The sequence below is a fragment of the Flavobacterium rarum (SeqCode) genome (assembly GCF_965234445.1).
GTDB lineage: Bacteria > Bacteroidota > Bacteroidia > Flavobacteriales > Flavobacteriaceae > Flavobacterium > Flavobacterium rarum.
Genome location: NZ_OZ248490.1, coordinates 57,672 through 288,357, shown reverse-complemented (window position 1 = coordinate 288,357; position 230,686 = coordinate 57,672). Strand labels below are relative to the sequence as shown.

General features: G+C 33.0%; 208 protein-coding genes, 1 tRNA gene and 2 pseudogenes. 101 read left to right on the top strand and 110 right to left on the bottom strand.

The window, feature by feature from the left end; translation table 11 throughout:
* Positions 1 to 134 precede the first annotated feature (134 nt).
* From AC8GF4_RS09445 to AC8GF4_RS09430, 4 genes are all read left to right on the top strand, one after another.
* Complete coding sequence (locus AC8GF4_RS09445) at positions 135 to 917, top strand: MlaE family ABC transporter permease (protein WP_506594184.1); 783 nt, start codon at positions 135 to 137, stop codon at positions 915 to 917.
* Entirely contained in the window at positions 907 to 1,665 is a 759-nt protein-coding gene (locus tag AC8GF4_RS09440; RefSeq protein WP_506594182.1) for an ABC transporter ATP-binding protein, read from the top strand. The genes AC8GF4_RS09445 and AC8GF4_RS09440 overlap by 11 nt, the downstream gene beginning before the upstream one ends.
* A 200-nt stretch (positions 1,666 to 1,865) precedes the next feature.
* Positions 1,866 to 2,837, top strand: coding sequence for an MlaD family protein (locus tag AC8GF4_RS09435; protein WP_506594180.1), 972 nt, complete (start codon positions 1,866 to 1,868; stop codon positions 2,835 to 2,837).
* Between the two features lie 232 nt (positions 2,838 to 3,069).
* Positions 3,070 to 3,246: a hypothetical protein gene (locus tag AC8GF4_RS09430; RefSeq protein WP_506594178.1), complete on the top strand. Its 177-nt coding sequence runs from the start codon at positions 3,070 to 3,072 to the stop codon at positions 3,244 to 3,246.
* Positions 3,247 to 3,582: 336 nt separating this feature from the next.
* On the opposite strand, the gene AC8GF4_RS09425 is transcribed toward AC8GF4_RS09430, so the two are convergent.
* The 4 genes from AC8GF4_RS09425 to AC8GF4_RS09410 form a co-directional block, all read right to left on the bottom strand.
* Positions 3,583 to 3,876, bottom strand: coding sequence for a type II toxin-antitoxin system RelE/ParE family toxin (locus AC8GF4_RS09425; RefSeq protein WP_506594176.1), 294 nt, complete (start codon positions 3,874 to 3,876; stop codon positions 3,583 to 3,585).
* Positions 3,869 to 4,120 carry a type II toxin-antitoxin system ParD family antitoxin gene (locus AC8GF4_RS09420; protein WP_506594174.1) on the bottom strand — a complete coding sequence of 84 codons (252 nt, stop codon included), beginning with the start codon at positions 4,118 to 4,120 and terminating at the stop codon, positions 3,869 to 3,871. The genes AC8GF4_RS09425 and AC8GF4_RS09420 overlap by 8 nt, the downstream gene beginning before the upstream one ends.
* A 172-nt stretch (positions 4,121 to 4,292) precedes the next feature.
* Positions 4,293 to 5,414, bottom strand: a complete 1,122-nt coding sequence (locus tag AC8GF4_RS09415; protein WP_506594172.1) for a cysteine desulfurase family protein — start codon at positions 5,412 to 5,414, stop codon at positions 4,293 to 4,295.
* Positions 5,415 to 5,417: 3 nt separating this feature from the next.
* On the bottom strand, positions 5,418 to 6,341 hold the full coding sequence (locus AC8GF4_RS09410) for an EamA family transporter (RefSeq protein ID WP_506594171.1): 924 nt from the start codon (positions 6,339 to 6,341) through the stop codon (positions 5,418 to 5,420).
* A gap of 808 nt (positions 6,342 to 7,149) precedes the next feature.
* Between AC8GF4_RS09410 and AC8GF4_RS09405 the strand changes: the two genes are divergently transcribed.
* Entirely contained in the window at positions 7,150 to 8,103 is a 954-nt protein-coding gene (locus AC8GF4_RS09405) for a hypothetical protein (RefSeq protein ID WP_506594169.1), read from the top strand.
* Positions 8,104 to 8,241: 138 nt separating this feature from the next.
* Here AC8GF4_RS09405 and AC8GF4_RS09400 read toward each other — a convergent pair whose 3' ends face one another.
* From AC8GF4_RS09400 to AC8GF4_RS09365, 8 genes are all read right to left on the bottom strand, one after another.
* Positions 8,242 to 8,793: a DUF8465 domain-containing protein gene (locus tag AC8GF4_RS09400; protein ID WP_506594167.1), complete on the bottom strand. Its 552-nt coding sequence runs from the start codon at positions 8,791 to 8,793 to the stop codon at positions 8,242 to 8,244.
* Positions 8,786 to 8,989: a hypothetical protein gene (locus AC8GF4_RS09395; protein ID WP_506594165.1), complete on the bottom strand. Its 204-nt coding sequence runs from the start codon at positions 8,987 to 8,989 to the stop codon at positions 8,786 to 8,788. The genes AC8GF4_RS09400 and AC8GF4_RS09395 overlap by 8 nt, the downstream gene beginning before the upstream one ends.
* Before the next feature lie 534 nt (positions 8,990 to 9,523).
* Complete coding sequence (gene creD / locus AC8GF4_RS09390) at positions 9,524 to 10,882, bottom strand: cell envelope integrity protein CreD (protein ID WP_506594164.1); 1,359 nt, start codon at positions 10,880 to 10,882, stop codon at positions 9,524 to 9,526.
* A 350-nt stretch (positions 10,883 to 11,232) separates the two neighbouring features.
* Positions 11,233 to 11,553 (bottom strand): hypothetical protein, encoded by a 321-nt coding sequence (locus AC8GF4_RS09385; protein WP_506594163.1) that lies wholly within the window; start codon positions 11,551 to 11,553, stop codon positions 11,233 to 11,235.
* Between the two features lie 3 nt (positions 11,554 to 11,556).
* A complete protein-coding gene (locus AC8GF4_RS09380; RefSeq protein ID WP_506594161.1) occupies positions 11,557 to 12,009 on the bottom strand; it encodes a hypothetical protein in 453 nt (150 codons plus the stop codon).
* Between the two features lie 54 nt (positions 12,010 to 12,063).
* A complete protein-coding gene (locus AC8GF4_RS09375; protein ID WP_506594159.1) occupies positions 12,064 to 12,360 on the bottom strand; it encodes a winged helix-turn-helix domain-containing protein in 297 nt (98 codons plus the stop codon).
* Positions 12,361 to 12,363: 3 nt separating this feature from the next.
* Positions 12,364 to 13,035, bottom strand: a complete 672-nt coding sequence (locus AC8GF4_RS09370) for a YiiX family permuted papain-like enzyme (RefSeq protein ID WP_506594157.1) — start codon at positions 13,033 to 13,035, stop codon at positions 12,364 to 12,366.
* A gap of 378 nt (positions 13,036 to 13,413) precedes the next feature.
* A complete protein-coding gene (locus tag AC8GF4_RS09365) occupies positions 13,414 to 14,079 on the bottom strand; it encodes a hypothetical protein (RefSeq protein ID WP_506594155.1) in 666 nt (221 codons plus the stop codon).
* Positions 14,080 to 14,121: 42 nt separating this feature from the next.
* Here AC8GF4_RS09365 and AC8GF4_RS09360 point away from each other — a divergent pair, with 42 nt between their 5' ends.
* Positions 14,122 to 14,472 carry a DUF1801 domain-containing protein gene (locus AC8GF4_RS09360; RefSeq protein ID WP_506594153.1) on the top strand — a complete coding sequence of 117 codons (351 nt, stop codon included), beginning with the start codon at positions 14,122 to 14,124 and terminating at the stop codon, positions 14,470 to 14,472.
* Between the two features lie 282 nt (positions 14,473 to 14,754).
* Here the strand turns inward: AC8GF4_RS09360 and AC8GF4_RS09355 are convergent, their stop codons facing one another.
* The 3 genes from AC8GF4_RS09355 to AC8GF4_RS09345 all read right to left on the bottom strand — a co-directional run bounded on the left by AC8GF4_RS09355 (position 14,755) and on the right by AC8GF4_RS09345 (position 17,106).
* Positions 14,755 to 15,615, bottom strand: a complete 861-nt coding sequence (locus AC8GF4_RS09355) for a hypothetical protein (RefSeq protein ID WP_506594151.1) — start codon at positions 15,613 to 15,615, stop codon at positions 14,755 to 14,757.
* A 15-nt stretch (positions 15,616 to 15,630) separates the two neighbouring features.
* Positions 15,631 to 16,449 (bottom strand): 3-deoxy-8-phosphooctulonate synthase, encoded by an 819-nt coding sequence (gene kdsA / locus AC8GF4_RS09350; RefSeq protein ID WP_506594150.1) that lies wholly within the window; start codon positions 16,447 to 16,449, stop codon positions 15,631 to 15,633.
* A gap of 204 nt (positions 16,450 to 16,653) precedes the next feature.
* Entirely contained in the window at positions 16,654 to 17,106 is a 453-nt protein-coding gene (locus tag AC8GF4_RS09345; RefSeq protein ID WP_506594148.1) for a 2-dehydro-3-deoxyphosphooctonate aldolase, read from the bottom strand.
* Between the two features lie 166 nt (positions 17,107 to 17,272).
* Here AC8GF4_RS09345 and AC8GF4_RS09340 point away from each other — a divergent pair, with 166 nt between their 5' ends.
* Both AC8GF4_RS09340 and AC8GF4_RS09335 read left to right on the top strand, forming a co-directional pair.
* On the top strand, positions 17,273 to 17,830 hold the full coding sequence (locus AC8GF4_RS09340) for a YeeE/YedE family protein (protein WP_506594146.1): 558 nt from the start codon (positions 17,273 to 17,275) through the stop codon (positions 17,828 to 17,830).
* Between the two features lie 3 nt (positions 17,831 to 17,833).
* A complete protein-coding gene (locus AC8GF4_RS09335) occupies positions 17,834 to 18,247 on the top strand; it encodes a DUF6691 family protein (RefSeq protein WP_506594144.1) in 414 nt (137 codons plus the stop codon).
* A gap of 213 nt (positions 18,248 to 18,460) precedes the next feature.
* On the opposite strand, the gene AC8GF4_RS09330 is transcribed toward AC8GF4_RS09335, so the two are convergent.
* The 4 genes from AC8GF4_RS09330 to prmA all read right to left on the bottom strand — a co-directional run bounded on the left by AC8GF4_RS09330 (position 18,461) and on the right by prmA (position 21,815).
* A complete protein-coding gene (locus AC8GF4_RS09330; RefSeq protein ID WP_506594143.1) occupies positions 18,461 to 19,132 on the bottom strand; it encodes a lysoplasmalogenase in 672 nt (223 codons plus the stop codon).
* Positions 19,133 to 19,138: 6 nt separating this feature from the next.
* Complete coding sequence (locus AC8GF4_RS09325; RefSeq protein ID WP_506594413.1) at positions 19,139 to 20,410, bottom strand: sterol desaturase family protein; 1,272 nt, start codon at positions 20,408 to 20,410, stop codon at positions 19,139 to 19,141.
* 251 nt (positions 20,411 to 20,661) lie between these two features.
* A complete protein-coding gene (locus AC8GF4_RS09320) occupies positions 20,662 to 20,937 on the bottom strand; it encodes an ATP-dependent Clp protease adaptor ClpS (RefSeq protein WP_506594141.1) in 276 nt (91 codons plus the stop codon).
* A 44-nt stretch (positions 20,938 to 20,981) separates the two neighbouring features.
* Positions 20,982 to 21,815, bottom strand: a complete 834-nt coding sequence (gene prmA / locus AC8GF4_RS09315; protein WP_506594139.1) for a 50S ribosomal protein L11 methyltransferase — start codon at positions 21,813 to 21,815, stop codon at positions 20,982 to 20,984.
* Between the two features lie 456 nt (positions 21,816 to 22,271).
* On the opposite strand from prmA, the gene AC8GF4_RS09310 reads away from it, so the two are divergent.
* From AC8GF4_RS09310 to AC8GF4_RS09300, 3 genes are all read left to right on the top strand, one after another.
* Positions 22,272 to 23,936, top strand: a complete 1,665-nt coding sequence (locus AC8GF4_RS09310) for a tetratricopeptide repeat protein (RefSeq protein WP_506594137.1) — start codon at positions 22,272 to 22,274, stop codon at positions 23,934 to 23,936.
* Between the two features lie 284 nt (positions 23,937 to 24,220).
* Positions 24,221 to 25,360 (top strand): hypothetical protein, encoded by a 1,140-nt coding sequence (locus tag AC8GF4_RS09305; protein WP_506594135.1) that lies wholly within the window; start codon positions 24,221 to 24,223, stop codon positions 25,358 to 25,360.
* Positions 25,320 to 27,662 (top strand): hypothetical protein, encoded by a 2,343-nt coding sequence (locus AC8GF4_RS09300; protein WP_506594133.1) that lies wholly within the window; start codon positions 25,320 to 25,322, stop codon positions 27,660 to 27,662. The genes AC8GF4_RS09305 and AC8GF4_RS09300 overlap by 41 nt, the downstream gene beginning before the upstream one ends.
* 81 nt (positions 27,663 to 27,743) lie before the next feature.
* Here AC8GF4_RS09300 and AC8GF4_RS09295 read toward each other — a convergent pair whose 3' ends face one another.
* The 6 genes from AC8GF4_RS09295 to AC8GF4_RS09270 form a co-directional block, all read right to left on the bottom strand.
* A complete protein-coding gene (locus tag AC8GF4_RS09295) occupies positions 27,744 to 28,049 on the bottom strand; it encodes a hypothetical protein (protein WP_506594131.1) in 306 nt (101 codons plus the stop codon).
* Positions 28,050 to 28,304: 255 nt separating this feature from the next.
* A complete protein-coding gene (locus AC8GF4_RS09290) occupies positions 28,305 to 29,102 on the bottom strand; it encodes a hypothetical protein (RefSeq protein ID WP_506594129.1) in 798 nt (265 codons plus the stop codon).
* A 204-nt stretch (positions 29,103 to 29,306) separates the two neighbouring features.
* Positions 29,307 to 30,059, bottom strand: a complete 753-nt coding sequence (tpiA, locus tag AC8GF4_RS09285; RefSeq protein WP_506594127.1) for a triose-phosphate isomerase — start codon at positions 30,057 to 30,059, stop codon at positions 29,307 to 29,309.
* A 90-nt stretch (positions 30,060 to 30,149) separates the two neighbouring features.
* On the bottom strand, positions 30,150 to 30,644 hold the full coding sequence (locus AC8GF4_RS09280; RefSeq protein WP_506594125.1) for a TlpA family protein disulfide reductase: 495 nt from the start codon (positions 30,642 to 30,644) through the stop codon (positions 30,150 to 30,152).
* A 243-nt stretch (positions 30,645 to 30,887) separates the two neighbouring features.
* The gene (locus tag AC8GF4_RS09275; RefSeq protein WP_506594124.1) at positions 30,888 to 31,988 is read right to left on the bottom strand and encodes a BT_3928 family protein; all 1,101 of its coding nucleotides are present in this window, start codon (positions 31,986 to 31,988) and stop codon (positions 30,888 to 30,890) included.
* A 56-nt stretch (positions 31,989 to 32,044) separates the two neighbouring features.
* A complete protein-coding gene (locus AC8GF4_RS09270; RefSeq protein ID WP_264563859.1) occupies positions 32,045 to 32,587 on the bottom strand; it encodes a DUF1599 domain-containing protein in 543 nt (180 codons plus the stop codon).
* Positions 32,588 to 32,997: 410 nt separating this feature from the next.
* Between AC8GF4_RS09270 and folP the strand changes: the two genes are divergently transcribed.
* Together folP and AC8GF4_RS09260 are read left to right on the top strand one after the other, a co-directional pair.
* Complete coding sequence (gene folP / locus AC8GF4_RS09265; protein ID WP_506594122.1) at positions 32,998 to 33,813, top strand: dihydropteroate synthase; 816 nt, start codon at positions 32,998 to 33,000, stop codon at positions 33,811 to 33,813.
* A gap of 1 nt (position 33,814) precedes the next feature.
* Positions 33,815 to 34,429, top strand: a complete 615-nt coding sequence (locus AC8GF4_RS09260; RefSeq protein ID WP_506594120.1) for a hypothetical protein — start codon at positions 33,815 to 33,817, stop codon at positions 34,427 to 34,429.
* Positions 34,430 to 34,432: 3 nt separating this feature from the next.
* Here AC8GF4_RS09260 and AC8GF4_RS09255 read toward each other — a convergent pair whose 3' ends face one another.
* Both AC8GF4_RS09255 and rlmH read right to left on the bottom strand, forming a co-directional pair.
* The gene (locus AC8GF4_RS09255) at positions 34,433 to 35,074 is read right to left on the bottom strand and encodes a hypothetical protein (protein ID WP_506594119.1); all 642 of its coding nucleotides are present in this window, start codon (positions 35,072 to 35,074) and stop codon (positions 34,433 to 34,435) included.
* A gap of 129 nt (positions 35,075 to 35,203) precedes the next feature.
* Positions 35,204 to 35,677 (bottom strand): 23S rRNA (pseudouridine(1915)-N(3))-methyltransferase RlmH, encoded by a 474-nt coding sequence (gene rlmH / locus AC8GF4_RS09250; RefSeq protein ID WP_506594117.1) that lies wholly within the window; start codon positions 35,675 to 35,677, stop codon positions 35,204 to 35,206.
* Positions 35,678 to 36,002: 325 nt separating this feature from the next.
* Here rlmH and AC8GF4_RS09245 point away from each other — a divergent pair, with 325 nt between their 5' ends.
* The 5 genes from AC8GF4_RS09245 to AC8GF4_RS09225 all read left to right on the top strand — a co-directional run bounded on the left by AC8GF4_RS09245 (position 36,003) and on the right by AC8GF4_RS09225 (position 41,143).
* Entirely contained in the window at positions 36,003 to 36,797 is a 795-nt protein-coding gene (locus AC8GF4_RS09245) for a sulfite exporter TauE/SafE family protein (RefSeq protein ID WP_506594115.1), read from the top strand.
* A gap of 443 nt (positions 36,798 to 37,240) precedes the next feature.
* On the top strand, positions 37,241 to 37,417 hold the full coding sequence (locus AC8GF4_RS09240) for a DUF6922 domain-containing protein (RefSeq protein WP_506594113.1): 177 nt from the start codon (positions 37,241 to 37,243) through the stop codon (positions 37,415 to 37,417).
* A 20-nt stretch (positions 37,418 to 37,437) separates the two neighbouring features.
* On the top strand, positions 37,438 to 37,929 hold the full coding sequence (locus AC8GF4_RS09235; protein ID WP_506594111.1) for a nucleotidyl transferase AbiEii/AbiGii toxin family protein: 492 nt from the start codon (positions 37,438 to 37,440) through the stop codon (positions 37,927 to 37,929).
* A gap of 334 nt (positions 37,930 to 38,263) precedes the next feature.
* Positions 38,264 to 40,147, top strand: a complete 1,884-nt coding sequence (gene dnaK / locus AC8GF4_RS09230) for a molecular chaperone DnaK (protein WP_506594109.1) — start codon at positions 38,264 to 38,266, stop codon at positions 40,145 to 40,147.
* Positions 40,148 to 40,972: 825 nt separating this feature from the next.
* The gene (locus tag AC8GF4_RS09225; RefSeq protein WP_506594107.1) at positions 40,973 to 41,143 is read left to right on the top strand and encodes a hypothetical protein; all 171 of its coding nucleotides are present in this window, start codon (positions 40,973 to 40,975) and stop codon (positions 41,141 to 41,143) included.
* Between the two features lie 69 nt (positions 41,144 to 41,212).
* Here AC8GF4_RS09225 and AC8GF4_RS09220 read toward each other — a convergent pair whose 3' ends face one another.
* Positions 41,213 to 42,100: a Brp/Blh family beta-carotene 15,15'-dioxygenase gene (locus tag AC8GF4_RS09220; RefSeq protein WP_506594105.1), complete on the bottom strand. Its 888-nt coding sequence runs from the start codon at positions 42,098 to 42,100 to the stop codon at positions 41,213 to 41,215.
* A 108-nt stretch (positions 42,101 to 42,208) separates the two neighbouring features.
* On the opposite strand from AC8GF4_RS09220, the gene AC8GF4_RS09215 reads away from it, so the two are divergent.
* From AC8GF4_RS09215 to priA, 18 genes are all read left to right on the top strand, one after another.
* Positions 42,209 to 42,934: a bacteriorhodopsin-like gene (locus tag AC8GF4_RS09215; protein ID WP_506594103.1), complete on the top strand. Its 726-nt coding sequence runs from the start codon at positions 42,209 to 42,211 to the stop codon at positions 42,932 to 42,934.
* Positions 42,935 to 43,044: 110 nt separating this feature from the next.
* On the top strand, positions 43,045 to 44,115 hold the full coding sequence (gene corA / locus AC8GF4_RS09210) for a magnesium/cobalt transporter CorA (RefSeq protein WP_506594102.1): 1,071 nt from the start codon (positions 43,045 to 43,047) through the stop codon (positions 44,113 to 44,115).
* Between the two features lie 116 nt (positions 44,116 to 44,231).
* Positions 44,232 to 46,325, top strand: coding sequence for a phosphate acetyltransferase (pta, locus tag AC8GF4_RS09205; protein ID WP_506594101.1), 2,094 nt, complete (start codon positions 44,232 to 44,234; stop codon positions 46,323 to 46,325).
* Between the two features lie 61 nt (positions 46,326 to 46,386).
* Positions 46,387 to 47,586 (top strand): acetate/propionate family kinase, encoded by a 1,200-nt coding sequence (locus AC8GF4_RS09200; protein ID WP_506594099.1) that lies wholly within the window; start codon positions 46,387 to 46,389, stop codon positions 47,584 to 47,586.
* A 98-nt stretch (positions 47,587 to 47,684) separates the two neighbouring features.
* Complete coding sequence (locus tag AC8GF4_RS09195; protein WP_506594097.1) at positions 47,685 to 50,429, top strand: helix-turn-helix and ligand-binding sensor domain-containing protein; 2,745 nt, start codon at positions 47,685 to 47,687, stop codon at positions 50,427 to 50,429.
* A gap of 242 nt (positions 50,430 to 50,671) precedes the next feature.
* Entirely contained in the window at positions 50,672 to 53,665 is a 2,994-nt protein-coding gene (locus AC8GF4_RS09190) for a SusC/RagA family TonB-linked outer membrane protein (protein ID WP_506594095.1), read from the top strand.
* A gap of 19 nt (positions 53,666 to 53,684) precedes the next feature.
* Positions 53,685 to 55,151, top strand: coding sequence for a RagB/SusD family nutrient uptake outer membrane protein (locus AC8GF4_RS09185; protein ID WP_506594093.1), 1,467 nt, complete (start codon positions 53,685 to 53,687; stop codon positions 55,149 to 55,151).
* Positions 55,152 to 55,179: 28 nt separating this feature from the next.
* Entirely contained in the window at positions 55,180 to 56,007 is an 828-nt protein-coding gene (locus tag AC8GF4_RS09180; protein WP_506594091.1) for a LamG domain-containing protein, read from the top strand.
* 62 nt (positions 56,008 to 56,069) lie between these two features.
* Positions 56,070 to 57,443, top strand: coding sequence for a glucoamylase family protein (locus AC8GF4_RS09175; RefSeq protein ID WP_506594089.1), 1,374 nt, complete (start codon positions 56,070 to 56,072; stop codon positions 57,441 to 57,443).
* A 6-nt stretch (positions 57,444 to 57,449) separates the two neighbouring features.
* Complete coding sequence (locus AC8GF4_RS09170; protein WP_506594087.1) at positions 57,450 to 58,151, top strand: carboxylesterase family protein; 702 nt, start codon at positions 57,450 to 57,452, stop codon at positions 58,149 to 58,151.
* 1 nt (position 58,152) lies between these two features.
* Positions 58,153 to 60,453 (top strand): beta-glucosidase BglX, encoded by a 2,301-nt coding sequence (gene bglX / locus AC8GF4_RS09165; RefSeq protein WP_506594085.1) that lies wholly within the window; start codon positions 58,153 to 58,155, stop codon positions 60,451 to 60,453.
* 170 nt (positions 60,454 to 60,623) lie between these two features.
* Positions 60,624 to 62,528 carry a discoidin domain-containing protein gene (locus AC8GF4_RS09160; RefSeq protein WP_506594083.1) on the top strand — a complete coding sequence of 635 codons (1,905 nt, stop codon included), beginning with the start codon at positions 60,624 to 60,626 and terminating at the stop codon, positions 62,526 to 62,528.
* Positions 62,529 to 62,703: 175 nt separating this feature from the next.
* Positions 62,704 to 64,803: a glycoside hydrolase family 97 protein gene (locus AC8GF4_RS09155; protein ID WP_506594081.1), complete on the top strand. Its 2,100-nt coding sequence runs from the start codon at positions 62,704 to 62,706 to the stop codon at positions 64,801 to 64,803.
* 137 nt (positions 64,804 to 64,940) lie between these two features.
* Complete coding sequence (locus tag AC8GF4_RS09150; RefSeq protein WP_506594079.1) at positions 64,941 to 66,320, top strand: M28 family peptidase; 1,380 nt, start codon at positions 64,941 to 64,943, stop codon at positions 66,318 to 66,320.
* A 242-nt stretch (positions 66,321 to 66,562) separates the two neighbouring features.
* Complete coding sequence (gene nadC, locus AC8GF4_RS09145) at positions 66,563 to 67,420, top strand: carboxylating nicotinate-nucleotide diphosphorylase (protein ID WP_506594077.1); 858 nt, start codon at positions 66,563 to 66,565, stop codon at positions 67,418 to 67,420.
* A gap of 4 nt (positions 67,421 to 67,424) precedes the next feature.
* Positions 67,425 to 68,360 (top strand): YihY/virulence factor BrkB family protein, encoded by a 936-nt coding sequence (locus tag AC8GF4_RS09140; RefSeq protein WP_506594075.1) that lies wholly within the window; start codon positions 67,425 to 67,427, stop codon positions 68,358 to 68,360.
* Positions 68,361 to 68,469: 109 nt separating this feature from the next.
* Positions 68,470 to 68,901: a DUF2147 domain-containing protein gene (locus AC8GF4_RS09135; protein ID WP_506594073.1), complete on the top strand. Its 432-nt coding sequence runs from the start codon at positions 68,470 to 68,472 to the stop codon at positions 68,899 to 68,901.
* A gap of 262 nt (positions 68,902 to 69,163) precedes the next feature.
* On the top strand, positions 69,164 to 71,614 hold the full coding sequence (gene priA, locus AC8GF4_RS09130) for a replication restart helicase PriA (protein ID WP_506594071.1): 2,451 nt from the start codon (positions 69,164 to 69,166) through the stop codon (positions 71,612 to 71,614).
* Positions 71,615 to 71,625: 11 nt separating this feature from the next.
* Here the strand turns inward: priA and AC8GF4_RS09125 are convergent, their stop codons facing one another.
* The gene (locus AC8GF4_RS09125) at positions 71,626 to 72,321 is read right to left on the bottom strand and encodes a LytR/AlgR family response regulator transcription factor (RefSeq protein ID WP_506594069.1); all 696 of its coding nucleotides are present in this window, start codon (positions 72,319 to 72,321) and stop codon (positions 71,626 to 71,628) included.
* Positions 72,322 to 72,486: 165 nt separating this feature from the next.
* Between AC8GF4_RS09125 and rpsF the strand changes: the two genes are divergently transcribed.
* The 7 genes from rpsF to AC8GF4_RS09090 all read left to right on the top strand — a co-directional run bounded on the left by rpsF (position 72,487) and on the right by AC8GF4_RS09090 (position 80,286).
* Positions 72,487 to 72,828: a 30S ribosomal protein S6 gene (gene rpsF / locus AC8GF4_RS09120; protein ID WP_116761249.1), complete on the top strand. Its 342-nt coding sequence runs from the start codon at positions 72,487 to 72,489 to the stop codon at positions 72,826 to 72,828.
* 5 nt (positions 72,829 to 72,833) lie between these two features.
* Positions 72,834 to 73,130, top strand: coding sequence for a 30S ribosomal protein S18 (gene rpsR, locus AC8GF4_RS09115; RefSeq protein WP_007138295.1), 297 nt, complete (start codon positions 72,834 to 72,836; stop codon positions 73,128 to 73,130).
* 66 nt (positions 73,131 to 73,196) lie between these two features.
* Positions 73,197 to 73,637, top strand: a complete 441-nt coding sequence (rplI, locus tag AC8GF4_RS09110; protein WP_506594067.1) for a 50S ribosomal protein L9 — start codon at positions 73,197 to 73,199, stop codon at positions 73,635 to 73,637.
* A 99-nt stretch (positions 73,638 to 73,736) separates the two neighbouring features.
* Positions 73,737 to 76,931, top strand: coding sequence for a TonB-dependent receptor (locus AC8GF4_RS09105; RefSeq protein ID WP_506594065.1), 3,195 nt, complete (start codon positions 73,737 to 73,739; stop codon positions 76,929 to 76,931).
* Between the two features lie 122 nt (positions 76,932 to 77,053).
* Positions 77,054 to 77,527, top strand: a complete 474-nt coding sequence (locus AC8GF4_RS09100; protein ID WP_506594064.1) for a DUF6495 family protein — start codon at positions 77,054 to 77,056, stop codon at positions 77,525 to 77,527.
* 73 nt (positions 77,528 to 77,600) lie between these two features.
* Entirely contained in the window at positions 77,601 to 79,604 is a 2,004-nt protein-coding gene (gene ligA, locus AC8GF4_RS09095; RefSeq protein WP_506594062.1) for an NAD-dependent DNA ligase LigA, read from the top strand.
* Positions 79,594 to 80,286 carry a hypothetical protein gene (locus AC8GF4_RS09090; protein WP_506594060.1) on the top strand — a complete coding sequence of 231 codons (693 nt, stop codon included), beginning with the start codon at positions 79,594 to 79,596 and terminating at the stop codon, positions 80,284 to 80,286. Before ligA ends, AC8GF4_RS09090 begins: the two co-directional genes overlap by 11 nt.
* Here the strand turns inward: AC8GF4_RS09090 and AC8GF4_RS09085 are convergent.
* Complete coding sequence (locus tag AC8GF4_RS09085; RefSeq protein ID WP_506594058.1) at positions 80,272 to 81,183, bottom strand: bifunctional metallophosphatase/5'-nucleotidase; 912 nt, start codon at positions 81,181 to 81,183, stop codon at positions 80,272 to 80,274. The genes AC8GF4_RS09090 and AC8GF4_RS09085 overlap by 15 nt on opposite strands.
* Before the next feature lie 85 nt (positions 81,184 to 81,268).
* Positions 81,269 to 82,048, bottom strand: coding sequence for a 5'-nucleotidase C-terminal domain-containing protein (locus AC8GF4_RS09080; RefSeq protein ID WP_506594056.1), 780 nt, complete (start codon positions 82,046 to 82,048; stop codon positions 81,269 to 81,271).
* 47 nt (positions 82,049 to 82,095) lie between these two features.
* On the opposite strand from AC8GF4_RS09080, the gene AC8GF4_RS09075 reads away from it, so the two are divergent.
* The 13 genes from AC8GF4_RS09075 to AC8GF4_RS09015 all read left to right on the top strand — a co-directional run bounded on the left by AC8GF4_RS09075 (position 82,096) and on the right by AC8GF4_RS09015 (position 95,052).
* The gene (locus tag AC8GF4_RS09075) at positions 82,096 to 82,614 is read left to right on the top strand and encodes a DUF6913 domain-containing protein (RefSeq protein WP_506594054.1); all 519 of its coding nucleotides are present in this window, start codon (positions 82,096 to 82,098) and stop codon (positions 82,612 to 82,614) included.
* 8 nt (positions 82,615 to 82,622) lie between these two features.
* Entirely contained in the window at positions 82,623 to 83,510 is an 888-nt protein-coding gene (gene dapA / locus AC8GF4_RS09070) for a 4-hydroxy-tetrahydrodipicolinate synthase (RefSeq protein WP_506594052.1), read from the top strand.
* Between the two features lie 128 nt (positions 83,511 to 83,638).
* Entirely contained in the window at positions 83,639 to 84,433 is a 795-nt protein-coding gene (locus tag AC8GF4_RS09065; protein ID WP_506594050.1) for an outer membrane protein assembly factor BamD, read from the top strand.
* An 8-nt stretch (positions 84,434 to 84,441) separates the two neighbouring features.
* Complete coding sequence (locus AC8GF4_RS09060) at positions 84,442 to 84,759, top strand: DNA-directed RNA polymerase subunit omega (RefSeq protein ID WP_506594048.1); 318 nt, start codon at positions 84,442 to 84,444, stop codon at positions 84,757 to 84,759.
* A gap of 8 nt (positions 84,760 to 84,767) precedes the next feature.
* Positions 84,768 to 85,979 (top strand): bifunctional phosphopantothenoylcysteine decarboxylase/phosphopantothenate--cysteine ligase CoaBC, encoded by a 1,212-nt coding sequence (coaBC, locus tag AC8GF4_RS09055; RefSeq protein ID WP_506594046.1) that lies wholly within the window; start codon positions 84,768 to 84,770, stop codon positions 85,977 to 85,979.
* Positions 85,972 to 86,859 (top strand): type IX secretion system protein PorD, encoded by an 888-nt coding sequence (gene porD / locus AC8GF4_RS09050; RefSeq protein WP_506594044.1) that lies wholly within the window; start codon positions 85,972 to 85,974, stop codon positions 86,857 to 86,859. Before coaBC ends, porD begins: the two co-directional genes overlap by 8 nt.
* A gap of 49 nt (positions 86,860 to 86,908) precedes the next feature.
* Positions 86,909 to 88,561 (top strand): DNA repair protein RecN, encoded by a 1,653-nt coding sequence (recN, locus tag AC8GF4_RS09045; protein ID WP_506594042.1) that lies wholly within the window; start codon positions 86,909 to 86,911, stop codon positions 88,559 to 88,561.
* A 91-nt stretch (positions 88,562 to 88,652) separates the two neighbouring features.
* Positions 88,653 to 89,843, top strand: a complete 1,191-nt coding sequence (fabV, locus tag AC8GF4_RS09040) for an enoyl-ACP reductase FabV (protein ID WP_506594040.1) — start codon at positions 88,653 to 88,655, stop codon at positions 89,841 to 89,843.
* Positions 89,844 to 90,176: 333 nt separating this feature from the next.
* The gene (locus AC8GF4_RS09035) at positions 90,177 to 90,983 is read left to right on the top strand and encodes an enoyl-ACP reductase FabI (protein ID WP_506594038.1); all 807 of its coding nucleotides are present in this window, start codon (positions 90,177 to 90,179) and stop codon (positions 90,981 to 90,983) included.
* A 118-nt stretch (positions 90,984 to 91,101) separates the two neighbouring features.
* Complete coding sequence (locus AC8GF4_RS09030) at positions 91,102 to 92,100, top strand: glycosyltransferase family 2 protein (protein ID WP_506594036.1); 999 nt, start codon at positions 91,102 to 91,104, stop codon at positions 92,098 to 92,100.
* 1 nt (position 92,101) lies between these two features.
* Positions 92,102 to 92,698 carry a dephospho-CoA kinase gene (coaE, locus tag AC8GF4_RS09025; RefSeq protein WP_506594034.1) on the top strand — a complete coding sequence of 199 codons (597 nt, stop codon included), beginning with the start codon at positions 92,102 to 92,104 and terminating at the stop codon, positions 92,696 to 92,698.
* Between the two features lie 59 nt (positions 92,699 to 92,757).
* Positions 92,758 to 94,341 (top strand): sensor histidine kinase, encoded by a 1,584-nt coding sequence (locus tag AC8GF4_RS09020; RefSeq protein ID WP_506594032.1) that lies wholly within the window; start codon positions 92,758 to 92,760, stop codon positions 94,339 to 94,341.
* A gap of 3 nt (positions 94,342 to 94,344) precedes the next feature.
* Positions 94,345 to 95,052, top strand: coding sequence for a response regulator transcription factor (locus tag AC8GF4_RS09015; protein ID WP_506594030.1), 708 nt, complete (start codon positions 94,345 to 94,347; stop codon positions 95,050 to 95,052).
* Between the two features lie 38 nt (positions 95,053 to 95,090).
* On the opposite strand, the gene AC8GF4_RS09010 is transcribed toward AC8GF4_RS09015, so the two are convergent.
* The 7 genes from AC8GF4_RS09010 to AC8GF4_RS08980 all read right to left on the bottom strand — a co-directional run bounded on the left by AC8GF4_RS09010 (position 95,091) and on the right by AC8GF4_RS08980 (position 101,505).
* Positions 95,091 to 95,831 (bottom strand): acyl-[acyl-carrier-protein] thioesterase, encoded by a 741-nt coding sequence (locus AC8GF4_RS09010; RefSeq protein ID WP_506594028.1) that lies wholly within the window; start codon positions 95,829 to 95,831, stop codon positions 95,091 to 95,093.
* A 39-nt stretch (positions 95,832 to 95,870) separates the two neighbouring features.
* Positions 95,871 to 96,791, bottom strand: coding sequence for a tRNA (adenosine(37)-N6)-dimethylallyltransferase MiaA (gene miaA, locus AC8GF4_RS09005; RefSeq protein ID WP_506594026.1), 921 nt, complete (start codon positions 96,789 to 96,791; stop codon positions 95,871 to 95,873).
* A 182-nt stretch (positions 96,792 to 96,973) separates the two neighbouring features.
* Complete coding sequence (locus AC8GF4_RS09000; protein ID WP_506594024.1) at positions 96,974 to 98,335, bottom strand: exonuclease domain-containing protein; 1,362 nt, start codon at positions 98,333 to 98,335, stop codon at positions 96,974 to 96,976.
* 65 nt (positions 98,336 to 98,400) lie between these two features.
* Positions 98,401 to 98,811, bottom strand: coding sequence for a four helix bundle protein (locus tag AC8GF4_RS08995; protein ID WP_506594022.1), 411 nt, complete (start codon positions 98,809 to 98,811; stop codon positions 98,401 to 98,403).
* Between the two features lie 70 nt (positions 98,812 to 98,881).
* Complete coding sequence (locus AC8GF4_RS08990; protein ID WP_506594020.1) at positions 98,882 to 99,541, bottom strand: YggS family pyridoxal phosphate-dependent enzyme; 660 nt, start codon at positions 99,539 to 99,541, stop codon at positions 98,882 to 98,884.
* Between the two features lie 19 nt (positions 99,542 to 99,560).
* Entirely contained in the window at positions 99,561 to 100,448 is an 888-nt protein-coding gene (locus tag AC8GF4_RS08985) for a 3-hydroxyacyl-CoA dehydrogenase family protein (protein WP_506594018.1), read from the bottom strand.
* Between the two features lie 91 nt (positions 100,449 to 100,539).
* The gene (locus tag AC8GF4_RS08980; protein ID WP_506594016.1) at positions 100,540 to 101,505 is read right to left on the bottom strand and encodes a Gfo/Idh/MocA family protein; all 966 of its coding nucleotides are present in this window, start codon (positions 101,503 to 101,505) and stop codon (positions 100,540 to 100,542) included.
* A 144-nt stretch (positions 101,506 to 101,649) separates the two neighbouring features.
* Between AC8GF4_RS08980 and AC8GF4_RS08975 the strand changes: the two genes are divergently transcribed.
* Positions 101,650 to 102,291, top strand: a complete 642-nt coding sequence (locus AC8GF4_RS08975) for a protein-L-isoaspartate(D-aspartate) O-methyltransferase (protein WP_506594014.1) — start codon at positions 101,650 to 101,652, stop codon at positions 102,289 to 102,291.
* 226 nt (positions 102,292 to 102,517) lie between these two features.
* On the opposite strand, the gene AC8GF4_RS08970 is transcribed toward AC8GF4_RS08975, so the two are convergent.
* Positions 102,518 to 103,186 carry a DUF4136 domain-containing protein gene (locus AC8GF4_RS08970; protein WP_506594013.1) on the bottom strand — a complete coding sequence of 223 codons (669 nt, stop codon included), beginning with the start codon at positions 103,184 to 103,186 and terminating at the stop codon, positions 102,518 to 102,520.
* An 88-nt stretch (positions 103,187 to 103,274) separates the two neighbouring features.
* Complete coding sequence (smpB, locus tag AC8GF4_RS08965; RefSeq protein ID WP_506594011.1) at positions 103,275 to 103,727, bottom strand: SsrA-binding protein SmpB; 453 nt, start codon at positions 103,725 to 103,727, stop codon at positions 103,275 to 103,277.
* Positions 103,728 to 103,797: 70 nt separating this feature from the next.
* On the opposite strand from smpB, the gene AC8GF4_RS08960 reads away from it, so the two are divergent.
* Complete coding sequence (locus tag AC8GF4_RS08960) at positions 103,798 to 104,022, top strand: VF530 family protein (RefSeq protein ID WP_506594009.1); 225 nt, start codon at positions 103,798 to 103,800, stop codon at positions 104,020 to 104,022.
* A gap of 135 nt (positions 104,023 to 104,157) precedes the next feature.
* On the opposite strand, the gene AC8GF4_RS08955 is transcribed toward AC8GF4_RS08960, so the two are convergent.
* Genes AC8GF4_RS08955 through AC8GF4_RS08940 form a run of 4 tightly spaced genes read right to left on the bottom strand, consistent with a single transcriptional unit; the run spans position 104,158 to position 106,757 of the window.
* Positions 104,158 to 104,796 (bottom strand): class I SAM-dependent methyltransferase, encoded by a 639-nt coding sequence (locus tag AC8GF4_RS08955; protein ID WP_506594008.1) that lies wholly within the window; start codon positions 104,794 to 104,796, stop codon positions 104,158 to 104,160.
* 58 nt (positions 104,797 to 104,854) lie between these two features.
* The gene (locus tag AC8GF4_RS08950; RefSeq protein WP_506594006.1) at positions 104,855 to 105,304 is read right to left on the bottom strand and encodes a GNAT family N-acetyltransferase; all 450 of its coding nucleotides are present in this window, start codon (positions 105,302 to 105,304) and stop codon (positions 104,855 to 104,857) included.
* A gap of 34 nt (positions 105,305 to 105,338) precedes the next feature.
* Positions 105,339 to 105,890 carry a GNAT family N-acetyltransferase gene (locus tag AC8GF4_RS08945; RefSeq protein WP_506594004.1) on the bottom strand — a complete coding sequence of 184 codons (552 nt, stop codon included), beginning with the start codon at positions 105,888 to 105,890 and terminating at the stop codon, positions 105,339 to 105,341.
* Positions 105,891 to 105,905: 15 nt separating this feature from the next.
* Positions 105,906 to 106,757 carry an aldose 1-epimerase family protein gene (locus tag AC8GF4_RS08940; protein WP_506594002.1) on the bottom strand — a complete coding sequence of 284 codons (852 nt, stop codon included), beginning with the start codon at positions 106,755 to 106,757 and terminating at the stop codon, positions 105,906 to 105,908.
* 171 nt (positions 106,758 to 106,928) lie between these two features.
* Between AC8GF4_RS08940 and AC8GF4_RS08935 the strand changes: the two genes are divergently transcribed.
* Positions 106,929 to 109,208 (top strand): M1 family metallopeptidase, encoded by a 2,280-nt coding sequence (locus tag AC8GF4_RS08935; protein ID WP_506594000.1) that lies wholly within the window; start codon positions 106,929 to 106,931, stop codon positions 109,206 to 109,208.
* A 174-nt stretch (positions 109,209 to 109,382) separates the two neighbouring features.
* On the opposite strand, the gene AC8GF4_RS08930 is transcribed toward AC8GF4_RS08935, so the two are convergent.
* Positions 109,383 to 110,423, bottom strand: coding sequence for an agmatine deiminase family protein (locus tag AC8GF4_RS08930; RefSeq protein ID WP_506593999.1), 1,041 nt, complete (start codon positions 110,421 to 110,423; stop codon positions 109,383 to 109,385).
* Positions 110,424 to 110,613: 190 nt separating this feature from the next.
* Here AC8GF4_RS08930 and AC8GF4_RS08925 point away from each other — a divergent pair, with 190 nt between their 5' ends.
* A complete protein-coding gene (locus tag AC8GF4_RS08925) occupies positions 110,614 to 112,140 on the top strand; it encodes a choice-of-anchor I family protein (protein WP_506593997.1) in 1,527 nt (508 codons plus the stop codon).
* A gap of 93 nt (positions 112,141 to 112,233) precedes the next feature.
* On the opposite strand, the gene AC8GF4_RS08920 is transcribed toward AC8GF4_RS08925, so the two are convergent.
* The 7 genes from AC8GF4_RS08920 to AC8GF4_RS08890 all read right to left on the bottom strand — a co-directional run bounded on the left by AC8GF4_RS08920 (position 112,234) and on the right by AC8GF4_RS08890 (position 116,471).
* Entirely contained in the window at positions 112,234 to 113,121 is an 888-nt protein-coding gene (locus AC8GF4_RS08920; RefSeq protein ID WP_281239473.1) for a carbon-nitrogen hydrolase, read from the bottom strand.
* Positions 113,122 to 113,309: 188 nt separating this feature from the next.
* Positions 113,310 to 113,963, bottom strand: a complete 654-nt coding sequence (locus tag AC8GF4_RS08915; protein WP_506593995.1) for an ATPase — start codon at positions 113,961 to 113,963, stop codon at positions 113,310 to 113,312.
* On the bottom strand, positions 113,947 to 114,207 hold the full coding sequence (locus AC8GF4_RS08910; RefSeq protein ID WP_506593993.1) for a hypothetical protein: 261 nt from the start codon (positions 114,205 to 114,207) through the stop codon (positions 113,947 to 113,949). Before AC8GF4_RS08910 ends, AC8GF4_RS08915 begins: the two co-directional genes overlap by 17 nt.
* Positions 114,208 to 114,299: 92 nt before the next feature.
* Positions 114,300 to 114,635, bottom strand: coding sequence for a hypothetical protein (locus tag AC8GF4_RS08905; protein WP_506593992.1), 336 nt, complete (start codon positions 114,633 to 114,635; stop codon positions 114,300 to 114,302).
* A 40-nt stretch (positions 114,636 to 114,675) separates the two neighbouring features.
* Positions 114,676 to 115,041 carry a DUF2200 domain-containing protein gene (locus tag AC8GF4_RS08900; protein ID WP_506593991.1) on the bottom strand — a complete coding sequence of 122 codons (366 nt, stop codon included), beginning with the start codon at positions 115,039 to 115,041 and terminating at the stop codon, positions 114,676 to 114,678.
* Positions 115,042 to 115,070: 29 nt separating this feature from the next.
* Complete coding sequence (locus tag AC8GF4_RS08895; RefSeq protein WP_506593989.1) at positions 115,071 to 115,646, bottom strand: DUF1801 domain-containing protein; 576 nt, start codon at positions 115,644 to 115,646, stop codon at positions 115,071 to 115,073.
* Positions 115,647 to 115,745: 99 nt separating this feature from the next.
* Positions 115,746 to 116,471 carry a DUF4386 domain-containing protein gene (locus AC8GF4_RS08890; RefSeq protein ID WP_506593987.1) on the bottom strand — a complete coding sequence of 242 codons (726 nt, stop codon included), beginning with the start codon at positions 116,469 to 116,471 and terminating at the stop codon, positions 115,746 to 115,748.
* A gap of 606 nt (positions 116,472 to 117,077) precedes the next feature.
* Here AC8GF4_RS08890 and AC8GF4_RS08885 point away from each other — a divergent pair.
* Together AC8GF4_RS08885 and AC8GF4_RS08880 are read left to right on the top strand one after the other, a co-directional pair.
* Positions 117,078 to 117,734: an NAD(P)H-dependent oxidoreductase gene (locus tag AC8GF4_RS08885; RefSeq protein WP_506593985.1), complete on the top strand. Its 657-nt coding sequence runs from the start codon at positions 117,078 to 117,080 to the stop codon at positions 117,732 to 117,734.
* Positions 117,735 to 118,229: 495 nt separating this feature from the next.
* A complete protein-coding gene (locus AC8GF4_RS08880) occupies positions 118,230 to 119,345 on the top strand; it encodes an alkene reductase (RefSeq protein ID WP_506593983.1) in 1,116 nt (371 codons plus the stop codon).
* A 478-nt stretch (positions 119,346 to 119,823) separates the two neighbouring features.
* On the opposite strand, the gene AC8GF4_RS08875 is transcribed toward AC8GF4_RS08880, so the two are convergent.
* Entirely contained in the window at positions 119,824 to 120,090 is a 267-nt protein-coding gene (locus AC8GF4_RS08875) for a hypothetical protein (RefSeq protein WP_506593981.1), read from the bottom strand.
* Between the two features lie 414 nt (positions 120,091 to 120,504).
* Here AC8GF4_RS08875 and AC8GF4_RS08870 point away from each other — a divergent pair, with 414 nt between their 5' ends.
* Positions 120,505 to 121,518 carry an LLM class flavin-dependent oxidoreductase gene (locus tag AC8GF4_RS08870; protein ID WP_506594412.1) on the top strand — a complete coding sequence of 338 codons (1,014 nt, stop codon included), beginning with the start codon at positions 120,505 to 120,507 and terminating at the stop codon, positions 121,516 to 121,518.
* Positions 121,519 to 121,728: 210 nt separating this feature from the next.
* Here the strand turns inward: AC8GF4_RS08870 and AC8GF4_RS08865 are convergent, their stop codons facing one another.
* A complete protein-coding gene (locus AC8GF4_RS08865) occupies positions 121,729 to 122,577 on the bottom strand; it encodes a L,D-transpeptidase (RefSeq protein WP_506593979.1) in 849 nt (282 codons plus the stop codon).
* A 147-nt stretch (positions 122,578 to 122,724) separates the two neighbouring features.
* Between AC8GF4_RS08865 and AC8GF4_RS08860 the strand changes: the two genes are divergently transcribed.
* On the top strand, positions 122,725 to 124,479 hold the full coding sequence (locus AC8GF4_RS08860) for an ABC transporter ATP-binding protein (RefSeq protein ID WP_506593978.1): 1,755 nt from the start codon (positions 122,725 to 122,727) through the stop codon (positions 124,477 to 124,479).
* Positions 124,480 to 125,056: 577 nt separating this feature from the next.
* Here the strand turns inward: AC8GF4_RS08860 and AC8GF4_RS08855 are convergent.
* The 3 genes from AC8GF4_RS08855 to AC8GF4_RS08845 form a co-directional block, all read right to left on the bottom strand.
* Positions 125,057 to 125,926, bottom strand: a complete 870-nt coding sequence (locus AC8GF4_RS08855; RefSeq protein ID WP_506593976.1) for a DUF808 domain-containing protein — start codon at positions 125,924 to 125,926, stop codon at positions 125,057 to 125,059.
* 1,458 nt (positions 125,927 to 127,384) lie between these two features.
* Positions 127,385 to 128,824 carry an FAD-dependent oxidoreductase gene (locus tag AC8GF4_RS08850; RefSeq protein WP_506593974.1) on the bottom strand — a complete coding sequence of 480 codons (1,440 nt, stop codon included), beginning with the start codon at positions 128,822 to 128,824 and terminating at the stop codon, positions 127,385 to 127,387.
* A gap of 1,619 nt (positions 128,825 to 130,443) precedes the next feature.
* Positions 130,444 to 130,749 carry a hypothetical protein gene (locus tag AC8GF4_RS08845; protein ID WP_506593972.1) on the bottom strand — a complete coding sequence of 102 codons (306 nt, stop codon included), beginning with the start codon at positions 130,747 to 130,749 and terminating at the stop codon, positions 130,444 to 130,446.
* Between the two features lie 778 nt (positions 130,750 to 131,527).
* Between AC8GF4_RS08845 and AC8GF4_RS08840 the strand changes: the two genes are divergently transcribed.
* Positions 131,528 to 133,765 carry a TonB-dependent receptor family protein gene (locus AC8GF4_RS08840; RefSeq protein WP_506593970.1) on the top strand — a complete coding sequence of 746 codons (2,238 nt, stop codon included), beginning with the start codon at positions 131,528 to 131,530 and terminating at the stop codon, positions 133,763 to 133,765.
* 360 nt (positions 133,766 to 134,125) lie between these two features.
* Here the strand turns inward: AC8GF4_RS08840 and AC8GF4_RS08835 are convergent, their stop codons facing one another.
* From AC8GF4_RS08835 to AC8GF4_RS08820, 4 genes are all read right to left on the bottom strand, one after another.
* Positions 134,126 to 134,983, bottom strand: a complete 858-nt coding sequence (locus AC8GF4_RS08835; RefSeq protein ID WP_506593968.1) for an HAEPLYID family protein — start codon at positions 134,981 to 134,983, stop codon at positions 134,126 to 134,128.
* 955 nt (positions 134,984 to 135,938) lie between these two features.
* Positions 135,939 to 136,352 carry a hypothetical protein gene (locus AC8GF4_RS08830; RefSeq protein ID WP_506593967.1) on the bottom strand — a complete coding sequence of 138 codons (414 nt, stop codon included), beginning with the start codon at positions 136,350 to 136,352 and terminating at the stop codon, positions 135,939 to 135,941.
* Positions 136,349 to 136,702, bottom strand: coding sequence for a hypothetical protein (locus AC8GF4_RS08825; protein WP_506593966.1), 354 nt, complete (start codon positions 136,700 to 136,702; stop codon positions 136,349 to 136,351). Before AC8GF4_RS08825 ends, AC8GF4_RS08830 begins: the two co-directional genes overlap by 4 nt.
* Positions 136,703 to 136,721: 19 nt before the next feature.
* Positions 136,722 to 137,006 (bottom strand): YtxH domain-containing protein, encoded by a 285-nt coding sequence (locus tag AC8GF4_RS08820; RefSeq protein ID WP_506593965.1) that lies wholly within the window; start codon positions 137,004 to 137,006, stop codon positions 136,722 to 136,724.
* 463 nt (positions 137,007 to 137,469) lie between these two features.
* Between AC8GF4_RS08820 and AC8GF4_RS08815 the strand changes: the two genes are divergently transcribed.
* Complete coding sequence (locus AC8GF4_RS08815) at positions 137,470 to 138,906, top strand: hypothetical protein (RefSeq protein ID WP_506593963.1); 1,437 nt, start codon at positions 137,470 to 137,472, stop codon at positions 138,904 to 138,906.
* A 233-nt stretch (positions 138,907 to 139,139) separates the two neighbouring features.
* Here the strand turns inward: AC8GF4_RS08815 and AC8GF4_RS08810 are convergent, their stop codons facing one another.
* From AC8GF4_RS08810 to clpB, 4 genes and pseudogenes are all read right to left on the bottom strand, one after another.
* Positions 139,140 to 139,787, bottom strand: coding sequence for an HAD family hydrolase (locus tag AC8GF4_RS08810; RefSeq protein WP_506593962.1), 648 nt, complete (start codon positions 139,785 to 139,787; stop codon positions 139,140 to 139,142).
* A gap of 521 nt (positions 139,788 to 140,308) precedes the next feature.
* Positions 140,309 to 141,373, bottom strand: a complete 1,065-nt coding sequence (locus AC8GF4_RS08805) for a hypothetical protein (protein ID WP_506593961.1) — start codon at positions 141,371 to 141,373, stop codon at positions 140,309 to 140,311.
* Positions 141,374 to 141,655: 282 nt separating this feature from the next.
* Positions 141,656 to 141,874 (bottom strand): annotated as a pseudogene (locus tag AC8GF4_RS08800) (transposase); the annotation flags it as partial.
* Between the two features lie 446 nt (positions 141,875 to 142,320).
* Positions 142,321 to 144,924: an ATP-dependent chaperone ClpB gene (gene clpB, locus AC8GF4_RS08795; protein ID WP_506593960.1), complete on the bottom strand. Its 2,604-nt coding sequence runs from the start codon at positions 144,922 to 144,924 to the stop codon at positions 142,321 to 142,323.
* Positions 144,925 to 145,076: 152 nt separating this feature from the next.
* Here clpB and ytxJ point away from each other — a divergent pair, with 152 nt between their 5' ends.
* A complete protein-coding gene (gene ytxJ / locus AC8GF4_RS08790) occupies positions 145,077 to 145,466 on the top strand; it encodes a bacillithiol system redox-active protein YtxJ (protein ID WP_506593959.1) in 390 nt (129 codons plus the stop codon).
* 125 nt (positions 145,467 to 145,591) lie between these two features.
* On the opposite strand, the gene AC8GF4_RS08785 is transcribed toward ytxJ, so the two are convergent.
* The 3 genes from AC8GF4_RS08785 to AC8GF4_RS08775 form a co-directional block, all read right to left on the bottom strand.
* Entirely contained in the window at positions 145,592 to 146,779 is a 1,188-nt protein-coding gene (locus tag AC8GF4_RS08785) for a hypothetical protein (protein ID WP_506593958.1), read from the bottom strand.
* Positions 146,763 to 147,761: a DUF2157 domain-containing protein gene (locus AC8GF4_RS08780; protein WP_506593957.1), complete on the bottom strand. Its 999-nt coding sequence runs from the start codon at positions 147,759 to 147,761 to the stop codon at positions 146,763 to 146,765. Before AC8GF4_RS08780 ends, AC8GF4_RS08785 begins: the two co-directional genes overlap by 17 nt.
* A gap of 203 nt (positions 147,762 to 147,964) precedes the next feature.
* Entirely contained in the window at positions 147,965 to 148,543 is a 579-nt protein-coding gene (locus AC8GF4_RS08775; protein WP_506593956.1) for a hypothetical protein, read from the bottom strand.
* A 553-nt stretch (positions 148,544 to 149,096) separates the two neighbouring features.
* On the opposite strand from AC8GF4_RS08775, the gene AC8GF4_RS08770 reads away from it, so the two are divergent.
* Together AC8GF4_RS08770 and AC8GF4_RS08765 are read left to right on the top strand one after the other, a co-directional pair.
* Complete coding sequence (locus AC8GF4_RS08770) at positions 149,097 to 149,357, top strand: hypothetical protein (RefSeq protein WP_506593955.1); 261 nt, start codon at positions 149,097 to 149,099, stop codon at positions 149,355 to 149,357.
* 96 nt (positions 149,358 to 149,453) lie between these two features.
* Positions 149,454 to 150,134, top strand: coding sequence for a hypothetical protein (locus tag AC8GF4_RS08765; protein ID WP_506593954.1), 681 nt, complete (start codon positions 149,454 to 149,456; stop codon positions 150,132 to 150,134).
* A 68-nt stretch (positions 150,135 to 150,202) separates the two neighbouring features.
* Here AC8GF4_RS08765 and argH read toward each other — a convergent pair whose 3' ends face one another.
* The 11 genes from argH to AC8GF4_RS08710 form a co-directional block, all read right to left on the bottom strand.
* Positions 150,203 to 151,483, bottom strand: coding sequence for an argininosuccinate lyase (gene argH / locus AC8GF4_RS08760; protein ID WP_506593952.1), 1,281 nt, complete (start codon positions 151,481 to 151,483; stop codon positions 150,203 to 150,205).
* Positions 151,484 to 151,693: 210 nt separating this feature from the next.
* Positions 151,694 to 152,764, bottom strand: a complete 1,071-nt coding sequence (locus tag AC8GF4_RS08755; protein WP_506593950.1) for a M20 family metallo-hydrolase — start codon at positions 152,762 to 152,764, stop codon at positions 151,694 to 151,696.
* A 92-nt stretch (positions 152,765 to 152,856) separates the two neighbouring features.
* Positions 152,857 to 153,633 carry an acetylglutamate kinase gene (gene argB, locus AC8GF4_RS08750; protein WP_506593949.1) on the bottom strand — a complete coding sequence of 259 codons (777 nt, stop codon included), beginning with the start codon at positions 153,631 to 153,633 and terminating at the stop codon, positions 152,857 to 152,859.
* A 75-nt stretch (positions 153,634 to 153,708) separates the two neighbouring features.
* Positions 153,709 to 154,668, bottom strand: a complete 960-nt coding sequence (locus tag AC8GF4_RS08745; RefSeq protein WP_506593948.1) for an N-acetylornithine carbamoyltransferase — start codon at positions 154,666 to 154,668, stop codon at positions 153,709 to 153,711.
* A gap of 167 nt (positions 154,669 to 154,835) precedes the next feature.
* Entirely contained in the window at positions 154,836 to 155,237 is a 402-nt protein-coding gene (locus AC8GF4_RS08740; RefSeq protein ID WP_506593947.1) for a GxxExxY protein, read from the bottom strand.
* A gap of 152 nt (positions 155,238 to 155,389) precedes the next feature.
* The gene (proB, locus tag AC8GF4_RS08735; RefSeq protein ID WP_506593946.1) at positions 155,390 to 156,151 is read right to left on the bottom strand and encodes a glutamate 5-kinase; all 762 of its coding nucleotides are present in this window, start codon (positions 156,149 to 156,151) and stop codon (positions 155,390 to 155,392) included.
* 173 nt (positions 156,152 to 156,324) lie between these two features.
* Positions 156,325 to 157,521 carry a glutamate-5-semialdehyde dehydrogenase gene (locus tag AC8GF4_RS08730; protein WP_506593945.1) on the bottom strand — a complete coding sequence of 399 codons (1,197 nt, stop codon included), beginning with the start codon at positions 157,519 to 157,521 and terminating at the stop codon, positions 156,325 to 156,327.
* A 231-nt stretch (positions 157,522 to 157,752) separates the two neighbouring features.
* A complete protein-coding gene (locus AC8GF4_RS08725) occupies positions 157,753 to 158,892 on the bottom strand; it encodes an aspartate aminotransferase family protein (protein ID WP_506593944.1) in 1,140 nt (379 codons plus the stop codon).
* Positions 158,893 to 158,971: 79 nt separating this feature from the next.
* Entirely contained in the window at positions 158,972 to 159,949 is a 978-nt protein-coding gene (gene argC, locus AC8GF4_RS08720; protein WP_506593942.1) for an N-acetyl-gamma-glutamyl-phosphate reductase, read from the bottom strand.
* Positions 159,950 to 160,370: 421 nt separating this feature from the next.
* Positions 160,371 to 161,564 carry an argininosuccinate synthase gene (locus tag AC8GF4_RS08715; RefSeq protein ID WP_506593940.1) on the bottom strand — a complete coding sequence of 398 codons (1,194 nt, stop codon included), beginning with the start codon at positions 161,562 to 161,564 and terminating at the stop codon, positions 160,371 to 160,373.
* Positions 161,565 to 161,621: 57 nt separating this feature from the next.
* Positions 161,622 to 162,242 carry a GNAT family N-acetyltransferase gene (locus AC8GF4_RS08710; protein WP_506593938.1) on the bottom strand — a complete coding sequence of 207 codons (621 nt, stop codon included), beginning with the start codon at positions 162,240 to 162,242 and terminating at the stop codon, positions 161,622 to 161,624.
* A gap of 797 nt (positions 162,243 to 163,039) precedes the next feature.
* On the opposite strand from AC8GF4_RS08710, the gene AC8GF4_RS08705 reads away from it, so the two are divergent.
* The 4 genes from AC8GF4_RS08705 (at position 163,040) to AC8GF4_RS08690 (ending at position 165,929) form a co-directional block, all read left to right on the top strand.
* Positions 163,040 to 163,363 (top strand): hypothetical protein, encoded by a 324-nt coding sequence (locus tag AC8GF4_RS08705; protein ID WP_506593936.1) that lies wholly within the window; start codon positions 163,040 to 163,042, stop codon positions 163,361 to 163,363.
* Between the two features lie 233 nt (positions 163,364 to 163,596).
* Positions 163,597 to 163,779, top strand: coding sequence for a hypothetical protein (locus AC8GF4_RS08700; protein WP_506593934.1), 183 nt, complete (start codon positions 163,597 to 163,599; stop codon positions 163,777 to 163,779).
* 299 nt (positions 163,780 to 164,078) lie between these two features.
* Positions 164,079 to 164,738 carry a carbonic anhydrase gene (locus AC8GF4_RS08695; RefSeq protein ID WP_506593932.1) on the top strand — a complete coding sequence of 220 codons (660 nt, stop codon included), beginning with the start codon at positions 164,079 to 164,081 and terminating at the stop codon, positions 164,736 to 164,738.
* 18 nt (positions 164,739 to 164,756) lie between these two features.
* A complete protein-coding gene (locus tag AC8GF4_RS08690) occupies positions 164,757 to 165,929 on the top strand; it encodes a porin (protein ID WP_506593930.1) in 1,173 nt (390 codons plus the stop codon).
* Positions 165,930 to 166,072: 143 nt separating this feature from the next.
* Here the strand turns inward: AC8GF4_RS08690 and AC8GF4_RS08685 are convergent, their stop codons facing one another.
* Both AC8GF4_RS08685 and fahA read right to left on the bottom strand, forming a co-directional pair.
* Positions 166,073 to 167,257, bottom strand: a complete 1,185-nt coding sequence (locus AC8GF4_RS08685; protein ID WP_506593928.1) for a COG3014 family protein — start codon at positions 167,255 to 167,257, stop codon at positions 166,073 to 166,075.
* A gap of 144 nt (positions 167,258 to 167,401) precedes the next feature.
* Complete coding sequence (fahA, locus tag AC8GF4_RS08680) at positions 167,402 to 168,685, bottom strand: fumarylacetoacetase (RefSeq protein WP_506593926.1); 1,284 nt, start codon at positions 168,683 to 168,685, stop codon at positions 167,402 to 167,404.
* A 107-nt stretch (positions 168,686 to 168,792) separates the two neighbouring features.
* Here fahA and glyA point away from each other — a divergent pair, with 107 nt between their 5' ends.
* The 3 genes from glyA (at position 168,793) to AC8GF4_RS08665 (ending at position 171,550) form a co-directional block, all read left to right on the top strand.
* On the top strand, positions 168,793 to 170,067 hold the full coding sequence (gene glyA / locus AC8GF4_RS08675) for a serine hydroxymethyltransferase (RefSeq protein WP_506593924.1): 1,275 nt from the start codon (positions 168,793 to 168,795) through the stop codon (positions 170,065 to 170,067).
* Positions 170,068 to 170,304: 237 nt separating this feature from the next.
* Positions 170,305 to 170,898, top strand: a complete 594-nt coding sequence (locus AC8GF4_RS08670; RefSeq protein WP_506593923.1) for a MiaE family protein — start codon at positions 170,305 to 170,307, stop codon at positions 170,896 to 170,898.
* 154 nt (positions 170,899 to 171,052) lie between these two features.
* A complete protein-coding gene (locus AC8GF4_RS08665) occupies positions 171,053 to 171,550 on the top strand; it encodes a GNAT family N-acetyltransferase (RefSeq protein ID WP_506593921.1) in 498 nt (165 codons plus the stop codon).
* 4 nt (positions 171,551 to 171,554) lie between these two features.
* Here the strand turns inward: AC8GF4_RS08665 and AC8GF4_RS08660 are convergent, their stop codons facing one another.
* Positions 171,555 to 172,124, bottom strand: coding sequence for a pentapeptide repeat-containing protein (locus AC8GF4_RS08660; RefSeq protein ID WP_506593920.1), 570 nt, complete (start codon positions 172,122 to 172,124; stop codon positions 171,555 to 171,557).
* 167 nt (positions 172,125 to 172,291) lie between these two features.
* Between AC8GF4_RS08660 and AC8GF4_RS08655 the strand changes: the two genes are divergently transcribed.
* Positions 172,292 to 173,335, top strand: coding sequence for an NAD(P)-dependent alcohol dehydrogenase (locus AC8GF4_RS08655; protein WP_506593919.1), 1,044 nt, complete (start codon positions 172,292 to 172,294; stop codon positions 173,333 to 173,335).
* A 56-nt stretch (positions 173,336 to 173,391) separates the two neighbouring features.
* On the opposite strand, the gene AC8GF4_RS08650 is transcribed toward AC8GF4_RS08655, so the two are convergent.
* A tRNA-Arg gene (locus AC8GF4_RS08650) sits at positions 173,392 to 173,465 on the bottom strand.
* Positions 173,466 to 173,579: 114 nt separating this feature from the next.
* Here AC8GF4_RS08650 and AC8GF4_RS08645 point away from each other — a divergent pair.
* Positions 173,580 to 174,092, top strand: a complete 513-nt coding sequence (locus AC8GF4_RS08645) for an adenine phosphoribosyltransferase (protein WP_506593918.1) — start codon at positions 173,580 to 173,582, stop codon at positions 174,090 to 174,092.
* Between the two features lie 154 nt (positions 174,093 to 174,246).
* Here the strand turns inward: AC8GF4_RS08645 and AC8GF4_RS08640 are convergent, their stop codons facing one another.
* From AC8GF4_RS08640 to AC8GF4_RS08625, 4 genes are all read right to left on the bottom strand, one after another.
* Positions 174,247 to 174,396: an SsrA-binding protein gene (locus AC8GF4_RS08640; RefSeq protein ID WP_506593917.1), complete on the bottom strand. Its 150-nt coding sequence runs from the start codon at positions 174,394 to 174,396 to the stop codon at positions 174,247 to 174,249.
* A gap of 79 nt (positions 174,397 to 174,475) precedes the next feature.
* A complete protein-coding gene (locus AC8GF4_RS08635) occupies positions 174,476 to 176,359 on the bottom strand; it encodes a M56 family metallopeptidase (RefSeq protein WP_506593915.1) in 1,884 nt (627 codons plus the stop codon).
* A gap of 5 nt (positions 176,360 to 176,364) precedes the next feature.
* The gene (locus tag AC8GF4_RS08630; protein ID WP_506593913.1) at positions 176,365 to 176,724 is read right to left on the bottom strand and encodes a BlaI/MecI/CopY family transcriptional regulator; all 360 of its coding nucleotides are present in this window, start codon (positions 176,722 to 176,724) and stop codon (positions 176,365 to 176,367) included.
* Positions 176,725 to 177,340: 616 nt separating this feature from the next.
* Entirely contained in the window at positions 177,341 to 178,570 is a 1,230-nt protein-coding gene (locus AC8GF4_RS08625; RefSeq protein ID WP_506593912.1) for an MDR family MFS transporter, read from the bottom strand.
* A 1,164-nt stretch (positions 178,571 to 179,734) separates the two neighbouring features.
* On the opposite strand from AC8GF4_RS08625, the gene AC8GF4_RS08620 reads away from it, so the two are divergent.
* From AC8GF4_RS08620 to AC8GF4_RS08600, 5 genes are all read left to right on the top strand, one after another.
* Entirely contained in the window at positions 179,735 to 180,337 is a 603-nt protein-coding gene (locus tag AC8GF4_RS08620) for a DUF1684 domain-containing protein (RefSeq protein WP_506593911.1), read from the top strand.
* Entirely contained in the window at positions 180,337 to 180,993 is a 657-nt protein-coding gene (locus AC8GF4_RS08615) for a TatD family hydrolase (protein ID WP_506593909.1), read from the top strand. The genes AC8GF4_RS08620 and AC8GF4_RS08615 overlap by 1 nt, the downstream gene beginning before the upstream one ends.
* A gap of 126 nt (positions 180,994 to 181,119) precedes the next feature.
* Positions 181,120 to 181,836 carry a tRNA threonylcarbamoyladenosine dehydratase gene (locus tag AC8GF4_RS08610; RefSeq protein ID WP_506593908.1) on the top strand — a complete coding sequence of 239 codons (717 nt, stop codon included), beginning with the start codon at positions 181,120 to 181,122 and terminating at the stop codon, positions 181,834 to 181,836.
* A gap of 291 nt (positions 181,837 to 182,127) precedes the next feature.
* Positions 182,128 to 182,781 carry an HAD family hydrolase gene (locus tag AC8GF4_RS08605; protein ID WP_506593907.1) on the top strand — a complete coding sequence of 218 codons (654 nt, stop codon included), beginning with the start codon at positions 182,128 to 182,130 and terminating at the stop codon, positions 182,779 to 182,781.
* Positions 182,782 to 182,855: 74 nt separating this feature from the next.
* Positions 182,856 to 183,701 carry a DUF2911 domain-containing protein gene (locus AC8GF4_RS08600; protein ID WP_506593905.1) on the top strand — a complete coding sequence of 282 codons (846 nt, stop codon included), beginning with the start codon at positions 182,856 to 182,858 and terminating at the stop codon, positions 183,699 to 183,701.
* Positions 183,702 to 184,059: 358 nt separating this feature from the next.
* Here the strand turns inward: AC8GF4_RS08600 and AC8GF4_RS08595 are convergent, their stop codons facing one another.
* The 3 genes from AC8GF4_RS08595 to AC8GF4_RS08585 all read right to left on the bottom strand — a co-directional run bounded on the left by AC8GF4_RS08595 (position 184,060) and on the right by AC8GF4_RS08585 (position 189,704).
* Positions 184,060 to 185,079 carry a hypothetical protein gene (locus AC8GF4_RS08595; protein ID WP_506593904.1) on the bottom strand — a complete coding sequence of 340 codons (1,020 nt, stop codon included), beginning with the start codon at positions 185,077 to 185,079 and terminating at the stop codon, positions 184,060 to 184,062.
* 234 nt (positions 185,080 to 185,313) lie between these two features.
* Positions 185,314 to 187,050, bottom strand: coding sequence for a sodium:solute symporter family protein (locus tag AC8GF4_RS08590; protein WP_506593902.1), 1,737 nt, complete (start codon positions 187,048 to 187,050; stop codon positions 185,314 to 185,316).
* A gap of 122 nt (positions 187,051 to 187,172) precedes the next feature.
* The gene (locus AC8GF4_RS08585; protein WP_506593901.1) at positions 187,173 to 189,704 is read right to left on the bottom strand and encodes a PIG-L family deacetylase; all 2,532 of its coding nucleotides are present in this window, start codon (positions 189,702 to 189,704) and stop codon (positions 187,173 to 187,175) included.
* 1,016 nt (positions 189,705 to 190,720) lie between these two features.
* Between AC8GF4_RS08585 and AC8GF4_RS08580 the strand changes: the two genes are divergently transcribed.
* Complete coding sequence (locus tag AC8GF4_RS08580) at positions 190,721 to 191,680, top strand: alpha/beta hydrolase (RefSeq protein ID WP_506593900.1); 960 nt, start codon at positions 190,721 to 190,723, stop codon at positions 191,678 to 191,680.
* A 79-nt stretch (positions 191,681 to 191,759) separates the two neighbouring features.
* Here the strand turns inward: AC8GF4_RS08580 and AC8GF4_RS08575 are convergent, their stop codons facing one another.
* From AC8GF4_RS08575 to AC8GF4_RS08535, 9 genes are all read right to left on the bottom strand, one after another.
* Positions 191,760 to 193,409 (bottom strand): LVIVD repeat-containing protein, encoded by a 1,650-nt coding sequence (locus AC8GF4_RS08575; protein WP_506593899.1) that lies wholly within the window; start codon positions 193,407 to 193,409, stop codon positions 191,760 to 191,762.
* Between the two features lie 235 nt (positions 193,410 to 193,644).
* On the bottom strand, positions 193,645 to 194,160 hold the full coding sequence (locus tag AC8GF4_RS08570) for a hypothetical protein (protein ID WP_506593898.1): 516 nt from the start codon (positions 194,158 to 194,160) through the stop codon (positions 193,645 to 193,647).
* 52 nt (positions 194,161 to 194,212) lie between these two features.
* Positions 194,213 to 194,752, bottom strand: coding sequence for a mechanosensitive ion channel domain-containing protein (locus AC8GF4_RS08565; RefSeq protein WP_506593897.1), 540 nt, complete (start codon positions 194,750 to 194,752; stop codon positions 194,213 to 194,215).
* A gap of 206 nt (positions 194,753 to 194,958) precedes the next feature.
* Positions 194,959 to 195,540 carry a Maf-like protein gene (locus tag AC8GF4_RS08560; protein ID WP_506593896.1) on the bottom strand — a complete coding sequence of 194 codons (582 nt, stop codon included), beginning with the start codon at positions 195,538 to 195,540 and terminating at the stop codon, positions 194,959 to 194,961.
* Positions 195,533 to 196,459, bottom strand: coding sequence for a geranylgeranylglycerol-phosphate geranylgeranyltransferase (locus AC8GF4_RS08555; RefSeq protein ID WP_506593895.1), 927 nt, complete (start codon positions 196,457 to 196,459; stop codon positions 195,533 to 195,535). Before AC8GF4_RS08555 ends, AC8GF4_RS08560 begins: the two co-directional genes overlap by 8 nt.
* A gap of 317 nt (positions 196,460 to 196,776) precedes the next feature.
* A complete protein-coding gene (locus AC8GF4_RS08550) occupies positions 196,777 to 197,304 on the bottom strand; it encodes a KdsC family phosphatase (RefSeq protein WP_506593894.1) in 528 nt (175 codons plus the stop codon).
* Entirely contained in the window at positions 197,288 to 198,049 is a 762-nt protein-coding gene (locus AC8GF4_RS08545) for a Rossmann-like and DUF2520 domain-containing protein (RefSeq protein WP_506593893.1), read from the bottom strand. The genes AC8GF4_RS08550 and AC8GF4_RS08545 overlap by 17 nt, the downstream gene beginning before the upstream one ends.
* Before the next feature lie 66 nt (positions 198,050 to 198,115).
* A complete protein-coding gene (locus AC8GF4_RS08540) occupies positions 198,116 to 198,388 on the bottom strand; it encodes a type II toxin-antitoxin system YafQ family toxin (protein WP_506593891.1) in 273 nt (90 codons plus the stop codon).
* Entirely contained in the window at positions 198,388 to 198,657 is a 270-nt protein-coding gene (locus AC8GF4_RS08535) for a hypothetical protein (RefSeq protein WP_506593890.1), read from the bottom strand. Before AC8GF4_RS08535 ends, AC8GF4_RS08540 begins: the two co-directional genes overlap by 1 nt.
* A gap of 227 nt (positions 198,658 to 198,884) precedes the next feature.
* Here AC8GF4_RS08535 and AC8GF4_RS08530 point away from each other — a divergent pair, with 227 nt between their 5' ends.
* Positions 198,885 to 202,070: a cytochrome c biogenesis protein gene (locus AC8GF4_RS08530; RefSeq protein ID WP_506593888.1), complete on the top strand. Its 3,186-nt coding sequence runs from the start codon at positions 198,885 to 198,887 to the stop codon at positions 202,068 to 202,070.
* A gap of 131 nt (positions 202,071 to 202,201) precedes the next feature.
* Here the strand turns inward: AC8GF4_RS08530 and AC8GF4_RS08525 are convergent, their stop codons facing one another.
* Positions 202,202 to 202,987, bottom strand: a complete 786-nt coding sequence (locus tag AC8GF4_RS08525) for an anti-sigma factor (protein ID WP_506593886.1) — start codon at positions 202,985 to 202,987, stop codon at positions 202,202 to 202,204.
* Positions 202,987 to 203,517 carry an RNA polymerase sigma factor gene (locus tag AC8GF4_RS08520; protein WP_506593885.1) on the bottom strand — a complete coding sequence of 177 codons (531 nt, stop codon included), beginning with the start codon at positions 203,515 to 203,517 and terminating at the stop codon, positions 202,987 to 202,989. The genes AC8GF4_RS08525 and AC8GF4_RS08520 overlap by 1 nt, the downstream gene beginning before the upstream one ends.
* A gap of 222 nt (positions 203,518 to 203,739) precedes the next feature.
* Here AC8GF4_RS08520 and AC8GF4_RS08515 point away from each other — a divergent pair, with 222 nt between their 5' ends.
* The 5 genes from AC8GF4_RS08515 (at position 203,740) to AC8GF4_RS08495 (ending at position 209,265) form a co-directional block, all read left to right on the top strand.
* On the top strand, positions 203,740 to 204,390 hold the full coding sequence (locus tag AC8GF4_RS08515) for a DUF4331 family protein (RefSeq protein WP_506593883.1): 651 nt from the start codon (positions 203,740 to 203,742) through the stop codon (positions 204,388 to 204,390).
* Between the two features lie 33 nt (positions 204,391 to 204,423).
* Positions 204,424 to 204,978: a DUF4331 family protein gene (locus tag AC8GF4_RS08510; RefSeq protein ID WP_506593881.1), complete on the top strand. Its 555-nt coding sequence runs from the start codon at positions 204,424 to 204,426 to the stop codon at positions 204,976 to 204,978.
* Between the two features lie 88 nt (positions 204,979 to 205,066).
* Positions 205,067 to 206,362 (top strand): tetratricopeptide repeat protein, encoded by a 1,296-nt coding sequence (locus AC8GF4_RS08505; protein ID WP_506593879.1) that lies wholly within the window; start codon positions 205,067 to 205,069, stop codon positions 206,360 to 206,362.
* A gap of 8 nt (positions 206,363 to 206,370) precedes the next feature.
* Positions 206,371 to 208,584 (top strand): TonB-dependent receptor, encoded by a 2,214-nt coding sequence (locus tag AC8GF4_RS08500; protein ID WP_506593878.1) that lies wholly within the window; start codon positions 206,371 to 206,373, stop codon positions 208,582 to 208,584.
* 135 nt (positions 208,585 to 208,719) lie between these two features.
* Positions 208,720 to 209,265 carry a glutathione peroxidase gene (locus AC8GF4_RS08495; RefSeq protein WP_506593876.1) on the top strand — a complete coding sequence of 182 codons (546 nt, stop codon included), beginning with the start codon at positions 208,720 to 208,722 and terminating at the stop codon, positions 209,263 to 209,265.
* Positions 209,266 to 209,297: 32 nt separating this feature from the next.
* Here the strand turns inward: AC8GF4_RS08495 and pip are convergent, their stop codons facing one another.
* The 3 genes from pip to AC8GF4_RS08480 all read right to left on the bottom strand — a co-directional run bounded on the left by pip (position 209,298) and on the right by AC8GF4_RS08480 (position 212,126).
* Positions 209,298 to 210,224: a prolyl aminopeptidase gene (pip, locus tag AC8GF4_RS08490; RefSeq protein WP_506593875.1), complete on the bottom strand. Its 927-nt coding sequence runs from the start codon at positions 210,222 to 210,224 to the stop codon at positions 209,298 to 209,300.
* 108 nt (positions 210,225 to 210,332) lie between these two features.
* Complete coding sequence (locus AC8GF4_RS08485) at positions 210,333 to 211,280, bottom strand: tRNA dihydrouridine synthase (protein ID WP_506593873.1); 948 nt, start codon at positions 211,278 to 211,280, stop codon at positions 210,333 to 210,335.
* Between the two features lie 348 nt (positions 211,281 to 211,628).
* The gene (locus AC8GF4_RS08480; protein WP_506593871.1) at positions 211,629 to 212,126 is read right to left on the bottom strand and encodes a GNAT family N-acetyltransferase; all 498 of its coding nucleotides are present in this window, start codon (positions 212,124 to 212,126) and stop codon (positions 211,629 to 211,631) included.
* 137 nt (positions 212,127 to 212,263) lie between these two features.
* Here AC8GF4_RS08480 and menD point away from each other — a divergent pair, with 137 nt between their 5' ends.
* The 3 genes from menD to AC8GF4_RS08465 all read left to right on the top strand — a co-directional run bounded on the left by menD (position 212,264) and on the right by AC8GF4_RS08465 (position 215,419).
* Positions 212,264 to 213,925, top strand: coding sequence for a 2-succinyl-5-enolpyruvyl-6-hydroxy-3-cyclohexene-1-carboxylic-acid synthase (gene menD, locus AC8GF4_RS08475; protein ID WP_506593869.1), 1,662 nt, complete (start codon positions 212,264 to 212,266; stop codon positions 213,923 to 213,925).
* 162 nt (positions 213,926 to 214,087) lie between these two features.
* Positions 214,088 to 214,429, top strand: coding sequence for a DUF2853 family protein (locus AC8GF4_RS08470; RefSeq protein ID WP_506593868.1), 342 nt, complete (start codon positions 214,088 to 214,090; stop codon positions 214,427 to 214,429).
* A 135-nt stretch (positions 214,430 to 214,564) separates the two neighbouring features.
* Positions 214,565 to 215,419, top strand: coding sequence for a CvfB family protein (locus AC8GF4_RS08465; protein WP_506593866.1), 855 nt, complete (start codon positions 214,565 to 214,567; stop codon positions 215,417 to 215,419).
* 704 nt (positions 215,420 to 216,123) lie between these two features.
* On the opposite strand, the gene AC8GF4_RS08460 is transcribed toward AC8GF4_RS08465, so the two are convergent.
* Positions 216,124 to 216,987 (bottom strand): DUF3943 domain-containing protein, encoded by an 864-nt coding sequence (locus AC8GF4_RS08460; RefSeq protein WP_506593864.1) that lies wholly within the window; start codon positions 216,985 to 216,987, stop codon positions 216,124 to 216,126.
* A 355-nt stretch (positions 216,988 to 217,342) separates the two neighbouring features.
* Between AC8GF4_RS08460 and AC8GF4_RS08455 the strand changes: the two genes are divergently transcribed.
* From AC8GF4_RS08455 to AC8GF4_RS08435, 5 genes are all read left to right on the top strand, one after another.
* Entirely contained in the window at positions 217,343 to 217,861 is a 519-nt protein-coding gene (locus AC8GF4_RS08455; protein WP_506593862.1) for a hypothetical protein, read from the top strand.
* A 164-nt stretch (positions 217,862 to 218,025) separates the two neighbouring features.
* Complete coding sequence (locus AC8GF4_RS08450; RefSeq protein WP_506593860.1) at positions 218,026 to 218,256, top strand: hypothetical protein; 231 nt, start codon at positions 218,026 to 218,028, stop codon at positions 218,254 to 218,256.
* 210 nt (positions 218,257 to 218,466) lie between these two features.
* Complete coding sequence (locus tag AC8GF4_RS08445; RefSeq protein WP_506593858.1) at positions 218,467 to 218,826, top strand: transposase; 360 nt, start codon at positions 218,467 to 218,469, stop codon at positions 218,824 to 218,826.
* A 52-nt stretch (positions 218,827 to 218,878) separates the two neighbouring features.
* On the top strand, positions 218,879 to 220,441 hold the full coding sequence (locus AC8GF4_RS08440) for a DUF1186 domain-containing protein (protein WP_506593856.1): 1,563 nt from the start codon (positions 218,879 to 218,881) through the stop codon (positions 220,439 to 220,441).
* A 269-nt stretch (positions 220,442 to 220,710) separates the two neighbouring features.
* Positions 220,711 to 221,169 carry an RNA methyltransferase gene (locus AC8GF4_RS08435; RefSeq protein WP_506593854.1) on the top strand — a complete coding sequence of 153 codons (459 nt, stop codon included), beginning with the start codon at positions 220,711 to 220,713 and terminating at the stop codon, positions 221,167 to 221,169.
* Positions 221,170 to 221,437: 268 nt separating this feature from the next.
* Here the strand turns inward: AC8GF4_RS08435 and AC8GF4_RS08430 are convergent, their stop codons facing one another.
* The 4 genes and pseudogenes from AC8GF4_RS08430 to mnmE form a co-directional block, all read right to left on the bottom strand.
* Positions 221,438 to 221,797 carry a hypothetical protein gene (locus AC8GF4_RS08430; protein WP_506593852.1) on the bottom strand — a complete coding sequence of 120 codons (360 nt, stop codon included), beginning with the start codon at positions 221,795 to 221,797 and terminating at the stop codon, positions 221,438 to 221,440.
* Positions 221,798 to 222,117: 320 nt separating this feature from the next.
* Positions 222,118 to 222,342, bottom strand: a pseudogene (locus AC8GF4_RS08425) (type II toxin-antitoxin system RelE/ParE family toxin); the annotation flags it as partial.
* Positions 222,343 to 222,433: 91 nt separating this feature from the next.
* On the bottom strand, positions 222,434 to 222,634 hold the full coding sequence (locus AC8GF4_RS08420) for a DUF2683 family protein (protein WP_506593850.1): 201 nt from the start codon (positions 222,632 to 222,634) through the stop codon (positions 222,434 to 222,436).
* Between the two features lie 448 nt (positions 222,635 to 223,082).
* Positions 223,083 to 224,471, bottom strand: a complete 1,389-nt coding sequence (mnmE, locus tag AC8GF4_RS08415; RefSeq protein ID WP_506593848.1) for a tRNA uridine-5-carboxymethylaminomethyl(34) synthesis GTPase MnmE — start codon at positions 224,469 to 224,471, stop codon at positions 223,083 to 223,085.
* Positions 224,472 to 224,648: 177 nt separating this feature from the next.
* Here mnmE and AC8GF4_RS08410 point away from each other — a divergent pair, with 177 nt between their 5' ends.
* From AC8GF4_RS08410 to AC8GF4_RS08400, 3 genes are all read left to right on the top strand, one after another.
* Positions 224,649 to 225,476, top strand: coding sequence for a universal stress protein (locus tag AC8GF4_RS08410; protein ID WP_506593846.1), 828 nt, complete (start codon positions 224,649 to 224,651; stop codon positions 225,474 to 225,476).
* 463 nt (positions 225,477 to 225,939) lie between these two features.
* The gene (locus AC8GF4_RS08405; RefSeq protein ID WP_506593844.1) at positions 225,940 to 226,776 is read left to right on the top strand and encodes a universal stress protein; all 837 of its coding nucleotides are present in this window, start codon (positions 225,940 to 225,942) and stop codon (positions 226,774 to 226,776) included.
* Positions 226,777 to 226,996: 220 nt separating this feature from the next.
* Positions 226,997 to 228,769 (top strand): MutS-related protein, encoded by a 1,773-nt coding sequence (locus AC8GF4_RS08400; protein ID WP_506593842.1) that lies wholly within the window; start codon positions 226,997 to 226,999, stop codon positions 228,767 to 228,769.
* Positions 228,770 to 229,445: 676 nt separating this feature from the next.
* Here the strand turns inward: AC8GF4_RS08400 and dnaN are convergent.
* The gene (dnaN, locus tag AC8GF4_RS08395; protein ID WP_506593840.1) at positions 229,446 to 230,564 is read right to left on the bottom strand and encodes a DNA polymerase III subunit beta; all 1,119 of its coding nucleotides are present in this window, start codon (positions 230,562 to 230,564) and stop codon (positions 229,446 to 229,448) included.
* Positions 230,565 to 230,686: the final 122 nt, after the last annotated feature.

Genomic DNA, 230,686 nt, shown 5'->3' with positions numbered 1-230,686 from the left:
AATTCCAATTGATGTCAAGCCAAGATACGTTTGTTTGCTTGCAGGAATTATTTTTGAACTATTACAAAGAAAATTAATGTAATATTCGTAAAGTACGAGTGCCATTAATAATAGAAATTAATCACAAAAATGGAATGAATACTATTTCTAGAATCATTGAAGCGTTCAAAAGTTTCCTAATTGAAATAGGAGAGCTTTCGGATTTTGCAGGCCGTTTTTTTAAAGAAGTTTTCAAGCCTCCTCTAGAATTTAAAGAATTTCTAAGACAATGTTATAATATGGGAAACCGTTCCCTGTTTCTTGTTGGAGTAACGGGTTTTATTATCGGATTGGTTTTTACTTTACAATCTCGTCCTACTTTGGAACAGTTTGGTGCCGTTTCTTGGATTCCAGCAATGGTGAGTGTTTCTATCATTAGAGAAATTGGACCTATTATTACAGCCTTAATTTGTGCGGGTCGAATTGGATCTGGAATAGGAGCCGAACTGGGTTCGATGCGAGTGACGGAACAAATAGACGCAATGGAAGTTTCTGGAACAAATCCGTTCAAATATTTGGTGGTTACCCGAATATTGGCAACTACTTTAATGCTTCCCGTTTTGGTTTTTTTTGGTGATGCTGTTGCACTCTTAGGATCTTTTTTGGTCGAAAATTTAAAGGGGGACGTTTCGCTTTTGTTGTATATAACGCAAGTTTTTAATCATCTGGAATTTTTTGATGTTATTCCAGCAACTATTAAGACTTTCTTTTTTGGTTTTGCCATTGGTTTGGTGGGCTGTTTTAAAGGGTATTATTGCAAAAAAGGAACCGCGGGAGTGGGTTTAGCTGCCAATTCTGCAGTGGTATTTTCATCGATGTTACTTTTTATAATTGATTTTGTTGCTGTTTTTGTTTCTAATATTTTTTATGATGTCTGATAGTAATCAACCCAATACAAATCCAATTATTGTAATTAAGGATTTGAAAAAAAGCTTTGGTGCAAACCATGTTTTGGATGGTTTTAATATGGAGTTAAGTCAAGGAGAGAATTTGGTTATAATGGGAAAATCAGGTTCGGGAAAATCGGTGATGATAAAATGCTTGATTGGATTGGAAGAAGCTGATGATGGTAGTATTGAAGTAATGGGAAAAAATATTAGAACACTTACGCGGGAAGCTCTTGACGAACTCCGAACTGAAGTTGGTTTTCTTTTTCAAGGAAGTGCACTTTATGATTCGATGTCAGTACGTGAGAATCTTGAATTTCCTTTAAGAAGGCACACTAAAAAATTTGGAATTATAAAAGATACAACTCCTTTGGTTGTGGAAGCATTAGAAAGTGTTGGTCTTGCCAGTACGATTGATCTAATGCCAAATGAGCTTTCAGGTGGTATGAAACGAAGAATTGCTTTGGCAAGAACTTTAATTCTAAAACCAAAAATCATTTTATACGATGAACCTACAACAGGTTTGGATCCCATAACCTCAAAAGAAATTTTATTGCTCATGAAGTCCATACAAATAAAATACAATACATCTTCTTTAATAATAACACATGATATAGATTGTGCCAAAATGATATCAAACAGAATGATACTATTAATAGACGGAATTAATTATGCCCAAGGAACCTTTGAAAGTTTGTCAAATTCAAAAGATCCAAATGTCCAAGCGTTTTTTAAATGAGTTTCTAAGGTTATGAGTTTCTAAGTTTCTAATTTTCTGAGTTTCTAAGATTTTAAGTTTCTAAAAGTCTAAAAACCTAATAGTCTAAAAGGCTAAAAATCTAAAAGCCCAACAGTCTAACAATCTAATAGTCTAACAATCTAACAGTCTATAGGTCTAATAATCTAAAAGTCTAAAAAAGTCACTAAATTATAATAGAAATGGAAAAAACAGCCTCAGAAAAAATAAAATTGGCCCTTTTTGTCATCACAGGATTGATACTTTTTATACTTGTTGTTTATTTTATAGGCAACAAACAAAAAATGTTTGGAAGTACCAATCATATCACTGCTGTTTTTAATAATGTAAACGGATTGCAATTGGGCAATAACGTTCGGTATTCTGGAATAAATATTGGCACAGTTCGTAGTATAGAAATGATTAATGACACAACTATTAATGTGGATTTAATAATGGATACTTCTATTTTTCAACATATAAAAAAAGATGCTCTGGCAAGTATTGGATCGGATGGTTTGGTGGGAAGTATGGTTATAAATATTATTCCTGGAAAAGGCAATTTGCCACATATTGAACCTGGTGATGTCTTACAATCCACAGATCGTATTCGAACCGATGATCTTATTAATACATTAAGTGTAACCAATAAGAATGCTGCTTTGCTTACTGCAGATTTACTTAAAATTACAAAGGAGATTACTCAAGGAAAAGGAACTTTGGGGACATTGGTAAACGATACACTTATGGCATCCGATTTGAAACAAACCATGAACTACCTCAAAATGACCAGTAAAGGAACGACAGAAACGGTAGAAAATTTAAACAAAATGGTATTGACTTTGGGCGACAAAAACAGTGTAATTGGGGTGCTAAATGATCCAATTGTTGCTCAAAAAGTAAAAACAATAGTAGCCAATTTAGATCAATCCAGTCTTGAGATAAACAAAGTAGTTACCAACTTAAACGCTACTATTTCGAATATAAAAAATGGAGAAGGGGCTATCAATTATTTGTCGAATGACCCTAATTTGGTAAAAAAAATTGACTCTACAATGACCAATTTAAATAAAGCTACTATTCTTCTAAATGAAGATCTTGAAGCAATGAAACATAATTTTTTATTACGGGGCTATTTCAAAAAACAAGAAAAGGAAAAAAAGAAAGCGAATTGATTTATACCTAATTTATTACTTTTCATGTTTCTAATTCAAAATGGCCCAGATTTGGTGTAGTCTATAGCAATTAATCATTTTAAAATTAAAAACATGAAAAAGATTGCTTTAATATTATTGATTCTTGCAGGTATAGTTGGATGCAGTTAAGATGATGGTTATTCTTATCATTATGAAATTCTCCCAGTAGCTGCATATAATGTTCCTGATACTTTTGACTTGGGTAAGACTTATGAAATTAAAATACCTTAGACCTTCTACTTGTTATAATTCTTCGGGTATTTATTTTGATAAAGATTTTAATATTCGAACTACTGCTGTTCAAAATTTGGTTGTTGAAGATCCAAACTGCAAAACATTGGTAAACAATTCCATCAATACTTCGTTAAATTTTTTTTGTAACGAGTAAAGAAATATATACTTTTAAGTTTTACAAAGGCGAAGATGCCGATGGCAAAGACCTCTTTGAAGAGGTGGAGATTCCCGTGAGATAAAAATAAAAAAGGGCTGATTTATTGTTTGCTATTTAGCTTTATTTATGATCTTGATCTTTGTCAAAGTTCAGAACTTTGCCAAAGTTCAACGTTCCGGCACTACAGCGGGTTTGGGACTAAATTAAGTTCTATTTTCGGATTTGCCACCCGATCGATAGCGAACCGGCGAAGCAAATCATGCCAAATATACAACCATCTTTCCATTAAGCCCAATTCCCAAATCCGTTGTAGTGGCTGTTATGTGAGGTTCCTTATAGCCTACTTTTTAAATCCATCATTCCATGAAGAATTCTTGCGATTTCTATTTCGTTCTTTGATAAAATGGAGTAGAAGATAATATGTTCACCTGATTTAAAACCTAATATTCCTTTCGTAACTATATCATAGTTTCTACCAAGTTCTGGATTATTTGCTAGATCATCACATGATGCTATAAGTAAATCATAATACTTTTCAGCTTGCATTTCAGACCAAGTTTCGATTGTATAATCCCAAATTTTAGTTAAGTCATCAACAGCTTTATTTGTTAAATAATATTTAGCCATTTGATGGTTTTCTTGATTTTAAAACGTTAAGATGTTTTTTAGCATCAAAATCCACTGCACGTCCACTTTCAATTCCATCATTAATCGCTTTTCTTAAAGCTACAATTTTATTTTCTTCATCTTCTAAAAGACGAAGACCAGCTCTGACAACTTCACTTGCGTTATTGAATCTTCCATCATTTACACTGTGTTCGATAAAACTTTCGAAATGATTACCAAGTGATATAGAAGTATTTCGTCCCATAATTTTTTTTTAGCTAAGTTACCAAAAAATGGTAACTTTTTAAATTATTCTGTATTTTTTTTTTGAATCTCACATAACATTGGTATTTGTCAATTTTTCTTCGTAAGATTTTGACTCCTTGCCAATATTGTTTTTTTTCTTGATAAAAATATCTGAATAGTAGGACGAAAAACTAAATGCTTTTCAAACCTTCCATTAATAAATCAATATCTTCTTTGGTGTTAAAATGACTAAAAGAAATACGCAAACTGGGTTTTTTTAGATCTTCGTCATTTAGCATTTCGGCCAAAACGTGTGAAGGTCTAATGCTTCCAGATTGGCAAGCACTTCCTCTGGAAACTGCAATTCCTTTCATATCCAGATTGAATAAAAGCATCGAAGTTTTGTCTGCTGTAAAAGGTAAAATCACGTTTACTAGGTTGTGAAAAGTGTTTTCTCCGTTAATTTTTGAATCTGGAAAATCTACTTTTAAACGTTCTAGTAAATAATTTTTCAATTCTGAAATATAATTTCTGTCTTTATCCAAATTGGAATAAGAAAGCTCTAAAGCCTTTGACATTCCTGCGATTTGATGAATGGCTTCGGTTCCTGGACGTTGCCCTTTTTCTTGTTCTCCACCAAAAAATAAGGGTTGTAATCCTGAATTTTTTCGAACAAAAGCAAATCCAACTCCTTTTGGTCCATGAAATTTATGTGCACTTGCTACTATAAAATCAATAGGTGTTTTTTGCAAATCTATTTCAGTTTTCCCGATAGATTGAACGGTATCTGAATGGAATAGGGTATTGTGTTCTTTGCAAATCTGACTCACTTTATTCAAATCAAGAACAGTTCCCGTTTCATTATTGACGTGCATCAGTGAAACTAAAGTCTTTTTTTCCTGTGATAATAATTCAACCAAATGAGTTAAATCAATTGCCCCGTTGGATTTTACTTTTACAAAATCAACTTGAATTTCAAATTCATTTTGTAAGGCCAAAGCGGTATGCAAAACGGCGTGATGTTCTATTTTACTGGTAATAATGCGTGCTACTTTCAAGTCTTTTACAGCAGAACGGAGAATCCAGTTGTTGGCTTCAGTACCACAAGAAGTAAAAATAATCTCGGCAGCTGTCGCATTCAAATGCTTGGCAATGGATTTTCTGGAAAGTTCAAGAATGCTTTTGGCATTGCGGCCTAAACTATGAGTAGAGGAGGGGTTACCATAATCTTCGGTCAAAATTTTGGTCATTTCTAGAATTACTTCTGGGTGCAGTTGTGTAGTTGATGCATTATCGAGATATACTTTTTTCATTTTTTATTTAGATTTTGAATCCTCAACAATTGTTTCGGATATGTATTTGTTTCCAAAGATTATTTTTTTGTTAAAAACAATAATGGAAACCAAAATTAAGGAATAAGAAACCATTTGAAGCAAACTCACTTGTTCTTTAAAGTAAAAAATAGCCAGGCAAAAATTGATGATAGGATTAATGTACATCAAAATACCCACAGTTGATGAGTTGATACCTTTTAATGCATAAAGGTTCAAGAATAGGGGTATAATAGTAAAAAACACTACGATGCAAAACAGACAAGCATAAAACATAGGTTCCGTTGGAATTGCTCCACTATATTTTGGATAGAAAGGCAAAATAATCAAAGCCATAAAAAGCAATTGGATGTTTAAAACCAGAAACTTATCAATTTCACTATTCTTGCGTTGACTCACCATATACAAAGCATAAGTAGAAGCAACGACCAAACTGTAAAAAATATCTTGAAAATGATTCAGTGACAACAAAACACAGCTAATTACGCTTATAGAAACCGCTAACCATTGCCATTTGCTTAATTTTTCGTGCAACAAAAAAAACGCAAAAACGGTTGTCAAAATAGGGCAAATCAAGTAGGCTAGAGAACCAGCCTTAACACTTACATGATTGACAACGTATATGAAAATAAACCAATTGGATGCCAATATCATACTTCCAACCAAAGTCAGTACTAGAATGCTTTTTTTCTTTTTTGAAGGCATAATAGTAAAATCATTCCAGTTTTTGCGAATGTTTTTTCTTCTAAAAACAAGATTTATGGCTGTCATAGTAAGTACACTAAAAAACACTCTATAAAATAAGATGTCCAGAGACGGATAATTTGATAAAGGTTTAAGAGCTAAGCTAAAAAAGCCCCAAATAAAAAAAGCAGAAAAAGCAGCAAAATAGTAGTTGTATTTTTTCATCGAAAAGTAAAATTCGATGCAAATATAAGGAATTCTTAAGTGATTTTAAGCCTAAGGTGCTGAGATGCTATGACTATAAGTTACTAAGATTTCATCTAGAATCATAAGGGACTGAATTTAAAATGTGTTGCCGCCATAAGTTTTTAGTATGTAACGCGAATCAAGAGTTAAAAATCTATTTTTTGTGCCCTTAGGCACTAAACATTGGTAGTAAATTAAATTTGTAATGCTCTCTATGTCCCGTAGGGACTATACATTTTTAAATAATTATACCAAACACATATATTTTAGTCCAATTATTTATCCTCAACCCAAACTCACTCCCCAAGACAAACGTATGAGTTGTTTTGCCGCAGATTCGCAGATTTAAAATATAAATTAATCTATAAATTAGCCGCTTACAGCGGAATTAGCGCGAATTAATTTCTTTAAAATTTTATTTTTTTAAGGAATAATCTGCGTCCCGATAAATATCGGGAGCGGTTGCTTTTTTTACTATTGCTCTCCAAATTAGAATGGGCCTTTGGACTATATAGTATTTGTGTTTGTTATTAGATATAAATAGAGATTGTTTAGTCCTATGGGACAAAAAAGCAGTTGAAATTATTTTTCTACCAATATTTAGCGCTTAATGACACATTTGAAACCTTGATTCGCGTATGTAAGTAATTATCAATTTTTAAACTTAGCGTCTTTGCAACTTAGAAACTATATAATCAGAATCTGTTCTATGTTAAATAATACCTTTTTGGTTCGTAAAGTTTAAGAAACAAATTAAAAATTCTATTTTTGTTCAAAATAAAAAAGGATGAAACGATTTTTAGGAATTTTGATTTGTATAATGGCTTTTTCGGGCTGTGATGATGGTGATTTAGTAGTAGATACTATTGATTTTACAGAAGTGACTGCTAAAAGCTGTACTACTAATAATCTAATTTATAAACTAAAAGTAGGAGAAGCATTAATTCTGAATCTACCAGAAGATACTTTTACTACCAATCCAACCGAAGTAGGGAAACCAACAGAGTTAGCTATTAATACAGTTAATCAAGTAGTTTACAATTTTTATGATGGTAAAGTAGCTGATGGTAATGTTTGTGATTTGATTCCTCCAGCAACTCCTAATATCAATAAACAATTAAAGGCTTCTGAAGGAACTATTCAAATTACGACCTCTGCAGTCAAAACAATCGATAAAAATAATAATAGTTCTAGAATTTCAGGTTATAATCACAATATTATCTTCAAGAATATAAAATTTATAAAATCAGATGACTCATCTCAATTGTATGAAAATCTTGCTTTTGGTGATTATTTTAAATCATTAGAACCAAAAATTCCATTTAGTTTTAATGAGGTATTAAAGATTTGTTCAACCAAAAATGATGTTTATGAATTCAATGAAAGTGAATCGTTAGTTTTAGCAATTGACCCAACTTTAATTGTTAATGAAGTAACTCTAATTGGTTCTCCAAGAATTGGAACAATTGGACTTGATACTAATAAGTTGACTTATACTTTATTTAATAGTGTAGTGCAAGAAGGATATTTTTGTGAAAAAATAACGCCTTTGTTACCAACTGTTAATCAAGTTTGGAAAGGTAAAGTAGGGGGTACAATTGAAGTTACCACTACTACAAATGCACCTAATAGTTTTGTACATACTATTATTTTAAAAAATGTAACACTTGAAAAAGGAAATAGTAATTTTCAATTAGGAAATAGTTACAAATATGGGGAATTGCAAACTATCAAACCATAAAAAGGTTGTTGGTTATGCGTTAAGGGTTATGAGTTAAGGGTTATGAGTTATGCGTTATGCGTTAAGGATTATGCGTTATGCGTTAAGGGTTGTGAGCGACATTTCTAACTTCTAACTTCTAACCTCTAACCTCTAACATTAAACCTTATTCTGTTTAAAATAAACTTCTGTAGCACCTGCACCATATTTTTGGTAGTTGCCATCTTGAAAAATGATATTATCATAGCGACCAAGTAAGAAATCCAATTCCGATTTCAATACCCCTTCACCCACACCGTGAATGAAGACAATTTTGGGGATTCTATTTCTAATTGCAAATTCAATATGTCGTTTGGCTGTTTCAGATTGTAAAGTCAAAATGTCATAATTTGACATTCCACGTTTGTTTGGAACCAATTTTTCGATATGCAAATCAAATTCTGGAACCGGTAATTCGTTTTTGTCTTTCTTTTCTTTTACAAAACTACGAGGTTTAGGAATCTCCTTTTCTTTGTTGATTTCATTGATGTTAATACCTTTCATAGCATCCAATAAGTTGCCAGAATCCCCTATTTTAATGAGTTCATTAACTGCAAAATTCATCACAAAACCATCCACTGTCTCTATAGTAACCACTTTGTCTTTTACAGACAAAACTACACCATCAACTGCTTCGTCCAAAACGGATACTTTATCTCCTTTGTTAAACATTAACATCTTCTTTATCTTGATTTTTACTTGGAGTCTTACTACTCAATCGCATCATTCCCATCATAAAAATAACAATGGCAATTACCATTATATAAACATTTTTGTTGGTACTCGTTTGCTCATACAACGCAACACCTATGGCCAAAACCATCAACAGAATTACAAATTTTTTCATCATTTCATTTTCAGTGTTCAAAAATACTAAACTTTTGGCTTATTGATGAGAAAATAAAAAGTGTTATGATGTTAAATGCTTCTTTCGAATAAAATTTAAAAGTATAATGCAATAAAAACTTTAAAATTTCAGCAAAACTACTTTGTCTTAATAAAATGATAAAACAGTAATAAAAAAAGGTTTTTTTTAAACACATCTCATTTTTATGTAAGATTAATTATTTAATTATAATATTTAAGGTGTATTTCATCGATTATATTTGTGCTTAATTATGTTTTTTTATACTTTGGCATCGACAGTTTAAAATTGAATTTTTTCGAAATTTATTTCGTTTTCTTATATTTTAAAATGCCTTAATAAATTGTATATTCTAACCAATAAATTAAATAAAATGGAATTAATATTAGAAGTCGGTATTGTTGCGGGAATTTTGCTTTTGGTCCTGCTAATTTCATTTGCATTTAAAATAAATCAAAATTCTTAAAATTAGATTTTGGAGTTAAAATTAAAATACCTTCAAAAAGGGATTGTTTTTTTGAAGGTATTTTTTTTGCTTTATTTATTCCAATCAATTTTTCTAGAAAAATACATGACAGCGGCAAGTATGCCAAATAAACCGACACTTCCTACCAATAAAGCATAATTTTCAAGTTGAATAATTACATAAATAAAGGTGTATAATCCAGTGAGGGAAGCAGCTATAAACAAGGGAAATTTGTTGCCTTTTAATATTGAAACGGAGTAAAGGGAAATTAAAATAATGACAGCCATTGCTGCTATTAAGTAGGCCTTCATGAAACTGCTGTGTTCGGTTATTGAAATCAGTAAAGTATAAAATAAAATAAGCGCCAATCCTATCATCGAATACTGGAAAATATGAATTCTGATTTTACTAATGGATTGTATCAAGAAGAAAATCAAGAATGTCAAACCAATAACTAGAAAACCATATTTTGCAGCTCTTTCATTTTGTTGGTATTGGTTAATTGGTATTACAAAATCGACTCCAAATGCATAAATGCCTAAATCAGGTAAGTTTTCAAAAAATTGTTGTGAAAAAGCTCTATTAATGTGCAAAATTTTCCAATTGGCTACAAAACCATTAGAGTCAATTTTTTTTGTTTTATCATCTGGAAGAAAATTACCCGCAAAACTTGGTGCGCTCCAATTGGATTGCATGTTTAACTGTGTCGTTTTGCCAATCGGAACCATTTTTATTTGCTTGCTTCCATTGTAGGTGATGTCAAAATTAAAGTTGGTTTTTTCTGTTTTTATTGTGTTTTTCCAGTCTATAAAATTGGTTTCCAAAGCTTGGGTTGTATCATTTGCATTAGTACTATAAACAGGTTCGAAAGTAAATTTAGTACCACCAAAATTGATTTTTACCTCGTCTTTGATGCTTTTTAGATTTGTCGTTTTTATCAATAATGTGGCTTTGTTCCATTGAATGTTTTCGGAAGGGATATTTTTGGTGCTAAAATTAGGCTGAATATAAGTACCCGAAAAATTCATTTTGGAGCTAAACACAACCGATTCGTAATTGTTTCGATTGAGTACTTTGGTGGTTACATTAGACTTGCCTTTCAATTCTTCAGGAAAGAAATAAGCGTACTTAGTAATCGCTTTTCGTTGTTTAACCGTTTCATTAGTCTTCTGGTTAATAGATAACGTTTCATCAAAAGTTGTGTAAGGGACTTTCAATATTGGCCCATAGAAATAGACACTTTCTCCCCATTTGTCATTGATTTCGGAGATGACTTCTTCCTGACGATTGGATCGTTCAAATATCAAACTCTTAACAAATTCCAACGGAATTAGCAAAATAAGTGTTAGCATTCCTACCATAATCATTTTGGCAGTATTGGATTGAAAAAAAGGTGTTCGAGTTGGATTTTGGTTTTCTGATGTTTCCATGTTTTTTGTTGTTTAGTAGTGATTAAAAATGTTATAGAGATATAGTATCGCAATAGGAATATTGCACAATAAAAGAATGATTTTCAAGGCTAAATTTTCTCGTTCCTCAGGTAAAACGATACAAAGAAAAATGAGATATAGTAGCATTATGGAGTTAATGGCTATTGCGAACAGAACATAGCATAAACCAATATATAATACCATACTATTATATGGCATAGCTTTAAATGTAAGAAGCAATAAAGTTCCAATGACAAATGAACCAATGGCCAGTTCATTAGAAAAAGCCCATTTGTAGTAGGATTTTGTTCGGTTTGGTGTTTCCATATTTTGTTTTTTGTAGTTAAAGATTAAAGCAGTTGAAGTGTTTTTAGAATGCTGAAATACAAGAAAGCGATGGGAATGTTACCCAATATAATTAGAATTTTTAGCCCAATGTATTTTCGCTGTTGGGGTAAAATATAAAAATGATGCAACAGGTGAACGAGCATTATTGCATTGAGCGGTAGCGCCATGATAATAAAGATAAATCCAATTATGAATGCAAAAGAAGTGTCTTGTAATGTTAGAAAAAGTATGAAAAATAGTGTGCCAATAGTTAAACAGCCAATAGCAAGTTCTGTAGAAGTCTTGCCTTCAAAAGGTTCTTCTTGGGATAGTGTTCTTTGCATGATTTAAATTTTAAAAGTTTGTTGAATGTTTTTTATTGGAATTAGTAACATTTTTGAAAAATCCAAATAATGAAAATGAAGAGCCTTTTTTCCTTTTTGGAATTCAATGAAGAAATATTGGATATGAGTAGGGTAAAGAACAGTCCCAATAAAAATGACTAGATACAAATACAAACTTTTTTTGCCATTACCCGCAAGATAATATTGCATCCCAATTTCTTCGTGTACGCTTATTCCTGTGTCTGTGAGAACGTGAATGATATCGTGGTCTTCCAGTTTGGGCTGGATGTCAAAATTGTTCTTTTGAAGAAATTGCCCTAAGTGATATCCTAATGTTTCATTTGGATAGTTAAGTAATTCATGCTTGCAAATTACCCAAGCTATTTTGTTTTTGAAGAAGCGTTGATACGGTTTTTTACTCCATTCATACATTTTTTCGATTAGTTGGTCTTTCATTTTTAGTATTTAAAAGTACTTTGAAATTCAAAGTAAATAATTAAAAAAATAGATTTATCTTTTTTGAATTAATTTTTCCAATGCTTCAATGTGGTCCTGAAAGGCTTTACGGCCTTCTATGGTAGCTCTATAGCTGGTGTTTGGCTTTTTTCCTACGAATTGTTTTTCGATAGCAATGTAGTTTTCAAGTTCTAAAGCTTTGGTATGACTGGCAAGATTCCCGTCAGTAACGCCTAATAATTCTTTTAAAGTACTAAAATCCGCCGATTCATTGACCATCAAAACCGACATGATTCCAAGTCGTATGCGATGGTCAAAAGCTTTATTTATATTTTGAATTATATTTTTCAAATCTTAGTAATTGTCTATAATCTTGGTTACTATTATTGCATTTTCAAGGTTTGAAGGCGCTACAACGCTTTCTTCCAACGGTATTTGATTTCCATATCTTTCGGCTAAGATAGCTTTAACTTTTGGGTCTTTTAGATTAAAATCTTTCAACTTTTGAAGTGGGCATAATTCAATACCTGCTCCGTTTTTGTATATTTTCCAAACCAATTCGGAGCAATACATTTTATCATCAGACCATTCAAAATAGGCATCATAGTCTTTAGTTTTTAATTTATTTCCAAATGCTTTCATATTTTGAAGTGTTTTTGGATTCAAAAGATTCGAAGCATTTTTTATTCGTGTCACTACAAAATGACTTTCTTTTCCTCGGCTAATCCAAGTTTTGAGAGGCGTATATTTTACAGGTTGTACTGCTTCAAAAACATATTTTTCGCCTTTCTCGATAAACACAATTCCACAATGCGAAAATTTGGAATTTGTAGCAATTCGAATTGCTTCACATTGATTGGATTGAGACGTTTGAAATATCATGTCGCCTTCTTGAATTTTTTCCAAAACACTAACAGCTCTATCACCAAATAAAATATTTCCAAACATCGAATTGGCAATAAATAAAGCGCATCCAAAACTCATCAGAAAGGTAGTAATAGCAAAAATGTACTTTGTTTTTTTCATATTCGTTCTTCTTGAATTCTATATTCTATTCTCTCTATTCTGTTATATTATATTAACCCGTTGGGTGAAATTCAAGTAAAATAAAAATTTAACCACATAGAATCATAGATGGATGCTAAATAGGCAAAGAATAAATAGAAATAGCACTATTTTACACATAGAATAGCTATGTGAGTAGTAAAACGTCTATCTTTTTCTTTTAAAAACTATAAATTCTATGTTTCTATGTGGTGAAAAATAATTTCACCCAACGGGTTATATTATCTCTATTCTATTCTCTCTATTCTATTCTCTCTATTCTATTTTCTCTATTCTATTTTCTCTATTCTATTTTCTATTCTCTATATTCTATTCTCTATATTCTAAAATCTAAAATTTTTAACTTCTGTCATATTTAAAATACATGATACTGCCATACAAAATGTGACAAACTCCAAAGCCCAATGCCCAAAATTCAAGAGCGTAACCCGATAATTCTGTTGCTATAAGCCCCAAAATTATTATTGTAATTCCAAGATAACGAACATCTCTAAGCGTATATTTACTCGCATTTACGCAGGATAAGCCATAAAACAACAAAGTCACAGGAGCAATCAAACCATAGCTTCCATTTTTTAGAAGTAACAATCCAAAAATCCCGCCAGTTGCAAGTGGTATCATAAAGTTGGTCAACATTCTTTTGGAAGTAGCATTCCACATGGTTTCACCTCCTCTTTTGGCTTTATTGTAGGTAAATAATACTGCGGTTGCAATTGACAGCAACAAAACAATACCTGCAGTTAAAACGATCAATTTGAAAGTGGTGCTTTCTAAAGTGATAACAGCAACTGTATTATTATAATTGTCGTAATTGCTGTTGTTGTTTTTGATTAATGTATTGGCTACAAAAGCGCCAATCAAAGCATATACTCCTGCCATTATACCTGCCATACCGCTCAAAGAAATGAACTTAGAGGATTTGTTCATCATATTTTTGATGTCGCTAATGTCTTTTAAATATTTATCTTCCATATATAAAGTACTTTGAATTACAAAGTAAATCATAAAATTTTGAATAAGCACTATTTTTTTTATTATTTTTATATAATGAAGTTAACAGACGAATATATTTACCGACAACCCGAATTATTTAAGTCAATTGTCTTGCATTTAATAAGTGTATTCGAAAGAGAAATTCCTGAATTAGAATTGTTTTTCAAATGGGGAATTCCGTATTTTTATTATAAGAAAAAGCCATTTTGCTATCTAGCACCCAATCACAAAAAAGGATTTGTAGACGCTGGTTTTACAAGAGGATTTCAATTAAAAAGAAACCAAGATAGTCTAGTAGATGAAAAAAGGAATACCGTCAAATCGCTTCGTTACTTTTCGTTGGAAGATATTGATAATGGGATTTTAGAAGATGTAATTAGAGAAGCTGCTTTGTTGTATGAATAAAAATTTCTAGCCCGAATTCTAGTGGTAAAATTTTCTACACGAATGGCGCACATGAGCAATAGCGTACTGACGAAGTAAATTATCGTTAATTTCTAATTTTAAAAATAATTGGACTAACACAACTAAGTTATAGAATTAGTATAATTTGGGCAATCTTTTTTCGTGTGAATTAGTGAAATTCGTGTTGAACTTTCTTTGAGTATTTTTAAAGACTAATTCAATTTAGGGTAAAGCAAAAAAAAATCCCCCGAAGGAGATTTTAAATAAAAGCATTGTATTTTTTTAAATTCTAAAGATGCCACCAAAGGCAATTATAGTTTGCACAAAGAAAAATTCTTGTGAAGCTGAGTCAGTTGAGCTTTCCGTAGTGCGAATGTCAGGCATATTAATGTAACCTCCTTTTAAATCGCCTTCAATTGTAAAATATTTAAAGATTACTAGGTTGATTCCCGCTTTTAATGAAGTTCCAAATCCTGAAACATGAAAAGCATCGTGTCTGGCTTGTCCCATTAAAGTAGTATTCGTCTTTGGATACAATAAACCTAATCCAACACCTCCATTGATGTTTACTTGAAATTTATCGGTATTTTTAATCCCGAATAAATGAGAAATATCATCTTGTCTGGCAAATTCAGAATATACATAATTCAATCCGTCAGTATGTTCAAACATTAAGAAATCCTCAGTCATTTGAAGAGGAGTACTATTGTAGATCCCATTAAATTGAGAACTAGGATTTGAAATAGGATAATTAATTTCTCCAGAAACATTTGCTATTTGGTTTTGCGTCATCACATATTTCATGTGATCTACACCTACAGAAATGCTGTATTTATCCGTAATAAAATAACCCAATTTGAAATTGGTTTGTGGAATTGTCATTCTACCTGGTGTAATGTAATCTACGTGCCATCCTTTGGGTTTGTCATGAGCAACAGCATCTTCGACAACAAAAGAGTAATTGTTACCTTTGAAAGTAATGTCCGATTTAGAGAATTTCTCTCTATTTCCACCCCAAGAGATGGTAAATTTTCCTTTGTTGTGGTCTGTATATCGCTCTGGTATTTTGATCTCGTCTTGTGCAAAGGTGTTTAGCGATAAAAAAAGAACTAAAAATGCAGTATATAAATAATTTGTTTTCAATGTGTTGATTTTAATTTAAAATTGATTTATTGTTTGTCTAATAGCAACCAACTTTGTCATCAAAGCCTCAAAGTAATCCAAATGCAACATATTGGCACCATCGCTTTTGGCATTTGCAGGGTCAAAATGAGTCTCAATAAAGATTCCGTCAACACCAACAGCAATTCCAGCTTTGGCTACTGTTTCAATCATGTCGGGTCTTCCGCCCGTAACACCAGCCATTTGGTTGGGTTGTTGCAACGAGTGTGTTACATCAAGAACGGTTGTAGCATATTGTTGCATCGTTGGAATACCACGGTAATCTACGATCATATCTTGGTAGCCAAACATAGTTCCACGATCGGTCACCATTACATTCTGATTGTTGCAATCCAAAACTTTTTGAACCGCGTGTTTCATGCTTTCTGGACTCATGAATTGGCCTTTTTTCAAGTTGACTACTTTTCCGGTATTGGCAGCTGCCACAACCAAATCCGTTTGACGAACCAAGAACGCAGGAATTTGTAAAACATCTACATAAGCCGCAGCCATAACTGCATCTTCATTGGTGTGAATATCTGTGACAGTAGGAACTCCAAAAGTTTTGGATACTTTTTCTAGTATTTTCAGTGCTTTTTCGTCTCCAATTCCTGAGAAACTATCAATTCTTGATCGATTGGCTTTTTTGAAAGATCCTTTGAAAACAAAAGGAATTTGCAAAGCATCAGTAATACCTACCAATTTTTCGGCAATTCGCATCGCCATTTCTTCGCCTTCAATAGCGCAAGGACCTGCTAGTAAAAAGAAGTTACCGCTCTCAATATGTTTGATTTGAGGAATATGTTGTATGTTCATTTTGTGTTTTTTTTTGAAAGTGCAAAGGTAGTTTGATTTTGTGATTTCCGAATTAGATTTAACTAATTATTTTTTGAAGTACTATAACTATAATTTGAAGCTATTTCCAGCCCCCGATAGCTATCGGGGCTGTATCTTTTTCTTTTTAAAGGAAAAAGAAAAAGGATGCCGTTTCCATCTGGGCTAGGGGAGTAGTGGTCTTAATTAGTTTTTCTTTAAACCTAGTCCGACAGGAACCATAAGAAGTCCTCTTTCGTAAATGTTTACATACAGAACTATAGGTTTTTTCAAACCGTCCCAAGTAACTTCATAAACATCTAGAAATCCAGCGCCTATATCACTACTTTTAGTAGGGAAAGGACAACAGTTTTCCATTTTGGTGTAAGTGATTTTTTCTCCCTTAGGCCCTGCAAGCGCATTAAAGAAATATTTTTGGTTTATAGTGTCGTTTTTGGTTCCTCTAAAATAAATATTGATTGGGTAATCTTTTTCATAACCGTATCGTTTGTCTTTGCTGTATTCCGTTATTATAAAGGCATTGTTTTTTCCAACAACTGGTATTGGTGCGTTGTTGTCAACGTTTTTTAAAGAAGATTTAATGCTTCCGCAAGAAGTTATTAAAAGAAGTATTGTGATGACAAAAGCTATTTTTTTCATTTTGATGGTTTAAAATTTTAAAGAGATGAATTTTAACTACAAATATAAAAAGAACTTTACTCTATCATCAACAATCAATTAAAATCCTTCCAAATTTTTATCAAAAAAGAGGAGATTTGATGAAATTACTAAAATCCTTTTATATTTGTAGCTTAAACAAATTAATATGGATGTAATTTTTCAGACTTGGCCTTGGTATGTTTCGGGCTTCTTAATAGGAGTAGTGATGCTTTTGCTTATTTATTTCGGAAAGAATTTTGGCATGTCAACTAATCTTCAATCTTTGTGTTCAATGACCGGATTGGGGAAACGTATTGCCTATTTTGATTTTGATTGGAAAGCCAATCGTTGGAATTTTGTAGTCGTGCTAGGTGCTATGGCTGGTGGTTTTGTGGCTGTTCATTTTATGGGAAATCCTTCAAATGTAACTATTAATCCCAAAACGATTGTACAGCTTTCGCAAATGGGAATAGAAGCTCCCAATGGAAAATTGATGCCCAATGCACTTTTTGGAGACCAAATTTGGCAATCACCCAAAAGTATTTTGATTCTGCTGATTGGTGGAGTTTTAATTGGTTTTGGCACGCGTTATGCTGGCGGATGCACTTCTGGACACGCCATTTCAGGATTGAGTAATTTGCAATTGCCTTCTTTGAAAGCCGTCATAGGTTTCTTTATTGGCGGACTGATTATGGCTCATTTTTTATTACCCTTAATTTTTTAAGCTATGAACGTATTAAAATATTTTCTTGTAGGATTCCTTTTTGGAATCGTTCTTACAAAATCAGAAGCGGTGTCTTGGTACCGTATTTATGAAATGTTCCAATTTCAATCGTTTCACATGTATGGAATCATTGGAGTTGCTGTAGTTACCGGAATTGTAGGTATTCAGATTATAAAAAGAAAAAACATTAAAGACATCACAGGTTTGCCTATCGAAATTCAGGAAAAACCAAAAGGGAATGCCAGATATTATATAGGAGGAATTTCCTTTGGATTGGGTTGGGCACTAGTTGGGTCTTGTCCAGGTCCTATTTATATATTAATAGGAGCAGGGTTTATGCCTGTTTTAATTGTTCTTGTTGGAGCATTAATTGGCACTATTATTTACGGTGCTTTAAAAAGTAAATTGCCGCATTAAAATTATAAAATCACAAAAAAAAAGCATTTTCTCTAAACCAGAAAATGCTTTTTTTTTGGATCAATGTGTTGTTTTACCGCGTGAGGGATAGAAATAAGCTACCGAAGTAGCATGGATAGCCCGACAGCATTACCGAAAAAGGCCGAATAGGCGGTGTCTATATTTGGCCTTTTTGGGTAATGGTGGCACGCCCTAATACTCATTTTTAACATTTTATTTTAGTGTATTCAATTTTAAAATTCCTTTCACTATTAAGTATTGTGCGAGACAATAGGTAGCCATGATATAAAAAGAAGCGTGTTCTATTGGTGTGTAAAATTTGTTAAAAGCCAAAACACTGTCAGAACTCACAAAAACTATTGCACCAATGAAGATGTATTTGTTTGCTGGAATGGACCATTTTAAACTGCCTTTGAAAGCAAAGAAAAGCATAGTGGTAATTACGATTGCATAGACTAAAACAGGAATTTTTAGTGGACCAAGTTTTGGAAACAAAGTAAAAATCATAATGGTAAAATACCCTAATATTAAAAAAACACCAAGCCAAAATTGTGCTTTGTTATCATTTTCTCGGGTAGTTTGCTGTTTGTTAAAAAGGACAATGTACACCAAATGAGATACAAGGAATGAAACTAACCCGAAGATAAAATAGAGTTCTCCTTTGTCGGCAAATAAGAGAATGATATCACCAATCCAAGAAAATAATAAAGCGGTCAATAGGATTTTTTTGGTTGGAAAATTTTCAGAAAAAGCAACTATGACCATTAAAATCGGGAGTATTAGCGGTTTCAGATACAAGTCAAATCCTTCTATATTAAGGAAAAGAATACTCAAATAAATAATACAAAATCCGATATAAGTTTTTAGAAGTAGGGGCGTTTTCATAGTTTTTTAAGAAGTTGCTATAGTTGCTTTTTTGGTATCAAAATTGGTGTTTACAAAATAAAGTGTGACCAATAATGATAAAACGAGATATCCAATTATGATATAAGTGGCATAGGGGAATAGGTTGTTCATTCCAAACCAATCGCCTAGATAAGCTATGATTGCAATACCAACAAAAAGCCGAATAGCTTCCCAAACTGCCGATGTTTTTCGGGTATCCATCAATTCGGTATAACTGTAAACGGTTAAGAATATAAAAGCACCGTAAATAAATACGTTGGGTAAACCAATACTACCAATCGAATTGTACATATAGGTGATGAGTAATAAAGTGATTATGGCTTGAAACAATGACCAATACATTAATTTGTTAGAATGTTGTGTGCCGTATTTTTCAAAAGCATAGACGTCTGTGATTTTGTTAACAGGATATTTTTCTTCAAAATTTTCGGGGCGCCAACCCGTTGGTTTAAACCAAATAGTGAGTTTGTCTTTCCATTTTTCGGCACGCCAAGCATCAGTGATCATTAACCAAAGATGCTGAAAATTGATGCGTATTGGATTCCAAGTTTGTGCAGGTCTAGTAATACCAAAAACTGGCGGAACACTATCTAATTCTTCTTGAAAAGTACCGAAAATTTTATCCCAAATAATGAATATTTGCGAGTGATTTTTGTCCATATAAATAGGGTTGATTGCATGATGAACCCTGTGATGAGATGGTGTAACTAGTATTTGTTCTAGAAACCCCATTTTTTTGATGTGCTTGGTATGATACCAAAATTGTAAAAACAAATGTATAGGCAGTATTATAGCAATTACCTTTGGAGGAACTCCCAGTAAAGCTGCTGGTATTAATAAAAAAGTGAATAAATTTACAAAACTAGAAACGGTTTGACGCAAAGCACAAGCTAGGTTAAATTCTTCACTACTGTGATGAATGGCGTGTTTGTTCCATAAAAAATTGATTTGATGGGACAAACGATGACTCCAATAACCGTAGAAATCAATGACTATAAAGCCAATAACATAAGCCAAAAGGGTAGCTTCCAAATGGAAAATGGCAAACTTACCTTCAAACCATTCGTATGAGATAAGCGTAACACTTAATCCCAAAACATCTTTAACCGAATTGACCATTCCAGAACTCACACTTGAAACAGAATCCATATTTGGAGAAGTGTCTTCTCCTTTATAGTGTCCATATATTTTTTCGATAATTATTAAAATCAAAAAAATGGGCATAACAAAAACTAAGATTTTACCGTATTCTATCATTTCAGGGGTATTTTTTTTCAAATATAAAATAATTGTTGGTAATGTTGTGTTTTTTCTTGATTATTTATAATTTTTTCTGAATTTTTAATAATGGATGGTTTCTGAAGTATCGAAATTATTGGAAACATTTTTATGTTTCAAAAAGGTTCTTTGTTGTAAAGTAGTAAAAAATTGAAAAAAAAACCTATTTGAGATTGTACTTACTCAAATAGGCTTTATCAAAAACTCAATTTTGGAAATGGTGTTGTAACTTAGACTATTTCGGCGTTTAATCCAGCTTCTAATAATCGAGTGCATTGTATTTTTAGTTTGTCATAATTACCTGTTTTCACGGTGCATTTTCCGTTATAATGTACAATTAATGAACATTGTTCTGCTTGTATTGGAGTATGACCACAAACCCTGATTAAAGTGTCAATAACATGATCAAATGTGTTTACATCATCATTATAAACGATTATCTCGTTGTTGATCGAAATTATGTCTTCTACACTAACTTTTTCTCTTATTTTTTCTTTGGTACTCATGTTTTTAGATTTTGTACTTTGTTATTACTAAAAGAAAACAGATACTAATTTACGTATTTTAATGATACCCAGTTGTTTCTTTGGAATTTTTTTACATAAGTTAACCCTTTTTCGGTGCAAGAGGCATCAATATAAGGAATGTCTTCTTCGTAAAAACCACTAAAAAGAATAGTTCCTTTTGGATTTAAGCAATCTACATAACTTTGCATATCATTCAACAAAATATTTCTATTGATGTTGGCAATAATTAAATCATATTTTTTGTCTTTTAATAATGCTGCATCTCCTTCGTAAACGGTAATGTGTTTGCAATTATTGCGTTCTGCATTTTCAATTGAGTTTAAGTAACACCAATTGTCAATATCTATTGCATCTATTGGTTGAGCTCCTTTCATTTCGGCAAGTATAGCAAGAATAGCTGTCCCACAACCCATATCCAAGGTTTTTAAGCCAGTTACGTCAATTTCCAGTAAATGCTGAATCATCATATGAGTTGTTTCGTGGTGTCCAGTACCAAAACTCATTTTTGGTTCAATAACAATGTCAAATTCAGCATCTGTTTTTGGGTGAAACGGTGCACGTACATGGCAATTTCCTTCTACATCAATGGGTTCAAAATTCTTTTCCCATTCCTCATTCCAATTTACTTGTTCAATTTCTTCAAAGGTATACTCAATTTTGAACTCTTCCGATTGTAGTATGTGAATATCGTCTAATATGGATTCATCCCAAAGGTCTTTTTGTACAAAGGCAGAAACACCTATCTCGGTTTCAGTAAAACTTTCAAAAGCTTTTTCGCCCAATTCGGCTATTAGTATTTCCGAACCTAGTTCTTTTGGTTCAATGGTAAAATGATATCCAATATAGATGTTTGACATGTTTGTTTTTTTTGCAAAGGTAGCGATCGAAGCCAATTCTTTTTTTGATTTTTAATTTTTTTTTTGAAAAATGAATTCTAAATTAAGTTTAATAAAAAATTATTTTTCTTTTTTGAGATTTTTTTTCGTCTTGTTTTTTGATTTATATAATCATTTTTTGGTTCTCAATTTTCGTGCCAAATTATAATTAAACGGTTGATACTGAATATGTGTTTTTTTTAAAACTGTTATTTATCCTGTTTTTAGATACAATTTAAAGTCGTTTTTAATTAAAATTTTACCTTTTTTTGATCATATAAAAAATGATATTTATCATGTTTTCGATATTATAACTTATTGAATTATAGATATTTAACTCTTAATTTGTGTCGTTTTTGATTTAAATTGTTTTATATTTGTGCAACTGTTTTGTTTGTAATAAAACAGTTTATAAATGCTAAATTTAATTTAACCACCATGAGAAAAGTATTTTTTTATACCGTAACTTTTTTTTCCTTTTTTATAGTTCAAGCACAGGATATTAAGCAGGCAAAAGTTGCCATCGATGCTGAGCAATTTGAAAAAGCAAAAAACATTCTAGAAACTATTACAACTGCAAAACCAACAGATGGATATGCTAAATTTCTTTTGGGAAATGTTTCCTTGTTAAGAGGTGATTATGTAGCGGCCAAAAGCCATTTTGATATTGGAATTACTTGTTCTACCAAAGGAAATTTTAATTACATTGGATTGGGATATATAGCTCTTGATAAAGGAGATGTTGCCGAAGCCGAGAAAAATTTTGCATTAGCTACTCAAAATAGTAGTAAAAAGGATCTGGAAGAATCCGTTTTTATTGGAAAAGCTTATACCTATTCAGATCATCCAAATTACAAAAAAGCTGTTGAAATTTTGAGTGCTTCAAGACTTTCTGATCCTGCAAATACAACAGTATTATTGGCTTTAGGAGATGCTTACAAATTCAATAAAAAGCAAAATGATGCCTATGATTGTTATAGAGAAGCTTTTCGATTAGACAGTTCCTTACTGAGAGCCAAAATGGGGTTGGGTACTTTGATTAAAAATGCTCACAATTTTCCTGTAGCAATAACTTCTTTTGATGAAGTAATTGCATTAAATCCGAATTATGGCCCAGTATATCGTGAACTTGCCGAAACAGAATATTTGTGGGCGATGAATGATGGCAGAAAATACGATGAACACATTTCAAAAGGAATTGCCTTTTATGAAAAGTATATGAGTTTAACGGATTATTCATTGGAATCCCGTATGCGTCATGCCGATTTTTTAATCTTAGCCAAAGATTACAAAGCACTTGAAGTTGAAGCCAATGAAATGAGTAAGTTAGATAAAGTAAACCCTAGAATTTACCGTTATTTAGGGTATTCAGCGTATTACAACAATAATTTTGATACCACAATATCCTCTTTAAACTCTTTTGTTTCGAATCCTACCAATAGAACAATTGCAAGAGATTATTATTATATAGGCGCTGCTAAGTTAAACAAAGCATTGGCAGCTACCCCAATAGATAACCTTGCTATTGATAATGCCATTTTAGATTTTAAAAAATCTTTTGAAATGAATAATGGTATTGCTGGAGAGCTTCCAGAACTGGCCAAAAAAGTATTTGACAAAAAATTATATGCACAAGCTGCAGTAGTATATGAAATTGCAATTGGAAATCCAGAAACCAAATCGTATTTAATGGATAATTTCTATTTTGCTTCTTCGGTTTATTGGTCTTGTATCGGAATCGAAAATTTGAATCCGCAACAATTGGAGCAATTGAAAAAAGCAGATTCGGCTTTGGATACTGTAATTTCAGCTTCTCCATCGACTCAAGACGCTTATCTTTTTAAAGCAAGAATTCAAGTCTTGCTTAAAAATGATATTCTTGTAACCAAAAACTATGAAGACTTTGTAATTGCTGCCAATAAAAAAGATTCCGCTGAGTTAGCTACCAAAGGAATGAAATCCAAATTAATGGAAGCTTACAATAACTTGGGAGTCATATATGCTGCTACTGACAAAATGAAAGCAAAAGATAGTTTTACAAAAACGCTTGCAATCGATCCAACCAATCAATATGCAATTGATCAATTGAAATTTTTGAAATAAAAGGTTGTTATATATTTTATTCTTTGAAACCAACGATGTTTAAGTCGTTGGTTTTTTTGTGGAGTTAAGAGACTGTTAAGTGCATAAACATTCGTTAATTTTCAATACAAATAATTGATTTTTTTTTAGGTTTTAAATATTTATAATAGCATTTGAGTAATTGCGAATTGACAAAGTAAATATTGATTGTGCATAAATTTAAAAAAGATTTTATTTTTTAATGGGAGTTTAAAATATAAAGGAATTAGTATTAATTTTGGCAGTATTAAAAGTACAATTACAGTATGAAAAAATCAATTTTAATCGCTTTTTTGTTCGTAGTTTTAGTAAGTAGTCGAGGTGTTAAGCCTGAGGTGATTCGATCTTTCTGTTATTGGAAAACTAGTCATGAAGCTAGTCAAGATGATGATTCCTTGGCAAATTCCATGAAGATTGAGCACTTGTATGTGCGTTTTTTTGATGTGGATTGGAATCCTTATGCAGGCGAACCACAACCTGTGGCTACAGTACAATTTGTGAATTGGGATGGAGAGCAACTGGAAATTACGCCTAGTGTTTTTGTAACCAATGAGGTCGTACTTTTGGCAAGTAAAAAGCAGTTGGACTCACTTGCAGAACGAATAAAGAATAGGGTAATAAATGTGCTAGAGGAATATCAAATAGAACAGTCTCGTGCGAAGGCCTACAAAATTGCCCAAAAAATATACGATTCGGGTAGTGAGTATCATAAAGTTTGGCCCAATACCGATTCTATTGCGAAAATTGAGAAAGATAGAATCAAACTGAACTGCAAAGAGATTTTGATTGATTGTGATTGGTCCGAGAAGTCAAAGAAGAATTATTTTTATCTTTTGGGAAGGCTTAAAACAAGTTTCCCTCAGTATACACTCTCGGCTACAGTGCGACTTTGGCAATACAAATACAGAGAGAAAGCAGGTATTCCGCCAGTGGACAAAGGCTTGCTGATGTGTTACAACCTGACGAGTCCCACAGACTATAAAACGGAAAATTCCATTGGTACAAGTAAAGAAGTAGAAGAATATGTAACTCATGGAGACTATACTTTACCGCTGGATTTGGCTTTGCCATTGTACAGTTGGTCAGTGGTTTTTAGAGGAAATCAGTTTAAGGGAATTTTGACAGATTATGATAATTTTGTATCCGATACAATTCATTTCAAGAAAGTAAGTGCAACGCGCTACTTGTTTCAAGATGATCTTTTGATTAGGGATTCTTATTTTAGAAACGGAGATGAAATTAGGATTGAGAAAATGTCGGATGCCGAAATTCAAAAGATTATTGCTGTCCTGAAATCTAAAATTACGATTACAGATCAAACCAAAGTTACCTTTTTTTCATTTGATAAAAAATACATTAACGATTATGGAATTGAAAACATATCCAAGTATTATTCGCTTTTTTAGTCTTTTCCTCTTTTTGTTAGGATTCAATAGTTCTTGGGCCTGCGGATGGTCTGAAAGTCCCGAAATTAGCCGTTTGGCCCTGTTTCGTGCTGAACGAAATGAATTTTTGAAACTTCGCTTTTTGACCTATTCTGCGGATAGTTATGCGACTCCCAATGTTTTTTCGAACCAAGACCAAAAGCTAAATTGCTTGGAATGGCAAAAGCAATTGGGAGCAGACATAAATCCAGACGATGTGTATACAATTTTGTATGAAACGGATTCGGAGGTTTTTCAATCAGCCTATCAATCAAGATCGTTGGTGAAAGTTTTTTCTAATAACACTTTCATAGTGAAACTGTCGATTCGAAAAAACAAAAAATTTCTGGAGTATTTAATTTTTGCCAAAAAGTTGGAGTACAACAATATGGGCGGTTCAAAATGGGAGACATGGAAATCCTTGAATTATGGTTATGATTCAGAAAATAAATTCTTCGCAAGTCTGGGCGATTATGATAAAATACTTAGTTCAACCAAAGATGAATTCCTGAAACAGCGTTATGCTTTTTTGTTGATTCGAATGAGTTATTATGATCAAAATCCACAAGAAGTGGTACGGTTGTATGAGAGTTATTTTGCATCCAAACCCAATACAATTTTGGCTCCTTGGGCCTTATATTTTAGAGCATTGTGCGCCGAAAATCAAGCATTGCAAAATTATTATTTGAGTCAAGTTTTTGTTTCTTGCGATGAGAAAACCAATGCGGTAATGCAACACTATGATCGGACACTAACTGATCAGACTTTGAGTTTGGCTCAAAATAATATAGAAAAAGGAGATATACTTGCGCTTGAATGCATGCGTAATCCTTCGCCTCAACTGGAAACTTTGAAACAAATTTACAGCTACAACCCCGATTCTATTTATTTTAGTTTTTTGATTGGCAGAGAAGTCAATAAGCTGGAAGATTGGATTTTTACTCCAAAATATACGCAAAGCAGTCCATCGGTTACGTTTAATGATGAGAAGTGGTATCAAGATTATGAAAAAGCCAGGGCAGATAATTTGAGTAAGGATATGTTGTATTTAAAAGAGCTAAAAATATTCTTAACGGCAATTGTTTCTACAGCGCAAGGAGAACAAAAGGATTATCTCTATTCTGCTATTGCGCAGTTGTGTTTTATCGATGATCAAATCGATTTGGGTAAAAAGTATGTCAATTTAATTTCTGAAAAGGCCAATAATACAATACAATTGCAATCAAAAATTCAGTTGGCTTTGGTGGCTTTAAAACAAAGTAATATTGAGAGTTTAGAAACAAAACAGCTGTTGTTTGATAGTTTTAATTCGATTGAAAAAGCAGTGGATCAAGATTATAGCCTTTTTAAAAGTATGTACAGTTTTTATAGGATTGTGAGTAAAGAATATGCAGAAAAAGGAGATCAAGCGACAGCAGGTTTGTTGTTTTTGAAATCGAACAATAAAAAGCAAAATGACGAAGGTTGGGAATATTTTCCTTATTTCTATAATTATTTGGGCTATTTTGATCGGTTTGCAACAGAAAAAGATATGGACAATTTGATGGCTTTGGTTGTTAAGAAAGACAAAACCCCTTTTGAAAATTACATTTGTTCAGGAACAACGACTGACAGAAATGCTTATCTGGATTTAAAAGGAACAATTGCTTTTAGAAATAATAATTTGGAATTGGCTCAAAAAACCTTTGCTGTAATGCCGAAAGATTTTTGGCAAAAGCAATATGAGTATAAAAGCTATTTGAATGAGGATCCGTTTTTTCCAAAAGTTTTGGTTTCAACCAAAGAACGAAAGTATGATTACGTTTTTAACAAAGCAGATTTTGTAAAAACCTTGTTGGAACTTAAAAAGAGAAACACTTCCGAAAGTAACCTAAAATTGGCACATGCTTATTTTAATGTTTCGTATTGGGGGAATGCATGGATGATGACAGCTTATGGATGGTCAAGTTATATGGGCGACAGCTATTCTGATTATGTTTTTGGGAAAAACAGATTTTATAGAGAAAAGTTATATCAAAGCGGCAATTATTTCAATTGTAATTTGGCCAAAAATTATTATCAAAAAGTATTGTTTTTGTCTAATAATAAAGAAGAAAAAGCATTGGCAAATTTGATGATTTTTGAATGTGATTATGTCAGTTTTTCAAGTACTGCTAATCTATCGGGTATTGAAAATGTTAGGTTTAAACCTGGAAAAGAAATCTACGGCTTTAATTCTTTATACAAAAACACTCAAACTTTTAAGAAGTACAATTGCCCACTTTTGCAGGATTTTATAAAGTAGCCTGGTTTAGAATTTATAGTTTTAGACATAAAAAAAAAGGAAACTGTGTTTCCTTTTTTTTTGACTTTGGGCAAATCGGGTTTAATTTATTCGATTAATCTTTTCTTGCACCTTTTTTAGGTATAAAGGCATTTCCTTGTGAAAATATTGAATAGACATAAAGCTTTCGTAATAGTTTACAGGTTTTGAAGTTAGATCGAATAATAATGGGTCACTTTCAATGATCTCCTTTTCATTAATTATTACTCGATCAGTCACTTCAAATACTTCTCCTTTTTTAGGACTATTTTTGACTCTTTTCCATCTTCGGAAACCTTTCATATATTCAGAATAACTGCCAAGTAGTTTGTTGTAATCATTTTGGAGTTTTTCTTTATTTGGATTCATAAATTGTAAACTTTTAAGTTGAACGTTATTTTTTGTAAACCTTCAATTTCTAACAATATACTTTTTTACTTTTCAATAATGATGCCAAACTTTTTATTTTATAGGTAAAGTGATAAAATTGTCGATTAAATGCGTATTTGTTAATGTGTTATATTAAAAAACTTACTTAAAAGCATTTCCATTATTTTTCTAAGCATAAAAAAAGCGATGCAAATGATTTTGCAACGCTTTTTTGAATTGTGATACTGTAGAATATTATAGTTTTTGAAAAGCTTTTATGAGATTGTGAATGGGTTTTAAAGAAATTTCTGTGCCACTTTCTCCATTTTCTGCATAATCGAAAGGATTGTCCAAATCTTTGATTAATAAAAACATATACGAAATCAAAAAAGTAACAAGCAAAGTAAAAAACAAAGCAACATAAAAAGGCTCGATTTTGATGATGATAAGTGACATGGCAATTAAGGTTCCCATAGCTTCCAAAATGGCATAAGCCGAACCAATAAAATTAGTTTCTCGGATAGTGTCGATTCTCATTATCATTTTTCGAATGTTGTTTTGCTCATTTTTTATTTTTAATAGGTATCCCGCTTGTATGCCTTCATTGTCTAATCCGATGATGAAATCATTAATTTGGCTTATTTTTTCTAATATCGATTCTGTGGTTTCTCTTTTATAAAACCAGTCCAACAGAGAAATTGCAAATGCTTTTTGAAAAGCTATAAATTGAAAAGCATTTTGTGAGTTTTTGCTTTTGTAAATGGTATAAGCTTCATCATATAATGATTTTATAGAAGCCGAAAGTTCGCTTGGTAATTTTTCACTCTCTTTATAATCCGAAAGTACTCCACTAATTAAAAATCCAATTAAGAAAATAGTACCCGCTATTAAACTAGTAAAAAGCGCATTTAATTCGAGTACTTCTAACTCAAATTGATGGGATAAAAATTTTAAGATTGCTACAAAAAGTAGTACGGGAATGATTCTGAAGGCAATAGACCATTTTTGCCATATTTTGTTCGATTTTCTTTTGATTGACTTTTTGATTTCCATTTGTAATTGTAGGTTAATTGTGTATTATATTAAAGTTATACCATTTGCAAATTTCGGGGTTTACTACTTGATTTTCTAATTTTAGTACTTCAAATATAAAAAAATATTCATAAAAAAAAACCTGTTCCACTAGAAAGAACAGGTTTTAATAGTAAATTAAAAAACAATACAACTAATATTAAAGTTGCTATATTTTACTAGCTATTAGATAGAAGTTACTATTGAAATGAAATCTTTTGCATTAAGAGCAGCTCCACCAATAAGTCCACCATCTACATCAGGTTTAGAGAAAATTTCTTTGGCATTATCTGGTTTTACACTTCCACCATAAAGAATAGAAACGTCTTCTGCGATATCGCTTCCAAAAGCTTTACGAACTGTTTCTCTGATGAATTGGTGCATATCTTGTGCTTGTTCTGGAGAAGCTGTTTCTCCAGTTCCAATAGCCCAAACAGGCTCATAAGCCAAAACAATTTTTTCCCAAGATTTGGCTTCGATGTGAAATAAACCATCTTTCAATTGGTTTTCTACAATATTGTAATGATTTCCAGATTGGCGGTCTTTTAATTCTTCACCAAAACAGAAAATAACGGTCATATCGTGTTTCAACGCTGTGTTTACTTTACTAGCGATCAAAGCATCTGTTTCATGAAAAATTGCTCTACGCTCAGAGTGTCCTAATATCACATTTTTAACGCCAATACTAGTTAGCATTTCTGCAGATATTTCTCCTGTAAAAGCACCACTTTCTGCTTGATGTACGTTTTGTGCGGCAATACCAATATTTGAATGTGTCAAATTATCTACTGCTGCAGATAAGTTTACAAAAGTAGGTGCAACAATTACATGTGCAGAAGTTTCTGCTGGTATTTGAGATAATAATTCGTTTAATAATTCTTTTGTTTGTGCAGCATTTTTATGCATTTTCCAGTTTCCTGCAACAATCTTCTTTCTCATTTTTGTAGTATTTATATTTGTATAATAGTTTTAATTAAAAAAAAACAATGTTCAAATTCCAAATTCCAATTGACATTGCTATTGAAATAGTTATTGCAACTGTTTCAAGGTGGTGTTGATTTGTTCAAAATCGGTTTCTATGGCGCGATACAGAACAATTTTACCCGTTTTGTCGATTATAATGTATCTTGGAATCCAGTCCAAATCAATTGCTTTGCCAAAGGTACCTTTCATACCATCATTTGCCATGTAATGTAAACCTTTAAGCTGGTGTTTTTCTATTCCTTCTTTCCATTTATCGGCAGTTTTGTCCATTGATAAAAAAACGTAAGAAACAGTCGGATTATTGACTTGAAGTTCTTTCATTTTTGGCATTGCTTTCACACAATCACCACACCAAGATGCCCAAATTTCGATTACTGTAGTTTTACCTTTTTGATTTTTTAGAATTTCTTCAAATTTAATTTGACTTCCGTCTGTAGTTAGTAATGTTTCTGAAAGTGCTTTTTTAGAGAATTCTGTTTTTTGTGCTTGCGAACACGAAAATGTTGCAAAAGCAATAATTAATATAGCTAAATTTTTCATTAAAGATAAGTTTTCACAAAGTTAACTAAAGAAAAGCAATTAGATAAATAGATTTTTGGAATTTTATTATGAAAATCATTTAATTTCATTACAATAACGTTATAGTTGATAATAAAATGGCAATATTTTCCTTTTAAAAATATTTTTTTTAAGAAAAATTTTAATCTTTGAAGTTGGTAAAAATAGTAAACCCTGCAAGAAATAGAATTCTTGCAGGGTTTACATAGCTATTTAAGTTGAGAATTATAAAATCAAATCCTCAGTATCATTAAAATGTACTTTTTGTTTTACGGTTCCCTTTTCGAGAATCACAAAACTTGGATTGGCTCTTTCGATGGTTTTAAGCGGAATAGCATCACAGAAATAAAAATCGAATGTTATTCCGTATTGTTTTTTGATTTTGGCAATTTGCTCAGGCGCTGAACCAGTCATTCCAATCACTTTATATCCTTTTGCGGAAGCAGATTTGTAAACTTCTGGTATTTTTGCTAGGCCTTCAGGATTGGCAAGAGCCAAATCATATGCTACTACCATTAATAATTTGGGTTCTTGTAAAAGTTCTTCTTTGTAATCGGATCCGTCTTTTTCAATTACAAAATCATGAATTGGAGGAACGTAACCTTCGGTAATTACTTTGTCTTTTCGGTCTACAAAAGTGGCGCCTGCTGGAATATTTGCTAAATCTTTCTCGGTGAATTCTTTGTCAACTCCATTTACTTTATAAATAAAAATCATTTCTACTATCGATTTTGGTGCGCCTTCCGGAATTTCCATTCCTTTCTGAATACTATTTCCCACTTTGAAAGCTCGGAAATCTTTAAGCGGTAAGTGATTGATTACCCAATATCCCATAAAAGCACAAAGGAAAACGGTAAGTATAGCTAAACTATTTTGAATTTTATTGTTGAATAATGGTTTTACCAATTTCGTATTAATAAAAAGGATTATTATAAAAAACAATAAAACAACATCTTTTGTGAATGATTGCCAAGGGGTAAGATGTAAGGCATCTCCAAAGCATCCACAGTCTTTTACCACATCAAAATAAGCGGAATAGAATGTTAAGAATGTAAACATGATTATTAAAAGCAATAATAGCCAAATCGTTGCTTTTGATTGGTATCCGATGAGCAACATTACACCCAAAACTACTTCCAGAATCACAATAAATAAGGCTATAGCCAATGAATAAGGAACAAAAAAGGGCATGTTGAACACAGGTTCACTAAAATATTCTGCCAGTTTGTATGAAAATCCAATTGGATCATTTAGCTTGATTAATCCAGAGATTATGAAGAGAACCCCAACGAATATTCGCGAGAATTGAGTAATGATGTTTTTCATTTTTTAGGTTTTTGACAAAGATAAATAGAGCTGTTTTTATTTTTGTTAATGAGTTGTTATTTCTTAAAGCCCATTAGAATCAAAGCAAAAATCGAATAGTTAATCATATCTTGGTAATTGGCATCAATGCCTTCAGAAACGATAGTTTTTCCTTTGTTGTCCTCGATTTGTTTGACACGAAGTAGTTTTTGTAAAATTAAATCGGTTAGTGAACTTACACGCATTTCGCGCCAAGCTTCTCCATAATCGTGGTTTTTGTTTTCCATCAATTCTTTGGTCAAAGCGACTTTAGCATCGTATAATTGAGTTGCTTTTTCGGTATCCAAATCGGGTTGATCAACAACACCCAATTCCAATTGAATCAATGCCATAATCGAATAATTAATAATTCCGATGAATTCACCAGTTTCATCTTCATCGACTTTGCGAATTTCGTTTTCCTGTAAACTTCTAATTCTTTGGGCTTTTATGAAAATTTGATCGGTTAGAGAGGGAAGTCTCAAAATGCGCCAAGCACTACCATAATCTTTCATTTTATTGATAAAAAGTGATCGGCAAATAGCGATTACATTATCATATTCCTGTGAAGTATTCTTCATTATTGATGTATATTTGTCTAAAATTGCATCAAAAATAAGAAAAATAAAGTTTAAAAGTTTGGCTATATTCTAAAATAAACTGTGTTTAATTTTAAACATATAAGTCATGTAAGTATAAAAATGGCTTGTTCCTCAAAACAGGAGTTAAAAGTGAATATAAGTTTAAAAAAATGTAAGCTAATTGATTTTTTCCTTAAATGAACTTTTAGTTTTGCTTAATTTTATTCAATAATTAAAAACTTATATGACTTATATGTTTAATAATATATTTGATAAAATCCTGTTATCTTAAGGGTTAAGCTAAAAATTTTAGTATTGAAGTGTTTAAGGAATACTGGGTAGTGCAGTTCAAATTTTAAACAAATTTTTAAACAATTTCAAATAATTTTGAACTTTTAAACAAAAACTAAATGAACTGTAAAGGACAACTCATAGACCTATCTGTGCCAAAAGTAATGGGGATTTTGAATATAACTCCCAATTCTTTTTTTGATGGTGGAAAGTATAAAAATGAAACCGAACTACTAATTCGTGCCGAAAAAATGATTAGCGAAGGAGCTACATTTATCGATGTTGGAGCCTATTCAAGTAAGCCAAATGCCCAGTTTGTTTCGGAAGAAGAGGAGATTTCTAGAATAATTCCGGTTGTAAATTTGTTGCAAAAACATTTACCAGAAACGTTACTTTCTATAGATACTTTTCGAGCTGGAGTAGCTAAGATTTGTATCGAAAATGGAGCAGCGATTATCAATGATATCTCGGCTGGAATCTTGGATGACAAAATGATGGATACCATTGCAAAGTATAATGTTCCGTATATAATGATGCACATGAAAGGAACACCTAAAACGATGCAAACACTCACTCAGTATGAGAATATTATTAAGGAAATGTTGTTTTATTTTTCGGAACGAATTTCGGCTGCAAGAGCATTAGGAATTAATGATTTGATTTTAGATCCTGGTTTCGGATTTGCCAAGACAATAGAACATAATTTTGAAGTTTTACAAAAAATGGAACTATTTCAAATGCTTGAATTGCCTTTGTTGGCAGGAATTTCAAGAAAATCTATGATCTACAAAACATTGGAATCAAATGCAGAAATGGCTTTGAATGGCACCACAGTTTTGAATACAATTGCCTTAACCAAAGGGGTTAAAATTCTAAGAGTACACGATGTAAAAGAAGCTGTAGAGTGTGTTACTTTATTTAATAAACTAAATTAAAATGATAAAATATTTATTTGGATTTGTATTGTTCTTATGTGTTTCTTGTGGAAATAAAGAAGATATTTTGTTGCCTAAAGCTGGAAAAACAATTATAAAGGATGTGGTTGACCTTTCGCCAATTTATATTTTTTTTAGAGTAAAAGGAAAAGATACTTTAGCCGAAGTAAACAGGAAAAATAGCATTATCACTACCAATTGGATTTTGAATATTGATAAGCGTTTACCATTGCGATTGGTGATTCCAGAAGTAATGAAACTGCAACAGCGTAAGCGTGAGGAAAAAGAACATAGAAACGAATTGGCACTTAATTATTATTCTTATGCCGATAGTATTGGCAAAAACTTAGCTTTTATTCCTTTTACAGAAGTGTATTATAAAATGGATAAGCCAGTTGGGACAGTAATTTTTTTTAATAAAAAAAATGAAATTTGGGTAAATGATTTGATGATAAAGAAAGGTAACTTGGAAAGTTTTCTAAATGATTTTATTGAGCAAAACTCCGCAAATCGGAAATTTTGTTTTTCAAAAGATTTATCTTTTGGAGAATATATTCAGGATAAAATTTATCTTCAAAGTTTAAGAATTAATAATAATGAAGAGTTTATTAACTAAGTATTAATTTTCTACTTTCTTCATTTGTTCCATTTGGTTTAGAACATCTTTCTTTGAGTATTCTCCTTTATGAGAAAAATAATTTCCTTCTTTGTCTATTATTAAAAATCCTCCATTTAAACCTTTGAAGGTGAAAAATTTATCTCTTAAAAAGTGGTCTTTGTCAGTTTTGAATTTTAGTTTATCACTATGATAGTAATACAAATCTTTAGCATTAGGATTGATAACATAAAATTGGCTAATGTTATCTTTTCTTTTGAATGCTTTTGAAATGTCATTTTCAAAAACATCCCAAGGAACTTGGGCTCCTTTTCTATATGGAACGGGGTCATTATCGATGTAATTAATCACAATATAATTTGTATTCTCAAAAGTTGTTTTAGGATTCAAACTAATCAAATATTTTTTGATGTTTTCAAGAAGGAAATAATTTAATTTTCCATGAGTGTTAATTTCTATTAGATATGTTTTTATAGAATTTTCGAATTCGTACGATAATGTATAATTTTCTAAGGTTTGTAAATCAGTAAACTTTTCCTTAGAAATTTCATCTAATTTATAGTCGTAAAACAATTCTTTTTTTTCCTGACAAAACGAAAAATTAGAGATTAAAAAATATATTATAAGTATTAGTTTGGATCTCATTTAATTGGATTAAATTTTCATTACATACAAATGTAAGAATAATATACTTGTAATTGTTTAAGTTTTGATAAAAAAAATAATTAGTTTTAGCTAATAATTGATTGAATAAAAGAGTACCTCCTACTAATTTTACTGGTGATGATATGGCTCGTTTCTTAAAATAGTAAAGCCACGATACAATTGTTCGATAAAAAACAAACGCACCATTTGATGAGAAAAAGTCATTAAGGAAAGCGATATTTTTCCATTTGCTTTGGCATAAACTGCATCCGAAAAACCGTAAGGACCACCAATTACAAACACCAATGTTTTTACACCCGAATTCATTTTTTTTTGCAATTCGGCAGAAAAAGCAACACTAGAGAAATTTTTTCCATTTTCATCCAACAAAATAAGCTGGTCTGTTGGAGTGATTTTGGACAAAATAAGTTCGCCTTCTTTTTCTTTTTGTTGGCTTTCCGACAAGTTTTTTACGTTTTTGATATCAGGGATTATCTCCAAATCAAACTTGATATAAAAAGACAATCTTTTGGTGTAATCCTCAATTAAGGTTTGCAAAGCTTGGTTATCGGTTTTGCCTATGGCGATAAGTTTGATGTTCATTTTTTTAGCGTTTCGATATGCAAAGTTACAAAAGGCGTTTGTTTATTATGGGTTTTATATAAAAGAGAACAACTTTTTTAGGGTTATTTATTCCTTTCCTTCGAACTTAATTTTGACTACAATCGGATATGAATTTATACTACTAACTCGGTTTTATTCAATTCTAGGCCAATTTTTGAAAAGGTCTTTTGCTTGGTATATGATTGGTTAGGATTTTTTAGCATTAAGATATTTGACATCTGAATTGCGGACAAAAGTTAGTTTTTTTTAAATTCATTTGCTAGTTACAATGTTTTGTTTACTTTTGCTAAAAAATATAATATCTATGGATTTAGTAGGGTTAACAATTGTAGGTTTAATAGTTGCAGGTTTAGTAGTTGGTTTTATTGTAGGTATGACAGGAGTAGGTGGTGGATCCTTGATGACACCCATATTGCTATGGTTTGGGATACCTCCTTCAACAGCAGTTGGGACCGATTTATTGTATGCAGCAATAACTAAATCTGGAGGGATTTATGTTCATAATAAGAAAAAAAATATTAATTGGAAAATTACTGGATGGTTAACTTTAGGGAGTGTTCCTGCAGCTTTGCTGACTTTGTGGATTCTTCATAATTTAAAAACAGATCTTGAAGTTTTGAATAAAACTATAAAATACAGTTTAGGATGGGCTTTGTTGTTTACATCGGTAGCTATTTTGTTCAAAAAGAAATTATTAGTTTTTTCTCAAAAACATGCTGGGGATAAATTTCATACGGAGAGCAAAACACAAAATCTTTTAACAATTGCGATTGGTATATTATTGGGGGCAACAGTAACTCTTACTTCGATTGGTGCAGGAGCATTGGGAACGGTTACGTTGTTTTTTCTGTATCCACTTTTACCAACTCCAAAGTTGGTTGGAACTGAGATTGCACACGCTGTACCTTTGACACTTGTTGCAGGATTGGGTCATGCATCAATGGGAAACTTAGATTTGAATATATTAGGGTATTTATTGTTGGGTTCTTTGCCTGGAATATATTTAGGAAGTTTGTTAAGTGGGAAACTTCCCGATTTATTGCTTAGAAATGCAATTGCTGTGATGTTGTTTTATGTTGGTTTTAAACTGGTTGCCTGATTTTATTGATATAAGAGTGCAAAGGTTGGCTTTAAAAAATACCGCAAATTCGCAGATTATAGAGAATATTATTTTTCATAATCTGTGAATCTGCGGTTTGTTTTTGTATTAATCGATTTTTTTGGAATTTAAATATAAACAATTTTGTTTATATTTATGATATGGAAACGCTAGACATTATAAAAGGAGTTCATCCCGGTAAAATGGTAGAACGGAATTGAAGAAAAGGAACATCAACAAAAGGCAATTTGCACTTTTGGTTGGTGAGCATCCTCAAACTTAGGGTGCAATAATAAAAGGGATTAGGAAGATGAAAGTTGATTTGTCTCTAAAAATTGAAAAGGAGTTGGATATGGAAGAGGGTTTCTTGATGACGCTTCAAGTTTTTTATGATATTAAGGAAGCAAAGAAAGACAGTACTTAATAAACCGGATTTGTAAAAATTGAGAAAAGTTACTTTTTGGGATACTACTTTTGACAGGATTGATTGGAAACAAAATAAGGTGGCTGTTATTAAACGTATTTTTTCTAGAGGAACAGAAATTGAACAAGAAGAAATTACTCGTTTTTATGGAAAAAAAGTCGTAGACAGGGTAAAATTACTAAAATACGAATTGTAATATATAATGGAAAAGCTTTATTGGAATACTGTTTCACCTTTACTCAAAGTATTCTTATTGATTTATTTACTTCGGTTGAATATGGTTCGATTGATTTTAAAGAAATTAGAAGTTTTCTAGAAAATAAATATCCGTTTTGTCTTTCAAGAAATCTCGATAATGTTTCGTTTGGAACTTTCTTTGAAGTTGGCTTTTCAGATAATGATTTAGTTAAAGTAGATTTGTATTATACAGATGATTTTATTTTTGAAGAAATTGAAAAGGAGTCTATTCGGATGGCTTCTGAAAATGAAATTATTGCGAAGAAATTAGATATTTTGTTAAGGAATGATAGGAAAAAAGATTTTTGGGATTTACATTATTTTTTGAATAAAGTAAGTATTGACAAAATGATTTCGTTTTATGAACAGCGATATCCTTATACCGATTGTTCTAATATGAAAAGTCAATTTGGGAATTTTGAATCAGCTGATTTGGATTATGATCCCTTTTGTTTACTGGATAAATCTTAGGAAATTATCAAATTGGATTTTCTGGAGAAGATTTGATTTCTAGGCATACAATAAAGATGTTAGAACCGCAAGAGGGATAGGAGCAAGCTACCGAAGTAGCGTGGATAGCCCGACCGCATTATGGAAAGGAGCCGAATAAGCGTGTGCTATATTTGGCTCCTTTTTATAATGGGGTCTTGCCCAACATAATTTAAAAATGTCAGTTTGTCATATTATTTTATGACAATAATAACGAAAACTGACAATTTACTCGGTTTTTTATATTGGCACAATGATTGCCTTAGAGTCATCGAGCCGTTAAAATAAGTATACAATAAAATTAAATATATTAAAAATGGGTAAAATAATCGGAATTGATTTAGGTACAACAAACTCTTGTGTTTCTGTAATGGAAGGTAATGAAGCAGTAGTAATCCCTAATGCTGAAGGAAAAAGAACAACACCATCTATCATCGCTTTTGTTGAAGGTGGAGAAATTAAAGTAGGTGATCCTGCAAAAAGACAAGCGGTAACTAATCCAACTAAGACTATTGCTTCTATCAAACGTTTTATGGGACAATCTTTTGCTGAAACTACAAATGAAGCTAAAAGAGTTTCTTATTCAGTTGTAAAAGGGGACAACAATACACCACGTGTGGATATTGATGGTCGTTTGTACTCTGCTCAAGAATTGTCAGCTATGACACTTCAAAAAATGAAAAAGACAGCTGAAGACTATTTAGGTCAAACTGTTACAGAAGCGGTTATTACAGTTCCTGCTTACTTTAATGATGCACAACGTCAAGCTACAAAAGAAGCTGGTGAAATTGCAGGTCTTAAAGTAATGCGTATTATCAACGAACCAACTGCTGCAGCTCTTGCATACGGATTGGATAAAAAAGATAAAGATCAAAAAATTGCTGTTTACGATTTAGGTGGAGGTACATTTGATATATCTGTTCTTGAATTAGGAGACGGAGTTTTTGAAGTATTGTCTACAAATGGTGATACTCACCTAGGAGGAGATGATTTTGACCACGAAATTATTGACTGGTTGGCTACTGAATTCTTAACAGAAGAAGGTATTGACTTGCGTTTGGACCCAATGTCTTTGCAACGTTTGAAAGAAGCTGCTGAGAAAGCAAAAATTGAATTGTCTTCTTCTGCAGAAACTGAAATCAACTTACCTTACGTAACTGCTACAGCTTCTGGACCAAAACACTTAGTTAAAAAATTAACTAGAGCTCAATTCGAAAAATTAACTGACTCTTTGGTAAAACGTTCTATGGCACCAGTTGCTAAAGCGTTGAAAGATGCAGGTTTGTCTGTTTCTGATATTGACGAAGTTATCCTTGTAGGAGGTTCTACTCGTATGCCAAGAATTGTTGACGAAGTAGAGAAATTCTTTGGTAAAAAAGCGTCTAAAGGAGTTAACCCTGACGAAGTTGTTGCTATTGGAGCAGCTATTCAAGGTGGAGTTCTTTCTGGAGATGTAAAAGATGTATTGTTACTTGATGTAACGCCTCTTTCTCTTGGAATCGAAACTATGGGAGGTCTTATGACAATCCTTATCGAATCAAACACTACTATTCCAACTAAAAAATCTCAAGTTTTCTCAACTGCTGCAGATTCTCAACCAACTGTTGAACTACACGTTTTGCAAGGAGCTAGAGCAATGGCTGTTGATAACAAAACTATCGGTCGTTTCAACTTAGACGGTATTCCACCAGCACCAAGAGGTGTTCCACAAATTGAAGTAACTTTTGATATTGATGCAAATGGTATCATCAAAGTTTCTGCAACTGATAAAGGAACTGGTAAATCTCACGATATTCGTATTGAAGCTTCTTCTGGATTGACTTCTGAAGAAATCGCTAGAATGGTACAAGATGCTGAAGCTAATGCTGAGTATGATAAAATAGCTAAAGAAAGAGCTGAAAAATTGAACGAAGCAGATGGAATGATTTTCCAAACTGAAACTCAATTGAAAGAACTTGGAGCTAAATTAACTGATGATAACAAAGTTGCTATCGAATATGCATTAACAGAATTGAGAATGGCACATTCATCTCAAGATATTCCTGCAATTCAAACGGCTCTTGACAACATTAATGCAGCTTGGAAAACAGCTACAGAAGCAATGTACGCTCAAGGAGAACAAGGTCAACAAGCTGCTGAGCCACAAGCTCAAGCGCAAGGAGACAATGTTGAAGATGTTGAATTCGAAGAAGTAAAATAAGTATTAAGTAATTAGTACAAAGTATTAAGATTAAAACCGAGCTAGCAATAGCTCGGTTTTTTTTGTTTAAGATTTAAATCAAATATTTTCAAATTTAGATTTCCTTTTTAATTGATCGTTTATGTTGTGTTTCTAAAAAATAACGATTTCAAATATTATAACATCACTATATTGTACACTGATTTATTAAATAATTTTGATCCTATAAAAACCTGTTGTATGAAATGATTTTAATATTTAGAGCTTAGATTTTATATTTTTTTAAAAGAAAAATATTGGTGTTTTACTATTCACTTGGCTATTTTATGCGTGAAATTGTGCTATTTCTATTTATTCTTTGCCTATTTATGATTTTCCTAAGTGGTTAAATTTGTTTTTATTTGAATTTCACCCATCGCATTACATATAGTATAAAGGAACTATAGTATGGGTATAATTTCTTATTTTAGACTATATTGACCCGATAGCAAACAGGAGAAGTAAAAAATAAAGGGAATTACTATTAAGTAATAAATTCAATAAATAGTTATTAAAAGCGCAGTTAATTATTTTTTTATTTGAATAAACGATAGTTAAAATAATAATTTATTGTTTTTTGTAGACTATTTTTCAATAATTTTAATGAAAATTATAAATTTACTAATATGTTTACAAAATTCAAAAAATCTGAATTATTTATTTTATTGTTAGTTGTGGTGTTGATATTTATATCTGAATATCATTACTTGGTGTTAGGAGATCCAAATAGGGCTATTTTTATTGGATTATGGCCTCCAACTATTCTTGGATTTTTAATATTTCTTAATCTTAAATTAAAAAAATAGTATGGAAAATATAGAAATTATTATACTTAACATTATAGTTTTAGGTTGTTTTTTAGCCTTTTTTATTTCTACATTCAGAGCTTTTGAAAAAGTAGAATCGAATGGTGTAGACTTCAAAGAAAAGAAAGGTATTATTTCCCGACTTTTTTCATACTTCGAAAGTTTATTTTGATGCTTAATTCTGTGTTTGTTTTTTAGCAGTAACTTTTTATACGATCATAAATGTTGTAATAGCATATTACTAGGTTTTTCTTTTTTCTAAAACTTTTGTAATTACAATAATATGGGGAAATGTAATGGCTGCTAAGAAAGAAAAAAATATAGAATCAAATATTTTGTATTCTTTTAGTAAAAAATACAATACAACTATCCCAAACATTGAAATTAACCAGTAAATGAATGCGGATTTAAAATAGGTTTTAAAATTATTTCTTGAAACTTCTCCATATAAAAATTTGATTTGGTCGTTCAATGATGGTATACTATGCCAGAATATGAAATAAATTGCAAAAGCCCAAATTAAACTTCCTACTTTAAAAATAATAGTGAACACCAATACATACAACAATTCAAAAGCAATGTTTTTTTTAAATATTTTTGATGTTTTGTAATTGTATAAAAACATAACTGCCAAAATAAAACCGATAAATTTTAATACTAAAGAAATATTAATAAAAGTAAGTTCAATGCCAGTAATTCCATACATAATATCCATAACTTCTTTTTGATGAAATTGAAATAATAATAGAAGAATGAATAAGCCATAAATAGTGTGAAATATTTTTGTTGTCAATACATTTTTATAAAAATTTAATTTATTCCAATGTTGTTCCCCAAAATGATAACTGCTAACTATTATAAATAAAAGCATAGCTAGCCATGGAATAAAACAAAATAAAACAACTGCTATTAAAACTATTGAAATATAGTATATCAACATCTTCCAAAAACTCATAAAATTTTCTCCTTTCAATTTTCTGATTAATAGTAAATCATTTGCACCATGCACAATTCCAAAAGATAATATTAAAATAAAGCCTAATATTATTTGAACTTCATCTTTGATAAAAGAAGTAAGCCACAATCCTATAAAACTTGATAGTATTGAGAAAATTCGAATTTTTGACATATAAATTAATTAATGTTTAAATATAATAAAAAAAGATTAAACAAAAATTTTTTTTAATTGTTTAATGTTTTGTATATTTGTTTAAACAAAATCTTAAATATTTATATTATGTCAAATTTATTTACGTATTCGGCATTGATTTCAAAAATGCTACCTACTGATTATGTAGGATTTACTTTTTTCGTTGGTTGTATGGCTATGATGGCCGCTTCTGCTTTTTTCTTTTTATCATTAAGTCAATTTGATAAAAAGTGGCGTACTTCTGTTTTAGTTTCAGGATTGATTACGTTTATTGCAGCAGTACATTATTTCTATATGAGAGATTATTGGGCTTCTTTCCAAGAATCTCCAACATTTTTTAGATATGTTGATTGGATACTTACAGTTCCGTTAATGTGTCTTGAATTTTATTTAATTCTTAAAATTGCAGGTGCAAAACAAAGTTTATTATGGAAAATGATTTTCTATTCTGTAATAATGCTTGTAACGGGTTATTTTGGAGAAGCTGTTTATCCAGAAAATGCTGCTATTTGGGGCTTTATTTCAGGTATTGCTTATTTTGCAATTGTTTATGAAATTTGGTTGGGAAGTGCTTCAAAATTGGCTAAAGAGGCTGGAGGTAACGTATTAGAGGCCCACAAAATTTTATGCTGGTTTGTATTAGTAGGCTGGGCAATATATCCATTAGGTTACATGTTAGGAACAGATGGATGGTACACTTCTATGTTAGGAAAAGGAAATGTTGATGTTGCCTACAATATTGCTGATGCGATCAATAAAATTGGTTTTGGCTTGGTAATTTATACTTTAGCTGTAAAATCACAAAAGGATTAATTTAGTTTTTTATTTTAATTTAAACCGAGCTAGCAATAGCTCGGTTTTTTTTATGCTTTAAAGTCAAATACAATATTTTTTTTTCGTAATATTACTATACAAATTATTTTATGAGAAAGATTAAATACAAGAAAGCAAAACGATTACAGCCTTATAGTCTCGAATATACAGGTTTGCATAAGAATAAAGAAATCGAAATGCAGTTGTTTGTTTATGATGATTCTAGCGTTAATGAGTTTGAAAATGGAACTATTAATAACTTGGAAAAGCATATTGATTACAAAAAAATAAATTGGTTGAATGTTCATGGTTTGAGTGATGTAGATTTGCTAAAAGATGTGGCCAGTTATTTTAAAATTGATAATTTTATGTTGGCCGATATTTTGAATACCACTAAAAGAACCAAACTCGAGGAAGAAAAGGATGTTCTGTTTTTTAATATAAAATCAATGCTACCCTCAGAAACTACAGATGATATCAAAGTAGAACAAATTAGTTTCTTGTTGAAAAAAGGAATTTTGATTTCTTTTCAAGAAAAAAGAAGCGATTTTTTTACCCACATTCGCGAACGCATTCGAACCAATTCGGGAATTGTTCGAACCAAAAATGCTGATTTTCTGTTGTATATTTTGTTGGATGCTATTATTGGTAATTTTTACATAACCATTGAGAATGAAGAAAACAAAATTGAAGATTTAATAAACTTCACCAAAAAAAGTGCTGATCCCATAATTTTAGAAAAAATCGAAAGACATAGAGATAATTTTAATTTTCTAAAACGTTCCATTATTCCGCTTCGGGATTCATTGTATGATATTAAAAGTATCAAAGAAGACAATGTGTTTAATGAAATAGAACAGGATAATTTTAGTTTTTTCTCTCGTCTGCATCAAAAATGTTTAGAGCTTTTGGAACAAATTGAATCAGATATGGGGTCTTTAGAAAGTGCGTCCAATTTCTTTTTTGCAGCACAAACGCATAAAATGAATGAGATCATGAAAACGCTTACAATTATCTCCGTTATTTTTATTCCGCTTACTTTTATCGTCGGAGTTTACGGTATGAATTTTGATGTTATGCCTGAATTGCGATATCAATATGGTTATTATGTGGTTATAGGATTTATGTTTTTAAATGTTTTAGGGATGATTTTTTATTTCAAAAGAAGAAATTGGTTTTAATTTATAGAATCGATTTCATATATTTAATTAAAACTGATTTTGGTCATGTTAAAAAAAATAGTATTGATATAATTTTGTAAAAAGTTCATAATTGAATAATTTTTAAAAATCTACAAATGAATAAAGCGATATATATTGCAACAATCGAAGAAAATTGCGGCAAAACAATAATAACATTAGGATTGATGAGAACACTTCTCGGTAGAACTGCTAGAGTTGGTTATTTTAGACCAATTATAGAAGACTTTGAAGAAGGAAAAAAGGACACTCATATCGAAATGGTAGTTTCTCATTTTGATTTAGATATTGATTATGAAGATGCCTATGCTATTACAAAAAGTAAGTTAATAAAGAAAAAAAATAAAGGAAAAATTGGGGAAGTCGTCGATTTAATTATTGAAAAATATAAAAAGCTAGAAGAACGATTTGATTTTGTATTGGTTGAAGGTACTAGTTTTTCAGGAGAAGGTACTGTTATCGAACTGGATATGAATGTGCTTATTGCCAAAAATCTTGGTATTCCAACCATCATTGTTGGTTCTGGAGAAGGTAAAACCTTAGAAGAATTAATAGACAATTTAAATTTAGCTTACGATTCCTTTAATTTAAAAGAAGTCGAGGTATTGGCAGTCATAGCCAATAAAGTACAACTTGAAAATTTAGACTTGGTTACAAATGCTTTACAAAAAAACTTGCCAAAATCAATACTCATCAACTCAATACCCTTGATTAGCAGTTTGCATAATCCAACGATTCAAGAGATTGTAGAAGTTCTAGAAGCCAAAGTGTTATTTGGTCAAGAATATTTAAACAATCAAACGGGTAGTTATAGTATTGGAGCCATGCAGTTGTGTAATTATTTATTGCATCTAAAAGAGAATGGACTTATAATCACCCCTGGAGATCGAGCAGATATTATACTTGGAGCTTTACAAGCCAATGAATCCGCAAATTACCCATCGGTATCTGGGATTGTATTAACGGGTAATATAATACCTGAAGAAAGTATCTTAAAATTAATAGAGGGTCTTTCTACAGTTGTACCAATTATTACAGTTGAAGGAGGAACGTATCATATAGCTAACAAAATTGGTAATATAAAGTCCAAAATATATGCGGGTAATTTACAAAAAATAGAAACTTCGATAACTACTTTTGATAAATATGTTGATTTAGACGCACTAACCAATAAGTTCAATGCTTTTGAAGCGGATGGTATGACTCCAAAAATGTTTCAGTACAATTTGGTTAAAAGAGCCAAAGAACATAGAAAACATATTGTTTTACCAGAAGGCAGCGATGAGAGAATTATTATTGCAGCTTCGCGATTACTGGCAATGGATGTAGTGGATATTTCAATAATTGGTAACAAAAAGCAAATTGAAAATAAGGTAGCCGAACTAGGTTTGGAATTTGATTTCTCCAAAGTGGCTATCATTAATCCTATAGAATCAGAAAATTACGAGGATTATGTAAATACGTATTATGAGTTACGAAAAGCTAAAAATGTAACACTTGGAATGGCGAGAGATTTACTGGAAGATGTCTCCTATTTTGGTACAATGATGGTGTATAAAGGACATGCAGACGGGATGGTTTCTGGTGCGGCACACACCACTCAACATACTATTTTACCTGCTTTGCAATTCATTAAAACTAAACCTAATTCTTCAGTGGTTTCTTCTATTTTCTTTATGTGTTTGGAGGATCGCGTTTCTGTTTTTGGAGATTGCGCTATCAATCCAAATCCTACCGCAGAACAATTGGCTGAAATTGCAATTTCTTCAGCTGATTCGAGTACTGCTTTTGGAATTGAACCTAAAATTGCCATGCTTTCTTATTCTTCTGGATCTTCTGGAAAAGGAGATGAGGTAGATAAAGTAAGAGCTGCCACAGAAATTGTTAGAAAAAAACGCCCCGATCTTAAAATAGAAGGACCTATTCAATACGATGCTGCTGTAGATATGGAAGTGGGACAAAGTAAAATGCCAAATTCTGAAGTGGCTGGACAAGCAAGCGTACTAATTTTTCCTGATTTGAATACAGGAAATAATACATACAAAGCGGTTCAAAGAGAAACTGGAGCATTGGCTATTGGTCCCATGCTGCAAGGCTTAAACAAACCTGTAAATGACTTGAGTCGCGGTTGTACAATTGATGATATCATTAATACAGTTGTAATTACAGCGATACAAGCACAGGGATTGTAAGATAGTTTAAAGGTTTAATAGTTTAGCAGTTTAAAAATTAAAAGGAGAAATAACAAAATAAATGAAAATAGTAATTATAAACTCAGGAAGTTCCTCTATTAAATATCAATTAATTGATATGCCAGCTAATGAAGTAATTTGCAGTGGAATGATCGATAGAATTGGTTTGGAAACTTCCAACTTAAGTTATGTGACCAATTCAGTTAAAATTGAAGAATCATTACCCATTGCCAATCATAAAATTGGACTTCAAAAAATAGCAAAATTGTTAATGGATGAAAATGTTGGAGTCATAAAAAGCACCAAAGAGATTGAAGCCGTTGGACATAGAGTTGTTCATGGCGGGAGTTCATTTTCAAATACAGTGGTTATAAACGAAGAAGTAAAAACAAAAATTAAGCAACTTTTTGAATTAGCGCCTTTGCACAATCCAGCAAATTATGAAGGGATTGTTGTTGCCGAAGAAATATTTTCGGATGCAAAACAAATAGCTGTTTTTGATACCGCTTTTCATCAAACAATTCCGGTATTAGCACATAAATATGCAGTCCCTAATTTTCTTTTAACCGAAAATAAAGTGCGTGTTTATGGTTTTCACGGGACAAGTCATAAATATGTTTCCGAAAATGCAATTCATTTTTTGCAAGCCAATTCGCTTAATACAACTTCAAATATTATTACGATACATTTAGGAAATGGCTGTAGTATGACCGCTATTAAAGACGGAAAAAGTATTGATACTACACTTGGATTTGGTCCGATGAATGGTTTGATTATGGGAACTCGTTCTGGAGATGTTGATCAATCGGTTATTTTCTATTTGGTTAAAACCTTAGGATATACAATTGATGAAGTGAACACTATGTTGCAAAAACAAAGCGGAATGTTGGGACTTACCGGATTCAGCGATCTAAGAGATATTGAATCGAATGCCGAAAATGGAAATGTAGATTGTCAATTGGCTCTCGCTATGAATGCGTATCGAATCAAGAAATATATTGGTTCTTATGCAGCAGTTTTAAACGGATTGGATGCAATTGTATTTACAGCAGGAATTGGCGAAAATTCATCTTACATCAGAAAATTAGTGTGTACCGATATGGAGTATTTTGGATTGGAATTGGATCATGCTAAAAACGATGTGCGATCCAAAGAAATGCGAGAAATTAGTACACCAGAATCAAAAACAAAAATTTTGGTTATTCCTACCAATGAAGAAATCGAAATAGCAAATCAAGTGTTTGAATTACTATTAAGTTAAAATATACTTTTTCATAAAAAAGCTTCTGAATTTCAGAGGCTTTTTTTGTGCTTTTTATTGAAGAAATGTAATTATATTTGATAAAAAATCTTCCCATTTTGAAATCCAAATTCCTCTATATACTTTTTTTTGGTTTTATTTCATTGCAATTATCTGCTCAAGAGTTGCTTCCTTTTGTTGAAAATTATAACAAATCCAATTATCAAGGAGATAATCAGATTTGGAATGTAGCACAAGGAAATGATGATGCTATGTATTTTGCTAACAATTATTATTTGTTACGATACGATGGCGTAAAATGGGAGAAATACACTTTGCCCAACAAGACTATCATTCGTTCCATAATGGTAGACGGTGACCGAATTTATTCGGGTTCTTATCAAGAGTTTGGGTATTGGTATCGTAAAGATGCCAAGATGCATTATGTTTCTATTACAAAAGGGAAAAAGGTTTTTGATACCAATAATAATGATGAAATCTGGAAGATTTTCAAGTTTAACAACAAAATTTACTTTCAATCCTTTAATGGTGTTTTTGTATTTGATGGAAAAGTGATCAAAGAGAAAAAGTTCTCTTTCCTCATTTCATATTGTTTTGTTGTAGCAGATCAGTTATTAATTGCTTCTGTCGAAAAGGGAATTTATAAATGGACCACCAATGGGAAGATTGAAAAAGTAAATGGATTATCACTTTTAGAAAATAATGTGATTCATGCAATTCAAAAATATCAAAACAAAATCTTTTTTTTTACTAAAAAAAATGGGGTTTATGTTCTTGAAGATAATATTTTAAAGCCTTGGAATAATGGTCTGAATAATATTTTAAAATCAGCCAATATCAATATTGCTCAATTTATAAAAAATAATAAATTGATCATTGGAACTGCAAATAATGGAGTTTACATTCTGAATTTGCATGATGGTTCCTATAAAAATATCAATCGGAATAATGTCTTGATGAATAATTCAATTCTAAGTATTGGTCAGGATAAAGAAAATGATTTATGGCTGGGACTCGATAACGGACTGGCTCATATTGAGGTCAATTCGCCTATTTCTATTTTTTATGACAGTTCCGGAATTTTAGGGTCAGTATATTCAGTTGCAAGCACTACAAAAGGTTATTTGATGGCTTCCAATCACGGTGTTTTTAAATATGAAGGGAAGCAGCTTACCATGATACCAAATTCACAGGGGCAAGCTTGGAACATCAGTAAAATAAACAATCAATACCTTATTGGTCACAACGAAGGAACTTTTGTATATCAAAAAGGACAGTTTAGTAGATTAAGTGATATAGATGGCGGGTGGAATTTGTCTAAAAGTAATAGTAATAATTCCTATTTGCAGGCAACCTATAGTGGGGTTGTAATTTATGAAGATGCCAATGATTTGAGAAAAAGCAAAGTTCTGGAAGGTATTTTAAAACCTTTAAAATATCTAGCTCAAAACAGAAAAAATGAGATTTGGGCGGCTGATAATAATAGAGGTCTGTATCGTATTTTGTATAATGAAGCGTATAAAGCTGAAATTGAAAACGTTACCCAGCGTTGTAAAATAAATAACGATTTTGGAGTTAAAATATTTGAGTTCAGGAATGAAATTCTCTTTTTGATTGACAATTCTTGGTACACTTACAATTCTATTACCAACAAATTAGAGGCTAATGAATTGTTCAATGCCAACTTTAAGAATGTCACTGATATTGTTTCTATTGATGAAAATCATTTTATGGTACTTCAGGAAGGCCTTTTGTATCATATTTTTGCTCAAGGCACAACATTTATAAGAAATAGTATTCAGGAAAAATATTACAAAGGAAAAATCATCAATGACAACCTAAAAGTGTTTAAAGATGGGAATAATTATCTATTAAATCTGGATGATGGTTTTATTTCTCTTGATTTAAAATACAAATTAAATAAGAAAATCAAGGTAAAGATTGAAGCTTTTAATAATGATATCTTAGTAGATAATAATTCGAAAATCAAACACAATTCAGAACTTAAATTAAATGTGATTTCTGGAATTTATGGCGCTACAAGACCCAATTTGTTTTATAAAATCAATGCAACAAAGGACTTTATTCCAGTTAAAGAAGGATTGATTTTGTTGAATAACCTTACTAGTGGTTCTCATGATGTTACTATTTATAATAATGATGGTTTGCATTATAATAGAATTACTAATTTTCAATTTGTTGTTGCCAAGGCCTGGTATTTTTCCTTTTGGATGATTTTGGTGTATCTGATTGTGATAGGGCTTTCCTTATATCTATATTATAAATGGAATAAGATGAAATACATTCAGAAACTTAAATTACAAGAAGAAGAATTAAAGCATCAAAAGGCAATTCTGGAGATGGAATTAAAAGCGGAAAATGAACTAAATAGCCAAGAGTATGAAAAACATATTCTGGAACTCGAAATACAGTCAAAATCTTCAGAAGTAGCGGGTAAATCACTTTCTATTGCCAAGCAAAGTGAGATGATTGAAAATATCCATAATATCTTAGATACCGAATCCGATTTCAATAAACTTAAAAGTGAAATTAAAAAAGCCATAAAAATTAATGCGGTCAATAAGCATGAGTGGGAAACTTTTGAAACGAATCTGAATCAAATTAATAATGAGTTCATAATTGCTCTTTCAAAGAAATTTTCAAACCTGACTCCAAAAGATATTAAGCTGTGTATTTATCTAAAAATGAACCTTTCTTCAAAGGAAATTGCGCCAATGATGAATATTTCCTTCCGAGGAGTAGAACTACATCGTTACCGTTTAAGAAAGAAATTGGGACTTTCTCAAGACGAAAATCTTTCTAAGTTTTTGTTATCTGTATAAAAAAGAGTGTTTTTTTATTAATAATATACTTTTTTATTTTTTTCATTGTGGAATAACAACACATCATCACTACATCATCATTCTTTGTTGTAGTACTTCTTTGGTTGTTTAATAAGCTGTAAAATAAGGATTTGTATTCGTTTTGTCAGGGTTTGATGTATTCGTGTAGTAGTGTTGTTTCGGTTACTACAACGTTGTATTGAACTAATTTAGCTGAACTAACTTAAACGTTTAACAAACCTATGAGAAATTTTATTTTTAGCTTTTTAGCACTCATTCTACTTCCAGCCTATATGTCTGGTCAAGTAATCAAAGGAAAAGTATCAGATCAGAACGGAATGGGAATTCCAGGAGCATTTGTAGTTGTGGGAGATTCCAATGTATTTACCTATTCTGATTTTGATGGAAGTTTTAGTATCAATGCCAAAGTAGGGCAGATATTAAAAATTAGTTTAGTCGGTTTTGAAGCTACATCCGTTGCAGCTTCATCAGAACCTATGACTATAACGATGAAGGAATCCAAAGACACGGAACTTAAAGAAGTGGTCGTTATTGGTTATGGAACCGCAAAGAAAAGAGATTTAACAGGTTCTATTGTTAGAATTGATGCAAAGCAACTAGCAGACAAACCAAATGCAAATCCGATAGTTTCTGTGCAAGGTAAAGTAGCTGGATTATCTATTGTAAACTCAGGAAAACCTGGTGAAGATCCAGATGTTAGAATAAGAGGTACCGTAAGTAGGTATCAAACCAAACCTTTGTATGTAGTAGATGGAATATTTTGCGACGATATCAAATTTATGAATGCTTCGGATATTGAATCCATGGAAGTTTTAAAAGACCCCTCTTCTTTGGCAATTTTTGGTGTTCGTGGAGCAAATGGTGTAATTATTGTAACATCCAAAAAAGCAAAAAATGGTAAAACTACTATCAACTATAATACTTCTGTTGGTTTCAAAAATGTTGGAGATACTCCATCATTGACAAACGGGAATCAATTCAAAACATTGTATGATGAACAAAGAAGCAACCAAGGTCTTGCTCCTTATGCTTATTATAATAAATTCAATGCCAATACCAATTGGATAAATGAAATAAGTAATGATAATGCGAAAGTGATCACCAATAACTTGAGTATTTCTAACGGAACAGAAAAAAACAAGTTCTATATGGGAGTTGGTTTTATTGAAGATGAAGGTCTGATTGATTATGAAAAATATAAAAAATTCACTTTCAATGTCAATAATGAAACCCAATTATCAGAATCAATCAAAGTTGGAGTTGCCATGAACGGTTATCAGTCTTCACTTCCTCAACTTCACAATTTTGAAAGTGCTTTAAGAGCTACGCCTATCGTTTCTCCTCGAAATTCAGATGGAATGTACAATCAATTGCCATTGGAAATTGGAGCAGCACAAATAGGAAATCCACTTGCAGAAGTTGAAGGTAAAAAATACACTCAATTAAATGAAGAATCTAAGTTTATTGCTAATGTTTTCTTAGAAATAAAAATCATTGATGGTTTAAAATTTAGAGGGTCTTATTTGTCTGACAACAGCTATAGTAAGGGTAGAGGATACAACCCAGTTTTTGATGTATTTGTTAGTGAGACGGATCAGGTTACATCTTATGGAGGAAATAATCTTACTAGTGTGAATGAATTTAAAAATAATTTTAACAGATCCCAACAAGATTATAATTTAACCTATAATAAAACTTTTGGGAAACATGATTTTACGCTTTTGGCGGGTTATAATAGATTAGAAGAAACTTTTGAAGGAATGAGTGGTACCGTTAATCAATTTGTTGGTGGTGAACCAATTCCTAATGATAAAAGATGGTGGTATTTAAATGTTTATCCTTACGGTGACCCAACGACTCGTTTTGCTAATTCAGATCAATGGGATAGAGCTAGTGTGTCTTATTTAGGGCGTATTTTGTACAACTATGATGGGAAATATACCTTAAATGCTTCGTACCGTCGTGATGGTTCATCAGAACTTAGTAAGGAAAACCGTTTCCAAAATTTCTGGTCTATTGGCGCAGCTTGGGATGTAGCAAAAGAAGATTTCATGAAAGATCAAAAAATAGTTGACCAATTGAAAGTCAAAGGTTCTTATGGTGTATTAGGAAATCAATTTTCTTCAATTCATTATCCTTCTTATCCTGCCTATACAACTGGTAGTTCTGCCATTTTTGGAGAATCGGTTGTGCCTGCTTATGTGCTGGCCTACAGAAACAATCCAAATTTGAAATGGGAAACAGTAACTTCTTATGAAATGGGTATTGAAATGAAACTTTTAGAAAATAGATTGAGTTTTGAAACGGCTTACTTTGACAAAACGACCAAAGATTTATTGACATTTGTTGACCTTGGTAGCGAGAAGTTTTATACCAATGCGGGAGAAATAGAAAACAAAGGATTTGAATTTACTGCTGCATGGAATGATAAAATAAATGATAATTTCAGTTATTCAATTAGTGGTAATGCTACTACTTTGAAAAACAAAGTAAAATCAGTTTATGAGCCAGGATTTCAGGTTTTTGAGGGACCATCAATACTTACGGCGGGTGCTCCAATTGGTTCATTTTATGGATATGTAGTCGAAGGGGTTTATCAATCCTATGCAGATGTATTGAATTCTGCTCCAAGCTCTTTGGGTGATTATGGGCCAGGTGATTTAAAATACAAAGATATAAATGGTGACGGTAAGATAAATACAGAAGACAGAACGCAAATTGGTAATCCAACACCAGACGTGATGTATGGTTTTTCTATGAGTGCAACTTACAAACAGTTTTCATTGTCGCTTGATTTTCAAGGTGTTTATGGTAACGAAATTTACAGAGATTGGGGCAATGGCTCAACTTTTGCACAATTCAATTATAGAACGGAACGATTGGACAGATGGACAGGTGCAGCTACTTCAAATTGGGAGCCAAGACTTAATGATGGTTCGGGTTACAACAAATTGGCTTCTACTTATATGATTGAAGATGGTAGTTATCTTAGACTTAGAAACGTACAATTTGCTTACGACTTTAGTAGTGATTTACTAGCTAAAACTTTTATTCAAAGTTTGAGATTATACTTAAACGCTCAAAATCCAATTACTTGGGCGCATAATTCGGGATTCACTCCAGAAGCGGGAGGTTCTCCTATTTCATTTGGAAAAGACACAGGGGGATATCCTCTGCCAGCTGTTACATCTATTGGTTTAAACGTGACTTTTTAATATTAAAAATTGAACAAAAATGAGAAATTTTAAATCTATACTATATATATCGCTACTGGCTTTAGTTTCATTACCCACTTTAAATTCGTGTAATGATGATGGGTTTTTGGATAGAAAACCATTAGGAACAGCAGTAGAAGGAGATTTACCAGCAGGAGGTTTTGAAGAGAAAGCCTTTGGTTTATACGGAAAATTGAGAACACAAGGTGGAATTACAGATTGGGACAGATACTGGTTTCAAAATATTCGCTCGGATGATGCCATGAAGGGAAGTACTCCTGGAGATGCATCTGCTAGAGGAAACATAATGGATGGATTTGTTTATTCTCCTACTGAATTTGCTTCAAATTGGGATGGTCATTTTAGCTTAATTTACGCTTGTAATGATTTGATTGCCGATGTTGATAGTTCAGGGAAAACAGATCCAGGAAGTATTATCAACAAAGCCGAAGCCATGGCCATTAGAGGTTTTGCCTATTTTGAATTGCGTAGAGATTATGGAGAAGTACCTATTATTTTGAAAAGAATAGTTACACCAAGTGACGGTATCAAAGCAAAGTCGACTATAGCTGAAGTTGATGCACAAATTATAAGTGACTTGGAATTTGCTGCTGAAAAATTACCAATTAGTTGGCCAGCTTATCCAGGAAGAGCAACCAGTGGTTTTGCTAATTCAATAATGGCGAAACTTTATTTGTACCAAGGTAATTGGGCAAAATCACTTGAAAAAGCTGAAGTTGTAATGAATTCAGGGCAATATGCTTTGTACAATTCGTATGAAACTTTGTTCAAAGAACAAGGCGACAATTGTATTGAATCCATCTTTGAGGTTCAGTTTCTAAGACAAGCGAGTGTAAATTATTCCAACAATTATTTTGAATCACAAGGTATTCGTGGTTCTGGAGATTGGGATTTGGGTTGGGGATTCAATGTTCCTACTCAGAATTTAGTTGATGCATATGAAACAGGTGATCCCCGCAAGAAATCGACTATCCTTTTTGAAGGGCAAGATGACGGATATGGTACGACTATTCCAACAGGATTGGCTCAACCGTATTGGAACAAAAAAGCCTATTCTACTCCTAGTTATAGAGCATTACAAGGCACCGGAAAAAATCAATGGTTTAATGTAAAAATTATACGTTATGCAGATGTGGTTTTAATAGCTGCAGAAGCTGCAAATGAATTAGGAAATACTGCTAAAGCGGCAGATTATGTTAATCAAGTTCGTTCTAGAGCAAGAGGAAATAATGCTGGTGTGCTTCCAAATGTAGTTGCTGGCGCTGGACTTAAAGCTGCCATCAAACAGGAAAGAAGAGTGGAACTTGCAATGGAAGGAGAAAGATTCTATGACTTAGTTCGTTGGGGAGATGCTCCAACTGTATTAGGTAGTTTAGGATACCAAGACAAAAATAAATTCTATCCTATTCCTCAAACTGCCATAGATCAATCAGGCGGAGTTTTAAAACAAAATCCTAATTATTAATAACGATTCGATTTAAAAAAAATATAATATGAAAATCAATATATCAATTATAAAGAAAGCTTTCGGAATGGTATTTGTTTCGATTGCGTTTATAGGTTGTCAGGAAATGGACAAACCTGCATTGGGAGATTATCCAAAAGATATAAATCCAGTTGGAGGTCCATTAAAATTCTATGTTCCTTTTGATGACAAAACAACAGACCCTTTGAAATTTGCTGTAGACAATATTCGTGCAAAGTTTCCTAATGACAATCAGTTTACTCAAACTGATGGTATATCTGGAAAAGGGACTCAAGGACCAGCGGATCATGTTCAAAAATTTATAGCCTATTCAAAACCAAATGATTTTGCTGCGGAAGCTAAAAGTTTTACGATTGCTTTTTGGGAAAAACACAACGGAGCAACTAAAGGTGCTGAATATCCATTCAGTCTGCCTTCTTCAAACGGTCACTGGTCTGGAGGAACAATGATGCTTATGTTTGATGGTTCAGAAATTAAATTTGTGATTGTAGACAAAAACATGAGTGATCCATGGTTTGTATGGAATGAAGCAGGTTTAATGGCAAGTTTGACAGATAACCAATGGCACCATTGTGCATTTGTGTATGATGCAAGCACTTCTGCTTTTACTTTTTACAAAGATGGTGTAGCAGTGAGTACAAAAATGTGGACAGATCACGGAAATGTAAATCTAGACGATTCAAAAGTTGCTGGTTTGCGTATTGGTTCTGGACCTGGTAATACACCAAACGACTGGCTTTCTAATAATTGGCTTGGAAGCTTAGACCAATTCAGAATGTATGCTACTGCTTTAACTGCAATCGAAGTAAATCAGCTAGTTACCGGAAAACTTTAATGTAAAGTGGAATATATCTTGCCAAAGCACAATTGCTTTGGCAAGTTTTTAAACAAAAAAGCATGAAAAAAATAAAATTTTTACTAATTCCATCTTTTGTTTTTCTTATCTGCTGTAGTAATAGTGCAATAGAAGAAACAACTCCTGTAATACCAACAGTTCCAGTCACGGTTTTGACCGATGAACAAGCTATGGATCAGGTTCAAAAAGATGCTATAAAATATTTTTGGGATTATGCGGAACCCAATTCAAAATTAGGGAGGGAGCGCTATCATACCGATAATCCTGGTTTTGAAGCAAGTAAAGTAACCACTGGAGGTTCTGGTTTTGGACTAATGTCTTTGATTGTTGGAGTAGAAAGAGGTTTTATTCCAAGAGCCGAAGCCGTTACTCGAATGACCACCGCAATGGATTTTCTTGATAAAGCAGATCGTTTTCACGGAGCTTGGTCCCATTGGATAGATGGAAACACAGGACATGCCATTTCTTTTGGAAATAAAGATGATGGCGGTGATATAGTGGAAACCGCTTTTTTATGCCAAGGTTTGATTGCCGTGAGAGAATATTTCAAAGATGGAAACACACAGGAAAAAGCATTGTCTGCCAAAGCCGATAATCTATGGAATGGGGTTGAATGGAGTTGGTACACTAATGGCGAAAATGCTATGTTTTGGCATTGGTCTCCAACCTATCAATGGGAGATGAAATTCCAATTAGAAGGATATAATGAGTGCTTGATTGCCTATATTCTTGGTGCATCCTCTACAACTCATCCGATTCCTGTAGCTGCCTATCATGAAGGTTGGACACGAAACGGAACTATTGCCACGGGAAAAACACAATACGGAATTCCCTTGGTTTTCAAATACAATACGGCAAGTGGTAATGCTGGACCTTTGTTTTGGGCCCAATATTCTTATCTAGGATTGGATCCTTCTCAATTATCCGATAAATATGCAAACTATTGGGAGTTAACTCAAAATCAAGCAAAAATTATTTACAGTTATTGTGTTGATAATCCAAAAAAATGGAATGGTTATTCTGAAAAATGCTGGGGTCTAACAGCCAGTTATTCCAGAAATACTGATGGTACAACAGGATATTCTGCTCATGATACCGACAATGATTTGGGGGTAATCACACCAACTGCTGCATTATCTTCTTTTCCATATACACCAAAAGAGAGTATGAAGTTTTTGCATTTTTTATACGATGAAAAGAAAAGTACTTACGTTGGTATTGCAGGACCTTATGATGCTTTTTCACCTCAATTTAATTGGGTTACGCCACGTTATTTGGCAATAGACCAAGGAACTATTGCACCAATGATTGAAAATCATCGTACTGGTTTGATATGGAAATTGTTTATGAATGCTCCCGAGGTTAAACAAGGTTTATTGAATCTTGGTTTTCATTCTGGGAAATATAATTTTTAGAAAATAATGAGGTATAAAATTATAGCAGTTGCTCTTTTATTTTCATTCAATTCCTTTTCTCAATCGGATGTTAATGGTAAAGCTAAAATTGAGGTGGTTCAAAAACAAGAATTGGGTTATGCCTTACATATTCCGGCAAATATAAAGGACAATAAACCATTGTTTATTTTTCTGCACGGTTCTGGCGAAAATGGTTCGGATGTTGAGAAAGTGAAAATTCATGGACCTTTCAAATATTTGAGGAATCACCAAATCGACGCTTATGTTCTTGCTCCACAATGTCCCGAAGGACAACAATGGAATCCGGATATTTTGTATGAATTGATTTTGAAAATTCAGAAAGAAAATAATATCGATGCCAACCGTATTTATCTTACTGGATTAAGTTCTGGAGGATGGGGAACGTATAGTCTTGCTTTAAAACATCCTGAAATGTTTGCAGCAGTAATGCCAGTTTCGGGTTTTGTTGACATTATTCAGTTAGAAGAAATTTGCAATATGAAGACAATCCCTACTAGGATTTTTCATGGTTTACTAGACGATGTCGTTCCCGTAGACAATGATATTGCTATTTATAAAGAACTTAAAAAGTGCAATAACAATGTTGAGTTGACTCTTTTTAATGATGCAGGTCATGATTGTTGGACTCAAGTTTATGACAACCCAGAAACGTATGCTTGGATGTTGAAACAAATTAAAAATAAATAAAATGAAAAAGATATTAATTGTAATACTATTAGGTTCCTTTTTCTTGGGATATAGCCAAAAGAAAGAAAATAAAAAAGCTGTTATAATCAAACCTAAATCCGAATTTGTGGCCGAGTTGTTATATAAAATGACTTTGGATGAAAAATTAGGGCAACTGAATTTACCAACTTCTGGAGATATAACCACCGGTCAGGCCAATAGTTCTGATGTTGCAAGAAAAATTGAAGAAGGCAAGGTCGGTGGATTATTTAATATCAAATCGGTTCAAAAAATTAGAGACGTTCAGCGAATTGCTGTAGAAAAAAGTCGATTGAAAATTCCATTAATTTTCGGAATGGATGTGATTCATGGGTACGAAACAACTTTTCCTATACCACTTGGATTATCATGTACTTGGGATATGAAATTGATTGAAAGAAGTGCTCAAATTGCCGCACAAGAGGCAAGTGCTGATGGAATCAATTGGACATTTTCGCCTATGGTTGATATTTCTCGTGATCCGCGCTGGGGAAGAATTTCCGAAGGTTCTGGTGAAGATCCATTCTTGGGAAGTCAAATTGCCACAGCAATGGTAAACGGTTATCAACAACACGATCTTTCCAAGAACAATACGATTTTGGCCTGTGTTAAACATTTTGCCTTATATGGTGCGCCAGAAGCGGGTCGTGATTACAACACGGTTGATATGAGTAGAATAAGAATGTACAATGACTATTTCCCTCCCTATAAAGCGGCTGTTGATGCTGGAGTAGGTTCGGTTATGGCATCTTTTAACGAAGTGGAAGGAATTCCTGCCACTGGAAACAAATGGTTGATGACAGACGTTTTAAGAAAACAATGGGGATTTAAAGGCTTTGTAGTGACCGATTTTACAGGAATTCCTGAAATGATTGACCACGGAATGGGGGATTTACAAACCGTATCAGCACTGTCACTTAATGCTGGAGTTGAAATGGATATGGTAGGCGAAGGATTTTTAACGACTTTGAAAAAATCATTGAATGAAAAGAAAGTGACCATTGAACAAATCAACAATGCCGTAACATTAATTTTGAATGCCAAATACGATTTAGGATTGTTTGAAGATCCTTATAAATATTGCGATGAAAAAAGAGCTAAAACTGAGATTTTTACTGTAAGTAGTAGAGATGAAGCTAGAAAAATAGCTACACAATCTTTGGTTTTATTGAAAAATGAAAACCAATTATTACCTCTGAAAAAATCAGGAACAATCGCTCTTATCGGACCATTGGCCGATGCCAAAAACAATATGTCAGGAACTTGGAGTGTGGCCACAAATGGAGAAAAGTGTATTTCGTTATTGGCAGGAATTCAGGAAGTAGCGGGTAAATCGACTAAAGTGCTTTATGCCAAAGGAAGTAATCTGGATTATGATGGAACTTTTGAAACTAATGCTACTATGTTTGGAAAAACCTTGAATAGAGACAAACGTTCCAAAGAAGAAATGATTGCAGAAGCTTTGAAAGTGGCCAATCAATCGGATGTTATTGTGGCTGCATTAGGAGAATCTGCCGAAATGAGTGGAGAGTGTAGCAGTAGAACTAATTTAGAAATTCCACAATCGCAAAAAGATTTACTGAATGCATTATTAAAAACAGGAAAACCAGTGGTTTTGGTTTTATTTGATGGTCGTCCATTAATACTAAACGATGAAAACGCAACTGTTCCATCTATTTTAAACGTTTGGTTTGCTGGAAGTGAAGCGGGTTATGCTATTGCCGATGTTTTATTTGGAGATGTAAATCCTTCAGGGAAATTAACTACTACTTTTCCTAGAAGTGTAGGGCAGTTGCCTATTTATTACGCGCATAAAAATACTGGTAGACCTCTTTCTAACTCAGAAGGTAAATTCGAAAAGTTTAAATCCAATTATTTAGACGAAAGAAATGAACCTTTATTTCCTTTTGGTTTCGGATTGAGTTATACCAATTTTGAGTATTCAAATCTGAAGATTTCTTCTGACAAAATGAGTTTCAATGGAAAAGTAATTGTAAGCGTAGATCTTGCAAATACTGGAAAATTTGATGGCAAAGAAGTTGTTCAGTTGTATATTAAAGATGTGGTTGGTTCTGTAACAAGACCTGTTAGAGAATTGAAAGGTTTTCAAAAAATAGCCCTTAAAAAAGGCGAAAAACAAACAGTGACATTCGAAATTAGCACAGAAGATTTGAAATTTTACAATTCTGATTTGCAGTTTATTGCTGAGCCCGGTCAGTTTGATGTTTTCGTTGGCGGAAACTCAAACGTGGACAATAAAGTAAGTTTTAATTTAGTAAATTAAGCTTGGTTAGTTTGTTTGGTTGCCCTTCGTTTTTGGTTAGACGAAGGGCTTTTTTTAAACACAGAATTAGAGATTTACCATGTAAGAAATTTAAGAAAATATAAGATTTTACTTTTTATGTCCCTGCTTAAATGAACTTATATTTCTTAGATGGTTAAAAAAAACAAGAAATGCGAAGACTATATTTAATACCAGCCTTGTTACTATTCTTGTGCCACCAAATCAGTATGGCGCAATCTAAAACAAAATGGTTTGATCCTAATAAACCAGCTTCCACCTATTGTAACCCCAACAATATTGGTTACAATTACACTACTGAAAATCACAATGGAATTCCAGATTCTCGTCGTTCGAGTGCCGACCCATTAATTATTACTTACAAAGGCGATTATTACCTGTTTGCTACCAACCAAGCAGGATTCTTTTGGAGTAAAGATATGTCGGACTGGAATTTTGTTTACGGGAGTTTTCAACGGAATCCTGGCGATGATGACCAATGTGCTCCTGCGGCTTGGGTGGTCAATGACACTTTGTTTTATGTAGGTTCTACTTGGAAAAAAGACCATCCGGTTTGGAAGACTGCCAATCCAAAATCAGGTCGCTGGACTCGGCATGTGAATACTGCAATGTTGCCTACTTGGGATCCAGCCATTTTTCAGGATGATGACAAAAAAGTATATATGTATTATGGTTCAAGCGGAAAATTGCCGCTTTGTGGTGTTGAGGTAGATTATAAAACGTGGTTACCAAAAGGAAATCAAGAAGATTATCAAAAATTATACTCAGCAACCGAAGTTGAGGATATTCAGCGTCCTTACGGCGAAATAAAAGCAGTTGTAGGTTTGGACCCAGCGGCGCATGGTTGGGAACGCTTTGGGCCTAATAATGATATGGAACCAGCTCCATGGGGAAATTTTATAGAAGGAGCTTGGATGACGAAACATAACGGGAAATATTACATGCAATATGGAGCTCCTGCCACCGAATTCAAGGGCTACGCCAATGGTGTTCATGTTGGCAATAGCCCATTAGGCCCATTTACGTACCAAAAACACAATCCGATGTCATATAAACCAGGTGGATTTGTGATAGGAGCGGGGCACGGAAATACTTTTGCCGACAATTATGGTAATTACTGGAATACTGGAACGTGCAAGATTTCAGTAAAAGACCGCTTTGAACGCCGCATCGATATGTTTCCTGCTGGTTTTGATAAGGACGATATTATGTATTCCATTACTGCTTATGGAGATTTTCCAACTTTATTGGCAACCAAAAACCGCGATCAAACCCAGGGAGCTTTCTCGGGATGGATGTTGCTTTCGTATAAAAAAAATGCAACGGTGTCTTCTTCTGAAGAGTGTATGGATGTACAAACGCACCGAGTAGATACTGGCGGGAAAAAAGTTTTTGAAAAAATCTGTTACAATGCACAGAACTTGACCGATGAGGATATTCAGTCCTATTGGTCGGCAAAAACGGATAAACAAGATGAGTGGTTGCAAATTGATTTGGGTAGAAAAATGAGAATTAATGCTTTACAAATTAATTATGCCGATCATAAAGCGTTGCAACACAACAAGGCAATGGATATTTATTATCAATATCAAATTTTCATGTCGGATGATAATCAAAATTGGACTTTGGTAGTTGATAAATCCAAAAGTGATAAAGACACACCTCACGATTATCTGGAATTAACCAAATCCATTGAAGCCCGCTACGTAAAAATGGTGAATATTCACAATGCTTCAGGACTATTTGCCGTTTCTGATTTCCGTGTTTTTGGTAACGGATTATCCGAGAAACCAAAATCGGTTACCGGATTTAAAGTGGATCGAAATGATGCCGATTCCCGCTCTGCTATGATTCACTGGGACGCACAACCTGGTGCTGTTGGGTATAACATTTATTATGGAATTGCTCCAGATAAATTATACAATAGCATCATGGTTTATGATGCAGATTCATATGACTTCAGAGGACTGGACAAAGACACGGGCTATTATTTTGCCATTGAAGCTTTTAATGAAAATGGAATTGGAGCTAAGACTACTTGTACAGTTCCTAATTAGATTTATAGTAAATGGGAAATATTTAGGGATAAAAACAATAATCAAAAAAGAATTTTCAGGATGGATCTAAAATCGAAAACGTTTTCGATTTCACTACAAGGTTATAGTTTGAATTTGATTGCAATTTTCGAATATTAATACTTATTTTTACTAGACATATTAACATAAAACCAAAATGAAACATTTTTTTTCAATTATTCTTATTTTTACCTTGGGTATAATGCATGCTCAAAGCTTAAAATCTCCATCCAATGCCGTTGAGGTTAATTTCAAATTGATAAATAATGGGCAGCCTTCGTATACTGTGAATTACAATGGCAAGCCTGTTATTTTGGAAAGTACTTTAGGGATAAAACTAAAAGACAAACCAGCTCTTGATGCCAATTTTGAAATTCAATCTTCAAAAGCGGATACGTTTAATGAATCTTGGAAACCAGTTTTGGGGCAAAAAGCAACCATTGTAAATCACTATAATGAGCTTACAATTGCTTTGGTACAAAAGGAGACCAATGTAAAAATGAATATCGTTTTCAAAGTGTATGATGAAGGAGTCGCTTTTAGATATGAATTTCCAAAACAAGAGAAACTAAATTATTTCATTATTTCAGATGAAGATTCTCATTTTAATTTAACCGAAGATTATAAAGCTTTTTGGATTCCAGGTGATTTTGATACCAATGAATATCCTTATAACGAAACCAAACTTTCTGGCATTGATAATACCAAATTGGACAAGAATACAGGAATTGGAGTGACAACAGCACTTGGTAAAAACAGAGTGCAGGCACCTTTAATGTTGAAATCACCATCAGGATTGTATGTCAATATATTTGAAGCAGCTGTTGTGAATTATCCAGTGATGCATTTGGATGTTGACGTAACCAATTATAAACTTACTTCGCATCTGGTACCGAATGCCATTGGCGACAAAGCGTATTTACAGGCACCTTGCGTATCGCCTTGGAGAACCATTATGATAAGCAAAGATGCTCGTGATATTGTGGGTTCACAAATGATTTTGAATTTGAATGAGCCTTGTAAACTGGACGATGTTTCGTATATAAAGCCAATGAAATATGTTGGGATTTGGTGGGAAATGCACGTTGGAATATCCACTTGGGATTATGCAGGTTCACAAAACGCTCAGAATATATCAACCAAGGAGTTATTGCCAACAGGAAAACACGGTGCAACAACAGCAAATACAAAAAGATATATTGATTTTGCTTCCAAAAATGGATTTGATGGTGTATTAGTAGAAGGATGGAATGTAGGTTGGGAAGACTGGGCAGGCAATTGGAAAGAAGAAGTATTTGATTTTACAACTCCTTATCCAGATTTCAATTTGGAAGAAGTTACGGCTTACGCCAAAGAAAAAAACGTGCAACTGATTATGCACCATGAAACTTCGGGTTCTGTAGCTAATTATGAGCGTCATTTGGATCGCGCTTTTGATTTGATGAAAAAATACGATTATCCAGCCGTGAAATCAGGTTATGTGGGAAAAATTATTCCGCGCGGTGAATTTCATGACGGCCAATCGATGGTAAATCACTTCAACTTCGTGGCAAGACGCGCCGCTGATTACAAAGTAATGATCAATTCGCATGAATCGTCTCGACCTACTGGTTACAGTCGTACCTATCCAAACTACATTGCTGCAGAAGCTGCGCGTGGGAATGAATTTAACGCTTGGAGTAATGGTAATCCGCCTAGCCATGAAACTATTTTGCCTTTTACCAGATTGCTTGGAGGGCCAATGGATTACACTCCTGGAATTTTTGAAATCAAAATGAGTTATTATGATAAAAACAAAACAGAGCAGGTTCATACTACATTGGCCAAACAATTAGCCTTATATGTAACATTGTATTCGCCTTTGCAAATGGCTGCCGATTTACCAGAAAGCTATGAAAAACGTATGGATGCCTTTCAATTTATAAAAGATGTTGCACTAGATTGGGATGATACAAAAATTTTGGAAGCAGAACCAGGTGATTATTTAACTATTGTCAGAAAAACCAAAGGTAAGGAAACTTGGTTTTTAGGTGCAATAACCGATGAAAATGCTAGAAAAACCGAAATAGCATTAGACTTTTTAACCAAAGGACAAAAGTATAAAGCCATTATTTATGAAGATGCCAAAGATGCCGATTGGAAAAACAACCCAATGGCGTACAAAATAAGAACGGTTGAAGTTGCCAATAAATCAAAGCTGAATTTAGTTTTAGCTCCTGGAGGAGGAACAGCTATTAGTTTTGAGCCTATTAAATAGTTTTTTAATTTAAGTTTTATAATTGTCCTGAATGCTTGTAAAAGTATTCAGGATTTTTTTTGAATTTAATTTTGATTTTGTTTTAGATTGTCGAAATTGCACTGTGTTAAACCAAAATAATTTTAGACCCAACCAAAATGAAAAAAAAACTACTTCTTTCACTGCTTTTTGTAAATAGTGTTGCTTTGTTTGCACAATCCAAAGACGAGCAGTTTTTTAAAGATATCTACCATTCGGCATTAACTAATTCTCAGTGTTATTCTTGGCTGGATCATCTTTCTAATGATATTGGGTCTCGATTGTCTGGGTCAGAAGGTGCTGCAAAAGGAGTTGAATATACCAAAAAACAAATGGAGACTTTAGGTTTTGACAAAGTGTATTTGCAAGAGGTAATGGTGCCTCACTGGGTTCGTGGCGAAAAAGAAACAGCCTATATTCAAGACAATAAAACTAAAATCATAGTGCCGATTTGTGCTTTGGGAGGTTCGATTGCAACTCCAAAAAAGGGTTTGTCTGCCGAGGTAATTGAGATACATAGTTTTGAAGAAATGAAAGCTTTGGGAGCAGATAAAATAAAAGGTAAAATTGTTTTTTATAATCGTCCAATGGACAAGGGAGCCATCGAAGCTTTTGATGCTTATTCTGGGGCAGTCGACCAACGTTATGCTGGTGCCAAAGAAGCTTCAAAGTTGGGAGCTGTGGCTACAATTGTTCGCTCAATGAATTTAAGGTTGGATGATTTTCCACACACAGGTGCACAAAGTTATGGTGACATTCCAAAAGAGAACTACATTCCTACTGCTGCAATAAGCACAAATGGTGCAGAATTATTAAGTAAGTCTTTAAAAAATAATCCAAGTTTAAAATTCTATTTTAAACAATCATGTCAACAATTGAAAGATGTTCTTTCGTATAATGTTGTAGGTGAAATAAAAGGAAGCGAACATCCAGAAAATATTATGGTCGTAGGAGGACATCTTGATTCTTGGGATTTGGCAGATGGTTCTCACGATGATGGAGCAGGAATTGTTCAAAGTATGGAAGTGATGAATATTTTAAGAAATTTAAAATACAAACCAAAAAATACTTTGCGAGTTGTACTGTTTATGAATGAAGAAAACGGTAGACGTGGCGGAAATAAATACGAAGAGTTGTCATTATTGAATAAAGAGAACCACATTTTTGCTTTAGAAAGTGATGAAGGCGGTTTTACGCCAAGGGGGTTTTCATTAGAATGTGATGCAGCAAATTTTAATAAAATTTCGGAGTGGAAAAGCATATTTGAGCCCTATTTAATTAACAGTTTTGTAATTGGGCATACAGGCTCGGACATAGAACCACTAACGTCAAAATTTATTGTAAAAGCTGGATTAAAACCCGATTCACAACGTTATTTTGATTATCACCATGCAGCAAATGATAAATTTGATGCGATTAACAAAAGAGAATTAGAGCTTGGAGCAGGAACTATGGCAGCTTTAGTTTATATGATAGACCAAAACGGAATTGTAAAATAAGCTTGTTTTAGAGATTAATAATACTAGTAAGTCTATAAGAGTTTTGAAATCTTATAGACTTATTTTGTATAAGAAATGTTTTAGATGATTTTTTAAAACATAAACTGATGTTATTCAATATAATATTTAAATTAAAGTGATAATTATTATAAATAAATGTGAAATTCTAAATATTAAAACACACTTACTTTTTAATCCACTAAATAAATCCTACTTTAGCAACGTATTTAAAGCATAAAAAAATGATTAGCGAAGCTCAGTTTCAAAGCGAATTAAAAATCTTAATTGAAAATTCCATTCGAGAAGATGTGGGAAAAGGTGATTACAGTTCATTAGCCTGTATTCCCCTAAGTGCTATGGGAAAAGCAAAATTATTGGTAAAAGAAGATGGTATTATTGCAGGTGTTGCTCTTGCCAAAATGATTTTTGAATATGTTGATCCCAAAATGCAAATTGATGTTTTTATTGAAGACGGAAGTGAAGTCAAAAAAGGTGATGTAGTTTTTCATATTTCGGGAAGTTCACAATCTATTCTAAAGTCTGAAAGAGTTGTGCTTAATACGATGCAAAGAATGAGTGCAATTGCGACAAAAACATTTAGTTTTACTCAATTGCTACAAGATACAAAAACAAAAATATTGGATACTCGTAAAACAACTCCAGGTTTTCGTGTAGCCGAAAAATGGGCTGTAAAAATTGGTGGTGGAGAAAATCACCGATTTGCTTTGTATGATATGATCATGTTAAAGGACAATCATATTGACTTTGCAGGCGGTATTACTTTGGCTATAGCCAAAACTAAAGAGTATCTAAAGGAAAATAATTTGGATTTAAAGATTATTGTTGAGGCAAGAAATCTGGACGAAATCAAAGAGATTCTAAAAAGTGATGGTGTACATAGAATTTTGATTGATAATTTCAACTACGAAGACACCAAAACGGCAGTAGCTCTAATTGGAGATAAATGTCAAACTGAATCCTCAGGAAACATCAATGAAGATACTATGCGAAATTATGCAGAATGTGGTGTCGATTATATTTCATCAGGTGCATTAACGCATTCTATTTATAATATGGATCTAAGTTTAAAAGCAATTTAGAATTATGAGTTTAATAATTGAAGCTAAACTCGAAAAAATTCCTGTTATTAGAAATCTGATGCATGTCTTAAAAAAGATTAAAATGCCTGGTTTAGGTGGTTTTTCGTTTTATGATTTGTTAGAATTATATTTTGAAGGAATTATAGACGGAGCATTTTCATATCATGCTAGTGCAGTTGCCTTTAGTTTTTTTATGGCTTTATTTCCATTTGCACTTTTTATTTTAAACTTAATACCTTTCATACCTATTGAGGGTTTTCAAGATGATTTTCTTCAATTTGTAAAAGAAGGAGTTCCCCCAAATACGTATGATGCAATTGCCAATATTATAAATGATATTCTGAACAATAGTCACTCTGGTTTAATGTCATCTGGGTTTTTATTGTCTATTTTCTTAATGGCAAATGGAATAAATGGAATTCTAGGTGGTTTTGAGTCTTCTCGTCACGTGTTGGAAAAAAGAGGGTTTTTAAATCAATATTTTGTTGCGTTAGGGATTTCGTTATTGTTGTCCATTCTTTTGCTTTTGACTGTTTCTATTATTGTTGTTTTTGAGGTTTTTATTCAAAAAACAATGATTCAGGACGTATTAACGGATCGGATTTCTTTGATAATATTAGGGAGGTATGCTTTTGTAATTTTGATGATTTTGATTACCTCTTCTATATTGTTAAGATATGGTACAAAACAATCACATAAGCCCCCATTTATAAGTATTGGCTCTGTTTTTACTACTATTTTAATCATAATATCTTCGTATTTTTTTGGAATTTGGGTAATTCGTTTTTCAAAGTATAATGAGTTATATGGTTCAATTGGAACCTTGTTAATTATGATGTTTTACATTTGGATTAATTGTATGATCCTATTGCTTGGATTCGAACTGAATGCAACAATTCATAAACTCAGAATAAAAAAGGGTATACTAAAAGAACAATAAGATTGTTGCCGAAACTTTTTAAATAAATTTGTTATCTATTAAAACAATTCAATCTCTGGTTGTATTTACAATCAAAAAATATTTATAAAAACCTGTAATTTAGAATAAAATGAAAAAATGTGTACTGTTTAGTTTAGTTGTTTTTTTTGCAATAACTTTTAATATTCAAAGTCAAACCGTTTTGGGTAAGTGGAAAACCATAGACGATGAAACTGGACAAGCTAAATCTATTGTCGAAGTATATGAACGATCAGGTAAAGTATACGGTAAGATTGTAGAAATCCTGAATCCTGAAAAAAGAAATGCCGTTTGTACCAAATGTAAAGGTGCAGATAAAAATGCTCCAATTTTAGGATTGATTATAATTAAAGGACTTGTAAAAGATGGCGATGAGTATAATGACGGAAAAATATTAGATCCATTAAAAGGAGAAGAATACAAATGCTTGATTGCAATTGATGGAAAAGACAAACTAAAGGTGAGAGGTTTTGTCGGCGTTTCTTTGTTTGGAAGAACACAATATTGGTATCGAGTGAAGTAAGAATAAAGTATTAAGAAAGGCGTATTAAGAAAGGAGTATTAAGAAAGGGGTATTAAGAAAGGAGTATTAAGAAAGGAGTATTAAGAAAGAAGTATTAAGTATTAAGATGAAGATTTTTCTCTCTCTTAAGCCTCTTAAAACTTAGTATTTGAGAAGTCTAATGAGCCTAAAATTCTGAGAAGTCTAATATTCTAAGAAGTCTAAATAATCTAATAAGTCTAATATTCTAAGAAGTCTAAATAATCTAAGAAGTCATAACTAAATGCATTTTGTAGAAGTAATTTTACCCCTTTCACTTGCCAAAACCTTTACGTATAGCGTATCGGAAGCTGAATTTCTTTTTGTAAAAAAAGGAATGAGAGTGGCGGTTCCTTTTGGTAAAAGTAAAATATATACTGCTTTGGTTATTGAAATTCACAATAACCAACCTACATTATATGATGCCAAAGATATTCATCAAATTTTAGATGAATATCCCACAGTAACTGAATTCCAAATTAATCATTGGATCTGGATTGCTACTTATTATATGTGTGCCATTGGTGATGTGTATCGGGGTGCTATGCCAAGCGCTTTATTACTTGAAAGTGAAACTTTGATCACTAAAAAAAACGATTTATTTGTAGATGAAAGTTTGCTTTCGGATGATGAATATTTGGTTTACGAAGCGCTACAACACCAAAGTTCTCTCAAGGTTCAGGATATAATGGCTATTCTGAACAAGAAAAACATCTTTCCTGTTATCCAAAAATTGGTAGATAAAAATATTTTAGTACTACAAGAAGAAGTGCAAGAAAGTTACAAACCAAAATTAGCTCGTTATGTTCGCTTGCATGCGAAATATAATAGCAATGAAGGTTTAAAAGATTTGTTGGATGTCTTAATAAAATCAAATAAACAAAAAGAAATAGTACTTAACTATTTCCAATTAAGCGCTTCTGAAAAAAAGCCTATAACCGTAAAGAAACTTGTTGAAGTGGCTCAGTCAACACCTGCTATTGTAAAAGCATTGGTAAATAAAGAAATTTTTGAAGAGTATTTTTTACAAGAAGATCGTATTAATTTTGCAGGACAAGGTAGAGAAGGTGAGTTACAATTAAGTGTAGCGCAACAATCGGCATTTGAATCTATAAAAGAAAATTTGCAGCAAAAACCAGTTTGCCTGTTACATGGAATTACCTCAAGTGGGAAGACTGAAATTTATATTAAACTCATAGAAGATTATTTAGTTACAGGAAAACAAGTTTTATATCTTTTACCAGAAATAGCCTTAACTACTCAATTGGTAGGGCGATTAAGAACTCATTTCGGGAATAAAGTGGCTGTATTTCATTCTAAATATAGTAACAATGAAAGGGTTGAAGTCTGGAATCAAGTTTTGACAAATGCAGACAAAGCTCAAATTGTAATAGGAGCAAGGTCTGCTTTGTTTTTACCATTTCTCGATTTAGGTTTTATTATAATAGATGAAGAACACGAACAAACTTTTAAACAGTCTGATCCAGCTCCACGCTATCACGCAAGAGATGCAGCAATTGTTTTGGCCAATTTGCATAAGGCTAAAGTGCTTTTAGGATCTGCCACTCCAAGTATCGAATCCTTTTTTAATGCAAAATCCGACAAATATGGTTATGTTGAAATTTCAGAGCGATATGGAAATGTAAAATTACCTGAAATTGAATTGGTTGATTTGAAAGACAAATACTTTCGAAAAAAGATGAACGGCCATTTTAGTGATACGTTAATAGAAAATATAACTGCTGCGTTGGCATTAGGAGAACAAGTTATACTTTTTCAAAACAGGAGAGGATATTCTCCAATTATTGAATGTATTACATGTGGTCATGTGCCTCATTGCGATCAATGTGATGTAAGTTTGACCTATCATAAACATAAGAATCAATTGCGTTGTCATTATTGTGGTTATGCCATTGCAAATCCTACCCATTGCCACGTTTGTTTCAGTATAGATTTAACTACCAAAGGTTTTGGAACAGAACAAATAGAACAAGAGTTAATCACGATTTTTCCAAATGCTAAAATTGGCAGAATGGATCAAGATACAACGAGAGGGAAATTTGGTTTTGAAAAAATCATTGATAGTTTTAAGAATCGTGAATTTGATATCTTGGTTGGAACACAAATGCTAGCCAAAGGATTGGATTTTGATAATGTCAATTTGGTTGGAATTATGAATGCCGATAATATGTTGTATCACCCAGATTTTAGAGCTTTCGAACGAAGTTTTCAAATGATGACACAGGTTGCTGGGCGTGCAGGTCGTTCAGAAAAAAGGGGAAAGGTAATTATACAAACGTATAATCCTAATCATAATACCATTCAGCAAGTTACAAATTCGGATTATATTGGAATGTACAACGAACAATTGTATGACAGGCAAATTTACAAATACCCACCATATTTTAGAATTATAAAATTAACACTCAAACAAAGGGATTTCGAAAAACTAAAACAAGGTTCAATGTGGTTGTATCAAGTATTAAGTCAAAATCTAACTATGCCAGTGCTGGGTCCAGAAGAACCAGTAATAAGTAGAATTCGAAATGAATACATTCGAGCGATAATTATCAAAATACCCCAAAACGTTTCTGTTGGAAACACAAAAAAAACTATTCAAAAAATATTGAATAGTTTCGAAGCTGTTGCTCAATACAGAGCGATAAAAGTTACGACAAACGTCGATTTTTATTAGAGAAGTAGTTTTTATGAATAGGCTAAAGCTTTTACAAGATCTTCTTTCTTATTGCGACTTAATGGAATTTTTGTAACCCCAATTTCGGCAAACTTACTATTGAATCGGTCTATTTTGTCAATATTTACAATAAACGATTTATGTACTCTAATAAATTTTTCCTTAGACAAATCATTTTCAAAAGATTTCATAGTAGAAAGAACTAGATTGCTGTCGTCTTCGGTTACAACTTTTACATAGTCACCAAAAGCTTCAATCCATTTAATCTTAGAAGTAAAAATTTTTAATTTTTTTAAATTGCTTTTAATAAAGATGTGTTCACCTTCGTCTTCTTTGTTCTCTTTCTTTAGTAAGAAATTGTCAATTGCTCTTCGAACAGAAGCGTTAAAACGTTCAATCGAAATTGGTTTTTGTAAATAATCGGTGGCATCATAATCAAAAGCTTTCATAGCATATTCTGCTTTTGAGGTGACAAAAATTATTTGGGGCTTTGTTTTTAATCCGTCAAGAAAATCAAATCCGCTTATGACAGGCATCTCAATATCCAAAAATATTAAGTCTACAGTGTGAACAGTCATACAGCTTTTGGCTTCAATTGCATTAGAAAAATCACCTATTAAATTTAAATTGGTATGATTATTAACTAACTTGGCAATTATCATTCTTTGAATCGAACTATCATCTACTACTACACAGTTTAGTTTCATAACGTTAGAATTTTTGATTTGGTAGAGTAAAAATAGCTTTTTTTTTTTATTAATCTAATTTATTGTTTGTTTTTTTTGTCATTCGTCGATTAAAGTTAAATTATGCTTGTTTGTTTAAAATAAAACATTACTTTTGCACCCAAATTAACAAATAAATATATATTTATGAATCATTATGAAACTGTTTTCATTTTAAATCCCGTTTTATCTGAAGTTCAGGTAAAGGAAACAGTAAGCAAATTTGAAGATTTTCTTACTAGTAGAGGAGCAGAAATGGTATCGAAAGAAGATTGGGGTCTGAAAAAAATGGCTTACGAAATTCAAAACAAAAAAAGTGGATTTTACCACTTGTTCGAATTCAAAGTAGCTGGTGAGGTTCTTATCGCTTTCGAAACTGAATTTAGACGTGACGAAAGAGTTATGCGTTTCTTAACTGTAAGTCTTGACAAACATGCTATTTCTTGGGCTGAAAGAAGAAGAGCAAAACTTAAATCTACAAAAGCTTAATTATCATGGCAACATTACAACAATCTGCTTCAGGAAAAAAAGACGGGGATATCAGATATCTTACGCCTTTGAACATAGAAACTAACAAAACTAAAAAGTATTGTCGTTTCAAAAAATCAGGTATCAAATATATCGATTATAAAGATGCTGATTTCTTATTGAAATTCGTAAATGAGCAAGGAAAAATTCTTCCTCGTCGTTTAACAGGAACTTCATTAAAATACCAAAGAAAAGTGTCTGTAGCTGTAAAAAGAGCGCGTCACTTAGCTTTAATGCCATACGTGGCCGATTTATTGAAATAATTAAAAATTAACAGTTGTTGGTTTTCTGGGATATGAAACCTAACTTCTATAAAAAAGGACAACAACATGGAACTTATTTTAAGAAAAGATGTTCAAAATTTAGGATTTAAAGATGATGTAGTAACTGTAAAAAACGGATACGGTCGTAACTTTTTAATTCCACAAGGTCACGCTCATTTAGCTACTTCATCTGCAAAGAAAGTATTGGCTGAAAACCTAAAACAAAGAGCGCACAAAGAAGCTAAAGTTGTTGCAGATGCAAAAACATTAGCAGAAGCTTTAAAAGCTATCGAAATTAAAATCTCTGCAAAAGCAGGTGGTGAAAAATTATTTGGTTCAATTACAAATATTGATATCGCTGAAGCTTTGGCTAAAGGTGGTCAAGTAATTGATAGAAAATTTATTACTTCTGGTATCGTAAAACGTATTGGTAAATACAATGCTTCAGTAAGATTACACAGAGATGTAATTGTAGAATTAGCTTACGAAATTGTAGCAGAAAAATAACAGCCTGTTAACATTTTGTTAATAATATTTAAAAATCACTCTTCGGAGTGATTTTTTTTTATTTAAATTTGTACCCTAAATCAAATTAAATCTAATTAAATGAAAAAAATTATTACTTTATTGTTTTTTGTTTTCGGAATCTTTGTGATGTCTGGACAAACAACAACTTCGAGTATAAAAGGAGTTGTGAAAAACACAAAGGGTGAAACAGTAAATGGGGCAACTATTATTGCTGTTCATACTCCTACAGGAAGTAAATATTCCGCTATTTCAAATACTGACGGAAGATTTAGTATTTTGAATATGAGAGTAGGTGGGCCTTATGCGGTAAGTGTAACTTTTATTGGTTCACACAAAGAAGAATTCAAGGACATTAATCTAGATTTGGGTAGAGCATTCAATTTGGATGTGGTATTATCAGATGAAAGTCAAGCATTGGAGGAAGTGAAAATTATAACTTCAAATAATAAAGTTTTTCAAAATAGTAAAACCGGTGCAGAAACAACAATTGGTAGAAAAGAGTTAGCGGCTTTGCCATCTATTTCAAGATCTGCTGAAGATTTTACAAGATTAGAGCCAACAGCTAGTGGTGGTTCATTTGGAGGTAGAAATGATCAATACAATAATTACTCTTTAAATGGAGCTGTTTTTAATAATCCATTTGGATTGGATGCTGCAACGCCAGGTGGGCAAACAAATGCTCAGCCAATTTCATTAGACGCAATCGAGCAAATTCAAGTAGCTACAGCGCCTTATGATGTTACTTTATCTGGTTTTACGGGTGCTTCTGTAAATGCTGTAACGAAGTCAGGTTCTAATAATTTTCACGGGACTGTTTATGGATATTTTAGAAATGAAAATATGACAGGCGATAAAGTACGCGGAGAAGAAATTTTTGTACCTTCTTTAGAACAAACTCAAGCTGGATTCAGCATTGGAGGACCAATCATTAAAGACAAATTGTTCTTTTTTGCCAATTACGAAATTGACCAAAGAAGTGACTTAGGATCTAGTTTTGTTGCAAATAATGGTGATGCCACTACTGGAGTGAATGAATCAAGAGTCTTAGAAACGGATTTAATTGCCGTTTATGATGCATTAGCTAATTTGAAAGATGCTTCGGGTAAGAATTTTGGATATAATCCAGGGGCTTACCAAGGATTTACTCATAAATCTAATTCAAATAAAGGTATTATTAAAATAGACTGGAATATTAATGATAATAATAAATTAGCAGTTATTTATAACTTTTTGGATGCTTCTAAGGATAAACCAGCTCACCCAACAGCTTTAGGTTTTAGAGGTCCAAGTGCTTCTATAGTTCAGTTTCAAAATTCTGGATATCAGATAAATAATGAATTGAGTTCTTTTCTTGTTGAGTTGAATTCAAAAATAAGTGAAAATATTTCAAATAAATTACAAGCAGGTTATACTTCATTTAATGATTTTAGAAATCCATTTTCTTCACCTGCTCCAGTAATTAATATTAAAGATGGTGCTGGTTCAAATTATATTATTGCAGGACATGAGCCGTTTTCTATAAATAATACATTAGATCAAAAAGTTTATCAGATCTCAGATAATTTAAATTATGTAACAGGAGATCATCAATTTACTTTTGGTGGTTCTTTTGAAAAATTTGCATTTAAAAATTCCTTTAACTTAACAGGTTATGAGAATTTTGGTAATCCAAATGGTTATGCAGGTTTGTTTTTCTCTCCTTATTTTACAGTTGCAGATTTCTTAGCAGATGCTGCAAAACCATACGCTCAAAGTATTGTTGCACAAAATATGCAATACGCAATTGATACGTATAATACCAAAAGTAAAATTGAAGTAGGTGCAGATAAAGGATGGAAATTAGCTGAATTAAATGTTGGACAAGTTGCATTTTATGCACAGGACGATTGGAGCGTTACTGATAATTTTAAATTGTCATTGGGTTTAAGAGCTGATAAACCATTATATTTTAATACTTCAGATTTAATTCAAAAATATATTGACACAGATAATGGAGCTACAAGAAATAATAATGTAGATTATTTTGATCCATCAACCGGAAAAGCTGTGAAGTTGATTTCTACAGATTTACCGTCAAATAAAATTCTTTGGTCTCCAAGACTTGGATTCAATTGGAATATGGATGGGAATAATGTTTCTCAACTTCGTGGAGGAACTGGAGTTTTTACAGGAAGACTTCCATTTGTGTGGTTAGGAAACCAAGTTAGTGGTGCTGATGATGGCTTTTTTCAGATTATGGATCCAGATTACAAATGGCCACAAGTATGGAGAACTAGTTTAGGATATGACCATAAATTCAAAAATAATTATATCTTAACTGTTGATATGTCATACAATAAAGATATTAATGGAGTTCATGTTCAAAACTGGGGATTGAAAACACCTTCTGGTACTTTAGCAGGTGCTGATGATAGAGCAATTTATTTGGCTTCCGATAAAGGCGCTAATAATGCGTATGTTATGACGAATTCGAATAAAGGATATGCTTTTAACTCTTCTCTTAAAGTGCAAAAGAATTTTGACAATGGTTTATATGCAAGTCTTGCTTATAATTATATGATTTCTAAAGATGTTAATTCTATTGAAGCTGAAATAACTGGAGATGCTTTTGCTTTTAATCCTGCTTTAGGTGATGTAAATAAAGATGTTCTTTCTAACTCTAAGTATGGTGATAACAACCGTTTTATTGGAGTAGGTTCAAAAAAATGGAAATACGGTAAAGACAAGTGGGCTACAACTGTTTCAACTGTTTTTGAATATGCACAAGGTGGTAGATATAGCTATACGTATGGTGGTGACATCAATAATGATGGTTCTGGTGCAAATGATTTAATTTATATTCCTACTTCTGCTGAAGTACAAACAATGAATTTTTCTGGAGCAGGACAAGCAGCTGCATTTGACAAATTTATCAGTCAAGATGATTATTTGAATGATCATAGAGGTCAATATGCGGAGCGTTATGGAGCTTTGTCTCCATGGAGAGGTAAATGGGATATGAAGATTTTACAAGACTATAATTTCAAAGTATCTTCGGGTTCAGAAAAAACCAATACCATTCAATTCAGTATTGATATCTTGAATTTTAGTAATTTATTAAATTCAGATTGGGGATTAGTTCAAGCTCCAATAAGTGTACAGCCAATTGGTGTTTCTGTTACTGGTAATACTCCAACGTATACTTTTAATGGAACTCAAAAAGAAACTTTTAGTTATGATGCTAGTTTAGCTTCTAGATGGCAAATGCAATTCGGAATTAGATATATTTTCTAATAAAATAATGACAATTTAGTTAATTAGCCTTCTTGAAAAAGAAGGCTTTTTTTTGGTCTAAAAAAGTCTAAATTTGCAATCAGAATATATTTTATCAAAAAGAAAGAATTTAATAGCATTACATGAAATACGCAAGACTTACAAAAGAACAATTTGAAGAGTTAACACAAGAATTTACTAATTTTTTAGCAACTCAGGCAATTGATAAAGCCGAATGGGATAAAATTAAAGCCGAAAAACCAGAAGTAGCCGAACAAGAATTGGATGTTTTTTCGGATTTAATTTGGGAGGGTGTGCTTACAAAAGCAACTTATTTGGAATTTTTCTCCAAGAATCATATTTTTCTCTTTCATTGTTTTGATACGGATATAAAATCTATTGTTTTGAAATCTTTGGTTCCTGAAACTGATTTTTTGACAAAAGAAGGATTGGAATGGCTTAGCGATAATATGTTTACCGACACAATCGAAATGAAAGTGGGTAGAAAAGAATTTACAGAAGAACGCAATCTTTCTATTTTTCAATTGATACAGCAAGGTTCTTTTTTAAGCGACGGTCAATTATACAATCAAATTAATACGATTATTGAATCATAAAATTGATTTTTAAACTTTAAATTGGTTATTTTAGTAGATTATTTAATCGACTAGAATAGCCAATTTTCGTTTTATGAATATACAGCAAACCATTCAAACGCTTCGGGAAGAACTCAATCTTCACAATTATAATTATTATGTGTTGGACAAACCCACATTATCTGATTATGAGTTTGATATAAAGTTAAAAGAACTACAAGATTTAGAAAATAAAAATCCTGAGTTTTTTGATGCCAATTCGCCAACACAAAGAGTAGGAGGGACGGTAACTAAAAATTTTGAAACTATTGCACATGAATACCGCATGTACTCACTAGACAATTCCTATTCCAAAGAAGATTTGATCGATTGGGAAACCCGTATTCAGAAAGTTTTGGGAAATGTCCCTTTAGAATATACTTGTGAGTTAAAATACGATGGAGCATCAATTAGTATTACTTATGAAAATGGGATGCTAAAACGCGCAGTAACACGTGGCGATGGTTTTCAAGGAGATGATGTGACCAATAATATAAAGACAATCAAATCTATTCCGTTGCAATTAAAAGGGAACTATCCCACTCAATTTGCTATTCGTGGTGAAATTATTTTGCCTTTTGCAGGATTCGAAAAGATGAATCAGGATTTAATAGAAATTGGAGAAACGCCTTATTCCAATCCAAGAAATACGGCTTCTGGAAGTTTAAAACTACAAGACAGTGCAGAAGTAGCCAAGCGCCCTTTGGATTGTTTGCTTTATTTTTTGATTGGTTCAAGCTTACCTTTTGATACTCAATTTGAAGGTTTGGAAGTGGCCAGAAATTGGGGATTTAAAGCTCCAACTGAAGCAAAATTGTCTAAAAATCTAGAAGAAGTTTTTGAGTTTATTGAGTATTGGGATGTGCACCGTCATGAATTACCTTATGAAACGGATGGTGTAGTTATAAAAGTGAATGATTTTCGCCATCAGGAAGAATTAGGATATACAGCCAAATCGCCACGCTGGGCAATAGCCTATAAATTTAAATCGGAACAAGTTGCTACAAAATTAAATTCAATATCGTATCAAGTTGGAAGAACAGGAGCGATTACACCGGTTGCTAATCTTGAACCTGTGCAATTAGCTGGAACGATTGTAAAACGCGCTTCATTGCATAATGCAGATCAGATTGAAAAACTGGATATTCGAGTAAACGATACCGTTTTTGTAGAAAAAGGAGGAGAGATTATTCCAAAAATCATAGCGGTTGATTTAAGCAAACGCTCCGAAGATTCTGTGCCTACTTTATATATTTCGCATTGCCCAGAATGCAATACAGAGCTAGTGCGTAGTGAGGGGGAAGCCAATCATTATTGCCCAAATTTTTATGGTTGTCCACCTCAAATTATAGGGAGAATTCAGCATTATATTTCACGAAAAGCCATGGACATAGAAGGTCTCGGTGGCGAAACAGTGGCATTGTTATTCAATAACGGATTGGTACACAATTATGCCGATTTGTATGAATTGACAGTTGAACAAATTTTGCCTTTGGATAGAATGGCACAAAAATCGGCTGAGAATTTAGTGAAAGGTGTCGAAAATTCTAAAAATATTCCATTCGAGAGTGTTTTGTTTGCTTTAGGAATTCGATTTGTAGGGGAGACAGTTGCCAAAAAGTTAGCAAAGCATTATAAAAATATTGATGCGTTGCAACAGGCAACTCTTATGGAACTGGTTTTGGTGGATGAAATTGGAGAACGAATTGCGCAAAGTGTAATTGATTTTTTCGAGAACGACGAAAATAAAATCATAATTGAAAGATTAAAAAGTTATGGTGTTCAATTTGAAATTATCGAAAAAATAAATCCAAATGCAACAGAGAAATTCCTAGGTAAAACATTTGTGGTTTCTGGCGTTTTTTCTACTTTTTCAAGAGATGAATTAAAAAATGCAATTGAAGATAATGGCGGAAAAGTGGGAAGTTCAATATCTGCTAAAACCGATTTTGTAGTTGCAGGAGACAATATGGGTCCCGCAAAACTGGAGAAAGCAACCAAATTAAACGTTTCAATAATTTCTGAAGATCAATTTTTAAAAATGTTAAATGAAAGCTAGTACACCATCACTTGTTTTGTTTTTTATAACTTCAATATTGGCAATTATCTTCAAATTGTTTAATGATGAAATTATGGTTTTGTTTACTAAATCTATTATAATTCCATCGTTATTTATATATTATTTAGTGTCCAATCAATACAGAATTACTTTTTTGAAAGCATTAATTTTTTTGCTGTGTTTTGTCCGGGATGTATTTACTACATTAAATATAAAAGAGTCTCCTATGGGTTCTTTTTTGTGTATGATGAGTGTTTATGTTTTACTATTGTATTTGGCCCTAAAAGATTTTAAATCTTTAAAATTTCATTTTAAAGACAGTCTTTCAATTTTTATATTGATTTTGGCAATTGGATTTATTTGTTATTCTGTTTTAAATTTAAAACTAGAAAATTTAGAACTTGATTTTTGGTTGTATGTGGTTTTTGGAATAATTTTAAGTCTATTGAGTATTATTTCTATCATAAATTATAACAAAAATGGAAGTTACGCTTTTTTTAATGCGATGGTCATGTGCATCTGTTTTATAGTAACAGACATTTTTTTTGTAGTATATAAATTTTATCTTTACAACTACTCCTTTATTTTAATTAGTATTATTACTCAGTTTTTATCGTATTTTTTTATGGTAAATTATTTATTGGTGAAAGATAAAATGATTGAAGATTTAAACGATAATTGATTTTCCTTGTGCTGACTTTTGTTTATTCGAATCAAAATAAAAATCAATTCGACCTAGATTAATTCCATAACAGCCTACTTGATTTACGAGTACTTCTTTTTGTTCAAGATTTTTTACAATTGTTGGTTTGTCCAAAAAGGTATGCGTATGGCCTCCAATAATCAAATCAATATCTTTTGTAAGTGATGCAAGTTTTAAATCACAAATTTTATTGGGTTCATTTTTATAATTATAACCTAAATGAGACAAGCAAATAACTAGATCACATTTATTTTCATGCTTGAGGATTCGAACCATTTCTTGTGTGGTTTCTTCAGGATTGTTGTATACAGTTTCTTTGTAATTGTTTTTATCAACTAATCCTGTTAATTCTATTCCAAGTCCAAAGACCCCCACTTTTATACCGTTTTTATGGAAAATTTTAAATGGTTTTACAAAGCCATCCATAGCTGTATTTTTAAAATCATAATTAGACGATATGAAATCGAAAGTAGCATGTGGTATTTGGGCAACCATTCCCTCTAATCCATTATCAAAATCATGATTTCCAATAGTTGTGGCATCATATTTCATCATGCTCATCAATTTATATTCTAATTCACCTCCATAGTAATTAAAATAGGGAGTACCCTGAAAAATATCGCCAGCATCTAGTAGTAGTACATTTGGATTTTCTAATCGTATTTTTTCAATTAGTGAAGCTCTTCTAGAAACACCACCCTTATTTGGATTTCTCGGATGGTCGGCAGGAAAGGGGTCTATGTAACTATGAACATCGTTGGTGTGTAAAATGGTTAAATGTTCTATAGTATCCGATTTAAAACTGCTTAAGGATATTCCTAAGCTTAATAAAGCAGTACTTGCAACCGTTTTTTCTATAAAGTCTCTTCTTTTCATTTTGGTATTTTTTGCTTTGAAAAAGTATAAGGTAAAATGGGGTTTGTAATCGAATCGTGATGATTTTTAGTAAAACAAAACAGAATTATTCTATTAATATTCGAATGTCTTTTTTTACTTTTAGGGTATCAACATCTGTAAAATAGTCAATCAATATATTTCTCAGTTTATAATCTAAATCAAATTTTCGACTTCCTTTTTTAAAAAAATCCATACCACCACCGCCATTGGCTAAATAATCATTCGTGGCTACATAATAAATAGTTGAATTTTCAATGGGCTTGCCTTGGACTAAAATGTTTTTGGCTTCATTTTTTTTGTCAATGCTAAAGGTCAACCCTGAAAGCGGATGTGGGCTTTTGTCTTTAATGAAAAAAGTAACAATCTCTTGAATTTGTTCTCCTTTTAATGCAATGACAACAAGGCTGTTTTCAAAAGGCATTATTTCAAATGCATTTCTTGCAGATACAGCGCCTTTTGGTAGTATCGAGCGTATTCCCCCATCATTGAGTAAACAGATGTCAATATTCTTGTTTTCTCTTTTATTGAAAACTGTATTTCCTTTCAATAAGGTAACATCAGACATGAAATTACCAATATTGGTTTGCCATTCTCCCTTGCTTTTTTCTAAAGTTTCTGGATTGTAAGCTAGTACTTTGTCGAGATCGTTATTGATTTTTTCTCTATAAGGTTTTATAAAGTTTTCAATTTCAGTATTTTCATTTTCTTTTTCAGTAATTGGGATTTGTTTGCCTTCGATTTTTGAAACAGTATGGTTTTTAGTACTGCAAGAAATAATAAAAAATAGTGTTAAGAATATAACAAAAAGTTTTAAAAACCCATTATAGTTTTTTAGATTTACCATCTTAAATGTAACTTAAATAATTAAATTTGTAATCCTGTAAATGTACTATGTTTTTAAATTATGTAAAGCGCTTTTCTTTATTAAGAACATTAAAAAAACAGCTTTTTAATGTTAAGAAAGAATCATTGATTTTGCCAATTACAAGTGTTGGTTTGATTGTTGATGAAAGGCGATTTTTTGAAACTAATGCTTTAAAAAACGAAATCATTTCCAATGGGATTGCCGAAAATAATATTAAAATTATCTCATACAAAGAAGTTGTTAAAAATAAAGTAACTTCTGAAATTCCTTTTTTTGGATGGAAAGATTTGAATTTTAAAAATGAATTTACAAAACAATCAATAAATGATTTTTTATCAAAAGAATATGATTTATTAATTAATTATTACAATGAAGAAGATACTCTTTTGTTGTTTTTATCACAAAAGGTTGAAGCTAAATTTAAAGTTGGATTTTCAGCTGTTGACAAAAGATTAAATCATTTATTAATCAATATTGAGTTAGAGAATTACAAGGGTTTTACTCATGAGTTATTTAGGTACTTAAAAATATTAAATAAAATATAATTTACATTATGCAATCATTAATAGGGACTGGTGTTGCTCTAATTACACCGTTTAAAAACGATTTTACAATTGATATCGAAGCTTTACGCAGAGTTGTAAATTTTTCAATTGATGGCGGAATTGAATATCTTGTTGTGCTAGGTACAACTGCAGAAAACGCAGTATTGTCTAAAGAAGAAAAAGAATTGGTTATTGCAACAGTTATAGAAGTCAATGCTGGAAGATTACCATTGGTTCTTGGGGTTGGTGGCAATAATACTTTGGAAGTTGTAGAAGAATTAAAAACTAGAGATTTGAGTTCTTTTGTCGCAATTTTATCAGTTTCTCCATATTATAATAAACCAACTCAAGAGGGAATCTATCAGCATTTTAAAGCAGTTTCGGAAGCTTCACCAATTCCAGTGATTTTGTATAATGTTCCAGGACGTACGGCAAGTAATATGTTGCCAGATACGGTTTTGAGATTGGCAAATGATTTTGATAATATAGTTGCTATAAAAGAAGCTTCAGGAGATTTGGTTCAAGCAATGCAATTATTAAATAATAAACCTAAAGATTTCTTGGTGATTTCTGGAGATGATATGATTGCTTTGCCAGTTGTTTTGGCTGGAGGTGCTGGAGTTATTTCTGTAATTGGGCAAGGTTTTCCTAAAGAGTTTTCAGAAATGATTCGTTTGGGATTGAATAGAAAAGTGGATGACGCTTTTAAATTACACTATTTATTAGCCGATTGTATTGATATGATTTTTGAGCAAGGCAATCCTGCAGGAATAAAAGAAGTGTTTGCTATTCTGGGGATTACAGATAATATTGTTCGATTACCATTGGTTTCAGTAGATGAAACTTTATCAAATCGCTTGCAATTATTTGTAAAAAAAATGGTTAAAAATGTATAAAAAATCCATTTTTTTTTAAAATAAAGAAATATTTTGTAATAGCTAAATTAATAACTAAATTTGCCACCTAACTTTGGTGGCTTTTATTGCATATATACTAGGCAATAAATATAAAATCAGTAAGAAAAATGAAGAAAATAATATCTGTATTGTTTGTTGTTGTGTTTTTTTGTTCTTGTAGCGAATATCAAACTGCTTTGAAAACAGAAGATGTTGCTAAAAAGTTTGAAGTTGCAACTAAATTATATGATGCTGGAAGTTATTCAAAAGCAATTCGACTTTTTGAGCAATTAGCACCTGCTTATAGAGGAAAACCACAAGGAGAAAAATTGTTTTACATGTATGCTCAAGCGTGTTACAAAACAAAGCAGTATTATTTAGCAGGTTATCAATTTGATAGTTTTGTTTCAGGTTATCCTAAAAGTGAAAAATCAGAAGAATGTGCCTATTTGGGTGCTCAAAGTTATTCAATGTTATCTCCGGTATTTAGTATTGATCAAACGGACACTTTCAAAGCAATTGAAAAAATACAAGGATTTATTGATCGTTATCCAAATTCAACATTTATTGCAGAAGCCAATGCAACTTCTAAAAAACTGAATGAAAAGATAGAACGTAAAGTGTACGAAAATGCTATTGAATACAATAGGATTTCGAATTACAAATCTGCTATAATTGCATTAGATAATTTTATTTCAGATTTTCCTGGAACAACTTATAAAGAAAAAGCATTATACTATAAATTGGATTCTGCTTATCTATTGGCTATAAATAGTGTTCCTTCTAAAATGGAAGAAAGATTAAACGTAGCAAAAATAAGTTATAATAATTTGGTTAAGTTTAAACCAAATTCAGAATACAAAAGCAAAGCAGACGTAATGCTTGCCGAAATTGATGTTGAATTACAAAAATATAATAAATAAATAAAGTCATGGATTTAAAAAAGACAAATGCTCCGGTTAATACAATAACTTACAACAAAACAGTTATTGAAGAACCAACTGGAAATGTGTATGAGGCGATAACAATTATGGCTAAAAGAGCAAATCAAATTAATTCTGAGATCAAAAAAGAATTAACTGAAAAGCTAGAAGAGTTTGCTACTTACAACGATAGTTTAGAAGAAGTTTTTGAAAATAAAGAGCAAATCGAAGTTTCGAAATTCTATGAAAAATTACCTAAACCTCATGCTCTAGCTGTTCAAGAATGGTTAGAAGGTAAAATATATCACAGAGAAGCAAACAAATAATCTATACAATGTCAGTTTTAAGTGGAAAAAAGATTTTGCTAGGAATTTCTGGCGGAATTGCTGCGTATAAAACGGCTTCATTAGTTAGACTTTTTATAAAAGCAGGTGCACATGTCCAAGTGATAATGACACCTGCTTCTAAGGATTTTATAACCCCACTTACCTTATCAACTTTATCCAAAAACCCCGTTTTTTCAGAATTTTATAATAAAGACGAAAAAAACGAAGAGTGGAATAGTCATGTTGAATTAGGTTTATGGGCAGATTTAATGGTAATTGCTCCTGCAACTGCCAATACGTTATCAAAAATGGCTAATGGATTATGTGATAATCTGTTAATTGCTTGCTATTTATCTGCAAAATGTCCTGTTTATTTTGCTCCTGCAATGGATTTGGACATGTACATTCATCCATCAACTTTAGAAAGTTTTGCAACTCTAAAGGCTTTTGGAAACACTATGATTCCCGCAGAAACTGGAGAATTAGCCAGTGGTTTGTCTGGTGAAGGAAGAATGGCAGAACCCGAAAATATTGTTTCATTTTTGGAAGCGGATCTCGAAAGTAAATTACCACTTAAAGGAAAAAAAATCCTTATTACTGCAGGACCTACTTACGAAGCCATTGATCCAGTTCGTTTTATTGGTAATCATTCCTCAGGTAAAATGGGATTTGATATCGCTGAAAGTGCAGCCAATTTGGGTGCAACTGTGATATTAGTTTCTGGCCCCACTCATTGTAGAATTAATAATCCATTGGTTCAATTAATTCCAGTAGTAAGCGCTCAAGAGATGTATGATACTTGTCATCTGTACTATCAAGAGGTAGATGTTGCTATTGCAGCTGCGGCCGTTGCAGATTATAAACCAAAGATTGTTGCACAACAAAAAATAAAAAAAGCTGCAGACGATTTTACAATAGAACTAGAAAAAACCAAAGATATACTTGCTTCACTAGGTGCATTAAAAAAGAATCAATTTTTAATTGGGTTTGCTCTTGAAACAGAAAATGAAATTGAAAATGCTAAAGGTAAAATTCAGAAAAAAAACTTAGATTTGATTGTTCTTAATTCGCTACAAGATGAAGGTGCTGGTTTTGGAAAAAACACTAATAAAGTTACATTTATAAATAGTTACTTTCAAATTGAAGCAATGGAATTAAAATCCAAACAAGCTGTAGCGGATGATATTTTAAACAAAGTAATAGCTCATTTTTATGGTTAAATATTTTTTGTATTTGGTTTTATTTTTAAGTTGTAGCTTTGTACAAGGGCAACAGCTGAATTGTACTATAACAATAAATACACAAAAATTAAACAATCCCAATCAACAAATTTTTAAAACGCTTGAAACGGCTATAAACGAATTTGTTAACAAAACAGATTGGACCGGTCAAGCACTATCTCAAAAGGAAAAAGTAAACTGTTCAATGTTTATTACATTATCAAATTATACTTCGAATCAATTTGTAGCCAATATTCAAGTTCAATCATCTCGAAACGCTTATAATTCAACTTATTCATCACCAGTTTTGAATATTAATGATAAAGATTTTACTTTTAATTACACTGAATTTGAACTTTTAACATACAATCCAACTAGTTTTGATTCGAATCTTATTTCGGTTCTTTCTTTTTATTCTTATATCATATTGGGTATGGATGCCGATACTTTTATTCCTATGTTTGGCGATAAAAACTTTAAAGAAGCTTTAAGTATATCCAATCTTGCTCAACAAGGCGGTTACAAAGGTTGGAATCAATCTGACGGTACTTTGAGTAGATATGTTTTAATTAATGACTTATTGTCTCCAATTTATTCTGAAATAAGACAATCAAGTTTTCAATACTACCTTGGTTTGGACACAATGAATCAAGATCCTAAAAAAGCCAAAGAAATTATTAAAACTTCTTTAATTAATTTATCCAAACTGAATGGTACCAAACCAAATTCGTATTTATTACGAATTTTTATGGATTCAAAATCAGATGAAATTGTATCTGTTTTTTCTGGTGGACCCAATATTTCTATAAATGATTTAGTAGATAGTTTGAATAAAACATCGTCTACAAATGCCGGTAAATGGCAATTATTGAAATATTAGTATTTAGTTTAATTCCATTTTTTTTCAACTTATTCCTAAAATTCTATAAATGATTACTTCACTAGCTATAAAAAATTATGCGTTAATCGATAAATTAACTATTGATTTTTCAAAAGGGTTTTCAATAATTACTGGAGAGACAGGCGCTGGTAAATCTATTATATTGGGCGCTTTGGGTTTGGCTTTAGGAAAAAGAGCCGACTTGACTTCGCTTAAAAATAAAGAAGAAAAATGTGTAATTGAAGCGCATTTTGAAATTTCAAAATACAATTTACTTCCTTTTTTTGAAGCCAATGATTTGGATTATGAAAATGATACTATTATAAGAAGAGAAATATTACCTTCTGGAAAATCAAGAGCTTTTGTTAATGATAGTCCTGTAAATCTTCAAGAATTACAAGAGTTAAGCCTTTATTTAATAGACATTCATTCGCAACAACAAACTCAAGAATTATCGGATGAAAATGTCCAATTTAAAATTATTGATGCTATTGCCAATAATTTTGGACAAATTAATGAATATCAAAATGTTTTAAAATCGTATAAAAGTGATAAAGCGAAATTAAATTCGCTTTTGAAAAAAAAGTCAGAGGCTTCTAAGGAGCAAGAATACAATACATTTCTTTTGGAAGAGTTGGTGTCTTCAAAATTGAAATCTGGTGAACAAGAAACTCTTGAAGCTGATTACGAGCAATTAAATAACGTGGAGATTATCAAAGAATCACTCGATAAATCTCTGGCTATAGCCAATGAAGATCAAATTGGAGTTTCTCATAATTTGAATGAAATAAAAAACTCCATACAAAAGATTGCTTCTTTCTCAGGAGATTATAATTCATTATTTGAAAGAATTACAAGTCTAAAAATTGAGTTTGAAGACATTGCAATTGAATTGAATCGTTGCACAGAAAAATTGATTAATGATCCAGAGCAACTGAATTTAATTAATCAAAAATTACAACTCATTTATAATTTACAAAAGAAACATCAAGTTTCTACAGTTGATGATTTAATTGTTATTCAAAGTAAATTAGAAAATGCAGTATTAGAATTAGGAAATATTGATGAGGAGATTGTGAAATTAACCCATTTAGTTGATGCTAATGTAAAACAGTTGGATCAAATTTGCGATGCCATCCATGCAAAAAGGGTAGAAGCAATTCCTATTTTGTCGCAAAAATTGATTACCATTCTAGAGACTTTAGGAATGCCTAATGTTCGTTTTAGTATGGAAATAAAGGGTACTTCAACGTATTTTGAAAACGGAAAAGACGAGTTACAGTTTTTAATTTCTGCCAATAAAGGAACCGATTTTGGTCTTTTGAAAAAAGTAGCTTCTGGTGGAGAAATGTCACGTATTATGCTTGCTGTTAAAGCTATTTTAGCTCAATATTCAAAACTACCAACTTTGGTTTTTGATGAAATAGACACAGGTGTTTCTGGAGAAATCGCAAATAGAATGGGGGAAATTATGAAAGAAATGAGTACCCATATGCAGATATTTGCCATTACGCATTTACCACAAATAGCTGCCAAAGGAAATGCGCATTTCAAAGTGTATAAATCTACTGTGGGTGAAGAAACTCAGTCAGAATTAAAATTGTTAACTAGCGAAGAAAGAATAATAGAAATTGCTCAAATGTTGTCTGGAACTGTTGTTTCAGATTCGGCCTTAAATCACGCAAAAGCCTTGTTGAACTAAATAATTGGTTTATATTTGTCCATTCAATTTTAGAAGTTTAAAACATTCAATTTATTAAAAAATTATAATATAAATTAACGTATAGAATACTATGATTATAGAACCAAGAATGAGAGGATTTATTTGTTTGACAGCTCAACCAAAAGGATGCGAACAAAGTGTTAAGAATCAAATTGAATATGTAAAATCAAAAGGAACTATAGCAGGAGCTAAGAAAGTATTAGTTATTGGAGCGTCAACAGGTTTTGGATTGGCTTCTAGAATTACAAGTGCTTTTGGTTCTGATGCCGCTACAATTGGTGTATTTTTTGAAAAAGAACCTACAGAAGGAAAAACAGCTTCTCCAGGTTGGTACAATTCCGCTGCTTTTGAAAACGAAGCACATAAAGCTGGTTTGTATGCAAAAAGTATTAATGGTGATGCTTTTTCAAATGAGGTAAAAAAACAAACTTTGGATATGATCAAAGCAGACTTAGGTCAAATTGATTTGATAATTTATAGTTTGGCTTCACCGGTACGTTTAAATCCTAATACTGGAGTTTTGCACCGTTCTGTTTTAAAACCAATTGGTGGAACTTTTACAAACAAAACTGTAGATTTTCATTCTGGTAAAGTTTCAGAGATTTCTATCGAACCTTGTACAGATGAAGATATTGCCAATACAGTGGCGGTAATGGGTGGCGAAGATTGGGCAATGTGGATTGATGCATTAAAAGCTGAAAATCTTTTGGCTCCAGGTGCTACAACTGTTGCTTATTCTTATATTGGACCATCATTAACAGAAGCAGTTTATAGAAAAGGAACAATCGGGCGTGCCAAAGATCATTTGGAAGCTACTGCTTTTACAATTACAGATAGTTTAGCCGATATTAACGGTAAAGCTTATGTTTCTGTAAACAAAGCATTGGTTACTCAAGCTAGTTCTGCAATTCCAGTAATTCCATTGTATATTTCTTTATTGTACAAAATAATGAAAGAAAAAGGGATTCATGAAGGTTGTATAGAGCAAATCCAGCGTTTGTACCAACAAAGATTGTACACAGGTGAAGAAATGATTACCGATGAAAAAGGAAGAATACGTATCGACGATTGGGAAATGCGTGAAGATGTTCAAGATCAGATTGCAAAACTTTGGATTGAAGCTACAACGGAAAACCTAGCCGATTTAGGAGATTTGGAAGGGTATAGAAGTGATTTTCACAATCTATTTGGCTTTGGTTTTGATGGCGTAGATTACACTGCAGACACAAACGAAATGGTTGCTATTACAAGTATTGGATAATTAGCAAACAATATTAATAGTTTCAAAACACTTTATTTCTTGATGGTTTATTTCAAGAGAATAAAGTGTTTTTTTATGGACTGAGTTCAATTCGTTAGTTTTAAAGCAGAAATATTTGGCATTTTTGGAAATATGGTCCCGCTATTCGCTTCAATCTTGTTAGCCGAACGCCGACTCACAAGGATTTTCGCTTCTATCGGGGCTATTAGGTTCTATAGTGATTTGTCAGTAGTGAAAATGGACTAAAATCTATCAATTAATGAATAATTTTACTATTATTTAACCATAGCCCACGGTTGAAACTGTGGGCAGCATAATTTTAAATATCATTTTATGTATAATTTATTAAAAGGAAAAAGAGGAATTATTTTTGGAGCTTTAGATGAAAATTCTATTGCTTGGAAAACCGCACAACGTATTCACGACGAAGGCGGTATTTTTGTATTAACCAATGCTCCCGCAGCAATGCGCTTGGGAGATATTGACAAATTGGCTCAAAAACTAGGTTGTCAAGTTATTGCTGCTGATGCAACATCAGTAACCGATCTCGAAAATTTAGTCGATCAATCTATTGAGATTCTGGGAGGTAAAATTGATTTTGTTTTACATTCAATTGGAATGTCGGTCAATGTTCGAAAAGGAAATCATTATACCAATCAAAATTATGAATTTACAGAGAAGGGTTGGAATGTTTCTGCAGTGTCGTTTCATAAACTTCTTCAAGTATTATACAAAAAGAAGGCTATGAATGAGTGGGGAAGTATCATTGCGTTGTCATATATGGCGGCACAACGTGTTTTTCCAGATTATAATGATATGGCCGACAATAAAGCGTATCTCGAATCAATAGCTCGAAGTTTTGGGTATTTTTTTGGTAGAGATCAAAAAGTAAGAGTGAATACCATTTCGCAATCACCTACTGCCACACGTGCAGGACAAGGTGTCAAAGGTTTTGATGGATTTATTGCTTTTGCAGAAAAAATGTCTCCATTGGGGAATGCAACTGCAGCAGAATGTGCCGATTATATTGTTGTAATGTTCTCCGATTTGACTCGAAAAGTAACTTTGCAAAACTTATTACACGATGGCGGATTTTCGAATATGGGAGTAAGTCAAGAAGTAATGGAAATGTTTAAATAGTCAAATTAATGACTTTGTTATTAAAAAATCATCAATCAAAAATTGATGATTTTTTTGTGGATAAAGAGTACCTTTGTTAAAATTTAGAAATAAAAAATATTTAATACTGCTTAAGATTATGTTGTTTTCATTGATTATTCCTGTTTACAATCGACCAGATGAAGTGGATGAACTTTTGGAAAGTTTGTCAAAAACTACTTATGAAGAAATTTTTGAAATTGTTCTTATTGAAGACGGATCTACAATTCGTTGTCAAGATGTAGCTCAGAAATATGGGGACAAACTAGATATTTCCTATTATTACAAAGAAAATTCAGGTCCTGGTGATTCTAGAAATTACGGAATGAAAAAGGCAAGAGGCGATTATTATATCATTTTCGATTCGGATTGTATTATTCCAAGTACGTATTTGTACGAGGTAGATAAGGCGTTGAAAGAAAATTTCGTAGATTGTTTTGGAGGTCCAGACAAAGCGTTGGATAGTTTTTCGGATATTCAAAAAGCGATTAATTTTGCTATGACTTCTTTTCTGACAACAGGAGGAATCAGAGGTGGTTCTGAAAAAATCGTAAAGTTTCAACCGAGAAGCTTTAATATGGGATTGTCTCGTAAAGCGTTTTTGGCTTCAAATGGTTTTGGTAATATTCATCCTGGTGAAGATCCAGATTTGTCTATTCGTTTGTGGAATTTAGGTTTTGAAACAAGACTTTTCACAAAAGCATTCGTGTATCATAAGCGAAGAATTGATTGGGAAAAGTTTACAATTCAAGTTAATAAATTTGGTAAAGCAAGGCCAATTCTCAATAGTTGGTATCCAAAATATAATAAATTAACTTTTTTCTTCCCAACGTTTTTTATAACAGGTTTTTTTGTATCTTTAATATTATTGATTTTTAATCAAGATATTCTTCTTAAAATTTATTTTGTTTATTTTTTGGCATTGTTTTTGGTGTCTTCTATTCAGAATAAAAGTGTTAAAATTGGTTATTTATCATTAATAGCAGTTTGGAAACAATTTTACGGGTATGGAATAGGGTTTTTTAAATCTTATGTCAAAGTGATTGTTTTAAACCAAGATCCCAAAAAGGCTTTTCCAGAACTGTTTTTTAAAGTATAAAATGACAAAAGTAATTGGATTAACAGGTGGAATTGGAAGCGGTAAAACAACTGTAGCCAATTTGTTTTCGACTTTTGGAATCCCGGTTTACATTACAGATTTAGAAGCCAAAAGACTAATGGACTCTGATTTAATTTTAAAACAAATTAAGAAAGTCTTCGGGAAATCTATTTTTGAAAGTGGGGTTTTGGTAAGAGAAAGATTGTCTCAAATCGTATTTAATGATGTAGATAAATTGAAACAATTAAACAAAATTGTTCATCCTGCAGTAAAACAGCATTTTAAAGATTGGCTTTTAGAAAATGAAACGGCACCATATGTAATCTATGAAAGTGCAATATTATTTGAAAGTGGTAGTTATAAACAATGTGATTGCGTAATAAATGTTGTGTCACCTCTTGAAATTAGAATTCAGAGAGTAATAACTAGGGATAATACCACTAGAGAAAAAGTACTGGAAAGAATGAAAAATCAATGGAATGATGAGGAAAAATCATCAAAAAGTGATTTTGTCATAGAAAATAGTAGTATTGAGGCATTAAAGCTGGATATTGTTAAAATTCTTAAAATTTTAGGAATTAATCAAATCAAATCTTAAATGTTAATCTTTGGTTAATGCTTTATTTACTATATTGTTAAAATACTAATTTTGCTTAAATGAATAAGTTATTTTTTAGAGTACTAGTCTTGTTAATGAGTTTGTCCTTGATTGGGATCATTCTTGTTCAAGTATATTGGTTTAATAATTCGTTTAAGAATAATGATGAACAATTTAAATTTCATGTAAAGCAAGTAATTGGCAATGTTGCTGATAAATTGCAAAGCAGAGAGGCGTATAGTTTTTATGATAAGTACAATCATTATAAAGATAGTACTGGTAAAATTCCAAAAAGGGATGATTTGTTGGAGTTTTATTATGTTCAAAAAAACCCTAAAACAAATAAAACAATTATTTATTCCAATAGTATAATTTCTGAAGATTTTAAAATTTCGGCTGGATTGTTTGATAAAAAGTTTGATACTGAGAATTTTAAAAATTTCAATTCAAAAAGGGTAACTGAAATATACAATAATAATAAGGTTGATAATTCTGGACTTCAGCAAAGTTTAATACCAGACATAAAGATTGAAAAATCGGGTAATTTGGATGTTTTAGATAATGCACAATTTGAAATTTTCTTTAAAGACATAGCTTCAGCAATGCCTCTTGAAGAAAGAGTTTCGAAAGAAGTTTTAAATGGATTAATAAAAAAAGAATTAGAAGAATATGGTGTGAAAACCAAATTTGAGTTTGGTATTTATAGTAATGGAATTGCAACAAAAATAAAATCGGAAGATTTTAAATACGATAAAGATGCTACTTATTCTATTCCCGTTTTTACAGATAATGAGGGAAATGAAAAATACAAACTTTTGGTTACTTTTCCTCATAAGAAAAAGTTTTTATTGTCTGAATTAGTGAGTATTACAATATTGTCTATCATATTTACTTTGATTATTATAATTGCTTATACAAGTGCCTTGAATCAATTAATACGTCAGAGACAGATATCAGAGATTAAAACTGATTTCATAAATAATATGACGCATGAATTTAAAACACCAATTGCAACTATAAATTTAGCTTTGGATGCCATTCGGAACCCTAAGATTATTGATGATAAAGAAAAGGTTTTTAAGTATCTTGAAATGATTCGAGATGAGAATAAAAGGATGCATGCACAAGTTGAAAATGTATTGCGAATATCTAAATTAGAAAAAAAGGAATTAAATATTATTAAAGAATCTAGCGATATTGAGGAAGTAATAAACGATGCAATTGATCATGTAAATTTAATTCTGGAAGACAGAGATGGAAGTGTTGATGTTCATTTTGGAGCTGTTAGAAAGACTGTTTTATTAAATGATGTTCATTTTACAAATGTGATTGTCAATATTTTAGAAAATGCTATAAAATATTCACCAGACACTCCAAAAATTGATATATATACAGAAAATATAAAGGACATGGTTCTTGTTAAAATAAAAGATAATGGTGTTGGTATGAGTAAAGTTGCTCAAAAAAGAATTTTTGAGAAATTTTATAGAGAGCATACAGGAGACATACATAATGTAAAAGGACATGGGTTAGGTCTTGCTTATGTAAAAAGAATTGTAGACGACCATAATGGTCAAGTATATGTTGAAAGTGAAAAGGGAAAAGGAAGTACCTTTATAATAAAATTACCATTAATAAATTAAAATATGGAAAACGCGAATAAAAAAATTCTGTTAGTTGAAGATGACCTTAATTTTGGTGCTGTACTAAAAGACTATTTAATGCTAAATGATTTTGAAGTTGTTTTAGCTAAAAATGGTATGGAAGGTTTTGAAAAATTCAAAAAGGATACTTTTGATTTATGTATTCTCGATGTAATGATGCCGTATAAAGATGGATACACTTTGGCTAGAGAAATAAGAGAAAAAAATAATGAAGTGCCTATTATTTTCCTTACTGCAAAATCGATGAAAGAGGATGTTTTAAAAGGATACAAAGCGGGTGCTGACGATTATTTGAATAAACCTTTTGATTCTGAAGTGCTTTTAATGAAAATTAAAGCGATTATTCAAAGAAAAGCATCTGATGCAAAACCGGAAGCGGTTCAATTTGAGTTTAATATTGGTAAATTTCATCTTAATTCAAAACTTCGTTTCTTAACATATAGTACTGAAGAACCTATTAAGTTGTCTCCAAAGGAGAATGAATTACTTAAAATGCTTATTCTTCACGAAAATGACTTAATGCCAAGAGAATTGGCTTTGACAAAAATATGGAGAGATGATAATTATTTCACCTCTAGAAGTATGGATGTTTACATCGCTAAGCTTAGAAAATATTTAAAATTGGACGAGGATGTCGAAATTTTAAATATTCATGGAGAAGGATTTAGATTAGTTGTTAAATCCAAATAAAAGTATAAAAAAAGCTTCGATTGATTCGAAGCTTTTTTTTATTTCCAATTGAGTTGCAATGCAAAACTTGTTTTTTCCTCTTTTGTAATGCTAAAAACAGCGTTTGTTTCATTAATACATTCATGAATCAAAACGGAATCTTTTAAAGAGAGTTCCTTTAAAAAGTTCATTTCAAAACTCTTTATTTGTTGATTTAATACTTTTTTTTCATCAACTAAGTCCAGACACCATTCTAAATATTTTACATTATTAGCATGGTTTACGATATCCAAATCGGATAAAAATACAGTTTTTTCAAAAACAACTTCTTTTTCGTGTGATACATTAATTTTTGAGAATCCTGATTCTGTAGCTTTGTCTTCTGGATACAATTCAAAATGCTGATAAGGTAGTGCCAATGGTTCTGGTCTACGGTTTTGGGTGTTAAAAACTGCCCAAAAGGTCTCAGATCCTACAATCTTTTTCCCGTTAACATACATTTCTAGTGCCCGAACAGAACGGGAATTTTCTAAGGAATTGATCCAAGTTTTTACAGTTACAACATCTCGCCATTTTGGTAAATCACTTATTTCTACACGCATTCTGCTGAGAACCCATGCCTGATTGAATTCTTGCATATCAGTAAAACTAATACCGCCGACTTCGGAGTGTGCAGCTGCAGTTAATTGCAATAAATTACATAAATCGGTATATTTTAAATGACCGTTGGGTGTACATTGTGTAAAATTGATTTCCCAATCTTTGCTTAAAACAGAAGTAAAATTTGGACTTATTGGCATGGAAGATGTGATTTAAGATTTAAGACTTTAGATTTTGATTTAAGAAATTTGATTTTGTATGTGCTTAATTATTTCATTTCGTTCTGTTAAATTATCAAACCATTTGGTGTTTTCTTTTCGTTTGAACCAAGTAAGTTGTCGCTTTGAAAACCGTCGAGTATTTTTCTTAATTTCATCAATGGAAAAAGCCAATGTGAATTCTCCTTCAAAATAGCTAAACAATTCTCTGTAACCAACAGTTTGTAAGGCGTTTAATTCTCTTTGGTTATAAAGAGCTTTGGCTTCTTCAACGAGTCCTTCTTTCACCATTATATCAACTCTTTGATTGATTCTGTCATAAATAACACTTCTTTCTGCTTCAAGACCAATACTAATTGGAACAAAATTACGGTTGTTTTTTTTATGATTTAAAAAGGAAGAATAGGGTTTTCCAGTTCCAATACAAACTTCAACAAAACGCATCATCCGTTGTGGATTTTGTAAAGTTTGAGGATTGTCAATTGTTATGTTTTTAAAATAATTGGGATCTAATAGTTCTAATTGACTTTGTAAATACTCAATTCCTAGTTTTTCGTAATTCAAATTTACTTTTTCTCGAATGGATGGATCAATAGTTGGAAATTCGTCAAAACCTTTTAAAATGGCATCTACATACAATCCAGAACCACCAACAAGAACAACGTAATCATTGTTTTTATGCAATTCTTCAATTTTTAAAAGGGCTTCTTTTTCGAAATCGCCAACAGTATAGGTATCTAAAATTGATTTATTTTGAATAAAATGATGGTTTGCGCTGGCCAATTCTTCTGGACTGGGAACTGCAGTTCCTATGCTCATTTCCTTGAAAAACTGTCGGCTGTCACAAGAAATAATTTCACAATTATAATGTTTGGCCAATTCTATACTCAGGGCAGTTTTGCCTATAGCTGTTGGTCCGACAATGGTAATTAAGTACTTCATATTTTTTTAGCCCAGATGGAAACGGAAACCCCGGAATATTTCTAGGTAGTTTTTCTTGGGGTAAAAGAGCGACTAAAAGAAGCTCCTTTTATGCCTTAGAAAACAACTAGAATAATGAGGAGTTGTAATGTACAGCTGGATCAGCTACTCATTATTAAAGGAGTTGTTTTATTTGGGATTTTTTAGAAATTAATAATTTTCAGAACTCTATTTTTTCTTAAATAACCCTGAATGTAGGATCTAGTATCTCTATTGTTTGGCATTGTAATCAAGATGTTTTTTAGGATTTCTGGAGTGTGAATCTGATAATTTAAATCATAGAAAGCATATCCTTTGTAAATGCCCTTTTCGATTAAAATAGCGCTATGTTCTCCAATTTTTCGACCTTTGTCAATGATAATCATGTTTTTATTGTCAAAAATATTTTTCTCAATAAAGATTTGAACCCTAGCATTGTATTCTTCTTGATCTATTTTACCTACACATGCGCCATCACATTTGTTTGTTTCATTTTGCAAACAATTTGTTTTTGAATCTGTTATTCCAGTTAGTTTCGGACACAATTGATAGGTTGCTGTAATGCGATTAAGCGCGCCTTTGCCCTCGGCTTGAGAAGCAAATGCAGTGATTTCTTTTTTTCGTCCGTCTGCTTTTTGTAGTTTTAAATTCAAATATCCATTCGAATCCTTTTCGGCATAAATAGCCCAAGAAAAGGTGTTTTTTCGAGACATTCTATTGTAAATTGGTCTGTTTTTTTTAATTTCTTCGGATTCTTTTAATAAAGCTATCAATTCGCTACCTGTTTCTTCAAAAGTTACTGTGAAGACTTCGGCCTGAATTTTTTTGGCACTTGTTGTAATTCCTGTAAAATGCTGATTGACTCTTTTTTTGATGTTTTTGCTTTGACCAATAAAAATAATAGAGCCGTTTTCTCGGTGAATATAATAAATACCCGTTTTGGAGGGTAAACTTTCGATGATGTCTAATAATTTTGGGGAAACTCCTTTGATTACTTCGAATTTGATAAGTTCTTTTACAATTATTTTTTCGAGATCTTTGTCCAAAAGCATTTGGAAAAGCTTTACAGTTGCCATTGCATCTCCACTAGCACGATGTCTGTCTGCCATTGGAATACCGAGGGCGCGAACTAATTTTCCTAAGCTATGTGAGGGTTGTTCGGGTAATAAGCGTTGTGATAATTCAACTGTACAAAGTGTTTGTACATTAAAATCATATCCCAAACGACGGAACTCTGTGCGAAGTATTCTGTAATCAAATGAGGCGTTGTGCGCTACAAGAACACAATCATTTGTCATCTCTATAATGCGTTTGGCTACTTCAAAAAACTTTGGAGCACCACGTAGCATTTCGTTGCTGATTCCCGTAAGTTTAACTACAAACGGTTGAATGGGGATTTCGGGATTGATTAAACTAATAAATTGATCAACAATTTCGTGTCCATCAAATTTGTAGATAGCAATTTCCGTAATTCCTTCTTCGTTGAATTGTCCTCCTGTGGTTTCTATGTCGAGTATTGCGTACATTTTCAATATCAATTTCAAAAATCAATTTCAATAGCAATGACAATTTCAAAAAGCAATGTCAATCCCTAAAATTGAAAATTGTAATTGAAATTGATATTGTAATTGATTCGTTTTTTATTGTTTATCATTTTTGAAGCGATTGCAATAAGTTCTTCAACTTCTGTCAATAGCCACTTTCTTTCTTCTGAATCTCCTGCTTTTATATAATCAAGAACTTTTAATGAATTTCTAGATTCTTTCAATTCCTTTACGCTTAATGAAGCTTTGAAAATAAAATCTTTACTTGTTATAGTGCCTTGTGCTTCTCCATAATTTAATGAAGAACTTCCAGACGATCTTATAAGTTGGTTCTTGTAATATTCAACCTCATAAGATTTTTCTAATTTTCTAACAAAGAAAATACATTCTCCAGCAAATCGAACTAAACGATCTTCAAAATTGTAAATTTTATCAAAATTGGGTTCATCAACTTCCATTGTATTTTATTTTTCTATTGATTTTCTTTTTTGATTGAAATTGCCATTGCTATTGAAATTGTCATTGAACCTATCTTCCCCCAAAGATACTACTTCCAATCCGAACCATTGTGCTTCCGTATGCAATTGCCAATTGATAGTCGCCAGACATCCCCATGGAAACCGTTTGCAGTTTACAATTTTCTATTTGTAGTAACTGTAAACCATCAAAAATTGTTTTCAAATGTGAAAATTCTTTTTGGATTTGGTTTTGATTATCCGTAAAAGTAGCCATTCCCATTACCCCTACAATTTGGATGTTTTTCATCTCTTTGAGCGTAGGCGAGGCGAGGAGTTCTGAAAGTTCTTTTTCGTCAAGGCCAAATTTTGATTCTTCTTCGGCTATGTATATTTGAAGCAAACAATCAATAATTCGATTATTTTTTAAGGCTTGTTTGTTGATTTCTTCCAGTAATTTTAAGCTATCCACACCATGAATTAAGCTCACGAAAGGAGCCATAAATTTGACTTTATTGGTTTGTACATGACCAATCATGTGCCATTCGATGTCTTTGGGCATTTGTTCCCATTTATCGGACATTTCCTGGATTTTATTTTCACCAAAAATACGTTGGCCAGCATTATAGGCTTCCATTAAATCTGCTACTGGTTTGGTTTTGGAAACCGCTACCAAAGTCACATGCTCTGGAAGAGTTGATTTTATTTGGAGGAGGTTTTGTTTGATAGACATGAATTGATTTTGTTAAAGATTAAACAAATTGTTTCGAAATCTTCTCTGCTTTTTTGCTTTCACTATAATCATAAAATCCTTCTCCTGATTTTACGCCTAGTTTACCCGCTCTCACCATGTTTACCAATAACGGACAAGGCGCATATTTTGGGTTTTTGAAGCCGTCGTACATTACATTTAAAATTGCAATGCAAACATCAAGACCTATGAAATCGGCTAGTTGTAGAGGTCCCATAGGGTGTCCCATTCCTAGTTTCATTACTGTGTCTATTTCATAAACACCGGCTACTTTGTTGTATAGTGTTTCAATTGCTTCATTGATCATTGGCATCAAAATTCTATTGGCCACAAAACCCGGATAATCGTTTACTTCTACAGGAGTTTTACCTAGTTTTTCGGATAATTTCATGATAATTTGCGTCACTTCGTCACTGGTGTTATACCCACGAATGATTTCTACCAACTTCATGATAGGTACCGGATTCATAAAATGCATTCCAATTACTCGTTCCGGGTGCGCAACCACAGCTCCGATTTGCGTAATCGAAATAGATGAAGTATTGGTTGCCAAAATAGTGTTGTGAGAACAAACTTCGTTTAATTGCTTGAAAATGTTTAATTTTAATTCTACATTTTCGGTTGCGGCTTCCACAACCAAATCAACTCCAACAACTCCGTCTTTAATATCAGTATAGGTAATAATATTGGTGAATGTTTTTACTTTGTCTTCTTCAGTGATGGTTCCTTTGGAAACCATTCGGTCCAGATTGGCTGCTATCGTTGCCATTCCTTTGTCTAGTGATTTTTCGGAAACATCAATTAATTTTACGGTGAAACCACTTTGTGCAAAAGTATGAGTAATTCCGTTACCCATTGTTCCCGCTCCGATTACAGCTATAATTTTCATCTTTTTTTATTTATAAGTTAAAAAAGTTTAAAATTTAAAGACGAATGATTGACTTTAAACTTTAAACTTTGAAGGTGTGTTTTTTTGTTTTTTATTTTTTAAAACAATCTATAATTTGATAGGCTACTCTCAAAGCATCAGTAGCTTGCTCCAATGTAACCACTGGAGTAGTGTCGTTATTTATAGCATCTGCAAATGATTCCAGTTCGTCAAGTATGGCATTGTTTTGTTCAACATCTGGATTGGAGAAATAAATTTGTTTTTTTACTCCTTCAGCATTTTGTAAAATCATATCAAAATCTCCTGGTACTTCTGGAGCATCTTTCATTTTTACCACTTCGCATCTTTTTTCAAGAAAATCGACTGAGATGTAGGCATCTTTCTGAAAAAATCGTGATTTACGCATGTTTTTCATCGAAATACGGCTTGCCGTTAAATTGGCAACACATCCATTTTCGAATTCAATTCTAGCATTGGCAATATCTGGTGTATCACTTATTACAGAAACTCCACTAGCATTGATGTTTTTTACTTTTGATTTTACAACACTCAAAATAGCATCGATATCATGTATCATTAAATCCAAAACCACTGGTACGTCAGTCCCACGAGGATTGAATTCTGCCAAACGATGGGTTTCAATAAACATTGGGTTTTCGATCATGTTTTTGGTGGCAATGAACGCAGGGTTGAACCTCTCAACATGACCTACTTGACCTTTGACATTATATTCTTTTGCCAATGCAATGATCTCTTCGGCTTCTTCAACGGTATTTGAAATGGGTTTTTCTATAAAAACATGTTTGCCCGATTTGATCGCCACTTTGGCACATTTATAATGAGAAAGTGTAGGTGTAACAATGTCAATAACATCAACCGCATGAATTAATGTTGCAATGGTACTGAAATTTTTATATCCAAATTCCTTGCTTATTTTTTCAGCGTTTTCTTGATTGGGGTCATAAAAACCAACTAATTCATACTTTTTAGATTGTTGTAATAAACGCAAATGTATTTTACCTAGATGACCCGCACCTAGTACTCCAATTTTCAGCATAGTAATGATATTTCTACAAAAATAGTAATTAAATGATTAAATTATTGTGGATTAGCAACAATTATTATGTTAATTTAAAAAATAATATTCTCCAGCTTTTATTGAATTAGTTTTCTATTTTTGCTTTATATAAAACTCAAAAATTTGAAAGATACCGCCAAACATCAAGGACTTCGTAATCAATTAGTAAGTGTATTGCAACTAAAAGGAATTACGGATAAGAACGTTTTAGAAGCGATAAAAAAGATTCCACGTCATTTGTTTTTAAATTCAAGTTTTTCCGATTATGCTTATCAAGATAAGGCTTTTCCTATTGGCGCAGGTCAAACTATATCTCAACCCTATACTGTAGCTTTTCAATCTCAGTTATTAGAAATTAGTAAAGGACACAAAATTTTAGAAATTGGGACAGGTTCAGGCTATCAAACGGCTGTTTTGAGTTTAATGGGGGCTCAAGTCTACAGTGTAGAAAGACAAAATGAATTGTTTAAACAGACATCTGCATTGTTGCCTAAACTTGGAATTCGTCCCAAACATCTTTCTTTTGGTGATGGTTACAAAGGTTTGCCGAATCACGCTCCTTTTGATAGTATTATAGTTACAGCAGGTGCACCCATAATACCTCAGCCTTTAATGGCGCAACTCAAAATAGGAGGGAGACTTGTTATTCCACTAGGAGAAGATGTTCAAATCATGACATTGTTAATCCGAAAAAATGAAACACAATTCGAAAAACACGAATTCGGAGAATTTCGATTTGTTCCTTTGTTAGAGGATAAGAATTAAGGTAGTTATTCAGTTTATTCTAAATTAAGATCTAATTAAAAAAAGCAACACCCCCTAAAGCTTTCGGGGGTGTTGCTTTTTTATTAGTCTGCATAGTTACGAATTAAGTTCAAATAAGATTCTTAGATACTTGAAATCTAAATTTAATAATTGGCAACAAAAAAAGCAACACTAAAAATTCAGTGTTGCTTTTTTATTATAATTTTATTTAAGAAAAATTTACTTCTTATTTTGCTTTTGGAGCCATGTAACCATCTGCTCTCATTTGTTTTACGCAAGCTTCCATGATTTCATCTACAGTAGTATTTACATCAGATAAATCCAAAGATTTTGTAGTAGCACTCCAAACCAATTTATTGTTTTTTAAGTCAAAAATGTTAGTTTCAACATAGTAGTATACATTTTCTTGGTAGTATCCAGGAGTGTAGTAAGCTGGAGCGTAAGCACCATACCATCCACCAAATCCTGCGCCATAGCCCATACCGTAACCTCCTACATAACCATATCCCATACCAGGATATCCCATACCGCTATAGTAGTTTGAAGTTCCAGGAACATATTGAGTTTCTTTATCAGCTCTAATGAAACGCATTGTTACAACACCGTCAAATCCTTCAGATTGAACGATGCTTATTTTTTGTTCTTGAGTAAGATTTAGATTTTGTTGATTCAAATAATTGTAAGAAGCATTCAATATTGCAGGATTAATTGCTGCAATTCTATTTTCAGTAGTTCTTCTAGTGCTTTCATCTTTTACTAAAGCAACGACCAAAACTTTTTTGAAGTTCTCTTTGGCTAAAGTAGAGTTTGGATCTCTCCAGCTTGAAACGATTGAAGTACTGCTACCACAACTGGCAAAGCATACACAGATTAATGCAATAAAAAAATTTTTCATGATTTTGTTTGTTTGTTTTTAATACAAGTAAAAGTAATTATATTTTCATAAAAAACAACTTTAAGCCTATAAATTTCGCTTTTTTTGGCTAGAAAGCTTTCTTTATTCTATCCAAATCTCTTTTGGTATCTTGCTCTTTTAGCGATTCTCTTTTGTCGTAGGTTTTTTTACCTTTACAAAGTCCAATTTGTAGTTTTGCTAGTCCTTTTTCATTAGTAAATAATTTCAAAGGAACTATTGTAAGTCCTTTGGCTTGAACGCTTCTGAGCAATCCTTTCAGTTCTCTTTTATTCAATAATAGTTTGCGTTCGCTTCTTGCTTTATGATTGAATTGATTACCAAAAGTATACTCTTCAATATAAGTGTTTATAGCAAAAAGCTCATTACCGCTAAATTCGCAAAAACTTTCGGTAATATTGGCTTTTCCTAATCGTATGGATTTGATTTCGGTACCCGCCAAAACAATTCCTGCGGTAAAGGTTTCAAGGATTTCATAATCGAAACGGGCTCTTTTATTGAGTATGTTGACAATTTTTTGCATAGTGTGGCAAATTTAGGAACTAATTAATGAAAGACCAATTGTTTTTAAGAAAATACTATAAATTTGCAAAATGGAAAAGCAACAATCAAAAGACCCTCTTCATGGCATTACCCTCCAAAAAATTGTAGAAACTCTAGTGGAGCATTATGGCTTTGACACTTTGGGAGAACTCATAAAAATTAAATCTTTTAACGAAAATCCAAGCATAAAATCCAGCCTTACCTTTTTGAGAAAAACAGATTGGGCTCGAAAACAAGTTGAAGAATTGTATCTAAAAACCATTCAGAAAAAGTAATGCAAATTTTTAGGAGCTTTATCCAGCTGTCCACTTGTATCTTATTGTTTTTAAAGAAAAAACAATAAGTATACCGCTTCCATCTGGGCTAGGGCATAGGTATTCATAAGACAGAATAGTTAATATTGACTTTATCTATTTTCTACCTATTAGTTGAAAACCTTCAGCAGTATTTCCATTCATAGTTTTTACAACTATTGGATTTTCAATTAAAATCTCAAAATTTTTGGTCAAAGTTTTTATCCACTCTTTGGTATGATGACGAAAAGTGGCTCCCTCGGGCAGTTTGAAAATCCCAAAATTGTTTGCGTCTCCATTCAAATATTCATATCTTTCCACTTCAACCGATTTTTCTTGAAGGTAATAATCACTGATATAAATTATCCCGTCTTTTTTTAGTTTAGAAAGAAGCAAGTCGATTAATTTTTCTTGACCATCGTTTGAAGGTATGCATGTAAGTACAGCAAAAAGGAGTATGCAATCTACTGAATTGGCATCTAGTGTTAGTTCTACTGGATTTTCAATATGAAAAAGGGACAAATTATTTTCTTGAATTCCTCTTGTAATTAATTCTTTTGAAGTGTCATAGCCTAAAACATTTTCAAAACCCAAATCGGTCAATTGTTTTACAATTCGGCCATAGCCACATCCAAAATCAATAATGACACTTTGTTTTTTAAAAAATCGGTTTAGAAGTTCTATATCTATTGGATGTGTAAATGTTTTGATTTCGGCTACGCTGTTCCAATATTCTTTTTGATTGTCTAAATCCATTTTGACTGTAGTTTTGTTTTTTTGGAATCTTTGTCAAAGTTCAAAACTTAGACAAAGATTAAAGCTTCATTTCCATAATGGGCATAAACCTGTTTTTTATGGAAGTTTCAAACGCTCCAATTTTTTTGAATCCAAATTTTAGATAAAAATCTTCAGCATTTGGTTCAGCATCAAGGGTTATTTTTTCAAATTTTCCGTTTTTCATTCGATCAAGAAAATCATACATTAAATATTTCCCAAATCCTTTTCCAATATATTCGGGTAATACAAATAAGTTATCAAGTATTGCGATCTTTTCTTCTTTTATTATATACGAATAATAGCCAACTATTGCATCGTCATTTACTAACTTAAAAACAGAATTAGTCTCAATATATCCTTTGGAAATAGTTAAGTTATCCTTCCATTTTAAAAGTTGTTCTTCAGAATATCCCCAATACGCTTTTGATTTTTTGGTAATTTCAGTCAATATTTCATTGTCTTCGACGTTTGCATATTCTATTTTCATTCAATTATAGTAGTATCATGTTTTTAATGAAAAATTATTTATTCAAAATAGAATAAATCATTGTGTCAAGAAAACGGCCTTCATAGTATTCATTTTCTATTAAATGGGCTTCTTTGACAAAACCATTTTTTATTAAAACCATTTCAGAACCTTTATTTTCGGGATCCAAAATTGCTTCTATCGAATGCAATTTCATTTCGTTAAAACCATATTCAACTACTTTTTTCAATGCTTCGGATACAATTCCTTTGCCTTTATGGTCTGGAAAAAGCATATAACCCACTTCGGCTCTGTAATGTTCCGGTTTTATTCTATAATGACCAATGATTCCGATTAATTTGTTGGGTTCGTCTAAGTAAGTTATTCCCCAATTTATTCCAATTCCATTTTCTATTTTGTCATCAAACATAGCAATCAAAGCCGTTGCATCTTCTTTATTCTTAAGATAGGGTCTTGGAATGTATTTCATAACTTCATCATTCGATCGCAACGACAAAATGGCTTCTGTATCATTAATATTGACTTGTCTCAATAACAATCTAGGTGTTTCTATAACAGGAAATGGTAAAAAATTAATTTCTAGCATAAAATTTTTATTTAATTAAAGAATTTCAATATTAAATTCAGACTGAAAAGTTGTATTGGCTTCTAAAATTTGTGTACTTTCTTTTTCAAAAAGATTTCCAAATTGTTCTACTGTATCCGAATAGCCAAACCAAGGTTCGATACAAATAAAGGGAGCATTTGATGGTGTCCAAATTCCTAAATCTGGAAAATCAGTGTAGCTAACTTTTAAAAATGGTTTCGAATTTTCTAGAATGGTTATTGATTTGGAAGCTATTTTTTTAAAGACCAAAGCATCATTTTCGAATAGTGTATAGTTCAACTGCAATACATTTTTATCCAATTGTAGTTCGTTTGTACTATTCGAGATTAAGCCGTCTTCCAACAAATAGTATTGTAATGGTTCTTCTTTTTCAAATAGTAAACTATAATTTTCAAAATCTTCAGGTAGATCAAATGCAGGATGTGCTCCTATAGAAAAAGGCATTTTTGTGTCATTTATATTAAAGACTTTATATTCTATTTTTAAAGAATTATTTTCTAATGTATAAATTAAATGCAATTCAAAATTAAATGGATATTTCTGAAGGGTTTCATCAGTAGATTTTAAAGAAAATGTAGCACTGTTTTCTTTTTTATCAATCAATTCAAAATCCATTTCACGGGCAAATCCATGACGCGACATTTGATATTCAATACCGTTATATTGGTATGAATTATTTTTAAGAGTTCCTACAATTGGGAATAAAACAGGAGAGTGTTTGCCCCAAAATAATGGATTTCCATTCCAAATGTATTCTTTATTCAAACTGTCTTTTAAGGAACATAGTTCGGCTCCGGTGTGTTTTATTTGTGCAGTTAAGGTTGCGTTGGTTATTGTTGTGGTCAAAATAATAATTGTTTTTTTTTGTTATCAAAATAGCTTCTGTAAAGATATTTTATAAATAGTATTCAGAGAAGAAAAACAAAATTAATTTATACTTAAAAATCAATCAAATTCTTATTTTTAAATAGAAATTTGATTTTTTTTCCATTAATTTGTTTTATAAACACAAATATTATGAGAAATAATCGTTTTAAAATTCTATTTCAACTGTCTTTATTTATTGTATTTAGTACTTCATGGAGTCAAGATTTTCAAGCTGATACTACGACAACAGCTAATAAGCCTGTTTCAAAACCAGTTTCGAAATATAATTATCACGACGCTTTTGGTCCTTTTTTTTATATAAATAATGGATCAACTACCAGATCGGCTAATGGTGAACCGGGTCATGAATATTGGCAAAACAGAGCAGATTATAAACTAACAGCCAAATTGAATGAAAAAACCAATGAAATAATTGGTTCAGCAATTGTAACCTATACCAACAATAGTTATGATAAAATGGGGTTTGTTTGGATGCACTTGGACCAAAATTTATTTAAATCCGATTCAAGAGGGAATACTTTAATTCCTTTGAATGGCAGTCGCAATGGAGCCCGAGGTGAAGTTTTTGATGGTGGACACAAAATAAAATCTGTAAAAGTAGTTTCTACTTCAAAAGGGAAGTCTATTGAAAAAGAAGTGAAATATAGCATCACTGACACCAGAATGCAAGTTTTTCTGGATGATGATTTAAAAGCAAAAGGTGGAACTGTAAAAATCAAAATCGATTTCTCTTATATTTCCCCAAAAGAAGGGTCGGATAGAACTGGTGTGTTGGACACCAAAAATGGAAAAATATTTACTATTGCGCAATGGTATCCCCGTATGTGTGTGTACGATGATTTAAGAGGTTGGAACACCAATCCCTATTTGGGAGCATCAGAGTTTTATCTAGAATACGGTGACTTTGATGTCAATATTACAGTCCCATCCAATCATATTGTTGTTTGTTCAGGAGATTTATTAAACCCAAAAGCAGTATATTCTGTTGATGAACAAAGCCGAATTGCAAAGGCTAAACAAAGTGAAAAAACTGTTATGATTCGTACCGCTGAAGAAGTAGCTGCTAATTCCAGCTCAACTTCTGAAAAAACATGGCATTTTAAACTTACCAATGCACGCGATCTTTCTTGGGCATCATCGGCTGCTTTTATTTTGGATGGAGCAAGAATAAACTTGCCAAGCGGTAAAAAATCTTTGGCATTATCTGCTTATCCAGTAGAAAGTGCTGGTAATGAAGCTTGGGGACGCGCTACAGAATATACCAAAACTTCGATTGAAAATTATTCAAAAAGATGGTTTGAATATCCTTATCCGGTTGCTACCAATGTTGCTGGAAATGAAGGCGGAATGGAATATCCAGGAATCGTTTTTTGTAGTTGGGAATCCAAAGGTGAAGATTTATGGGGCGTTACAGATCATGAGTTTGGTCATGGATGGTTTCCTATGATTGTTGGATCCAATGAACGACTATTTGGTTGGATGGACGAGGGTTTTAATACTTTTATAAATTCATTAAGCTCTGTCGATTTTAATAATGGAGAATATAAAAGCAAAGTAACAGATCTTCATCAAAATGCGGAATATTTTACAGACCCAAAGAACGAACCAATCATGAGTTCTCCTGATAATATGAAGGAAAGAAATATTGGTCTTTTGTGTTATTTTAAACCAAGTTCTGGATTGATTATTTTGAGAGAACAAGTTTTAGGGCCAGAGCGTTTTGATTTGGCTTTTAGAACTTATGTAGAGCGTTGGGCGTTTAAACATCCTGCTCCAGACGACTTTTTCAGAACGATGGAAAATGTTGCTGGCGAAGATTTAAGTTGGTTTTGGAGAGGTTGGTTTGTCAATAATTGGCGATTGGATCAAGGAGTGAACTCTGTAAAATATATAAAAAATGATCCAAGCAAAGGAGCAGTAATTACTATAGAAAATTTCGAGAAAATGGCAATGCCAGTAGTTTTAGATGTAAAAACCAAAAGCGGAAAAGTGACTCGTATTAAACTGCCTGTTGAAGTTTGGCAACGTAATATTGATTGGTCTTTTAAAGTAAATACTACTGAAGAGATCATGAGTGTAATTATTGATCCCGATCATGTTTTTCCAGATGTAAATGAAGCAAATAATACTTGGAAGTCAGACAAGGGAGTAATCGAAAAAGATATTATTTTAGATGGTTATTTAGGTAAATTTTCGACTAAAACTGCCCCTTTAAAAATTGAGTTTACAGAGAAAAATAGTGTTCTTTATGCAGAAATTACCAATTACCCAAAATTTGCACTTACTCCAAGTGGTAAAGATGCCTTTGAATCCAAAGAAGCTGGAGTTTCTTTTCAATTTAATGAAGCCAAAAATGGATTTGATATGCTAATTGGTGCAGATCAAAAAATTCCTTTTACAAGAGATTAACTAGTTTAAAGGTTTAATACTTTAGCTATACACAAGGTTTCATATAGTTCTAGAATAAAAAAGACTTGCAGATTTATATTCTGCAAGTCTTTTTTTATGATTGTTGTTTAGAACCTAAAACAATTAAATCCTTAAGTTTTTAAACCTTGAAACTTTTAACTTTTAAACATTTTTTTACTCCGGAATTTGCTGACTCAAACAATGTAAAGTTCCAAATCCCCATATCAAATCAATAGCACTGATTCCGATGATTTCTCGATCAGGAAAACATTCGGCTAAGATATTTAGCGCCACTCTGTCATTAGCATCATTAAAAGTAGGAACCAATACACAATTATTCAAAATCAAGAAATTGGCATAACTTGCTGGTAATCGTAAGCCATCAAAGTCAATGCGTTTTGGCATTGGCAATGCTACAATTATTGGTGATTTCCCATCTTCTAGTTTGGCATTTTGCAATCTTTTTAAATTGTCTTGCAATGGTTTGTAGTTGTTGTCATTGGGATCCAATTCGACAATAGTTACAATGGTATCTTCATTTATAAATCGGCATAGATCGTCGATATGTCCGTGGGTATCATCTCCTTCAATACCGTCTCCAAGCCAAATCACATTCGTAACTCCCAAATATTCTTTGAAAACGGCTTCGTAGTCTTCTTTTGTGAAACCTGGATTTCGAACTTGAATATCGGGATGCATTAGGCATTCTTCTGAGGTTAGCAAAGTCCCGCGTCCGTTTACATCAATGGCGCCACCTTCAACAATTACAGGTTTTCCTTTGTACATCACTTGAGTAACAGGAATGTTTAAAGCTTCGCCTACTTTGATTGGAACATGTTTGTCCAGATTAATGTTTTTGTATTTTGCCCATCCATTAAAATTAAAATTTAGTGCTTCTCTTTCAGTACCTTTTTTAACAATAATTGGACCAGAATCGCGCATCCAACTGCGATTGGTTTTATGAACTATAAAAGTCACATTTTCAAAATGGACATGTGCTTCTTCTAAAAGTATGGCTACTTTTTCTTTTTGATTTTCATCGGCAACAACCAAAAAAACAGTTTCAAAATTGGCTACTTTCTTGATGAATTCCACAAATGCCCATTGAATGGCTTCGTATTTTCCAGGCCAATCTTTTCCATTATGCGGAAAACACAATAAAATTCCTTGTTGTTTTTCCCATTCTGCTGGGAAACGTCTTGTAAGTGTAGTCATAGTTAATGCTAATTGTAATGCGTACAAAGATAATCAAACAGTGGGATTAATAAATAGTATCGATGGTTACATTTTATTCTTTTGACTCAAATCAAAATTATATGAATAGTTATGTTAAAGATTTTATAATGTTCTAGTAATAAGTGCTGCGAATTTGAAAGTTATTTTTGAAAAAATTAAAACAAACAAAATGATAAAGAAAAGTGTAGCTGTACTTGCAGTATTATTTTTGATCGTAGGTTGTCAAAACAACAATGATTCCGATGAAACTACTGAAGTAATAGTAAACGAAAATCCTTCCACTTTTAAAGAAATTGGAACATTGACTATTGGAGGAACTGGTGCTGCAGAAATAAGTGCTTATGACGAAATTTCCAAAAAATTATTTACTGTAAACAATAGTAGTGCCAATAAAATAGATGTGATTGATCTTTTGGATCCAACAAAACCTGTTTTGATTTCCAGTATTGATTTGGTTCCTTATAACGGAGCTGCCAATAGCGTAGCTACTTTTAATGGAAAATTGGCAGTAGCTTTAGAATCCAAAACAAACAAACAAGAATCAGGTAAAGTTGTCGTTTTCGATACTTCAAATTATGCTTTGGTTAAAGAGATTACGGTGGGTGCTTTACCTGATATGATTACTTATTCACAAGATGGTAAATTCATAATGACGGCAAACGAAGGAGAACCAAATGACACTTATTCTCTTGACCCAGATGGATCGGTTTCGATTATTGATGTTACTTCCAATTATGCGGTAACCACTCTAACTTTTGGAAGTTTCAGCGGACAGTTAGCCGATTTAAAAACCAAAGGATTCCGAATAACAAGTCCAACTAATAATTTTGCTTCTGATATCGAACCAGAATATATAACTATTTCAGCCGATTCAAAAACAGCTTGGGTTACTTTGCAGGAGAATAACGGAATTGCAAAAATTGATTTGGCAACAAAGAAAATTGTTCAAATTTTTCCTTTAGGATATAAAGAGTATAGTTTGGCCGAAAATGCGATTGATATTAGTGATAAAGATGGGGCTGTTGATTTCAATCCTTGGAAATTGAAAGGAATGTTTCAACCTGATGCAATTAGCAATTTTGAAATAAACAAAGTACCTTATATTGTAACAGCAAATGAAGGAGATGCAAGAGAATATGCTGCTTTTGTGGATGTTAAAAGAATTAATAACGTTGCAGTAGTATTAGACCCAACAATTTTTCCAAATGCAGCAGCACTAAAAGCGGATGCAAGTATGGGAAGATTAAACATCAATACCAAAATGGGTGATACTGATGGTGATGGAGATTTTGACGAATTAGTTGGGTTTGGAGCTCGTTCTTTCTCAATTTGGAATGGACTTACAGGACAATTGGTTTTTGATAGTAAAAACGAATTAGACAAAAAAGCTCAAGAATTAGGTGTTTATGATGATGGAAGAAGTGATGATAAAGGAGCAGAACCAGAAGCCGTTTACGTCACTAAAATGGGTGATAAACAAATCCTTTTTGTAGGATTAGAAAGAGCTGATGCCTTTATGGTCTATGATGTGAGTAATCCGATGACTCCAAAACATTTGCAAACCATAAAAACAGGGGATGCTCCAGAAGGTCTTTTGTTTATTCCAGCATCCAAAAGTCCAACCAAAAGAAGTTTGGTAGTGGTGAGTAGTGAAGGAGATGGAACTGTCAAAATATTTCAACCCGATTTGAATTAAGGGAAGTTACTAAGTTACTAAGATGCTGAGATTCTAAGATTATTTTAAAAACTTAGAATCTCAGATGCTTAGAATCTTAACGTCTAAAAATGACTAATCAATTGCTCGTTTGGTAATATCTCCAAAAGCATCGATTCTTCTGTCTCTAAAGAAAGGCCAGTTCTGGCGCACATTTTCTTGTAAATCCAAGTCTACTTCGGCAATAAGAATTTCTTCTTTATCGTGTGAGGCTTGTGCCAAAATTTCGCCTTGTGGTCCCGCAATAAACGATGATCCCCAAAACTGAATTCCAGCTGTTCCTTCAATATATTGTTCTAAACCAATTCTATTAGCAGCTGCTACATATACACCATTGGCGACAGCGTGCCCTTTCATTACGCTCATCCAAGCACCGTGTTGGTTTTCACCGTATTGCTCTTTTTCTTGCGGATGCCACCCAATTGCTGTTGGATAAAATAAAACTTCGGCGCCTTGCAGAGCAGTTAAACGAGCTGCTTCCGGATACCATTGATCCCAACAAATTAAAGTTCCAATTTTACCTTTTTGGGTTGGAATCGTTTTGAAACCTAAATCACCTGGAGTAAAATAGAATTTTTCATAGAAATGCGGATCGTCCGGAATGTGCATTTTGCGATACAATCCAGCTTCAGACCCGTCAGTGTCGATGATGTAAGCACTGTTGTGGTAAATTCCAGCCATTCTTTTTTCAAAGAAAGGAACAATGATTACCACTCCCAATTCTTTAGCCAAAGCGCTAAAAGCGATAAACGAAGTGCTGTACAATGGTTCTGCCAAAGCAAAATTATCAACATCTTCACTTTGACAAAAATAATGACTGCTGTATAATTCCGGTAACGAAATTACTTCAGCACCTTGGTTGGCAGCATCGCGAACCCAACTCATGCATTTTTTAAGGTTATTTTCGGCAACATCGTTTAGGTTCAATTGAATGACCGCTATTTTGTACTTTTTCTTTGACATGGTAAAAAAATTAGACTGCAAAAATAGTTATTTTTTAAAAGAATAGCGGTAATGGGAAATAGAAAAGTTTTGGAGATATTTATTTTTTGAAAAGGTTTAAAAATCAAATTTGTTGTAAACATATTCTTCAAACCAAAGCGGAAGATTAGTGGTGTGAAATTTGAAAGCTTGACCTTGATATACTTCTGCTAATAAATCCATCTTTTTGCCTGAATTATCAAATAAGAATGCTCTATCAACAATTTTTTTGCATCAGATAGATTTTCTAATGTTTTAAAATATCTTTTTTGAATTTTATTTGCATCAACATTATGACCTCCTTTAGCAACTCTTAGTTGTACTCGGTCGATATTTTTTTCGTAATCATCAGTACAAACAAAATATAGATATGTTTTAAATCCTAATTTGTTAGCAGTTTCTATTTCTCTAATCTTAGAAAAATCACTCATAACAGTCTCATAAGAAAAAGATTTTTGTTCTCTTAAAAGTAAATATCTGATAAAGGAAGCTGCAAAAGCGGCTTCATAACTGTTTGTGTCTTTAGGTTTATTGACAATAAAGTTTTCAGCTATTGTAATATCAATTGTGAAGTTTTCTTGTTGAGCTTTAGCAAATAAGGATTGGCTATCGTTTAATGAAATGAATCTTTCTAAATCTTTTTGAGTGATTTTTAATCCAAATTCAGACAAATCTATTAATCCTTTTGTTTGCAGTGTCTTTTCTATTTCATCAGCATTTATGAAAATACCTGAAATATAAGTTTTGCTTATTTTCGAATATAATGATGTTTTTCCAGATCCATTAGGGCCTGCAAAAACTCTAATTCTACTTTGACTTGACATACAAAATAGTTCCTTTTTTTATTTTTAGAGAGGAGCGTAAAGGTCTGTTTTTTATGTTTTCGATTTCACCGTTGGCATTTTCACGAACCACTTTGTTTCCTTTTGTATAGATGAATGGTAAACCTAATGCTCTATTTTCTCTTATTGCGTTTACTACAGCCTGTTTGCCAGCTAATATTAAATTTGAGACTTCTTTGGTATTTGATCTAAATACTATTTTTTTATCCACTTTTTCTCTTAGCATAATTAAGGAGTATTAATTCTTATAACAAATATAAGGCTTTTTCTTTGCTCTGCAATGTTTTGTATTTTGAGTTTGTCTTTCTTATTTTATAATTAAAATCGATTTTTCTTAAGAGAATTTAACCGCTCTCTTACCGTTTCAGAAAATGGATTGATGTCCTTTTCACTGATCAACCCTTTGATGTACATATTGAGGACGGTATCAAAGTAGTATGCTCCAGAAATTCCATCGTAATTGGAAGCTATATATTTGTCGTTATCTTTAACGGTACCATAAACTTGACCATAGGTTTCTCTTGCATCCTTCTTGTTATTTTTCCAATCTGTTAAAATGTCTAAAATTTTAGTATTGCAAATTTCAATTTCTTTTAGAATTCCTTTATCCATTAGAATTCGGGCTGTTTTTTTGTCTGATTTTGATAGTTCCATTGTCAAGTTGTTGTTATATTTTGTCGTTTTTAAAGTTACTTTAAGCAATTCGCAAAATTTTTTCCATTTTGCGTCCTTTAGCCAGTTCATCAACCAATTTGTCCAAATATCTTACCTGTTGTATTAATGGATTTTCGATCTCTTCGACTCGATAGCCACAGATCACGCCAGAAATGAGGTGAGCATTAGGGTGTATTGAAGCATGCTGAAAGAAGTTCTCAAAAGTGACTTTTTCTTCGATAAGTTCTTGCAGTTTTTTTTCGTTATAACCGGTTAGCCATTCTATTACTTGATGCAATTCTTCTTTTGTCCTTCCTTTTTTCTCCACCTTTGCGAGATAATGCGGATATACCGTAACGAATGTCATTTTTGCTATTCGCTCATCATGATGGCTTGTGCTGTTCATAATTTGTTTTTTTACAGTAGATTTTCCTTTTATTTCAGCCTTTCTAATTGTCCTTTTCTTTTCAGTATGTTTTTATAGTCCCATTGAATGTCTCTTGATTTTTTCAGCCAGCGTTTTAAATCATTCACTTCAATTTCGGAAATAGTAGGGTAGAATATGGACGCATCTTTAAATTTTTGACCTTTTACGTTTAAAGACTCCTCATCAAAGTCAGCACCACTCCAAAACATCAGTCGCAAACCTGCTTTTTGTTTGCTGTAACCAACAATTGGATTACCGTCTAAAAACCAAACAGGGTGGGCGTGCCAAATTTTGCTTTCGGCTTCGGTTAGTTCGTTGTCAATGATTGTAGCAAGCTGGTCGCAAATATCTTTGTCGCCTGAGGCTTGTTTTTCGTTGTATGCTTTAATTTCTGTGTTCATTTCTTTCTCGATTATGTTGTGGTTTAGTTTACATTCCTCGCCAATACAAAATATTGAAGTTGTAACCATCCGGATCAGCAAAACCAAAGTATAGTCTTTTTCATAATCTTGTGGTTCTGAGATGATGGTTCCGCCTGCCGATTTCACTTTTTCAGCCCAATTATTTACTACATCTCTATACATTTTATCTTAGTATGCGGAGCAGAGTCATTTTATAAAAGAATGATTTTTGTTGTTTTTACATATAAAATTGAATTAGCTTATTGTTTTAAAATAGTGCTTTTATATATTTTTAGTAACTAAATTTTTCCAGATGGGCAGGTTTACTCCTTTGAAAATGAGCCATAAACTAAATGATAATTCTGCAATTAGGCAGGGCATTAGCAATACGATACTTGAAAGTGGTGGCACTAAGAGAAGTGCAAAACTATTTGTAAGGTAACATATTCCAGCAATTGACATTAGAACTCCAATAGTTTTGGGGAAATAATTGGATTTAAAGAGGAGATACCCTTCGATAAGACACACAAAACCAAAAAAGATTAACCCAATTCCAAAACCAAAATCATGTAGTTTAATGGAAAGATAAGATAAAGTGTGCAGTTGGTCAGGGCTAAATGATTTTAAGTAGTCAGCATCGTCTAAGAAGAACAATGCGGCCAAAAGATTTAATTTGTTGGCCACCAAAACAGCGGTTTGTATTAAATTAAACGATAAGTTAAGTAACGCCAATTTTTCACTAATAGTTCTGAGTAGGTAATACAGAATTATCATTACCGGCAAATCACAAATATGCATAATCAAATCAACGCTAATACCCGTTCTCCATAGCAATTCAGAATTTATAATATTGTTAGCAGTAGCGGTAGCATCTCCAGAAACGATTAATTTATTGCGAACCAAAAGTTCTCCAAAAATACCTGCTACTATAATTAATAAATATAGTATTCCAGCAATTCTGGCATAAAGTTGAGGTGAGTCTTCGAATTTTTTGAGAGATAGTTTCATATTTGGCAGTTTAGTTCCAGGTATGACGTTTACTATTTGATATTGTTACTAGTGTTTTTTATTAAATAATCGTAATATCGTTAAGCAGCTCTATTCAATGGATAATTTGAATTGATTTTTTTTGTGGTACTAATAACCAATTGTAAAAGTTTTGCTGAAAAACTAAATATCTACTCTAACCCTGATGGGAGCAGATATCCTTTTATCTTGTCCTTTGCTAGGCAAAAGATATATCGGACGGCTGATGTGCCTTTGTTTTTGATAGGCGCGCCTATCATTTAGGTAGTCTTTTGAGGTTGTAGTCACTTGTTTGTATAAATTCAAAAAAGCAACCCGTTATAGAGTTGCTTTTTATCGTGAGATTAATTCTTATAGATAATTAGCGGAGCACGCAAAGACTTTGATTTTGGAATTGTATTTCATGCTCAGCGTGTGTGACGAAGTCGGGAAACTTCAACGAGTGGAGTTAGAAAATATCTTGGATTTGGATATTTTCAACCTACTTGAATGAATTTGATTTGCAAAATCGAAAATTATTTTGATTAAAAAAAATAGGCGTTATTAATAAGATCTTTTTATCTTTATAGTACTAAAAATCAACTTACTATGAATAAACAAGAAATACTAGATGCTTTTCAATTTCGTCATGCTTGCAAAGAATTTGATTCTAACAAAATCATTACCAAAGACGATTTTGAGTTTATTTTAGAAACCGCTCGTTTATCACCTAGCTCTTTTGGATTCGAACCTTGGCATTTTGTGGTGGTACAAGACAAAAACTTGAGAGAACTACTCAAACAAAATGCTTGGGGAGCTCCCAAAAAATTAGATACAGCAAGTCATTTTGTCCTCGGATTGACGATGAAAGCACCTTTGACTAAATGGGACAGCGAATACATTGCTAGTTTTATGAAAGACGTGCAACAACTTCCTGAAGAAACCATCAAAAGTAAAAGTAAATTCTTTGAGGATTTTCAAAAATCAGATTTTGATTTGAACAACGAAAGGCACTTATTCGACTGGGCCACCAAACAAAATTATATTGCATTGGGGAATATGATGACAGCAGCTGCCATGATTGGTATTGACTCGTGCCCTATCGAAGGCTTCAACCAAACCTTATCAGAAGTAATCCTAGCCGAACATTTTGGCATCGAAACCACCCAATACGGTTTAGCCTACATGGTTGCTTTTGGCTACCGCGTCATCGACCCTAGACCCAAAACGAGAAGGCCAATTGAAGAAGTTGTGACTTGGAAGTAGTTTGTATGCTTTAGGCCAATGTCATAAAGTTAAGCTTTTTTTCTCTCCAAAACGCAAAGTCGCAAAGTTTAAAGCTGATTTATTTGCGTCTTCGCGTTTTTCCAGATTTATATTTTGAAAAAGCGTAGTTAGAAATCCTTAAACTTAATGATATTAGACAATAGGCAGAAAGTAGTCTAACTTTTAAATGAATAAACGATTAAACAATTAACTAACTGACCATGAATTTAAAAAAAATAATCCTCTGCGCACTTTTAACCGTGTTATTCATCTACATAGTTTCAGTAGTGGTTTTACTAATAGCTAGCAGTGGCCCAAATAACCAATGGCAAGCTTTTGACCCCTTTTACCAACACGATATATGGTTGTTTGTATTTGTATGGTCTCTAGGGAAATGGGGCTATGCGCTAATGGTAGTACTGTGGTTTATCATTTTTGTAGCCATGTACCAAATCGCCAATAAAAACTTTTTTATAAACGAATAAAGATACAATTATGAACTTACCTCATTTATTTTCTACGTATAATTTTGGCGCTTTAAAGCTCAAAAACCGTTTTCTAATGGCGCCAATGACACGTTCTAGAGCCTCACAACCTGGTGATGTGCCCAATGCATTAATGGCAGAATATTATGCGCAACGCACCTCGGCAGGCATCATTATCACTGAGGCTACGCAAGTGTCTCTCCAAGGTATGGGCTACGCCAAAACACCAGGCATTTACATGTCCGAACAAATCGAAGGTTGGAAATTGACTACCCAAGCAGTACACCAAGCCAATTGCATCATTTTCCTCCAATTGTGGCATGTCGGACGCGTGAGTAGTGCACAAATCAATAGATTACAACCTCTAGCTCCTTCGGCGATAACCGCTCAAAATACCAATGTGTACCTATTTGATGGTGCGCCGAATGGCGATGCTACTTTTGTGCCTGTAGATACCCCCAAAGCCATGACGCAAGTCGACATTGACCAAGCAATTGCCGAATTTGTACAAGGTGCCCAAAACGCTATAGCAGCTGGTTTTGACGGCGTAGAAATTCATGGTGCTAATGGCTACTTGATTGACCAGTTTTTGAGAAGCAACAGCAACCAACGCACCGATTCCTATGGTGGAAGCCAAGAAAATCGCATCCGTTTCTTGATGGAAACCACCACAGCCGTTGCCCAAGCCATTGGAAAAGAAAAAACAGGCGTTCGCTTGTCGCCTTTTATCAGTTTCAAAGACATGAACGATCCCGAAATCATGGATACTATTGCCCTTGCTGCAAAACAGTTGAATGACCTAGATATTGCTTACATCCATTTGTCGGAAGCGGATTGGGACGATGCACCACAAATTCCGAGAGACTTTCGAATCCAACTCCGAAACGATTTTAAAAACACTATTATCGCCACGGGCAACAAAACCCCCGCCGAAGGAGAGCAATTATTAGCCGAGAAACTCGTGGACTTAATTGGTTTTGGTCGCAACTTCTTAACCAATCCTGATTATCCCCAACGCCTACACCTAGACGCCCCACTAAATCCCATCAGCGATACCCACACCCTTTTTGGCGGTGGCAGTAACCGAGGCTACACCGATTATCCTTTTTGGGAGCAGGCCGACTAAGGAACGAAAGTATATCCCTTCCCGTTATCCGTTATTTCTTTTTGCCACTCCCGAGGCTTCTGGATGGGCAAAAAGGATACCAATATTCCTGTAGCTATTCAGCAACAATAATGTAGGCTTTTGAGGTAGTAGTCACTGGATTGTGTGAACTCAAAAAAGCAACCCGTTATAGTGTTGCTTTTGATAGTGCTATTCATTCCGCTCTGCGAAGTCTCCCGACTTCGAATTTTTTTAAATATTCTTTTAATACGAAAACCTAATAAAAGTCTACCGAATTTTTTGGTTAACATCTTATAAATTCAAATCGTTTGCTGATAAATCGAAACGTAACCACTTTAAGCAAAAAAGACTACAGAATAAACAAACTTTTACTTTGCAGTTTTTGTAATACAAACAGTTCTAATAATATTCACATTAAAAGTCGGGAAACTTTTGACAGATTTGCGGATTACAAGAACTTTAAAAAAAAACGCAAAAGTCATGAGACTTTGCGGAGCGGATTTTTATAGTTTTCTTTTAATGTTTCTCTAAATATCCCAGAATGGAAAAGTAATTCCCAATCATTGTCTGTTTTGCCAGTCCAGTCACTCAAAACTAAAGCAGAATTTGATCTATAAATAGCTCCTGGTTCAGAAAACTTTTGGGAATCTAATGTCAATACTTTATTCAATCTGTTTGATGTATGCTTGAACTCTAGTAAAGTTAAAAAAAAGTCATCGAGAAATTTTTTATAGTTATTAATCATAGTTTTGAAGTTAGTAAAGAATGTTAAAAACAACTTATTTGTTTGCGGAACAATTTAGTACATCGATTTGTGATTTAATAATGTTGCTTTGTGATTGTAGTAAATGTATGTATTTAATTTAAAAAATAAATCTTAATAATGACAAGTCAGCATATTTTCAACTGAAAAACTAAATAGGTTGTCTAGCCCCGATAGCAGTGAAAATCTCCCGATTTAGGAAAACAAGGCTTTTTTGCCGTAGTTTTTCTTTATCGGGAATTGAAGCGGATAGCGGGACAACTGTTGATGAAATAACATATACTTCTGCTTCCAAATTATTAGAAAAAAACTCTTTTAAATATTATAATTGAATTAACATCTCGTTCTAAATTCCATGAGCGGTAAAGCCTAAATTTGTGGAAATTTGAAATGAATATGAAAACCCCAATTCCGATTTCCATACTAGAACTTGCGATAATTGCGCAGGATAGCGATGCTAGCGAAACGATGCAAAAGACCAAAGAGTTGGCTCAACTTGCTGATGGTTTGGGCTACAAACGATTCTGGTTGGCCGAACACCATAATATGGCGCATGTTGCGAGTACTGCAACGGTGGTTTTGATTGGCTTTATTGCGAGCCAGACGCAACAGATACGCGTGGGATCGGGCGGGATAATGTTGCCGAATCATTCGCCTTTGATTATCGCCGAGCAGTTTGGGACATTGGGAATTTTGTATCCTGACCGAATTGACCTTGGTTTAGGAAGAGCTCCTGGTACCGATTCCTTAACGGCGCAAGCTATAAGACCTGATTTTTTTGCCGAATCGCAACGATTTCCGAAGAATGTGTCGGCTTTGCAGGACTATTTTTCGGAAGGGAATGCTACGGCAAAAGTCCGCGCTTTTCCGGCGGAAGGAACCAATGTCCCAATTTGGATTTTGGGTTCGAGCATGGATAGTGCCACATTGGCTGCGACGTATGGATTGCCGTATGCTTTTGCGGGACATTTTGCACCCAAACAAATGTTGCAGGCTTTTGAGTTTTATTGCGAAAATTTTAAACCATCAGCATATTTAGATCAACCCAAAACAATGGCTTGCGTGAATGTTATTGCTGCCGATACAGATTCTGAAGCCGAAGTTTTATCGACGAGTTTGTATCAAATGTTCTTGAATTTAATTCAAAATACTAGAAAACCGTTGCAGCCTCCAGTGGCTTCCTTGACCAATCTTATGAATGACATGAGCGAAGATGCTCGTTTTCATGTCAACCAAATGACGGCTGGTTCCTTTATTGGCAGTAAGGAAACGTTGACTAAAGAATTGAAAGAATTTGTAAAATATTCCAAGGTTGATGAGCTGATGATTACCAGTCCCATCTTTAATCATCAGGATAAATTGAAGAGTTTGAAGATTACAAAAGAGGTAATTGATTTGGTATTGCTATAGCCCACTCCCGATAATTATCGGGATCAACCGCGGGGAACGTATATCTGAGAATTCTTTTCGAATCTTGATTTTCCTGAATTGTCTCCAACGGTTGAAACCGTTGGTTATAGTATAATTACAAACATGAAAAGTTTGAGGATAGTTGGAATGTTAAAGAAAAATTCTGCGTTTTAGTAAGTTTGTAACCTTCGATTGAAAACAGAAATCTTTTCACTCCTTGATTGGCTGTTTTTCTCTTTTTTTCTGTTCGGATAGAATGCCTTTTAAGTAAGATTTTGTTGCTTGTTCAATTTCGTCTGCCGAAATGTTCAATGCTTTTGGGTTTTGAACCAATTGCAGCCAAGGTTTTGGTTCACCAAAAGGATATGCACCAAAAACAATTACTGGAGTTCCTTTTATGAGTACGTTTTCATCATCCTTTAATATCCATTGGTCTGCCCAATTGTAAAGGTATTTGGCGTCTTTTTCCTGAAGTCGCAAACAGGAATGCGAGGCAGGATAACCCGGCAATTCATATTGATGCCAACCCACTCCTAATTTATTGGCGATGTTGAAGTTCCAACGCAAATCCCACTCATCATTGAAAGTGCTGATTGTTTTTTCGGCTTTCCAATTGGTGTAGAAAAGTCCAGTAGGCGTGGGATCTTTTTTCCGACCCATATTGGTGGGACCGGTGTACATCAAAATGCCATTTTCGTAAGTGGCAAAGGTTTGGGTAGGATAGGAAAAGAAAATAATCTTATTGACGGCTTGCAAATAGGGAACTTCTAAAGGAAACGGAAGATAAAACTCCAAATCACCTGTTAAATCACTTGGAATTAGGATTGAATCCATTTTGGTGATATTGGCTTCGTCAGATCTATTAACTGCAAGAACGATTCGGATTTGTACGCTATTGGTATTCTTTACTAGCCATTCTTTCGATTTTTCGAAATGGAATGAAATGGTTTTGGGTTGTTTTCGGATAATTTTTTTTTGGGGTTCCATTATCTCCTGATGCTGTTGTTTGCATGAACAGAAAAGGACAAGGAGGATTACTATAAATATTGTCTTTTGCATAGCTAATTTCTTTAGTGTAAAAATGAGGATTTTTGCAAAGGAGATTGTTGTATAATAAGGAGGATTTGTTGTTTTATTATTGTGTGAATTTTAAATTTTTGAATGCAATAGTTGTAGTTTTGCATTCTCAATATTTTAAATAAAGCAATGAAAATTTTATATACCTATATTAAAGAACACAAGCAATTATTGTTTTTAGCCTTGTTTTTAGCAGCAATTAACCAATGTTTCTCTTTATGCGATTCCATTATAATCGGTAAGTTACTGAACCAATGCGGTGTTGGAGTGGCTAATTTTAATCATAATTTCCCAGATTTCACCAAAGCAGTTTTGGGTTGGCTTGCGCTGTCATTAGGTGCTGCAATGATGTCCAGAATTGCCAAGAATTTTCAGGATTATTTTACCAATATTATTATTCAGCGCACAGGAGCCAAAATGTATACGGACGGTATTCAGAAAGCGTTGGAATTGCCTTTTCAGGATTTTGAAGACCAACGAAGCGGTGAAACGTTAGGAAAACTTCAGAAAGTAAAAATAGATTGCGAAAAATTCATCACTTTGTCTATTTCATTGGTTTTTCAATCGCTTATCGGAATCACATTTGTCGTGATTTATGCTATTTCCATTGATTGGCTTTTGGGACCAATTTTTTTGGCAACAGTTCCGGTTATTGCCTTTATCAGTTCATTTTTGGGCAAAAAAATCAAGAAAGTATCTAGAGAAATTTTAGGGGAAACTACCGCTTTGGCTGGAGCAACTACTGAATCCTTGCGCAACATTGAGTTGGTGAAAAGTTTAGGTTTGACCGAGCAAGAGGTGAACCGTTTGAACAGCACAACCATAAAAATATTAGGATTGGAACTCAAGAAAGTGCGTTTTATTCGTTCGTTGAGTTTTATTCAAGGGACAACGGTTCATTTTATGAGAACGGCTCTGGTTTTTGCTTTATATATGTTTATTTTTAAAGGAATCATCAAACCGGGAGATTTGATTACGTTGATGTTTTTCTCTTTCTTTTTGTTCAATCCGCTACAGGAATTGGGAAATGTAATTGCCACTTATAACGAAACAAAAGCCTCGATGGATAATTTTGGTGATTTGATGAATGCCAAAAGCGAAGAGAAACCATTGTTCCCAAAAATAATTGGTTTTATCAATAATTTGAGATTTTCAAACATTTCTTTCAAGCATCAAACCGCCACTTCTTATGCGGTCAAAGATATTTCTTTTGAAGCCAAAGCAGGCGAAACCATTGCTTTTGTAGGGCCATCGGGAAGCGGAAAAACGACTTTGGTCAAAATGTTAGTTGGATTGTACACACCCGAAGAAGGCGCTATTTTTTACAACGATATCAACGCCAAAGAAATTGATTTAACCGAATTGCGTCAACAATTGGGTTTTGTAACTCAAGATGCACAATTGTTCTCCGGAACGATAAAAGACAATTTACTGTTTGTGAAACCCAATGCAACCGATGCCGAAATCAATGATGTCTTGCAAAAATCGGCTTGTCAAAATTTATTGGAGCGCGCCGAAAAAGGTTTGGACACGACTATTGGCGAAGGCGGTATAAAAGTATCGGGAGGAGAGAAACAGCGATTGTCGATTGCAAGAGCGTTGTTGAGAAATCCAAGACTGCTTCTATTTGATGAAGCAACATCGGCTCTGGATTCTATCACCGAAGAAGAAATTACGCAAACCATTCGAAGCATATCTTCCAAACAAGATCAAATTACGGTATTGATTGCGCACCGTTTGTCTACCATTATGCATGCCGACAGAATATATGTATTAGAGCAAGGAAATATAATCGAACAAGGGAAACACCAAGATTTACTGGACGAAAAAGGGCTGTATTACGCTATGTGGAGACAACAAATAGGGGAAAGAAAAATTGTATAGTTAATTTTTGGAGCAGAAATATTTGGTGTTTTTTGGGCAACATCTTCCCGCTATTCGTTGCAATCTCCCGATGAAAAATCGGGAGGATTTCCACTTCTATCGGGGCTAAAGGGTGACTATTTTGCATTTTTGTAGTTATTTCGAGAGAAAAAAAATAAAAGCCAAAACCCATTATTATTCGTTATCAGAGCAAACGCATTAAAAATATTTTAAGGTTTTTTACACGAATTACACGAATTACACGAATTTGGATGTCATATTATTTCACGAATCTGCCAAAGGCAGAAAAAATTCGTGTAATTTTATTTTTTAGGCGCTCAAAAATTCGTGTCAACTTTTTTTTATGCGTTTGCCCTGTATTCGTTATTGGGTTTGGCTTTTGTTTTTGCCATTTCCTCCAAGAGTTTTTCTGGAATTGGTCTGCATTGGCAATTTTTTTGTCCTTCTAATGCCATTGGATTCTTTGTTCAAAAGTTGAATTTTCAGGCATTTTGTTGTTTAAATGCCATTCACAATTGATTTTCATAACTAATTACTGTTGAGTTTCGTATGTTAAAAATATCAAGATTGGTGTTTCTTACTTTTTTCCAAACATCTTTTTGAAGAGATTTACAATTCCCAAAACAACTAATCCGAATGCAAGTCCGATGCTAAATTCTTTTACAATAGAAGGTAATTTGGGGAATAAATGATGTAAAAATTCAATATTATGCACAAATATACCACCAGCTACTAACAGTAAAGCAATTGTACCAATAACAGCTAGACTTTTGATGACTTTTGGCAATGCTTGAACCAGAATAGTACCAATAGTTTTTGACAGGCTACGTTCTTTAGTACTCAGTCCAATAAGTTTAAAACCCAGTTCATCCATTCTTACAATTAAAGCTACTATACCATAAACACCAACAGTTGCTATTATGGCTATTATGGAAACAACAACGATCTGAGAGAGAATGGATTCACCAATTACCGTACCTAGCGCAATGATTACAATCTCTACTGATAAAATAAAATCGGTTACTATAGCTGACTTTATTTTTTCTTTTTCTAGTGCCAAAATTTCTTCTTCTGTAAAATTTTCCATTGTGATTTCGGCTGTTGAATGTTCATGAGGAAATAGGTATTCATATATTTTTTCGGCACCTTCATACGCCAAAAAAAGACCGCCAAGCACTAAAATTATTACTATTGCCATTGGGAAAAAGGCGCTTAGCAGAAAGGCTATTGGCAAAATAATTAATTTATTGATAAAGGAGCCTTTTGCAATTGCCCATAAAACGGGAAGTTCTCTGGATGATACAAAACCGGAAGCCTTTTCGGCATTTACGGCTAAATCATCACCCAAAATACCTGCCGTTTTTTTTGCTGCAATTTTACTCATTACGGCAACATCATCCATAATTGCTGCGATATCATCTAATAGTGCGAAAAAACCTGATGCCATTATAATTTGTTTTAAAAATAGAGTTGATTATAGTATTGATTTGCCAAAATTGAATTTAAGCATTTTGTTTACTAATGCTAATCTACTACTTTTTGATTTAATCTAGTAATGAAATTAATTTTGAGGCACTAAATTTATCGTATAACTCCGATTGAGATGGAAATTTTTATCAAATTATGTCTAAGTTTTTAAATTGGATAGATTTTGTAAAATATTGGAAGAAAAGCGGGAGCGAGGTTGATGAAAAAAGAATTTTTTTGCCAATTAATCCTAGATCTCGAATGCAACAACTGAGTTAACCCAGATTCCGCATTAGAAATCTACTGCATCTGAATTCTTCTGCAAAACCAAGAACTTTTTTCACGCTTTTATATTTTACATTGGAGTTCAAGATACGCTTCGCTTGATTCTCCCATTTTTAAATTCAAAATACAAAAGTATTGCATCTTCAAAAATAGTCCGTGAGCACATGCTTTTATTGAATAATTCAGTTTCGCTACGAAGTCTAATGCGGATTCCGGGTTTATTTTTTCAATTGAATTTGTTCTAAAAAATAAAATTTTAAAAAAAAACTACAAAATAATATGAATTATTATTTTGTAGTTTTTGATTTAAGACCCTTAAAGTAGTGTTAATTCATTGATAATTGTGTTTTAATGTTTGTTGCGGTTTAAAAAATTATGTTGAGTAATCTAGGGTTGTATGTTTAATATCCATTTTACATACTCAAATAAAAAAAACAAAATACCAAAAATCACCTCAAAAGGGAGGGTAATCAGACCAATTATAATGTTAATTGGAAGCTTTTCTTTTCTTTTTAAAATTAATTCCATAATAAGTTCATTTAATTGTTTTGGGGACTTTTTTTAAATTCTAGGTTATTAAATTAGGTTAAATAAATCTTACTTTTTGAGTTTAAAATCAATTGAATTTATACCTTTTGAAGTAAGTTTTGTTTCATCTAATCTAAACTTATTAAAAATTACGATATCTTTCTTAATTTAACTAAAATAATCGATGAAATACACTTTTTTTTATTCTATGAACGAAATAGTCTACGTGAAGTTGTTTAAAATTGTTATTTACCGCTTAATTCAAGAAGTATATGAGTTTTTGAGGAATACATGATTAAAATGTATGGCTTTATTCTATGATTAACAGTTTAAAATTTTAACCATATAGTCGCATCCGCCATTATTCCAAAACATGTGAGATTAGTAGAAAAATTAGGCCAACAAGGTAAATCTCTTACGTCTTGGCTAAAAAGTGATTTTTAGAACACCTCAAAAGTTATTTAAGTGCTGACTTTGAAAAAATATTTTACATCAAAAGAAGGAAATCAGACTACTCAAAATTTTTTTAGAATTAAAATTATAATAATTTCAGATTTAATATAAAATTTTATTAGCTACTATAAACAGGGTTGATTATTTAAGTTATGTTTAGAGATTATAATTTTTAATCATTTTTCTTTAAACATCTTCCTCTTGGTTCATCACCTTCATGAAGTACGATATCAGAATGAAGGAATTCTGCAGCCTCAGCAGAATCTTTCACTTTGGAAGCACTTCGATCTAACATTTCTAATTCAGACTCGATTAATACACTTTCCCTTATTCCATTTTTTCTCCAATTGGATAAAGGTCTGCATCCTCTTGATATCCCTCGAGCCAGTGCAATTGCATCCAACAAGGCTTGATTTGCACCTTGTCCTTTAAACGGGCTCATTGGGTGAGCCGCATCACCAATCAGCGTTACTGACCCTCCTTTTGCCAGTAATTCAGACTGGAGTAATTCACGGTCATATACGGGATATCCAGAAATTTGAGTTTCGAGAGTTGCTCTCAAAATTTGAGGTATTGGGTCGTGCCATTGGGTCCTTAAACAGGCTTCGTTCTTGAGTGCTTGAGGTCCTTGCTCACTCAATTCCTTGGCCTTTTCTTCTGTCATCGGAAAGCTAAGTTGCCACATCACCGAGTCTATTGTGTAAGGCATTATATAAATTCGTTCATTTCCATTTGCGGTTTGAAATACAGTTGCTGAGTCCAATAGTGAACTTTCAAAATTTTCAAGATTTTTCAAAGGACAAATACCCAAAATTACAATACACCCTAGGTAACGCAAAGGAGTTTTATGATCCCCAATCAATAACCTTCTTACAGAACTACGAATTCCATCGGCTCCAACAAGAAGATCTGCTTTGACGATCTTAATCTTTCCGTTCACTAAGAGGCTGAGTTCAATACCTTCATCTTCCTTGAAATCGACTAACTGATGTCCCCACTGTACAGCATCATTTCCATCGAGTTGTTTAAGCAGTGCTAAACGCAATGACTGTCGTGCGATATGAACATTGGTACGTTTCTGAAAAGTTTTTGCTTCAGACTGCATCCACTTTCTGATTCCCCATTCTCCAATAACTTTTCCTTCTGTAGTATGAACAACATGTCTTGTTGATATCACACCATCTTCTAAAGAGAAAACACCCAATGCCTCGATTGCTTTACTCGCTTGTTGCAAAGTGAGGCCATAGCCTTGAGATCGTGCTTCAAAATTTTCATCGCGTTCATAAAGAGTAAAAGGAATCCCTCGGTGTAAACAAGCCACAGCTAGAGCCACTCCACCTATACCTCCACCAATAATAGCAACATGAGGATAGTTTTTTGTATCAGCAATTGGACTATCCGCAGAAGGAAGTAATCCAGAACCGTTACAATTCAAGCAGGTATATAAGTGACCTTTAGGACGTAATGGTATCGTTTCTTTGTTTTTTGTTTTTTCAAATTGTTCCAAGGCCATCTTGTAATGGCGTCTCGCTTTCATACTGAGTCCTCTACTTTTTTTTCCACGTCCTTGACATTCGGGACAAATAGCCCAGCTTGCTGTTGAGTTCCCCACCTTTTCTATTCTTTTTTTTGCTAGATTTACTTTTCATTTGTAACAGAAAAGTTTGCAGATATAATTAATACTGGCCCAAATAATACGATAAAAAAAACGTTACTTATATAATTTTAGGAAAGAAATAAACATTCAGAATCCTTTCAGTTTTAGTTCCTTTAGAACTTATACAAACGATTATTTTTGTTTAAACGAAAATACGATAATTCTACTAAAGTTGCAAAAGGATTTCGTGTTGTCTTGAAATAGGATCTATTTGAATTACCGTTTGACAAATTTCGGCGAATTTACAAAACGAGGACCAAAAAAGCACAAACTATTGTTTGTGTTTTTGATTTGTTCAGATAAAATATTGAGTTTTACCCTCAACTGTGTGGGTAGCACCAATGAATAAAAAAAATAACCATATAAGAGAGGTATGAAAATATAAGTTTTTATTTTTTTACCCAGCTTTTATGGACTTATTTCACTTAATTGGTTAAAAAAAGGTTGTTTATTATTGGAGATAGCCATTTGAAATTGCAATCCCCATTCATTTCCTATCGTGTGGACATGTCAGAAAAATTGAACACAGACCCCGATAGCTCAATGTCATTAAGTTTAGCTTTGTTTTTTCTCGCCAAGACGCAAAGGCGCCAAGTTAAGAGTCGATTTCTTGGTGTCTTCGCGTCTTTGCGAGAGTTGTATTTTGAAAAAGCGTAGTGAGAAACCCTTAATTTAATGACATTGCCCGATAGTTATCCTATTGTGTGGACACAAATATTAGCTCTTTTTTTACGTATTCTTAATAAATCAATTTTATTAAGATCCAGTTTTATCAGCAATTCTAACATAGCCTGCGGTTTTAAACGTGGGTAACGTATCGATAAACATTTTTTTTAGACATTGAATCCTCCGTAATATTGTCTCCAACGGTTGAAACCGTTGGCTATGGTATAATCAAATCGTTGTCAAGAGGAATTACTATAATAAACTGCTTTATTCAACACCCAAATTTTGGAGTTGTGTCCACACGATAGGATAGCTATCGGGGCAGATTGGACGGATTTATAAAAAAAAAATTAGTTAATCCATATCTGACCTTAAAGATTATGTTTATTTCATAATCAAACTTTTAATTTATAACCAATGAATCAGTGCTAATCCATGTAATCCGTGTAATCTGTGTCCCATTATGAAGTAGAATTTATTTGTGTCCACACGATAGCATTCAATTCGGGGTAGAACCAAATATTGAACTACTTTAAGTTTTAGCACAGCATACACATTAGATTTCGTACCAAGCTGAATTATTCAATTTTAGCAAGGGTTCACGTCCCAAATCTTAAGGGATGTTTTCTAGAAATAAAAAATACTAAAAGAATATCCATGAGAAATAAACACCGATAAATAATTCTTTTGTATTTTGAATTTAAAAATAATAGAACCAAGTAAACTCTATTTTTGAACTCCAATTTAAAACATATAACCGCCAAAAAAATCTTGGTTTTAAAAAAGACATCGAAGCCTATATTTGATAAATTAAAAAAAGTCAAATGGAATAGATTTACTGTACTCCTTAAAAAATATCTTTTGTAAAGTAATTTAGTAAAGGTAGATTACTAATGCAGAATCTGGGTTTAATTGTGGATTTGTATCAATTGATTTTCTTGTGATAAAAAGACAGTAGGCTTCACTGCTCGGGTATCAATAATCCACTTTAGGTATTCATATATAAATTTCCCAAAATTAAAAACCGCATCGTATTGAAATGCAAAAAAAACAATTAAAAAGTCTAATGATAGAAATTTTTTAATTTTCAATATCAATTTTATAAAATTAATGGTTAAATCATAAAGTGAGGCAAAAAAAGCAATAATCAAATCATAAAGAGAGGCAAAAAAGTCGATCAAGAACTCCATAGGAGCTGTTTTTTTCTTTTTCAAATTATAGATATTTATTAAATTTTGAAGATTAGGATATATTTTTTTTGTTTTACATATTAAAATCATGGTTATTTCATAAGAGTAATTTATTCGTATTGGTTAATGACAAGCGTTATATTGAGCCATTTAAAAACAAAAAATCTCCCTTTACAGTATGATTTTACTTTTAAGGTAGTCAACAAAGTTAGTTAAAATGTATTAAAATATCGATAAAATACATTTAAAGTTTATTATAATAAGAAAAAAATGATTTATTTATTTTCAATTATAATTTATTACCCTATAGTTTCAACAGTCATTTCAGTAAAAAGTACCGGATTGTTTGTTTAAACCATACTAACTTCTCATTTTATGGAATAGCTTTTGTTTTTAAATACCTTACTTCATATTACAAAATCTTGATTGCGCCGATTTGCAATACATGCCCATTTCAATTAGCATCCTCTTTTTTTTTTACTTTATATATATACTGTTTGATTAAGAATTGTAAACCCTTATGATCTATCGTAAAGTCTTATCTGCCTGATCGGTTTAAAATTATTTACATACTATTTAACGGCATCAAAAAACTACTTTTTTTGATGGTAAAAGTTTCAAATGGGAAGCTTTTTGAATCACATATTTGAATAAACTTTTTTGTTTATTCTGTAGTTTAGGTCGTCTTTGAGTAGCAAAAATTAGAATTATAGCGTTTAAACAATCGTTAATTGATATTTTTAATTTGTCTAAATAAACATGGCGTTCTATATTTGTAAAGTAGAATTAATCTAAATAAAAAATGAAATTATTCTTTTTTGCATTTGTTTTAGTGGTCAGTAATATTGCTTACGGACAATCAAACGCCAACGATATTGTTTTAAACGACAGTGTGAAAAAATTATATCCCGTTACAGTATATTATAAGAAACTTCCAGTTGACCGTTTGAAAGAGGAACAAGGGAATAGTTTATTCTCAGGAAAAAAAAATGAAGTGATTTCATTGCTAAACACTAATGGAAACGTAGTAACCAATAATGCCAGAGAGATTTTTGCAAAAGTACCTGGCGTCTCCATATGGGAGAATGAAGGTTCTGGTATTCAAATCAATGTTGGGGTCCGAGGATTAAGCCCGAATAGAAGTTGGGAATTGAATACCCGTCAGAATGGTTACGATATTTCATCGGATGTTTTTGGGTATCCAGAGGCGTATTACAATCCTCCTTTAGAAGCAGTTGCCAATATTCAATTGGTACGAGGAGGTGCTTCATTGCAATTTGGTTCTCAATTTGGAGGAATGCTAAACTATGAGCTAAAACGTGAAACACAAAAAGCATTTACTTTCGAAACACAAAATACAGTAGGAAGCTACGGTTTGTTTAGCTCTTATAATGCTATTGGTGGTACTACAAAAAAAATAGACTATTATATCTATAATGATTCTCGTAATGGAGATGGTTGGAGAGAAAATGGGCGCTATAATGTACGCAATACTCACGCTTATTTTGCCTACAAGTTCAACGAAAAAACAAAACTTTCTGCTGAGTATACCAACAAGGATTATGACATGCAACAAGCTGGAGGTTTGACCGATGTACAATTTCAAACGAATCCACAACAATCTCTTCGCAATCGTAACTGGTTTGGTACACCTTGGAATGTAGCAGCATTGATCTTTGACACCCAATTCAGTGATCGCTTGTCTTTTAATGCTAAACTTTTTGGATTGATAGGTGAACGGAACTCGGTGGGTTTTCTTGCAGCTCCAAATGTAATAGATGTTGTCAATGCAACAACTGACGCCTATGCCAATCGACAAGTAGACCGTGATTTTTATAAAAATATTGGTTTAGAAACTCGAAGTATTTTTAAATACAGTTTAGGTAATGAAGTACAAAAATTGGCATTTGGTATTCGCCTATACCAAGCCAATATGAACCGTCAACAACAAGGAAAAGGGACAACTGGTTCCGATTTTGATTTGAGTGTAGAAGGACGCTATAACAGAGATTTAAATTTTACTACAGATAATTTTGCAGCTTTTGCCGAGAATCAGTTCAAAATTACCCCAAGATTAAGTGTAGCACCAGGTATGCGTTTCGAATCAATTCGCTCTACGAGTCAAGGAAGAATTAATATAACAAATGGCACTGATGTTTTAGCAAATCCACAAGACATTACTCGTAATTTGGCTTTGTTTGGTTTGGGAGTGGAATACAAATGGGAAAGAACCAATTTGTACGGTAATTTTTCCCAAGCTTTTCGTCCCGTTTTATTCTCGGATTTGACTCCATCTGCAACTACGGATGTCATTGACCCTAATTTGAAAGACGGTAGCGGATATAATTTAGATTTAGGGTACCGAGGTTCATTGTTTGGTTTTGTCAATTTTGATGTGTCTTATTTTTATTTATTGTATAAAAATAGAGTGGGAGGTATTCGTCAATTTATCAATGATGATCCTACACAAGGCACCTTTTTGTATAGAACCAACTTAGGAGAAACTATTCATAAAGGGTTTGAAGGATTTGTGAATGTTAATGTATCCAAAGCGTTTGAGGTAAATGATGAAATTGGTGATATTAGTTTGTTTGCTACAATGGCTTTTATTGATGCTACTTACACAGATTTTAGACAAACACAAATATCAGGAACAACCCCAAACATTGTAATTACTCAAAGTAATTTAGCAGGCAAGCAAGTAGAAAATGCACCGCGATATATTCACAATTTTGGTATTAGCTGGGATTTCAAAAATGTGTCTGCCACTTTACAAAATCGAATGACTAGTAAAATTTATACGGATGCCAACAACACCGAAAATCCTACTGCAAATGGTATTACTGGTGCATTAGCAGGCTTTAGGGTATACGATTTCTCGATGAAGTATCAATTTTTAAGAAATTACAATTTCAAGGCGGGTATTAATAATTTAACCAACACTTCTTATGCTACTCGTCGTGCCGGTGGCTATCCTGGACCTGGCATTTTGCCTAATGAAGGGCGTACTTTTTATGTGAGTATCGGAGCTAAATTTTAAACAAAGATCACTTTTAGATTTTAATTATGTAAAAATGAGTGGATAGAAGCAATTGCATTTTATGCATATAAGTGGTTGTAAACGTTTTTTTATTTGAACGTTTTTTGGGTAAAAGAAACGAAATAATAATGCATTTTGGATTTCGAAGAATATGCTTGACAAATAAGTTCCTTCATTTTTAGAAAAAATCGTCAACGGGGTATCGAATAATTAGTTGCAAAGCTCCATAAAAATTTTCTAGGGCTACAACTTGTATTATAGCTTCAATAATATTGCCAGGCGTAAAGACGGAAAATTCATGTAGATGGTTTTTCAAGAATATTGAAATAAACTCAAATTTGTTTGAATCCATAGCGGTTATTAATGAACCCCATTAGGTTCGTAAATTAGGCGAAAGAAGGTACTAAATCTTTCATTTTCTTTGCTTATGGGGATGCCAGTAACAATTCCTATCAATAAATTATCAATTATTCCTACGCGCATTTGTGGTCTAATAACCATGTCGAATGTACCGTCGTGTATTTCTTTATTAAATTCTACTCCAATAAAGTTACTGGTTCCAGGGATCATATAGTGAAAGCTACTATTGATCTGCCATATAGTTTCGATTTCGTTATTCTTAAAGTGATGTTCAATTACGGGACCAGTGTATAGTAAAGTATGAAAATTGTTTCCCCATCTTTTTGCGGCAACAAAAAAAGGATTGTAAATATTACCAATTATTACTTTTGATTCGCCATAATCTGAAAAACTGGGTAATTCAAATTCGTTTAAGTATGCAATTGCCAATGTGGTTTTGTTTTTCTCGGATACATAAAAAGAGTATTGTGTTGCCAGTTTTAAACCATCTATTGCGTTTTCAGGAATTGTTGCGCCACTATTGTTCGGGGAATAAAAAGTAAAAGGAACCTCAATTTCTAGACCTAAACGATCAATTACAGCCCATTCGTATTCCACAAAACCGTTATATGAGTCAAATGAATAGTTGTCTTTTAATTCAAAACCAATGTTCCATTCTTTTTCCCCTTTTCGAGCTCCTAAATCTCTAATTAAATCAATATAGAGTGGTTCAGCATGAAGAACTTTGTCAGGTTGTAATTTATTTTCTACTGCTTCAATGTATAGGCTGTCTTTCTCTTCCTTGTTACTATTTTTATTTTGACTAAAAATAGGAGTAGAGCACAAAATCGATATTAAATAAATAAAAAACTTTTTCATTGGAGTGAATTTATTTTATATGTATTAATGTTATGTCTTTCAGGATTTTATGATTTATTTAAAGAATCTCTGTCTTTTTGAGTTCAGTAAAACATAAAATTATTTTTTTTGGCTAGGGTCTAAAAAACAGATTGACTCTCAAATTATTTTGCCGCTGATTTTAAGGTTAAAAAAAAATATGTGCTAATCTGTGACTTAAAAAACACAATCATATATAAAACTAAAGCCAATTTTTTCAATATTTTTATGTGCTTTTCTATAGCGTTATTATAATAAATAAAGTTAGCTTTTATTGGTCCCAAAAATAGTTAAAACTATGCACTTTAGTGCATTTTGCTTTCAGCTTTTAAAAATGTTTTTTGCCACAGATTACACAAATTTTCACAGATTATAATTTGTGAAAATTTGTGTAATTTGTGGTTGAAATTAAGTTTTCCAACCTTTCAGACTTTCAGTCTGACACCAAAATCTATGGACTTTCAGTCCATAGTGGTTTAGTTTTTTAAAAAAAAACAAAAGCTAACTTTAAAAATGGATCGTATTTTTTTAATAATTACTATTTTTTCAATAGTTTTTTATAAAGGTAAATAGCAGTAAAATAACACCTCTCGATCACTAGAATCCACTATTTATAAGATAGTTATCGTAATTGATGAAAGGTATTTTTAACCAATGAACCAAAATTTTTTATTGGTCCCAAAAATAGTTAAAACTATGCACTTTAGTGCATTTTGCTTTCAGCTTCTAAAAATGTTTTTTGCCACAGATTACACAAATTTTCACAGATTATAATTTGTGAAAATTTGTGTAATTTGTGGTTGAAATTAAGTTTTCCAACCTTTCAGACTTTCAGTCTGACACCAAAATCTATGGACTTTCAGTCCATAGTGGTTTAGTTATAGCTTGAGAGACAATATACAACCAAGGCAAATCAAAGTTCACTCTTTTAAGGATTTCAATTATTATTTGGATTTTCAAAGCGTTTTTGGCTTTTCTGTTTGTTAAAAAAATGTTTAAGAAGATTGCTGCCAATTGTTTTAATCGTATCGGAATGTTTTGAAACCAAGTTTGCTATGGCAAATTGAACTACCGTTCCAATTACTCTCTTCACAGGACTTTGAGAACCGTCTACCAAAAGTTTTTTGGAAAGAAATCCAGTTCCCAACCCAATGACATTATTCGCCAGATCATTTTTTATTTCTGGCGAAGCAGTTACTTCGTGCAATACACTTTTGATGAGGTTGATAGGTTTTACACTTTCATACGCAATATGAAATTGCTCTTTGAGGAGTTCCAATTCAGTACTATATTTTAATTCCTGAAGAATTATCAATTCATTTAAGGAATCCGTTTCGTTTTTAGATCTCATATTATTTTCTCTTTTAGCATTTGTTTTATAATAGAATTGCTAATAGGATATTTTAGCCATTGCTCCCGAAAAAGATGAAGTACAATTGCAAGAAACGCATAGAAAGAACCAACAATGAAAAAACCATAAAAGGCATCGCCAATTAGTTTACCTAACCATAATGCAACTCCAATACTGCCAATTAAAACTGAGAATACAACGGTCATAATCACCGCAAGTCGCGAAACAAGAGACGAAGCAACATCGGCCGATTTGTCTATGGCATTTAGCCTAAACAACTTTAAGGAAGTTTTGCTGTACTCTTCTGCACGTTCAAAAAGATTTGCTATGGGCGTTGCATCTTCAGTCATAACTATATTTTATTTTGTATTAATACTTTGATGCGGTATGATTGACATCATTTTTTATTTCATCAAACTCAGCTTTTCCATTCTCGGCCAATTCTTGTGCAAAATCTTTTGCGCTTTGAAGTTTTCCCGAAATAGAATCTGCAAACTCGTTGTATTTTGATTTTAAATCATCGGCATAATCATTTCCCTTGTCCATGATTTGTTTTCTGGTAACCGAACCTTTTTCTGGAGCAAAAAGGATTCCTAAAATGCCGCCAATAGCAAGACCTGCTACTGTTCCTAATACTACTTTACCTGTACTCATAATTGTTTTTTTAAATTGTTTTTTACTATTTTTTGTTTGAATAGAATTAAAATTTTTAACTGCATTGTCCCAAAAGCACCCATATAATGACAAAAACTAAAATTGTGCCAAAGCATCCTCCTCCTAGTTTACTTGCGCCATAGCCTGAAATTAATCCTTTAAATATATTGTTCATAGCCTTTTGGTATAAGTGGTTTGTACTTAATTTGAATTGATTTGCGGGAGCAGTTTCAACTATGTAAAGGTGAGTCTCTTATTTGAAGATTGTTTTGTAATACTTTTATAAAAAGTTGCAGGATTCACAGATTGTAAATAAGTTCTGTAAGTTTACTTATACACATTTTTAGAGACTTTATACCTAAATAGGGATGCCTTGAAGCATTTTTTAAAATTCTACTTGTTAATTGCTTAGTTTCATATTGACAAAAAAATATAACCTCAAATTTTTAAAAAGCAAAATCACATGAATACAACAAAAAAGTTATTGGTATTAAGTGCACTGGTCTTTTTAGGCGCCTGCAAAAATGATCCAAAGATAAAGGGAGAAAATGCGGACTATTCTAGCGCTACTGTTTCCGAGTGTTTAGCCCCAGCTAGTTGGTTTGTAACGTTAAACAATACCCGAAAAACGCCTGCACCAAATGAAGGACCTACAAGTGTATTTGCAAACAATGCAACTGTAAGTAATTGTGATTTTCATCAATGGTCTTGGCAAAAGTTTCTTTGGCTAACCAATGAAGTCAATGGCAGACCACAGTTTATGGATATTCTAATGCAGGTGAGTTCGTCTGGACAAAAATTAGATCAAAACAAAGGAATTATTTTGATAGATACTGCTCAGGCTAGTGCTTCTATAGATATTTTAAAAACGCCCAACTATCCGTCGGGTATTCCTCCATCCACTACAGTCTATTACTCTATATTCATGGACAAATTACTTTATGGGGCAATGTTAAAATATGGACCAATAGCAAAAAAAGACCCTTCCAAAGTAAAGGATATAACCTTTCCCGTGGGTTCATTAGAACTTAAAACCTCTTGGATAAATGCTAGCGTTCTTAAGGATACTACTTCCTATTTTGTTACTGAAGGGTTAATCAATGGCGTAAAAACCAGAGTGGCACTTTTGGGAATGCATGTAGTTGGAGTCGTTGAGAATCATCCTGAATTTGTATGGGCTACTTTTGAGCATCAAAATCTTGCACCTGCCTATGATTGGGCTAAGGCTACTCCAACAACTGACGCACCTGTGACTAGCACCGTTGATTATCCTTTTTTCAATAAAAGTACAACTGCAACGGTTAAAAACATAACTTCAAAAAATGGTATCTATACAGACGTTTTCTCCGTTTACAAATACGGTGTTCCTGTTGAAAAAGCAATGAAAGGATCTTTTAACGTTCAGCTTTTTATGGAGACAAGCCAAAATGGTTCGGAGAACTTGAATAATATTCGCACAATCAACGAAAGTGTCAAGAAACAACTGAAAGGGGTTTGGAATAATTATTTCTACAATGGCTCGATATGGATTAATACCGAAGGATATGTAGGTACCCCATCACAAGCAGCTTTGTTGGATTCATTAAGCTATTCGCTGTCCAATTCAGAGCCCAAAAAATTGACCAGAGGTTCCGTTGCGGCATACAATATTACTATGGAAACCTATGTTCAGGTTGGGTTTGGTACACCGTCTTCTATACATGGGAATACAGTGAGCAATCTTGTGAATTGCTTCTCTTGTCATAATACTTCTTCTGAAGGTAGTGTTTCACCACTTTTTATTAGCCACGTTTTTACAGGATATGTGCAAAGTCTAAATGGTTTGAGCAGAAAAGAAATCAAACAAAGACATGTTGATGAAATCAAGAATCAATATCTATTGCGTCTAAAAAATAAATAGCCAAATAACAAGTAACTATGCTTTTTTAGAGCATGGTTCAAATTTCAAAAGATAAAAACCACAAGCTACTGTTTGTGGTTTTTTTGTGTATTAATTCTAATGATTTGTTACGTTTCTTCAAGTCTGAAAGGGTTTTTATAGTAGACTTCTTTTAAGTGTCCAATGTTATCTCGATAGATTCTGAAAATTATCAAAATCGAAGACTGCAATGCTACAAAAAGTTTATTAGCCAATTATAAAATCTCAATTAAATCCAAAGGATGGTTTACTACTTGTTTTGCACCATTTTCTATCAATTCTTCTTTTGGTCGATAACCCCATGATACACCCACTGCAAACATATTGGCATTGGTGGCCGTTTGCATATCAATACCAGAATCACCTACAAAAATTATTTCTTCTGGTTTTAGCCCCATGCTTTTGCTTATTGCCAAAGCTTCGGATGGATTGGGTTTTTTGAGTGATTCAATGGTTAAGCCCACTGCAGAATCAAAATAGTTAGGAAACAAAGCAGCCGTAATTTTCTTGGTAAGTTCGTCTGATTTATTAGAGAATACACTTAGTTTTATGTTCTGCAAAAGTAAATAGTCCAATAATTCGATAATTCCTTTATACGATGTTGTTTTGCGAGTACAGGTATCACGGTATTCTTCAATCATTAAACGGTAACAGTTCTCAATACTTTTTTCATCATTATGCGTTTCGGGTAATGATTTACTCACCAAATTTCGTAAACCACTACCAATGAAATATTGATAAGCATCATAATTGTGAGTAGGGTAGTTGAGGTCTTGAAGCACGCTATTCATAGCATCTGCAATGTCTTCCAATGAATTTACCAATGTTCCGTCTAAGTCAAAAATAACTCCTTTAAACTTCATTTTTTGTTTTTTAAGTAATTGAAAGTAGAGACGCTTCGATTGTTGTTTGGGGAATTTTTCAAAGGTAAGTATATTGAATCTCTTCTTAGAATGCAAAGCAGGTTTAATCCCATTTTGTTTTATATAGTTTCAATTACATGCTCTAGAGATCTTCTGGATTTTGGAGTTACTTCGATTCGGTTAAAATCATCCACGCTGTGCAGAGTCTATAGACTTTGCACCTTTTTTAAACTGTCCTTGAAAAGGATAAACTTCATAAAAGTCTCCTGACTTTTCCTGTAAATATCTTATAAATTCAACACGGTTGCTTATAAATCGAAACACACTCACTCTAAAAAAAAGTAAAAAACCACAAATAACAGCTATGATACTTGTGGTTTTTTTGTGTCTTTTGAAAATCATATAGTTCTAAAAACATTTACGGAAAAAGTCGGGAGACTTTTGACATAATTCGGTTTTCAAGAAGATTAAAAAAACGCAAAGTCATGTCCCGAAAGATTTCGGAATTGCGCAGCGGGGGGTTATTTTCTTTTGAAGGTATAGGTGAATGTAAAAGTCTCACCATTTTCAATATAGGTGTCTACTATTACAAGTTTACTATTAATTACACTTACAGTAACTGCATCTATAATTAATTCTCCATTTGGGTAAATTTCATTATACTGTGGTTCTAAAATATCTAAATAGCTGAAACTTACTAAAGTTAGTTTTTTAGAGTCTTCATTATAAGCCCATTGTCCATTGTGAATAGATTCATATTTGTTTGAATCTTTTTCGAAAACTGCAGAACAGCTATTATTAGAAGCATCATAATCTAAGTTTTTATATTCAGATCGATCATTAAATTCAAAGCTTCCAGTTTCCGTTAATTTTAGACTTAAATATTCATTGACAACTTGTTCATAAGGGACTTTAATATTTGTGCCATTCGCACAATAAATAGTGTTTGTTTCATTGTAATCTGAAGTTTCTAAAACCCATTCTCCAACTAATTCAGCATTACCTCCCCAAGATTCAACTTCAATACAAACTGTAACTGGTTGACTGATATTGTTTGCACTGTCATAAATACAAAGTACTCCACAAAATTTACCTGCGGGTATTAAATCAGTAAAATCAACATTTATTAGGTATGATTTTTTCTCTATAACCGTTTTATTGGATGTTAAAGGTTTTTTTACGTTCGATTTTTTACTTTGTTTTAAACTAGCCAATGGAATGTCAAAATAGCTTGTCGAAAAATTACCATTAGCATCCTTAAATTGTAAATAAGCACCAGCGATGTTTGTTTCGGTTGAAGTAAACGATAAGTTAAAACCTGATTTTTGTAAACCTTCAATAGTATTTGAACTAACATTTAGATTTATATTGCTGTTGGGTTGTGGTGGTGTTGCAGTCTTTTTTGTTGCACCTTCTATAGAAATTCCAGAGTTCAAATTTTCTAGAGTAACGAACTTATTTTCTAGTTCATTTTGTTGATTAGCTAGTTCTGTATTTAAAGAATTGTCAGAAGTGTCATCTTTACTACAGGAAAAGGTTAGAAATGCGATGAATGTCAGAATAGACGTAAATTTTACAATTTTCATAAAAACATTATTTTTTTAGTGATTAATACAAATCAAATATATCTTATTTAATGTAATAATAACGCTATTTTTTATGTTATTTTATACAAAAAAAGCATCTAAAAATAGTTCTTTAAAACACAAAAAAAATCTGATAGCGCATTCTATGATAAAAAACAAGTGAAAATCTAAAAATTAACAGGCAAATTTATATGTGTTTATGTATGGAATTTGTCTGTTAATTACAGAAAATACACGAGCAATAATTTACATTTTACATTGTTTAAAACTAGCATAGTATTCTTATCTTCTCCTTATTTTTCGTTCATAATACTCTTTGAGCTGTGGATCATGTTTCACTGCCACTAAAGCACACATTTGTAATATTGATTTCATCTTTTTATCTGCCAAATCATTCACTTTGGTTCGTCCTTTAATACTCGAACCCGAACTATATTCAAAAGGGGCGGTTCCAGCATAACAAGCAAATTTTCTAGCATTATCAAAAGCCGTAAATGCTCCTCTTTCGACTAGTGCTTTCTTCTGCCTTTGTCAAAGTTTTGAACTTTGACAAAGGTCTGAGCGGTTTTTTTTATTTCTGCAACAACTCGGTTTAATGCTAAAAACGATTTCGAAATTTAAAACATCCAATAAAATGTTATTTTCAAGATGTACTTTGCCAGATGAATTCTAAAAAAATTCAAGTTAAAAGTCGGGAGACTTTTGACCAGTTTTCTGTTTTCAAGAACATTAAAAAAAAACGCAAAGTCAGAGACATTTGCGTAGCTTCTTGACGCTAATATTTCTTGGAGCGGGGGATAAAAAAGATTGGAATGACAGCGGGAGTGAATTTGATGAAAAACCAAATACTTCTGCTCCTAAAACAAAAAAACACCAGCCTTTCGACCAGTGTTTTTTATGAGCTTTGCCAAAGTTCAAAACTTTGGCAAAGCTTTAATTAAGCTATATTAATGCACCAACTCACTTTGATTCCTGAAAACGAGTTCGCCATCAAAAGCATCGAGTAGGATGATGCTATCGGGATGCACTTTGCCAGCGAGGATTTCTTTGGAGAGCTGGTTGAGAACCTCCCTTTGTATTACTCGTTTTACGGGTCTTGCACCAAATTGTGGGTCATAGCCTTTCTCAGAAAGATGGGCGATGGCCTCGGGTGTAGCGTCCATGGTGATGCCTTGTTGGGCAAGCATTTTGGTGACGCTATTCAATTGCAATCCTACAATTCTTGTAATATTGGCAGTGGTCAATGGCGTGAACATCACGATCTCGTCGATACGGTTGATGAACTCGGGGCGCACGGTTTGTTTTAATAATCCGAGTACTTCGACTTTGGCAAGTTCGGTGGCGGCTTCAACACTTCCTTTCAGGTTTTCAAACTTATCCTGTATGATTTGGCTTCCCATGTTGGAAGTCATAATGATAATCGTGTTCTTGAAATCGGCCAAACGTCCTTTGTTGTCAGTTAGACGGCCTTCGTCAAGCACTTGCAACAAGATGTTGAAGGTGTCTGGATGGGCTTTTTCGATTTCGTCCAACAGAATCACGGAATATGGTTTTCTACGCACGGCTTCGGTCAATTGTCCGCCCTCGTCATAGCCCACGTATCCCGGAGGCGCACCGACCAATCGGCTCACGCTGTGGCGTTCTTGGTACTCGCTCATGTCAATTCGGGTCATGGCGTTTTCATCGTCAAAAAGGTATTCGGCCAAGGCTTTGGCCAACTCGGTTTTTCCGACTCCTGTTGTTCCTAGGAAAAGGAAAGTTCCCACTGGTTTTTTCATATCCTGCAATCCAGCACGACTACGGCGCACGGCGTCACTCACGGCTTCGATGGCTTCTTCTTGACCTACTACACGTTTGTGTAATTCTTCTTCCAGATGCAATAGTTTTTCGCGTTCGCCTTGCAGCATTTTCATGACCGGAATTCCAGTCCATTTGGCTACTACTTCGGCAATGTCTTCGCGGGTTACTTCTTCTTTGATCAACGAAGTTCCCGATTGGTTTTCCTGTAATTGTTTGGTAAAAACGGCCAATCGTTCTTGGACTTCTTTGATTTTTCCGTAACGAATTTCGGCCACTTTACCATAATCGCCTTCACGCTCGGCACGTTCGGCTTCGTATTTGAAGTCTTCGATTTCGGTTTTTACGTTTTGAATGTTATCGACCACATCTTTTTCGGATTTCCATTTGGCGTAAATTTCGTTTCGGTCTTCTTTGAGGTTGGCCAAATCCATTCCCAATACTTTGAGTTTGCTTTCGTCTTTCTCGCGTTTGATAGCTTCAATTTCGATTTCCAACTGCATTATTTTTCGATCCAAAACATCCAATTCCTCTGGTTTGGAGTTGATTTCCATTCGCAGTTTCGAAGCAGCTTCGTCTATTAAATCGATGGCCTTGTCCGGAAGAAAACGATTGGTGATGTAGCGCTGCGAAAGCGTTACGGCAGCAATAATCGCGTCATCCTTGATTTGCACTTTATGGTGTGTTTCGTATTTTTCCTTGATTCCTCTAAGAATCGAAATGGCACTTTCGGTATCGGGTTCTTCGATGATGATTTTTTGGAAACGGCGTTCAAGCGCTTTGTCTTTTTCGAAATATTTTTGGTATTCATCCAAAGTCGTAGCACCAATGGCTCTCAATTCGCCACGAGCCAAAGCCGGTTTGAGGATATTGGCGGCATCCATAGCGCCTTCGCCACCGCCTGCACCTACAAGTGTGTGAATTTCGTCAATGAACAATACGATATCTCCTTCGGCTGCAATGACTTCTTTAACAACGGATTTCAAACGTTCCTCAAATTCCCCTTTGTATTTGGCACCTGCAATCAAGGCTCCCATATCGAGGGAGAATACGATTTTGTCTTTCAAATTGTCGGGTAAGTCGCCATCTACAATACGGTGTGCAAGACCTTCGGCAATGGCGGTTTTCCCCACACCGGGTTCACCCACCAGCATCGGGTTGTTTTTGGTTCTTCGGGTCAGGATTTGTAATACACGACGGATTTCTTCGTCACGACCAATTACAGGGTCTAGTTTTCCGTTTTTGGCGAGTTCGTTGAGGTTTTTGGCGTATTTGTTCAAAGAATTGTAGTTCTCTTCGGCCGAAGCAGAAGTAACTCGTTCGCCTTTACGCAATTCTTCGATAGCGGCTTTCAGTCCTTTTCCGGTTACGCCTTGGTCTTTTAGGATTTGGGCTACTTTACTTTTGGAATCGAAAATGGCCAGTATCAAATGTTCGACAGAAACGTATTCGTCGTTCATTTTTTTGGCAATAATTTCCGCTTCGTTCAATGCAGAATTCGCCGTTCTGGAAAGCTGAATTTCGCCTCCCGAAACTTTTGGAAAACTCTGAATGGTACTGTCCAAAATCTGGAGAAACAAAGGCACATTGACGTTGAGTTTTTTCAAAATAAACGGAGCCACATTCTCATCTACTTCAAAAATAGCTTTAAAAATGTGTTCGTTCTCGATTTGCTGTTGACCCAAACTCTGAACCAGTTGCTGTGAAAGCTGTATAGCCTCCTGCGATTTAATGGTAAATTTATTAATGTTCATGATTAAAGGTTTTATGTTTTTTTATTTGTTTAATAACTAACTTTGCAAATTAAATATCAAATTACATTCCACTATAAATTTACGGACAATTTGACGTTTAAACGATGATTTTCATCATATTATAAAGACAAAAAGACATAAAATACGACAAAATGAGTATATTTAATTCCCTATTTGGTAGTTCAGAAGAAAAGAAAGAAACAACAAGTAAAATAAATTGGATTCCGTTAACGAACTTAGATCAACTGAATGAGATCGTTGCTTTATCGAATGAAAAACCAGTAGTAATCTTTAAACACAGCACTCGTTGCAGCATAAGCAGATTTGCGCTAAAACAATTTGAAAATGAATTTGATTCGGCTGATGCGACGGATACGTATTTTTTAGATTTAATTGAGCACCGAGATGTTTGCAATGAAATTGCGAACCGTTTTAAAGTAGTGCATCAATCCCCGCAATTATTGTTAATCAAAGAAGGGAAATCAGTTTATGATGTTTCCCATAGTGATATTGATGCAAAGGATTTGGCGGATAGGTTGTAAGGAGTATTAATTGGCCACAGATTACACAGATTCACAAAGATTTCAAGCATAATTAAAAAAATCTGTGCTAATCCGTTCAATCCGTATAATCTGTGGCCAATTTTTTTGTTTTATTGAGATAGGCCCTAAAACTCCCCACTCGAGCCACCACCACTAAATCCACCACCTCCAAATTCCATTGGTGATTCCTCGACTTTTGCTTCGGGTTTCAATCCAAATTGAGAAGCAACCACAAGCGCTTGAACATTAGCAAAGGCATTTGGGTTGGTAAATCGGTCGACTTTAAAAGTAAGACCCGTTTCGTTGTGTTTTGTTCTTTTTATAGCAAAATAGGTAAAAGCAAATACAATAAGTCCTCCAATAGTCAAAGCCACTTCGGGAGGCAAAACATGATGATACATTCTGAAAGTGAAAAAGGCAAAACAAAGTGCCAGAAAACCAATCCAAAGCATCATTCGGTCTTTGTTTTTCAAAGAGAAAACCAAGTAAACCACAGGGATTGAAATCGTAAATGCCCAAAAGAATATCGCAAAAGGAATTTCGGGACTCTGACCGTCATAGAAATAATTTTCTGATAGGCTGAAATTTAATTCTCTCACCACATAATAATTTCCTGCTAGATAGAATAGAATTAGACAAAAACCTTTGGCTAGTTTCAGTCCGTTGTAGTAATAAGGAACAGTTAAATTTTGTACTGTTTTTTTAGAAATAAAGTAGCAACCGCCAGAAAACAGCAACATCACAAAAGGCAAAATGGTTTTTCCGATTGTTAAATACTCGAATGTCATATACGCTAGACTTCCAGTTATTCCAAAACACGCGAGTAGGGCCAAAGAAAGATTAAGGTAACGTAAATAAGCAATACTCGAAGCGATTGCCATTACTAAAATAACAGCGAGATAGTTGGTATTATAATTTTGTTCAAAGGTGAGTCCAACAGCGGTCAATAGAGTCGCAATACCGCCTAAAATAAAAGCATCGTCTAAGCCAAAACCAAAATAATTCATTCCTGAAGACATAAACTCTTTAGTTCCAAAACCGATTATGGCAAAGAGATAGATGAAAAATAAGTACGCATTGTCTATTACACTCAATCCAAATAACGATATAAAACCACAAATCGAAGAATATAACATGCAACCCAGAATAAAGAAACCAATTCGGATAAAGAGGTTGTTTTGACTTTTTAACCTCGCTAATTGATTACCCAAAACTTTGTATTGTTCGGTACTAATAAAACCCGATTCTTTCAATCGATTTGCTTCTTCGTCCAGGTAAACGTTGTCTAAAAGTGTTTTATCGTATGCTATCATCGGTGGTATTTTTGTTAAAATGTTTAATTAATTTTATAAATCCAATTATGGAGCCAATAAAATAAAAAGGGGTAGTAAAAATGAATACAGAAAATAGGTCTTCGAAATGGATGGATTCTAAAATCTTCACAAATAGGATGTTCATTCCAATATATCCGTATAAAACTGTGAAAATAAAAAGTGAAATAGACCTGATTTGGAAACTTAAGTTATAAAAGTAATACGCTGCAATTCCTAAAACTAATCCAAAAGCCAACCAATAATCCTGAAATAAATTTACAATACAAGCAATGCTAATCAGATGCTGTGAAAAAGTGAGATAAACCAGATTGAAGTGTTTTTTTAGATTGATTTTGTTAGCATAGAAAGCCCAAAGCAATAAAGTCAAACCAAAGGCCAGACCAACATAGCTCAAGTAGGTATTATGAATCATCTCGTTTTCAAAAACATGCTTTGGGTCAACCGAAAGTCCCAAATAAGCTGCCATTCCAGTGATTCCGATTGATAAAACGCTTTTACTATCAAAATAATAGGCGCAAAAAAGACTGATAACCGTTGGCACCAAAGTAGCCAATCCGTAATGAGTTCCAAAAGCTTGGTATTGAAATTGTAAATAACCCACAAACGTGCAACTCAATATAACGGCCGTAAGCACTAAATAATCATATAGCGGATTAGGGAATGGCACCTTATCTTTACTGAAACCGGAATAATTTTTAAAACAAAAGTAAAAACAGATCAACGTTACCAAAAGCAATAATCCTAGTATTGCGGTATGCCCAATCGTGTCTATGTTTTGATATATTAAAATCCCAATTCCAGATGTAAACATTAGCATGGAAAGGTATAATAAGAACTTCAATTCGTTATGAACCGAAAATAAGTCCAAACCTCGATATGTACGAATGGCATCAAATTGTTCTCTGGAAATTTGATTTTTGTCAAAAAGTGATTGAGTAGCTTGTTCTTCGAGATTCACCATACTATTTATTTAAGATATTCTTCAAATATATACAAATTTTAGTACTAATTTATAAGTAAAAGAAGAGTGATTTTGAATTGGAATAACTTTGAATTTTTACCACCTTGAATTTTCATTAGTAAAAAGATGAAATTGAAAAGCAAAAAAAAACCGATTTTTCAATTAAGAGAAACCGGTTTTAAAAATTGAATTAGTAAGCAATTTTATTTTTGTATTTTAATATCTACTACAATTCTAGGGTCGTAACCCACTCGGTGAACAGATTTGATATAGATCACCCCTTTTTTGCCAGCAGCATTTTTGAATAATACCACATTTGGCATAGAACTATCAGGGAAAGAATCATCATCATCGGCATCAATTTTATATCCATCTAAATCAGAACCTTTTTCAATTTTTTTAAATTGATCTACATTTATTATGCCTATTGGAGCATTAAGAAAAATTGTTTTAGAAGCATTCTTAATACCATAATCTGCATCATTTGGACTCAAAAAATAACTCAAAGTATAAGATGCACTAAAAAAAGCAATATCTATTTTAGGTAATGTTGTTGCATCAATTTTACTAGTTTTAAAAGATTTTCCTAATTCGGTTGAGAAATACTGTCCAGCATCATAACTCTCTGAGCGGTCTAGAGAAAAAGTAACATCGTTAAAAGTTTTTAGGGTTGTATTATCTGTTGCGCTTGTTTCATTTTTTGTTTCGTCATCACTTGAACAACTGTTAAAGAAAAGAGCGCTGATACATACTAAAAATGCAATTGTGTAGGTTAATTTCATTGGGGTTAGTTTTTTAAATTTTTTGTGAAAATATAAAATATTATGCATGCATACTATTTTTTTAATGTTAAAAAAATGAGTTTATATGTTATTTTTTATTAATGTTTTAGGGCAGAATAGGTTACAATAGAACCAATAATTAAAGATGTTCTCAAAAAGTTAGAAACTAATTGGGGATATTTTGTTTAATCGATTATTAATTAACAAAAGACCTATATTTTAACCTCAATTATATTTTTATAAAAATTGGTATATGATTTTTACTATCAATACAATTAATTGATTTTTAGGTAAAAAGTGTTTTCTTCATTTTTCAATTAAAAAAATTAATAAAAATTAAGGAAATATTTGATGATTTTATAGTCGTTTGTTAAGAATGTTATTCTAAAATTTATATATTCGTGATATATATGTTGTCAAAGGGTAATTATAAGTGAATTTTTTTCATTTTTGAATTAGACTATTTTTAAATACAGAATTACTTTATTTTGAAATGAAGTAAAAAAATTAATTTGAATGGCTTGAAATGTTTAAAATTAATAATTATATAAAAATGAATCGAATCAATGTTTTTTTTCTAGCAATTATTTTCTTTTCACTTGTAAGTTGTGAAAAGCAAAATCTTTGTGATGATGGCTATAAACCACATGAAAATAATGGCCAAACTATATGTATTCCTGATTATGTTGGAATAAATCCTCAAAATTCTAAATATGGGAATATGTATTATCATGAGAAATATGGAATAATTGTATTTTCAAATGGAATATGGAAGAATGAAAACAATCAAATAATTGAAAACCTGGATAACTAATTTGAATTGATTTATTGAAATTAAATTATTTTTAGTTCATGTCTTTTGTACTTCATAAAATATACAGAAATTTCAAAACATAAAAGAATAAAATAAATGAAAATAAGTAAAAGGCTAATAGCCGGAATAGTGGGTGTTCAATTGTTTTTATGTTCCTGTGAAGCAGTTCGTATTAGTGAAACTGCTAATTATCAAGATTCAAAATTTGCTTTTGGCCCTGATAAAACTGCGGTACTTGTTGGTAATGACAACATATTGCTAAGTGAATTTACCAAAACTTTTAATAAAAATTATAATCAAAAGGTAAATTTTGTGAGGCAGTATGCTTATTTATATATGCGTAAATTGAAAGAAGAAAAAATATTTGGTGAAATAAAATATGATCAATCTTTGGAATTTGTTTCAAATGATCCTTTGACATTTACTCAAGAACAACAAAAAAAGGTAGATTCATTATTTACGAATTCTAAAGCGGATTATCTAATACGAATTTATGACCATGAAATTACAAACCGTATACAAGGAAGTCCTGGTATGCCTATGGCTATGTCAAATGGAGGTATGGGTATGTCTGGAGGTACTCAAAGCGAAAGTTGTATTATAAAATCTCATTTTCAGATATATGATATAAAATCAAGAAAAAAAGTTTTGGATTTTGTATCCAATGGAAATGGAAGTGTGGTGTTTTTTGCTTTTGAACAAGCTTTTACAGATGCTATGAATAGTTCAATCATAAATTCTACGATATATCTAAAAACTGGAAAATTGAAATTTTAAAAATTAAAAAAACATAAAAAAACCTCATTTAAGATCGATTTAAATGAGGTTTTCTATTTTATATAAGTTTAAAAACTTAATTTCATCTTTTCTTTAATTTCCTCCAAACACAAATTATTGATGCTTCCTTCATGGGTATGTTTGGTCTCTTTTGGAGATTGATACGTTCTGTTTTCCAATTGTTCGGCAACAGCTTTGTAGGCATCTCTAAAAGGCATTCCGGCAACCACCATTTCGTTTAAGGTATCAACAGTAAACAGATAGTTGTATTTTGGGTCATTCAAAATGTTGTCTTTCACCGTAATGTCTTTGATAGAGAATATAGCAATATCCAAACAGGCTTTTAGGTTTTGAATCGCTGGAAACAATCCTTCTTTCAAGAGTTGTAAATCCCTGTGGTAACCGCTTGGAAGATTATTGGTAATCATTGTGATTTCGAAAGGTAAGGCTTGAATCTTGTTGCATTTGCCACGAATCAATTCAAAAACATCTGGATTTTTTTTGTGTGGCATAATGCTGGAACCTGTTGTAAGATGCGATGGCAAACCGATGAAACCAAAATTCTGACTCATATACAAACACACATCCATAGAAAACTTGGAAAGGGTAGAAGCCACACTGCTCATGGCAAAAGCAACTGTTTTTTCCGATTTTCCACGGCTCATTTGTGCGGCAACCGAATTGTATTTTAAGGTTTCGAAACCCAATTCTTGAGTAGTGAATGTTCTGTTGATAGGGAAAGAGCTTCCGTAACCAGCCGCAGAACCTAATGGATTTTGGTCAACGATTTTCAAAGCGGCATTGAGCATCGTGATATCGTCAATCAGACTTTCGGCATAAGCGGAAAACCACATCCCAAAAGAAGATGGCATTGCAATTTGAAGGTGTGTGTAACCTGGCAATAATACATTTTGATGTTTCTCTGCCGATTCCATCAGTATGTCAAAAAGCGTTTTTACCTGCTCTTTCAATTCTTTGACTACATCTTTCAGGTATAAGTTCACATCGACTAAAACTTGATCGTTACGGGAACGTGCGGTGTGGATTTTTTTTCCGGCATCGCCCAGTTTTACGGTCAGTAAATATTCAATTTTAGAATGTACATCTTCAAAACTATCTTCGATTTCGAAATTCCCGTTCGCAATGTCTTTTATGATTTCGTTCAAAGCCAAGACCAAAGATTCGGTTTCGGTATCTGTTAGTAAACCAATTTGTCCTAACATTTTGGCGTGGGCAATAGAACCTAAAGCATCGTATTTGGCCAAAACCAAATCGAGCTCTCTATCGTTTCCTACCGTAAAATGTTCGATTTGTTTGTCGGTTGGTATTCCTTTTTCCCAAAGTTTCATAAGATATTTTTTTATTTCGCAGAGATTCGCAGAGGAAGCTCAAAGATTCACAAAGTTTTTTTTAAAATAAATTTCTTGTTTCCTGAATGCCCTAGCCCCGATATTAGCGGAAATCCTTTTTTGTGCCGTAGCGATAGCGGAGGGATAAAAAAGATTGTAGCGGATAGCGGGAATTAGCTCCTTCCTTCGACTATGCTCAGGATGATTATTTTAGTTTTTAAAAAAGTCTCCCAGTATTTTGATATACAATTGGATGCCTTCTTCTATTTCATTAATGTATATAAATTCGTCTGCCGAGTGTGACCGCAGGGATTCTCCTGGCCCCAATTTCAAGGATTGACAACTCAAAACCGATTGATCCGAAAGGGTAGGCGAGCCATAGGTTGTTCTTCCCAATGCGATTCCGGCTTGCACCAAACCGTGCGAAACGGGAATAGATGAGGCATTCAAGTGCATAGAACGCGGTGTGATTTGAGCGGTTAAATTTTTGTTGATCGTTTCTAAAATCTCGATGTTACTATAACAATCATTGACGCGAATATCAACCACCAAATGGCATTCGGCCGGAACTACATTGTGTTGCTTTCCAGCATTGATTTGGGTAACGGTCATTTTTACAGGCCCCAAAACTTCGGAAATTTTTTCGAATTGATAGCTGTTAAACCATTGAATAACGGACATCGCATTGTAAATTGGGTTGTCAGGATTATTGTGTGCGGCGTGACTAGCGGTTCCTTTGACAACAACATCGAGCACCAACAATCCTTTTTCGGCCACTGCCAATTGCATCAAAGTAGGTTCACCCACAATGGCGCAATCTAACTCGGGTAAATGTTTCAAAACGCTATTTAGACCTTGTTTACCGCTGCTTTCTTCTTCGGCGGAAGCCACCATAACAATATTGTGGGATAGGTTTTCTTTGTTATAAAAATAAACGAAAGTCGCCATAAGCGAAACCAGACATCCTCCCGCATCATTACTGCCCAATCCATACAATTTCCCTTCTTTTTCGATGGCTTTGAACGGATCGTTGGTATAGCCCTGATTCGGTTTTACAGTGTCGTGGTGCGAGTTGAGTAATAAAGTAGGTTTGGCTTTGTCAAAATGCCGATTGAAAGCCCAAATGTTATTATTTTCCCTTTCGAAAGGAATGCTATTTTGGCGGAACCAATTTTCGATTAAAAGTGCTGTTTGGTCTTCTTCACTCGAAAAGGAAGGAGTTTCAATCAGCGATTTTAATAAAGCTATGGCTTCTTGTGTGAGGGTTTCTATGTTTTTCATTTTTTTACCGTTAAGGTTTTTTTACCGTAAAGACGGAAAGTCGCAAGGTTATACATTTTTTCTTTGCGACCTCGCGTCTTAGCGGTGAATTATTATAACTCAATATTCGTGCATATTGCCTTCGAGTCTTTTAACATTCGGTGATGACCAATCTTTATTTTCTGAACTCCTTTGGACAAACTATTGAAACAGTTGTCTAATTTAGGAATCATGCCAGAATGTATGGCTTTTTCGGCTTTTAATTTGGTGTATAATTCGTGATTGATTTTTTCGATTACCGAACTGTCATTATCAGAATCATATAAAACACCTGGTTTTTCGAAGCAATACGTTAAAGTAACCTCAAAAACTTCGGATAAGGCGATGGCCAATTCGCTGGCAATCGTATCGGCATTGGTGTTCAATAATTGCCCATTTCCATCGTGAGTAATGGCGCAAAAAACGGGAGTTATTCCGCTTTTTAGTAGTGTTTCTAATAAAGGAGTATTCACTTTTTGTACATCACCCACAAAACCATAATCAATTGTTGGATGGTTTCGTTTGCTCGACAGAATTAAATTACCATCGGCACCCGAAAATCCCATGGAATTGGTGTGATTTGCCTGCAATTGAGCCACTACATTTTTATTGATTTCACCAGCATAAATCATGACGGCCACATCGAGCATTGGTGCATCAGTAATGCGGCGTCCATCAATCATTTGCGGTACCAATCCGATACTTTGAGCCATTTTGGTAGCCGATTTTCCACCACCATGAACAAGCACTTTGTTGTCTTCTATTTTGGAAAAATCAATAAGGAATTGTGACAATTCTGATGGATTGTCGATGATGTTACCACCTATTTTTATAATGGATAATGGAGTCATATTGATTTATGATTGTTGATTTATGATTTTAGATTTGTGATTTACTAAAATGTCTATTATCTATTTGTCTATGTTCTATTTTCTTTTCTCTAATTTTTTCAAAATCTTTTGCAATACCAATTGCGCCGAGTAGGTTCTGTTATTGGCTTGTTCGATGACAATTGAATTTTCGCTGTCAATTACTTCATCTGTTACAATTACATTACGTCTTACAGGCAAACAGTGCATGAATTTGGCATTATTTGTTAACTTCATTTTATCGGACGTGATGGTCCAGTTGGGGTCTGAATTGGTAATTTTACCATAATCGGTATAATTACTCCAGTTTTTGGCATAGATAAAATCGGCGTTTTCAAAAGCTTTGTCTTGGTCGTATTCAATTTTGGAATCTTTGGTAATTTCAGGATTCAATTCGTAGCCTTCCGGATGTGTAATCACAAAATCCATTTCGGTTTGCAATTGCATCATTTCTACAAATGAATTGGGAACGGCCTGAGGTAAAGCTCTAGGGTGCGGTGCCCAAGAAAGTACCACTTTTGGTCTGTGTTTCGTTTTGTATTCTTCCATCGTGATAGCATCGGCAAGGGACTGTAACGGATGACCTGTGGCGCTTTCCATATTCAGAATCGGAACAGTAGCATATTTCAAGAAGCCATTCATTACAGTTTCTGCATTATCTTTTTCTTTATCAACCAAACCAGCAAAAGCCCTAATTGCAATGATATCGGCGTATTGAGAAACGACTTCAGCTGCTTCTTTAATGTGTTCCGAAGCGCCTTGGTTCATAATGGTTCCATCTTCGAATTCCAAAGTCCAGCCTTCGCTGCCGAAGTTCATCACCATCACGTTCATTCCAAGATTTATGGATGCTTTTTGAGTACTCAAACGCGTTCTTAAACTGGAGTTGAAAAACAACATTACTAATGTTTTGTTTTTTCCTAGTTTTTTGTTTTTAAGTGGTTTTTTTTTGATTTTTATCGCTTGCTTTACCCAGTCTTTGAGGGAGTCGATTTCTTTTATTGAGGTGTAGTTCATAATGTAAATAGTTTGTACGCTGATTAAACTGATTCGCTATCGCGAAGACACATAAAAGGCGCGGTTTTTTTCTTATGTTACTTATTATTTGTACGCTGATTAAACTGATTCGCTATCGCGAAGACACAGATGAGGGGCGGATTTTTTAAACTTATAATTGATGTCGATTAAACGATTTTTTGTTTTCTTGCTTTTCGGTTGTTTTCATATATTTTTCTTTTGAATTCGGTTTTTTTTCCAAAGTTTAAAAGCAATCCCACTTCACAATCTGTAGCTCTTAAATAATTTAAAATTTGGTTTTCAAAATCTTTTACAATACAATCAGCGGCTTTTAATTCGAGAATAATCGTGTTTTCAACTATTAAATCAGCATAATATTCACCTACTTCAGTTCCTTTATAGTAAACGTTAATTCTCTTTTGAGCTTCAACCTTATATCCTTTATTTTTTAATTCTAAATACAGGGAATTTTGATACACTTTTTCTAAAAAGCCATAACCCAATTCATTATAAACTTCATAAAAAGTTTTTATAATAACATCTGTTAATTCTTCGTGTAATAGACCCATATTTAAAATCAGTTTAATTTATGTCTTACCTTTTAGATAATCCGTATCATCCGCGTTCCATTCTGTACAATCCTAAGAAACATCAGAAAAAAAAACATCAGTTTTTATCCGCGACTTTGCTTTAGCAAATCCGGGTCATCCGCGTACTATTTCTACACTATCTTTGTGAAAGCAATTTCATTATTCATCGCCTTCAACATAAAATTATCTTCGAGTCCGTTTACAATCCAGGTTTCGATATTTGCCGCTTTGGCAATGGCCGCAGAATCAATTTTAGACTGCATGCCTCCTGTTCCGTGAGAGGATTTTGCATCGCCAATTTCCTTTTGTAACAGCGATAAATCGGTAACCAATTCTATTGTTTTTGGAATATCATCGTTAATTGACGATTTGGTGTAAATTCCGTTAGTGTTGGTTGCAATAATCAGAATATCAACATTTAATAGTACTGCTGTTAAGGCTGCCAGTTTATCGTTGTCTCCAAATTTAATTTCATCTGTTGCTACAGTATCATTTTCATTGATAATCGGAATGTAATTGTTCTTGACTAATACATTGATGGTATTTACGATGTTGACATTGGACTGTTCCTTTTCAAAATCAGAATAGGAGAGTAGGCATTGTGAAATATGCAAACCCAAATCACTGAAATTTTCGTGGTAAATCCGCATCAAATGAGGCTGTCCAATCGAAGCTAAAGCTTGTTTCACAAACACTTCCTGGTCGTTATTGTCCAATTTTACAAATTGTTTGGCGGCAGCAATTGCTCCTGAGCTTACAATAATAAATTCGTATTGGTCTTGCAAAGCCGCTATTTGCATACCAATATCTTCAATTTTTCCTCTCGAAATATGATTGGTTTCCTTGGTTAAGGTGTTACTGCCTAACTTTAGTAATATTCTTTTTTTAGCCATTTTTATTTTTTTTTTTACCGCTTGAGGATTTTACCGCAAGGGGCGCAAATTTTTTATAATTGGAACGTTTAGAATAGCAATGTTCGCAAAGCATTATCTTCCTAAAAATCTTTATTCTTTGTTCTTTTCTCTTTATTCTGAAATCAAAAATCGTTAATCAACAATCTGCAACCTTATCTTATCTGTCCGTCACCATAAATATACCATTTATTAGTCACTAAATGCTGTAAACCAATTGGTCCGCGTTGGTGGAGTTTATCGGTACTGATTGCTAATTCTCCGCCAAGGCCAAATTGACCGCCATCTGTAAATCGGGTAGAGGCGTTTTGATATACGGCTGCTGTATCCACATTCTCCATGAATTCTTGGGCAACAGCATCATTTTTGGTGATGATAGACGCCGAATGGCCACCACAATATTTGTTTATTTTTTCGATGGCTTCTTGATTCGAATTGGTAACTCCAATCACAATTTTATAATCCAGAAATTCTTCATACCAAACCAAATCCGATTCTATTTGAGGAACGTTTGTTATTTTTGAAATCGTTTCGTCTCCCAAAACTGTGACGTTTTTTTGTTGCAATTCGGTAACCACTTTTTTTGCAAAAATTTCCCAGTTTGGCAGATTTGTGTCGATTAATACTTTGTCCAAAGCATTGCAAACTGATATATTGGACGTTTTACCATTGATAATGATTGAAAGGGCTTGATCTAAGTTGGCGTCCTTTTCTACATACACAAAATTGTTGCCACGGCCGCTTACAATTACAGGACAAGTAGCGTGTTTCTTGACAAAAGCAATTAGATTTTCACCGCCTCTAGGTACAATCAAATCTACTTTTTGGGTTGGTTTTTCCAAGAAGGCTTGTGTTTCGTTTCGGTCGTAATTCAAATATTCGACCCAATTCGTATCTACCTCATTGTCTTTTAAGGCTTGGTGCCAAAGACTCACAATCTTTAAATTGGAGCGCAAGGATTCTTTACCGCCTTTCAAGAGGATTTTATTCCCCGATTTGAAAGCGATACCGCCTGCTTCAACAGTAACGTCCGGTCTTGATTCATAAATAATCAATATCGTTCCGAAAGCCGCTGTTTTGTTGGTGATTTTAATGCCATTATCGTGTACAAAATGAAAGTGTTCCTGTCCTACAGGATCTTCTTGGGCAAACAATTGACGCAACGAAAGAATCATTCCGTCAATTTTGGCATCATCTACAAGCAAACGTTTTTCCATCGCCAAATCATCACCTTTGTAGTTCTCAAGGTCTTCCTGATTGCTTTTTTTGATATTGGTTCGTTCTAGCTCGAGCAAATCTGCCATTCGATTCAGAACTGCATTTCTTTTTTGTATCGGTAATAAATGGCTCATTATCTATTTTAGATTTTAGAGGTTAGATTTTAGAATTTTGTAATATAAAATATAAACTTTGCTCCGCAAAATCTGTTACTTTGAGGGTGTTTTAAAGGTTTTTAACCTTCGTTTTGTATTCGGTCAGAGACCGATCGTCACTTCCGCAAAGTCGGAGACTTTGCGGAGCGGTTTAATTTGTTGGGAAACCATTGTCAAAGTTTTGAACTTTGACAATGGTTTATTGAAAAACTAGGCCTTTAATTCAGCTAAGCTTTCTTTCAGCGCAACTATAAACGTATCAATTGCTTCTTTCTTAATTGTTAAAGGCGGAAGGATTCTCAATAGATTTTTATTGTTGGCACTTCCGGTAAATATAAGCTTTTCGACTATCATTTTTTTACGCAATGCACTTACGTCAAAATCAAATTCTATGCCTAGCATTAATCCTTTCCCTTTTATTTTGACAATTTCAGGCACTTGTTTGATTGCTTCCAAAAAATAGGCGTAAACGTCATTTACGTTGTCTATCAGTTTTTGATTTTCAATTACATCTAGAACTGCAATTCCAGCGGCACAAGCAAGATGGCTTCCACCAAAGGTAGTTCCTAATAATCCGTGGCTAGCAGTGAATTTTGGAGTAATCAAGATTCCGCCAATCGGGAAACCGTTCCCCATTCCTTTGGCAAGGCAAATAATATCCGGTTTAATGTTGTGGTGTTGAAAAGCGAAAAACTTCCCGCTTCTTCCATAACCGGATTGTACTTCGTCTAAAATTAAAACCACTTCGTATTGACTGCAAAGTTTCTCTAATCCTTGGAAAAATTCAGTTGTGCCTTCATCCAATCCTCCAACGCCTTGAATTCCTTCGATTATTACGGTACAAACATCTCCTTTTTTCAATTCGGTTTCTACCAAATCAAGATTGTTTAATGGTAAGAAAGTAACGACTTGCTGCGCATTGATTGGAGCAACAATTTTCTTGTTGTCTGTTACCGCAACCGCTGCCGAAGTTCTTCCGTGAAAAGAGTTGTCAAAAGCAATCACTCTTGATTTTCCGTTGTGAAAAGAAGCCAGTTTTAATGCGTTTTCATTGGCTTCAGCTCCAGAACTGCAAAGGAATAAGCTGTATTCTTCGCATCCTGAAAGTTTGCCTAGTTTCTCAGCCAATTCCACTTGCAATGGATTCTGAATCGCATTCGAATAAAACCCGATATTGTCCAATTGATTTTTTAATTTGGCTACATAATCCGGTTGGGTGTGGCCAATGGAGATTACTCCGTGGCCACTGTATAAATCTAAATATTCTACTCCGTTTTTGTCTGTAATCTTGCAATCTAATGCTTTTACAGGAGTGATGTTGTATAATGGGTAAACGTCAAATAAGTTCATTTTGTTGATGTTAAATGTTATAAGTTAGGGGTTATAAGTTATACGTTAAGGCACGCTTAACTTTTGACTCTTAACTTTTCTAGAATCCACTTGGTTTCAAATGCAATCCTGTAGTTTCTTCCAATCCAAACATTAAATTCATGTTTTGAATGGCTTGTCCGGAGGCGCCTTTGACTAAATTATCAATTACAGAGGTAATCAAAATCCGGTTTCCTTTTTTCTCTAAACTAATAATGCATTTATTGGTTTGAACCACTTGTTTCATATTGATGCCAGCTTTAGTAACGGTTACAAAAGGTTGGTTTTTATAAAATGCTTCGTATTTAGAAACAATATCTTCCAGACTTTCGTTGCAAGTGGTGTACAATGTTACGAAAATCCCTCTTGGAAAATCGCCTCTGTTCGGAATAAAAAGCAGTTCGTTTGTGAAATTATTTTGCAATTGGTGCAAACTTTCGGATATTTCACCTAAATGTTGGTGTTCGAAAGCTTTGTAATGCGACATATTATTGTTTCTCCAACTGAAATGAGAGGTTTCTGAAAGTCCCACTCCAGCTCCGGTACTTCCCGTTGTGGCGTTAATGTGAATATCTCCATTTAATAATTTAGCTTCCGCCAAAGGCAATAATGCCAACTGAATTGCAGTGGCAAAACAACCCGGATTAGCAATGAACTGAGCGTTTTTAATTGCGGTTTTGTTCAGTTCCGGTAAGCCGTAAACAAACTTTTTACCGTCAAAAACTTCGTCTTTATGTAATCTGAAATCGTTTCCTAAATCGATGATTTTGGTATGGTTCGCAAACTGATTTTCGGTCAAAAATGTTTTTGATTTTCCGTGTCCCAAACACAAGAAAACCACGTTTACATTCGGATTTACGGTATCGGTAAAGTTCATTTCGATATCGCCCAATAAATCGTGATGCGCTACCGAAAGCGGTTTTCCAGCATTTGTGGTGCTGTAAACAAAATCGATAGTAACATCGGGATGAAACATTAATATTCTGATGAGTTCGCCGGCCGTATAGCCAGATCCGCCAATTATACCTATGTTAATCATAATTTTTTTTGTTTTGTTTTACCGCTAAGACGCAAGGGCGCAAAAGGGTTTTGTTATTGCTATTCAACTGAATGTGATTTTATTGCTTTTCCTGCAAGGTCTTTTTTTTGACCTTGTAGGTATTTAAACGGACTATATTTCATCTAAAAGTGTTTGAAAATACTTTGCAGGATGAAAAAATATTTTTTTCTCTGACCTTGTTTAAGCATTCTAAACTATACCTACAAGGTTAAAAAAAAACCTTGCAGGATAATAAAACCTGAAAAACCTCAATATCCCTTTTTAGCCCCGACAGAAGGGAAAATCCTTTTGTAGAGACGGGTTTCAAACCCGACTCTACACAAGATTGGAATGATGGCGGGAACCCATACCTCCAAAAATGCCTAATCTTTCGCTCCTAACAATTCTTTAAATTGCCGTATTAATCGTGCGTCAATTTGTTTACCGACGAGAATATATTTTGTGCATTACCCAGAATTTTGATAAATCCTTTGGCATCGTCAGAGGTCCAAGCGTTGTTCATTTCGCCGTATTGACCAAAACCGGTATTCATCAAGTCGTTTTCGGACTCGATTCCGTCAAGCGTAAAATGATACGGTTTAAGCGAAACTATCACGGTTCCGTTTACCGTAGCTTGAGTGTCTTCGAGGAAAGCCTCGATGTTACGCATTACAGGATCTAGAAACTGCCCTTCGTGAAATAACATTCCGTACCAGTTTCCTAGTTGTTCTTTCCAGTATTGTTGCCATTTTCCAAGCGTGTGTTTCTCTAATAAATGGTGTGCTTTGATGATGATTAAAGGGGCGGCAGCTTCAAAACCAACTCTTCCTTTGATTCCGATAATCGTATCACCCACGTGAGTATCTCTACCAATAGCATACGCGTTGGCTAATTTTTCTAGCGCAACGATATTTTTTGTTGGTGCATCAAGAACGCCATTGATTCCCACTAATTGTCCTTTTTCAAATTGAAGCGTTACTTTCTCTTCTCCTGTTTTTTGCAATTGCGATGGGTAGGCTTCGCTTGGCAATGGTTTACTTGAAGTCAAAGTTTCTTTTCCACCTACGCTAGTTCCCCAAAGCCCTTTGTTGATGGAATATTGTGCTTTTTCCCAAGAATAGTGAACGCCGTTTTTAGACAAATAATCCACTTCTTCTTGACGAGATAATTTTAAGTCTCTGATAGGAGTGATGATTTCGATTTCGGGAGCGATGGTTTGGAAAATCAAGTCAAAACGAATTTGGTCGTTTCCTGCACCTGTACTTCCATGAGCGATTGCTTCGGCACCTACAGATTTGGCATATTTTATGGCTTCTATTGCTTGAAAAACACGCTCAGCACTTACAGATAGGGGGTAGGTGTTGTTTTTTAAGACATTGCCATAAATTAAATATTTAATGGCTTTGTCATAATATTTATCAACGATGGTTAAGTTGGCGTGTTTGGCGCTTCCTAGTTCGTAGGCTCTGTCTTCGATTGCTTTTAATTCTTCGTCGTCAAAACCGCCGGTGTTGATTAATACGGTATGAACTTCATACCCTTTTTCATTTTTCAAATATTTAAGACAATAAGAAGTGTCTAATCCTCCGCTGTATGCTAATACTACTTTTTTCATTTTTATTTTCTTTAGGCTTTAAACTTTAGGCTTTAAGCTGTGGTTTTTTATTAAAACTTATTGTTTTTTAAGAAATAATGCTTGTTTTATTTCTTTCAATCGATTCAATATTTTTACATTAAACGGATGTTTTGGCGGGTCTTTTGGTTTTTCTTTTGGATCAAAAAGCATACCAGTACACAAACACATTTTGTATTCTTTGCTTTTTAAAATTTCAAAATTGGTACAGGTTTGACACCCTTTCCAAAAACTTGGGTCTGTGGTTAATTGGGAGAATGGAACTGGTTTGTAACCCAAATCCGAATTGATTTTCATTACCGCCAATCCTGTCGTGATTCCGAATACTTTTGCGTCTGGATATTTTTGTAACGAATAGTCAAAAACAAACGATTTGATTTTTTTTGCCAATCCCAAATTTCTGTAATCAGGATGTACAATTAATCCGGAGTGTGCTACAAACTGTCCGTGTTGCCAACTTTCGATATAGCAAAAACCAACAAAAATTCCGTTGTTAAGCGCAATAACCGCATCCCCATTTTCCATCTTTTTTTGGATGTATTCCGGCGTTCTTTTAGCAATTCCAGTACCTCTCAATAGGGCAGATGATTCTATCGTATCGCAAATTTCCTGCGAATACTTATAATGTTCTTCTTGAGTAACTACAATAGAAATATTCATTTCAAAAGTTATATTTTAGATTAAAAAAAGCAAAGTAATTCAATTTAAATCGTTCTGATTTTGCATTATCAAATATAAGATAAATACAATAAATGACAACCCAATATATTGAATTACAGATAGATAAATTTTGTATGGTATTGTTTTTTGGATGTATAAATCCAAATAAAAATGGAAATAATTTCAAAACGTTAAATTATAGGAATGAATAAATATATTACTAATACACTTTGGAAGCTATAGTTATAGCATCCGTACTTCGGGAGAAGTCGTAGGTGTGATTATCCGGGAGATAATTGTTATATATGTTCCTGTATTTTTCATCGGTGCAAATGTATAATTATTTTTCGAACCAAATACTAAATTTTTTGCAAAAGTCAAATTTTTAACAAATAGAGCGGTTTTTGTATTAAAAAAGAAAATTTTAAATCAAAAGACTGTTTTTTGGTATAATTTTTCTTTTTTTTAATGAGTAGGCGAAGGTTATGAGGTGTATGCTAATTATTTGACTTCGTTAGTTCGCAAAAGCTCATATAAGTGAAACCTCTGCAAGAAAAAAGGGGTAGTTACTTTGTCGACATTAGACAAGATTTTAAGGAAAACAAGAAGACTTTTTTTATAAGAAAGGAATTAATTAAAAAAAATAATTTTAATTTTTCTGTATTGGATATTGGGTATATTTGGTAGAGAGAATTTTGTTAATTATTTTTTAATGCTTAATGACTTGCAATAATCGTAGTTTTGTATTGCTTAAAATAGGATTCATTTAAATATAAAAGAACACAATTTAAAAACTAATGATCGTATCAATAACTAAAATCGAGTTGCTTTCTTATTCAAAACTTTTTGCTTTTTTTAAGTTTAATGGGCAAATTATAAAAGATCTACAACAAACGAATTGTAAAAAATATAAAGTAACAGGGAGCTGGAATTTTAAAGTATGGTATACAATGACTTTGTGGGAAAATGAAAATGATATTAATGATTTTTATCGAAAAGGAACTCATTTAGAAGCTATGAAGCAATCTAAAAAATTTTCTTCTAAAATTGAATCAAAACGATCGATTCATGATCAATTGATGAATTGGAAAGAAGCAAAAAAAGTATTTTTCCCAAATTAGTAATGGAAGAAAAACAAAGAAAACAGAAACTGCTCATTCGAAAAATAATTCAAATCGTTAAAGTTTTAGTTTTGATTGGTTTAGCTTAATACTATTTTATGAATGAGAAATCGGTTGGAAAAGAACTTACCGCTTTAGTAGACAGATAAAAAACCGCTTGCCTAATAATAATAATAATAATAATAATAATAATAATAATAATAATAATAATAATAATAAGCAATGATATACGGATGGAAAATGTAAAAGATTTGTCCAACAATACCGTTCAATACGTTTTTACTTTGGTTCATGTTCAAAAACAACACATTGATGTTACTGCTTTTAAAAAGTCTGTAGAAAATGAAATAGTGAGCAGTTTCACAACAAATTTGAGTCTTGAAACTTTTAGAGATAATCAATCTACAGTGATTTAAAACAACAAAGACAGCAACGAAATAAAGCTTTTTAAATTTATTTTGACTCCCGAAATGTATTAATATACCTGTTAAATTTTATTTTGAGTGAATTCCTATATAAATAAACTTGAAATCCATTTAAGAATTTCAATACAAGATATTAACTATAACGTTTGATTCTATTAAATGATATTTTGCCTATTTAATAAATACATCAAACATGATAAATGTCAATATGTTCAAAGTTTTCTATCCTTAATTTTACGCCTTCAATGACAAAAATTAGTTTGTTATTGTTGTAATTTAAGGAAACAACCATGAAAAAAGGACTACTTTGTTTGCTGTTTTTAAGCGCTTTATTTGCTTGTAATAAAACGGAAAACCCAAATTTGTCACCCCTTCAAAAATTGGAAGAAGGAAACAAACGATTTTCTTCAGGAAAACCCGTGCATCCAGATGAAACACTCGAAAGATTAAGAGATCTTAAAAAAGGGCAACACCCATTTGCTATTGTTATAAGTTGTTCGGATTCCAGAGTTCCGGCTGAACTTGTTTTTGACCAGGGACTAGGTGATATTTTTTCAATTCGTACTGCAGGAAATGTAATGGGAGATTATGAATTGGGGAGTATAGAGTATGCTGTAGAACATTTGGACTGTAAATTGATTGTGGTTATGGGGCATAAAGATTGCGGAGCTATCAAAGCATTTATCAATTCCAAAGGGCATTATGACCACTTGGATCACATAAAAAACATTATTAATTATATCGAAAGGGAGAATGAAGAGAAAAATCTATCGACTACCGATAAATTATCTGTTGATAATGCCATAGATGCCAATATTGCTCACGGTGTTGCTTTTTTGAAAACTGCAGAACCTATTATAAAAGAGCGATTTGATGAAAAGAAAGTAGATATTATAGGTGCTTTGTATGATGTTGAATCGGGTAAGGTGGTCTTTAAAAATATAAAATAGTAGAAGTAGTAAAACCTGATGAAAAACTTTATTTATTCAATGCTTCTTTTGTTTTCATTTTTCTCATTTGGTCAAAAACAAACAGAAGAAGGAAATCTTGAAGTAGCTCCTTTGATTCCGACTTCAAAACTTTCTTTATTAAAAGATGTAGATGTTATTTTTAATACTCGAATGGCTTTTGATAATTATTTTGTTGATAACAATCATACCAATTCGCTTTTTTCGGTTAATCAATTCCGATTTGAAGTGAAAGGCAAAATTCATGACAAAGTATCCTTTCGATTCCGAAACCGTTATACAAAAATTGCTGATCCAAACACAGTAGATAATATTAGTCGTTCTGTGGATTTTGCGTATGTAGCCATTGATATTGCTCCGCAAACGAAATTAACTTTTGGAAAAATGATTGGCGATTGGGGTGGTTACGAACTTTTGATGAATCCTATCGAGATTTTATCCTATAATACCATCAATAATAATGCAGACAATTTTCTTGTAGGGGCAGCTCTTACGTATGTATTATTGGATCATAAAAATGCTTTCAATCTTCAGGTTTTGAATTCCAGAACCAAAACGTTTCAAGAGCAATATGGAACTACTATTCCTCCTGGGATTAAGGCCAGCGAAACCCCGTTGGCGGTAGTAGGCAATTGGAAAGGACATCTGTTTAATGGAAAACTGGAAACCACCTATAGCTATGGTTATTTTATGGATGCCGAAAATTCCAGTCGCAATTATATTGCTTTAGGAAACAAATTGAAAGCTGATAAATTAGTGTTGTATTACGATTTTCAATACAGTAAAGAAGACTTAGATCAAAAAGGTATTGTTTCAAATATCATTAAGAGCAAATATACTTATGCAGCACAAGATGTTTCTTATGTTGAAAACTGGGTTAGAGCGGAGTATATGATTCGGCCAAAAGTTAACTTGTTGTTGACCTTAATGAACAGTAATGGTTATTGGAATGGAAATCCTGACCCCAATAAAAGTTCTAATTTGGTAACTTCTTACGGTATTATTCCAACGGTTGAGTATTCTCCATTTGCCGATTTCAATATGAAGTTTTATGTAGGTTATGTGGCGAAGAAAAACAATTATTCTAACTATGCCCAAAATACTTTTAATGCAGTGGAGGGCACTACGGTACAGATTAGTTTTGGGATAATTGCACCGTTATTGGTTTTGTAATTGTAAAATATTTTTTTTTTTGAGCGAAAGTATACAATGCTTCTTGAATATTTTTATTTTGCATTTAATAATAGGGTTAAGATTTACAAGAAAAGCAACTCAGTTTTGAGTCGCTTTTCTTATAATTATAAATATCAAATGTTTTATTTTCTAAACTGATTGCGAGTAATCACTGCATTTATTTTGGATTTCAAATCTTCACCAGTATCATAAATCATTTGCTCGCTAGTTGGAAAAGGAACTATTTTTTTGTCAAAATAGCTGAAATAATTATCATCGGCTGCTCTTCGATCTCCTTTATAAGTAGAATAGATGTTTTCAAAAACAAACTCACTGGATATAGGGAAGGATTCAATTGATTGTTTCGATTTATTGTCAATGTAATCTACTTTTGCAGCAATTTGACATGATTTAAATTGTCTAACTTCGTAAATGTTTACTGTTGCTTTAATAAGATTGTCAATCATTACTGGTTTTCCTTGTCTGTCTAAAACAATATTTCCATTGGCGTCAAGCTGTTTTTTTTGTCCGTCAACAACTTGGCGTTCTTTGATGAATTCTCGTTCTTTTATTTGTTCTGGAGATATAAAAATCGATCTAAAGTTGATTAGCATTCCATAATCATAATACGTGTCTTTTTGTTTTGTGCTATGGTAAACGGTCCATTTGTCATTCAATTTGTAACTTTTGAAATCCAATAAGTCATTTTGCAATTGATTAGGGATAAACATGTTGGTTTCGTTTTGTGTATATACAATCACATAATCTGTACCTTTTAGTTGTGCTTCTTTCATCATTTTGGCCACATCTTTGTAACCTGGGTTTATCTTATCCAAATAAGCTAAATCATCATATACTCTTCGATAATTCATTTTACTTTTGGTAAGCATCAAGGCTTTTGCATTATTGTATAAATAATTGGACAATGCGTTTTTGCTACTGATGATTTGTTCATTATAATTATCGAAAGGGAAAGTAGCATTTCTTCCTTCGTTCATTAATTTTAATGGAAGTAATGGTCTGATTTTTTCTTGGCGATCATTAAGAGCTAGGTAAGTATTGTAAATTTTCTCCAAATCGTTTGGATTGTTTTGTTTACTAAGAAAGTCAATAGTATTAAGATCACGTTCTTTGGCTTTAGCGAAAGCTTCTTCTAGCAAATAGATGTAATCTTGTTTTCCTTTTTTGTCTTTGTTGGATCGTAAGTTGGAAAGTGCAATATCAATAGCGGCGTCATAATTACCAGAAGCCAGATTATTTTGAGTTTGTTTTACTCCGCAGGAAGTGAATAGAACAAAAAATGCAATTAAGAAAGTAATTTTTTTCATGTTTTGGGGCTATGAATAATTTTTGTTTTTATACTTGAAATATATTTTGCAAACTTACTATTCCTTAATTGAATTATACTTATTGAACAGCATAAAAAAAACCGACAACTATTTAGATTATCGGTTAATGTGAAAGTATTTAGATTATTGTCTTACATAAGGAGGAAGCAGTTTGCTGGAACATTCTCCAAAACCAATGCGTACTTGTCCGTTTTGGCTGAATCCTTTTATAATTACAGTATCTCCGTCATTTATAAATTTACGTTCAGTGCCATCATTTAAAGTGATAGGATTTTTTCCGCCCCATGTCAATTCCAGCATGGAACCATAACTATCGGGGGTAGGGCCAGAAATAGTTCCAGATCCCATCATGTCTCCAGAGTTTACTCTACAACCGTTTGATGTATGATGTGCTAGTTGCTGACTCATTGTCCAGTACATGTATTTGAAATTGGTCCTAGAAACAACAGTTGGTTCTTCGTTTTCTGGAGCAATGGCAACTTCAAGATTAATATCGAAAGAGTGTTTTCCTTTTTGTTGTAAATAAGGAAAAGGTGTTGGTTCTTGTTTTGGTCCTTTGGTTCTAAAAGGTTCCAATGCATCCATAGTGATGATCCATGGAGATATTGAAGACGCAAAGTTTTTGGATAAGAATGGTCCCAATGGAACGTACTCCCATTTTTGAATATCACGAGCACTCCAGTCATTTAATAATACCATTCCAAAAATATAATCTTCGGTTTCTCCAATTGGAATATTTTCTCCCATTATATTAACATCTGTAGTAATAAAAGCAGTTTCCAATTCGAAATCTATCAGTCTAGAAGGCCCGAAAACTGGAGTTGTTTCTCCATTTGGAAGCGTTTGTCCCATAGGTCTGTGCACTGGGATTCCAGATGGAATAATAGAGGAACTTCTTCCGTGGTATCCTACAGGTATATGAAGCCAGTTTGGTAATAGAGCATTTTCGGGATCGCGAAACATTTTTCCAACATTGGTAGCATGTTCTTTACTGGAATAAAAGTCAGTATAATCACCTATTAATACCGGAAGTTGCATCTCAACATCTTCCATTCTAAAAATAACTATATCTCTATGCGAGTTGTTGTCTCTTAATTCTGGATTTGTTGCATCAAAAATATCTGCAATTCTATTGCGTACCAATCTCCATGTTTTTTGTCCATCGGATATAAAATCATTCAAGGTATCTTGCATAAACATATCGTCTGTCAATTCTATACCTTCAAAGTAATTTAACTGTTGTAATGCGCCTAAATCGATAGCAAAATCGCCAATACGAGTACCTACTGTTACAATGTTTTCTTTGGTAAGAAAAACACCGAAAGGGATGTTTTGAATAGGGAAGTCGCTGTTTGACAGCACCTCTAACCATGATTTTCTACTGGTGTCGTTTGCTTTTATTGGCATGATAATGTTAATTGTTTGTTGAAAATTACTTGTCAAATATATTATAATCTAACAGTTAAACAAACGTTTTTTTGTATTTTTGCGTCAAATTAACGAAAATCAAAGAAATGCAACGCGACGAACAAATTTTTGACCTCATTCTTGAAGAACAAGACAGACAAATTCACGGACTAGAACTTATAGCTTCAGAGAACTTCGTAAGTGACGAAGTATTGGAAGCAGCTGGGTCTGTTTTGACTAATAAATATGCCGAGGGATATCCTGGTAAAAGATACTACGGCGGATGCGAAGTAGTAGATATTGTTGAACAAATAGCTATTGACAGAGCCAAAGAATTATTTGGTGCTACTTATGCAAATGTGCAACCACATTCTGGGTCACAGGCCAATACTGCAGTGTTTTTTGCATGTTTGAAACCAGGTGACAAAATATTAGGTTTTGATTTATCACATGGAGGACACTTAACTCACGGTTCACCAGTAAATTTTTCTGGACGTTTGTATAGCCCAGTTTTTTATGGTGTAGATCAAGAAACAGGACGTTTGAACTATGATAAAATTCAAGAAATTGCTACTAAAGAGCAACCAAAATTAATCATTGCAGGAGCTTCAGCTTATTCTCGTGATATGGATTTTGAGCGTTTTAGAGTAATTGCTGATAGTGTTGGTGCTATTTTAATGGCAGACATTTCACATCCTGCAGGGCTTATCGCCAAAGGGTTGATGAATGATCCAATTCCTCATTGTCATATTGTAACAACTACAACTCACAAAACATTGCGTGGACCACGTGGAGGTTTAATTATGATGGGTAAAGATTTTGAAAATCCTTGGGGATTAACTACACCAAAAGGAGAAATCAGAATGATGTCAGCTTTATTAGATCTTGCCGTTTTCCCTGGAAACCAAGGAGGTCCATTGATGCACATTATAGCTGCCAAAGCAGTAGCTTTTGGTGAAGCATTAAAAGATGAATTTTTCACCTACGCTATGCAATTGCAAAAAAATGCAAATGCTATGGCTGATGCTTTTGTAAAAAGAGGTTACAATATTATTTCTGGAGGTACAGACAATCACATGATGTTGATTGACCTTAGAAACAAAGGAATTTCTGGTAAAGATGCTGAAAATGCATTGGTAAAAGCTGAAATTACTGTAAATAAGAACATGGTTCCATTTGATGATAAATCTCCATTTGTAACTTCGGGAATTCGTGTGGGAACTCCAGCAATCACAACTCGTGGTCTTGTTGAAGAAGATATGGAAACTATTGTTGCTATGATTGATAAGGTTTTAATGAACCATACCGATGAAGATATCATCGAAGAAGTAGCCAATGAAGTAAACGAAATGATGAGCGAAAGAGCAATCTTTGTTTTCTAAATAAAGGTTTAAAAGTTTAATCGTTTAAATTGTTTAATCGTTTAACTTCGACTGTAAAGGTTTAAAGTTTAAAAATTTGTGCGAACATAATGTCTTCACAAAGAATTTAAACTTTAAACTTTTTCTTTTTTTATTCGAATTAGGGCTTAAACTTTTAAACAGTTTAAACAAAATTAAACAAGTCTTAATCGATTTTTAAACGAATCTAAAATCTGCTATCTAAAATCTAAAATCATCATGTCTGTACTAAGATTAAAATTACCAACCGACCCAAGATGGGTAAATATCGTCGAGAAAAACATCGAAGAGATTCTTACCGATCACGCTTGGTGCGAGCAAAAAGCAGCTACCAATGCCATAACCATTATAACCAACAATTCGGAACACCAAGATTTGGTAAAGGATTTATTGGCTTTGGCCAAAGAAGAAATCGATCATTTCGAACAAGTCCACAATATCATCATCAAACGTGGTTTAAAGCTTGGTCGCGAGCGCAAAGACGATTACGTAAATGAATTGTATTTGTATATGAAAAAAAGCGGAGACGGAAGCCGTGTTTCGGGTTTGGTAGAACGTTTGTTATTTTCTGCTATGATAGAAGCTAGAAGCTGCGAACGTTTCAAAGTGCTTTCTGAAAATATTCAAGATGAAGAACTATCTGTTTTCTACAGGGATTTAATGGAAAGCGAAGCAGGTCATTATACTACTTTTATAACCTACGCCCGAAAATATGGAGTTGGAATCGATGTCGAAAAACGCTGGAGAGAGTGGCTGGAATTTGAAGAATCTATTATTTCCAATTATGGTAAGAATGAGACTATTCACGGATGAGGATAGTGTTCAGTGTTCAGGTTTTTAGTGTTCAGTTTCAGTGTCTTTTAATCCATTTTTTTTTTATTGAAAGAGTAAAGCAATTCAGAAAAATTCTTAATACTCAAAACTTAATACTTTTTTCTATTTTCTAATCTCTATTTTCTATTTTCAAATGATTACAATAATTCCAGCTACAACAAACGATTACAAAACAATTCAAGACATAGCTCATCAAACCTGGCCAATTGCTTATGGAGAAATTCTTTCGAAAGCGCAATTGGATTATATGTTGGATGCCTTTTATAATGAAGAAGCGCTAAAGGATAGTGTTCTAAATAAAGTACATCATTTTTTATTGGCCAAAGAGGGCGAGGAGACTTTGGGTTTTGCTTCCTATGAGCATCATTACAATCAAAAAAAGCAAACCAAAATTCATAAAATTTATATTTTGCCACAAACTCAAGGCAAAGGAATTGGAAAGATATTAATTGATTTTGTTGAAAATATTGCTAAAGAAAATGATTCAACTGCACTTTCCTTAAACGTAAATCGATTCAATAAAGCCTTGCATTTTTATCAAAAATTAGGATTTGAAATCGTGGAAGAAGTCAATATCGAATTGGATCACGGTTACCTTATGGAAGATTATGTAATGGAGAAAAAATTATAGTTCCTTACTTGACAATAATATCATGTCTATAAAGCAAACCTTTCAGCCCTTCTAATGCAAATATTGCTTTCTTTAATTTTGTGACTTTTGGGTCAATAGTATAATTGTAACTGGTCTTAAAATTGGCTTTGTTGGCAATGGCTTTGGCAAATTCGGCGCGGTACAAATCGCAATTTTCAAAGAGTACTTCAGTCAAATCGGTAGCCATAAAATCTACTGCAACCAAACTACAATCAATGAATGGAGTTCCTTTTATTTTCAAAGTATAAAACTTGGAAAAATCAAGTACACAATCAGTAAAGCGGACTTCAAAAATAAGTTTGTTGCACATCGAAAAATTAACGTCCTTAATTTCGCAACGATTAAAAGTTACGGTTCTCAAAGCCACATGATTAATTTTGCCTTCGCTGAAAATACAATTATTAAAAACACAATCAATAAAAGTAACGTCCATAAAGTTACAAGCCGAAAAGGTGCATTTATTGAATGTACAACATTCAAATTCCTTGAAATTGACTTCATCCACGCCATAAGTATGGTTGTTGTATTCTTTGTCTAGGAAATATTCGGGCATTTATTGGTTTTAAATTCAAGGTTTATGAAGGATAACAATTAACAAAGAAACAAATTTCTAAATCTTTAAAAGTCTTCAATCAGAATATTTTTTTAATTTATATTATTGTAAAATTTAAAACACTATTAATCAATAATTTACATAACTTTATTGAAAAATTATTGATTATGATAGCAACAAAAGGATTTGCAGTACAAGATGCTAAGTCGGACTTAGCACTTTGGAATTTTGAAAGAAGAGAAGTAGGGCCACATGATGTGCAGTTTGATATTCTATTTTGTGGTGTTTGTCATAGCGATCTCCATCAAATAAAAGATGAATGGGGCGGGGGTATATTTCCAATGGTTCCGGGACATGAAATCGTTGGTAAAGTTATAAAAGTGGGTAGTCATGTCAAAAAGTTCAAAGTAGGCGATCTAGCAGGAACAGGCTGTTTGGTTGATTCCTGCAGAACTTGTGATAACTGCAAAGAAGGTTTGGAGCAATTTTGTTTAAATGGATTCTCTGGTACTTACAATGGGATGGAACAAGACCACAAAACGCCAACTTACGGAGGTTACTCCAATACGATTGTGGTTCACGAAGATTTTGTCTTGCATATTTCAGATAAACTTGATTTGGCTGCTACAGCACCATTGCTTTGTGCTGGAATAACAACCTATTCACCATTAAAGTTTTTAGGAGTTGGAAAAGGACATAAATTGGCAGTTTTAGGCCTTGGCGGTTTAGGGCATATGGCGGTAAAATTCGGAGTTGCTTTTGGTGCCGAAGTAACCGTTCTGAGTACCTCACCCAAAAAAGAAATTGATGCCAAGAAACTTGGAGCTCATAAATTTGTAGTTACTACAGACACTGAACAACTTAAAAGTGTTACGGGATATTTCGATTTTATTCTCGACACCGTTTCGGCTCCACATGATTTAAATTTGTATATATCGATGTTGAAAACCAAAGGAACTCATGTTTGCATTGGAGTGCCACCATCTCCTTATGAATTGCAAGCTTTTGGTCTAATCATGGGGCGTAAGAGTATTGTGGGTTCACTAATTGGCGGTTTGCCTGAAACCCAAGAAATGCTCGATTTTTGTGCAGAACATGGAATTGTTTCCGATATTGAAATGATTGATATTAAAAACCTAAATGAGGCTTTTGACCGAATGGTAAAAGGTGATGTACGTTACCGCTTTGTCATAGATATGGCAACGTTGTAGATGAGGTTTAAAAAGCAAAAACCCTAAACATCTTAAAATGTTTAGGGTTTTTTTTGTGACCTTGACTGGATTCAAACCAGTAACCTCTTGAGCCGTAATCAAGTGCGCTATTCAGTTGCGCCACAAGGCCATTTTGCTTACTTATTCATTGTTTTCAATGCTGTTCGTTGAACTTGTTTGCGGGTGCAAATATAAGAATAAATGTGTAACTTGCAAGTATGAATTTATATAAAAATTAAAAAAAATGAGTTTAAAAAATTATATACGTGATATTCAGGGATTTCCAAAAGAAGGAATTGCTTTTAAAGACATCACTCCTTTGTTAATTAATGCAAATGCAAGGAAAGAATGCCTCGAAATCTTGGTTTCATCGGTAATAGATAAAAAAATAGACAAGGTAATTGGTGTAGAAAGCCGCGGTTTTTTCTTCGGAATGCTTTTGGCGCAGGAATTGAATGTGGGTTTTGTTCCGGTTCGTAAACCCAATAAACTGCCTTTTGATACCATTTCGGCTTCCTATGATTTAGAATACGGAACTGATACACTCGAAATTCATACCGATGCCATACAAAAAGGCGATCGAGTTTTGATTCACGATGATGTTCTGGCTACAGGAGGTACCGCAAAAGCGGTTTGCGAATTGGTAGAACGACTGGGAGGTGTAATTGTACAATGCAATTTCCTGATGGAGCTTACTTTTCTGAACGGTAGAGAAAAAATTGTTGGTAATGCCATTTTTGCGGCAATGACGTATTGAAAAATGAGAGTTTAATGTTGTTTAAGTTTTGTTTAAAGTTTTTAAATAGGGCTGTTTCCAAACTTTTTTGTTGTTAATGAATCAAACCTTTTTAAGCGGCATTAGGCTCTTAAACAATTAAACTTTTAAACAATTTCAAACTCTTTTAAACTAACTACAATCTGCAATCAAGTGCTTTTGTTGTTACATAATACCGATAGCCAATAATTGCCATTTGCCATTTTTTGGCTTTTGAAAGATCTAATCTTTGTTTGGTAAAGCTTGGTAAAATTAGTTTGTTGATTTGAGCTAGAATTTTATACATAGTAGATTTTTTTTTCAAAGATATAAAAAAAGACGGTTTTGATGAGAAACCGTCTTTTTTAATGATTCTTTGAAAAACATTAATTATTTTCTTTTTCCATTTTGGACTGATATTCTTCCATTTGCTTTTCATAAACTTTCATTTTCTCTTCAAAAATTTCCATTTCTTTATTGTAGGGTTCCATTTGTTTGTCAAATTCTGCCATTTGTTTGTCAAAAGCTTCCATTTGAGGTTCTAGTTTTTTCATTTTGGCATCATATTCTTCCATTTTCTTTTCAAACTCTTTCCAAGCTTTTTTATCTCCATGTATAGGGTCTCCTTTTGGCGCTTTCGGTGCTTTTGGAAATGCAGGATGAGGTGGTGTTTTAATTTTTAAAACGGGTGGTGTTGGAGGAGAAGGAGGGATTGGCACATTTTGGTCATGAGAAGTAAAAGTATCTCTTTTGGTTACAATTCGAATTGTTTTTCCGTTTTTATTGACATCCATTGTTTCGATTTTTCCTTGGTCTAAATTGTCTAATTCGTTTTGGTTTACTTTTTGGCCATTGATATAAATGTCATTTTCGCTACCTATTTTTGCAAACTTTTTTGTAATTATTCGGATTTCTTGTTTGTCATTGTTTTTATTGACATTTACTGTTGCAATTTCGTTTGGATCTATTTTGTCCATTTCGGCTTTGTCTGATTTTGCTCCATCAATAAAAATTTCAGTGTCGGCAGGAATAGATGTATTAGAAACAATAATCTTGCTTTCTTGAACTAATTTATCGTTCGTTTTATTATTCTCGGTAACGATACCAATATTTGTGGTTCCATTATTGTTTTTGGAAATGGCTATTGCAAATTCTTTTATAGGTTCGCTGCTATTTACTTCCATTATGGTAGCTATTTCTTTTCCTTTTTGAAGTTTAATTTTTAAACCAATTAATTCATTATTTGAATTCCTTTTTATATGAGAGAAAGTGGTTGTTATGGAATATTTTTCACTAAGAATTGCGGCTTTTTCTTTTAACTCTGCTTCTGTTGTATTCTTAGTGATTTTATAAACATCTTCATCATTTGAAGTTGATTGTTCTATTCTTTGATTCTGCTTCTTCTCTTTTGCAATTACTTCCATTTGGAATAAAAACACAAAGGCAACTAATGCTGGAATTACTAATAGATACTTCCAGGAATTCCATTTTTTTGATTGATTTTTGTTTAACATAACGATTCGTTTTTTGATTAATGATTGATAAAAATGATTGGTAATGGCAACGCAGTTTTCGTGTGTTGTTATTTTTAAAAGTGTGAGTTGGTAGGCTTTTTTGTCGGATATGTTTTTGGAAGCTTCATTGTCTGCTATGAATTCTAGGTTTTGCAAAATGGCTTTTTTGTACAGCCATATAAATGGATTGAACCAAAAAAGAATACAAAAGAAACGTGTGATTAGTACGTCTATAGTATGGTATTGGTCGCTGTGTGCTTTTTCGTGTTCGAGTATGCTTTCCATTTCAGATTCGCTGTACAGTGATGAATTGTAAACAATGGTGTTGAAATAGGAAAAAGGAGCTATGTTCTCTTTTATGTCAATGAATTTATGGTCGGCTTGTTGGTATGTAGGTTTTCCTTTTAAAACGCGATTAAGATTATAAAAGTCAAGAAAAAACTGTGTTAAAAACAACATAATTCCAATACCATAACTGCCTGTCAAAAAGAGATACCAGTTGATTTCAAAGCTTTCTTTTTGTATTGCAACTGTATGAGGTATTCTAGTCCAGTTAAAATTTGAGGGTGTTGGTTCTACCCAAACAATGGAGGTGAAAACTATCCATGGCAAAATTACAGAAGTTAGTAAACCTGCTAAAAGATACCAACGATTTGCCGTGAAAAAAGTCTCTTTTCGCAATAGGAAATAATAAGCGATGTAAAACATTCCTATCAGTCCGCTGGATTTTGCTATATTAATGAATAGTGTTTCCATATTTGTTATTGTTTTTGCTCTATCATCGATAAAATTTCTCGCAATTCGTCTGCTGATATTTTTTCTTCTTTGGCAAAAAAGGACACCATATTTTTGTACGAGCTATTGAAATAGTTGTCAATGGCTGTATTCATAAATTTTTTGCTGTACTCTTCTAAACTTACAATTGGAAAGTATTGATGTGTGTTTCCAAAGGCATTGTAGGCTACGAAACCTTTTTCTTCGAGGTTGCGTACAATAGTGGATAAGGTGTTGTAATGCGGTTGGTCTTCTGTGATTTCTGCCATAACTTCTTTTACGAATGCTTTTTTGAGCTTCCATAAAATGTGCATGATTTCTTCTTCCTTGTTTGTTAATTTTTGCATGATGATTTTATTTGAAACAAACTTACAACTATATTTCTAGTTTGCAAACTATAAATATAGTTATTTAACTAATTTTTTAGTTTTACATCGATTTTATTGAACTGGATTGAGTTATCTTAACAGGTTTCTAAAACGGGTTAGGTGTTTTTGAATTAAAGGAATAGGAGTACCCGTGGCTTAGAGCAAAACAGAAAATTGGCCACAGATTAAAAAGATTTACACAGATTTCTTTATGATGCGCATAAAATCTGTGAGAATTTGGATAATCAGTGGCAGAAAAGTAGATTCGGTACACTTTGCGGACAGTATTATAATGAAAATGGTTTTATATTGTGCTTAATTGGTAAAAAGCAATTTATAGAATTGAAAAGATTTTAGAAAAAGTATTAAATATCAAACAGGTTTTAGAAACCTGTTAGGATAAAGATGAAAATAACGTTAGTACTGCAAAACTCCTTTTGAAATACAACTGCTGTGGTTTTTTTCGTGAGGGGTAGAAATAAGTTACCTTGTAACATGGATGACCCGACCGTATTTGAGAAAGTGGCCGAATAAGCAGTGTGAATATTGGGTCACTTTTTCAAATACGGTCACGCCCAAATGATTCTTTAAAAAATTAAATTTGTGTTTTGGGTTGATTTTGTTCTACTTGGATCAATTTTTGGAGCCAAATACAGGCTAATACACCCAATAAACCAAAACTTCCCATTGCAATCCAGTTGGTTTGATAGCCAAAACGACTGATGATTTCAAGTCCTCCTTTTGCACTTAGGATATGAGCAAGGCTAAAACTCATAGTGTATAGTCCCATATATTGTCCTTCTTGCCCTTTTGGAGCTCTATTGAGTGCAATGGCATTGGAGAAAGGGAAGGAAAATATCTCGCCAAATGTCAATAAAATGACACTTACAATAAGAATGCCTACCCAAATGTCTATCAATAAAATGTAATAACCCAAAGCCATGAATAACGACCCCCAAAGGATATTCTTGATTTTACTTGTTTTTTTTCGTTCTAACATGCTCACTATAGGCATGTCAAACAAAAATACAAGTAAGCCATTTATAGATATGATTAATCCGGTTTGGAATTCGGATAAGCCAAATTTTTCATGATGATAGAGTGGTAAAGTGGTGAATATTTGGAAAAAGACCATTGCGGATATAAAACAAATAAAAAGTAGTACCCAAAAAGGTTTGTCTTTGTAAATTGACTTTTTTTCTAAAGGAATTGAATCGGATTCGACTGCTATTTTTTTCTTTTCTTTTACTAATAAAACAAACAATAATATGGCAATAATACAAGTAGTACCATCGGCCCAAAACAATCCTTGGTACCCTAGACCTACAATGATTAAACCTCCAATTGTTGGTCCAGCAGTAAAACCTAAATTCACAGCCAAACGGACCAAGGACAAGGCTCTAACTCTGTTTTCGGGTTTGGCATAGACGCTTAGGGATACGTACATTGCGGGACGAAACATATCGGATATGGCCATAATCACAAACATTCCTATACATAATCCCCAAAATGAGGTTATGTATTGCAATAAAATAAATAATACACCGCTGATAAATAGACTAAAAATCATGACTTTGTAAAACCCGATTTTGTCCGATAATTTTCCGCCAATCCAAGCGCCTAGCATGGAACCTAAACCAAAACAAACCATTATCCAACCTACTTCGGTATAGGTAAAATGTAAATTTTCTTTTAAATATTTGGATAGAAAAGGCAAAACCATTGTCCCTGCTCTGTTAATGAAGGTTACAAGAGTCAAAATCCAAACTTCTCGTGTGAATCCTTTAAAATTATTGATGTATTGGCTAAGAGCAGTTTTGAGCATTCGAAATTTTGAATTTATTCAAAGGTAAAACTAAAATGTTTAACCGCAAAGAGTACACTATCCGCAAAGGGTAGCGAAATTGGCGAAATATGACTATCCGTAAAGCAGACTATGATTGATTTTTTGACACAGATGACACAGATTAGCACTGATTCTTTGGGTATAAATTAAAAGTTTGAGTATAATATATATATAATCTATAAGGCCAGAAATGGATTAACTAATTTTTATCTGTGTAAATCCGTCCAATCTGTTGAATATGTGTTCTATTTTTTGATGTGTCCACACTATAGGAAAGCTTTCGGGATTCACAAATTAATCTGTGAAAATTTGTGTAATCTGTGTCAAATAAACATATTTGTAACTATTCAGCTTAATAAGATTTTGATACCCCGAAAGCTTTCCTATCGTGTGTACACAAATATATTCTACTTCATAATGGGACACAGATTCTACAGATTAGACAGATTAGCACTGATTCTTTGGTTATAAATTAAAAGTTTGAGTATAAAATATACATAATCTATAAGACCAGAAATGGATTAACTAATTTTTATCTGTGTAAATCCGTCCAATCAGCCCCGATTGCTATCTTATCGTGTGGACACAACTCCAAAATTTGGGTTTTGAATAAAGCAATTTATTATAGTAATTCCTCTTGACAACGATTTGATTATACCATAGCCAACGGTTTCAACCGTTGGGGACAATATTAGGGGAAATTCAATGTCTAAAAAAAATGTTTATCGATACGTTACCCACGGTTAAAACCGCGGGCTATGTTGGAATTGCTGATAAAACTAGGTCTTATTAAAATTGATTTATTAAGAATACGTAAAAAAAAGGCTAATATTTGTGTACACACAATAGGATTGCTATCGGGGTCTGTGTTCTATTTTTTGATGTGTCCACACTGTAGGAAAGCTTTAGGGCTTCACAAATTAATCTGTGAAAATTTGTGTAATCTGTGTCAAATAAACATATTTAAGTTTTTACTTTTATTTAATAAATCGATTAATAATCTTATTGGTATTAGTTACGGACAGTCATATAACGAAATTCCTTGCGGTCTTTGCTGTTAATCTGTAAATGCATTGTTTTTTTTAAGAGGCTATGGTTTTGTGGCTTTGTAACTTTAAACTATTTTTGTCTAAAAATTAAAACATGAGAGTTATACTGACTTTGGTTCTATTGACATTATTTAATGTAGGCTTTGCCCAAGAAAAATTTGATGTATTAGCTGTCGAGAAATTTCAAAAAGAGCTCAACACAGAGTATGCAGATGCCAAAACAAGCCCTTTGACAGTTGAAGATTTGGTTCATTTCAAATCATTGGATTTTTATCCTATTAACGAGAAAGCTTTTGTTGTTGCTCAGTTTACAAGAACGGAGAAGGAAAAACCATTTGAAATGCCAACTTCTACTACTAGAAAACCAATGTATGTAAAGTATGGAGAAGCCCGATTTCTATTAGACGGAAAAGAATTCAAACTCAATCTGTATCGCAATATAGAACTTTCCAAAAAAGAGGAGTACAAAGACTATTTGTTTTTGCCTTTTTCCGATTTGACTTCAGGGAAAGAGAGTTACATAGGCGGGAAATACATAGATTTAAAAATCCCAACGGGAGATGCTATTGCAATCGATTTTAATTTGTCGTACAATCCATACTGTGCCTACAATTACAAATATTCTTGCCCGAAAGTGCCTTTGGAAAATGATTTGGCGATTGAAATAAAAGCAGGTGTAAAGAAGTTTCACGATTAATGCAATTTTTCAACTTACATACGCACAAATATACCAATCAAGAAAACGTTTTGGAACTCGTGAATCAATACCCACAGGAGTTTGATGAAACTATTCCGTTTTATTCCATCGGAATTCATCCTTGGTATATAAGGGAAGAGCAATTGGAAACTGATTTGCAAATTATAGAAAGCAAATTAAAAGAGTCAAATTGTCTCGCACTTGGCGAATGTGGATTGGACAAACGCATAGAAGCTCCATTAGAATTACAGCAAATGGTTTTTGAGAAACAATTACTTTTGGCGGAGAAATACAAAAAGCCTGTCATAATTCATTGTGTTGCTTCATTTCAGGAAGTAATTGCCACAAAGAAAAGATTAAAATTAAATGTTCCCATGATTATTCACGGATTTTCTAAGAACAAACAAGTGGCCAAGGAATTAATTGATAACGGGTTTTATATTTCGTTTGGTAAATATTTATTGCGCAATCCTGAACTGGAAAGTGTTTTTTTGAGTGTTCCAAACGATAGATTCTTTTTGGAAACCGATACAGTAGAAGAAGGAATTGAAGCAGTATATACTTTGGCTTCTACATATAAAAAATGGAAGTTGGATAAAATGCAACAACAAATAATAACTAATTTTGCAGCAGTTTTTAGATGTTATGAATTATGAGTTCTGCGTTGTGAGTGTCGGTTTTGGGAGTCAGAATTTTTAACGATTAAACAATTTCAAACCCTAACCAAGAACAATTAAACCTTTAAACGATTAAACTTTTTAAAAAAAATTAAACAAAGAAATATGGCAGAGTGGACAGAAAGAGCCGAACTATTATTTAAAAAAGAAGGGTTACAAAATTTACAGAATGCACACGTAATGGTCGTAGGACTTGGTGGTGTGGGATCTTTTGCAGCCGAATTTTTGGCTAGGGCAGGAGTGGGGACGATGACCATTGTAGATGGAGATGTTGTGGATATTACCAACATCAATAGGCAATTACCAGCTCTGCATTCTACCGTAGGGCAACCTAAAGTCGATGTTGTAGGTGACCGATTGATGGATATTAATCCTGAATTGAAATTGATACGAGTAAAAGAGTTTCTTTCTCCTGAGCGGGCTTATGAGATTGTAAATGAGGATTTTGATTATGTTTTGGATTGTATTGATAGTGTAACTCCAAAATTAAACCTAATCATTGCAGCCAAGAGAAAAAGAGTAAAAATAATTAGCAGTATGGGAGCAGGAGGTAAAATGGAAGCTTCAAAAGTGAAGGTTACAGATATTACCAATACCGTAAATTGTTATTTTGCCAAAACCATTAGAAGAAGATTAAAAGAATTTAAAATTGATAAACTAAAAGTAGTATTCTCTTCAGAAATTCAAGACGAATCGAGCTTGAAAATGACCGATGGTTCCAACTTTAAAAAATCTTTTTACGGAACCAATAGTTATATGCCTGGTTTATTTGGGCTTTATGCCGCAGAAACGGTGATTCGTTATTTACTTAAGAAAGAATAAAGGGTTTAAAATTGTATAACGGTTTAAGGGTTTAAGGGTTTAAATTGTTTAAGAGTTTAAATTGTTTAAGAGTTTCCTAAAACTAAATTTTACAAAACATTTTACTGTCATTAGATTTAGGATGAATATAAGACGCAAAGTGTCATTTCGACGAAGGAGAAATCGCATTTGATACTCCGTTGTATGATTTCTCCTTCGTATAAATGACAAATAAACGAGTGTCATATCTTAAACGCTTTCATCAAACAATTTAAATAAATTTAAACTTTAAACAATTTAAACAAAATTTTAATGATACAAACCGTAATTTTTGATATGGATGGTGTAATTGTAGATACAGAACTCGTACACCGTTATGCCTATTACAAACAATTTGGAGAACTCAATATTGATGTTCCAGAGGAAATGTACACTTCTTTTACAGGATTTTCAACCCGCAATACTTTTCAGAAATTGAAAGAACATTACCAGTTGGAACAAGATGTCGAAGATTTGATTATGAGAAAAAGATCAATTTTTAATGATGCTTTTGATAGTAAAGAAGATTTAACTTTGCTGGAAGGAGTGGAGAATTTAATTAAAGATTTCCATCAAAATGGCATGCAATTAATAGTAGCTTCCTCAGCTTCTAATGTAACGATTGACCGTGTTTTTCGCCGTTTTAATTTGCATCAATATTTCTCTCATATAGTAAGTGGAGAAGATTTTCCAATGTCAAAACCGCATCCTTCTATATTTTTGCACGCTGCCTCCTTGTCAATTGCACCCAAAGAAAATTGTATTGTTATTGAAGATAGTACCAATGGGGTGAAAGCGGCCAAAGCGGCGGGTATTTTTTGTGTTGGATATAATAGTGAGCATTCCAAAGATCAAGACCTTGAATTAGCGGATGTTATAGTGAATCATTTCAAGGAATTAAATTTTGAGATAGTCTCCAAATACTAATTTTGAATTAAGATATAATTAACATTTAGCATTTTTGGAAATTGTAAATTTGAACAAACACTTAAATCAATACTATGAAAAAATTATTTATTGCTATAGCTTTTGTTATAGCCCCCTTTATTGCAGAGGCTCAATTAAAAACACCTCAAGCCAGTCCAAAAGCGACTATCTTTCAAACTGTAGGATTGACAGATGTACAAGTTGTTTACTCAAGACCTGCTGCTAGAGGAAGAGCTGTATTTGGGAATTTGGTGCCTTTTGGAAAAGTTTGGAGAACTGGTGCTAATGAAAATACTACAATCTCTTTTAGCGAAGATGTAGTAATTGATGGTAAAACTTTACCAAAAGGGAAATACGCATTGTATACTGTTCCTAAAATCGAAAGTTGGGAAATAATTTTTTATTCAGATACAAGCAACTGGGGAAATCCTGAAGTTTGGAACGAAGGTAATGTGGTGCTTAGAACTACAGTAAAAGAAGAATCTTTACCAAAAGCGGTAGAAAGTTTTACTATAGGTATAAATAGTTTGGACGCCAATTTTGCTTATTTGGATATGGCTTGGGAAAACTCTTCTGTTTCTATGAAATTTGAAGTACCAACACAAAAAGCAACTCTTGCCAATATTGAAAAAGCGTTGGCTGGACCAACATCTGGCGATTATTTTTCAGCTGCACAATACATCTTTCAATCTAATGGTGATAATACAAAAGCATTAGCTTATGTAAATAAAGCTTTGGATATGAGTACAGACAAACCGTTTTGGTACAACAGATTGAAATCTTTGATTCAAGCAAAATTAGGAGACAAAAAGGGAGCTATTGAAACAGCAAATCTTTCTCTTGCAGCAGCAGAAATTGCAAAAAATCAAGATTATGTAAAAATGAATAAAGAGAGTATTGCAGAATGGAGTAAGAAATAAGTATTCTTTTTTTTTTTCAAAGTAGTTTGAATCTACTTCAAGTTGATTCCATTAAAGTTGGAGTAACAAACAAAAAATCCCGTTTCGTCGAAATCGAAACGGGATTTTTTATGAATTTTAAAAAGAAAAATTTTATACCAGTTACAAATATATATTAGTCCAACAAGCTTATCTTTTGCATAAGCTTATACATTAATAAGCGTCAGAAATTCTCGCATATGTTTTAAATTAAAACTCTCTCAAAGACGCAAAGGTGCAAAGTGATTCGTCCGACCTTAGCGCCTTAGCGCCTTTGCGAGAAAAAAGATTAACCCTATTGCCCTTGGGAGAAAAACTTCAAACCAGAAAAGTATTTGGGTTAATTTTTATTTGGGTTTGGTATTACTCCATAACATGTTGTATTTAGCACAATAGAATAATCAGGATTCAAAGGTTCATTTGTTTGAGCCAATCTTTGAGACCCAGTATTGGCAGGACAAGCAATATCATTAGTTGAATCGTAAACAAGGTTTTTTCCGTTTAAGCTATCTATTAGTTCTTTGGGCACATAAATTTGAACTTTTGTGATTGAATAGCCCGATGGAATGTAACGTACATAGAAACCATCTGGGTGCAAAGTCCAAATCCCGCTTGGGTAATCGGTTCTTGCAGGTGCAACTCCGGCCAAAATAGCATATTTTTCCATTTCTTGATAGGTGTAATTTCCAGAGGAAACTAATCCGCGAATACTGTTTTCGGCTTCAAAAACGGTTTGAAGGCTTTCGGGCATTTTAGCTTTGACTTCATTGATTATTTCGTCGGGTAAAAATCCAAGAGCACCATCTTCTAGTTGTGATAATTGCTTTTTGTTCAATAGTGTTACTGCCGTTAATTTTATTTCGGTGTCAAAATTAATAAACTTTGTTTTGGCAATTATAGCCCATAGCAAAACTTGAATAGCATGTTGATCAATTTCTGGATGTTGTTCGGCACTCTTTAGTATAGCTGTTACAATATCTTTTTTTGGTCCATTGGTTGGTGCATACATATAACCATCACCCGACGAAGGTGCAAATGTACCAGCATGCAAGCAATAGCTTTTGTTGGTCATTTCATAATAACCCGCACAAAGTATATATCCACCATTTGTTGCTTTGGGTAACAAATAGAGCGGTTGAGCGATTCCTAATTTGAAAAAATCAGGCATTTTTGATCCTTCTTTTTTTACATCCTCAAAGCCAGTTGTAATTGCTGCAGGTTTTTTAAATAATTTTTCAATTCCTAGAGTTGAAGCTCCAAGTTTGAGTAAGTCGGTTGAAATACCAAATTGAGCATAAGTTGTAGCATTGCCAAATAATTGAAAAATTAAAGCAAAGCCAATGATTTTAATTGTTTTCATTTGTAAAAGGTTTTAATCTAAATAGTTGCCTCAAATTTACCTTTTTAAAATCATTTTTAACAATAATTGTATTATTTTAAAATAGTATTTTATAAAAAAAATCCCAATTCACAAGATTTGGGATTTTGTTTGTTTTCTACACATTGAGTAAATTTCATATTTTAATGAAGTTTATTAATTTTTTTGGAATATTAACTGAAATCACTTTATTTCCAAATTTTATATAGGGTGCATTCAATTAAAATATTCAGGAGTTTGAATTTTATCTTCATCCTTAAAAAGTGTAATTTGAAAAATGTAAGACAAAACAATTGTTAGTGTTGCCCCAATAAAGTTAAGCCACAAATAGCCCAGTTTTTCGGCACCACTTGGGTAAATAAAATTGGTAAAATAGTATATGATAAAAATGGCAATTTGACTGATAATAGCAGCATAATAGATTGATTTGCCGCGTATTTTTTGAGTATAAAATCCAACAAGGAAAATCCCTAAAACTGTGCCGTAAAAAATGGAGCCAATGATATTTACAAGTTGAATTAAGTTTTCGAATAATGTTGCGATACAGGCAAATGCAATGGCAATTATTCCCCACATTAAAGTAAAGTATTTGGTGGCATTGAGATACTGTTTTTCTGTTTTACCTGGATTATTTCGTTTGTAAATGTCAATAGCGGTTGTTGAAGCCAATGCATTTAGTCCAGAGGCTGTAGAAGACATTGCTGCAGAAATAATAACTGCAAGTAAAAGTCCGATAAGTCCTTTGGGTAAATAATGGAGTATAAAGTAAAAAAACACATAATCTTTGTCATTGGTTTCACTATTTGAATCTGCTTTTGAAATAATTTCTCTGGCATGTGCCCTTAACTCTTTTTCTTTAAGAGAGAGAGCTACTAATTCTTTTCGAAGTGTTGGATTGTCATAATCTTGATTGAGTTGGTCGATATACAAAAGATTGATTACTTTTTCATCTTCGGATAATTTGTCTAAATCTTTCTGTAGATTTTGATATTCCGTTTTGTATATAGAGTTTTCAACCGTAATTTTATTATTTGGATTAAAATTTAAAGGTGTTTCATTGAATTGAAAAAAGACAAAAACCATTACACCAGTTAGTAATATCAAAAATTGCATGGGTACTTTCAAAAGTCCGTTCATGATTAATCCCATTTGACTTTCACGTACCGATTTTCCAGACAGATAACGTCCCACTTGTGATTGATCGGTACCAAAATAAGCAAGAGCCAGAAAAAATCCCCCTGTAATACCGCTCCAAAAAGTATATTTTTCGTCCAAGTCAAAAGAGAAATTCACGATATTCATTTTTTCATTGGCACCTGCAATATGAATTGCATTATCAAAAGTCATATCGTTTGGCAAATAGTCCAAAATAAGGAAAAAAGTAATGGCCATCCCCGCAAGTATTACAAACATTTGCTGTTTTTGGGTGACATTTACTGCTTTGGTACCTCCAGAAAAGGTGTAAATTATGACCAAGAAACCAATTACAATGTTCATATAGGTAAGGTTCCAGCCCAATAATGCTGATAATATAATAGAAGGAGCATAAATGGTAATTCCAGTACCCAGACCTCTTTGAACCAAAAACAATACAGCGGCTAGGGAACGCGTTTTTAAGTCAAATCTTTTTTCTAAATATTCATAAGCAGTAAAGACTTTGTATTTGTGATAAATAGGTATAAAAGTGAGACAGATTACTACCATAGCAATGGGCAATCCAAAATAGAATTGTACAAATCCCATTCCGTCATGATAGGCCTGTCCTGGTGTAGATAGAAAAGTGATGGCACTTGCTTGTGTAGCCATTACAGAAAGTCCTACTGTAAACCATGGTGTTTCATTGTTACCAAGAATGTATTCTTCGACGTTTTTACTTCCTTTTGTTTTCCATGCTCCGTATATTACAATAAATAATAGTGTTACAATCAGTACAATCCAGTCAAATAGTTGCATAGTTTAGGAGTATAATTTCATTATTAAATAAAAAACAATAATGTACAATGCATTAGCAACTAAAACTAATGTGTAGTTTTTTGACCAAATTTTTGGTTTGTTAGATTCCATTTCTTTGTTATTTATTGTTTTACTTTTTGGTTTGGAATACTTACAGATGGTTTAATCGAAATCATATTCGAAAGTAATTTGTAGGCTCCTGGCACACCTTCTGGCAGTTCTCTAAAAAGACTAAGACCGGTGTAAATATAATTTCCTTTTCCGTAAGGTGCAATCAGTAATGCACCATCTTTGGCACTTTCTCCTTTGTCATTGGAGGAAAGGATAGGAGTGAAAGCCTTGTCAAATTCTTTTGGATAATACAGACCTTGTTCTTGTTTCCAACCTTTAAAATCGTTTGAAGTGATGGCATTTGGGTAGTTTAAAGCAGGATGATTGGGCACTAGAAAACGAACTTCAGCATTTTCTTCAGTAACCCTGTCTCTAGAAATTTTCAAAGGATATGGTGCTATTTTTTCAGTAACCAAATCATCTGTTGTGTTGTATTGCACAATCATTGTTTTTCCTCCTTTTACAAAATCAAACAAAATTTCTTGTTTGTTTGCCAATTCCTGAACCGTATTGTAAGCACGTACACCTGTCATAACCACATCAAAGGATTCTAGTTTTTCGGGTGTTATTTCTTCAGGTTTTACTAGGGTGACTTTATACCCCATTTGAGTTAAACTCTTTGGCACTTCATCGCCAGCTCCCATAATATAGGCTATTTTCTCTTCGTTGGTTTTTAAATCCATTCGAATACATTTTACCACTGCTGTTTTTAAAACTTGTTGCTTTGTAATGTGGTCATAATTGATATTGATTTGTTCTTTATCGTATAATATTCCATCGATAGTAACAATGCTTTTTCCAACAGCTTCATTCATTTGAGCGGGAGGCGTAACTTCAAAATATAGGGTTTGATCTGTTCCTTTTTTGTCCAATTGAAAAGGAATAAACGCTGGTTTGACTTTCCATTCTTTTGGTAAATCCAATTTCAAATTTCCTTTGATATCGTTTTTACCCGCTTTTATATTTATACCTATATATTTGGATTTGGTATTGGGGAAAAGTAAAACTTTCTCTTGAATTGTGGTAGTAACTACAGGAACTATATCCAAGAAATTATACATTTCACCTTTTACATCGTCGTTGTATTTGTAAACTACGGTTCTTTCAAAAGGAATTTCAACACCATTTATTTTTATACTGAAAACCACTTTTACTTCTCTAATAATATCGGGTATCCCAATATTTTTTTGATCTTCTACAGTGTATAAACCTATTGTTCCGGGCTCTTTTAGCCAATACGGTTGCGTGTAGGCTATGGATTGCGGTAATTGTAAATCGATAGTATTATTTTGAAGTATATTGTTTTTTAAATCGGAGTTCAAGACCGTCGTTTTTTGTTCAGGCATTGTAGTTATACTTACCAATTGCATAAATGCAGAACTTCGGTTTATGGCTTCCAATTTTAAGTTTACAATACTTCCAGGAGTTGCTTCTTGAGCGTTGGATACCGCTTCCAGATACAGTCCCGAACAACTAGCAATAATTTTTTTTATTTCTTCGGATTTTATGGTTTTCCAATGATTTTCATCCAAGGCTTGAATCATTGTATACACTTTTACCAAATTTGGGATGCTGGCAGTTGGGTTTTTAAAATCGTATTGATTGGCAATAATGGTAATCAATTCACCAATTGGTTTTCCGCCTTTTACACGGTTCCAGCTGGTGTCTATACCTTCAAAAAGGGATTTTTTTTCTTTCAAAGGCTCTCCTTTTAAAAACTCCAAATATTCAGTGTCTTCACCCCGTGATCCAGTACTACCGAATCCTTGGGACTTGTGACTGCTTCTACTTAAGGCTGCTATTTCTTGATTGGATTTGCCAATTGTGGCGTAAAAAACGCCTGTTGATATTCCGATTAAATTGGTTTTGTCTGCTGCATCAAATTTTTCTTTACTGCCATAAAACCACCATGAAGTATTGAAAAATGCGCGTTTTGGTTGCCAAGTTTGTACGAGTTGCAATTGTTCTGGAAAAGAAGCTGCATTGTTGGCCAAATCAAATCCTTCCATACTCAACATAGCTGATGAAGTGTGGTGTCCATGAGTAGTTCCTGGAGATTGATGGTCAAATCGATTGATGATAACATCGGGTTGAAATTTTCTAATGGTCCAAACTAGGTCGGCAAGCACTTTTTCTTTGTCCCAAATATGAAGTGTTTCTTCTGGGTTTTTGGAATACCCAAAGTCATTGGCTCTGGAAAAAAATTGTTCTCCACCATCAATTTTTCTTGCTTCAAGAAGTTCTTGCGTACGAATGACTCCTAATAATTCGCGTAATTGCGGTCCAATTAAATTTTGACCTCCATCGCCTCGAGTTAATGACAAATAGCCTGTTCTGGCATGAATATCATTGGACATATAAGAAATTAATCGTGTGTTTTCGTCATCTGGATGTGCTGCAATGTATAGAACTGTACCCAGAAAATTCAGTTTCTGAATTTGATCGTAAATTTCGGCAGCATTTTGTTTTTGAGGTTTTTGTGCGTGTACTATTGGAATGGAAAGAAGTAAAAGAAGTAATGATTGTATTAAAATCTTTTGCATAGAAAGAATGTTTGTTGTTCTAAATTAATTTTTAGAATAAGTTTAAATTGAGCAACTTCAAAAATACTAATTTAAAGATGGGATTATTTATTTGGAATTCTAAAAGTTATGTTAATGTTTGGAATTCTTAAGGTAGGAAGATTGAAAGATTTTGATTCGAATCTTTGTAAAAGATTGAAAAATTTTGAGAAAGATAAACAGTTAGCCCTTTGCGTTATATTTTATAATAAATAGCATTAAGTTTTTTACCAAATATTAAATATAAGTTCATTTAACCCAGAATCCGCATTATACTTTGTCACGAAACTGAATTATTCAATAAAAGCAAGAGCTCACGGACTATTTTTGAAGATGTAATACTTTTGTATTTTGAATTTAAAAATAGGAGAATCAAGCAAAGCGTATCTTGAACTCCAATGTAAAATATAAAAGCGTGAAAAAAGTTCTTGGTTTTGAAGTAGAATTCAGATGTAGTAGATTTCTAATGCGGAATCTGGGTTTAAGTGAAAGATGAATAAGAATAACTTATACTTGGTTAAATTATTTTTTACCAAATAGAAACATAGAATTTATATTTTTTATATGGTTAATTTTTTTATCCAAACTAAAAGCTTTGGCTTTGTGAAAGGTAAAAATCACAAATACTTGTTCTGAAAACGATAATGCGAGAGGGATAGACGCTGGCTACCGAAGTAGCGCATATAGCCCGACCGCATTTTGGTAAGTGGGCAAATGAGCAGAATGAATAGTAGCCCACTTTTCAAAATGGGGTCTCGCCCTAATGCTCTAAATTGTTTGAAAATTTTAGATTATTAATGTATACTTAATAAAAATCATTTTTCAGTATTAAATAGTTTTTAAATATCATAATTTGATTGCTATTTGTGATTTTATTTTGAAATAAAATCGTTGTTTAAGTATTTTATTTCGAATTAGAATAGTAAATTTAGAGTATTGTTTTTTTTTATTTAGAATGCTTTACCCAATTGTATTTTATCAATTAAAACCTTACTAAGATGAACGAAATCTACACAGAAGATGTCTTGCTAAATGGGTTTGAACAAACGAAAATTACTTTGCCCAATGATTATGAAGGTATTGTAGTAGCTGTTTTAATTCGAAAAACGAATCCAATACCCTCTACAAAAGCTATTTTGTGTATTCACGGTTTTAACGATTATTTTTTTCAAACAATTGTAGCAGATGAATTCCTGAAAAACGGGTATAATTTTTATGCTTTGGATTTAAGAAAATACGGAAGAGCTATTTTGCCCAATCATAATCCAAACAATGTTAGGGATTTGTCTGAGTATTATGAAGAAATTGATATTGCTTTGGATGTAATGAAGGACGAAAGGAATGAAGAAATTATACTTTATGGACATTCTACTGGTGGACTTATAGTAACCTTGTACGCCTCAGACCGAAAGGGCATAGAACACTTTGACTCCTTGATTTGCAATAGTCCATTTTATGATTTTAATGTGCCTTGGATTCAAAAGAAAACTGTAATTCCGATACTTTCTTTAATGGGTAGGTTAAATCCGAATATTTCGTTGCCAATTGGTTTTTCTAAGTTTTATGGGAAGAGTTTGCATAAAAATGATTTTGGAGAATGGAATTATGATTTAGCATGGAAACCTCATGTTGCTCCCTCTATTAATGCGGGTTGGGTCAATGCCATTCACCAAGGTCATATTAGAATTGCAAATGGAATAACAATCAATACACCTATTTTAATATTACATTCATTAAAATCAGTTTATCCAAAAGAATGGTGTGATGAAATGTTTGAAAGCGATGCCATTTTGAGTGTCAAAGATATTAAAGAAAAGTCAAGATTAGTAGATTCGCCTCAGAAGAAAGTTATAGCAATTGAAGGGGCAATTCATGATCTGGTGCTTTCAAGAAAAACAGTTCGGGATAAAGTTTTTGAAACTATTTTTGAATGCTTGAATGGTATTTTTGAAAAATAAATAAACTTTTATAAAAATATTAAAGCGGTAACATGTCAAAATGTTACCGCTTTAATATTTTAAAATTCAACTGAAATTATTACAAAGCTGTTCCTGTGTAACTTCCTGTAATAGTTACATTCTTTCCTTTGGTCACTTTACCATAAACAGTAATTGAAGAACCGGTTCCAATAAATACAATTTTTGAATTAGAATTTAAAGTCAAATCTCCCCAAATCACTACAGAACCTTCTATTTGTAAGTTAGCATTACTATTTACAGTTAATACCGTTGGGTTGGCTTGTTGGTATTTTCCTTGGCTTAATATACCATTCATTTTAAAAGTACCATTACTGTTTAGCGTAAGGTTGTTTTGAACCGAAATAGAACCACAATGGGTAAGTATAGAATTGGAATTAATAATTATTGAGTTTAAAACAGTAGAACCATAATAGCCTTGAATAACATTAGAATTTAAAATCAAATCTTTATTTGAAGAAGTATAAGAGGATAAACCATTACAAATTTCAGAAACTGGTGGAGTTGGAGGTAAAGGTTTTTCCATTTTAATGATTTTCAAACCACCATTACCACTAGCAACATAAATGTAATCACCGCTTGCTTTTACATAATTGGCAGATCCACTGATTCCCACAGTACCCATTAATGTTAATTGATTTCCTGCTTTGTAAACATTAAGACCATTTCCACCATTGGCAACAAAAACATAATCATCGTTTACAGATACGGCATTGGTTACCACGTCATCCGGTTCTGTTGTTGTTGTTGCAGGTGTCAATGAAATAGTTTGAATTTTGGCTCCCGAAGTCATGTTGTAAACTCCTAATCCTTGAAATCCTTCGGATACCAATAAATTGTCTCCTACAAAATCGATAGTTCTTTTGGCTCCTTCCACATCATCTTTCCAATTAGAAAAAGTTTTAGTCAGTGTTAATGTTGATGGATTATAAATATTAATTCCTTTTTTCCCGCTTAGGGTTACCACTTTGTCATTATTTACTGCAACAGTTCTTAGATCTTCAATTGCAACATTACTTCCTACTTGATTGCCCGAAGAATCAAACTTTGACAAACTTCCTGTGTTTCCAGAAACGGTAAAGTAATTGTTTGTATTAACAGCAACATCCGTAGTTACATAGCTAGAAATGTTATTTATGGTGTAGCTTGAAGTAAGACCACCAGAAGAAGTCAACTGCATGTTTATTACAATTGCAGGAGATGTGAATGTTGGATATTTATCCACATTGGCAGCTCCAGCTATAATTAATTTTCCATTTGAATAAACAACCGAAGTAATATCGGTATCAGGAATCAATGCAGACATTACCAATATTGGTTTGTATGGATCTGAAACATCAATCATATCAATTGCTCCAGAATATTCTTCGCCTTGATGCGTATACGATACATAAGCATATTTTCCGTTTATTGAAACGTGACTGGCTTGCAAAGTGTTTCCTTTACTGTTTTTTGGTGCTTTAATTTCGGCAACTTGTGTTAATGGAAGTTGATCGGACTCTGTAGTCAATCTTTTTCTTGTTGAAGCGTTTACAATTGCAATTACTCCCGAGTTGGTAAAGTCCAAACGTTTGTTTAATTGTGTTTGATTGTTATTGATTACAATACTATTTTTATCTAAATTGGTTTCAGTATTAAAATTTTCTTGATCTGAACAAGAAGTAACGAAAGCTAAACTCAAAAGTGAAAATAAAAAAATACCTTTTTTCATGTTTTCTGAAATATAATTAGTGTTTTAATTTTTTGAAAAGGTATTATTGTGATTTTCTCACGATAAAACCATTTGAAAAATAGTTTCAACAACTGTGCCAAAATCAGTTAAAAGTACTTAAAAAGGAGGTAAAATGCATTTTTAACTTTTTTACAAGGTTTTATATTACATTAAAAAAGCGCCTTATACAGCGCTTTTATTTTTGATTAAATTTCAAAGAACAACTTAAATGGTATTAATGTTTTTCTTTATGACCTTTGCCTTTTCCTTTTTCTTCATGTTTATTGTGATGATCATCATGATCGTCATCATGTTTATCATTAGAATTTCCATAATGGTTTCCATTGTTACCTCTACATTTTTGAGGTTTACCTTTGTAGCCTTTATAGTATTTTGTTTTATGGGTATGAAAATGTGTATAAGGAGAATGACCATGATAATCAGTCAATACTACTTTATAACCGCTATATAAATCGTAGTTTCTGCAATAGCTTGGTAAATTTCTAGTACGAATCCATTTTCCATTTCCAAAATAAATATACTGTGACAATCGGATGTCATAGTAAACTTGAATGTCTGGTAAATAGTAATATTCTACATCATCATAACCTAAAGGTCCCCATACAGGAGGTGTTCCTATGTTAACGTTTACATTAGGTGTCCCAATGTTTACGTTAACCGATACTTGCGCTTTTGTTGAAATTGCTGTAAAAAATAGGACAGCAACAATTAGTAATTTGATTGTTTTCATTGTATTTAAAAATAGATTAGGGTTTTTGTTTATAAAGAAATTGATTTGTGGATTAATCTACAAAATCAAGCTCTGTAGTTGTATTAGTAGGTTTTTTGATAATTGAAACTCCTTTTTGGAAAAATAAATTATTGGGATAAATAAAAATCTCTTCTGATCCAGATTTTAATGTTACATAAAAGGCACCAATATCTATTATTTCTCCTTCTTCGGGAAAATCTTTGTCATGGATTAATATTATGTCGCCAATTTTGAAAGGAAATGAAAAAAATAAAATAATTCCAGCCGAAATATTACTCAAAATCGACCATTGTGCAAACATAGCAACACCAATTATAGTGGCAATAGAGGAAAGCGTTATGAAAATGTCATTGGCCTGTACTCCCCAAATTAAAATTAGGGTGATTATAGCCAAAATAGTTATCAGAATGTAAATGTATTTGATAACCAAATTGGTTCTTTTCTCAATAATTTGACTTGATTTTGCATATCGTCTTACAACTTTGGAAACAATAGCACGAGAAATAATTACTACAAATAGTAATATTCCAGTGCTAATTTCTTCCTTAAGATAATGATTTAAAAAATCCATTTTAGTGTTTTATAAGTTACTGTAATTATTAGTAGACGCAAAGATTCTAAGCTATTAAGCTGCTAAAATTTAAGAAGACTATTCAAAAAAAATAACAACTAATTATTTTGAAAATTAAGAGTTAATATGCTAACGTTTGAAAAAGGTTATAAACTATTTTCCTTAACTTAGAATCTCAGATACTTAGTTGTTTAGCTTCTGAATATTTATAAGTTACTTAAATAGTCAAATACCTTGTCAGTGGGCATTCCCATTACATTGGCATACGATCCTTCAATTTTTGAAACCCCAACAAAACCAATCCATTCCTGAATTCCATAGGCACCCGCTTTGTCATAAGGCTTGTATTTTTCTAAGTAATATTGAATGGCTTCATCGGTTAACGTATTAAAAGTCACTTTTGTTGTTTCGAATATCAAATTAGTAGACGAATCTGTTTTAAAACAAACCGAAGTGATGACTTCATGGGTTGCATTCGATAAAGATTTTAAAATTTCAAAAGCGTCTTGATGGTCTTTTGGTTTGCCCAAAGCCTTATTGTTGTGCCAAACTATCGTGTCACTTGTAATTAAGATTTCGTTGGGATTCAGTTCTCCTTCAAAAGCATTGGATTTCAATTGTGCTAGGAAGTTTGTGATTTCTTCTCTTTTTAACTCAGGCGGAAAAATTTCTTCTATTTCTTTCAAGCGGATTTCAAAATCCAAGTCCAGATCTTTGAAAAATTGTTGTCTTCTAGGTGAACCCGAAGCCAATATGAGTTTGTGATTTTTAAGTTTTTCTTTAAGCATGGTGTAAAATATTATAGGTGACAATGGCAATTGAGAACAATCCGAACAAGATGATTAATTTTAGAATAGTACTCAGGTGATGGAATTCTTTGGTCTTTTTTGCAGCTGCCATTTTAATTATAAAATAAAGTAAAGGAGCAACAATAAATATCAATGAATAAAGTGTTGCAATGAATAAATTATTAGCAAAATAATAGGTATTGATATAAATAATCACAAAGACTAAAGGGATGAAACTCAAAATCAACACCAATTTTGAAGTTCGGCCTATTCCAATTGCAATTGGTAAAGTGTTCATCCCTTGATTATAATCGCCATTAATATCTTCTAAGTCTTTTACAATTTCTCTGATGAAATTTATTAAAAAAGCAAATACTGCATAATCAAATAAAATAGAAAACAAATCGGCTAAAGCTTGCTGGTTTCCGGGGTTGATTACGGGTAGTAGATCGAATATTCCAATGATTAGTACACTAAAACTCAGTAAAAGCGCCACAACTATATTCCCAATGAGCATCATTTGTTTGAGACTTGTTGCATATAGATATAAAGTTGCCGAAATGACAATGAAAATTGCTGCGAATCCAGGTTTTGCAATCACATTCGATAAATAGAATCCAATGCCAACTCCCAAGATATTCAATCCCAAATAGATATTGTAAGCAGTTGTCTCAGTAATGCTTTTGCCTACAACAACTTGATTGGGTTTGTTGTCTATGTCTGTCGCCTGGTCAAAAATATTATTAATTACATAGCCGCCAGCTGCAATTAATACAGTTGACAACACCAACAAGCAATATTGAAAATCAGTAAGTGCTAAAGGTATGTTTTGCAATGTTAAAAATCCATATCTAAAAAGCAGCTGCATCAAGGCAAGCATCAGTAGGTTTTGGTAACGTATGAGTTTTAGGTACTTCATGTTTAATGTTAAGTTGTCGGTTTTGAGTTATGGGTTTTGAGTTATGAGTTATGAGTTATGGGTTAAAGGTTAAGGGTTATGGGTTTTGAGTTAAGGGTTAAGGGTTAAGGGTTTTGAGTTATGAGTTATGAGTTATGAGTTTTGGGTTATGAGTTATGGGTTTTGAGTTATGGGTTATGTTATGGGTTATGAGTTATGAGTTATGGGTTTTGATTATTAAAGCACAAATTTCTAACTTCTAACTTCTAACTTCTAACCTCTAATCTCTAACCTCTAACTTCTAACTTCTAACCTCTAACTTCTAACTTCTAACTTCCTTAATCGTGTTTCCCATCAAAATAAGCCATCCATTTTCCCTGTACTTTCATCACTTGCTCAATTACATCACGAGCAGCACCTTTTCCTCCGTTTTTGTGTGAAATATAAGTTGAAATAGTCTTAATTTCTGGACTTGCATCTTGTGGACAGGAAGGTAGACCAACCAATTTCATAACGTGGTAATCCGGAATATCATCACCCATGTACAAAACTTGCTCAGGGTTGATGTTGTAAGCATCGGTGTATTCTTTGAACGTTTTTACTTTGTCTGGTGTTCCCAAATGGATATCGGTAATTCCTAAATTGCGAAGTCTCACTCGTACCCCTTCGTTGCTTCCCCCAGAGATAATGCATACGTTATACCCGCTTTCTACAGCTGCTTTCATGGCATAACCGTCACGAATATTCATAGTTCTAAGGATATCACCTTCATTGGTTACAAAAACAGAACTGTCCGTTAGTACGCCGTCTACGTCAAATACAAACGTAGTAATATCATTCATTATTTCTTTATAGCTTTTTGCCATGATTTTGTATGGATTGTGTTAGTATTTTATAAATTGTGGATTGATTTTCATTCGATAAAAACGATTCATGTGCTTCAATTGTCGAAAGATCATTACGTTTGGCAGGGCCAGTTTGCGCTTCTTTAGGAGAAAGGGTCAGAAGTTTTTCGGCAGTTTCTAGAATCAAAGGTTTTAAGATATCGAAAGGAACGTGGTTTTCCTGACAAATTTCATTACCTAATTGATACAAATAGTTGGTGAAATTATTAACAAAAACAGCAGCCACATGCAAGGCTTTTCGTTGGTGGGAATCGATTTTGTAAACACTATCAGAAATGGATTGAGCTACTTTTTCTAATAGGGCATAATCATTATCCAATTGGGTTTCCAAACAAAAAGGGATGACTTTAAAATCGACTGATTTTCCTTTTGTGAAAGTTTGTAAAGGATAAAAAACGCCTTTTCGGTTTTTATCGTCTAGCGAAGTCAACGGCGCACTTCCCGAAGTATGAACGACCAATCGATTTTCGAAAGGCAATTGAGAGGAAATATATGGAATTGCATCATCGGAAACGGCTATGATATACAAATCGGCTTCCGCCAAAGCATTCCAATCATTCGTGATTTTGCTGGAATCGAGTAGGGGAGAAATGTGCTTTTGGGTTCTAGAATACACTTGAACGATTTCTACCGCATTGCTTTTTGCGAAAGCGTCAATCAAGTGTTGTGCCACATTTCCAGAACCGATAATCGTTATTTTAATCATTTGGCAAAATTAAGAAAAAAATATAAGGGTTGATTGGATACTAAAGTCATTCGGCAAAGGTTTGCTCTAAAATAAATCACTATGTGTTCCTGTACGCTCCAAATAAATTTCTTTTTCACTTTCATTTTGTTTCCAAATCAAAAGCCAGTCTGGTTTTATGTGACACTCCCAACGTCCAGAATAAGTACCACTTAATTTATTTGGTTTGTACGTTAGGGGAAGCTCTCCTTTACTTTCAAGTATTTCAATTATTATTTTAAATTCTTCAAAATCATATTTTCTTCTTTTACAAAGCTTAATATCCTTCTTAATCTTTGATGTATAAATTAGCTCATACATTAAATACCCATTGCATCAAAAAAATCTTGTGAGTTTTTTACTCTTGTTAGCCCCTTATCAGCATCAGTTTCTTTAAAAGTTTTTATAGTTTCTGCATTTGGAAGATTTTTACTTGTTGGATACGTTTTTTTTAGCTCTGAAGATTTATCCGTTACAACTGGATTCTCAAGAATTTCAATCGCTTTAGAATCTCTAAAAAAATTAGCCATTACCATAAAGGCTTTTCCTGCTTTGCTACGTTCGTTTAATTTTATTGTTATCGTTGTCATAATCCAATATTTTATACAAAGTTAGTTTTATTTTATAAAAAAGTACTATTTGAAGCTGTGTTGAAGCTATTTTTTTGAAATATTTTAAATACAAATGCAGATGATTTATTGTTTTCAATATAGAAAACCACCCTTAATTTTGGATTAAATTAACAATTGTGCCCTAAAACAAGTGGACAATTTTAAGTACTTTTGCGACACTCAAATAAAACAAAATTCACTTCCAAATGGATAAAAAATTATTCTCTGTCTTATTTTCAACTCGATTAATGGCTTTGTTATTCTTGACTTTTGCAATTGCAATGGGCGTAGGAACTTTTATAGAAAGCAAATACAATACCGATACAGCCCGAATTTTAGTTTACAACACCTGGTGGTTTGAAGCCATAATGGGTTTTTTCATGATTAACTTCATAGGGAATATCAAACGTTATCAATTGCTTAAAAAAGAAAAATGGGCTACTCTGATGCTGCATTTAGCTTTTATATTTATTATTGGAGGGGCTTTTATTACGCGCTATATCAGTTTTGAAGGGATGATGCCAATACGTGAAGGTGCAGCAGAAAATCAATTCTACTCCGATAAAACTTTCCTAACTCTTTTTGTAGATGGCGAATACAAAGGGGAAATGAAACGCAGGGTTTTTGAAAAATCAGTGTTACTTTCACCTGTCACAAATAATAATTTTTCCATAAACGAAAATTTTGCAGATACAAAATTTGAAGTAAAATATGAAAATTTCATTATGGGAGCCAAAGAATACATCAAACCCGATCCAAAAGGGAATTTGTATTTGAAATTGGTTGAAGCTGGTGACGGTGGTCGTGAAGAGCATTTTTTGAAATCGGGAGAAGTTCAGAATATCCATAATGTGCTTTTTGCCTTAAATAAATTTACAGATGGAGCTATCAATATCAATACCACAGCGAGTGAATATTCGATTCAAATGCCATTTGAAGGAGACTTTATGCGTATGGCAGATAAGCTACAAGGGAAAGTGGTAAAAGACAAAGTACAACCTTTGATGATGCGTTCTTTATACAGCATTGGAGACATTCGTTTTGTTTTTCCAGAACCTGCTGTAACGGGAGTTATTGATTACGAAACTAAAAATGATTTTAAAGAAAAAAATCATGAAGATGCTTTGGTTGTAAAATTGATAGCAGATGGTAAGGAAGAGATAGTTACGCTATTAGGTTCTAAAGGTAAAACAGGAGAGTCTAAAACCGTAAAAATAGGAAAATTGGATTATACTTTCTTTTACGGAAGTAAAGCCTATGTCTTGCCTTTCAAGATAAAACTAAACGATTTTATTGCTCAAAAATACCCAGGAACCGAGAAAAGCTATTCTTCTTTTGAAAGCCAGGTAACTGTTCAAGATTCGGTTAAACCATTTGATGCCAGAATATACATGAATCACGTTTTGGACCACGAAGGCTATCGTTTTTTTCAGTCTTCATTTGACCCGGACGAAAAAGGAACCGTTTTATCGGTTAATCACGATTATTGGGGAACTGCTATAACTTACATTGGTTATTTCATGTTGTTTTTTGCAATGATGGCCATCATGTTTACCAAACATTCTCGTTTTGCTGATTTGAAAAGAAAATTAGAAATAGTAAAAGATAAAAAAGCAAAATTGATTACTATTCTAGTTCTGTTTTTTAGTTTGTCGGGTTTTGCTCAAGAACACAATCACACTGCAAATGAAACCGAACACAATCATAATGAAAGCACAGGTCATGCAAGAGTAAAGCCAACACAAAAACAATTGGATTCGGTATTGACAGCCTTTACGGTTACTCCAGAACACGCCGCGAAATTTGGTCGATTAGTGATTCAAGATGCCGGTGGAAGAATGAAACCAATCAATACTTTCTCCTCCGAATTGTTGCGAAAAGTGAGCCATTCTAATTCGTATAAAGGAATGAACTCCGATCAAGTGTTTTTGTCCATGACTCAAAGCGCCCAATTATGGATCGAAATTCCTTTGATTTATATAAAACCAGAAAACGATAGTATCCGTAAAATTATTGGAATTGATTCCAAAGATCAGTATGCTCCATTTATCGCTTTCTTTGATGAAAAAGGGAATTATAAATTATCGCCTTATCTCGATGATGCTTACAAAGCTGGAAATCCGAATAGTTTCGAGAAAGGTTTTATTGATACAGACAAGAAAGTAAACTTAATGGAATCGGCATTGAGCGGCAGTATTTTAAGGATTTTTCCAATACCAAATGATCCTGGTAATAAATGGATTTCGTATTTGGAGCTAGAGCATGCAGGTATGAAAGGTATGGACTCTACGTATACCAAAAGTATTTTGCCTTTGTATTTTGGCACTTTAGGTCATGCTGTTGAAACTAAGAATTACAAAACAGCTGATGAGTTATTGGAAAGTATCAATGGTTTTCAGAAAAAATTTGGCAGTAAAGTGAGACCAAGTGATGACAAAATTAATTTGGAGATTGCGTATAACAAATATGATATTCTTCCTAAATTGTTTTTTTGCTATTCACTTTCAGGGATTTTAATGCTGATATTTACCTTGTTGAATATTTTCTTTGATAAAAAAGCATTGCGAATAACTGTAAATAGTTTTCATATTCTTATTGGTTTCTTTTTTGTTTTACATACATTGGCTTTGATTGCACGTTGGTATATCTCAGGGCATGCGCCTTGGAGTAATGCATATGAAGCAATCATCTATGTAGCTTGGGCGACCATGTTTTTTGGTTTGGCTTTTGATAGAAAATCAAAACTTACAGTAGCTTCTGGAGCTTTTGTTACTTCTATGATTTTTATGGCTGCTTATGCCAACTGGCTCGATCCCGAAATAGCCAACTTACAGCCCGTACTTAATTCGTATTGGTTAATGATTCACGTAGCGGTAATTGTGGCAAGTTATGGACCATTTGCTTTAGGAATGATATTAGGTTTTGTGTCATTGCTTTTAATCTTTTTCACCAATGAAAAGAACAAAGCAAAAATGGATTTGAATATAAAAGAAATTACATACATCAATGAAATGGCATTGACCATTGGTTTGATCATGTTGACCATTGGAAACTTCCTTGGAGGACAATGGGCCAATGAAAGTTGGGGACGTTACTGGGGATGGGATCCAAAAGAAACTTGGGCATTGATCAGTATTATGGTGTATGCTTTTGTGATTCATGCTCGTTTTGTGCCTTCTTTAAGAGGAAATTGGACTTTTAACTTAATGAGTATGTTTGCTTTTATATCCATATTGTTTACTTATTATGGAGTAAACTTCCATTTGGTAGGATTGCACTCTTACGCAAGTGGCGAGGCACATTCTTTGAGTTGGATATGGTATTCTTTAGGAACAATATCAGTAATAGGAGCTTTGGCTTACCCAAAATACAGAAAGTTTTATAAGAAGTAATTCTTTATTTATAATGACAAAAAAAGGTTCAACTGAGAAGTTGAACCTTTTTTTGTAAACTAAAATAGTACTTAATAATCTTTGTCAAAGTCTTAAACTTTGACAAAGATGGTTTACTATTTTTATAAAATTTACACTTTTCCTAGCGTATACAATTGTTCCATTGTTGGGCTTAAACTTCCACCAGCGGGCTCGAGTGTAATTCCAAACGCTTCGGCATTTTCAGCATCTTCAACAGCAAAGATTTTTTGATTATTACTATCAAAATTGTCAAGTAAACCAATACTTGTTGGAGTCAAAGGATTCAGTTTTAAAGCCCAAACCTGATACACCATTCCTTTTGGAGGTTCTGGCAATCCTGCCGCATCAACATAAACTACTTTGGTTTCCTTGTTCCAATATACTTTTGCAAATGACTTAGGATTTACTGCTTGGCCACTAAGCGCTACAACCGTATTTTTGTCATCTCGTATTACGGCCAAACTAGTTTCTACTGCCTTGTTTTTTTGTTCTAAAGTGTTTAACTCTTTAGTCAATTTGTCTTTTTCATTTCCAATTGTGACCACTTGATTGTTGCTTTGATTTTGTTGGTTGTATTGATAGCCAATACCTACCATTAGTACAATTGCGGCTGCCCAACCCATATATTGAGACCAATTTGTTGCTGGTTTCATCTGTATCACATCCGAATGTTTTAATTCGAGTTTGGATTTGATTTTCTCAAAATTGGCTACCGAATGAAAAGGGGAAAAACTAGATGATAAAGCCACTATTGCCTTTTCGATGGCGATTATTTCATCGTTTATTTCAGGATGATTTTTAGCCATAGTGCTCACTTCTATGTTTTCGACTTCACTTAGTAAACCATACACATAAAGTTCTAATATGCCAGATGCTATATATTCTTTTGTATCCATTATAGTTTCAAATAAATTCTTAAATCATTAATACAATTTCTATTTTGGGTCTTCACAGTTCCTAGAGGAATAACCAATTCATCGGAAGCTTCTTGTTGAGTGTATCCTTTAAAAAATAGTAAATCTATAATTTGAATACATTTTGGTTTTAGCTTTTTGACAAATTCTTGAATACCAATAGTGTCTATTTTGTTCACCAGTTTAGTATTGTCGTCTAATAGATGTACGAAATTATCGGAGGATAGGTTTTTTTGATTGTTATTAAAATTTTTAGACCTCAATTTATCTATAGAAGTATTCCTTGCTATATTGAGAATCCAAGTATAAAATCGGCCTTTGCTTTCGTGATACGAATCTATGTTTTGCCAGATTTTTATAAATACTTCTTGAAGAACATCCTCGGCTTCTTCTCTGTTTTTCACCAGTACACTAATTACCGAAAATAAACTTTTGGAATACATATCATAGAGATAGGTAAACGCCTTGTCATCTTTCTTGTGAATTAATACTAACAACTCATCTTGGGTCATAATTCTCCTTTTTGTTTCGAATACAAACTTATACAATTCTAGTTGTAAATAACAAAGTATAAAGTATTCTATCGTTATAATTTGTTTTATAAAAAAATTTAATTCAGTTAAATCACTGTATGTCAAATGATTAATTTTTAATTTAAAATATTTTCACTTTTTTTAAATCCAAAATGAAACTAATCTCGTAAATGCTATTATAACTTTTAAATTAAAAACAAAATGAAAAAAACAAAAATGATATTAGGTCTATCGCTAGTGGTGATTTCAGGCTTAATTTTAGTAGCAGCGGATCACATTGATGCTCCAGGAACAATGTCAGGAGATGCCGGTGACATTACAGATGTGTACACTTTTCAAGGTCAAGACACCAATAATTTGGTTTTTGCAGTAAACACACAAGGATTATTGAGTCCAAATGCAACGGGAGCTGCAACATTTAAAGAAAATGTGATGGTCGAAATTAACATTGACAACACAGGGGACAATGTGGAGGATTTAGTAATTCAAGCGGTAAAAAGAGGTGACAAAATGTACTTTTTTGGACCTTATGCTCCAACTACCACTGGAACTTCCAGTATGATTAAAACAAGTGCAGCTTCTGGAGAAGTAGCCATTTCTGCTTATGGTGCCACACCGACAATGGCGACTAAAAATGGCATGAAATTTTTTGCAGGTCCAAGAGATGATCCTTTCTTTTTTGACTTAGGACAATTCAAATCAATCCTTGCAGGAACAGCAACTGGTTTCAATAATCCTGGAACAGACACTTTTGCAGGTACAAACGTACTTTCTATAGTTGTTGAAGTACCAAAAACAATGTTAGGGACTTCAAGTACATTAAACGTTTGGGCAGAAACCAAGAAAAAATAAAAATTAATATACTATCCTTTAAAAATTTAAGATATGAAAACAAATAAATTCAAATTAATAACATTGGCTCTTGTTTGTGCTGTTGTTTCGGTAAATTGTGACAACAATGATGATAATGCTAATGATGGGGTGCAAGGAATAGATTTTTCTGGTACTTATGTGCAACAGGATCAAATGGCAAGACCTGCAATTAACACTGTTTTTATTGCTTCTGGTCAACCAAAAGATGATTTCAATGCAGCAGTTCCTTCAAAAATGGGAGCCAAATACCAGTCTATTTTTCAGTCTAGATTGATGGCACTGAATTCCGGTTATTCAACAAATGCTTTAGGACAAGATGCTGCAGCATTTACAGGACTTTTGTCTACAGATGTATTGAATGTTTCTAAAACTGCAAAAACTACATTTTTTGATGGAACAAATGTTTTAACAGGAAGAGCATTATCCGATGATGTTATTGATGTTGAGCTATTATTGATTTTTGGAGGACCAATGGGAACTTCAAATCCTAGTCTTACATCAGATCATGTAAATGCAAATGATAAAGCTTTTTCTACATCATTCCCATACTTAGCTACTGCTTGGTAAAATTTTAAAAAAAATCAGAGTAGGTTTTGGACTGCTTACTCTGTTTTTTTTTCAAAACAAACAGAAATAAACAAACAATAATTAGATTATGAAGACTTTAAAAATAGTACTCTTATTGGTTTTTGCAATGCTAAGTTTAAATAGCTGTTCCAATAAACCGTCTCAAATTACACAAACTTCGGATTATGAGCAATACCTAAACATAAAAGGGAATAAGTCTATTGATTTTGCTAATAGGGAAATCGATTTTTGGCAAACAAAATTGGATGAAGCTCCCAATCAAAAAATGTATTTAGGAATGCTAGCTTCCAATTATGGTACCCTTTTTCAATATACAGGAAACATAAAAGATTTATACAAATCAGAAGAATTGCTTACACAGTACAATGAAGCTTACAGGTATTCTCGTGTATCTACGATTCGATCATTGGCACGAAATTATATTTCTCAACATCGTTTTAAAGAAGCTTTGAATCTTGCCAATAAAGCATTTGTCATCGGTGAAGGTCGAAAAGAAACCCAAAAATTATTGTTTGATGTACAAATGGAAGTGGGTAATTATGAAGAAGCAGTGAAAAACTTAGATGCCATTAAAGACATGAACGACTTTGATTATTTAATTCGTTTGGCAAAATGGAATGATCACAAAGGAGATTTGGCTACTGCGATAACATTTATGGAAAAAGCAAGAGACATAGCCATAAAAGATGATAATAAAGCATTGAAAATCTGGTCGTATTCTAATTTGGGAGATTTTTATGGACATGCTGGCCGAATTCAAGAATCGTATGATAGTTATTTGAAAACGCTGGAAATTGACCCTAATTATTCGTATGCCTTGAAAGGGATTGCATGGATTACATTTTCGTATGAAAGAAATACCACCGAAGCGAAAAGAATTATAGCTTCCATTTCCAAAACGCACAATACACCAGATTTTTATTTATTGAAATCTCAAATTGCTCAATTTGAAGGTAACAAATCAGAAGAATTGGTCAATAGAAACGCTTATTTTTCTATGCTTAAAAAGTATAATTATGGAGCGATGTACAATAAATACAATGTTTTGATTTATGCAGATGACAAAGCAACAGCGTCAAAAGCACTTGAAATTGCCAAAATAGAAGTCGATCACAGACCAACTCCAGATTCCTATGATTTATTAGCTTGGTCGTATTTGAATTTAGGACAAAATACAAAAGCGCTGGAAATTGCTCAGAAGTATGTAGTTGGTCAATCCTTTGAACCTAAAGTGCAGTATCACTTGGCAATGATTTATAAATCAAATAATAGTATCGAAAAAGTTGAGCCAATCAAAGAAGAATTAATGAGTAGTACTTATGAATTAGGGCCTGCTTTGGAAAAAAAGGTAATGCAATTGTAATTTTATAAATGAAAAAATATATACTAATTTTTATAGTTTTATTTGGTTTAAATGCCTTTAGTCAGATTCAAAAAGGATTTGTTATGGATGAAAACGGAAAACCAATTGAAAATGCAACCATTACCAATCCAAAACCGAATACACATTCACATACTGATGAAACTGGAAATTTTAGTATCGAGAAATCCAATGTTGGAGATGTTCTCAATGTAAGTGCATTGGGATATAAAAAAACCGACTATACAATTACAGATTCTGAAATAACTGTTCTGATGGAAAGTGATAGTTTTAAATTGGAAGAAGTGGTTATTCAGTCCAAAATATCAGCGCTAAATGTAATTTCCAAAATTGATTTGGAAACGACTCCTGTCAATTCATCACAAGAAATATTGAGAAAAGTTCCTGGATTATTTATTGGTCAGCATGCAGGAGGAGGAAAAGCGGAACAAATTTTTTTACGTGGTTTTGATATTGATCACGGAACTGATATAGCAATCAATGTAGATGGTATGCCGGTAAATATGGTTTCGCATGCACACGGACAAGGCTATGCCGATTTGCATTTTGTAATTCCGGAAACAGTCGATAAAATTGATTTTGGAAAAGGAACATATTATGCAAGTAAAGGTGATTTTGCAACGGCTGGATATGTTGATTTTGGAACAAAAGACAAGCTGGATTTTAGTAGTATTGGAGTAGAAGTAGGGCAATTTAACACCTTTAGAACGGTTGGTTTGTTTGATCTTTTGGGTAATAATAAAAAACAAAGCGCTTACATTGCCACTGAATATATTCTTACCCATGGTCCTTTTGTATCGCCTCAAAATTTTAATCGAATTAATTTGTTCGGAAAATACTCCTTTGTTTTAGAAGATAATAGTCGGTTTTCTATTATTGCTTCTCGCTTCAACAGTAAGTGGGATGCTTCAGGACAAGTACCACAACGACTGGTCGATGATGGAACAATATCGAGATTTGGATCTGTAGATGATACAGAAGGAGGTTCTACTTCAAGATCGAATTTCAACTTCTCATTGCGCAAATCAATTGATGAAAATACATTTTTGAAAGCCAGTGCTTTTTATTCGAATTACAAATTTGAATTGTTTTCGAATTTTACTTTTTTCTTGGAAGATCCTGTCAATGGTGATCAGATTAAGCAAAAAGAGGATCGAAATCTATATGGAATTAACGCAGAATTGAACAAAAATATCAATAAAGAGTCGGTTGATATGCTGTTTCAATTGGGGTTTGGTGTTCGAAATGATATGACGACTGATTCTGAATTATCTCACACATTGAATAGAACAGAAATATTAAAAGCAATTAAATTGGGAGATATTGACGAGTCAAACCTATTCACCTATTTGAATTCGGAGTTTCGTTTGGGGAAATGGTTGATTAATCCTGCAGTTCGATTGGATTATTTTAAATTCGGTTACCAGGATAAGTTAGCGGGCAATTACAAGACACAGACAGAAAGTCAAGTAAAAGTATCTCCTAAACTGAATTTTGTGTATTCCCAAAATAATGATTTACAATTTTACCTTAAGACAGGAACTGGTTTTCATTCGAATGATGCCCGAGTGGTGATTGCAAACAAAGGAACTGAAATACTACCAACGGCAATAGGAACAGATATTGGAACGATTTGGAAACCGTTTCCACGGTTGATTATTAATTCAGCTTTATGGTATTTGTATTTGCAACAGGAGTTTGTATATGTTGGCGATGCGGGAGTAGTAGAACCAAGTGGAGAAACGAAACGAGCAGGTTTTGATTTGGGTATTCGTTATCAGTTGAGTGATTATTTCTTTTTTAACTTGGATGCCAATTATACGCATGCTAGAAGCATTAATGATCCAGATGGGCAAAATTATATTCCGTTAGCTCCAGATTTTACTTCCACAGGGGGATTGAGTTTTCAAAATTGGAAAAATTTTTCGGGTGGTTTGCGGTATCGATTCATGAAAAATCGTCCAGCAAACGAAGATAATTCGATTGTTGCAAAAGGTTATTTTATTGCTGATTTCAATGTAAATTATACTTATAAAAATATGGTTTTCAGTGTTTCTGCAGAAAATATTTTTAATTCGGAGTGGAATGAAACTCAATTTGCCACAGAGTCCAGATTACAGAATGAAACATCCAGCGTAGAAGAAATTCATTTTACGCCAGGAACTCCATTTTTCTTGAAAATTGGTATGATTTATAAATTTTAGTCCTGATTTAATTTGTTTGTTTGAAAACCTGGCTTCACACTGTTGTCAGGTTTTCTGTTTTAATTAACTTTTGTTCAAGTAATATATTTTCTATCAACACAAATAAATGCTTAATTTTATAAAAAAATAAATCACATGAAAAAATTAGTATTAGCGATTTGCGCGTTGTTCTTTTTTAGTATCCAAATTCAAGCACAAGTGAAACAAAACATTTATCAATTTAAAGTCGAAGATTTATCAGGCAAAACTTTTGATTTTGCCTCTCTAAAAGGGAAGAAAGTATTAATTGTTAACACCGCATCCGAGTGTGGATACACTCCACAATACAAAGAATTAGAAGCTTTGTACAAACAATACAAAGACAAAGGTTTTGTAGTTATTGGATTTCCAGCCAACAATTTTGGTGGTCAAGAGCCAGGAACAAATGCAGAAATCAAAACATTTTGTCAAGCCAATTATGGTGTGACTTTCCCAATGATGGACAAAGTTTCTGTAAAAGGGGATGATATGTGCGAAGTTTATAAATTTCTAACACAAAAATCTAAAAATGGTGTTCAAGATTCCAAAGTTGAATGGAATTTTCAAAAATACCTTATCAATGAAAAAGGAGAGTTAGTAAAAGTATATCTTTCTAAAGTAAAACCAATGGATGAAAATATCGTAAATTGGGTAAAAGGATAAATTCTAAAGTTATCGATGTAAAAAAGAGTTTGCTAGTCAAACTCTTTTTTTATGATTTTAATAATTCGACTTTCAATGTTGGGCTCAGAATCCGAATGGCCAGCATTTTCAATATAAAGCACCGAATTATTTAATTTTTGATGCAATGCTTCGGCATATTGTAATGGGCAGATGCTGTCGTTTTTGCCATGAATAATTTTAACTGGAATTGATTGTATAGCGCTAATGTTCTTAAGTATATAATTGTCTGCTATAAAACAATTATTTGTAAGATAGTGTGCTTCCATTATAGAAAGAGATTGATATGGGAACTCATTAACAATAGACTGAATTTCGCTTTCAGTTATATCATCTTTAAAGATTGATATTTCGTAATATGCCCATTCATAAGAGAAGAAATTTTTTTCTTTATCAGTACCATTAAGCATTTTATCTAAATAATATTTTGCACAATTTTCTTGATTTAATAAGGGGACGTTATTTTTAAATCTATTCCATACCTTAGGGAATTGATTTTCGACACCACCATCAATGAAGTATTCGATGGATTTTGCATTCGCTAGAAAAACACCTCTTAATACTATACTTTTTATTTTTTCAGGATTTTGAATTGCAAAAACAAGACTTAGTGTAGTTCCCCACGAACCGCCAAAAAGATGTACTTTCGAAATGTTTAAATGATCTAAAAGTGAATTGATATCATTTACTAAATCGGGAGTTGTATTTTCTTCAACACAACCAAAAGGGACACTTCTTGAAGAACCTCTTTGATCAAAAAATATTACTTTTTGTTTTTTAAAATCAAAAAAACGTTTGTCAGATTCAGAGAATCCTGCTCCAGGCCCACCATGTACAAACAATATAGGTTCTATGTTTGTATTTCCGCAAACTTCATAGTAAATAGTATGAATGTTACTTACTTGTAAATATCCTTTTTCGGGATGGTTGTCTTGTTCCAATTGAGTGTGTTTTTTCTAAATTTATGTCGTGAAATATCGTATAGGAAATGATGTAAAACTTAATTGTACTTAAATTTCTTACATGGTTAAAAGAAAAACTAATCTATTCTATTTTTCTTTAGCTATAACTTCCTTTACCGTAGCTTCGTAATTTCGGATACTTTTGGATTTTTTGATGTTTTTATGAACCTTATGAGGATCTGAAAAAATGGCTGAGAAATATTCCCATAAGTGATGCATTTTTAGTAGTATGTGTGTTTGTCCAGATAATGATTCACTGTAGCCTTGGTAAAGTGTATCATGGAATTCGCTGAACAATTCCATTTTGTTTTTGGGATATTCTGTCGCATTACTTTTTATCATACTTGGCAAAAAAGGATCGGCAATCAATCCTCTTCCAATCATCCAATGATCAATAGAAGGGAAACGTTCTTGCATTTCGTGGAATTTCGCTACCGAAGTAATATCTCCGTTGTAATACAATTTGTGTTTGGTGTTGTCAATACATTGCTGGAACGCATCGAGATGTACTCCGCCTTTGTACAGTTGTTTGCCTAAACGCGCATGTATAGCAATGTTTTTTATTGGGTATTTGTCTAAAACAGGTAAAACATCAAGAATTTCTTGTGTTGTATCATATCCCAAACGCATTTTCATCGATACTATAATATCCGACTGAGAATGTGCTTTGTCTAGTACAAGATTGATTTTTTCAGGACTGCCAATTAATCCAGAACCCATACCCGATTTGGTTACCATTGGATAGGGGCAACCCAAATTCCAGTTCAATTCTTTATAACCCAATTCTTTGACATATTTGGCTACAAACAAAAACTCATCGGGATCGTTGGTAATTACTTGTGGAATGACTTCTAGACCACTGTTGTTTTCTGGAAGTAAATCGCGTTCGTAAGAAGATTTGATAACCAATTTTCCGTTCAAACGAATGTAAGGGGAATAAAAAGTATCTATTCCTCCAAAATATTTATTTTGTGCATTTCGAAAACGGAAGTCTGTAAATCCTTGTAAGGGTGAAGAAAGCAGGGTAAAACTCATAATAGTTGTAAAAGTGCAAAGATACAATTCTTTAAACGGTTATGCTTGGCAGAAGTAATTATGTTTTATTCTGAAGGCTTTAGTCTAATAAATGAATGTATTTTTTCAGCCACAGATTACACAGATTAGCACAGATTTTTTTACAAATCACGGGTAAATTTTTTTAATACTTAAAATATGTGGCAAAATAATTTGAAAAGCAATATGTTTTTTAGATCATAGCCATTCTGAATTAATTCTGATTCACAACGGAGCTACAATAGATTCATATAAGTTTACAAAAGCAGAAAAAAATCCGTGTAAATCTGTTTAATCTGTGTTATCCGTGGCCCATTTCGGCTTGATATTTCACTCCAAAATCAATTGCATAAAAACAGAATGCAGCCAACGGTCAAATTTATACCCCGATTCTTTGATGATTCCAACGGTTTTGAATCCAAATTTTTCATGAAAATCAACACTGCTTTGGTTTTCGGCATCAATTACTGCAATCATTGTATGCAATTTTTGGTTTTTGGCCAATTGAATTAATTCATACAATAACAATTTTCCAATCCCTTGTCCGTGATGTTCATTATCTACATAAACGGAATGTTCTACAGTGTATTTGTAAGCTTCTCTGAAACGAAATTCGCTATACATACCAAAACCAACTACTTTCCCATCCTGTTTTGCAACAATTACGGGGAAATGTTTGTTAATTTTATCTTCTAAAATGGCTTTTTGTTGTTCGTAAGTTCGAATGTTGTAATCGTATAAGGCAGTTGAGTTTAGGATATTGTAGTTAATGATATCCAATATAGCTTGTGTATCCTCAGTTTGGTAAGGTCTTATTTTGATTTTCATTTTTAAATTTTTACTTGCTCAAAAATAGCAAAAAGTTAGTTGATATAAAGGATTTCGGCTGTCAAGTTTGTAACTTTGCTTTTTAGTTTGTAGTTGTAAAACTTCTAACTTCTAACTTCTAACTTCTAACTTTAAAAATGGTTTACCCCAAAATCCCTTTAGCACAAAGTATCATTCAGATTTTATTAGCCAAAGGAGTCACTAATATCATTATATCACCAGGCTCAAGAAACGCACCTCTTACAATAGGTTTTGCCAGTAATCCCGGTTTTCAATGTTACAGCATAGCCGATGAGCGTTCTGCTGGTTTTTTTGCATTGGGAATTGCGCAGCAAACCCATAAGCCAACAGTTCTTGTTTGTACTTCTGGATCGGCATTGTTAAACTATTATCCCGCTTTTTCGGAAGCATTTTACAGTCAGATTCCTTTGATTGTCATTTCGGCAGATCGACCACAAAGCAAGATTGATATTGGCGACGGACAAACCATTCGACAGGAAAACGTATTTGCCAATCATTCTTTGTACAATGCTAATTTATTGGAAGCAGTTTCAGAAGAAAATGATCTTAAAATAAACGAAGCCATCAATACGGCAATCGACAAAAAAGGTCCCGTGCATATCAACGCACCATTTGAAGAGCCTTTGTATGAAACAGTTTCGGAGCTGGGTGTGAATAGTCTAGTTTTCGCTTCCGCTAAAGTTATACAGGAAATTAATAGCAAAGAGTTGCAGGAATATGCTACCCTTTGGAACAATGCTACCCGAAAACTGATACTTATAGGTGTAAATGATCCTGAAAGCATTTCCAATAAAACTATTGAGGCTTTCGCTACTGATGAATCGGTAGTAGTGATGACAGAAACAACATCGAATGTGCATCACTTTAGTTTTATAAATAACATTGATACCATAATAACACCTTTTACAACGGATGATTTCGAGGCTTTTCAACCTGAAATTCTAATCACTTTTGGAGGAATGGTGGTTTCCAAACGAATCAAGGCTTTTTTGAGAAAATACCAACCCAAACACCATTGGCATATTGATACATTGCGAGCCTACGATACTTTTGGATGCTTGACAAAACATTTTGAGGTAACTCCCAATACTTTTTTTGAGACTTTTTTACCTTTAACCTATACGATTGGAAGTGATTATTTTTCTAAAATGAATGCCGTTAAAACCTTGCGAAAAGAAAAACACGATATTTATTTGGCCAAAATTCCTTTTTCAGATTTCAAAGTTTTTGAGAAAGTGATTGGTACTTTGCCTCAAAATAGTCAATTGCAAATCAGTAACAGTTCGGCCATACGGTATGCTCAATTAATTCCAATTGATCCTTCAATCGAGGTCTATTGTAATCGAGGTACAAGCGGAATAGACGGAAGTACTTCGACTGCAATTGGTGCAGCTGTCGCAAATGCAAAACAGACTGTATTTATAACTGGAGATATTGGTTTTTTGTACGATAGCAATGCGCTTTGGAACAATTATATACCAAAAAATTTCAAGATCATTTTGATTAATAATGGCGGTGGCGGAATTTTTAGAATTTTGCCTGGACATGATGAAACGCCCGTTTTTAATACTTTTTTTGAAACTTCGCATCACTTAACAGCAGAACATTTGGCAAAAATGTATGGCTTAGATTATGTTGTTGCCAATGATGAATTGAGTTTAGTCAAAGGATTGAACTCGATTTACGCTCAAAATGATAAGCCATGTATCCTTGAAGTCTTTACTCCAACATTGGAGAATAACACTATTTTATTGCAGTATTTTAAAGAGCTGGTATAATTGTAGTATAACTTCTGGTACATTATAAAAATACAATTCTTACTTTGATACGGATTTGATTAAAATTTTACGAAAAAATAATATATAAAAATCGCACATATTTGAAATAATTGTTTAAATTTGAGATAGTTAAAAAACAAACTAAACTTTAAATTTATTTTTATGAGTGCAAGAGACGAATTAATTGTAAAGTATGCATCCGATTTGAGAGACAAATGCGGAATTGAACCCAATATGGATTTATTGACAAAAGTAACTATTGGTTGCGGGCCGTCAATTTATAATCCAGATTCCTCTACAGTAGCAGGAACACAAAAAACAGAATTGGATACTGTAAAAAATAATTTCTTAATCAAGAAATTGGGTCTGTCAGATGGTTCAGCTTTAGATGCTGGAATTGATGCAGTATTTGAAAAATACGGTAAATCGAATAAAAGTAAATATCGAGCAGTTGTTTATTATTTATTAGCTGTTCATTTTGGAAAAGAAAGTGTTTACAATTAGTAAATAAAATCTATAATATGAAAACGCCTTCAATAGGCGTTTTTTTTATGGGATAATTTTTCAGATTCCCATTTTCAAACTTCGTACCTTTGCACTTTAAAATGAGTTTTACATCTACTCAGAATATTTACAAAAATGATTGAAATAGGAAAATACAATACGCTTACTATATTACGTGATACCAAAGTGGGTTTGTTTCTTGGTAACCCAGAACAAGATCCAGAGGGAATACACGATATCCTTTTACCCAACAAATACGTACCAAATGAATTTGAAATAGGTGAGGAGCTTATCGTTTTTGTGTATTTGGATCATGAAGAACGTCCAGTAGCAACTACTCTAGAACCTTATATTTTACTCAATGAGTTTTCACTTTTACGTGTAAATTACACCAATCAAATTGGTGCTTTTATGGATTGGGGTATGGAGAAAGACATACTAGTTCCGTTCAAAGAACAGGCGCGACCTATGGAAAAAGGAAAACGTTATTTGGTATATCTCTATATGGATGAAAAAACCAATCGTTTGGTTGCTTCCAGTAAATTGAATCAGTTTTTGAAAAACGATCATTTGACTGTTGAAAAGGGTGAAGAGGTAGATTTAATCGTTTCGCATATTACAGAATTGGGAATCAATGTAATCATCAATGAACAATTCAAAGGGTTGTTGTATAAGGATGAGGTTTATGATGATGCTATACGTACGGGTGATCGTATGCGAGGTTTTATAAAAAACATTAGACCTGATAACAAAATTGATGTTTCGTTACAAATACAAGGTTATCAAAGTATAGAGCCCAATGCCGAGAAGATTTTGGACGAATTAAGAGCTAGTAGAGGTTTTTTACGTCTAACAGACAATTCGCATCCAGAAGATATCAAAACGGTATTAAAAATGAGCAAGAAAACATTCAAAAAAGCAATTGGAGCATTGTATAAAGAAAAATTAATCGAGATCAAAGAAGACGGAATCTATTTGGTTAAAGAATAAAAAAAAAGAAAGACTATTCATATTGATTAGTCTTTCTCTTTTTACTTTTGTTTGTACCCTATAGATATAAACAAAAATAAAAAATTTTCGAACATTCTTAAAAGTATATTCAAGCACTTTATATACTCAAAGTATATGTAATACGAGTTACTATAAAGCGTAAACCACTTTTTAAAATGGCTTGTCTATAAAACAAACAATTACTTTTGTAGCAAAATATAAATTTTACAATATAACCATAGGTTTTCTATACATTTAAAGTTTACGTTACCAAAATCAATTCATTTGTTTTTACAAAGTTGATGTATTGTAAATCTTTTACTTAACCTCTAGGTGTTACTTTTTATTAATTACTATTTTGGCAAAAGTTGTATTTATTTGCTTGTATTTTAAAATAGTTTTAGTACTAATTATATAATTTAAAACCATAAAAATAAAAGCGACAATAATTTCAATTTTACTCAAAAAAATCATTTTTTAGGTTAATAAATCAGTGAAAGACGTAGTTGCTAATCTGAACTAATAACTAACATTGGTTTAATGTATACTATTGATTAGCAGGAGATAAAAGTAGTGAATAATTCAACTGTTGACCCTTAAAATGTCATTTATTTTACCCTTTTCTCAAACTTTAACATTGCAGTAATTCTATTGAAAGAAATGATTTAATAATTGAATTACAGTGATTTGTAATTTCGTATTAATTAAAATTGCATATTGAAATTAAGACCCCAAATGGCTTTGTTGGCACCTTTGTCAAAACCAATTGGTGCTACATTTAATTGAGTTGTTCTATGGTCTTTATAGCCAAAACTATCCAATATGGTGTTAAATGGATCAATAACAAACAATGTTGTATGGCCTAAAAATCTGGAGTTCAACACTTTTTTATCATGTTTTAAAATGCTTTTTTTAGCATAGAAAAAACCTTCTCCAACAACAGAACCTAAGACAGGTGTAATTATTAAATCTTGTTTGGAAGGAATTTCTGCAAAAGCTTCGATTCCGTATTCCCAGAAAAAAGTTGACATAAAAGCAGAATATAAAAAAGACTCAAAAATATTGAAACCACTACTTCTGGCAGTCATATAATAAACTCCTCCAGAATAAGGATGTGTAATCCAGTTTAAAACCCAGTCATCTTCGTCCCAAACAGGCCCAGCTTTTACATTTTCTTTCCATTTATAAGCAATACCTTTTTCTTTCATTTCCTCTTTATCCCAATTGGTAGCACTTTCGGGCATAGCGTACAAAATACCAAATGCTATAACAGTTGTCCCTACATACATTGCCGTATCATAACTCAGTCTTCTATAATCTCTTGTAGCAGGCGGATAGGCAATTGTGGGTTGAATTGTTTTAGTAGTGTCAACAATGCTTAGCATGTTGTAATTGACTATTTTGTCGTTAACCACAATTTGAGAAATGGAGTCTTCAACTGTATTTTGTGCAATTGTTTCAGGGGATTGATTTTGAGTGGTTTCGGATTGTTCAACATCTTGAGCAAATGTATAATTTCCAGAAATTAAAATAAGTAATGTGTATAAAGTAGTTTTAAATGAATTCATTGTAGGATTTAAAAGCGGTTAAAAGGGGGCAAAATGCATTTGGTTATAAAACTCTTGAATTGTACTAATTTTTAGATTGATTCCACAGCGTTTTAAAACGGCGCAAATATAATTAATTAAAGAGAACATTGAAGTTATTTTTCGATCTTAATGATATCTTAATTGTTCATTGACTGCACTTGAGTTTTGAGTGCAATTAATTCACTGTCAATTGTAAGTATTGCATGGTTTAAGCAATTGTAGTTCGTGATAAATAATATTGAATTTGAGTTTTAAATGAAAGCGAATTATTAGATTTGTTAAAATTATGTTTGAAAATAAACAGAAAGTAATAATTTGAATTAAAAGAGAAACAATGTCACAAAGAGATAAAACCGAGCAAATGGCTATTTATCAAAAAGCCGAACAAATATTTCAAATTACACAAGGATTGGTTCAAATTATCCCTATGGATAATGAATTTCTACAGGAAACAACCGCTCGATTTATGATGGAGGATGCTATGACCATCCCTGCCAAAATTGCTGGCGCCGAAGCAGCCGATTTGTACGATTTGCGAATGGAAAATGCAGCAATTATCCGCAAATCAGCCAGAGATTTGTATGTTCATGCAGGGAGCTTGCGTTTTGAAGAAAGTATTCCAGACAAAGATTATATTCTATTATTGCGAAAAGAAATTGATGAATTTCGACTGTTGTTCATTGATTGGGTAGCGAGTTTTGATATGTGGAATTACATCAAGGACGATTGGGGATTATTCAATCCACCAGGTGTAAATGCCCACGACAAAGACCCAGACGAAGATATTCCTTTTAATCCAGATGACTTTTTTAATTTTGATGAGAATGATTTTGATGACGAAGATGATGTTTGATTTATCTAATTTGAAATAAATTTGAATTGCTTTCTAGTTGCAGAAATTGAAAAAATGATTGCGTTTAGTTGAAATAAATAGGTTAGGGTGAAATAATTATAAAAAACGGAAAAACGATAATTTTGTATATATATTTGAAATAGCAATAAATTGAATAATAGAATATGCAAAAATTTAAAGGTAAATACCGCATTGATACCGCTAGAGCCAAATGGTGGGATTACAAGAATGAGGGGGATTATTTTATAACGATTTGCACCAAAAACCGAGAGCATTTATTTGGATACGTAAAGGATGGCGAAATGATATTGAACGAATATGGTAAAATCGTATCGGATTGTTGGTATGATTTGCCAAATCATTATAACCCGTTGGGTGAAATTCAAATAAAATAAAAATTTAACCACATAGAATCATAGATTAATGCTAAATAGGCAAAAGAATAAATAGAAATAGTACTATTTCACACATAGAATAGCTATGTGTATAGTAAAACGTCTATTTTTTTCTTTTAAAAACTATAAATTCTATGTTTCTATGTGGTGAAAAATAATTTCACCCAACGGGTTCATTATAGTAATATTATATTGGATGAATTTCAAATAATGCCCAATCATATTCATTGTATTGTTGGGGTGGATAATTCCAATTCCATTTTCCCCGTAGAGACGGGTTTGAAACCCGTCTGTACTGCCATTGATCCCGCAAATGATTCTGCCAATGATTCTGCCAATAATTTGGGAAATAAAGAAAAAAAAATCCATGGTATATTTGAATTTATGCGTGCATTAAAAACATTTTCGTCTAGAAAAATTAATGAATTGAGGGATACCAAAGGAGTATCTAATTGGCAGGAGCGATTTCATGACCATATCATTAGAGATGAAATAGAATACAATAGAATAAAAAATTACATTATCAATAATCCTAAAAATTGGAGTGAGGATTGTTTTTTTGAGAGGTAAAAAGGAGTAAATATAAAATCAAGAATACGTTTAAATAAATAGAATTGTAATAATGAATAGCAATAACATTCACACTGAGTTTAAAATATCGTTCGACAACGATTTTATTAGCCGTCTATATGACGTAACGCCCGCACAAACCAAATTATTGAAAGAATTAACGACACGGGTACACGGTAAAATTGATAAAGTTTTGATTCGGAAAATAGAAAAACTGTCGAAAGAAAACCCCAATTTACCGCAGTTAAAGAATTTTATGTCTGTGGCTTACAACAAACTTGGTGATTTTACAAAATCATTGGAAATAAATAGTCAACTTTTAAAAGAATTTCCTGATTATTTGCACGCTCGACTTAATGCAGCTAATCATTATATACATATTGGAGAACCTGATAATGCTTTGGTGTATTTGGGTGAAAATTTAGATTTAAAAGAATTGTTTCCTAATCGTTCAGAATTCCATTTTTCGGAAGTACAAGCTTATTACTATTCAACTGTTCTATATGCCATAGCAAAAAGAGATTTGGCTTTAGCCGAAAATAGATTGTCATTTTACAAATCAATAGACGAAGACAATCCTCGTATCGAAGAACTTGAAGAGCGTATTGATAGTTTGAAATTTCATTTGGGTTTTGATGATTTTGGTGATGATTTTTCAGAATTAATAGAAAATGAGCCTCCAGTAACTGATAGAGTCAATCCCCCAGTTTTTAATCATCAAGAAATTCATCAACTGTATCAATTAGGTTTCAAGAATGCAAAACCAGTACTTGACGAAATTTTAGCACTACCTAGAGAAACTGTTATTCAAGATTTAGAAATGGTTTTACAAGATGGTATAGAGCGCTACCCTTATTTTTTAGATAAGGACTGGTCCGTTTTTACACATTCGTTTGCGTTACATGCGATGTTTCTATTGATGGAATTAGAAGCGACAGAGAGTTTAATTCCAGTATTGAATTTTTTACAATATGATGAAGAGTTTTTAGAGTTTTACATTGGCGATTTTCTAACAGAAGAAATTTGGCAATGTGTGTATTTTCTTGGGAAAGACCAAGTGGATTTGTTAAAAGAGTTTTTGGTAAAACCAGGAGTTTATACTTTTGCAAAGTCTGCTGTATCTCAGGCTTTAACACAAATTGTAATCCATGAAAATCATAGAAATAAGGAAGTAGAAAAGGTATATTCAGAAATAGCAACCTTTTTTATAAATGCTAAAACGGAAGATAATGTGATAGATCCCACATTTATAGGGCTGATGATAGGAGATATTGGTGATATTAAATTAAAAAGTTTATATCCTCTTATAGAAGAATTATATGATTTAGGATATATTGATTATAGTTTGGAGGGCGATTTTGAAAATTTTAAAAAAAACCATAATCAAGATGAAATTGTAACTCCCGAATATTCGATAAAAACATTAAGTGTAATCTATTCTGAAGCAGATTTTTGTGAAGAATCAGATTTTATTGAAAATAAAGAAGATAATTCATATAATTTACTTAAAAATGAACCCAAAGTCATTCAGTTACCAGTAAGTTCTGTAAAAGTGAATAGAAATGATCCATGTCCTTGCGGAAGTGGCAAAAAGTATAAAAAATGTTGTGGTTAAGAAAGTACGAGTAAAGGTAATTTTAGGGTATCAAATAAAACATATTAAATCTAAGCTCTCCATAGTCTCTTCACTTCAAAGTCTTTTTTATACAAACCTCCCAAAGTCCTGCGGATAATAGCTCTTCCTTTCATCTCAATAATAAAATTGATTTGTGTACGTACAGTTTGTACTTTTGCCTTTATGAAATCGCCATGACAGAAGCTGTCGCAAACACCAATGAAGATCTGGCGATACCATATTCCCATAAAAAAAGATAAAATCTACATATGAATGATAATTTTATAAATGAATACTTTGGGATAGGGATTCAAAACGGTAAAACGCCCGAAAATTTGGGTGTTTTGTGGCGATCTGCCCAAAACTTAGGCGCCAGTTTTATATTCACCATCGGCAATCGCTATGCCAAGCAAGCCTGTGATACCCATAATGCGGTAAATGCGGTACCTTATTTTCATTACGATACCTTTGAAGCTTTTTTTGATAACTTGCCCAAAGGAGCGCGATTGGTTGGTGTTGAATTAGATGAAAATGCGTCGGATTTGGAGACCTTTGAACATCCGAGGCGTTGTGTGTATTTGTTGGGAGCCGAAGACCATGGTTTATCCAGGAAAGCAATTGATAAATGCCATTATTTAGTAAAATTTAAATCGGAAAAAAGTTTGAACGTGGCCGTGGCTGGAAGTATCATTTTGTACGACAGAGGTTTGTCTAAACCACGTTCTTAAAAAACAACTTTACTAAACTCCAGTTGAATCTGAAATTGTTTTTCGAGGCAGCTGTTTTGTAAATAGTAGTTGATTTGGATACCGAATAGTTCTTGAAATCCGTTACACTGTCAAGGATAGTAGCGAAAAGCCCGTAAAGGCAGAAATCCTTTTAAAACAAAGCCCAAAAGAGCGACCAACGGAAGCTCCTTTTGGGTTTATGTTTTATGGATTGATGACTGCGGACTTGTAGCGGATAGCCTGCCCGGACAGCCTTATTATGCTAAGATTAATTCAAAATTTCATGAGAGGTCATTCTTAAACAGCGTTCGGTGCCCAAATAGAGGGGGTTTCCATGTTTCTCGGACCAAAAAACATCTAGTATATCTTTGTTGATGCATTTGTAGACAGCAATACCTTTGTAAATACGGTCGTCTTCGCCACGATAGTTGAAATGAATCACCAAAATACCGTCCTTGAAAAATCCGTTGCCGTTTTGTACTTGGTCTTTGTTGATCGCCCATTGGGCAATAATTCGGTTGTTTTCATCAAGGGACAAACTCAATTTGCCTTTGTAAGCAATTTTGTCGCTATGCTCTTGATTGCTGCCTTCGATTGCATATTCGCCAACTAAATCGTGTATGGTCATTTGGTTTTATGATTGTGTCTTAGTAAAGAAAAATTTTGTGTTACAGAAATATCAGAGCTCGACTTGATCAATTGTATGGTATGCTTTTTACTTTCCGACGAAATAAGTAGTTTTCCTTTTTTTTAAAGAGGTGGAGAAGGACAGGGGTGTACAAGAGGTGTAAGTATTTAATAAATTATTAAGTTGTTAATGATAACATAAACAGGTAGTATCCCATAAAGTGTGTAAATAAATAATTTAACATTTTGACCTTTGATTCGCATTACTAATTATTTATATGATATTTTCATAAATAAATCACATTTTTAAAATCAAGGGAACTAAATATAATCCTTGATAAGTTCCTCAATTTCTTTATCTGAGATATTATCTTTATCGCCTTTGTTGTAAATAGAAAAAAGTAAGATTGTTGTATTGGTAATTTTTACAAAAGACATAACCCTTGCACCACCAGACTTGCCTTTGTTTTTGGAAGCTATAGCCAAACGGATTTTGTAAATATCATTGCCAAGTGGTGTTCCAATAGTTGGATTTTTTTCAAGCTCTTCAAAAAGACTTGCAAGGTCTGTTTTTAAAGAGGAATATTTTTAGGATAGTTTTTTAGCTTCTTTTTTAAAGTTTTCGGAGAGTTCTATCTTATAACTCATTCAAAAAATCCTTAGCAGATGTGGTTTTTAGCTTTCCTTTTTTAAAAAGTTGCATTTCCTCCAATCCTATTTTAATATTATCTAAAATACTTTCTTCTTTTGTTTCAAAAGATATCCCCATTTCTTTTGCTAAATTTTTCAAAAGAGATAATTGTATTTCGTTCTTAGGATGTAATATTATGGCTTCCATTATTTTAAAGTTTTTACAAATTTAATTATTATTCTTTTACTATTGTAAAGATAAAGTATGATAATTATTTATACATTATATTTTTAAATTAAAGCACTTTTTTTCGGTGGAGGATCAGTAGAGGATCAAGAAATAGGCTGTAGATAAAATAATGAAGAAGATTTGATTTGAATATTAGAAGGTACAAAAAAGTCCTACCAAAGCAGCACTTTAATTATTGTTTAAATAATTTTAACCCGTTGGGTGAAATTATTTTTGACCACATAGAAACATAGAATTTATAGTTTTTAAAAGAAAAAGATAGACGTTTTACTACTCACATAGCTATTCTATGTGTGAAATAGTGCTATTTCTATTTATTCTTTGCCTATTTAGCATCCATCTATGATTCTATGTGGTTAAATTTTTATTTTACTTGAATTTCACCCAACGGGTTAATTTTAAACATTTATTTTCCGATACAGAAATTAGCAAAAATATTCCCCAGTAATTCATCATTCGTTACTTGACCGGTAATCATCCCAAATTGGTATAGTGCTTCTTTAATATCAAGCGCCATCAGGTCACTGGAAAGATTGGTTTCTAGACCAAATTTAACTTTCTGAATCTCGTCTAAGGCTTTCAGTAAAGAATCGTAATGACGCGTATTGGTAACAATGGTTTCGTTATTGCGTAAAGCGCCTGTGTTGACAAAAGAAAGCAACTGATTTTTAAGATCCTCAACACCTAGTTTTTCTTTGGCTGAGATCAATAGAATTTCTGGAATCTCGGTTTTTATATTTTGAATTTCGGTTTCACTCAATTTGTCGGCTTTGTTGCCAATAATCACAAGCGGTTTCAACGGAAATTGATTTTTAATTTTTTCTAATTCTACTTTCAACTTCAATCCCGAAACTTTAAACTCGGAACTGTCAAATAGAAAAACCACAACTTGTGCCTGTTCAATTTTTTCAAAAGTCTTTTTAATACCAATGCTTTCTACCACATCTACCGTTTCGCGAATACCCGCTGTGTCAATGAATCGAAAACCAATACCACCAATTACCAATTCGTCTTCAATTGTATCACGCGTAGTCCCCGCAATTTCAGACACAATGGCACGTTCTTCATTCAACAAAGCATTCAGTAGTGTTGATTTTCCCACATTAGGTTCACCGACAATAGCTACTGGAATTCCGTTTTTAATCACGTTCCCCACTGCAAACGAATCGATCAATCTTTTCAATACAAACTCAATTCGGTTCAGCAATTCATGAAATTGGGTTCTATCGGCAAATTCAACATCTTCTTCGGCAAAGTCCAGTTCAAGTTCGATAAGTGAAGCAAAATTCAACAGTTCCTCACGCAGTTTGGCAATCTCGTTGGAGAAACCACCACGCATTTGTTGCATGGCAATTTGGTGCGATGCTTCGTTGTCCGATGAAATCAAATCGGCAACGGCTTCGGCTTGAGAAAGATCCAGTTTTCCGTTCAGGAAAGCACGTAACGTAAATTCACCCGCATCTGCCATTCGACACCCTTTTCGCAATAACAACTGAATAATTTGTTGCTGAATATATGTAGATCCATGACACGAAATCTCAATCGTATTCTCACCTGTATAAGAGTTTGGGCCTTTAAAAATTGAAACCAAAACTTCATCCAGTGTTTTGGTATTATCCATGATATGTCCCAAATGCAACGTATGTGTTTTTTGCTGTCTTAAATCTTTGTTCTTAATTGATTTAAAAACCGAATGTCCTATAGTAATGGCATCTTCACCAGAAATTCGAATTATGGCAATGGCGCCCGCTCCCGAAGGAGTCGCTAAGGCTACTATAGAATCGTTTTGAATCATAATTTAAAATTTTATGCAAAAGTACGCAAAACTTGCTGTCCTGCAAGGCTTCTTAATCAATGCCAATTGTGTTATTTTTTTATTAATTAATGATTCAAAATGACAATTGTCATACTTTATTTTAAGAAGTTTCGTAACTTTATATAAATTATTGATATTCAGTAAATTATTATAGCTATGAAAAAAATATTGTTTCCTACGGACTTTTCAGATGTATCCAAAAATGCCTTTGTTTACGCATTGAAATTGGCAGATGCTATAGATGCCGAAATAATTACTTTGCATGTATATCAATTGGATGCGCCTGCTTACTTGGATGTGTCAATCTATTTGCAGGAGATTTACGAATATGAAGAGCTGAGTAATTTTGAAAATTTAAAAGATGAAATTCCGCTATTAAGATCCATAGCCGAAGCCAATAATCTGGGACATATCAAGATGAGTAACATCTTGAATCAAGGTAATTTAAGTCAAGAGATTGTAGCTATTACCAAAAAAGAAAACATTGACTTTGTAGTTATGGGAACCAAAGGCGCCACTCATTTGAGTGAAATATTTCTTGGAACCGAAACTACAAAAGTAATGAATGATTCCAATGCCATTGTTCTGGCCATTCCAGAAAAATGCCAATATACACCAATCACCAAGATACTTTTTACAACAAAATATGAAATGTCAGATGTTGAAGCGCTAAAAAAAGTAAAAGCTTTGGCCAATGATTTTCATTCTCATATCGACTGTTTGAATATAAAACAACCTCATAAGGTGTACAATGATGACTATATTGTCGATTTCAAAAATATTTTCAAAGATCAAGACATAAAGTTTCATTCCGAAATAAGTACCGATATCGAGGGTGTAATTTTAAATTTTATAGAAAAAAACAACATCAATATGGTCGCTATGCACATCCATCACAAAGGTTTTTTTGAAAAACTTTTTAATGTAAGCCTTTCCAAAAAACTGGCTTTTCATATTCAAATTCCAATTCTATCGATCCATTAAATCACTAAAAAAATAATAAGTTGGGCGTGACCTTGTTGAGCAAAGGGGCCAACATACAATACCGCCCATAAGCCCCTTTACGCAACAAGGTCGGGCTATCCCGAGCGCTTTGGCGCCTTGCTCAAATGAAATTCACTGAACTCCGATGAAAATAAATATATAGTGAAGTAATCCCTCACGCAAATCCTGCAAAACAAGATGTTTAGTTTAAATTTAATTCATTCAATAAAAAAAAATACTGAATAAAGAACTAAATGTTAAATGTTAACGGGGGCGAATTCCCCTCTTGAGAGGGGTTAGGGGTGTGTTTTTTTTCTGAAATGCATTTTTTCTGAATGCTAGTATAAAACATTGAAAGTCATTAAAGACAACAGTAAAGATTGAGTTCATCAGACTCTAATTTTAATATTTAAGTAACTCGAAAATAAATATTCATCAATTAAACCTAATAAATTAAAGAGTAATGAAAAAGATTTTATTTCCCACCGATTTTTCAGAAGTAGCCAATAATGCTTTTATTCACGCATTGCATTTTGCCAAAACTGTAAATGCCGAAATGCTATTATTGCATACTTTTGAGTTGCCTATAGTAGACAATCAATTTACTCCCGACAATTATTATACTATTTTTGATTCTTTGCAATTGGCACAATTTGATATGTTCAAAGAAGAAATTCCAAAACTTCGTGAACTAGCGCAGAAAGAAAAACTAGAAAACATCAAACTAAGTCATAAACTGATGGATGGTGATTTGATTTATAGTATAAAAGAAACAATCAAGGAAGAAAAAATCGACTTTATCATAATGGGAACTTCGGGCTCATCGGGTTGGGAATCTTTTTTTATAGGATCCAACACAGGAGCGGTACTTACTACGGTCGATGTTCCTGTACTTAGCGTTCCACTAGAAGCTAAATTTACTAAAATTGAAGGGATTGGTTTTACCACACGTTTTCAAGACAAAGACAAAGGAGCTCTTTTGCAAGTCCTGAAAATAGCCAAGAAAACCAAATCAATTGTAAAATGCTTGTATGTAAAAACGAGTAAATCAGATATTTCTCAAGCAAAAATCGATCAATGGAAAAAGGAGTTTGAAAACGAACCAGTTCAATTTTCAATAATAAATAGCGATCTCGTTAAAGAAACCATTTTGGATTTTGTGTCACACAAAAGTATTGACATCTTAGCAATGATTACCCATAAACGAAATTTCTTTTCTGAGTTGTTTAATCCAAGTTTTACCCAAAAAATGACTAACCTTTCAATAGTTCCTGTTTTGGCGATGCACGAGGAGGAGTGATTTTAGATTTCAGTATTAAGAATTAAGAATTAAGAATTAAGAATTAAGAATTAAGAATTAAGAATTAAGAATTAAGAATTAAGAATTAAGAATTAAGAATTAAGATTTTTTCAATATTGCCATTGCAATTGCCATTGTTATTGCCATTGATATTGATATTGAAATTGATATTGCCATTGACAATGACTTTCCTTACATTTGTATTTCAGTAAAACAAATAATGGAAATATACAAAAGCAATAGCAAAAGCTATTCAGAGGAGTTAAAGTCAATCAATACAAAATACAACACTATAAGTTTTTTTAGACTTATCAGTATTTTACTTTTTTTAGGGAGTTTATTTTGTTACATAAAAACTAGCGAATCAGTATTTGTCGTTTTGGCAATTGTATTATTTGCTAGTTTTATTATTTTGATGAAATTCCATTCCAAATTATCATTTCATCGAAAAATAAAAAGCGCTTTGGTTGAAATCAACCAAAATGAAATTACTTATTTGGAACGCAAAGCAATCCCTTTTGAAAACGGAATAGAATTCAACGATTTTCATCATCCTTACGCTTACGATTTGGATATTTTTGGGGAACATTCCTTGTTTCAGAATCTTAATAGAACTTCTACTTTTATCGGAAAAAAAACATTAGGAAAACAGTTATTAACTCTTTTGCCAAATACTGAAATCCTTCAGAATCATCAAGCAGTTCAAGAGTTAAAAGATAAATTAAACTGGCGTCAAGAGTTTTTGGCTCTCGCCAAAGTAGGGCAGGACAAAGAAACGTTTTACAAAACCTTACTGCAATGGAGCGTCTATAATAGTAAGCCACTATCCAAAGGAGCTGTAGTAATTTCGTATTTATTTCCTGTACTATTTGTAAGTTGTGTTTTAGGATATGTATTGACTTCAAATCCTTTTTTGCTTTCCGCAATGTCTTATTTGTTTATTTTTAATTTGATGATTTTAGGTAATTTCCTAAAACGCATCCAAATGGAAATTGCACAAGCCGATAATATAAATGTGATTATCAAGCAATACGGTTTATTGGTTCAGAAAATAGAAAATGAAACTTTCGTTTCCGAAAAATTAATTGCTTTGCAACAAAAATTGCACTTTCAGAATGAGAAAGCAAGCGTTCATCTTCAGAAATTGGCAGAGTTATTTTCCAAAATGGACAGTATTGGTAATTTTGTAACTGCCTTGTTGTTTAACGGAACTTTTTTGTTCAATTTACATGTCTTAAAATCTATGATTAATTGGAAAAAACAACACGCCGTAGTTTTGGAAGAATGGCTGGAAGTAATTGGCGAGTTTGAAATGCTCAACAGTTTGGCCAATTTCTCGTATAACAATCCCGAGTTTGTCTACCCAACTTTAAACTCAAATTACAAAATTGATTTCTCCGATTTAAGTCATCCTTTATTGAATCCAGCAACTAGAGTAGGGAATGAGGTGCAGTTTCATCCGCAATCGTTTATGATTTTGACAGGTTCGAACATGTCTGGAAAAAGTACTTTTCTGCGTAGTTTAGGAATTAATATGGTGCTTTCAGGGATGGGTGCTCCTGTATGCGCGAGTCAGGCCAATGTGCATCCGTTACCCGTTTTGGTTTCTATGCGACTTTCGGATTCCTTATCCGACAGTGAATCCTATTTCTTTGCCGAAATCAAGCGCTTAAAGCAAATTATGGACGAGTTGGAAGCAAATCCTGCCTTTGTACTTTTGGATGAAATTCTAAGGGGTACCAACTCCGATGATAAACGAAATGGTACCATTGAAGTGGTAAAAAAAGTAATTGCCAAAAAAGCCATTGGAGCGATAGCTACTCACGACATAGAAGTTTGCTTAACCACCAATGAATATCCCGAGATTCTAACCAACAAATGTTTTGAAGTCGAAATCAGCAACGATGAACTGCATTTTGATTACACACTTCGTGACGGTATTTGTAAAAATAAAAGCGCCACTTTTTTGATGAAGAAGATGGGTGTGATTTAAAAAAAGTGTTCAGTATTCAGTTTTTTAGTATTCAGTCGCAGTAATCTTTGTCAAAGTTTTGAACTTTGACAAAGATTGATTTGCACCATTTTCTGCAAGGTTTTTTTTAACCGAGATTCCGCAATAGGAAATATTTTACGAAGATGCGTAAAGGACACGCAAAGACACGCAAAGGGAAATCTAATTCTTTGAAGGAGGTTAAAAAACTTTGTGATTCTTCGCGAATTCTTCGTGTAACTCTGCGTAATAATGTCTAATGCTGAATCCGGGTTTTACCTTGTAAGTATTTAACCTAATGCTATACTACCAATATACCTACCAGGTCAAAAAAAAGACCTTGCAGGATAATTAAAGAGGAATTGATTTAGTTCTTTTGAAAAATAAAATCTTATAATTTTCGTTAAAGTTCTTGTATACGCGTAAGTGATAGAAGCTAGCTACCGAAGTAGCGCGGATAGCACGACCGCCGATAGAAAAAAGGGCAATGACGACAAATAAACGAGCCCTTTTTTCTAGCGGGGGTTACGCCCAAAAGCTTAATCGGACTGATGAAGTAAATGATTTTAAACTGTTCTAAATGCTCCGTTAAGTTCAAAAAAAAACCAAAACTCTGGTTAGGAATTTCGGTTTTTTCAATATAAAAAATGGTTTTGGTTAGTTTAGTATTTTGAGGTAACTAGCTGTTAAGCATTACTGGCATCACAAGCATAGTTACGGTTTCGCCTTCTTCTAGTCCATCAATTGGAGTTAAAATTCCAGCTCTATTGGGTAATGACATTTCGAGCATAATCATATCCGATTGCAGGTTGTTTAACATTTCAGTCAAAAAGCGAGAGTTGAACCCTATTTGCATATCATCTCCTTGGTAATCACAAGTCAATCTTTCTTCGGCCTTGTTGGAGTAGTCAATATCTTCGGCAGAAATGTTCAATTCGGCTCCAGCCACTTTCAAACGAATCTGGTGTGTTGTTTTGTTTGAGAAAATGGCAACACGACGCACTGAACTCAAGAATTGAGAACGATCCATCATCAATTTGTTTGGATTTTCTTTTGGAATAACTGCTTCGTAATTTGGATATTTTCCATCAATTAATCTACACATCAAGATGTAATTGTCGAAAGAAAAAGTAGCATTCGAATCGTTGTATTCTATTTTTACTTCAGCATCAGACATACCTAGAATACTTTTTAAAATAGTCAACGGCTTCTTTGGCATTATGAACTCAGCTACTTGAGATGCTTTTACATCAGAGCGTGCGTATTTTACCAATTTATGAGCATCAGTAGCTACAAAAATTAAACCTTCAGGAGAAAACTGGAAGAAAACTCCAGACATTACCGGACGTAAATCATCGTTTCCAGCTGCAAAAATAGTTTTACTAATCGCAGTTGCCAAAACATCTGCTGGTACCAACGTAACTGATGGTTCATCTAGGTTAACCGATTTTGGAAACTCTTCTCCTGGAGCATATGCCAAAGCATATTTTCCAGAATTGGAACTAATTTCTATAGTGCTGTTTTCTTCAACTGTGAAAGTTAGTGGCTGTTCCGGAAAGGTTTTAAGGATTTCCAATAATAATTTTGCAGGTACCGCAACACTTCCTTTACTAGTGGAGTCGATAGACAATGTTGCAGACATTGTTGTCTCCAAATCGGATGCCGAAACCGTTAATTCGTTATTATTTAATTCAAATAAGAAGTTATCCAAAATTGGCAAAGTGTTGTTACTGTTGATAACGCTACCTAAAACTTGTAATTGTTTTAATAAGTACGAACTCGATACTATAAATTTCATATGAAGATTATATTTGTTTTTTAATTGGTCCCGATAGCTATCGGGAGGTATCGCCATTATTGATGTTGAGTGTTTTTTTGAAACATGGCGATTTCATCTCTATTATTTTGTTTTTTAAGGTG

Excerpts from the sequence above, each read along its gene's own strand:
- coaE (WP_506594034.1), top strand. The coding sequence starts at position 92,102 with ATGACAAAAGTAATTGGATTAACAGGTGGAATTGGAAGCGGTAAAACA.
- AC8GF4_RS08955 (WP_506594008.1), bottom strand. The coding sequence starts at position 104,796 with ATGGATTTAGACAATCAAAAAGAATATTGGAACAGCGTAGCCGAAATC.
- AC8GF4_RS09080 (WP_506594056.1), bottom strand. The coding sequence starts at position 82,048 with ATGGTAAATCTAAAAAACTATAATGGGTTTTTAAAACTTTTTGTTATA.
- coaBC (WP_506594046.1), top strand. The coding sequence starts at position 84,768 with ATGTCAGTTTTAAGTGGAAAAAAGATTTTGCTAGGAATTTCTGGCGGA.
- AC8GF4_RS09245 (WP_506594115.1), top strand. The coding sequence starts at position 36,003 with ATGGATTTAGTAGGGTTAACAATTGTAGGTTTAATAGTTGCAGGTTTA.
- AC8GF4_RS08835 (WP_506593968.1), bottom strand. The coding sequence starts at position 134,983 with ATGAAAAAGTTTTTTATTTATTTAATATCGATTTTGTGCTCTACTCCT.
- AC8GF4_RS09405 (WP_506594169.1), top strand. The coding sequence starts at position 7,150 with ATGAAACGATTTTTAGGAATTTTGATTTGTATAATGGCTTTTTCGGGC.
- AC8GF4_RS08420 (WP_506593850.1), bottom strand. The coding sequence starts at position 222,634 with ATGGAAGCCATAATATTACATCCTAAGAACGAAATACAATTATCTCTT.
- AC8GF4_RS09125 (WP_506594069.1), bottom strand. The coding sequence starts at position 72,321 with ATGAAACTAAACTGTGTAGTAGTAGATGATAGTTCGATTCAAAGAATG.
- AC8GF4_RS08400 (WP_506593842.1), top strand. The coding sequence starts at position 226,997 with ATGGAAATATACAAAAGCAATAGCAAAAGCTATTCAGAGGAGTTAAAG.
- argH (WP_506593952.1), bottom strand. The coding sequence starts at position 151,483 with ATGAAACTTTGGGAAAAAGGAATACCAACCGACAAACAAATCGAACAT.
- AC8GF4_RS09305 (WP_506594135.1), top strand. The coding sequence starts at position 24,221 with ATGAAAAAATCAATTTTAATCGCTTTTTTGTTCGTAGTTTTAGTAAGT.
- AC8GF4_RS09430 (WP_506594178.1), top strand. The coding sequence starts at position 3,070 with ATGAAATTAAAATACCTTAGACCTTCTACTTGTTATAATTCTTCGGGT.
- AC8GF4_RS09185 (WP_506594093.1), top strand. The coding sequence starts at position 53,685 with ATGAGAAATTTTAAATCTATACTATATATATCGCTACTGGCTTTAGTT.
- AC8GF4_RS08495 (WP_506593876.1), top strand. The coding sequence starts at position 208,720 with ATGAAAAAATTAGTATTAGCGATTTGCGCGTTGTTCTTTTTTAGTATC.
- dnaN (WP_506593840.1), bottom strand. The coding sequence starts at position 230,564 with ATGAAATTTATAGTATCGAGTTCGTACTTATTAAAACAATTACAAGTT.
- mnmE (WP_506593848.1), bottom strand. The coding sequence starts at position 224,471 with ATGATTCAAAACGATTCTATAGTAGCCTTAGCGACTCCTTCGGGAGCG.
- AC8GF4_RS08740 (WP_506593947.1), bottom strand. The coding sequence starts at position 155,237 with ATGGGTCTATTACACGAAGAATTAACAGATGTTATTATAAAAACTTTT.
- AC8GF4_RS08455 (WP_506593862.1), top strand. The coding sequence starts at position 217,343 with ATGTCACAAAGAGATAAAACCGAGCAAATGGCTATTTATCAAAAAGCC.
- rplI (WP_506594067.1), top strand. The coding sequence starts at position 73,197 with ATGGAACTTATTTTAAGAAAAGATGTTCAAAATTTAGGATTTAAAGAT.
- AC8GF4_RS09100 (WP_506594064.1), top strand. The coding sequence starts at position 77,054 with ATGAAATACGCAAGACTTACAAAAGAACAATTTGAAGAGTTAACACAA.
- corA (WP_506594102.1), top strand. The coding sequence starts at position 43,045 with ATGAGAAAGATTAAATACAAGAAAGCAAAACGATTACAGCCTTATAGT.
- AC8GF4_RS09255 (WP_506594119.1), bottom strand. The coding sequence starts at position 35,074 with ATGAGATCCAAACTAATACTTATAATATATTTTTTAATCTCTAATTTT.
- AC8GF4_RS09335 (WP_506594144.1), top strand. The coding sequence starts at position 17,834 with ATGAACGTATTAAAATATTTTCTTGTAGGATTCCTTTTTGGAATCGTT.
- AC8GF4_RS08600 (WP_506593905.1), top strand. The coding sequence starts at position 182,856 with ATGAAAAAATTATTTATTGCTATAGCTTTTGTTATAGCCCCCTTTATT.
- AC8GF4_RS08560 (WP_506593896.1), bottom strand. The coding sequence starts at position 195,540 with ATGCTTAAAGAAAAACTTAAAAATCACAAACTCATATTGGCTTCGGGT.
- miaA (WP_506594026.1), bottom strand. The coding sequence starts at position 96,791 with ATGAAGTACTTAATTACCATTGTCGGACCAACAGCTATAGGCAAAACT.
- AC8GF4_RS08430 (WP_506593852.1), bottom strand. The coding sequence starts at position 221,797 with ATGACCATACACGATTTAGTTGGCGAATATGCAATCGAAGGCAGCAAT.
- AC8GF4_RS09220 (WP_506594105.1), bottom strand. The coding sequence starts at position 42,100 with ATGTCAAAAATTCGAATTTTCTCAATACTATCAAGTTTTATAGGATTG.
- AC8GF4_RS08780 (WP_506593957.1), bottom strand. The coding sequence starts at position 147,761 with ATGGTGAATCTCGAAGAACAAGCTACTCAATCACTTTTTGACAAAAAT.
- AC8GF4_RS08530 (WP_506593888.1), top strand. The coding sequence starts at position 198,885 with ATGGATAAAAAATTATTCTCTGTCTTATTTTCAACTCGATTAATGGCT.
- AC8GF4_RS09370 (WP_506594157.1), bottom strand. The coding sequence starts at position 13,035 with ATGAAAAAAACAAAGTACATTTTTGCTATTACTACCTTTCTGATGAGT.
- AC8GF4_RS09425 (WP_506594176.1), bottom strand. The coding sequence starts at position 3,876 with ATGGCTAAATATTATTTAACAAATAAAGCTGTTGATGACTTAACTAAA.
- AC8GF4_RS09010 (WP_506594028.1), bottom strand. The coding sequence starts at position 95,831 with ATGCCAATAAGTCCAAATTTTACTTCTGTTTTAAGCAAAGATTGGGAA.
- AC8GF4_RS09105 (WP_506594065.1), top strand. The coding sequence starts at position 73,737 with ATGAAAAAAATTATTACTTTATTGTTTTTTGTTTTCGGAATCTTTGTG.
- AC8GF4_RS08825 (WP_506593966.1), bottom strand. The coding sequence starts at position 136,702 with ATGACTGAAGATGCAACGCCCATAGCAAATCTTTTTGAACGTGCAGAA.
- AC8GF4_RS08945 (WP_506594004.1), bottom strand. The coding sequence starts at position 105,890 with ATGCTAGAAATTAATTTTTTACCATTTCCTGTTATAGAAACACCTAGA.
- argC (WP_506593942.1), bottom strand. The coding sequence starts at position 159,949 with ATGATTAACATAGGTATAATTGGCGGATCTGGCTATACGGCCGGCGAA.
- AC8GF4_RS09295 (WP_506594131.1), bottom strand. The coding sequence starts at position 28,049 with ATGAATCCAAATAAAGAAAAACTCCAAAATGATTACAACAAACTACTT.
- AC8GF4_RS08525 (WP_506593886.1), bottom strand. The coding sequence starts at position 202,987 with ATGGATACAAAAGAATATATAGCATCTGGCATATTAGAACTTTATGTG.
- AC8GF4_RS09310 (WP_506594137.1), top strand. The coding sequence starts at position 22,272 with ATGAGAAAAGTATTTTTTTATACCGTAACTTTTTTTTCCTTTTTTATA.
- AC8GF4_RS08630 (WP_506593913.1), bottom strand. The coding sequence starts at position 176,724 with ATGCAAAAATTAACAAACAAGGAAGAAGAAATCATGCACATTTTATGG.
- AC8GF4_RS08665 (WP_506593921.1), top strand. The coding sequence starts at position 171,053 with ATGATTACAATAATTCCAGCTACAACAAACGATTACAAAACAATTCAA.
- AC8GF4_RS09140 (WP_506594075.1), top strand. The coding sequence starts at position 67,425 with ATGAGTTTAATAATTGAAGCTAAACTCGAAAAAATTCCTGTTATTAGA.
- AC8GF4_RS09225 (WP_506594107.1), top strand. The coding sequence starts at position 40,973 with ATGGAAAATATAGAAATTATTATACTTAACATTATAGTTTTAGGTTGT.
- fabV (WP_506594040.1), top strand. The coding sequence starts at position 88,653 with ATGATTATAGAACCAAGAATGAGAGGATTTATTTGTTTGACAGCTCAA.
- glyA (WP_506593924.1), top strand. The coding sequence starts at position 168,793 with ATGCAACGCGACGAACAAATTTTTGACCTCATTCTTGAAGAACAAGAC.
- ytxJ (WP_506593959.1), top strand. The coding sequence starts at position 145,077 with ATGAGTATATTTAATTCCCTATTTGGTAGTTCAGAAGAAAAGAAAGAA.
- nadC (WP_506594077.1), top strand. The coding sequence starts at position 66,563 with ATGATTAGCGAAGCTCAGTTTCAAAGCGAATTAAAAATCTTAATTGAA.
- AC8GF4_RS08865 (WP_506593979.1), bottom strand. The coding sequence starts at position 122,577 with ATGCAAAAGACAATATTTATAGTAATCCTCCTTGTCCTTTTCTGTTCA.
- AC8GF4_RS09325 (WP_506594413.1), bottom strand. The coding sequence starts at position 20,410 with ATGATAGAATACGGTAAAATCTTAGTTTTTGTTATGCCCATTTTTTTG.
- AC8GF4_RS08855 (WP_506593976.1), bottom strand. The coding sequence starts at position 125,926 with ATGGCATCAGGTTTTTTCGCACTATTAGATGATATCGCAGCAATTATG.
- prmA (WP_506594139.1), bottom strand. The coding sequence starts at position 21,815 with ATGTCAAACATCTATATTGGATATCATTTTACCATTGAACCAAAAGAA.
- AC8GF4_RS08870 (WP_506594412.1), top strand. The coding sequence starts at position 120,505 with ATGAAAACCCCAATTCCGATTTCCATACTAGAACTTGCGATAATTGCG.
- proB (WP_506593946.1), bottom strand. The coding sequence starts at position 156,151 with ATGGCTAAAAAAAGAATATTACTAAAGTTAGGCAGTAACACCTTAACC.
- AC8GF4_RS09000 (WP_506594024.1), bottom strand. The coding sequence starts at position 98,335 with ATGTACGCAATACTCGACATAGAAACCACAGGAGGACAATTCAACGAA.
- priA (WP_506594071.1), top strand. The coding sequence starts at position 69,164 with ATGCATTTTGTAGAAGTAATTTTACCCCTTTCACTTGCCAAAACCTTT.
- AC8GF4_RS08950 (WP_506594006.1), bottom strand. The coding sequence starts at position 105,304 with ATGAAAATAGAATATGCAAACGTCGAAGACAATGAAATATTGACTGAA.
- AC8GF4_RS08570 (WP_506593898.1), bottom strand. The coding sequence starts at position 194,160 with ATGAAAACAATCAAATTACTAATTGTTGCTGTCCTATTTTTTACAGCA.
- AC8GF4_RS08670 (WP_506593923.1), top strand. The coding sequence starts at position 170,305 with ATGTCTGTACTAAGATTAAAATTACCAACCGACCCAAGATGGGTAAAT.
- AC8GF4_RS08470 (WP_506593868.1), top strand. The coding sequence starts at position 214,088 with ATGAGTGCAAGAGACGAATTAATTGTAAAGTATGCATCCGATTTGAGA.
- AC8GF4_RS09420 (WP_506594174.1), bottom strand. The coding sequence starts at position 4,120 with ATGGGACGAAATACTTCTATATCACTTGGTAATCATTTCGAAAGTTTT.
- AC8GF4_RS08645 (WP_506593918.1), top strand. The coding sequence starts at position 173,580 with ATGAGTTTAAAAAATTATATACGTGATATTCAGGGATTTCCAAAAGAA.
- AC8GF4_RS09440 (WP_506594182.1), top strand. The coding sequence starts at position 907 with ATGATGTCTGATAGTAATCAACCCAATACAAATCCAATTATTGTAATT.
- AC8GF4_RS08820 (WP_506593965.1), bottom strand. The coding sequence starts at position 137,006 with ATGAGTACAGGTAAAGTAGTATTAGGAACAGTAGCAGGTCTTGCTATT.
- AC8GF4_RS09435 (WP_506594180.1), top strand. The coding sequence starts at position 1,866 with ATGGAAAAAACAGCCTCAGAAAAAATAAAATTGGCCCTTTTTGTCATC.
- AC8GF4_RS08805 (WP_506593961.1), bottom strand. The coding sequence starts at position 141,373 with ATGAAAATTGTAAAATTTACGTCTATTCTGACATTCATCGCATTTCTA.
- AC8GF4_RS08555 (WP_506593895.1), bottom strand. The coding sequence starts at position 196,459 with ATGAAGTACCTAAAACTCATACGTTACCAAAACCTACTGATGCTTGCC.
- AC8GF4_RS09320 (WP_506594141.1), bottom strand. The coding sequence starts at position 20,937 with ATGAGTACCAAAGAAAAAATAAGAGAAAAAGTTAGTGTAGAAGACATA.
- bglX (WP_506594085.1), top strand. The coding sequence starts at position 58,153 with ATGAAAAAGATATTAATTGTAATACTATTAGGTTCCTTTTTCTTGGGA.
- AC8GF4_RS08635 (WP_506593915.1), bottom strand. The coding sequence starts at position 176,359 with ATGGAAACACTATTCATTAATATAGCAAAATCCAGCGGACTGATAGGA.
- AC8GF4_RS08690 (WP_506593930.1), top strand. The coding sequence starts at position 164,757 with ATGAAAAACTTTATTTATTCAATGCTTCTTTTGTTTTCATTTTTCTCA.
- menD (WP_506593869.1), top strand. The coding sequence starts at position 212,264 with ATGGTTTACCCCAAAATCCCTTTAGCACAAAGTATCATTCAGATTTTA.
- AC8GF4_RS08505 (WP_506593879.1), top strand. The coding sequence starts at position 205,067 with ATGAAGACTTTAAAAATAGTACTCTTATTGGTTTTTGCAATGCTAAGT.
- AC8GF4_RS09340 (WP_506594146.1), top strand. The coding sequence starts at position 17,273 with ATGGATGTAATTTTTCAGACTTGGCCTTGGTATGTTTCGGGCTTCTTA.
- pta (WP_506594101.1), top strand. The coding sequence starts at position 44,232 with ATGAATAAAGCGATATATATTGCAACAATCGAAGAAAATTGCGGCAAA.
- AC8GF4_RS08580 (WP_506593900.1), top strand. The coding sequence starts at position 190,721 with ATGAACGAAATCTACACAGAAGATGTCTTGCTAAATGGGTTTGAACAA.
- AC8GF4_RS08535 (WP_506593890.1), bottom strand. The coding sequence starts at position 198,657 with ATGACAACGATAACAATAAAATTAAACGAACGTAGCAAAGCAGGAAAA.
- AC8GF4_RS08990 (WP_506594020.1), bottom strand. The coding sequence starts at position 99,541 with ATGTCTATCAAACAAAACCTCCTCCAAATAAAATCAACTCTTCCAGAG.
- AC8GF4_RS08815 (WP_506593963.1), top strand. The coding sequence starts at position 137,470 with ATGAATACAACAAAAAAGTTATTGGTATTAAGTGCACTGGTCTTTTTA.
- AC8GF4_RS08460 (WP_506593864.1), bottom strand. The coding sequence starts at position 216,987 with ATGAATTCATTTAAAACTACTTTATACACATTACTTATTTTAATTTCT.
- AC8GF4_RS08880 (WP_506593983.1), top strand. The coding sequence starts at position 118,230 with ATGAACTTACCTCATTTATTTTCTACGTATAATTTTGGCGCTTTAAAG.
- dapA (WP_506594052.1), top strand. The coding sequence starts at position 82,623 with ATGCAATCATTAATAGGGACTGGTGTTGCTCTAATTACACCGTTTAAA.
- AC8GF4_RS09270 (WP_264563859.1), bottom strand. The coding sequence starts at position 32,587 with ATGAAGAATACTTCACAGGAATATGATAATGTAATCGCTATTTGCCGA.
- AC8GF4_RS08700 (WP_506593934.1), top strand. The coding sequence starts at position 163,597 with ATGGAAAATGTAAAAGATTTGTCCAACAATACCGTTCAATACGTTTTT.
- AC8GF4_RS09030 (WP_506594036.1), top strand. The coding sequence starts at position 91,102 with ATGTTGTTTTCATTGATTATTCCTGTTTACAATCGACCAGATGAAGTG.
- AC8GF4_RS08970 (WP_506594013.1), bottom strand. The coding sequence starts at position 103,186 with ATGAAAAATTTTTTTATTGCATTAATCTGTGTATGCTTTGCCAGTTGT.
- AC8GF4_RS08640 (WP_506593917.1), bottom strand. The coding sequence starts at position 174,396 with ATGTATAAAATTCTAGCTCAAATCAACAAACTAATTTTACCAAGCTTT.
- AC8GF4_RS08710 (WP_506593938.1), bottom strand. The coding sequence starts at position 162,242 with ATGAATATTTCTATTGTAGTTACTCAAGAAGAACATTATAAGTATTCG.
- AC8GF4_RS08900 (WP_506593991.1), bottom strand. The coding sequence starts at position 115,041 with ATGAACAGCACAAGCCATCATGATGAGCGAATAGCAAAAATGACATTC.
- AC8GF4_RS08770 (WP_506593955.1), top strand. The coding sequence starts at position 149,097 with ATGAATCGAATCAATGTTTTTTTTCTAGCAATTATTTTCTTTTCACTT.
- AC8GF4_RS08625 (WP_506593912.1), bottom strand. The coding sequence starts at position 178,570 with ATGCTCAAAACTGCTCTTAGCCAATACATCAATAATTTTAAAGGATTC.
- dnaK (WP_506594109.1), top strand. The coding sequence starts at position 38,264 with ATGGGTAAAATAATCGGAATTGATTTAGGTACAACAAACTCTTGTGTT.
- AC8GF4_RS08765 (WP_506593954.1), top strand. The coding sequence starts at position 149,454 with ATGAAAATAAGTAAAAGGCTAATAGCCGGAATAGTGGGTGTTCAATTG.
- argB (WP_506593949.1), bottom strand. The coding sequence starts at position 153,633 with ATGACTCCATTATCCATTATAAAAATAGGTGGTAACATCATCGACAAT.
- AC8GF4_RS08985 (WP_506594018.1), bottom strand. The coding sequence starts at position 100,448 with ATGAAAATTATAGCTGTAATCGGAGCGGGAACAATGGGTAACGGAATT.
- AC8GF4_RS09360 (WP_506594153.1), top strand. The coding sequence starts at position 14,122 with ATGAAGTTAACAGACGAATATATTTACCGACAACCCGAATTATTTAAG.
- AC8GF4_RS08605 (WP_506593907.1), top strand. The coding sequence starts at position 182,128 with ATGATACAAACCGTAATTTTTGATATGGATGGTGTAATTGTAGATACA.
- AC8GF4_RS09400 (WP_506594167.1), bottom strand. The coding sequence starts at position 8,793 with ATGTTTAACAAAGGAGATAAAGTATCCGTTTTGGACGAAGCAGTTGAT.
- creD (WP_506594164.1), bottom strand. The coding sequence starts at position 10,882 with ATGGAAACATCAGAAAACCAAAATCCAACTCGAACACCTTTTTTTCAA.
- AC8GF4_RS09365 (WP_506594155.1), bottom strand. The coding sequence starts at position 14,079 with ATGATTTACTTTGTAATTCAAAGTACTTTATATATGGAAGATAAATAT.
- AC8GF4_RS08905 (WP_506593992.1), bottom strand. The coding sequence starts at position 114,635 with ATGGAACTATCAAAATCAGACAAAAAAACAGCCCGAATTCTAATGGAT.
- AC8GF4_RS08715 (WP_506593940.1), bottom strand. The coding sequence starts at position 161,564 with ATGAAAAAAGTAGTATTAGCATACAGCGGAGGATTAGACACTTCTTAT.
- AC8GF4_RS09330 (WP_506594143.1), bottom strand. The coding sequence starts at position 19,132 with ATGAAAACGCCCCTACTTCTAAAAACTTATATCGGATTTTGTATTATT.
- kdsA (WP_506594150.1), bottom strand. The coding sequence starts at position 16,449 with ATGAACATACAACATATTCCTCAAATCAAACATATTGAGAGCGGTAAC.
- AC8GF4_RS08725 (WP_506593944.1), bottom strand. The coding sequence starts at position 158,892 with ATGAACTTATTTGACGTTTACCCATTATACAACATCACTCCTGTAAAA.
- AC8GF4_RS09160 (WP_506594083.1), top strand. The coding sequence starts at position 60,624 with ATGCGAAGACTATATTTAATACCAGCCTTGTTACTATTCTTGTGCCAC.
- porD (WP_506594044.1), top strand. The coding sequence starts at position 85,972 with ATGGTTAAATATTTTTTGTATTTGGTTTTATTTTTAAGTTGTAGCTTT.
- AC8GF4_RS08830 (WP_506593967.1), bottom strand. The coding sequence starts at position 136,352 with ATGAGATCTAAAAACGAAACGGATTCCTTAAATGAATTGATAATTCTT.
- rpsF (WP_116761249.1), top strand. The coding sequence starts at position 72,487 with ATGAATCATTATGAAACTGTTTTCATTTTAAATCCCGTTTTATCTGAA.
- AC8GF4_RS08810 (WP_506593962.1), bottom strand. The coding sequence starts at position 139,787 with ATGAAGTTTAAAGGAGTTATTTTTGACTTAGACGGAACATTGGTAAAT.
- AC8GF4_RS09260 (WP_506594120.1), top strand. The coding sequence starts at position 33,815 with ATGATAAAATATTTATTTGGATTTGTATTGTTCTTATGTGTTTCTTGT.
- AC8GF4_RS09280 (WP_506594125.1), bottom strand. The coding sequence starts at position 30,644 with ATGAAAAATTTAGCTATATTAATTATTGCTTTTGCAACATTTTCGTGT.
- AC8GF4_RS09150 (WP_506594079.1), top strand. The coding sequence starts at position 64,941 with ATGAAAAAAAAACTACTTCTTTCACTGCTTTTTGTAAATAGTGTTGCT.
- AC8GF4_RS08745 (WP_506593948.1), bottom strand. The coding sequence starts at position 154,668 with ATGAACTACACCTCAATAAAAGAAATCGACTCCCTCAAAGACTGGGTA.
- AC8GF4_RS09180 (WP_506594091.1), top strand. The coding sequence starts at position 55,180 with ATGAAAATCAATATATCAATTATAAAGAAAGCTTTCGGAATGGTATTT.
- folP (WP_506594122.1), top strand. The coding sequence starts at position 32,998 with ATGAACTGTAAAGGACAACTCATAGACCTATCTGTGCCAAAAGTAATG.
- AC8GF4_RS08935 (WP_506594000.1), top strand. The coding sequence starts at position 106,929 with ATGAGAAATAATCGTTTTAAAATTCTATTTCAACTGTCTTTATTTATT.
- AC8GF4_RS08775 (WP_506593956.1), bottom strand. The coding sequence starts at position 148,543 with ATGAAATTAACCTACACAATTGCATTTTTAGTATGTATCAGCGCTCTT.
- AC8GF4_RS08860 (WP_506593978.1), top strand. The coding sequence starts at position 122,725 with ATGAAAATTTTATATACCTATATTAAAGAACACAAGCAATTATTGTTT.
- AC8GF4_RS09275 (WP_506594124.1), bottom strand. The coding sequence starts at position 31,988 with ATGAAAAACATCATTACTCAATTCTCGCGAATATTCGTTGGGGTTCTC.
- AC8GF4_RS09215 (WP_506594103.1), top strand. The coding sequence starts at position 42,209 with ATGTCAAATTTATTTACGTATTCGGCATTGATTTCAAAAATGCTACCT.
- AC8GF4_RS08920 (WP_281239473.1), bottom strand. The coding sequence starts at position 113,121 with ATGTCAAAGAAAAAGTACAAAATAGCGGTCATTCAATTGAACCTAAAC.
- AC8GF4_RS09065 (WP_506594050.1), top strand. The coding sequence starts at position 83,639 with ATGAAGAAAATAATATCTGTATTGTTTGTTGTTGTGTTTTTTTGTTCT.
- AC8GF4_RS08925 (WP_506593997.1), top strand. The coding sequence starts at position 110,614 with ATGATAAAGAAAAGTGTAGCTGTACTTGCAGTATTATTTTTGATCGTA.
- AC8GF4_RS08445 (WP_506593858.1), top strand. The coding sequence starts at position 218,467 with ATGCCCAATCATATTCATTGTATTGTTGGGGTGGATAATTCCAATTCC.
- AC8GF4_RS08840 (WP_506593970.1), top strand. The coding sequence starts at position 131,528 with ATGAAATTATTCTTTTTTGCATTTGTTTTAGTGGTCAGTAATATTGCT.
- AC8GF4_RS08480 (WP_506593871.1), bottom strand. The coding sequence starts at position 212,126 with ATGAAAATCAAAATAAGACCTTACCAAACTGAGGATACACAAGCTATA.
- AC8GF4_RS08910 (WP_506593993.1), bottom strand. The coding sequence starts at position 114,207 with ATGCTAAGAGAAAAAGTGGATAAAAAAATAGTATTTAGATCAAATACC.
- AC8GF4_RS08995 (WP_506594022.1), bottom strand. The coding sequence starts at position 98,811 with ATGGAAGTTGATGAACCCAATTTTGATAAAATTTACAATTTTGAAGAT.
- AC8GF4_RS09170 (WP_506594087.1), top strand. The coding sequence starts at position 57,450 with ATGAGGTATAAAATTATAGCAGTTGCTCTTTTATTTTCATTCAATTCC.
- AC8GF4_RS08620 (WP_506593911.1), top strand. The coding sequence starts at position 179,735 with ATGAGAGTTATACTGACTTTGGTTCTATTGACATTATTTAATGTAGGC.
- AC8GF4_RS08575 (WP_506593899.1), bottom strand. The coding sequence starts at position 193,409 with ATGAAAAAAGGTATTTTTTTATTTTCACTTTTGAGTTTAGCTTTCGTT.
- rpsR (WP_007138295.1), top strand. The coding sequence starts at position 72,834 with ATGGCAACATTACAACAATCTGCTTCAGGAAAAAAAGACGGGGATATC.
- AC8GF4_RS08875 (WP_506593981.1), bottom strand. The coding sequence starts at position 120,090 with ATGATTAATAACTATAAAAAATTTCTCGATGACTTTTTTTTAACTTTA.
- AC8GF4_RS09085 (WP_506594058.1), bottom strand. The coding sequence starts at position 81,183 with ATGAAAAGAAGAGACTTTATAGAAAAAACGGTTGCAAGTACTGCTTTA.
- AC8GF4_RS08730 (WP_506593945.1), bottom strand. The coding sequence starts at position 157,521 with ATGAGCCATTTATTACCGATACAAAAAAGAAATGCAGTTCTGAATCGA.
- AC8GF4_RS08885 (WP_506593985.1), top strand. The coding sequence starts at position 117,078 with ATGAATAAACAAGAAATACTAGATGCTTTTCAATTTCGTCATGCTTGC.
- AC8GF4_RS09380 (WP_506594161.1), bottom strand. The coding sequence starts at position 12,009 with ATGAAAGACCAACTAATCGAAAAAATGTATGAATGGAGTAAAAAACCG.
- AC8GF4_RS08915 (WP_506593995.1), bottom strand. The coding sequence starts at position 113,963 with ATGTCAAGTCAAAGTAGAATTAGAGTTTTTGCAGGCCCTAATGGATCT.
- AC8GF4_RS09035 (WP_506594038.1), top strand. The coding sequence starts at position 90,177 with ATGTATAATTTATTAAAAGGAAAAAGAGGAATTATTTTTGGAGCTTTA.
- AC8GF4_RS09200 (WP_506594099.1), top strand. The coding sequence starts at position 46,387 with ATGAAAATAGTAATTATAAACTCAGGAAGTTCCTCTATTAAATATCAA.
- AC8GF4_RS08440 (WP_506593856.1), top strand. The coding sequence starts at position 218,879 with ATGAATAGCAATAACATTCACACTGAGTTTAAAATATCGTTCGACAAC.
- AC8GF4_RS09090 (WP_506594060.1), top strand. The coding sequence starts at position 79,594 with ATGAAAGCTAGTACACCATCACTTGTTTTGTTTTTTATAACTTCAATA.
- AC8GF4_RS08755 (WP_506593950.1), bottom strand. The coding sequence starts at position 152,764 with ATGAAAAACATAGAAACCCTCACACAAGAAGCCATAGCTTTATTAAAA.
- clpB (WP_506593960.1), bottom strand. The coding sequence starts at position 144,924 with ATGAACATTAATAAATTTACCATTAAATCGCAGGAGGCTATACAGCTT.
- AC8GF4_RS08545 (WP_506593893.1), bottom strand. The coding sequence starts at position 198,049 with ATGATTAAAATAACGATTATCGGTTCTGGAAATGTGGCACAACACTTG.
- AC8GF4_RS08515 (WP_506593883.1), top strand. The coding sequence starts at position 203,740 with ATGAAAAAAACAAAAATGATATTAGGTCTATCGCTAGTGGTGATTTCA.
- AC8GF4_RS09020 (WP_506594032.1), top strand. The coding sequence starts at position 92,758 with ATGAATAAGTTATTTTTTAGAGTACTAGTCTTGTTAATGAGTTTGTCC.
- AC8GF4_RS08615 (WP_506593909.1), top strand. The coding sequence starts at position 180,337 with ATGCAATTTTTCAACTTACATACGCACAAATATACCAATCAAGAAAAC.
- AC8GF4_RS09190 (WP_506594095.1), top strand. The coding sequence starts at position 50,672 with ATGAGAAATTTTATTTTTAGCTTTTTAGCACTCATTCTACTTCCAGCC.
- AC8GF4_RS09075 (WP_506594054.1), top strand. The coding sequence starts at position 82,096 with ATGTTTTTAAATTATGTAAAGCGCTTTTCTTTATTAAGAACATTAAAA.
- AC8GF4_RS08410 (WP_506593846.1), top strand. The coding sequence starts at position 224,649 with ATGAAAAAAATATTGTTTCCTACGGACTTTTCAGATGTATCCAAAAAT.
- AC8GF4_RS09060 (WP_506594048.1), top strand. The coding sequence starts at position 84,442 with ATGGATTTAAAAAAGACAAATGCTCCGGTTAATACAATAACTTACAAC.
- AC8GF4_RS08500 (WP_506593878.1), top strand. The coding sequence starts at position 206,371 with ATGAAAAAATATATACTAATTTTTATAGTTTTATTTGGTTTAAATGCC.
- AC8GF4_RS09135 (WP_506594073.1), top strand. The coding sequence starts at position 68,470 with ATGAAAAAATGTGTACTGTTTAGTTTAGTTGTTTTTTTTGCAATAACT.
- AC8GF4_RS09345 (WP_506594148.1), bottom strand. The coding sequence starts at position 17,106 with ATGAAAAAAATAGCTTTTGTCATCACAATACTTCTTTTAATAACTTCT.
- AC8GF4_RS08585 (WP_506593901.1), bottom strand. The coding sequence starts at position 189,704 with ATGCAAAAGATTTTAATACAATCATTACTTCTTTTACTTCTTTCCATT.
- AC8GF4_RS09410 (WP_506594171.1), bottom strand. The coding sequence starts at position 6,341 with ATGAAAAAATACAACTACTATTTTGCTGCTTTTTCTGCTTTTTTTATT.
- ligA (WP_506594062.1), top strand. The coding sequence starts at position 77,601 with ATGAATATACAGCAAACCATTCAAACGCTTCGGGAAGAACTCAATCTT.
- AC8GF4_RS08465 (WP_506593866.1), top strand. The coding sequence starts at position 214,565 with ATGATTGAAATAGGAAAATACAATACGCTTACTATATTACGTGATACC.
- rlmH (WP_506594117.1), bottom strand. The coding sequence starts at position 35,677 with ATGAACATCAAACTTATCGCCATAGGCAAAACCGATAACCAAGCTTTG.
- AC8GF4_RS09175 (WP_506594089.1), top strand. The coding sequence starts at position 56,070 with ATGAAAAAAATAAAATTTTTACTAATTCCATCTTTTGTTTTTCTTATC.
- AC8GF4_RS09415 (WP_506594172.1), bottom strand. The coding sequence starts at position 5,414 with ATGAAAAAAGTATATCTCGATAATGCATCAACTACACAACTGCACCCA.
- AC8GF4_RS08705 (WP_506593936.1), top strand. The coding sequence starts at position 163,040 with ATGATCGTATCAATAACTAAAATCGAGTTGCTTTCTTATTCAAAACTT.
- AC8GF4_RS09015 (WP_506594030.1), top strand. The coding sequence starts at position 94,345 with ATGGAAAACGCGAATAAAAAAATTCTGTTAGTTGAAGATGACCTTAAT.
- AC8GF4_RS08655 (WP_506593919.1), top strand. The coding sequence starts at position 172,292 with ATGATAGCAACAAAAGGATTTGCAGTACAAGATGCTAAGTCGGACTTA.
- AC8GF4_RS08960 (WP_506594009.1), top strand. The coding sequence starts at position 103,798 with ATGGAAAAGCAACAATCAAAAGACCCTCTTCATGGCATTACCCTCCAA.
- AC8GF4_RS08590 (WP_506593902.1), bottom strand. The coding sequence starts at position 187,050 with ATGCAACTATTTGACTGGATTGTACTGATTGTAACACTATTATTTATT.
- AC8GF4_RS08895 (WP_506593989.1), bottom strand. The coding sequence starts at position 115,646 with ATGTATAGAGATGTAGTAAATAATTGGGCTGAAAAAGTGAAATCGGCA.
- AC8GF4_RS09300 (WP_506594133.1), top strand. The coding sequence starts at position 25,320 with ATGGAATTGAAAACATATCCAAGTATTATTCGCTTTTTTAGTCTTTTC.
- smpB (WP_506594011.1), bottom strand. The coding sequence starts at position 103,727 with ATGCAAAAAATTGTCAACATACTCAATAAAAGAGCCCGTTTCGATTAT.
- AC8GF4_RS08980 (WP_506594016.1), bottom strand. The coding sequence starts at position 101,505 with ATGCTGAAAATTGGAGTACTAGGTGCGGGTCATCTAGGTAAAATACAT.
- AC8GF4_RS08550 (WP_506593894.1), bottom strand. The coding sequence starts at position 197,304 with ATGGCAAAAAGCTATAAAGAAATAATGAATGATATTACTACGTTTGTA.
- AC8GF4_RS08520 (WP_506593885.1), bottom strand. The coding sequence starts at position 203,517 with ATGACCCAAGATGAGTTGTTAGTATTAATTCACAAGAAAGATGACAAG.
- AC8GF4_RS08485 (WP_506593873.1), bottom strand. The coding sequence starts at position 211,280 with ATGAGTTTTACCCTGCTTTCTTCACCCTTACAAGGATTTACAGACTTC.
- AC8GF4_RS08695 (WP_506593932.1), top strand. The coding sequence starts at position 164,079 with ATGAAAAAAGGACTACTTTGTTTGCTGTTTTTAAGCGCTTTATTTGCT.
- AC8GF4_RS08435 (WP_506593854.1), top strand. The coding sequence starts at position 220,711 with ATGAATGATAATTTTATAAATGAATACTTTGGGATAGGGATTCAAAAC.
- fahA (WP_506593926.1), bottom strand. The coding sequence starts at position 168,685 with ATGCCAATAAAAGCAAACGACACCAGTAGAAAATCATGGTTAGAGGTG.
- AC8GF4_RS08660 (WP_506593920.1), bottom strand. The coding sequence starts at position 172,124 with ATGCCCGAATATTTCCTAGACAAAGAATACAACAACCATACTTATGGC.
- AC8GF4_RS08540 (WP_506593891.1), bottom strand. The coding sequence starts at position 198,388 with ATGTATGAGCTAATTTATACATCAAAGATTAAGAAGGATATTAAGCTT.
- AC8GF4_RS08930 (WP_506593999.1), bottom strand. The coding sequence starts at position 110,423 with ATGACTACACTTACAAGACGTTTCCCAGCAGAATGGGAAAAACAACAA.
- recN (WP_506594042.1), top strand. The coding sequence starts at position 86,909 with ATGATTACTTCACTAGCTATAAAAAATTATGCGTTAATCGATAAATTA.
- AC8GF4_RS08510 (WP_506593881.1), top strand. The coding sequence starts at position 204,424 with ATGAAAACAAATAAATTCAAATTAATAACATTGGCTCTTGTTTGTGCT.
- tpiA (WP_506594127.1), bottom strand. The coding sequence starts at position 30,059 with ATGAGAAAGAAGATTGTTGCAGGAAACTGGAAAATGCATAAAAATGCT.
- AC8GF4_RS08785 (WP_506593958.1), bottom strand. The coding sequence starts at position 146,779 with ATGATAGCATACGATAAAACACTTTTAGACAACGTTTACCTGGACGAA.
- AC8GF4_RS08595 (WP_506593904.1), bottom strand. The coding sequence starts at position 185,079 with ATGAAAACAATTAAAATCATTGGCTTTGCTTTAATTTTTCAATTATTT.
- AC8GF4_RS09445 (WP_506594184.1), top strand. The coding sequence starts at position 135 with ATGAATACTATTTCTAGAATCATTGAAGCGTTCAAAAGTTTCCTAATT.
- AC8GF4_RS08685 (WP_506593928.1), bottom strand. The coding sequence starts at position 167,257 with ATGAAAAAAATTACTTTCTTAATTGCATTTTTTGTTCTATTCACTTCC.
- AC8GF4_RS08450 (WP_506593860.1), top strand. The coding sequence starts at position 218,026 with ATGCAAAAATTTAAAGGTAAATACCGCATTGATACCGCTAGAGCCAAA.
- AC8GF4_RS09290 (WP_506594129.1), bottom strand. The coding sequence starts at position 29,102 with ATGGAAATCAAAAAGTCAATCAAAAGAAAATCGAACAAAATATGGCAA.
- AC8GF4_RS09155 (WP_506594081.1), top strand. The coding sequence starts at position 62,704 with ATGAAACATTTTTTTTCAATTATTCTTATTTTTACCTTGGGTATAATG.
- AC8GF4_RS09385 (WP_506594163.1), bottom strand. The coding sequence starts at position 11,553 with ATGCAAAGAACACTATCCCAAGAAGAACCTTTTGAAGGCAAGACTTCT.
- AC8GF4_RS08565 (WP_506593897.1), bottom strand. The coding sequence starts at position 194,752 with ATGGATTTTTTAAATCATTATCTTAAGGAAGAAATTAGCACTGGAATA.
- AC8GF4_RS08890 (WP_506593987.1), bottom strand. The coding sequence starts at position 116,471 with ATGAAACTATCTCTCAAAAAATTCGAAGACTCACCTCAACTTTATGCC.
- AC8GF4_RS08405 (WP_506593844.1), top strand. The coding sequence starts at position 225,940 with ATGAAAAAGATTTTATTTCCCACCGATTTTTCAGAAGTAGCCAATAAT.
- AC8GF4_RS08610 (WP_506593908.1), top strand. The coding sequence starts at position 181,120 with ATGGCAGAGTGGACAGAAAGAGCCGAACTATTATTTAAAAAAGAAGGG.